Genomic DNA, 230,686 nt, shown 5'->3' on the forward strand with positions numbered 1-230,686 from the left:
AGCCATTCCGATCGGCAAGGCTCCGCTTTCACGGATCGGCTCCAGCCGCTAAAGGCGCGCGATGACTTCCCCGTCCACCCGTCCACCCTCGCGCCCGTTGCCCAAGACCTTCAGCGTCAAATCCTTCGGCTGCCAGATGAACGCCTATGACGGCGCACGCATGGCAGAATTGCTGGAAGAACAGGGCCTCGTCGCGGTGGAGACGGACGAAGCGGATCTCGTCCTGCTCAACACCTGCCATATCCGCGAGAAGGCGGCCGAGAAGGTCTATTCGGATATCGGCCGGCTGACGAAGACCGCGCAGGGCAAGGGGCGCGCCAAACCGATGATCGCGGTGGCGGGCTGCGTCGCGCAGGCCGAGGGCGCCGAAATCCCGCGCCGCGCGCCCGCCGTGGATCTGGTGGTCGGCCCGCAGGCCTATCATCGCCTGCCCGATCTGATCGCCGAAGCCGCCTCCGGCAAGAAGGCGCTGGATACGGACATGCCCGCCGCCTCCAAATTCGATGCGCTGCCGAAGCGGCGGCGACAGGGGCCCGGCGCGTTCCTCACCGTGCAGGAGGGCTGCGACAAATTCTGCACCTATTGCGTGGTGCCCTACACGCGCGGCGCCGAGATTTCGCGCCCGTGGGGCCAAGTGGTGGACGAGGCGAAGGCGCTCGTCGATGCCGGTGCGCGCGAGATCACGTTGCTCGGCCAGAACGTCAACGCCTGGACGCACGAGGGGCGCGGCCTGCACGATCTGATCGAGGAACTGGCCAGGCTGCCCAGGCTCGCGCGCATCCGCTACACGACCAGCCACCCCAACGACATGGCCGACGGGCTGATCGCCGCGCATCGCGACATCGACAAGCTCATGCCCTTCCTGCACCTGCCCGTGCAGGCCGGCAGCGATCGCATCCTGAAGGCGATGAACCGCAGCCACGATGTGGCGAGCTACCTGAAGCTGATCGATCGCGTGCGCGCCGTCCGGCCCGATATCGCCATCTCCGGCGACTTCATCGTCGGCTTCCCCGGCGAGACGGATGCGGAATTCGAGGAGACGCTCTCGGCCGTCCGCGCGATCGGCCACGCGCAGGCCTTCTCGTTCAAATATTCGCCCCGCCCCGGCACGCCCGCCGCGACGATGGGCGATGCCGTGCCCGCCGCCGTGATGGACGAACGGCTCCAGCGGCTGCAGGCGCTGATCGCCGAGCAGCAATATGCGTTCAACCGCGCGACGCTCGGCAAGACCTGCGCCGTACTGATCGAGCGCGACGGCAAATTGCCCGGCCAGCGCCTCGGCAAATCCCCGTGGCTGCAATCCGTGCTGATCGATGGCGGCGCGATCGGCGATCTGGTCGACGTGACGATCACGCAGGCCGGCCCGAACAGCCTGCAGGGCGAGGCGAAAGTGCTGGCGGCCGCCTGAACTTCTGTTCCTCCCCAGCTTTGCTCGGGAAGGGAACCGCAGACAGTGCGGTGGAGGGGCAAATCCCGCCGCCGCGCAACTCCCCTACACCTCTCCCCATGTAGCCATGGAAAGGAGGAACGGCCCGGCTTGACTCCGCGCACTCCTGATAAGAACATATCAGGAACATGTATGCGCGAGTCGTCTTCCCTTCCGCCCGCCCAGAGCCGGCCCTATTCCGCTTTGCCCTCGGCGGAGAGGGAGCCCCGCACGCGCTTCCCGCTGGGTGCGGAGGCGCTGGATGCGCTGCTCGGCGGCGGGCTGGAGCGCGGCCGGCTCCACGAATTCCATGCGGCGACGGAAGACGATCTGCCGAGCATGACGGGTTTCGCGCTGACGCTGGCGCTGCGGGCGGGCGGACGCGACGGCCAGATCGTGTGGCTGGCGGAAGCGAAGCGCGGGGGTGGACTGCTTCATGGGCCGGGCGTGGCGGAGTTGGGCGCGGATCCGGCGCGATTGCTGTTCGTGACCGTGCCGGACGAGAAAATGCTGCTCAAGGCGGCGGCGGACGTGGTGCGCTCGCCCGCGGCGGGCACGGCGGTGATCGCGCCCTCCCCGCGCCCCCGCCATCTGGATCTCACCGCGACACGCCGACTGATGCTGTTCGCCGAGCGCTCGGGCGTCACCGTGCTGTTGCTGCGGGGGGTGAGCGCGGAGGCGCCGTCCGCCGCCGCCACGCGCTGGCGGATCGCCGCTGCCCCCTCGACACCGCTGGAGGCGAATGCACCCGGCGCCCCGGCCTTCGCGGTGGATCTCGTCCGCAGGCGCGGCGGCGCGCCCTCGCCCGGCTGGAGACTGGAGTGGGATCGTGACGCCGGACGCTTCGCCCCTCACGGCGGGACCTCGCCGCTATCTAGCGATCTGGCTGCCGATGCTCGCCGCCGACGCCTGGCGGGTTAGCCAGCCGATCCTCCCCGGCAAGCGAGCCGAACACTCGGCCGCACAGGCCGGGGGGCGGGCATCCCACCCTCGCGGCGCCAGCCCGCCCCCGGCCCCTCCCGCAAGCGGAAGGGGAGAAGCAGACCCCGTCATCGTCTTCACCGAGACGCACGCCAATGCGACGCGCCTCACCGCGCTCACCCGCATGGCCATGGCGGCGGGGCTCACCCCCGGCCTGACGTTGGCAGACGCCCGCGCACGCCTGCCCGATCTGGTCGCAATCCCGCGCGATCAGGGGGCGGAGGCTCGCCTGCTCGCCCGCGCGGTCGATGCCTGTCGCGCATATTCGCCGGTGGTCGCGCCTCAGCCTCCCGACGGCATCGCGCTCGATATCGCGGGCTGCACGCATCCCTATGGCGACGAAAGCCGGCTCGCCGCCGATCTCGCCCGCCGCCTCGCGCGCCTTGGCCTCACGCTCCGTCTCGGGCTGGGCGACACGCCGGAGGCCGCCCGTGCCCGTGCCCGCTTCGGCGCGGATGCGGAGGCCGATCTGCTCGCGCTTCCGGTCGAGGCATTGGAGGCCTCGGCCGAAACCACGCTGGCGCTGCGCCGCGCGGGGCTGAAGCGCATCATGGATCTCGCCTGCCGCCCGCGCCGGATGCTGGCCGCGCGCTTCGGCGATCTCGCGCTCCATCTCGGCCGCCTGCTGGGCGAGGAGGATCGCCGCATCACCGCCGATCGCCCGCTGGATCCGGTGTTCGCGCTCCGCCGTTTCGCCGAGCCGATCGCGCGCGTCGAGGATGGCCTCGCCTGCCTCGATCAGCTTCTCGCGGAAGCCGCCGTCACCCTGCTGGAACGGCATGAGGGCGGCCGCCGCTTCGTCGCGCGCTTCTTCCGCAGCGACGGCGCCGTGCCCGGCCTCGCGGTGGAGACGGGCCGCCCGGTGCGCGATCCCGCCATCGTCATGCGCCTGTTCCGCGAGCGGCTGGAGGCCTTGTCCGATCCGATCGATCCCGGCTTCGGCTTCGACTGCATCCGCCTCGACATCCCCGTCACCGAGCCCCTCGCCCCCGCGCAGGATGGGCTGGACGGGAGCGAGCGCACGGCCGAGCCGCTGGCGGAACTGGTCGATCGCCTCGTCGCCCGGCTCGGCGCGGACCGGATCGCCCGCCTCGCCCCGCTCGACAGCCACATCCCCGAATGCGCGGTCGCGCGCGTCCCCGCGACGACCGCGCCGGACTGGCCCGCACCTTCGCCCGAAGATCCGCCGCTGCGCCCCCTGCGCCTGCTCGATCCGCCCCAGCCGATCGAGGTGACGTACGGTTTGCCCGAAGGCCCGCCCCGCCGCTTCGTCTGGCGCGCCCACGCGCATGAGGTGGCGCGCTGGGAAGGGCCGGAGCGGATCGCCGCCGAATGGTGGCGCCGGCGCGATCGGGGCGGCCTGACGCGCGATTATTATCGGGTGGAGGACAAGGCCGGCCACCGCTTCTGGCTGTTCCGCCACGGCTTGGCAGGCGGGGAAACCGAACGGCCCGATTGGTATGTGCACGGGCTGTTCGCGTGATGGGATTATCAAATAACCGTTTGGTTCGAGCAGCTTCGAGCACAGTCGAGAAGCGACCGTCGAGAACTCTTCTCGACTGCGATCTCGACAAGCTCGATCTCCGCTCGAAGCAAACGGGGGTGAGGGAATGAGATGCCTCTTTCTCCCCCGCCGTTCGTCGAGCTCGTCGCCGCCAGCCACTTCTCCTTCCTCCATGGCGCTAGCCACGGCAGTGATCTCGTGGCGACCGCTCTTGCCCTCAAGCATCCCGGCCTCGGCCTCGCCGACCGCAACACCGTCGCGGGCGTCGTCCGCGCGTGGAAGGCGCTGAAGGACGCACGCGAGGACGCCGCCGCGCTCGGCGCGCCGCTCGCCCCCTTCAAGCTCGCCACCGGCGCCCGCCTCGTCTTCGCGGACGGCACGCCCGATATCGTCGCTTACCCCGAGGACCGGCGCGGCTGGGGTCGGCTGACCCGCTTGCTTTCGGATGGCAATCTCCGTTCGGACAAGGGCGATTGCCTGCTCAGGCTGGACGATCTGCTCGGCTATTCCGAAAGCTTGCTGCTGATCGTGCTGCCCGAAAGCAGCCGCCGCGACGGCGAGGGGATCGCACGCAAGACGCCCACCATCCTGCCGGAAGACGAGGATGATTCCCTTCCCGCACAAGCGAGCATCCAGCCTCTTGAAGCCGGAAGGGGTTCACGCAGAGACGCAGAGACGCAGAGAGAAAAAGAAGAAAAAGAGGCAGCACCTGGCGATGAGGCTCACGCCTCCCTCTCTGCGCCTCTGCGTCTCCGCGTGAACACTCCTTCTCCCCGCCCTCGCGGGAATGATGACAGCAAGCACGGCAACGTCGTTCCCTTTCCCTCTCGCCTGCGGGAGGAGATCGAGGGGCGGACAGCACCAGCGGAAGGGCGCAAGACAGCCAATGTCGGAAGCCCACCTCCGGCCCCTCCCGCAAGCGGGAGCGGAGCCCTGCGGCGCACCCTCGAAACGCTCCGCGCCGCCTGCCCCGATCGCGTCTGGCTCGCGCTCCCCGCCACCGCTTCGGGAACAGACGTCCGCCGTCGCGCGCGCCTGCTCGCCCTCGCGCGCGAAGCCGGCGTGCCCCCGCTCGCCACCACCGACGCGCTCTACGCCACGCGCGAGGAGCGGCCGCTGCAGGATGTGCTCACCTGCATCCGCCTCGGCGTCACGATCGCGCAGGCGGGGCGCCGGCTGGAGGCCAATGCCGAGCGCCACCTGAAATCCGCCGCGGAGATGGCCCATCTCTACCGCGATTGCCCGCAGGCGATCGCCGAGACGACGCGCCTGCTCGCCCGCATCGCCTTCGATCTCGCCCAGTTAAAATACGAATATCCGCACGAGCCCGTGCCCGAGGGCTGGAAACCGCAGAAATGGCTCCAGCACCTCGTCGTCACCGCCGCACGCACATTATGGGGTGCAGGAAAAACGCCCCCCAAAGCCCTCCGGATGCTGCGCGAGGAATTCCGGCTCATCCGGAAGATGGGCTATGCCTATTACTTCCTCACCGTCCACGATGTGGTGCAATTCGCCCGCGAACAGGATCCGCCGATCCTCTGCCAGGGGCGCGGATCGGCCGCCAATTCGATGGTCTGCTACCTGCTCGGCGTCACCCCGATCGATCCGGCCGCGAACAACCTGCTCTTCTCGCGCTTCCTGTCCGAGGAACGCAGCGAGCCGCCCGATATCGATGTCGATTTCGAGCATGAGCGGCGCGAGGAGGTGATGCAGTACATCTACCGCCGCTACGGCCGCCACCGTGCCGGCATCGTCGCGACGGTGATCCATTATCGCTCGCGTTCGGCCGTGCGCGAGGTGGGCAAGGCTCTCGGCCTCACCGACGACGTCACCTCCCGCCTCGTCTCGACCGTGTGGGGCAGCTATTCCAGCCGGATGGAGGAGGAACGGTTTCACGAAACCGGCTTCCGCCTCGACAATCCCGAGATCGCACGGCTCAACCATTTCGTCGGACGCCTGCTGGAAGCGCCCTTCCCACGCCATCTCTCGCAGCATGTCGGCGGCTTCGTGCTGACCGAGGACCGGCTCGACGAGACCGTGCCGATCCATCACGCGGCGATGGAGGATCGCACCTTCGTCGAATGGGACAAGGACGATATCGACGCGCTCGGCCTGATGAAGGTGGATATCCTCGCGCTCGGCATGCTCACCTGCATCCGCAAGGCGTTCGATCTGATCCGCGATCATGACGGCACCGATCATTCGCTGCGCGACATCCCCAGGGAGCAGCCCGATGTTTATGCCATGCTACAGAAGGGCGACAGCATCGGCCTGTTCCAGGTGGAAAGCCGCGCACAGATGAACATGCTGCCGAGGCTCAAGCCCAAGGAGCTTTACGACCTCGTGATTCAGGTTGCGATCGTCCGGCCCGGGCCGATCCAGGGCAACATGGTCCACCCCTATCTGCGCCGCCGGCAGGGGATTGAAAAATGGAGCTTCCCCGCACCGTCCCCGCCGCATCCGGCGGACGAGCTTCACGATATTCTGGGCAAGACGCTCGGCGTCCCGCTCTTTCAGGAGCAGGCGATGAAGCTCGCGATCGTCGCGGCCGAATTTTCGCCTGTGGATGCCAACAAGTTCCGCCGCGCCATGGCCACCTTCCGCAACGTCGGCACGATGCCCGAATTCGAGGAGAAGATGGTCGGCGGCATGACGAAGCGTGGCTATACGGAGGAATTCGCGCAACGCTGCTTCAGCCAGATCAAGGGCTTCGGCAGCTATGGTTTCCCCGAAAGCCACGCGCAGAGTTTCGCGATCCTCGTCTATGCCTCGGCCTATCTGAAGCGCCGTCACCCCGCCGCCTTCTGTGCGGCCCTGCTCAATTCGCAGCCGATGGGCTTCTACGCCCCCGCCCAGATCGTGCGCGACGCGCGCGAACATGGGGTGGAGGTGTGCCCGATCGACGTGACGGCCAGCGGTTGGGACAATCGGCTGGAGGTGGGCGCGAAGGGACCGGCGGTGCGGCTGGGCTTCCGCCAGATCGACGGCTTCAAGGAGGAATGGGCGAAAGCGGTGGAAGAGGCCTTGTTCCTCCCCATCGCAGATGGGGAGGGGGACCATTTGCGCCAGCAAATGGTGGAGGGGAAAAGCCCAGCGCCGGGATATTGCCCCTCCACCGCCTTCGGCGGTCCCTCTCCCCCCGCGCCGCGCGGGGAGGATGTCGTCGAACGCCTCGCCCGCCTCATTCCCGCCCGTGCATTGCGCCTGCTGGCCGATGCGGATGCGTTCCGCTCGCTCGAGCTCGGCCGGCGCGACGCGCTGTGGGAGGTGCGCCGCACGCCGCACGATGCGCTCCCCCTCTTCGCCGCCGCCAAGGCGCGCGAACTGGCCGAGGAGACCGACGCGCAGCTGCCCGCCATGCCGCTGTCGGAGGAGGTCGCGGCCGATTATCAGATGACGCGCCTGTCGCTGAAGCAGCATCCGATGGCCTTCCTGCGCGGCCTGTTCCGTGACGAAGGGATCCTCAGCGCAGCCGAACTGGCGGCCCTCCCCGATGGCCGCGCCGCGCGCATGGCGGGGGTCGTCCTCGTCCGCCAGCGCCCCGGCGAGGGCAAGGCGATCTTCGTCACGCTGGAGGATGAGACGGGCGTCACCAACGTGCTGCTCTGGGCCGCCGATTTCGAGAAACAGCGCGCCGCCGTCATGGCCTCGCGCCTGATGGAGGTACGGGGCGTCGTCCAGAAGAGCGAGGAGGGAGTCGTGCATCTGATGACCACGCAGGTCGTCGATCGCACGGCCGAGCTGGACCGCCTCTCGGCCGATCACCAGACGAGACCTCTGCTCTCCCGCGCGGATGAATTCGCGCACCCCCAGCATCCGCGCAAAAAGGGCGCGGAACGGCGCCATCCGCGTAACGTGCGCGTCCTTCCGCCGTCGCGGGATTTCCATTGAAAGGCTGTTTGGGGATGCGCCTGTCGGCGCATGGCGGCACCGGCCCGCTCCCCCACCCGGCCTCCCAGCGGCAGTATCTTATGGGAGGCCGGGTGGGGGAGCGGGCTGGTGCGGCCTCGAAATGCGCTTCCGCGCATTTCGCAAACAGGCACTCGGGACGCGACCAATTGAGAGCCCTATCAGCCCGGATTGGATGAATTTTTAACCAAGACAGGCTAACAAAAGCCATGGTTAACGACAGCGTAGAAGCCGAGCGCCTCGCCACGCTCGCCGCCCTGCAGATCCTGGATACGCCCCCCGAGCGCGAGTTTGACGAGATCGTCACGCTGGCCCGCGATCTGCTCGGCGCGGAAACCGCGCTCATCTCGCTCGTCGACGATCATCGCCAGTGGTTCAAGGCCAAGGAAGGCCTGGATGCGCGGCAGACTCCGCGCGAATATGCATTCTGCGCCCATGCCATCCAGCAGGAAGACATCTTCCTGATTCCCGATGCGATGCGCGACGATCGCTTCGTCACCAATCCGCTCGTCACCGGCGCGCCCAACATCCGTTTCTATGCGGGCATGCCGATCCGCGCCAAACATCCCACCTGCGAGGAGCGCCTGCCGATCGGCACGCTCTGCGTGCTGGGGCCCGAGCCGCGCAGCCTCGCTTTCTTCGAGGAGCGCACCCTGCGCGCGCTCGCCCGCATCACCGAGGCATTGATCGAGGCGCGCGCCACCGCGATCGGCGCCACGCGCCTCGCGATCGAATATCAGGCGGCGCTCGAAAAGCTCGATCGTTCGCACCGCCTGTTCGCCCAGGCCGAGCGGCTCGCCAATATCGGCGCGTGGCGGCTGACGCTGGCCGACAACCAGCTGGTCTGGTCCGATCAGACCTATGCGATCTACGGCCTTCCGCCCGACCAGTCCCCTTCTCTCGAAACCGCGATCGCCCACTATCCGCCGCATGCGCGCGCCCAGATCGAGGAAGCCGTCGCACACACGATCAAAACCGGCCAGGCACTCGATGTCGAGGCCGATTTCTTCACCGCGCAGGGCGAGGCCCGCCGCGTCCGCAGTATGGGCGAACTGGAATATAAGGATGGCGAGGCGATCGCCCTCGTCGGCGTGTTTCAGGACATCACCGCGCGTTACCGGATGGAGCAGACGCTGCGCGATATCGCGGAGACGGACGAGCTGACCCGCATCGCCAGCCGCAGCCACTTCATCGCTTTTTTCGACGCCCGCATCGCCGAGGCGCGCGCGAACGGCACGCCGCTCGCCGTGCTGCTGATCGATCTGGATCACTTCAAGGAGGTGAACGATCGCTGCGGCCATGCGGCGGGCGACGATCTGCTGCGCCTGATCGCCAAGCGGCTGCGCGCGCCCTATCTGGAAACGAGCTTCGCGGCGCGGCTGGGCGGCGACGAATTCGTGATGGTGATCACCGATCCGGAGGCGCTGGCCGATCTGCCGAACCTGCTGCGGCGGATGCTGGCCGATCTGCGCCATACCGTCACGCGCGCGGGGCTCGCCATCCGGGTTTCGGCCACGATCGGCGCGGCCTGGCTGGGGGAGGGCGTCGACACGCGCGGCGTGCTGCTGGAGCGCGCCGACGAGGCGCTCTACGACGCCAAGGAACGCCAGCGCGGCGCGGCGATGATCGCCGGGCATGACGAACTGATCCACCCCGTCCGCCGCGCCCAGACCGATCGGATGCGCGCCCTCGGGTAACCCTTATCTCAACGCGGCGCTTGCACTCATCGTAGCCAACCCATAAGGCGCGGCCCGACCTCGGGGAGTGGCGCAGCCTGGTAGCGCATCTGGTTTGGGACCAGAGGGTCGCAGGTTCGAATCCTGTCTCCCCGACCACTTTATCGCTTTTTGCGAAGGAAATCCGCCTCTTAGCATGGGCTCGGCCGGTGTGTTGGAAACATAATCCACGCACATAACGCCAGCACATGCGGAAAGGCGAAGACCTATGTGCCGCATCCCCTATGCCGACCGAATTGACGGCCGGTATGTGTTCCGCCGCCGCATTCATTTCCGAAATCTTATCTCCAAGCCCGTAACCATCGCGTTGCGAACCGCCGATCCCAAGGCGGCCCGGAGGCGTGCCGCCATGTTGTCGGCCTGCTTCGTGATCGTGAAGGCGAAGGTTGAACGCATGCTGGAGACAGGCCCCGCGCTGACGGGGCAACAGATCGACGAGATTTTCCGGCTGGCGCTTGAGGAAGAGCTCAACAGCCTGCTGGACGACGCCTACAAGAACGCGCCTTGGTCCGACGCTGTGACGGATGTCGCCGCAGAGATCGCTGCGGCATGCCGAAACCTTCGGCGACCGAACCGACCGCTGAGTCCAGCCACGTCATGGCGTGAGGGTCCGCCCGATCCGGGCGAGTACCAACACCTGGACGGGGCGGATTTCTACGCCGCCCAGATTCTTGCCAACCTCGGCGACGACCGTGTGGCCGCCATTTTGCGAGCCGTCGGCGCGCCGGTGCATTCCGGAAACCTTGAGCCGGCCCGAACCCACATCATTCGTGGCATGGGCAGGGGCGCGGAATTGGCGCAGCGAGCTTTTGACGACAAGATTTGCGGGGCGCCCGTTCCCGCCGCCGCCCTGACCGCCGAACTCGGTCCGAGGATGGTCAGCGCGGTGCAGAACGTCCAGCCCCCTATGGCGGTGGCATTAACACCAACCGTTCCCGGTGAACAGGATTGCCAGTTTCTGCTTCACGACAAGCGACGCTTCAGCGAGATCATCGAGGAGGTGCTGGCAGAGCTGAAACGAAAGGGAATTTGGAAACGCGACCTGTCGCAATCGCGTCGAATTATGCAGACCTTCGCCTGGATCACCGGCGACAAAATGCTGGGCGATTATAACCACCTCGACGTCGCCAAATTCCAGAATGGGATACTGCGACTTCCAAAGGGGTTCCGTTTCGGAACCTTGACGAAAGGAGCCATGACGCGCCCGTTCGCCGAGGTTGTGGCCAAGCTGCCAGAGCCGAAGGACTCTCAAAAGCGCCACCTCAAGACGCTCAATCGTGACCTCAGCGTGATGCAGACCGTGTCGAAGCACCTTGAGATGGGTAGCTGGAAGGGGCGACACTCCGAGGCGCTCGTGCTCAATTTCGGCAAGTCCCGGGTGAGGATAAAGCGAGGCGGCAACGCGCGTCCCCCGTGGACGAAGGGGCATATCGCCTGCCTATTTCAATCACCTATCTACACAGGCAACGATGGCGCTCTGCGGCGATTGAAGAACGACGCCAGAAATCCGGTCATCTGGCACGATGCGGCCTATTTCGCGCCGCTGATCTGGTATTACAGCGCGGCCTGCCGCGAGGAAATCTGCGGCCTTGAACTACAGGACGTCATCCTCGACCATGAGACGCCTCATTTTCACATCCGAGATAATCTGACGCGAGGCCGAGATGGCGAGAAGGCCGGCGAGAAGACCGAAGCTCGCAACCGCCTTCTACCCATCCCATCAGAAGTGATGCGACTGGGTTTCGCGGATTACGTGCGGGCCATCGCCAAGGAAAAGCACGTCGCCCTTTTCCCCGAATTATATGCGACCGCGGAAAAGCGCGGCGGCGCGTTTTTCTATGATCGGGCTTGGCAGCACATGGTCGGATACATCGCCGACCGCATGCCTTTGCCGGAACCGATCAACGGCAAGGGTGCAGATATCCACTCGCTCCGCTCTCTGTTCAGCAGTTTTTACGAGGTCGACGGGGTCAATGAAATCCTGCGAGCCGACGTGATGGGGCATTCCAGGCGGGGGACGAACGCGGAAAACTATTCGCAAAGAGAGAGAACCGAGGGTCAAGAGGTCATTCTGAAAGAACGACTTGAGTTCATGAAGCGCTACGTTCCGGAAATCTCCAAGCACCTTGATCCCAGTCCAATCCGACTTCTGCCACTGAATCAACGATCCCGGGTGGGGTCATCCCGTATCCGACAGGTGCGCAGTGACGCGGGGAAGAAGCAGCGCTGACAATGATGGTGATGCGGCGGAGCCCCGCCGCATCACCCTTCGCCTTCTGTCTCTCGAATTAGCCGAATCCGGGCCAACGGTCGTTGACCGTGAATCCCGCGCTCTCGATGTCCCGCAGGTTCGCGCAGCGCCGCCGCCAGGCAAACTCCATTCTTTTCTGTTGCGCCCAACTGGCGATCCAGTTCGGATGGCGGCGGCCACGCCGATAATCATGGCGCCAGTGCCTGCCAGTGACGATCAGGTGGGCGTGCGGCGGGATGATCCAGTCGCCATCTCCGCCTTCTAAAGCGTGGATCGCCCACGCCACCGCCGCTCCCTTTGCGACGAACTGCGACTGGACGAAGCCCTCCACCATCCAGCGCCAATTCTCCGGGCGGTTGTGCTTCGGAATCTCCATCATGACGTGCCAGCCTGCCAGATCGGCGGGGTTACCCGACGCAACCGTCACCTGGTCTGCCTCCTCCCAAATCTGATACGGATTGGTCACAGCCCAGAGCGGCGCGGTCGCGGGAAGCGCGAGGCCTGCCGCTTTCAATTCGCACCGTCGTTCGGCGAAGCGCGCCGGCATCGGACCGAACCTGTCGACCGGCGCGCTGTCGCGCCAGATGTAAGCGACGTTGGCGGTCATCGTTCGATACGCAGGGACGCGCCCGACATATCGCCATTCCTCGGATACCGGACGGATTTTGAAATCCGGCCATTCGGTGCGCGAAATCGCGCGCGGCCGGACGACGAATTCGCGCCGGGCGGCCTTCAGTTGTTCGTGATCGATGAACATTCTTGTCTCCGGAAACGCCGACGCCGCCCACAAGGGGCGGCGTCAGAGGGGTTCATGCGGTGCAGACGGTGGCGCTCAGGCGGCGACCCTTAGGTTCGCGAGATCATGGGCATCGCGACAGGTGTCCCCCAGCTTGATGAACTTGCCGTCGACCACCTCGAGATCGGCCAGTGCCGCCGCCATTTTGCGCAGCCGCTGCCATGCGACCTGCTCGCCGCGCGGGATGAGATGTCGCGCCGGCAGCTTGTGGCTGACGAGCTGATTGCGCTCGTCGATCCGCCATCTTTTGTCGCCGTGGAGCATTTCGAGCGGCGCCTTGTCGCCCGCCGCGAACAGGCGGGCGTTAGGTAGCCAATGGACGCGGTCGATGCCCAGCAAGGCCATTCCGAATTCTAACGGCTCGGTCGCCTCGAGGTCGGCAAAGGTGAGATGGACGAAATCGCGCTGCGCCTCGAGCGCGACGGTCGCAAGATGCAGATCCTTCTCGCCGTCTCGCGGACCGCTAGAGGAAAATGAAACCGTGTGTCGCGCCGGCTTCCCGATCGGATAGCCGAGCAAGATTGCCAGGGCGAAAGACCATGACTGACCGGTTTTGATGTAGGGATGCGTCATCTCGTACTCCTTTTGATGGACGGCCTCTCGGCCGGGGATTTTTCCGCTCACCTGCGGTTCCCGCTTTCTCTGGCTGAAGATTAGGACCTGCTGCCGGTGGGGGTGACGACCCGCATCCGCCTGCGCCGCCGCATCCAGTCATCCGTGGCAGCCTCGGCACCGATGCCGGCGAGCCCCGCTGTGCGGACGAATACACGCCAGATCGCCAGCGCCTCGTCGGCGAGATCGTGGCCGAGTTGATCGGTGTCGCCGGTGGCCCAGGCGCTGAGGACGCTTTCGCGATCGAGATACGGCGATCGGATCGCCATCTCCTCTGCCACCGCCGTCAGCGGCGGCGCCCCGGCACCACCGCGGGGGAGGCTCAGATCGACAACACCGCCCCGCAACAGCCGGTGCAGACGAGCGAGAAAGTGATGCGCGACGACCGGCGGTGCGGTCTCGGCTGCGTCGAGCAGCAGCGGCACCAGAGCGTGATCGACGTTCCAGCCGATCAGTATCGCGTCCGCCGGCAAAAGATCGGCAGCCCATTCCAGCAGCGGTGCCTCGGATTCTCCGGCCAGGACCATCCGGCGGTGAAGAGCGAAGCGCCACCGCTCGAAATCATACTGCGTTGCGACGAAGAGGGAGAGGCCGACGAGTTGCCGCCCCGCCGGGTAGGTGCCGCCAGCCGATGGCGGGATCGCCACCATGACAGCGGTCATGGCGACATAGGTTGTGACGTTCATTTTCATATTGTCCTCAGGACGCACGCCGCCGCGCCGCCGTTTGACGGCGACGTTGCGGCGATGGTGATGTTGGAGGTGAAGCCGGGCAGCCGCCCGGATAGGTCAGAATGGGGTGGCGTCGCCGGCTGCGAACGCCGCCTCATCCCGCTCCTGGCTGACGCGAAGCTCCGCGTCTGCAAGTGCCGCAGCCACGCGGAGCGCCGGCGCCCTCTTCAGCGCAAGTTGGGCGGGTCGACATTCCGCGAAGGGCTTCAGATGGGCCAGCCCTGGTTCGGATTGAATCCAGGTGACCAGTTCTGCCAGCGGCAGGGTCAGCAGCTTTTCATCCGATTTCTGGAACGCGATGTAATGCCACCAGAGCACGGCCGTGCAGATCACGTCTTGAGCGACATATTCGCGAACGGCCTGACGCTGGCCGGTTCGCCAAAGCACCCCAACCTGATTGCCCGCCACGTCGATCTTGCAGGGAATGTCGAGCGCCTTGCAAAGCTCGACCATGGCGACCGAACGCGTGCCGCCGAACCCCGAATACGCGTCGGCGAGATCGCAATGTGCGCCGTCGAATCGTCCGGACGCGGCCTGCCGGGCCAGGTTCGGCAATTTGAAGTCCGGGACCCAGCGGCTCGCTTGCAGCGCGAGGCATCGGATGTCGAAACCCCGCCCGTTATACGTGATTGCCGTGGCGCCAGCGGGCAGGAGTTCGTCCACCTTGCGGTAAAACGCCTCCTCCGTGCCGGGCTGGCAGGACAGCGTGTCCAGCGCGAAGGCATATCCGTTCGGCGTCCACTTCGCCGTCAGGAATGCGGCCGCGACAGGCCTGTGCCGCGGCCAGGGCGGAAAGGATCCGTCGGCGGGTTCGTCATCGACGATGGTTTCAATGTCATAGGCGACGATCGCGTGCTCGTTGAACGCGTCGCGTTGGGGCTGCTGCCCTCGGCGCATGGCCAGTCTCCTGTTGGAAGACGTGCCGCCGGGTGGCGGTCACGGACCGATCAGGAGCGGTGGCCGCGACATACGGCTTTTCCCGAACGCCTGATCGATCGCAGGTCCCGCCGGGGCCGAAGACAGAAATGAGCTTGGGGGGATGAGCCAGCGCCGACCGCAGGGATGGCGCAACCCAAGGTCCGCTGGAGCGGGCCGCCCTGAGCCGTGCAACGGCGACGGAAGTCGTGCTTTGCCGACTGACGCCATTCCGACGCGGAGCGGAGGGTGCAGCTAAGTTGACGGGGCACCCGTCAACTTAGAGGTATTGCGCCTCGCTAACTTTACGCTTCTCTGCGTAACGTTAGCGGTATTGCGCCTGCAATTTTCGCCGACTTGGCAGTCGTCGTCGAGACCATTTTGGGCATGAAGGTCCGAAATGGCCTTTTCCATAGTCCGGATAAATAAAAAAGGCTCGCGATTATTCCGCAATCTGAAGCGCAAGTCGTGATGAAAGCTATTTTCCCGGACGCGCTGTCGCGAGGTTCCGGATAAATCACACGCCTACCTTCCGGATAAATCCATTTCATCTTTCGCGCGCCAAAACCATATGAAAAGGTTGGGTGTTTTTTCGCTTTCAGCGTTTCGGAAAAATCGACACCCGTCTATTCGGTGGCGTTGCGCGGCGCTTGAATTGAAGAATCCGCCCCCACGCTACCAACTTTTCCGGATAAATCGAAAATGCGCGGCTCTAGGCCCCTCCAGAGCGGCTTTGAGGCTGTTGGCGACCGCGGCGATGAAACCTGCAAATACGGATGAACACGATTTATCCGGAAAGTACCTTCCATCCGTACCGGCGATGAAAGCGATTTATCCGGAAACATGGGCCTGCAGCCACGGCACCGACGCGGCATGAACACGAATTATCCGGAAACGGTCAGCGGCGCCCGCAACACGCACCGCCAACACGCGCCGTCATCACGCTTGCGTCAGTATCCCCTCCAGATTTGTCGCGGTCACGAAGGGGATGCTCAGAGCCTCGAAATGCGCCTTGCCGCAGGCGATCTGCGCCTTCTCGGCTTCGCGCAGCGTGTTCAGATCGCCCTTGCTCTCGCTGACCAGATACACGTCCTCGCGATCGTCATGCTGGCGAACAATTGCCCAGTCCGGATTGTAGGTGCCGAGCGGCGTGGTGATCTTGAAGCCCTGCGGCAGTTTGGCGAACACCTTGATCGCACCACTGATGTCGAGCGCCTTGGCCAGTTCCGCCTCGATGTTCGAATCCGTGACGATGTGATCCAGCGGCGCGTGTTCCACCGCGACCAATCGATCAAGCGGCACGTCCGCTTCGGCGGCGAACAGGTTCTGCGCCCACCATTCTTCCAGCGGCTTGTAGACGATGCCGTCGGTCATCATCAGCCGCTTGCCTGCCTGGATGATCGCCGTCACCGCATCGACGAAGGCGGAGGGGTTCACCGCCGCGTCGGCGAGTCGCCCGGACTGAACGAGGATATCGGCCAGCACCTTTCGGGGCAGTTCGGTGCGGTTCTGCAATTCGCCGAGCAGGTCCGGCACATCAAGGCGCGTGGCCGCCAGACGCTGCGGTTGCGAGGTGCCGACCTTCTCGGGCGTGACGCCGTCGCGGCCAATCAGCATCTCGGCCAGTTCGAAGGTGACGCGTGCCTCACCGGGACGGGGCAGATCCCGAAGTGCCTGAGCGCATCGCGCCACCAGAGCGGCGGCGTCGACCAGATGCGCGCGGCGGGGCATCAGATTCCCCCACCCCCGGGAACGTGATGCAGGAGCAAAAATCGCCCCTCCGTATCAACATGATGATGACCAACTCCGGCTGAATGGCTAGGGTCAGCCCATCGTAAATTTGAGCTGGATGGAGCCGCGGCCGTCCGCGGGAAGCAGTTGATCATGAACGCCGTCGAAATCGAAGAAGCCGTATCGGATCTTGCCCTCCAGCCGTTCGACGCCGCGGAATTCGCCTTCCAGTTTCTCGCGGCTTTCAGCGCGCGGGACACCACGCTCAAGCGGCTGCGCAAGGGCGACTCGAACCAGTCCGACGTGGCCGGCGGCGTGCTTTGGCGCGGCAATATCCATATCGCCGTGGCGCCGGCGGGAGAGGTCGGCGCGACGCTGGCCGCGCTGCGCGCCAGCCCGAAGACGACGGCACAGAAGGCCAAGTTCATCCTCGCCACCGATGGCGATACGGTGGAGGCCGAGGATCTGGTCGTCGGCGACGTGATCGCCTGTGCCTATGCTGATCTGCCGCGCCACTTCGCGACATTCCTGCCGCTGGCGGGCATCTCCACCGTCAAGGAGATCAAGAACAACCCCATCGACGTGAAGGCGACGGGACGGCTCAACAAGCTGTATGTCGAGCTGTTGAAGGACAATCCGGACTGGGCGACCGAGGAGCGTCGGCACGAGCTGAACCAGTTCATGGCGCGCCTGATCTTCTGCTTCTTCGCCGAGGATACGGGTATCTTCGAGGCGAACCTCTTCACCAACACCGTATCGCGCATGAGCGTTGCCGGTCATGGCACGGGCGACGAGCAGTGGGGCAACACGCACGAAGTGCTGACCGAACTGTTCCGGACGATGGACATCGACACCCGCGATGGCGGAGCTGCTCGACGCGAGGCCGGCGTGAAATCCTGGGCTGACCAATTCCACTATGTGAACGGCGGCCTGTTCACCGGCGCGACCGACAGCCCGCGCTTCAGCCGCACAGCGCGCGCGTACCTGCTGCGCGCAGGCGAGCTGGACTGGAAGGAGATCAATCCGGACATCTTCGGATCGATGATCCAGGCCGTCGCCGACGATGGCGAGCGTGGCGAGCTGGGCATGCACTATACCAGCGTGCCCAACATCCTAAAGGTGCTGAACCCGCTGTTCCTCGACGATCTGCGGGCCACGCTGGAGGCGGCGGGCGACAGCAAGCAGAAGCTGCGCAACCTGCGGAAGCGGCTGCGCAGCATCCGCGTGTTCGATCCGGCCTGCGGCAGCGGTAATTTCCTTGTTATCGCCTATAAGGAAATGCGCGCCATCGAGGCGGCGATCGTCGCGAAGCTGGGCGGCGAGGAGAACCTGAAGCTGGCCGACCGCCGCAGCGTCATCCCGCTCTCCAACTTCTACGGCATCGAGATCAAGGGTTTCGCCGCCGAGATCGCCCGCCTTGCACTGCTAATCGCCGAGTTCCAGGCAGATTGCCTGTATCTCAGCCAGCAGGAGGCGCGCGCGATGGTGCTACCGCTGCACAAGACCGGGCAGATTACGATCGGCAATGCGTTGCGACTCGATTGGCGGGAGGTGTGCCCGCGTGCAGGGGCAGCAAGCAGCGGTGAACAGGATCTGGGCGGCCCAACAGGGCGCTTGGCGCTGGAGGCAAATGGGCTAGAAGATAGCGCGGAAGCGGAAACCTATATCTGCGGAAATCCGCCATACAAAGGAAGTCAGGATCAGACCTCAGATCAAAAGCGAGATCTTGAGATCGTTGCCGGATCTAAACTCAAGTCAATAAAATCGGCTGACTATGTCATCGGATGGTTTTTGAGCGCGTCCGCTTTCATTCGCACCGACGGTGGTCGATTTGCATTCGTAACTACTAATAGTGTTAATCAGGGTCGACAAGTTGCGTCATACTGGCCAGCGATATTGGGAAGCGATTTAGAGATTTCATTCGCTCACCCCTCTTTTCTGTGGCGTAATTTGGCGGCAAAGAAGGCAGCTGTCACTGTTTCCGTTGTTGGAATTTCAGCGCGATCCGATTCTCTAAAGATTATATTTGACAATGGACTAGCCACGAGTTGCCGTTCTATTGGACCGTATCTTAGTCCAAATAGTGAGGTGGTCGTCGACAGTCGCTCGCGTCCGATTTCAGATTTGTCTGATATGGAATTTGGATCAATGCCGAACGACGGAGGCGGTCTCCTTATTGATTCCAGCGACTATGTCGCATTCGAGAGATCGGACCCAAGAACAGCACGCTTCCTACGCCCTTTTATCGGTAGTCGTGACGTCATACATGGCCAGCGCCGCTTTTGTATCTGGATCAATGATGATCAAGTAAATGCAGCATCTGACATACCAATTATACGCGATCGCATCACACGCGTTAAGCGGCACCGAGAGGCAAGTGAACGAGAAAGCACCAAAAAACTCGCAAGCTCACCTCACGCATTTGGCGAGAGGCGATACCGATCTGTTCGCTCGATGTTGATTGCGCGCCATAGTGCGGAGGATAGGCCATATCTCCCATTTGATATAGTTGGAGAGAATGTTGTAATTGCTGACAGTGCTATAGCACTCCCAGATTACAGACTTTTCGAGGCTGCGGTTTATGCGTCGCGAATTCATCTTGTTTGGGTGGCAACTGTATGCGGCAAGATAAAGACCGATTTTCGTTACTCTAACACCCTCGGCTGGAATACCTTCCCGGTCCCGCGGCTCACCGCGCAGGACAAGGCCGATCTCACACGCACGGCGGAGAACATCCTGCTCGCCCGCGAGGCTCATTTCCCCGCGACCATCGCCGACCTCTACGACCCCGAGGCGATGCCGGACGATTTGCGCCGCGCGCATGAGGAGAATGACGAGGTGCTGGAGCGCATCTATATCGGCCGCCGTTTCCGCAACGACACCGAACGGCTGGAAAAGCTGTTCGACCTCTACACCAAGATGACCGCCAACGCCGCGCCCAAGGGCAAGAACATGAAAGGCAAGGCGGCATGATGGATCCGCTCGACGCGATCCGGCGCGACCCGCCGAACGTATGGTTGACGAGTTTCTACGGGTTCGACCCAGGAAGTTGGGGCTATTTGGGATTCAGCACCCCGGGCCAGAGGAAAGGCTTCATCACGCGCAGTGAACCAGGGGTTCTCGTCGTTGTGTATGGAACCGGCACCGCGGCACAGGATGAACTAGGCAAGGTTATTGGCGTGCTTCAGTGCAGCCACCGGGTCAACAACGCCAAGGCGTTCATGTCCCCTGTGGCTTGGACGGCGAAGGAAAAGTCCGCAGAGTCTGCCGGAAAGTGGGATCTGGGCGTGAAGGCGACGCGCGCCTGGCGTGTCGCGCCGGAAACCCGTCCGCCTATCGCCGACTTTGCGAACGAGACCTATACCCCAGGACGCGGTCAGGCGATCGGATCCCAAGGCATGCCGCTGACCGCTGCCGAAGCTCTCAAGTTGTTGGACCTCGATCTGCAGGAAGTGCCGGTATTCGGCGAGATCCCGATCCTTGAAGCCGCCTTCGGCAAGGGAGCCGATGTCCTGGTGCCGAGCAAGCCGGGACCAGTATCTCAATCCCCATTCGTGGTACGCGAGGCCGAGGGACCAAAAAGCCTCTACATTCTGGCCCTCGACGGCGACACGTCAGCTTTCCTTGGCCGAGATGCCGGTCTGCAAAAGATCATCAAGGTAGGTGTCTCCAAGACGCCGATAGGCCGGTGCGACGATCACAATCGTGCGCTACCGCGTGGGGCCTTCGCATGGCGGGTGTTCCGGTCGAACGATCACGTTGGAGCAATGCCATTCCCTAAGTCGCGTGCCGCTATCGAAGGGGAAACCGAAATGAAGCGTGTGCTGGTTGCACACGGGCAATCTCTGGGTGGCGAATTCTTCCTGGCGGATGACGAAGCCATCGAACAGGCATGGGAAAGCGGAATGAACAAAGCAAATGAGTGGGCAAGCCAGTGACCGAAAGCCGTTCAATTCCAGCCGTCCGCCTCGTCACCGCGCAGACCGGCGCATCCTCCAGCGCCAACGAACTCGGCATGCGCGTCATGCAGGCGCGCGCCTATGCCCATCGCGGCGAGCAGTATCTGCTGATCAAGTCGCCGCCCGCCTCGGGCAAGTCGCGCGCGCTGATGTTCATCGCCCTCGACAAGCTACATAATCAGCCCGTCTCGCAGGCGATCATCGTCGTGCCCGAGCGTTCGATCGGCAGCAGCTTCGCCGATGAGCCGCTGACCAAGGGCGGCTTCTATTGGGACTGGGCGGTCAAGCCGCACTGGAACCTGTGCAACACGCCTGGCGCCGACGATGTGAAGGTCGCCAAGTCCAAAGTGAAGGCGGTCGGCGAGTTTCTGGCCAGCGACGACAAGGTGCTCGTTTGCACGCACGCTACCTTCCGCTTCGCCATCGACGAGTTGGGAATCGAGGCCTTCGACGGCCGCTTGATCGCGGTGGACGAGTTCCACCACGTCTCGGCCAATCCCGACAACCGGCTGGGTGCCCAGCTGGGCCAGCTGATCGCCCGCGACAAAGTACATCTCGTCGCGATGACCGGCAGCTATTTCCGCGGCGACTCCGTGGCAGTGCTAACGCCCGAGGACGAGGCGCGCTTCGTCACGGTCAGCTATACCTATTACGAGCAGCTCAACGGCTATCAGTGGCTCAAGACGCTGGACATCGCATATAGCTTCTACACCGGCCGATACGTCGACAAGATCAACACCCTGCTCGACCCGGCGGTGAAGACGATCGTGCACATTCCCTCGGTCAACAGCCGGGAGAGCACGAAGGACAAGCACCGCGAAGTCGAGGAGATCATGGATCACCTCGGCAAGTGGAAGGGGACCGACGAGACGACCGGCTTCCACCTGATCGAGACGGCGGCGGGCACGACGATCAAGGTCGCCGATCTGGTCGACGACGATCCAGCCAAGCGCGATCGCGTGTCGGCCGCGCTGAAGAGCCCGCAAGCGCGCAAGGATCGCGATCACGTCGACGTCATCATCGCGCTGGGCATGGCGAAGGAAGGCTTCGACTGGATCTGGTGCGAGCACGCGCTGACTGTCGGCTATCGTTCCAGCCTGACCGAGATCATCCAGATCATCGGCCGTGCGACCCGCGACGCGCCGGGCAAGACCGTAGCGCGCTTCACCAACCTGATCGCCGAACCGGCTGCCGCCGACGACGTGGTGGCCGAGGCGGTGAACGATACGCTCAAGGCGATCGCCGCCAGCCTGCTGATGGAGCAGGTGCTGGCGCCGCGTTTCGAGTTCACGCCCAAGGATGCTGGGCCGAAGGACGGCTATGACTATGGCCCTGACGGTTATGTCGAAGGCCGCACCAACGTCGGCTTCAACGAGGAACGCGGCCAGTTCCATTTCGAGCTGAAGGATCTGGTGCAGCCGACCACGCCCGAGGCGCGCCGCGTGTGCGAGCAGGACATCAACGAGGTCATCACCAGCTTCATCCAGGACAAGCAGGCGATCGAGCGCGGCATGTTCGATCCCGAAGTGGTGCCGGAGGAACTGACCCAGGTTCGCATGGGCAAGATCGTTCGCGAGCGGTATCCCGAGATGAGCGAGACGGATCAGGAGGCGATCCGCCAGCACGCCATCGCCGCGCTCAACATCACCCAGCAGGCCGCGAAGATCGTGACCGAGACAGCGACCGAGGATTCCAACGGCGAGTTGAAGGCCAACACCTCGTTCGTCGACGGCGTGCGGAAGTTCATGAATGTGCGCGAGCTGGACATCGACCTGATCGACCGCATCAACCCGTTCGACGCCGCCTATGCGATCCTCGCGAAGGCGATGAACGAGGGCACGCTGCGCCAGGTGCAAGCGGCGATCTCCGCCCGCAAGAATACGCTGACCGAGGAGGAGGCCCGCGCTTTCGCGGTACGAGCCGTCCAGTGGAAGCGCGAGCGCGGGCGCGCGCCCGAGGCGACATCGCAAGATCCGTGGGAGCGACAGCTGGCCGAGGGCGTCGCTGCCTTCGCCCGCTTCCGCCAGAAGGCAGCCACCGCCAATGGCTGAAATGACCGACGACGATATCCTCGCCGAACTGGGCGTAGACCTGACGCCGAAAAAAGTACGAGCGCGCACTCCGCGTGAAGAACGCATCATCGCGGGGTTCGAGGATATCGTGAAGTTCCGCGAAGAGCATGGGCGCGCACCGCAGCATGGCGAAGATCGCGATATCTTCGAGCGGCTCTATGCCGTCCGCCTCGACCGCCTGCGCGCGCAGGCGGATTGCCGCGCGCTGTTGGCGGACATGGATGTGCATGGCCTGCTGGACGATGTGGCTGTCGCCGCGCCGGTCGATGGCCTCGACGACAGCGCGCTGCTGGCCGAACTTGGCATCGCGGCGGAAGCGGCCGACGACATCACCCAGCTCCGCAATGTCCGCTCCAATGCCGACCGCCAGGCGGCCGAAGAAATTGCCAGCGCCAAGCGCTGCGAGGATTTCGCAGCCTTCAAGCCGCTGTTCGATGCGGTGCAGGCCGATCTGGAAGCTGGCGTCCGCACCACGCGCCCGTTCGTGCGCGACCTCGGCATGTCGAAGGCCGACATCAAGCTCGGCGAATTTTTCATCGTCGGCGGACAGCTGGCCTATGTGTCGGAGGTGGGCGATCCCCAGAAGGCCCCCAACGGCGAAACCGACGCCCGCCTGCGCGTGATCTATTCCAACGGCACGGAGAGCAACCTGCTCCTTCGGTCGCTGCAGCGCGCTCTTTATGAACCCGACAAGGGCGGACGCTGGGTGAGCGAGCCCAACGCGGGCCCGCTTTTCTCCGAGGCCCAAGCGGCCCAGCTTGAACCCGAACAGCTGGCAACCGGCACGCTTTACGTGCTGCGCAGTCGCTCCACGCATCCGACCATCGCGGCGAACCGCGACCTGGTTCACAAGATCGGCATCACCGGCGGCTCGGTCGAAGCCCGCATCGCAGGCGCTGCCGACGATGCCACCTATCTGCTCGCCGACGTGGACGTCGTCGCCACCTACAAGCTCTATGACATCAACCGTCCGCGCCTTGAGGCCCTCATCCACCGGGTGCTGGATGCCGTGCGCTTCGACATCTCAATCCCCGATCGCTTCGGCAAACCCGTCCGGCCGAGGGAGTGGTTTCTGGTGCCGCTGCCCGTCATTGACCAGATCGTTGAGCGGATCGGCGACGGAACGCTGGTCGGCGTGATATATGACCCCTCTCAAGCTGCGCTTGTCGGCACGATATCTTAGGTGCCGGTAGGCGACCGTTCGGTTCGAAGCCAGGTTGCGGGGATGAATGACGCTCGTTCGGAGTCGGCTGGCGACCAGATAGCGACATACGCTTCTAGTGGCGCGAACGTCGCAATCTAACAAAAGCAGTCATTCGGGTTGTCTCATGAAACCACCCGGACTCAGATCGCCAACGCTCACCGCTCAACTCTATTCCACGGGGATCAGCAGAACGCAGACATCGTCCTTGGGCGACATGATCGTCGTTCGGATCTTCGCGCGGGTCACGCTGACGCGAAAATTCTGGCGCGCCTGCGTCATCGGGCCGGCGCTCACATTGCCGCCGACGATCCGATCTGGGTTGCCCACGATCTTGCCTTTGACCCGCTTCGGCCAGCCTTCAAAGATAATGACCTCGTCGAACTGCTTACCCTTAGCCTTGTGCATGTTCATCACGACAACACCTGACTCAGGCTTGTGCGCCGTCGCGAAATGCTCCTGAACGAATGACTGACGCGTGATGGCCAAGGCGTTCTTGTAGCCGCCGGTGTCGCGCCAATCCTGCGAGAGGCTCTGACGGAGCTGCATGCCCCGTTCCAGCAAGCGAACGTTACGGGCTTCTTGGGCAACCTCCACGAGCCGCTTGCAGCCACCCGCCTCGAGGACAGCACGAACCGCCGTCCAGTCGGCATCAGGCTGGCCGGTCAGCACCAAGGCGCTCGCAGCTTGGTGCACGGCGAAAGTCGGCTGGAGGACGCTGTTGCTTGGCGTCGCCTTGCCTTTTGCAAGGCACTCGTTCCACTTTTCCAGCGCGGACCTGAACCGCCCGGCTTCCGCCAGGTCGCCCTTCGTCGGCTTCGCGCCGCCGCGTCCGTCGAAGAAACTGCAAAGCACGTCGACGAACTCGTCGAAGCAGCCATTATGGCTGCGCTGCTGCAGGAGGAACGCGATCACCTCGGCGGCTAGGATAGGTCCTTCCATATCTACGGCCGCCGTATGAACGATCGGCGGCACGGTTCCGAACGGCGCGCGCAGATTGTCAGACACCAGACGCGTCATGCGCTTGGTAGGGACCAGGATCGCAAGCGACCACTCGCGCTGGCCTAGCGCGACGAGCCGTTGCCGGGCCTTCAGCACCTGAGCAACAAGCGAGGCATAGGCTTGGTTCGGGTTCGACGCGAACCATTCGGCTTCCACGCCCTGATAGGGTTCGTCGCGAAACTTGCCCGTGAGGAGATGATTGCCGAAGATGGCAATATCGGTGCCCTTGCTGCGGTGATTGTCGCCGGCGAGGTCGTGCTCTGACGGCGTGAACGCGGCCCTGAAGTGGTTCAGCCGCTCGGGATCGGCACCGATGAAATCGAAGATGCGCTGCTCGGGATCGGCCAGCGCGATCAGCGTGCTGCTCTTCCCGATCGCCTCGACGGCGCGCCATTGCTCGGCGCTGGTGTCCTGAAATTCGTCCAAGATGATGAACGGATACATGGTCGAGACGAGTTCGCGCACCTTGGCCGAACCGTGCAGCAGGATGGCCACGCGCTCGGCAAACAAATCGAAGCAGACCTTGCCTTCCTCGGTCGCGAGCCGCATGCGTTCGGCCACTTCCAATGCCGCCTTCTGCGATCTTTCCTCGTCCGACAGCTTCGACGGGGCCTTGAAGCCGCTGCGGATCGACGACAGCGCGATCGCTTCGTTCGGCGGCGTCAGGATCGTCATCCGCCGCGGAAACCCAACTAAATAGCCGTGGGCCTTGAGGATACGCCAGAAGAAGGAGTGATAGGTATCGACCTTAATCCGCTTCTTTTCCTCCTTGGTGACCGACCGCTCTTCGTCGATCGCCTCGAAAACGCGCGAGACGGTTGCGCGCGCGAAACTCAGGAAAAGGATGCGCTGCCCAGGCCGCAGTTTTTCACGCGCGATCTTAGCCGCCTTCAGGATCGACACCGTGGTCTTGCCCGAACCGGGACCGCCAACGACGAGCTGGGGCCCATCCGCGGTTAGAACTTCCTTTTGCGCCAGCGTCAGGTCGACCATGGCGCCCTCTAAGCAGCGGGCCCGAGACCGGCCTGCCCACCATTTCCGGCCAGAGGCGCGGGCGGGGCCGGCGGCGCTGGCGGCGCTGGCGGTGGCGGCGGGACCGGAGGCGCTGGCGGCGCGACGGGCGCGGGCGGCGGATCACAAATGGCCTTCAGCGTTATGCACGCGTCGCGGATCCACGATGGCATCTCAGCCTCGGAACACTGACCTAGAAAATCGGCGATGCCCCAATTGCCCTTGGCCCAACCGAAATACTCTTTGAGCGCCGGGATCAGATTGGCCTTGGGATCGGGATATTTGCCGAGAATGTGCGGCGGCCAGTCGAGCGCATCCGAGAACCGCTCGAGCGCTTCCTGGGTCGTATTCTTGAGGATCAGATCCTCGATCCCCTTTTCATCGTGCATGAAGAGCCGCTCGACCTGCGCTTCGATCGCCGCCTTCGCCGGATCGGTCTGCTTGTCGCATAGTCCGAAGGTCCGCTTGCCGAGGCCCTTATATAGCCCCGCCAGGTCCGCGATCTGCGACTCGGTCCCTGCATCAATGATGCAGATGCCCAGTGCCTCGATCGAGGCATAGGTCGCGGCATTAAGCTCGGACAGCCGGCGCGCGGCCACGGGAAAGGCGCTGGCCTCGGTCGCTCCCTCGGCGATCAGCACGCGGCGGGACAGAAGCCCCTCGCAGAAGCGGGTACGAAACTCCTGACGGTAGCGCTTGTGCTTGACGCTATCGGGCAACGCGATCTGCGCTTGGCTCAGTTTGCCCGCGTTGTCCCGTGACAGGATCACCGTCTCGTCCAGCTTGAACTCCTCAAGGACGTAGGGCGAATGGGACGTGACGATCGACTGCGCCGCCAGCTTGCGCAGCTCGTGTACGATCCGCTTCTGGGCATAGGGCGGGATCGCCGTCTCGACCTCCTCCATCGCGAAGATGACGTTCTGCTTGTCCTCGGCGATCTGCGACAGCATCGCCAGGACCAGCATGTTGATCGTACCGGTGCCCTGCCGGAAGAACGGCGCCGCGTGGGTACCGTCGCCAGTCGCGATGAAGGCGGTCACGACTTTGCGCAGGTGCTCGCGCGTCAGGTTCGACACCTTAAGGTGCGGCTTCACACCCCATTCGCGCGGCACATATTTCTTTAGCGACTTGTCGATGCTGTCGAGCACGCCGGAAATGCCGAGCGCCGGATCGCTTGCGACGTCGATGCCGGCAAGCGTACCGATCGTGCCTTCCCACATCTGTGGCCGGATTTCCTTCAGGCGCAGGATGATGTCGAGGAGGCTGCCGTGCTCGAGGCTAAGCGCGCGCGACCCCGTGCGCAGCGAGCGCAGGAAAAGGAAGCCGCAATGTTGCTTATCTTTTTTTGAGAAGGGCTCGGGCTTGTCGCCGTCGGTCAAGCTGCGCGAATAGAAGGTATTGCCGGTAAAATCGTCTTCGTCCGGGTCATAGGCGCCGATGAAGGTGACACGTAGCGCGGCCTTGATGTTTACTTCATCGACCCCCGCCGGATTGGCATCGGTGAAGAAATCGCCTGTTGCGACGTTGAGCCACTCGACATGCCCGCCGAACCTTGCCTCCTGCTCTTCGGACAGGCCAATGATGGTCACTTCAACCGTGATTTTCGGCGCCTCACCGGGGGCCGCGTCCGCGCCCTCAACCGGCTCAGCGCCTTCCTCGGGCACCGCTGGAGTTACAGCGAGATAGTTGCTCTCGAAAAAATCATGCTCGTCGACTGGCGGGCGCCGGCTCAGTCGATCCGGACCCAGCGCAAGGTCTATTGCTTCAAGGACAGAGGATTTTCCCGTATTGTTGTCGCCGATGAGGACGGCGTGGTCAGGCAGAACCAGCTTCGTAGAACTGATGCCCCGGAAGTTATCGATCGATACGGCGTAGATTTTCAACGCAGCCCCCTGGCGCAATCCGGTTCCATTGTTTTCCCTGGTTCACAGCTATCTCCGATTCAATCCGACGTCACCCGTCATTCCAGAAAAGTGCCGCGAGGATGGACGAATGGCAGGGCTGCGAAATGCAGCGACTGAGGCTGATCAAACATTTTTAGGACACGTTGGTGACGCTGGTGCGGCTTGGATAAGAAGGCAGCTTGTCGCCTTTGTAAGGCTATCGCTCCCAGGAGCGCAGGCCAAGGCATTCGCTAGTCTAGGAGACTTGGCCGGAAGGGCGAACCGTGCAATTCTACGACCAGAATATGAGCTCATTTGGTATCAGATTTTGATCTATGATTTTCGCGCTGCTCGCTTGGCGGCGGGTTTGTCTCAGCGGGCGTTGGCAGAGCTATTGGACACCGATGCCCAGGCCATCAAGCGGATGGAAAAGGGCGTGGGGGCAGTCCCAACGTTGATCGCGGCCATGAAGGCGCTGAACTTTCGCCTGGCCGGTGTCGGAGCGGGCGCGACCTTGCCCGAACAATTGCGCACGCGACGGCTGAGGCGCGGCATGTCACTCGACCAAGTGGCAACCATGACGGGGCTGTCGCGCACGACGATCGCGAGTCTCGAGCGCGGAGGTGGATCGGTTGCCAGCCTGCTGCGTCTGCTCGAAGCAATAGCGCCGAACGCCCGTCGCCGCTCGCCCGAACGATCATATTGGGGATACGCGGGCGAACTCGACCGGGACAGTCGATTCACCCCGCCAGACTTCATGAACGCCATCTACTCGGCATTCGGCGAAGTCGATCTCGACCCATGCGCTCACCTTCTCAGCCCTGTAGTCGCGCGCTGCCGTATTCTGCTGAGCGACGGTGGCGATGGGCTCACCGATGACTGGTCAGGCAGGCTCGCGTTCGTCAATCCGCCCTTCTCGGCGCTACTCAAATGGCTGCGTCGCGCTCATGACCAATGGCATGCGGGGAACGTCGAGACGGTCGTGTTCCTCGCCCCTGTCAGAACCGACTCGGCCTGGTTTCACGATACGCTTAGCACCGTTGCCGATATCTATCTCCTGAGAGGCCGCGTGCGATTTCTGAAGGCGGACGGAAAAGGCCAGCACACGCCATTCTCCCTGATGGTCGTGACGCTGGGCGCAAACGCTGACCAGAGGCGGCGGTTTGCCGAGGCCGTACCTGGCTTCTGGCTCGCCCGCCGCGACGCTGGCTGATGCATTGTCCATATATGGCCGATTTATTGATTATTCTCTTATTATCGTCCATATAAGGACTATGTTAGAAACGCCTCTCGAACTGACGACCCTCATAGGGCATCGGATTAAGCGCCGCCGGCTCGACATGGGGCTTACCCAGACCGATGCAGCAGCGCGCGCCGGCATCGCGTATCGGACGTGGCGACGGCTCGAAGCCGAGGGCAACGCCTCGATCGAGGATCTCGTTCGCGCTGCGGTCGCGTTGCGCTGCGAGCAGGATCTTGCCGGGCTATTTCCTGCGCCGCCGGCGACATCGATGGACGCGCTGCTTGATCAGCAGAAGGCGGCCGCCAAGCCGAAGCCGCGCATGCGCGCACCGGCATCGCGGGCGTCATGAAACTCGCGCCCGGCACGCCCCTCGATATTGGCCTGATGCTCGACGAAGGCGAGGCCGCGGATACCGTGTGCCGCCTCGCGATGGCGGATGGACTGGCGCAGGTCGAATGGTCGGCGGCTGTCGTCGATCAGCGGTGGCGGATCGACCCACTGCTTTATCCCCCGGAACCCGGTCTCCACGCAGCACGCGGGCGCAATTTTGACGGCCTTCATGGCTTCCTGTCCGACAGTCTGCCCGACGCGTGGGGGCAGATGCTGATGAAACGGAGACTGGAGAAGCTGGGCGTCCGTATCGACACGCTCAGCGCGGTGGACCGGCTCGCCCTTGTCGGCCAAACGGGGCGCGGCGCACTGGTCTATCAGCCGGCGACGACTCCCACCGAGGATGTCGGCACGATCGATCTAGACGCGCTGGCCGAGGAGTCGCGTGTGCTGCTGCTCGGCAACGATCCAGCGCAGATCGACACGCTTGCCCGTCTCGGCGGCGCATCTGGCGGTGCACGGCCCAAGATCCATCTGGGCATCGCGCCGGACGGGACGTTGAGTGGCGAAGGCGACACTGGCCACGAAGACTGGATCGTGAAATTTCGCGCCACTGTCGATCCGATCGATATCGGCCCCATCGAAGAGGCCTATGCCCGCATGGCCCGCGCCGCTGGCATCGATATGGCTGCGTCCCGTTTGCTTCCGGCCCAGACCGGGCCCGGCTATTTCGCGACGCGCCGGTTCGACCGACCTGCGCCAGGCCGACGCCTCCACATGATATCGCTCGCCGGTGCGCTGGAGGCCCGTGCCGACATGCCATCGATCGACTATGATATGTTTCTCCGCGCGACGATGGCGATCACCCGCCATGCCGCCGACGTCGAAGAAGCCTTCCGCCGGATGGTCTTCAATATCCTTGCGCACAATCGTGACGACCACACGCGCCAACACAGCTTCCTGCAGGATGCAGCCGGCGATTGGCGCCTCGCCCCAGCCTATGACCTGACCTTCTCCAACGGACCGGGCGGCGAACATTACCTCGCGGTAGAGGGCGAAGGGCGAGCGCCGAATCGCGCTCAGGTGATGACGCTGGGGCGACGGCACGGCCTGTCCAACCGGGCAATCGCGTTGATCATTGACGAAGTACGAGCCGCGCTCAGCGATTGGCCCCAGATCGCAGCGGAGGCAGGGACAACGGTGTCGGTCGCCGAGATCGCCGAACGCCATGCCGAAGTGGCAACCCATTTCGGTGATCGATAGCGCTGCCCGCTATCGATCATTCTGACCGCAAACCGTGACTTATAGCGGTCCGGGATCGAATACGGGTCTGCCGCCGCACACGGTCGCCGGAACCCAAACCGAGACGCGGTTCGGTGCAGCCAGCGCTGCCCATTCGGCGCCACCCGCAAGCGCTCGTATTCGCATAACTTATAGCGCGACGAGGGTGTCATCAGCGGCCCTTGTTGGCCGGTTTCAGGATGGCACTTGACCAACACACACAACCCACACACAAGGGCTTCGCGATCCCGCAAAAACCGCGGATTTCCGTGGGTCGAAGGGGCAGGTATTTCGGTCTGGAATCCTGTCTCCCCGACCATGTCTCTCCTGCTTCTGCCCGATTGCCGGTGCGACGCTCGATGCGCGACCCGGCTCGGCCCATCGCACTTTTCGGTTTTTTCGGCGGTTGCGGCGCCCAACCCCTTCCTCTCCGCCACGATGCGAGTAGGGCGCAGGCAGGGATAAGCGGTCGCATCCGCGCATCCCGCCAGTGAACAGATGTCGGAAGGTGAATGATGAGCGGATCGAGGACCGGGCTATGGCGAGCGGCCCTGCATTGTCCTCTGCTGATGGCCGGCACCGCCCTTTCGGCCCAGACACCCTCCGCACCCAAATTATCGACGCCTCAGCCCTCGGCCGCCGCGATGCGCCCGGCGACGCCCCCGATTTCCGCCACCCCGGCGCCGTCGCCCGCGGGATCAGCGGCGCCCACGCCACCGGCCAACCCCGCCGCGCCCTCCGCGCCGGCCTCCGATGAAATCACCGTTCGCGGCCGCGAGCTGGCGGACATGACGCCGCTCTCCGGCCCGAAGGAATTCATCAGCCCGATGGGCGAGCCGTTCCGCTCCGAAACGGATCTGTCCGGCGCCGAACTGTGGTTTCGCAAGGCCGATGCCAATGGCGACGGCCGCATGACGCGCGAGGAATTCCGCGCCGATGCGATGCGCTTCTTCAATCTGCTGGATACCGATCACGACAAGGTGATCGGCCCGATCGAGCTGGAGCATTACGAGAATGACATCGCCCCCGAAATCCGGGTGATGAACACCTATGGCGATCCCTCGAAGGTGAAGGTCGATTCCGATGGCAACGTCACCGACGCGCCCTACCCGACCCGCCTCGGCGCGGGCCGCTACAGCTATATCGCGGCACCCGAGCCGGTGCTGGCAACCGATTCCAATCTGGATCGCGGCGTGACGGTCTATGAATTCATCACGGCGGCGGACGCGCGGATGAAGTCTCTCGACCATAATGGCGACGGCGTGCTGACGCGGGACGACCTGCCCCACCTGCGTCGCCCGAACGACCCGCGCCAGTAAACCGCCCGACGGATTTTCGGCGCTTTTCGACTCTTTCGAACGCCAGCGTCGATCGTATCGCACTCCCCCGAACAGCCATGCCATGGCATGACGCTCCCGACCCAACGGGAGTGTCACCATGGCGAAGGTTCTCGTTCTCTATTATTCCTCCTACGGCCATATCGAGGCGATGGCCGAGGCCGTGGCCGAAGGCGCCCGCTCGGTCGGCGCGACGGCCGATATCAAGCGCGTGCCCGAGACCGTGCCCGAAGAGATCGCCAAGGGCGCCCATTTCAAGCTGGATCAGGCGGCGCCCATCGCGGCGGTCGCCGATCTGGAGCATTATGACGCGATCATCATCGGCGCCCCCACCCGTTTCGGCCGCATGCCGAGCCAGCTGGCCGCCTTCCTCGATCAGGCCGGCGGCCTGTGGGCGCGCGGCGCGCTGAACGGCAAGGTCGGCGCGGCCTTCACCTCGTCCGCCACGCAGCATGGCGGCAACGAGACCACGCTCTTCTCGATCATCACCAACCTGTTCCACTTCGGCCTGACGGTCGTGGGCCTGCCCTACAGCCATCAGGGCATGATGACGCTGGAGGAGATTGTCGGCGGCGCTCCTTACGGCGCCACCACGATCGCGGGCGGCGACGGCTCGCGCAAGCCGAGCGAGATCGAACTGAGCGGCGCCCGCCACCAGGGCGAGAAGGTCGCCGAGGTCGCGACCAAGCTGTTCGGCTGATCCACTAAAAAAGAAGGCGGCGGTCTGCGGCGGGGTGTTTCCACCCGGCCCGCGGACCGCCGCCTCTTTTTTCTGTCCCACGTCACCCCGGCCTTGAGCCGGGGTCCCGCTATTCTGGCTAGCGAGAAAGAAGCGGGATCCCGGATCAAGTCCGGGATGACGATGCCAATGCTCCCCCCTACGCCACCAGCCCCGCCTTGAGCCGCGCCTGATAGCTCTTGCGGAGTTTGGCCAGCTTCGGCGGGATCGTCGCCAGGCAATAGGGATTGCTCTGGCCTTCACTCTCCCAATAGGCCTGATGATAATCCTCGGCCGGATACCAGGGCGCATCGGGCTCGATCGTCGTTACGATCGGCGCGGGCCAATCGGGTTGGGCGCGTTCGATCGCGGCGCGCACCTCCGCCTCCTGCTCGGGCGAGGTGGGGAACACGGCCGAGCGATATTGCGTGCCGATGTCGTTGCCCTGCCGGTTGAGCTGGGTCGGGTCATGCGTGTGGAAGAAGATATCCAGCAGCGTGGCATAATCGATCACGTCCGTATCGAAATGCACGCGGATCGCCTCGGCATGGCCCGTCGTGCCGCTGCACACCTGCTTGTAGGTCGGGTCCACCGCATGCCCGCCGGTATAGCCGCTCTCCACCTGGGTGACGCCGGCGACGTCGTTGAACACCGCCTCCACACACCAGAAACATCCACCCGCCAGCGTCGCGATCTGTTCGGCCACCGCCCGTCTCCTTGATTCGTCGCTGCCAGATGGGGATGCGCCCGCCTCTTTCAATCGGAGCGTCGCTCGCGTCAGGGGGCCGCGAGCAGCGTCTCTTCCTCGAGCGGCTTCGGCTTGCGCTTTCGTTTGCGCTGTTCGAACCAGCGCTCGACCAGAAACCAGCTCGCCACGCCGGCCGCCAGCGAGGCCAGCATCGCCGTCACCACATAAAAGGGGAAAAAGCGGATTCCCGCCGCCAGCAGGCCGACCTTCAGCATCTGCTGGATCGGGAAAGCGTACAGATAGGCTCCGTAGGAGAAATCGCCGTAGCGCGCCGCATCGCCCAGCTGCCAGCGGGGGTGGAACGCCACATGGAACAATGCATAGGCAAGGGTCGGCGGCAGCAGCAGACGCGTCTGCGCCCCGGCCCATCCGCCCGGGAGCGGCACCCACGCGCTGGCGATCGTCAACAGCACGAGCCCGGCCGCCGCGACCCCGCTCCGCGGCAGATGCTCGCGATAGAGCAGCATGGCGGCCCCGATGAGGAAGGAGGGCAGCACCACGAACCACAGATACGGATAGCCGATCACCTGCTCGATCAGTCCGCCGCCGGGATGCTTCCCCAGCAGATCGAGGATCGTGCGGGTCAGCATCACGAGGATGGCGGCCACCGGCAGGAGAATGCGAAATCGCAGCAGGCCGGCCAGTCCGAGGCCCATGATGCCCAGATAGCACCAGAATTCGTAAGGGATGCTCCAGAGCGAACCGTTGACCGCGCCTTCGTAGCCGGGCGCCGGCACGATGAAATTCCGCAGCCAGAGATTGGAAAGCAGGCCCAGCGCATCCTGGCCGGTGATCCTGCCGAACGGCAGGCCGGACAGGATCGGCACGACCACCAGCGACGACACCAGCGTCGCGACAAAATAGCCCGGAATGATGCGGGCGATGCGCTTGGCGAGATAGGAACCGGCCGTGCTCGACCGCTGCCAGCTCAGGGTGATCAGGAAACCGCTGATCGTGAAGAAGCCCAGAACGGCGATATTGCCGGCATTGTAGACGCCGTTCAGCAGCAGCGACAGAGGCTCGTCCCGCTCCGTGCCATACCAGATGGCGAAGCTGTGCGACCACACGACCAGCAACGCCAAAATAAGTCGCAACGTATTGAAATTATTACGACGAAGCCCATCGTCCCGCGGAATCAGCAGCCGCCCCATACTCCGCTTGTCCTCGGCCATCCGTCCCTGTTCCCACCGGTGACACCACCGGCCGACGCGGGTAGGAGCGACGCCGCGTGATCGTCATCATCTGCCGATATCGCGACGCAAAGAGAAGCTTTTTTCACATTTGGAGCGGATAGCTTCGGCATCCCAAGCATGTCGCCAAGCGCCTGCGACACTGCTAGCAAGGGCACGCAATTGGCGATGGAATTTCCCGACACGTCATGCTGAGCGTGCTTTCAGTCGCCCTCCAAGGGTCCGTCATTCTGTTCGTCAGCGGCAATCTGTTCGCATTTTTGCTGAACAGACAGGATGCGCTGTGGGTGCGCAGGCGCCTGCTCCCGATCATGATCGGCTTTTTCGCATTCGCGATGCTGATGCCGAGCAAATGGATCGTCTATCTGGCGCTGCTCGCGATCATTCCGGCGATGGCCCGCAAGCGAGGCGATATTCCGGCGCTGTATCTGGTCGTGGCGACATCGCTCCCGGATCTCGACCAGCCGATGGTGGTCGGCTCGCTTTATCTGCTCAACATCAGCAAATGGCTCGTAGCCGGGATCGGGGCGGCCATCGCCTATGCCATGCTGCCGCCGGTCAAGAATGAAGAGATTGGCAGGCGCTTCGATCTGCCGTTCGTGCTGTTCCTGGCGCTGCAGGTCATCCAGGCCCGGGGCAACAATTTCACGAACACGTTGCGGGTGGAGACGGACGTCATCGCCTCGTATCTCATCCCCTATTTCGTGATCAGCCGGTCGCTTGGTCGGCCGGAGGATTTTCGGCGACTGCTGCTGGCGATGGGATTTGTCGGGTTCACGCTCTCCGGAATCGCCATTTACGAAGCCAAGCGGACGGTGCTGCTCTACACCACCATCACGCATCGGCTGGGCATTATGGAAACCATCAGCGCCTATTCGCATTCTCGCGGCGGCGTGCTGCGCGCGACGGCCTCTTTCGCCGACGCCACGGCTTTCGGCGGTTTCCTCTGCACCGCATTGCTCTGCCTGTTGCCCGCCCGGGGCGCATTTCGCGCACGGAAATATCAGCTGTTCGCCTTTTTCGTCATCTTTGTCGGAATCTATATGGCGAATACCCGGTCGGCCCTGCTGGGTCTGGTCGTCGGATTGCTGGTCTACGATCTGTTCCGCAAGAATTACCGGAGCCTGTTCCGCAACGTCGCATTGATCGCGGCGGCCGCCGTCGCGATGGTTGGCATCGCGCAATTCTCGCACAGCATGGCGACCAGAATCGGCATTGCGGGGGATGCCGCCGAGACGACCGACTATCGAAAGCTGCTGATCACGCGGGGTTGGGAAGAGATCCGCAAGCATCCGATCTCCGGGGTTAATCCGGGTCAGGCAGTGCTGTCGCTTTCGGATCTGAAACAGGGTGAAGGCATCGTCGATTTCGTCAACGCCTACATCTGGTATGGCCTCACCACGGGCATCATCGGCATGATCGCGTTCCTGATGGGATTCCTTCTTCCGGCGATCAAGATGGTCGGGATCCGTCACAGACTGAATCGAATAGCCTATGGCCGCGAGGCCGGCGCGGTGGTCGCCGCCGTGTCGATCTATTATGCGGTGGCCGCCGGCACGGCCGGCTTCGGCGGGCGCGCGGTGATGATATACTTCTCGATACTCGCGGTCGGCGCGGCATTGTCCGGGGCGCGACCCCCGCGCCGTGTGTTTCCGGCGGCGGGGCCGACGTCAATCGGCCGCGCTGATACCGGCTCCGGCAGTTCCACCGAAGGCGCGATGCTGACGGTTGCCGCCAAATAGCTTGCGGCGGACCACGGAGTCGGGAAGGTGCATCGGTGATCGGGCGAAAAGGAATGAAACGGATGGCCACGGGTGCAGCAGTGATCGGCGGTGCGGCCTTGCTCGCCCTCGCAGCCGCGCAGCACACTTCTCCATCGGCCAAGCCGGCCGCGCTTCCCCCGGCACGCCCCATCACCATCCAGCCCACCGTCGTCGGCATGAATCTCGGTCAGGGGCAATATTACAGCCAGGAATGGATCTTCGCCGATCTCGTCCAGAATAATGGCCTGCTGGAAGGCGTGGACCACAAGCCGCTAGACGTGAAGGTCGATGCCAGCGGACATCCGGTCGATGTGCCGAAGGGCAAGGAAATCTGGCTGCTGCTACAAATCTCTGCCATCTGGAAGAGCGGGGATTATCGGTGCAGCATTTCGCCCGGCTGGACGCCCGGTATCCGCTTCAGCGGCACCATCAGCGGCGGGGACGAGAATTTCAAGCTCACCGTCCCGCCGGGCATCGAGGGTAATCTCGTCGTCGTGAAGCTGACGGCGAAGCATGACGGTGCGAACCTTGCGAAGGCCTCGTGCATCCCGGTCGGCATGGTCCCCGACGCGATGTTCACGCCCGAATTTCTCGACGACATGAAGCCGTTCGGGATCATCCGCTTCATGGACTGGATGCAGACCAACAATGCGCCGCCCCAGACCTGGGCGGGCCGGCCCAAGCCGACCGATTTCAGCCAGCTGAAAGGCATGGCGGTCGAAAACATGGTCGCGCTCGCCAACAAGCTCGGCGCCGATCCGTGGTTCACGCTGCCCTTCGATGCCGATCCCGAATATTATCGCAATTTCGCGATCTACGTGCGCGATCATCTGGCTCCGGGCCGCAAGGCCTATGTCGAACTGTCCAACGAAGTGTGGAATCCCGGCTTCAAGCAGGACAGGGATGCGGCGGAACGCGGCAAGGCCCGCTATCCCGGCGTGGAGCCCTATCAGGCGGCTGATTATTATTATGCCGATCGCGTGATCGACATGATGAAGATCTGGGATGAGGTCTTCGTGGGCCAGATGCCCCGGATCGTGCGCGTCGCGGGCGGGCAGATCGGCTGGAAGGAGAGATCGGACGGCTTGCTGGCTCACAAGGACCTCTGGAAGTCGGTGGATGCCTATGCGATCGCGGCCTATTTCGGTGGCGTGATCCAGGACATTCCGGAATCAGGCCCCGCCCGCGTGGACAAGGTTCTGGCGCGCCTTCCCGATCAGGGAAACCAGGTGATCACGTCCATCGAGGCGCAGAAGGCGGTCGTCGCGAAATATGGGGTCAGCTTCATCACGTACGAGGGCGGGCTCGACGTGACCGGCTTCACGCCCGATGCGGTGAAAGATTCCGTGGCCGTCGTCCACGATCCGCGTCTGTACGATATCTACACCAATTTCCTCGAGGATTACCGGAAGCGCATCGGGGGCCTGCTGGTGCTCTATAACGGAACGAGCAGCACCAATTATGGCCACAAGGATTATACGGGCCAGCCTTTGTCCGCGACGACTCCGAAGATGCGGGCGGTCCTCGATTTCATGAAACGGCACCCTCAATGATCATCACGGCCCAGGCGCCCGGCCTTTCGCGCCGTGACTGACATCTCCTCCACCAAAGCGCCGGCGAGCGGCCGCGCCGTGGCGGCCTTCGCCAGTGCGCACTGGCTGCTGATCCTCGGCCTGGCCGCGATGATCCTCCCGACGCTCGGGTCGGTCGCGCGGGATTCCTGGTCCACGGAGCAGGGCGCGCATGGCCCCGTGGTGCTGGCGACGGGCGTGTGGCTGGTGCTGCGCATGCGGCCGGCCTTCCTGCCGCTGGCCACCGCCGGCTCTCCCGCGCTCGCCACGATCGGCATGGCGATCAGTTTCGCGGCCTATGCGCTCGGCCGGATCAGCGGAACCGTCGAGATGGAGGGCTTCGCGCTCTATGCACTGATGGTGTGCATCACCTATGCCTATATCGGGGCGAAGGCGATGCGGGTGCTCTGGTTCCCGATCCTCTATTTCGCCTTCCTGTTTCCGCCGCCGGATTCCCTCGTCGCGGCCGTGACGCAGCCGCTGAAGCTCGGCATCTCGCGCGAGGCGGTGAACCTGCTCAGCCATTTCGGCCTGTCGGTGTCGCGCACGGGCGTGATCATCCAGGTCGATCAATATGATATTCTGGTGGCGGCGGCCTGCTCGGGGCTCAATTCGATCATCAGCCTGTCCGCGATCGGGCTGTTCTACATCTACATCCGCCACAATGCGAACTGGCGCTACGCCGCGCTGCTGATGGTGGCGATCGTGCCGGTGGCGATCCTCGCCAATTTCGTGCGCGTGCTGTTGCTGATCCTGATCACCTACTTTTTCGGCGACGCGGCCGCGCAGGGCTTCCTCCACGGCTTTGCGGGCATGACGATGTTCACGGTGGCCCTGCTCGGTATCTTCGCGATCGATACGCTGGCGTCCCCCATCCGCCGCCGGCTGGCAGGCGCAGGCGAGGCATGAGCATGACGGACGAGCCCACACACGCGACGCAACCTTCGCTGCGCGTTTCGCGGCGGGACCTGCTGGTGGGGGGCGCCTGTCTCGCCGTGGCGGGGGGCACCTATGCGCGGATGCCGCGCCGCCGCCTGGCCAGCATCCCCAAGGACGGGCTCGAAAAGCTCGCGCCCGATCATATCGCGGATTGGCGCTACGAGACGACGAGCGGCATCGTCCTGCCGCCTCCGGACGAGCTCGCCCGGCTGCTTTACGATCAGCAGGTGTCGCGCGCATATGTCAGCGACAAATATCCGCCGGTGATGCTCGTCATGGCCTATGGCAGCAGCCAGGGCGGCATGCTGCAGGTCCATCGGCCGGAAATCTGCTATCCGGCGAGCGGCTTCCGCCTCAGCCAGACGGTGACGGATACGCTGCCGATCGGCGGCGGCCACGGCGTGGCCGTGCGCGCCTTCACCGCCACCGGGGACACGCGCACCGAACAGGTGATGTACTGGACGCGGATCGCCGACGCGCTGCCGACGAGCTGGACCAGCCAGCGCATCGCGATCATGGAAAGCAACCTGCGGGGCGCCGTGCCGGACGGGCTGCTCGTCCGCCTGTCCACCGTGAGCGACAATATCACGACGGGCCGGGCGACCTTGGCCGACTTTGCCCGCGCGATGCTTGCCGCCGCCGGTCCTTCCGGTCGTCGCCAATTGTTAGGCGCAAGCGCTGCATGATAGCTATCGTCAATGCCACCGGGCAGGCATGATCGTGCCTGTCCCAGGAGAAGGAATGCACAGGGTGAGTAACATGAAAGTCATCGCGGTTGCCGGACTGCTCGCGACGGCGGCGACGCTCTCGGGCTGCAGCAAGGCGGCTCCTTCCGGTCAGGTGGCGGCGGTCGTCAACGGCAAGGAAGTCACGCTGCAGGAGATCAATGCCGAGCTTCAGGCCGCGAATCTGCCGCCGACCGCCGACAAGCAGACCGTGCAGCGCGAGCTTCTCCAGCGGATCATCGAGCGCAAGCTGCTCGTCGCTGCCGCCGAGGAAAAGGGCATCGACAAGACGCCCGAATATCAGACGCAGAAGCGCCGCGCGGACGAGCTGCTGCTCGTCCAGCTCTATGCCAAGCAGCAGCTGGCGCTCGTCCCCGTGCCCAGCAGCACGGACATCTCCACCTTCATGGCGCAGCACGGCAATGTCTTCGCCGGGCGCGAGCAGATCTCGCTCGATCAGATCCGTTTCCCCGCTCCGGCCGATGTCTCGAAGCTGAAGGTCCTGGAAAAGGATCATACGCTGGATGCCGTGTCGCAGACGCTCACGGGCATGGGCATCAAGTTCGAGCGCGCGCAGGTCGGCCTCGACAGCGGCAGCGTGCCGACGGACATCATGAAGAAGATCGATGGCCTGCCCCAGGGCGAGCCGTTCGTGATCCCGCAGCCGGGCTTCATCACGGTCAACGTGATCCTCTCGCGCAAGCCGATCTCGATCGACGAGACCAAGGCGAAGCCGGCCGCCGTCAACGCCTGGCGTCAGGAGAAATTCGGCCAGCTGCTGACCAAGCAGATCGAAGCGCTGAAGTCCGGCGCGAAGATCACCTATCAGAACGGCTTCGCCGCGCCCGCCAAGCCGAGCGCGCCCACGCCGCCCTCGGCCACACCGACGGCGCCCGCCGCCGCGCCGGGCGCTCCCACGAATCCCTGATGACGCGGGGCTGCGGGGGATCTTCGGAGCCGCCGCAGCCCACCACGAGGGATGAACGAAAAATGGCGGACCGCTCATCGCGGCCCGCCATTTTTTTGCCTTCGGCCGGTTCCGGCATCCGCCGATCCGGGGTCAGTAATAGGCACCGTAGCCGTAGCTTGCGCCATAACCGTAATCGTCGCTGAAGATGCGGCGATGATAGCGGTTCAGCACTGTGCCCAGCATCGGCGCCGGCGACAGCATGCGGATCGTTTCCTCGACCTGTTTCTTGGTCGTGCGGCCATCCTCCACCACCAGCAGATAGCCATCGATCCGGTTGGAGATGATCACGGCATCGTCATCCGCGAAGATCGGCGGCATATCGACGATCACCAGCGTACCGGCCGGCAGCGCGCGCAGCCCTGCGAACAGCGCGTCTCCGCGCGGGCCGGACAGCAATTCGCCCGTCGCGACGTTGCGCCGATAGCCGGGGATGACGACCAGCCGCTCCTCGTTCACCTGACGGCCCACCGCGCGGATATCCGCCACGTCGCCCGTCAGGAAATCGTGGATACCGTCGCCGTCGGGCACGCCGAAGCGCGGCCCCAGCGCCGGGCGATGCATGTCCAGATCGATCGCGCACACATGCGTGTCGACCAGCCTCGACAGCGCGGCGGCGAGATTGGCGGCGACGAACGTCTTGCCCACGTTCGGCGCGGCCGACGTCACGCCGATCAGTTTCACGCCGTCGTCGGCCGCCATCTTGGCGATGCGCGTGCGAAGCAGCTTGAACGGCCGGGCGCGCTGATCGCCGCCGCGAAAGCCGAACACGAAGCGCTGGCCGAGCCCGTCCGCATCCACTTCCAGGCGCGGAAATTCGGTTTCGTCGCCATAAAGCGGCGTCGCGACACCCTCTGCGATATTGCTCATCTGCTTGAACGCATCGCGATCGGAATCCTCGTAGCTCATGTCCGCGCCCGCTTCCGGTTACGCCGTTCCAGCCAGCGTATGATCATGTTCGGTTTGCGCGAGAAATCGGGAATGATGACCAGCGGAGCCGCACCTGCCGCCTCGCGCAGCATTTCGGTGCCGCGGATCGGCCGCAGGATCAGCTCCAGCAGCAGCACGATCGCCGCGCCGAGGCCCAGCCCGCCCACCAGGCCGCCCGCGATCAGCAGGGGGCGATTGGGCTTGTAGGGGGCATCCGGCACGACGGGCGGATCCGCCAGCGTCAGGCGCTCGCCCTTCTGCTCCGTCTGCATCCGCGCGGAAAGCTGGGCCGATTGCGCCTTGGAGCCGATGTCGCGATATTGATCGCGCAGCGAATCCGCCCGCTTTTCCAGCGCATCCACTTCGGCCGCGAGTGCCGGGCCCCGCGCCTGCGCCGCGCGCACCTCGCCGGACTGGGACAGGATCATCGCCTTGGCCGCGCGCAGCGAGGAGATCTGCGCGTTGTTCGCGTTGATCATCGGGCTGCTGGCGCCGCTCGTGGCGGTGGCGGACCGGCGCGCCGCGTCCAGCTGGTTCTGCGCCGCGATCACGTCGGGATGCGTATCGGAATAGCGCGCGCGCGCATTGGCCAGCGCCATCTCCGCCGCCTGCACGGCGGAATTTCCGTCGCCGCCGCTCTGCGCCGCCAGCCGCGCATTCTCGCCCTGCAGCCCGATGATCTCGGCATCGATGCGGCCGGCATCCGCCGCCGGATTGCCGGTGGCCTGCGACTGCAGCGCCAGCAGCGGGCCGTTTTCGGATTTGATCTTCGTGATCTGGCTTTCGATCGCCGAGATCTGCGCCTGGATCTGCGAACCCTGCTGATTGAGGAAGTTCGCGGCGCCCACCGCCTGATCCGTCTGCGAGCTCGCGTCCACTTCCAGGAAGCGGTTCACATATTGCTGCGCGACGATCTGCGCCTTGACCGGATCGGCATAAGAGAAGCCGATCTTCAGCGCGATCGTGCGGCCGGCGGCGCCACCCGGCGCGCCGGTGATATCGGAGCCGATCGCCTCCACCGACGTCGCGTCGCGCATCTTGTCGACGATGGCGGAGAGCGCCTGATGGCGTTGCTCTTCGGCATAGAGATTGTTGGTGCGGATCAGCCGGATCAGGTCCTGCCGGCTCAGCACGCGTTCCCGCGCGCGGGCGATGCGCTGGCCGATCACGTCGGTCACGGGCGAGTTCACCACGTCCAGCGGCAATTGCTGGCTCTCGATCAGCACCGTCGCGCTCGATTCGAACATGGTGGGGATCGTGAAGGCCGCCACCACGCCGCCGACGAGGCCCAGCACGCCGGGCGCGATGATCCACCAGCGCTTTTCCCACAGAATGACGGGGAGCACCTGGAGGAAAGACGAGGAGCCGCCCTCGTCTTCGCCCTGCTGGGCCAGAGAGGCCAGCGGGCCGGGATTGGGATAGGGATTCATGTTAATCGATACGCCCAAATTTGTAGGTCACGTCGAAAGTCCCCGAAAAACCCGTCACGGACGTTCCCCCCGCCGCGACCAGACTGCCATAGTCACGATACTGATAACGCCCGCTAAAGCCCGCCGAAAGCCGCTCGCTGAGCGTCCGGGAATATCCGCCCGAGATTTCCCAGAATTTCTGCGTCGGGATCGTGGAAATGCCCGACGATTGCGAAACATCGTAGAGCATGCTGAAGTTGACGCTCGATCGCGATGTCAGCGCGTAATTGCCGTGCGCGCCGATCCGGTTGTCGGTCCGCAGGCCGCCGAAGCCGGAGGCCGCGCTCTGACGCGATCCTTCGATGCAGACGCTATAGCGCGGATATTTGCCGCACAGGCTCGCATTGAAACCGGGCGTGGTGGCCGAGCCACCGGGCCGGCTGATCTGATGGATCAGACCGACACCCCCGTCGAACTGCCAGATCGGGCTGAAATCATAGACCAGCCGCAGGCCGCCCTGATAGGAATCGCTGTCGGAAAAGGCACGCGAATTCAGCCGCTGGTAGGAAAGATCGACACCCACCTTCAGCTTCTCGGTCACCTGCCGCAGATAGCCGCCCTGCAGGCCATATTGATCAAATGCGTTGCCGGGCTGGTTCGGATAGCGCGACCGCGAATATTGCGGGCCGAAGTAGAAGCTGTCGCGCGCCGACGGGGTCCACTGGAGGTTCGCATTGGCACCGAACGTCCGCGAGCGCTGGCCGATCGAGAGCAGATCGATATTGCTGCTGTTGGTATTGTCGAAGAAATTCCGCGGATTGATCGAATCCTGATAGCGCAGCCGCGCCGTCACGGCGAGCCGCTCGCTGATCGTCTGCTGATGCTCCAGCCGTGCCAGATAGTTTTCGGCACGACCATAATAGTTGAAATTCTGATCGATATCGGCCGAGCCGGTCAGACGTGTGGTGGAATTTTCGGACGCACGCTGGACCCAGGCGGTCAGATCGCCGCCCGCCACGCCGCTGTCGCCGGGCGAGTTCAGCGAGAGATAGGGATTGGAGCCATAGCCGATGCGGCCGGTGACGGATCCGCCGGCCGTCACCACCTGGGCATCGGCCACCTGCGGCCCGGCCGCGCCCGCCATCAGCGCGGCGACGAGAAGAGAGGCGCGCCTCACGGAACGACGACCGTATCGCCGGCCTGCAACTGCGGAATGCTGTCGCCGGACAGGTCCGCCTCACCGGGCTTGCCCTTCAGCACGCCGCCGAGTTTGGCATGCAGCACCTGCGATTTTCCGCCGGCCTTGCGCAGGATCACGACATTGCTGAGATCGGCGAAGTCGGTCGGCCCACCCGCCAGCGCCAGCGCGTCCAGCACCGTCACGTAGCGGGTCGGCGAGAAGGTGCCGGGGCCCTTCACCTTGCCGATCACCGAAATCTGCATGCCCGTGGACTGCTTGACCGAGACGGTCACCTGCGGGGCCACATCCTTATATTGCGGAGCCAGCAGACGGGAGAGTTCCTTCTCCACGTCGTTGGTCGTGTGGCCGGCCGCCATCACCGTACCGGCAAGCGGGAAGCCGAACGTCCCGTCCGGCAGCACCGTCAGGGCACGCTGCAGCCGCTCGTCGCCCCACACATAGATGTCCAGCACATCACCAGGGCTGATGACATAGGTGGAGTTCGCCTGCCCCGGCGCCTTCGCGTTCACCGTGATCGGCGGCTGGCTCGCGGCCGAACTTGTGGACGTCGATGTCGATTTGGACGGTGTGGTCTGAGCGATCAGGCTCGCCGGCACGAACGCGGCAAGGCCCACCAAAGCGGCCACCGGACGGATCATCATGGACGAGCACCTTTCGAGAACGGAATTAGACTTGCGAACGGCGTCAACGCGAGCCTTATGGGTGGAATAATCGGAGCGGGTCAAATCCAGAGATGATCGTTAGCAGGCCTCTCCACACTCCGGATCAAACAATTGTAACCGTGGTGGCCGCATGGTCTTGCGCATGTCCCCCTCGTTGCATCTCGCCCTGTCCGGCATTGGCCTGTAGCGCAAGGGTATGAACAGCTTGTTGCCACGCCGAGGATTCGCGCCATTCCCTCTCGGAATTGCGCTGGCCCTGTCGCTTGCCCCCCTCGTCGTCGGCTGCGGCCAGAATGCGAGCAAGGCGATGGCGGCCGAGGCGAAGGCGGACAGCTATCTCGCCGCCGGCGACAAGGTCCGCGCGGCCGCCATGCTGGATGCCGCCGTGGGCTTCGACGGCAACGATGCCGGCCGCTGGATCAAGCTCGGCCGGGTGCGGCGCGATCTGAACCAGCCGCAGCAGGCCGTGGACGCTTTCCAGCAGGGCGTCGATCTCGATCCGGGCAATATCGAGGGGCTGCAGAATCTCGCGGTGCTCTACATTGCGGGCCGCCAGTTCGAGATGGCCAAGCGCATCGTCGATCCCCTGCTCTCGCTGTCGTCCAACGATATTGCGGGCCTGCTCGCGACCGGCGCGATCGCCTATTACGAAGAGCGTTATGCCGATGCGGACAAGATTGCGGATCAGCTGATCCAGCTCTCGCCCGACGGCAAGGAGGGCTATCTGCTGAAGGCCCATGTGCTGGAAAAGACGGGGCGGGCCGCGCAAGGTGCGCGTCTGCTGGAACGGCGGATGGCGATCACCCCGGACGATCCGGAACTCGCCCAACAGCTGCTGGCCCTCTATCGCAGCATCGGCGACCTGCAGGGCGTGCGCTCCATCTCCATCCGCCTCGCGACGCTCCGCCCGGATGATCCGCGCTATCGCCTGGAAAGCCTGCGCGCCTATCAGGCGATGGGCAATATCGCCGAGCGGGATCGCGTCACCGATTATATCCTGGGCCGTTATCGCAACAATCCCTCCGTGCTGGGCGCGCTGGCCGATTTCTGGATCGCGGCGCTCCCGCCCGCGGATGCGACGAAGCGCATCGCGCAGCTGGCGTCGGGCGCCAATGGCGTGACCAAGGCCGCGCTCACCGGCCGGCTCATCCGCATGGGCGCGCTCAACGAGGCGGGAGCCCTGCTCGCTCCCGTCGCCGGCCAGCCCGTCACCGGCCTGAATGTCGACCTGCACGCGATGCTGGCCACCCTGCTGGTCGCGCAGGGCAAGATCAAGGAAGGGCGCGATCAGGCGGAAATGGCGCTGTCCTTCGATGGCGGCAACGATGTCGCCCTGCTCGCCCGCGCCCGCGCCCATGTGGCGTTGAAGGAATATGACAAGGCGCTGACCGACGCGCAGTCGGTCGTCGCCAACGATTCGAACGAGGCGGCGTCGCTGCTGATCGCGGATATCTATGCGAAGCAGGGCAATGATCTGCTCGCAGCCTCCGCGTTTGGCGAAGCGCAGAACAATTCGCCGCGCAGCATCGGCGTGGTCAAGGCGCGCACCGCCTGGCTCGTCGGCCGGGGCCGCGCGGATGAGGCCGCGCAGGTCGCGGGTCTGTTCGCGCGGCAGGTGAACAATGGCGACGCCTGGAAACTCTACGCGCAGATGTGTCGCGCGGCCGACGATTCCATCTGCCTCATGCAGGCGCGCGCGGGAGGCGCTTCGTAAGCGACATGGGCCAGGACGATCTCGCCTCGAAACGCGAATTTCTCGGCCTCGACTTCGATGGCCTCGATACCGAAGGCGCGCTCGCATGGATCGCCGCGCGATCGGCGGAAAGCCCGTTCGCTTATGTGATCACGCCCAATGTCGATCATATGGTGCGCCTCACCCAGCTCGGCCGCGATCTTCGCCGCGCTTATACCCACGCCGATCTCTGCCTGTGCGACAGCCGCGTCCTCGCCCGGCTGGGCCGGATGGTGAATGTCGATCTGCCGGTGGCGCCCGGCAGCGACATCACCAAGGCCCTGTTCGAAACGGGGCTGGAGGCGGGCGACACGATCTGCCTGATCGGCGGCACCCCGGCCCACGCCGCCCGACTGGCCGAGCTGTATCCGCGCCTGACGATCGTCCAGCATGTCCCGCCGATGGGCCTGCTCCACGATCCCGCCGCCCGCGCCGCCGCGATCGACGCGGCGGCGGCGGCGTCCGCACGCGTCACGCTGATCGCGGTCGGATCGCCGCAGCAGGAGCTGATCGCGTTCGAGATGCGGCGCAGCGGCAAGGTGCACGGCACCGCGCTCTGCATCGGCGCGAGTGTCGATTTCCTTGTGGGCAATGAGAAACGCGCGCCGCGCGTGGTGCAGAAGGCCGGGATGGAATGGGCGTGGCGCCTCGCCTCCAATCCGCGTCGCCTCGCCAAACGCTATCTGGTCGACGGCCCCGCCATCTTCCCGCTCGTCTGGCGCTGGGCGAAGAAACGCCGCCGCACCTGACGCGCCCTTTTCTTCCCCGTTCGTGCTGAGCCTGTCGAAGCACTGTTCTTCTTTTGCACGGAGAAAGAAGGGCGGTACTTCGACAGGCTCAGCACGAGCGGGAAAAGAGGTGAAACCGTTTCGCCTCCCGCATAAGCTCCCCCCGCCACAAGCGAGGAGGAGAGAGCGATGCAGACCCTGACGCGTCCCGACGGCAACCGCCCCGAAGACTTCCACGTCACGCGCCGCACGGCGGCCGGCCTGTTGTTCGCGGGCTATGCGGTCGCCGCCTTCTCGGCCGAAGCCGCGCCGATCACCACGCCGTCGGACGGCCTGATCGCCGAATGGACGACGATCCCCAACGGCGCCGAAAAGCCGCTGCCGGCCTATGTCGCGCGCCCGGCGGCCAAGGGCACGCACCCGACGATACTCGTCGTCAACGAGGTGTTCGGCATTCACGAGTGGATCAAGGACATCTGCCGCCGTCTCGCACGCGCCGGCTACAATGCGGTCGCGCCCGATTTCTTCTACCGCTCCGGCGTCGATCTGCCCGCCAAGTCCGATCTCAAGGAGATCCTCGCCGTCGTGAATCAGGCGAGCGACGAACAGGTGGATGGCGACGTGCGCGCCACCACCGACTGGATCAAAAAGCAGAGCTTCGCCAAGCGCGGCGCGATCGGCATCACCGGCTTCTGCTGGGGCGGACAGGTGGTGTGGCGCTCGGCCATGGTCGATCCCGATATCAAGGCGGGCGTCGCCTGGTATGGCCAGCTCAAGAAGGTCGCCACGCGCGCCGCCGAGCTGAAGGCGCCGGTGCTGGGTTTCTACGGCGGCAAGGATCAGGGCATCACGCAGGAGGATGTCGCCACGATGCGCGCCGCGCTGAAGGCGGCGGGCAAGCAGGATGAGATCATCGTCTATCCGGACGCCCAGCACGGCTTCCTCGCCGATTATCGCGCCAGCTATGACGAGGCCGCATCGAAGGAGGCATGGCCGAAGCTGCTGGCGTTCTTCAAGGCGCATGGGGTGGGATGAGGATCGCCTCCTCTCTTCTTACCCTGTCATGCTGAACTCGTTTCAGCATCCATGAACTGCGATCTGCGCCTGATGCGACGGTCAGGTCATGGATCCTGAAACAAGTTCAGGATGACGGGCAGGACGGAACGGACTGGCAGAACGAGACGAACGGGTAGCGCGCTACCTTGCGCTCTATCCCCCTTTCCGCGCACTGGAGCGGCTCCTAGCGAAAGGCACATCATGCGGACTGCGGGCCGGCTCACCTCTTCCCTCATCGCCCTGCTCGGCAGCGCCGCGCTTTTCGCCCAGACGCCCTCCGCTTCACCGCCCCCTGCCTCCCCCGGCAAGCCCGCGCTCACCCAGCCCGCCGCCTCGCCCGACGGCCGCACGATCGCCTTCGCCAGCGGCGGCGACATCTGGGAGGTTCCCTCCACCGGCGGCATCGCCCACCTGCTCGTCACCGATGCCGCCACCGAGGCGCGCCCGCTTTATTCGCCGGACGGCAAAAGCCTCGCCTTCACCTCCACGCGCGGCGGCAGCACGAACATCTTCCTGCTCGATCTCGCCTCGGGCGCCGTCACGCGGCTCACCTGGAGCGAGGCCAGCGAGGAACTCGACAGCTGGTCCGCCGACGGCAAGTGGCTCTACTTCGCCTCCAGCGCCAACGATCCCGGCGGCACGCCCGATGTCTTTCGCGTCTCGGCGGCCGGAGGCACGCCGATCGAGGTGAGCCGCGAGGATTATCTCTCCGAATTCCAGGCCGCCCCCTCGCCCGACGGCAGCATTGTGGCGCTGGCGGCGCGCGGCATCAGCTTCAATCAGTGGTGGCGCAACGGTCACAGCCATATCGACGAAACCGAGATCTGGCTGAAGCCGCTCTCCGGCACTGGCGCCTATCGCAAGCTGCTCCCCGGCGGCGCCAAGCAGGCCTGGCCGATGTGGAAACCGGGCGGCGCCAGCATCGTCTATATGAGCGACGCGTCGGGCGCCGAAAATCTGTGGGAAGTGCCTGCAGCCGGCGGCACGCCGACCCAGCTGACCCGCTTCACCTCGGGCCGCCTGCTCTTCCCGACGATGGCGGCGGACGGCAAGGCGATCCTGTTCGAGCGGGACATGGCCGTCTGGCGCTACGATCCCGCCACGGGCCAGACCGCCGAAGTGCCGATCACGTTGCGCGGCGCGCCCGCGACCGAGGGCCAGCGTCACCTCAACCTCGCCACCTTCACCCGCCTCGCCGTCTCGCCCGATGGCCAGAAGGTGGCGGTGATCGCGCATGGCGAGGTGTTCGCCGCCCCCGCCAAGGACGGCGGCACCGCCCAGCGCATCACGAACAGCGTCGGCGCCGAGCGCGAATTGACCTGGTCCCCCGATTCGCGCCGTATCCTCACCGTCGGCGAACGCGGACTGGATCGCCGCGTCGCCGAATATGATGTCGCCGCCGATCGCGAGACGATGCTGACGGGCGCGGGCATCGCCACCGTCCCGGTCTATGCGCCGGACGGCAAATCGATCGCCTATGTGAAGGATGCGCGCGAGCTGCACCTGCTCACGCTCGCCGCACCCGGCAAACCCGCCACCGATCGCATCCTCTATACCGGCACGCTCGCCACGGACGAGGGCGACGGCCCCCGCCCGACCTTCTCGCCCGACGGCCGCTGGATCGCCTTCCCGCTCGTCGATCGCCGCTCCTTCGTGAACGTGAACGTCGTCGCCACGGCGGGCGGCCCGGCGCGCCCGGTCAGCTTCCTCGCCAACGGCCAGATGGGCGGCATCGCCTGGAGCCCGGACGGCAAATATCTGCTGATCGACAGCGCCCAGCGCACCGAGGACAGCCGCCTGATCCGCATCGATCTGCTGCCCCACGTCCCCCGCTACCGGGAGGATGCGTTCCGCGACCTGTTCAAGCCCAAGTCGCCCGGCGATCCGGCGCCGGACAAGGGCCCGTCCACCACACCCCAGCCCAAGCCCCTGCCCGCCGCCGCGAAGAAGAAGGGCGCCGCCGCCCCGGCCAAGCCCGCCGTCCCGCCGGTCGAGATCGTATGGGAAGGCCTGCGTGATCGCGCCACGATCCTGCCGATCGGCCTCTCCGCCGAGCTTCCGCACGTCTCCTCGGACGGCAAGACGCTCGTCTTCCTCGCCCGCGAGAAGGGGCAGGAAAATCTCTACAGCTACAATCTGGACGAGCTGGCGACCGAAACCCCCGTCGCCCAGCAGATCAGCGCCAGCGATCGTCCCAAGGCCGATGCCGGCCTCACCGCCGACGGCAAGACGCTCTTCTATCTCGACGGCGGGCGCATCATCGCCACCCCACTCGAAAAGCCCGCGCCCAAGGTGGTGGCCGTCACCGCGCAGATGGACGTGGATTTCGCGACCGAGAAGCAGATCATGTTCGACGAAGCGTGGAGCGTCCTCGATCGCAACTTCTTCGATCCCGCCTTCAACGGCCATGACTGGAAGGCCTTGCGCGCCCAGTATCAGCCCTATGTCGATGGCGCGCGCACGCCGGACGAGCTGCGCCGCGTGATCGGCCTGATGATCGGCGATCTGAATGCCTCGCACAGCGGCATCAACCGCCCCCGGCGCGGGCCGGGCGCGCTGCCGCAGGGCCGCGTCGGCATGCTCGGCCTGCGCTTCGATCGCGCCGCCTATGAGGCCGGTCGCGGTCTGGTCGTGAGCGAGGTCGTGCCCCTCTCCCCCGCAGCGATCGAGGGCAAGATCGTCCCCGGTGAGCGTCTCGTCAGCGTCGACGGCCACGCGATCGGCGCGCACGACAATCTGGACGCGCTGCTGGAAAACAGCGTCGGCCAGCGTGTCGCGATCGGTGTGTCGGGGCCGAACGGCACCCGCACCGTCAACCTCAAGCCCGTCACGCTCACCACGATCGACGGCCTCGCCTATCGCGGCTGGGTCGATCGCCGCCGCGCCTATGTCGATCGCATCTCGGGCGGCAAGCTGGGCTATGTCCACATGGCGGACATGAGCGCGGACTCGCTCGACCAGCTCTATCTGGATCTGGATGCGGACAATCAGGCGAAGCAGGGCGTGGTGATCGACGTCCGCAACAACAATGGCGGCTTCGTCAACGGCTATGCCCTCGACGCCATTTCCCGCCGCAATTACCTGACGATGGAGCCGCGCGGCCTCTATCCCTTCCCGGCGCGGCAGGCGCTCGGCCAGCGCGCGCTGGGCCTGCCCACAATCCTCGTCACGAACCAAAGCTCGCTCTCGGACGCGGAGGATTTCACCGAGGGCTATCGCGCGCTCGGCCTCGGCAAGGTGGTCGGCCAGCCCACGGCGGGCTGGATCATCTACACCTGGTCCGAAACCCTGATCGACGGCTCCACCGTCCGCGTCCCCCGCGCGAGAATTCGCACCCTTTCGGGCCAGGACATGGAGATGCACCCGAGGCCGGTCGACATCGCCGTGGAACGCCCGCTCGGCGAAACCGGCGCGGGCACCGACGCGCAGCTGGACGTGGCGGTGAAGACTTTGCTGGGGGCGGAGAAGTAGGGGGACAGGTCTTCCCCCTCATCCCCACCCACCCGTTTGGTTCGAGCTTGTCGAGAACAGGGTAGGCTTCGAGCGAAGTCGAGAAGCCGGGACACGGAATACGGGCTTGTCCTGAGCGCCTGCCTTGGCAGGCAGTCGAAGGGCTCGATCCCTGAGGGTTCTCGACAAGCTCGAACCAAACGGACGGAGGGCGAGGGAAAGCAGTCACACCCCGACTTGAGTCACACGTCACATCGTGACACATTCGGCCATGGCCGCGCCGCTCGATCGCAAGCTCTATCTCGGCCCGCGCCTGCGCGTGCTGCGCCGCGAACTCGGCATCAACCAGACGCAGATGGCCGAGGAGCTGGGCGTCAGCCCCTCCTATCTCAACCATCTCGAACGCAACCAGCGCCCGCTCACCGCGCAGATGCTCGTCCGCCTCGCCAACACCTACGACATCGACATGCGCGATTTCGTCGCGGGCGGGGGCGAGGCGGCGGCGGGCGATCTCCACGCGGCCTTCGCCGACGGCCTCGTCCGCGATCTCGGCATCCCGCGCCAGGAACTGAACGAACTGGCCGACGCCCATCCCGGCGTGGCCGAGGGGATCGGCCGCCTCTTCCGCGCGCTCACCGATCTGCGCCGGCTCCCGGAGGCGCTCGACCGCATCGCCCCCGCCGCCACCGCGTCACCCGTCGAATGGCTGCGCGATCATTTCCAGCAGCGCCGCAACCATCTAGCCGAGCTGGACGCCGCCGCCGAGGCGATCGCCGCCGATCTCCCCGACGATCCCGCCTCGCTCTACCATGCTCTGAAAACGCGGCTGGCCGACACGCACCGCATCGGCGTCTGGATCGTGCCCGCCAGCGTGATGCCGCAGGCGCTGCGCCATTACGACCTCCACCGCCGCCGCCTGATGATCGCGGATCGTCTGACCGCCCCCTCGCGCCTGTTCGCGCTCGCTTACCAGCTCTGCCTGATCGAGCTGGAGCCCCTGATCCTCGAACAGGTCGAGCGCGCCGCCCCCGCCGATACGGAAGCCCGCACGCTCGCGAAAATTGCCTTCGCCAATTATGCCGGCGCCGCTCTGCTGATGCCTTATGCCCGCTTCGTCGCCGCGGCCGAGGAAAGTCGCTACGATTGCGGCTGGCTCGCCGCGCGCTTCGGCGTGTCGTTCGAGCAGCTCGCGCACCGCCTCACCTCGCTGGACCGCAGCGGCACGCGTGGCATCCCTTTCTTCCTGCTGCGTATGGACGCGGCCGGACAGGTCTCGCGGCTCGTATTGACCGAGGCCTATCCCTTCGCGCGCCACGGCGGGGTCTGCCCTCGCTGGAACGGCACGACGGCGCTGCGGGCGCCGGGCGAGATGGTGGCCGATCTGGTCGAAAGCCCGGACGGCGGCCGCACGCTGATCCTGGCGCAGGCTCGCGCGCCCGAGGCATTGCGCGGCGCTGTATCGCCCCGGATCGTCGCGATAGGTTGTGACGCGCGCCATATGGAGGCGATCGTCCACGCCGATCCGCTCCGCGCCCACGCCGCCACCACGATCGGCCCCGCCTGCGCCTTCTGCGAGCGCCCCGATTGCCCCGATCGCGCGATGCCCCCGGTCACGCGCTCGCTCACGCCCAGCCAGCACCAGCGCCCGATCGCGCCCTATCCGTTCCGGCGGACCTGATAAGCTCGCAGAAAAGTCGGTGCCACCGCCCATCCGTTCGTGCTGAGCGAAGTCGAAGCACGGGCTTTACGGGTAGCGCTCGCAGCACGTTCTTCGACTTCGCTGCGCTCGCAATGACGAAGGGCTGGTGTTTAGCTGATCCGTTCGGCGCGGCTCGCCGGGCCCTTCTTGGGCGCGGCGGCGAAGGGCTGCGGCTTCAGCCCCAGCGAAATGAGCAGCGAACTGGACACGTAGATCGAGCTGTAGGTGCCGACCACCACGCCCAGCATCATCGCCGCCGTGAAGCCGCGCAGCACCGGGCCACCGAAGATCAGCATCGCGCCCAGCGCCAGCAGGATCGTCACCGAGGTCATCACGGTGCGCGGCAGCGTCTCGTTGACCGAAAGGTCGATCAAAGCGCGCATGTCCATCTGGCGGTACTTGCGCATATTCTCGCGGATGCGATCGTCGATCACGATCTTGTCGTTGATCGAATAGCCGATGATCGTGAGCACGGCCGCCACGATGTTCAGATCGAACTCCAGCTGCGTCAGCGCGAAGAAGCCGAGCGTGACGAGCAGATCGTGCGCGATCGCGACGAAGGTGGAGACGCCGAACTGCCATTCGTAGCGGAACCACGAAAACAGCGCGATGCCGAACACGGCGAGGAACACGGCCAGCATGCCGTTGCGGATCAGTTCGCCCGAAACCTTGCCGGACACGGTCTCGGCGCGGTTGAAGCTCACGCCCGGATAGCGCTTGGCCAGATCGTCCTCGACGGCGCGGACGATCTTGTTCGTCGCGCCCTCGTCGGCCGAGGTCGGCATCGGCAAGCGGATCGAGACGGTGTCGGCGGCGCCGAACTGCTGGAGCGCAGCCTCGCCGACGCCCACCCGGTCCACTTCGCCGCGCAGCTGATCCAGCACGGGCGGCTGCTTGAAATGCGCCTCGATCATCACGCCGCCGACGAAATCGACGCCGAGGTTGAGCCCGCGCAGCCCCACCAGAGCGGCGGCCGCGACCGTCAGCAGGATCGTCAGCCCGAACGCCCAGTGGCGCAGGCGCACGAAGCCGATATTGGTGTTGTCCGGGACAAGCTTCAGAAGGCGCATCAGAACTTACCTCGTGCCGCCGCACCCCGGCGAAAGCCGGAGTCCAGGGCTTCACGCGCTGCGCTCGCAGCTCTGGATTCCGGCGTGCGCCGGAATACGGATCGGCCGATCATATCGTGATCTCCGTTGGCCGCGCCTTGCGGAGCCACAGGGCCACCAGCATGCGCGTGAACAGCACGGCGGTGAAGACCGAGGTGCAGATGCCGATCAGCAGCACCACCGCGAAGCCCTTCACCGGGCCGGAACCAAGGCCCAGCATGATCAGGCCCGAAATGGCATGGACCGTATTGGCCTCGAAGATCGTGCGGCTGGCTTCCTTGTAGCCCAGCTCCACCGACTGGACGACGTTGCGCCCGCGCCGGCGCTCCTCGCGGATGCGCTCGTTGATCAGCACGTTGGCGTCCACCGCCGTACCGATCGTCAGCACGAAGCCGGCGATGCCCGGCAGCGTCAGCGTCGCGTTCAGGATCGCCATCACCGCGAGGATGATAAAGATGTTCAGCACCACGGCGAGGTTCGCATAGACGCCGAAGCGACCATAGGTGACGAGCATGAACACGATCACCGCAACCGAGGCGATGATCGAGGCGACGACGCCCGCATGGATCGAATCGGCGCCCAGCTGTGCGCCGACCGTCCGCTCCTCGATCACCTTCAGCGCGACCGGCAGCTTGCCGGAACGCAGCGCGATCGCGAGCTGGTTGGCGCTGTCGACGGTGAAATTGCCGCTGATCTGCGCGTTGCCGCCCAGGATCGGTTCGTTGATGTTCGGCGCGGACAGCACGGATCCGTCGAGGATCATCGCGAACGGCTTGCCCGTATTCTCCTGCGTCACGCGCGCGAACTTGCGCCCGCCCTCGCTGTTGAACTTGATCGAGACGACCGACTGCTGATTCTGGTCGTTCGCCACCTGCGCGTCGATCAGATCGTCGCCCGAGATGATCACGCGGCGCTGCACCGCGATCAGCGGCGCGCCGCCCGGATTGCCCGGATAGGGCACGATCTGGCTGCCCGGCGGCGCGCGGTTGGCGGCAACGGCGGCGGGATCGGCGGTCAGATCGACCAGCTTGAATTCCAGCTTCGCGGTCTTGCCCAGCAGCGCCTTCAGGCCCGCCGGATCGGCCAGACCCGGCACCTGCACCAGGATGCGATCCTTGCCTTCGCGCACGATCGTCGGCTCGCGCGTGCCGAGTTCGTCGATGCGCTTGCGGACCACTTCGGTCGCGGTCTGCATCGCTTTGTCGACCGCGTCGTCCAGGCCGGCCTGCGTCTGCGTCATCACGATGCGGGTCGAATCGACCACCGCCACGTTCCAGTCGCGCTGGCCCGTCACGCCCACCGCAGACGTCTGCTGCCGCGCACGCTCCACCGCCGCATCCAGCTGCGCGATGTCGCGCACGAAGAAGGAGATGCGGCCGTTCGCCGTGGAAATGTCGCCGATGCCGATCTTGGTGTCGCCGCGCCGCATCTCGGTGCGGATCGTGTCTTCCATCTTCGCCAGATTCTGCTTGGCGAGATCGGCGGTATCCGCCTCCAGCTTCAGGTGGCTGCCACCCGAAAGATCGAGGCCCAGATTGATGCGCGGCATCCCACCGAGGCCGAGGCCCCGTGCGGTCGATTCGGGCATGAGGCTGGGAAGGGCGAGGAATACGCCCACGGCCAGGACGAGGATGATCCCCCAGACCTTCCAGCGCGGAAAATCGAGCACGGCGCGTCTGTCCCGGTCAGTCGTTGGCGGGCTTGGAGCCCGAGCGGACGTCGGACAAGGTCGACTTGAGCGCACGCACCTTCACGTTCGGGCCCAGCTCCAGCTCCACTTCGTCGCCGTCCACCTTCACGACCTTGCCGATCAGGCCGCCGCCGGTGACGACGATGTCGCCCTTCTTGGCGCTGTCGATCAGGTTGCGCTGCTCCTTCATCCGCTTCTGCTGCGGACGGATGAGCAGGATGTAGAAGATGCCGAAGATCAGGATCAGCGGCGCCATCTGGATCAGCAGCGGCAGGAAACCGCCGCTGCCCTGGGCGGCGCCACCGGCGGACTGGGCATAAGCAGGGGATGCGAACATGAAGGTTTCTCGAGCGTCCCGGGATGAAGCGCGGCCCGAAGAGGGCAAACTGCGCCATGAAGAAGGCGCGCGCCTATCACGATCGGCCGTTCTGGCGCAATGGCTCGTGCCTTCGGCGCGTCATGCGGGAAAGGCTCCCCCTTCCCCGTTCGTTCTGAGCGAAGTCGAAGAAGGTGCTGCGAACGGCACCCCCCGCGGCCCGTCCTTCGACTTCGCTCAGGACGAACGGGGAGATAGGACGCTGGCTATCCAGGCCAGCCTCTCATGAATGCGGCCCCTCAAGGCACGGGGAAAGACGGCATCCCCGCAATATAGACGGCGCGGGCCAGATCGCCCTGCCGCCAGGGCGATTGCGCCCCCTCCGTCGCGCGCTGCACCGCCACCGCCGTTCGCCGGAGCGTGACGTCCAGCGACTGGCGCCGCACGATCTCCGCGGCGAAGGCATGGGCGAAGGGGCTCCCCGCGCCCGCCGGACCGTCCAGCGCGACATTGCCCGGCTCGGTCGAAAACAGGATCACCGTGGAAAGCCCGGTCAGTTCACCCAGTTGGGCGAGGCCCTGCCCCGATGCCGCCACCTGCGCCATCGATATGCCCACCGCCGCGCGCGAGGCGATCGTCTGTTCCCCGATCGCCGCATTCTTCTGGAAGGGATTGTTGCGGCAGGCGTCGATCACGAACAGCGAGGATCCGGCTTTGCTGCTGATCTGCTGCACGATCGCATCGACGGACAGCAAGGTCTTGCCGTCCCCGGCGAGGAAGTAATTGATGCCGCCCACCTGCAGCCCGTGGCCCGCATAATAGACCAGGGCGATATCGCTCTTGCCCAGGCTGCCGACGAAGCGGTCGAGCGCCTCGGACCAGTGCGCGGCATCGGGATCCTCCACCAGCGCGATCTGGCGGATCCCGGCGCGGGTCAGCGCCAGCGCGATCTCCCGCCCGTCCACCACCGGATTGGCGAGGCGGAGCGAGGGGGAGGCGGCCGTCTGATAGCTGCCGGTCACGATCAGCGCCTTCACCTCGGCCGCCGCACGTTCGGCCGGCGCCAGCACCGCCAGCACCGCCAGCATCAGCAGCAGGAACGGCAACAGGAAAGGGCGCAGGCTAGAGCGCAACCGAGACCCCCAGGTTGAAGCCGTGATTCACGCGCGGATCGGAGATTGTCCGCGCCCCCGACAGCGGAAAATAGAAGACGCCGCGATAGCGCGCATCCAGCCCCAGCCGATCATTGAGGCGCAGCGAATAGCCGACGGCCATATCCGGCCCGGCCGACCATTCGCCCGGCGCCTTGGTCTGCGCCTCGACCTGATCGCCGCTCTCCACGAAGGTGAGCTTCAGCGTGCGCGCCTGCACCGGCAGGCGGCTCACATGCAGCATGCCGTTGACATAAAAGGAGTGTCCGCCGCCGATCGGTGCGAAGGCCGCGCCGCCGCCGCGCAGGCTGTAGACGGTGGTGGTGCCCCGGCTCGTCGCCGCGAAGCGCGAGACGGAGAGGCCGGGATCGAGCGCCGGATCGCCCGACAGCGCGCGGATCAGGTTGGCGCCGTTCTGCGTCGCCTCGAACTCGCCGCCGGCGACGAGATGCTCGCGCACCCGCTCGATCCGCGCCCCGCCCGTCAGCGAGAAATTCTCGGTCAGCCGGCGCTGCGCGCTCAGTTCCACGTCCAGCCGGCGCAGCCGGATCCGTCCCTGCGTGCTGGAAACGAGCAGGTCCTGCGCCGTCACCCCCGCCACCGTCAGCCGCTGCGTACTGGTGCTGAGCACGCGCACATCGCCATGCGTGGAGCCGTAGAGCCCGGTCAGCGTCAGCTGGGTGCGATCGTCGACGGGAACGGTGACGGAGGCGCCGCCCATCGCGAAGAAGGTCTGGTTGCCACCGGAGATCAGGCGCGTGTCGCCGATCGATATGCCCGCGCCGTTGCCGAACAGCGCCCGCAGCGTCTGCCCGATATCGTCCAGCCGATCGGTCGCGCCGCGATCCCCGATCGCCTCGGCGCTGCTCTGCCGCTGGACGCTATTGTCGAAATAGCCGGAAAAACGCGGCGTCACGCTGATCCGCGCGACGGCGGGCGGAGCCCAGCAGAGAAGCACGCCGATCGCGCCTGCCACCCATCGTATCCGCTTGCCCGCCAGCACAAAGGCCCCCACCGCCGTTTCCCGCCGCAGCTAGCCGAAAATCATTAACCAAATGCCCCCCCCCCATCCTCGGTCGCGAACCGCGCCCCGGAACGGGCCGCGCGACGCACCTGGAGCGGCTCCTTCAGCCCGCGATCGGACACCTCATGCCGGCAAAAGTATGCGCCTCTCACACCACGCCGCTTGCCAAGCCCGGCGGCTGCCACTAGGGGGCTCGGCCTTGGTCGGGGCGTAGCGCAGCCTGGTAGCGCATCAGACTGGGGGTCTGGGGGTCGCAGGTTCGAATCCTGTCGCCCCGACCAGAACGACCCCGCTCCCAGGAGCGGGTCTTCCTTTCCTCCCCCAGAGCATCTTCAACGCATTATTCACCATGCCCTCTTTATGGGGGAGCATAGGGCCAATGCGGCTCGAGTGAGTGTGCGATGAACATGTTGCGTGTGCTGGTGGTCGACGATTCGCTGACGATTCGGGCGGCGCTGGAAGAAATTCTGCAGAAGGGCGGCCGGTGCCGCGTGGTCGGCAGCGCCTCCAGCGTCGAGGAAGCGCGCGTGATGATCCCCGCGCTGCAGCCCGACGTGATCACGCTCGACCTCGCGCTTCCCGGCGAGGACGGAATGAGCTTCCTCGACGAGATTTCGGCGCCGCTTCATGCGCCCGCCGTCGTCGTCTCCTCCGCCACCGGCCCCGGCACCGAGAAGAGCGCCGAGGCGCTGAAGCGAGGCGCCGCCGCCTGCTTCGACAAATCCCGCCTGATCGCCGAGGGCCATCGGCTGCTCCGCGCCGTGCAGCTTGCCGCGCTCGATCATCTGCGCGCGCGCGTCGCCGGGCTGGAGCGCGAGCTGAAGCTGAACGGCGTGCGCGTTTGAGCTTGCGCCTCGCGGCGTAGGAGGCATCGGTCCGCTTCCCGTCGGAAAAAATCCTCCTTTCCGGGAATAAATCCGCCGCCGCGACGTAAGCTGGTCATGTCCCCGCCGTCCGAAAAGTCCGTCACCGATCAATTGCCGGTGCTGCTGCGCTTCGCCCGCGCACTGACGCGTGACGAGCATGACGCGGAAGATCTGGTGCATGACGCGCTGACCGCGGCTTATGCCCGACGCGCGCAATTCCGGCAGGGCATGCCCCTGCTGCCCTGGCTGTTCGGCATCGTCCGCCACCGCTTCATCGATGGCTGGCGCGCCGCGCGCCGCCGCGATCAGGCGATCGTCGATCTCGCACAGCTGAGCCCGACCGAAGCCCCGCCCTCGCAGGAAGCCGCCTTCCGTCTCGCCGAGATCGGCCGCCTGCTGGAAGCGATGCCGGCCGAACAGCGCGAGGCGCTGCACCTCGTCGTGGTGGAGGGTCTTTCCTATCAGGAAGCGGCTTCCGTGCTGGACGTGCCGATCGGCACCCTGATGTCCCGCATCTCCCGCGCCCGCCTCCACCTGCGCGCGGCCGAACAGGGCACCGGAAACAAGATCGGGGCAGAGCCCATCGCCCGCCCCCGCCTCCGCATGATCAAGGAGTAGGAGTCATGACCGGACATCCGATCACCGAAACCGATCTTCAGGCCTATGTGGACGATCAGCTGGACGCGGCCGGCCGGCTGGAAGTGGCCGACTATCTCGTCCGCCATCCCGAGGCCGCCGCCCGCATCCTCTCCGATCTGCGCGCGGCCGAGGCGATGCGCTGCCTGGCGCGCGACGGCGCCGCTCTGCCCTCCGCCCGTCTGATCCAGGCCGCGACGCAGTTGGACGGCGCGTTCAGGCGCAATCGCCGTGTCATGCGGCTGCGTTGGGCGGCCTCGATCGCGGTCGCCCTGGCGTCGCTCGCCGGTGTGAACGCCTATCATAACGGGCGCGCACCCAGCCTCTCCACGCCCGCCCGCGCCTCCACCCCCATCTATGTGGAGGAAGCGATGATGTCGCATCGCACCGCGCTGATGCGGCGGCAGATGCGCTCGCAGGTGGAAACGCCGCACCTCGATGCGAACGACATCCGGGCCGCCACGCGCATCCGCGTGCCGCGCTTCCCCGATGGCTGGCGCCTGCTCGACGTGCAGCTCTTTCCTTCGGATTACGGGCCGAGCCTCCAGGTCGTGATGGACGGCAAGCAGCAGGCGCCGCTTTTCCTGTTCGCCGCCGTCGGCACATCCGAACTCTCCCGCACACCCGTCATGCGGATGTCGGACGGCACCCCGATCGCCTGCTGGGCGCGCGACGGGATGATCTACGTGCTCAGCGGCGGACGATCGGCGCAGGCGCTCAAGGACGCCGCCCTCGATCTCGCCGACAACAAGGAAGCCTGATGCTCATCGATCTCGCGGAGGCCGATGGCTCCCTTCTGGTGTCCACCGAGATTTGCTTGATCGGCGCGGGCGTGGCGGGCATCACGATGGCGCGGCAATTGCTCGGCCAGGGCCATCAGGTCACTCTGCTGGAAGCGGGCGGGATCGATTATGATCGGGCCACCGCCGCGCTGGGCGCCGGCATGAATATCGGCCGCGATTATTATCCGCTCGAGGATTCGCGCCTGCGCTTCTTCGGCGGCACCACCGCCATCTGGGGCGGCCGCTGCGCCACGCTGGACCCGATCGATCTGGAGAAGCGCGCTTATGTGCCGCATTCGGGCTGGCCGATCGGCTGGCGCGAGCTGGAAGCCTATTACCGCAAGGCCCGCCCTCTGTTCGGGCTGGCCGAGAACGGGGCTTCGGTCGGAGCGATGGCCGCCACCGGTCTCGATGTGCCCCCCTTCGATCCCGATCGCATCGCGACACCGGTCTGGCAGTTCGATCAGGCGTTCGATCGCTTCTCCTTCGCCGCCGCGCGCGATCTGGTCGATCATCCGCGCTGCCGGATCGTCACCCACGCGAACGTCACCGACATCGCGCTGCAGACGGATGGCAAGGCCGTGCGCGAGATCGTGGCGCAGAGCCTCAACCGCCGCCGGATCACGATCCGTCCGCAGGCGGTCGTGCTGGCGGCGGGCGGGATCGAGAATGCGCGGCTGCTGCTCGCCTCGCGCTCCGTCATGCGCCGGGGCGTCGGCAACGGTCATGATCAGGTCGGCCGCTATTTCATGGAGCATCCGCACGCGCGCGGCGGCCATGTCGTCACCCGCCAGGCTTGGCAGTTCCTGAAGCTGTTCGGCCGCCGCCACCGGATCGGCGCGGGCGAGATGGCCGCCCTGATCGCCCCCGGCGAAGCGCTGCAGCGACGCGAGGGCATCCTCAACACCTCGCTCACGCTCGTCGCGCGCCAGCCCGAGCTTGCGCGCCAGTTCGTCGGCATGAAGGTCTATGGCGGGCTCAAGCACGGCCTGCCGCCCAATCGCGCCGGGCGCAGCCTGTGGATGGGCACCAAGAAGGTCGCCGCCTGGGCGCAGCGCACGATCGATCCCGCGCGCCCCTGGCTGCTCCACAAATTGGGTCAGGTGGAGCTCGCCTTGCTGGTCCGCGCCGAGCAGGCGCCGAATCCCGACAGCCGCATCCTGCTGGGCGAGACGCGCGACGCGCTCGGCATGCCGCGCGCCGTGCTCGACTGGCGTCTGTCGGAGATCGACAAGACGAGCGTCTCCGTGCTGGTCGATACGCTGGGCGACGAACTCCGTCGCCTCGGCCTCGGCCGGGTCGAGCGGTCCGGCTGGCTCGATGATCCCGATCGGCTCTGGCACACCGATCCGCTCGTCTCCGCGCATCCGATCGGCGGCTATCACCACATGGGCACCACCCGCATGTCGGAGGATCCCCGGCACGGCGTCGTCGATCGCGACGGACGCGTGCACGGCGTGGCCAATCTCCACGTCGTCGGTTCGTCCACGTTCCCCACCGGCGGCTGGGCCAATCCGACGCTGACGATCGCGGCGCTCGCGCTCCGCACCGCGGAGCGGCTGTCGGCGCGGATCAGGCGTCCCCAATCCTCGCTGCGGGCGCAAACCGTGGCGGCATGATCACACCGGAGCGTCGATGCCGCCGGCGCGGTTGCGCGGGAGTGCTTCCGTCACCAGCTAGCGGAAAGCCAGTCGCGCAGGATCTTCACCTGATCGGCATCGAGCGGTTTCGCGCCGGCGAGCTCCGGCTGCTTCGGCCATCCCCGGTCACCGATCGCGATGCCCGCATGACTGCGCTCGCCCTCATAGCGGGGCAAAACGTGGAAATGGACATGCGGATCGACCATCATCAGCATCAGATAGTTGATCCTGGCGGGCTGGATCGTCGCGGCCAGCATCGCCTCGATCCGCGCAATCGCCACCCCCATGTCGGCAAAGGCCTCGGGCGACAGCGCGCCGAATGCGGTTTCGGAGCTCTTCGCCGCGAGGATCATGCTGCCCAAAGTCGGCTGCTCGGGGCGCAGCAGCACCATCCAGTGCGCCGTCTCGGCGATCCGCGTGGCGGGATAGCCGAAGCGCAGGATCGTTGGGTTCGGACCTTCGTCGTCCATGTCGAAAACACTCCGCGAGCCGGGAAAGAGTCCTCTGTCTTCGCCGGGAGGGCACGCGCGGTCCACCCGGGAAAAATGGCCGATCCGGTCAAATCATCCCCCAATCCGGGCGACAGATCGTTGCTGTTCCGTTATTCCGGCGTTCATGAAGCCGGGGCTCCTTCCGACGATGCGATCGCCCATTCGGCCGGCCACGGCGCGCACGCGCCGCCCGTTCCACGGTCCACCGCTGTGCGCGAGCCGGGGGGCACGAGATCGTCGTCGTCATCGGATCGCCCCACGGGCGGGTTACGATGGCGTGTCTCCGTCTTACCCCCTGAAACCCGCCGCCGCTCCGTCTTTCTCCCCAAGGATAACGTCCATGTCTTTCACGCCTGAGCACACGCGCGCGATCATCCTCGCCGCGGGCCGTGGCTCCCGCCTTGGCGACGTGACCAAGGATCGGCCGAAATGCCTGCTCGAATTCGGCGGCCGCCCGCTGATCGACTGGCAGCTGAGCGCGCTCGCGGCCAATGGCGTGACGGACGTGATCGTGATCGTCGGTTTCGGTGCCAAGCGCGTCGCCCATTATCTGGGTGAGCATTGGCCGTCGGTGCGGCTGCTCCACAATCCCTTCTACGACGTGTCGGACAATCTCGCCTCGCTGTGGCTCGCGCGCGAGGAGATGGTGGGCGACATGATCGTCCTGAACGGCGACACGCTCGTATCGACGGCGCTGGTCGAGCGCGTGCTGAAGGGCGCGGAAGCCCCCATCACGGTCACGATCGATCGCAAGCCCGCTTATGACGCGGACGACATGAAGGTGCGGCTGGACGGCACGCGCCTGCTCGCGATCGGCAAGACGCTCTCGCCCGATCACGCCCACGCCGAATCGATCGGCATGCTGCTGTTCCGCGAGGCCGGCACCTTCCTGTTCCGCCAGGCGATCGAGGAGGCGATGTTCGATCCCGCCACGGTGCGCCGCTGGTTCCTCAGCATCATCGACAGCCTGGCGTCGCGCGCCGAGATCCGCGTGATCTCGATCGAGGGTCTGGGCTGGGGCGAGGTCGATTTCCCGGCGGATATCGTCGCGGGCGAGCTGCTCGTGACGGGCTGGCTCAACGCCGCCGATCCCTCCCGAGACAGCCTCAGCGCCTGACCCCAAGACCTTCGTCATTGCGAGCCGGACAGAACGATCCCGCTTTAGCCCGCCCTGGACGCGACGAGCCCCCGCACCGCGCTTGTCCTCCCATCCCCGCTTCCATATGCGGGTGCTGGATGAGTGATGCCCTTACGCCTTTCGATCCGCTCGGCCTGCTCGGCCGCCACCGCTCCGGCCATATGGTCGCGCTGGGCGCCCAATATGTCGCGCATGGGGATGATTGGTGCGAATTGGCGCTGCCTTATGACCGCCGCCTGATCTCCGATCTCGCCACCGGGACGCTCGCCTCCGGCCCGATCGTCTCGCTGATGGACTCGGCCGCCGGCATGGCCGTCTGGCTGAAGTGCGGCCAGTTGGAGCCGACGGTGACGCTCGATCTGCGCGTCGACTATCTCCGCCCCGCGCGCCCCGGCCGGCGCGTGATCGGCCGCTGCCATTGCTACCGCCTCACGCGCCGCGTCGCCTTCATCGAAGGTATGGCGCACGACGGCGATCCCGATCGCCCCGTCGCCCGCGTCGCCGGCAGCTTTCTCCGGCTCGACGACGCATCGCAGACCGATGGCGGCGGCGCGCACCCGAAGCTGGAGGCGCAGCTGTGAGCGACGTGCAGCTCCTGCCCTACGCCGATTTCCTCGGCATTACCGTCGTCAGCCAGGACGGCGGCTCGCCTTTGCTCGCCATGCCCTATTCGGAAGGGCTGAACGGCATGCCCGGCCGCCTCCACGGCGGCGCCATCGCCGGCCTGCTGGAAATCGCCGCCATCGCCGCGATCGATGCCACGCTGGAAGAACCCGACGATCCCCGCCAGCGCTTCAAGCCGATCAACGTCACGGTCGATTATATGCGCCCCGGCCGCCCGGTGGAGACGTTCGCGCGCGGCGTCGCCGTTCGCGTCGGATCGCGCATCGGCAGCGTCCATGTCGAGGCGTGGCAGGAAAGCCCGGACAAGCCGATCGCGGCCGCCCGCATGAAATTGCTCATCGCCCAGAAAATCGAAGATCAGACGGAAAAGCAGGAAGAGAAATGATGCGGTATTGGCTGCTCCGCTCGGAGCCCGACGCCTATAGCTGGGACGATCTGATCCGCGACGGCGCCACCGAATGGAATGGCGTTCGCAACTACACCGCGCGCAACTTCCTGAAGGAGATGCAGCCCGGTGATCGCGCGATCTTCTACCACTCCAACACGCAGAAGGCCGCCGTCGGCGTGATGGAGATCACCCGTGCCTGGCAGCCCGACGGCGACGACGGCAAATGGGCGAGCGTGGCGGTGAAGCCGCTGGAGGCGCTCGCCAAACCCGTCCCGCTGGAGGCGATCAAGGCCGAGCCCCGCCTGAAGGCGCTGGAGATGCTCCGCCAGTCGCGCCTGAGCGTGACCCCCGTGCGCGACGACGAATGGGCGGTGTTGCTGGAGATGGGCGCCGCCTGACCGGAGGGACTCCGCACACCAGCTCGACGCCATCGGGGCCGGCGCCGAAATATCTCGTCACTTGGCTGCCCCACAATTTGTCGTATAAATCCGCTCATATCGAAGTGAGAGGGTGAGACATGGCAGGAAAGTCCGGTTTTTGCGGCGCGCTGACGCTGCTCGGCGGGCTGCTCGCCTCGACCGCGAGCCTCGCACAGGCTCCGGCATCCGGCCCCTCCATCCCCGTCACGATGACGGTGGATGCCGGCAAGCCGCTCGGTCCGCTCAAGCCGATCTGGCGCTTCTTCGGCGCGGACGAGCCCAATTACGCGACCATGAAGGACGGGCGTAAGCTGCTCGATCATCTCGGCAAATTGCGCCCGGAGCAGGTCTATTTCCGCGCGCACAATCTGCTCAACACGGGCGACGGCACCGCCGCCTTCAAATGGGGCAGCACCGACATCTACAAGGAGGATGCGGCCGGCAAGCCGATTTACGACTGGACGATCGCGGATCACATCATCGACACGTATCGCGCGCGCGGCATCCACCCCTATCTCCAGCTCGGCTTCATGCCGGAGGCGCTGTCGTCGGCGCCCAAGAGCACGCCCTACCAGCATAATTGGCGCCCCGGCTTCTCCTACAAGTTGATCGAGGGCGGCTGGAATGCGCCGCCCAAGGATTACGGCAGGTGGGCCGAACTGATCTACCAGTGGACCCGCCACAATATCGAGCGTTACGGCCGCGACGAGGTCGCCCGCTGGTATTTCGAGGTGTGGAACGAGCCGAACGGCGAATCCTACTGGAAGGGCACGCCCGAGGAATTCCAGAAGATGCACGATTATGCGGTGGACGCCGTCCGTCGCGCTTTGCCCGAAGCGAAAGTCGGCGGACCCGACGCGGCCGGCACCGGCGGCGCGTTCATGGACGCGTTCATGGCGCATCTCGCGCGCGGCACCAATTATGCCACCGGCAAGATCGGCACGCCGACCGATTTCCTCGCCTTCCACGCCAAGGGCCAGCCCAGCTTCGTCGATGGCCATGTCCGCATGGGCATCGCCACGCATCTGCGCGGCGTGAACAACGGCTTCGCCAAGATCGCCGCCGTGCCCGAGATGGCGCACAAGGCGATCGTGATCGGCGAGAGCGATCCGGAGGGCTGCGCCGCCTGCCCCGGCCCGCAAAACGCCTATCGCAACGGCACCATGTATTCCAGCTACACGGTGGCGAGCTTCGCGCGCATCTGGGATCTGGCCGACACCAACAAGGTCAATCTGGATGGCGCGCTCACCTGGTCCTTCACGTTCGAGGATCAGCCCTGGTTCGCCGGCTATCGCCAGTTGGCCACCAACGGCATCGATCTGCCGGTGATGAACGTGTTCCGCCTGTTCGCGATGATGGGCGAGACGCGGATCGGCGCCACCAGCAGCGGCGAAGTCCCGCTCGCCGCGATCATGGCCGATGGCGTCCGCGCCGCGCCCGACGTGGGCGTGGTGGCGACGAAGGCGGCGGACGGCACGGTCGCGATCCTCGTCTGGAACTATCACGACGATGACGTCGCCGGCCCGGACGCCGCGATCCACCTCGATCTGGCCGGGCTGGGCGCGGGCGGCACCCGCACGATCACCGAATGGCGCGTCGACAAGACCCACGCCGACGCCTTCTCGGCATGGGCGGCGATGGGCTCGCCTCAGTCGCCCGACGAGAAGCAATATGCGGTGCTGGAAAAGGCCTCGGAGATGGCGCCCACCGTCCGCCCGACGTCGCTCGCGGTACGCAGCGGCAAGGCCGGGCTCGACGTCACCGTGCCGAGGCAGGGCGTGATGCTGCTGACGGTGGCGCGCTAGTCTCTCTCACCCGTCATTCCCGCGAACGCGGGAACCCAGTCCCGCCGCTCCATCTAGGTTCCCGCGTTCGCGGGAATGACGAAGGAAAGGACAGCCCGCTTTAGCCCCAGTCGCGGACAGTACCGACAACTCGTTATCCTGAGCCTATGAGCATATTGCCGGTCTGTCTCGGGATTCTGCTGGTCTGGAACGCGACTTATTGCGCGTGGAAAATCACCACAGACTTTCGCCAAAACGGCCTTGTTAGCGGCGTGCTGGGAATTTTCGCGTTGGCCGGGTCGGCTTCGTTATTGGCGATCGGCCTGCGCGTCTCCCTTCACGGCAGTTAACAACAGTTGCGGCCGCACGCCTTCCCCTCCCTGGAAGGGAGGGGATTGAGGGGTGGGTGGACCCGCTTGCGGCCACATGGCCCGCCTATAGCGACCCACCCCCAGCCCCTCCCTTTCAGGGAGGGGAGCGTAGCCGTATCGGCCCCCAGAGCCTGGCATCCTCTCGCTAGAAAACACCCCCAAAACGAAACCGGGCGCCGTCTCTTGCGAGAGGGCGCCCGGCCTTCAGTCTCTGGCGTTAAGCCTTACGCCGCCTTGGAGCGGCTCATGCGCTTGCGCTCGTTCGGATCGAGGTAGCGCTTGCGCAGGCGGATGTTCTTCGGCGTCACTTCGACGAGTTCATCGTCGTCGATGTAGGCGATGGCCTGCTCCAGCGTCATCCGCTTCGGCGGGGTCAGGCGGACGGCGTCGTCCTTGCCGCCCGAGGCGCGGAAATTGGTCAGCTGCTTCGCCTTCATCGGATTGACCTCGAGGTCGTCCGTCTTGGCATTCTCGCCGATGATCATGCCCTCATACAGGGCCTCGCCATGGCCGACGAACAGGATGCCGCGCTCTTCGAGCGGCCCCAGCGCATAAGCCTGCGCCTCGCCGGCGCCGTTCGAGATCAGCACGCCATTCTTGCGGCCCTCGATATTGCCCTTGTGGGGGCCATATTTCTCGAACAGCCGGTTCATGATGCCCGTGCCGCGCGTGTCGGACAGGAATTCGCCATGATAGCCGATCAGGCCGCGCGAGGGCGCGGAGAAGGTGATGCGGGTCTTGCCGCCGCCGGACGGGCGCATGTCGGTCATCTCGGCCTTGCGGAGGTTCATCTTCTCCACGACCGTGCCCGAATGCTCTTCGTCCACGTCGATCACGACGGTTTCGTAGGGCTCGGTCTTCTTACCGGCCTCATCCTCGCCGAACAGCACGCGCGGGCGGCTGATCGAAAGCTCGAAGCCTTCGCGGCGCATCGTCTCGATCAGGACGCCCAGCTGAAGCTCGCCGCGGCCGGCGACCTCGAAGCTGTCCTTGTCGGCGCTCTCGGTCACCTTGATCGCCACGTTCGATTCGGCCTCGCGGGCGAGGCGGTCGCGGATCATGCGGCTCGTCACCTTGGTGCCCTCGCGGCCCGCCATCGGCGAATCGTTCACGGCGAAGCGCATCGAGAGCGTCGGCGGATCGATCGGCTGCGACTTGATCGGCTCGGACACGGAGGTGTCGGCGATCGTGTGCGCCACGGTCGCCTCGGTCAGGCCCGCGATCGAGATGATGTCGCCCGCCTGCGCCTCGTCGGTCGGCACGCGCTCCAGCCCGCGGAAGGCGAGGATCTTGGAGGCGCGACCCGCCTCGATCACCTTGCCGTCGATATCCAGCGCGTGGATCGCCTGGTTGGTCTTCACCACGCCCGAATAGATGCGGCCCGTCAGGATGCGGCCGAGGAAGTTGTCGCGATCCAGCAGGGTCACGAGGAACTTGAACGGGCCGTCCGGATCGGCGGTCGGCTCAGGGATATGATCCACGATCTTCTGGAAGAGCGGGATCAGCGTGCCCTCGCGCAGCGTGGGATCCTCGTTCGCATAGCCGTTGCGGCCCGATGCGTAGAGGACGGGGAAATCGAGCTGCTCGTCGGTCGCCTCAAGGCTCACGAACAGGTCGAACACCTCGTCCAGAACTTCCTGGATGCGCTCGTCCGGACGATCGACCTTGTTGACCACCACGATCGGGCGCAGGCCCAGCTTCAGCGCCTTGCCAGTCACGAACTTCGTCTGCGGCATCGCGCCCTCGGACGAATCCACCAGCAGGATCACGCCGTCGACCATCGAGAGGATGCGCTCCACCTCGCCGCCGAAATCGGCGTGGCCGGGCGTATCGACGATGTTGATGCGCGTCTTCACGCCGTCCGGCGCTTCCCACTCCACCGACGTCGGCTTGGCGAGAATGGTGATCCCGCGCTCCTTTTCGAGATCGTTGGAGTCCATCGCCCGCTCCTCGATCCGCTGATTGTCGCGGAAGGTGCCGGACTGACGGAAGAGCTGGTCAACCAGGGTCGTTTTGCCATGATCGACGTGCGCGATGATGGCCACGTTGCGAAGGCGCATGGTGGTCTTTCGTGTTTTGTTTGTCAGGTTCGCACGCGCCCTTAGCCCAACTGCCGCGATGCAACAAGGCATGCGCTTCCACGGACCCGGAGCATCCCGCACGGAGCAGCGCCGATCCATACTGACACGTCGTTAATCATGTTGACTTCACGCTCCGAAAGGCATCTTCTTTGGACTGCCTTTTGGATTGCCTGGTGCTGATGCTTTGGGGGGAGGCTCGAATGATGGCGACAGTTCGATGTTCCGTGGTTGCGGCAGCCCTGGCGGCCATTGCGGTCCCGGCTTCGGCCGCCACTTTCACCGTGGATGGCGACACGAGTTCGGGCGCTACCTATCATCGCCCATTGTCCGATTTTGGTCCGCCCACCCAATTGTCCAGAGTCGGCACGGCCGTTCGCTACGCCAGCCTCTCCTTTTCGGTGAGCGCGCCCGGCGACTATGATTTCATGATGACGTCCACCACGCCAGACTTCGATCCGGTGCTCACGCTGTATCAGTTCAGCTTCGATCCCGCGAACGCGCTGACGAACGCGCTCCTCACCAATGACGATCTGGTGGCAGGCAATCTGACGCAGGCCGGCTTTACGCATCTGCTGTCGGCCGGCATCGCTTACGTGGTCGTGATGACGGGTTTCGAGAATTCGGATTCCGGCACCTTCACGTTCACGATCGACGGCCCAGGCACGGTCAGCGCGGATTTGCCGGCAGCCCCCGAACCCGCGACCTGGGCGATGTTCATCGGCGGCTTCGGCCTGATCGGCGGAGCGATGCGCCGTCGCCGGCGGGTCTCCGTCCGCTTCGGCTGAGGCCGGCACCGCGCGGAACCAACGCCGCAGCCCATCCGCTGACGGACCTCCCCCCGGAGATCCGCCCCATGCCGCTCACCGCCATCGCTCTCAACGCCACGCTCAAGCCCTCGAACGGCAAGCCTTCGTCCACCGACCGCCTGATCGGAGAGATTGCGGCGGCGTTGAAGGCGGAGGGCGTGGAGACGGTCGAGACGATCCGATTGGCCGATCACGACATCAAGCCCGGCGTCAGCTCGGACGAGGGCGCGGGCGATGCCTGGCCGGCGCTTCGCACGCGCATCCTCGCGGCTGACATCCTCATCCTCGGCACGCCGATCTGGATGGGCCAGCCATCGAGCGTCTCGAAGCGCGTGCTGGAGCGGATGGACGTCTTCTTCTCCGAGGTGGACGACAAGGGCCGCACCCCGGCCTACGGCAAGGTCGCCGTCGTCGCCGTCGTCGGCAATGAGGATGGCGCGCACCACGTCTCCGCCGAGCTGTTCCAGGCGCTGAACGATGTCGGCTACACCTTGCCCGCCGCCGCCGTCACCTATTGGGTGGGCGAGGCGATGGGCGACGTCGATTATGTCGACCTGAAAGAAACCCCGAGCAAGATCGACCAGACCACCAAGATGCTCGCACGCAATGCCGCGCATCTGGCAGGCCTGCTCTCGGGCAAAATCTACCCCGGCCTCGACCGGAGCTGATCGCGCACCACCCTCCCCTTGACCTGCCGCGTCGCCTGTCGGAGGCCGGCGCATGACCATCGGCCGGGAAGTCCCGAAAATTCATGGCAAGGCGGGCACGCTCGCCCTGCCGCTCGCCGCGCTCGCGTTCGCGGCCCTCACCGCCTGCGCTTACTGGCCCGGCCTGATGACGTGGGATCCGGTGCGCCAATATGGCGAGGCGATTTCGGGCGAGATCGACGATTGGCATCCGCCGATGATGCAGTGGGTGTGGCGCCAGCTGATCCCGCTCCACCCCGGCCCGATGCCGATGCTGGTGCTGCAGTTGTCGCTCTACTGGGGCGGCTTCCTGCTTCTGGCCGGCGCGATACGGGCGCGCGGGCGACCGCACCTCGGCTGGGCCCTGCTCGCCTGCGGGCTGTGGCCGTTCGGGCTCGCGCTGACGGGCATGATCCTCAAGGATTGCCTGATGGCGGGCGCCCTGCTCGTCGCCACCGGCCTGCTCGCGTGGCGACAGGATCGGGGCGGCGGGGCGGGCGCGATCGTCGCGGCGGCGTTCCTGTTCTTCGCCGCCACGCTGCGCTTCAATGCCTTCGCCGCCTGCCTGCCTTTGCTGATCGCGCTCCTGCCGCAGGCGTGGCGGGCGAGCTGGCCACGCCTCCTCCTCTCCACCCTCGTCGGCGCCGTGCTGCTGCTCGCCGCGATGCCGCTCGCCAATCGTCTGATCGGTGCGGAGAAGAGCGATGTCGAGCTGTCGCTCGTCATCTTCGATCTGGCCGGGATCACCGAGCATGGCGGCGGCAACGTCTTTCCGGCGGCGCTCGCCATGCCGGATGCGATCGCGATCAATCACCGTTGCTACCGGCCGGACAAATGGGACAGCTATTCGGACTGGGTCGATCCCGAATGCCCGCTCGGCTTCTCGGCATGGGGCGAGAAGGTCGATGACAGGATCGTCCGCCCTTATCCCACGCTGGCACGCGCGATCCTCGCCCACCCGCTCGCCTGGGCCGAACATCGGCTGACCCATTTCGCGATCAACACGCGGATCCTGCCGCTGCCCGATACGATCGAGCGCCCCATACCGCATGAGACGGCGCCCAACGACTGGGGCTTCCACATCACGCCGAACGCCGCGACGCGCGCGCTGGACGCCCTCGCTCTGGCGCTCGCGCATACCCCGCTCGGCTGGCCGATCGTCTGGATCGCCCTCGCGCTCGGCATGACCATCGCGAGCGCCGGCCTGCCGTCCTCGCGCCTGATCCTGCCGATCGCGCTTTCCGGCTTCCTCTATGGAATGGGCTATCTGGTGTTCAGCGTGGCGAGCGAACTCCGCTACCACCTGTGGACCGCCCTCGCCGCCCTGATCGCCATGGTGCTGGCGCTGGCCGAACCGGAAATACGGCGCAGCCGCCGGCTCGTCTGGGCCTTCACGCCCGCTGCGCTTGCCGTGGCGGCGGGACTGATCGCGCGTTCCGCCGCAGGCTAAAAAAGATCATCTTCCCCAAAAAGCGTCATTGCGGGCTCAGGCTTCGCTGCGCTCGCAATGACGCCACTTCAATCCCGTTGCAGGCGATGCGCCCGGCGATCGACTTACCGCCGCCGGCCGCCCATGCCCATCTGCGCCATGCCCGCGCGGAATTCGTCCTCGCTCAGCGTCCCGTCATGATTGGTGTCCATCGCCGCGAACCGCGATTCCGCGCTGGCCGCCACTTCCGCCGCCGTCGCCTTGCCGTCGCCGTCCGTGTCCATCGTCTTGAACAACGCATCGACGCGCTCGGCCGGGGGTGCCTCGCCCATCCGCGCCGTCAGCTGCGCGGTCAGTTCTTCCTTGGTGACGACGCCGTCATGGTCGGCGTCCATCATATCGAACCGCTGCTTCTGCATCGCCACATAGGCGTCATGCGTCACCGGCCCCATCGGCCCCCGCTGCGCCAGAGCGGGCGCGCCAGACAGCATGGGCGCCAGCAATGCCGCCAGTGCCGTGCCCGTAACCATCATCGTCTTCATGCCGTGGCTCCCATTGTCTGCGGCAGCCTCCACCATAGCGACCTTGCCGGCATGCCTCAGCGCTGAAATAATCCGAATTTCGCGAGGACGTTATCGCGGTCGTCAGGCGCCCGGCACCATGATGTTCATGAACAGCAGCGCAGCCTCGATCGCCACGCCGCCGAAGATCGCCATTTCCATCGCCAGACCGAAGATACGCATGTCGTTGCTCCCTGATGTGATGGGAGCCTTCTGGCCCGAGAAACCCACCGTGCTTTCTCACACCTGCACGGCGAAAATTCTTCGCTGACATATGATGTCGATGCGCTCGCATGCCGGTGCGAACAGCTCGCAATCAGGCGGCGCGCCGATCAGTGGCGCGCAGCGAACACCAGCACCGCAACCGTGAAGATCAGCAACGCGGCCGCGCCCAGCGCGCACCACAGTTCGGACAGCCAGATCCGCAGGCGCGCCCGCTCCAGCGAGCCATAAGCGCGGCCCCGTCGCAGCATCCGCCGATCATCGGTTGCGCGCATCGGTCGGCGCGCCCGGATCAGGCGGGGGTCGCACGGCGCAGCGCGCTTCAGGAAGGGAAGGATGTCGAAACTCCAGCCACATCGGGCGGAGCGGGAATTAGGCGGACCCGGCATAAGGAAACGAGAGCGAATGCGGTCCCGCCCCGTGAAGATCGCATAAGGATCGCCGGCCAGCGACATCCGCAGTCCTCATCGGAAGTGTTGCACTTGCACCATACAGCGCGAACGTCCATTTTGCGGGACGAACGAACGGAGCTTTCGCGCATGGCCACTACAGCGACCGAGACCGAGACGGATCTGGTGCTGACTCCTCCCACGCCCGTGCAGGCGATCGCGCCCGCCAAGGCGGCCGGGCTCGTGCCGCTGCAGGACGAGCAGAAGACGCAGCTCGATGCGAAGGCCGAGGGCTTCGTGGAGGAGCTGGCCGCGCTCGACGCCAATTCGCCCGAATTCGGCAAGAAGGTGGATCAGATCACCAATATGGGCCGGCGCGAGATCGCCGAGGCGGCGGGCCAGTCCAACCGCTTCCTCGATCGCCCCGTCCGCGCGATGGATGGCGAAAGCGGCGTCGGCGCCGATCTGGCCGAGCTGCGCCGCACGATCGAGGATCTGGATCCGGGCAAGAAGGGCAATCTGCTCGCCCCGCGCAAATTGTTCGGTGTGATCCCGTTCGGCGGCAAGCTCCGCAATTATTTCGACAGCTACAAGTCCGCGCAGGGCCACATCTCCTCGATCCTCGCCAGCCTCGCCTCGGGCAAGGACGAGCTGATCAAGGACAATGCCGCGATCGATGTGGAGCGGCAGAACATGTGGGCCGCGATGCAGCGGCTGGAGCAGATGATCCATGTCGCCAAGGCGCTGGACGAAAAGCTCGAGGGCAAGGCGCTCGATCTGGAGGCGACCGATCCTGCCAAGGCCAAGGCGATCCGCGAGAGCGCGCTCTTCTACGTGCGCCAGCGCGCGCAGGATCTGCTGACCCAGATGGCGGTGACGGTGCAGGGCTATCTCGCGCTCGATCTGGTCAAGAAGAACAATGTCGAGCTGGTGAAGGGCGTCGATCGGGCGTCCACCACCACCGTCTCGGCGCTTCGCACCGCCGTCACGGTGGCGCAGGCCTTGACCAACCAGAAGCTCGTCCTCCAGCAGATCACGCAGCTGAACACCACCACCGCCAACATCATCGATTCCACCGGCGAACTGCTCCGCAGCCAGACCGGCGAGATCCACAAGCAGGCCGCCGCCTCCACCATTCCTCTCGAGACGCTGCAGCGTGCCTTCCAGAATATCTACGACACGATGGATTCGATCGATCGCTTCAAGCTGGAGGCGCTCGATTCGATGAAGACGACGGTGACCAGCCTGACCAGCGAGGTCGAGAAATCGCGCGGCTATATCGCGCGCGCCGAGGGTGCCGCGCAGGCGCGCTTGACGAGTGCGGGTGCCACGCCCGAAGATCCCTTCAAGCCCGTCGGCTGAAGGCAGGAACGAAAGCACACATGCCCGATCCCCAACGCGTGGTGGCCGATGCCGAGGCGCTGCTGCGCCGCGTCTCCGACGAAGGCCGGGAGCAGGCCCGGCGCGAGCGCCGCAAGCGCAACGCCGCCGCGTTTCGCACGGCGCGCCGCCTCGCCGTCGCCACCTTTGCCGTTTTCCTCGCCGCGATCGTCTGGGCGATGGCGATCGGGCCGATCGGAATCACCGGCTTCACCGGCGCTCTGGTGGCGCTGGTGGCGGCCTGGTCGATCATCCTGTTTTCCTCGCGCAGCATCGTCGAGACGCCCGAGCGCCTGGTGCAGAGCGATCTCGCCCGCCTCGCGCCGCGCACCGAGACCTGGCTGCAGGCGCAGCGCCCGCTGCTGCCCCCGCCCGCCGCGCGCCTGATCGACGGCATCGGCGTGAAGCTGGAGGTTCTCACGCCCCAGCTCGCCAGCCTCGATCCGAACGAGCCCGCCGCCGCCGGCATCCGCAAACTGCTGGCCGAAGAACTGCCCGAGCTGATCCAGGGCTATGCACGCGTGCCCTTGTCGCTCCGCAAGGCGCGCAACGGCATCGGTCCCGACGTCCAGCTGATCCAGGGCCTCAGCGCCGTCGACGAGGAACTGGCGCGCATGAGCGAGGATCTGGCCGCGGGCGATCTCCACAAGCTGGCCACGCAAGGGCGCTATCTGGAGCTGAAGTACAAGGACGAGACGGGCGGCTGAGCCTTACCGCACCTCGCGCGCCGTCACCTCCAGCCGCCCCTTTTTCACCCGCATCTCGTTGAACGACGCCGCCGTCGTGCGCGTCCGTTCGGACAGCGTGCCCGCTCCGATCAGCCGCACCGTGCGCTCGCCCACGTCGCGCGCGACATCGAACGCGTCATGGACATGGCCCGACAGCACCGCATCCGCGCCGGCGGCGGCCAACAGCGCCAGCGCGCTTTCGCCGCCCAGCGTATCGCCATGGCCTTCGAAGCCGGTGTTCACCAGCGGGTGGTGGCAGGTCACCAGTGCCAGCACGCCTTTCGGTTTCTCCGCCAGCAAGGCCAGCGCGCGGATCAGGCCGGTGCGCGACACGCGCCCCCACGAAAGCCGGCGCGGCTGGATGCGCGCCGTGGTCTTCAGCGGCACGATCGCCACGCCCGGCAGATCGATCGGCCGATCGATCGCCGCCGCCACGCGCGCGTAGCGCTTATAGGGGTCCAGCAGCCGCTGCACCGGATTGAAATAGGGCAGATCGTGATTGCCGGGCTCCACCGTCACCGGCACGCCGAGCGATTTCAGCCATTCGGTCGCGGCCGCGAATTCGTGCGAGCGCGCGCGCATCGTCAGATCGCCCGTGCAGATCACAGCATCGGGGCGCTCGGCGCGCACGATCTCGGCGAAGCGCGCGACGGCCGCCGCATCCTCGCGGCCGAAATGCAGATCGGAAACATGAAAGAGACGAGTCATCTCCGGTGGACGCGCGGGTGGCAGCAGGGGTTCCTGCCCCGGCCCGGAGAGCCCCTCTCTTAACCCGCGATCTCCGCGTTCTCCGCGTGAGAATTGCTCGCGCGGAGGCGCGGAGAACGCGGAGAGAGGAGGTTGTTGCAAGACCAACCAAACCCTGTCCTACAACAAACCATATAGGTTATCACCCTCGACTCCCGGAACCGGAGCCGCCCGATGACCAGCCACACCCCCGCCGCCGACAATCCCGAAGCCGATCCGGATCCCTTCACCCGCCGCGCACGGCCGACCTTCCTCTACGTGATGTACGTGCTGCTGCTCGCCGCCATACCCGTGGGTCTGCTCGCGGCCGTCCGCCCTGCCGCCGCGCAGGCGATCGCCACCGGCATGCGCGCCTATTTCGGCGCGATCCCGGAGCCGCTCTACGCACTCTTCGGCACGGGCTATCTCGGCTACACCGTCGCCCGCGAATGGGGGAAAGCGAAAGGCACGCGCTGATCCTCCATCACGTGCGCTGGCGTGAGCGCACGATGCGCGCGGGCGTGTGGATGCGAGACTTTCGTGTGACTTTCGCCCCTCGCGCGCCTTCCAAGTTGCAGCCCCCTCGCCCCGCCACCATATCCGCTCCGCAACGAACCGGAACGGACATGAGCGAAGACAAGATAGGCTGGCACGGCACGACGATCCTCTCCGTGCGCAGGAACGGCAAGGTGGTGGTGGCCGGCGACGGCCAGGTCTCGATGGGCAATACGGTGATGAAGCCGAACGCCCGCAAGGTGCGCCGCCTCGGCGAAGGCGGCCATGTGATCGCAGGCTTCGCCGGCGCCACGGCCGACGCCTTCACCCTCTTCGAGCGGCTGGAGCGCAAGCTGGAGCAATATCGCGGCGCGCTCCTGCGCGCGGCGGTCGAGCTCGCCAAGGACTGGCGCACCGACAAATATCTCCGCAATCTCGAAGCGCTGATGATCGTCGCCGACAAGGACGTGACGTTGATCCTCACCGGCAATGGCGACGTGCTGGAGCCGGAGAACGGCATCGCCGCGATCGGCTCGGGCGGCAATTACGCGCTCTCCGCCGCGCGCGCGCTGGTGGAGTATGAGAGCGATCCCGAGACGATCTGCCGCAAGGCGATGGCGATCGCTGCGGATCTCTGCGTCTTCACCAACGGCAATCTCACGCTCGAGACGATCGAGGAAGACAGACCGGAAGAGTGAACGCCTCCCCTCCCGCCTGCGGGAGGGGTTGGAGCTGGGCATCCGCGCTCACCGCCAGACCAAGACCTTCGCCGTCGGCGAGCCCACCCCCCGACCCCTCCCGCAAGCGGGAGGGGAGAAGAGAAGCAGATGAACCAGTCCCTCACCCCCAAAGCCATCGTCGCCGCGCTGGACGCGCACATCGTCGGCCAGACTGATGCGAAGCGTGCGGTCGCGGTCGCGCTCCGGAATCGTTGGCGTCGGCAAAGATTGCCCGAGGATCTGCGCGACGAGGTCAGCCCCAAGAACATCCTGATGATCGGGCCCACCGGCTGCGGCAAGACCGAGATCAGCCGCCGCCTCGCCCGCCTCGCCGACGCGCCCTTCGTGAAGGTGGAGGCCACCAAATTCACCGAGGTCGGCTATGTCGGTCGCGACGTGGAGCAAATCGCGCGCGATCTCGTCGAGGAAGCGATCCGGCTGGAGAAGGAGCGCCGCCGCGCCGCCGTGAAAGACAAGGCCGAGGAAGCCGCGATGGCGCGCCTGCTGGATGCGCTCGTCGGCAAGGATGCGTCGGAGGCCACGCGCACCGCCTTTCGCCAGCGCTTCACCGATGGCCATCTCGACACGAGCGAAATCGAGATCGAGCTGGAGGATGCGGGCGGCGCGCAGTTCGAGGTGCCGGGCATGCCGGGCCAGATGAGCATGATCAATCTGGGCGACATCATGGGCAAGCTGGGCGGCGCCAAGATGAAGAAGCGCAAGCTTCCCGTCCGCGCGGCCTGGACCAAGCTGGTCGACGAGGAGGCCGATCGCCGGCTGGATCAGGACGAGGTGAGCCGTCAGGCGCTGGCCGATGCCGAGGCCAACGGCATCGTCTTCCTCGACGAGATCGACAAGATCGCCGTGTCGGACGTGCGCGGCGGTTCCGTCAGCCGCGAGGGCGTGCAGCGCGATCTGCTGCCGTTGATCGAGGGCACCACCGTCGCCACCAAATATGGCCCGATGAAGACCGATCATGTCCTCTTCATCGCCTCGGGCGCGTTCCACGTCTCCAAGCCGAGCGATCTGCTGCCGGAGCTTCAGGGCCGCCTGCCGATCCGCGTCGAGCTGAAGGCGCTGACCGAGGCGGACTTCGTCCGCATCCTGTCCGACACGCGCGCTTCGCTCACCGAGCAATATCGCGCGCTGATCGGCACCGAGGGGGTCGAGATCGCCTTCACCGAAGACGGCATCGCCGCCATCGCGAAGATCGCGGCGCAGGTGAACGACCAGATCGAGAATATCGGCGCCCGCCGGCTGCAGACGGTGATGGAAAAGCTGCTCGAGGACGTCAGCTTCGACGCCGAGGATCGTCAGGGCACGACGATTACGGTCGATGCGGCCTATGTCGAAGGCCAATTGGCGGAAGTGGCGCGCGACACCGATCTGTCGAAATACGTGCTGTAAAAGGCCACTGGGCTCGTGCGAAAGCAGGAGCCCAGTGCGGCAGGCGCATTGCCCGGCGACCCTGGCCCTCGGCGTTCGCCGGGGCATGGCGGATGTGCGCGAGCCTTTCCACCGTCCGGGCCCGATGATACTGTGAGATCATGAAGAACGTCACAGTATCACTGGACGACGAAACCTATCGCCGCGCGCGCCTGCGCGCGGCCGAGATGGACACCTCGCTGTCGGCGCTCGTGCGCGAATTCCTGAACAAGGTTGGCGCACAGGAAACGGAGTTCGAGCGACTGGCGCGCGAGCAGCGGGAATTGTTCGAGCAATTCGATCGGGACGGTATCGGCGTCGATGCCGGCGCACGCCTGCCACGAGAGGAACTTTACGATCGCGATCGCGCCAGGCGAGACGCCGCTGAAGCCTCGCGTGACTGATCGCTGGTTTCTGGACACCAACGTCCTGCTTTATGCGATCAGCCAAAACCCCGCCGACGTCGAAAAAGGACGCATCGCACGCTCGCTCGTCTTCCAGACCTCGTGCGCGCTCTCGGTACAGGTCTTCCAGGAATTTCTGAATCAGGCGACGCACCCGAAAGGAGGTTTCGGCCTCTCGCTGGACGCTGCGGAGAAGGTTCTCGCCGGCTACCGGCGCTTTCCGGTTCAGGAAACCACGCTCGCTCTCTTCGATACGGCCCTCGCCGTGACGTCCCGCACCGGCTATTCGATCTGGGACAGCCTGATCGTGGCCGCGGCGCAGGCGCTCGGCTGTAACATCCTCTACTCCGAAGACATGCAGGACGGCCGGATCATCGACGGTCTCCGCATCCTCAACCCCTTCCGCGAAGGAGCTTCCCTGCCTTGGGTATCGTAGAAAAGATCCTCGCCCCCGTCGCCGCCTGGATCATCATGGTGATCTCGGCGGGTGGCTATCTCGGCGTCGTCGGGCTGATGGCGATCGAGAGCGCGTGCATTCCGCTGCCGTCCGAGATCATCATGCCCTTCGCCGGCTATCTCGTCTCCACCGGGCGCTTCAGCCTGATCTGGGTGGCGACGGCGGGGGCGATCGGCTGCAATGTCGGCTCGATCCTCGCTTATGAGGTGGGCAAGCATGGCGGGCGTCCGTTCGTGGAGCGCTACGGCAAATATGTGCTGCTCAACATGCACGATCTGGCCCTGGCCGAGCGCTTCTTCGCGCGCTGGGGCAGCGCCACCGTGCTGATCTGCCGCCTGCTCCCCTTCGTCCGCTCGTTCATCGCCTTCCCGGCGGGCGTCGCGCGCATGCCGCTCCTGAAATTCCACCTTTATACGTTCGTCGGCAGCTGGCCCTGGTGCTTCGGCCTCGCCTGGGTCGGCATGAAGCTGGGTGCGGCCTGGCATACCGATCCCCGGCTCGGGAAGATCCTGCACGGCGCCGACGCGGTGGTGGTCGCGGCGCTCGCGATCGGGATCGGTTTCGTTATCTGGCACAAAACCAGACAGAATCGTGGTTGATCCGAAATTAATGCTTAATAGTAAAACAATGTAAAAATCGCAGTCTTTACTCTGCCACCACCGTCAACCCTCTTTGCTTCGTTAAAGAAGGTAACAACATATTGTTAAGTGCCCGGCGATACGGCAAAGGGCTCCGCAGCAAGGGGTGGCCTTAGGGAGTAAAGACGTGCGTAATTATATCGGTACTGCGATTATTGCTTTAGCCGCGACGCTCGCGTCGCCCGCTCTGGCTACCCAATTCGTTAAGAATGGCGATTTCTCTTCGACGACCGCGACCGGCTCGCAGCAGATGTCCAACTCGGACAACAGCGTTCAATATGTCAGCAACTGGGTCAACACGACCGACGGTTCCTACACGGGCTACAATTTCATCGTGAAGGGCAATGACGGCACCACGGCCGGCGGCATCAAGAACAATGGCGGCAACTCGCTCTACTTCTGGGGCAAGTATAGCGATGCCAGCAACGCGGCGTCGAACGGCTTCACCAACAGCGCCTCGATCGGCGGTTCGGGCGGCAATTATCTGGCGGCCGACGGCGCGTTCCAGACCGCTCTGATCTATCAGGTCATCACCGGCCTCACCGCCGGCCAGCAGTACGACCTGACGTTCAACTGGGCCGGCGCGCAGCAGCACGGCTACAGCGGCACCACGACCGACAACTGGACCGCCTATTTCGGCACCAGCACGAGCAACTATCAGTCCTACACGACCGACACGCTCACCAACGTCGATCATGGCTTCACCGGCTGGCAGAAGGCGTCGACCACCTTCACCGCGACCAGCTCGACGCAGATCCTCGCCTTCCTCGCCAAGGGCACGCCGGACGGCCAGCCGCCCTTCTCGCTCCTCGACGACGTCTCGCTGACCGAGCATGTCGCCGCGGTGCCCGAGCCGGCGACCTGGGCGATGTTCATCGGCGGCTTCGGCCTGGTCGGCGGCGCGATGCGCCGTCGCCGGACCGTGGCGACGCTCGCCGCCTGACGGCCCGAACGGGGATCGCCGCGATGAGCCTGCACGGACTGGTCGTCGACACGCTTCGACTGACCCTCTGGCTGGCCTTGCTCGCGGCGATCCTCGTGCCCGTCGAGCGTTTTCTCGAGCTTCGGCCGAGCGTCCGCACCGCAAGGCGGACGCTCGCCGATCTCGGCTTCTACTTCTTCAACAGCCTGATCCCGGCCTTTCTGCTGGGCTTCCCGGTCGCCGCACTGGCCGCGACCGCGCATCGGCTGCTGCCGGCCGCCTATTTCGACGGGCTGAACGCGCTGCCGCTCTGGGTGCAGCTGGTGGCGACCTTCGTGGTCGGCGAAATCGGCTTCTACTGGGGCCATCGCTGGAGCCACCAGATTCCCGCGCTCTGGCATTTCCACGCGCTCCATCACCGGCCCGAGCAGCTCGACTGGCTGGTCAACACCCGCGCCCACCCCGTCGACATCGTGTTCGGGCGGCTCTGCGGCCTCGCGCCCATCTATCTGATCGGGCTGGCCGGGCGCGGTGCCGGCGAAGGCAATCTGCCCGCCATCCTGTTCGCGATCGGCGGCACGATCTGGGGCTTCCTGATCCACGCCAACATCCGCTGGGCGCCGCGCTGGCTGGAGCCGATCCTGTCGACCCCCCGCTTCCACCACTGGCATCACGTGAAGGGCGGCAGTGGCCCGATCGACCGCAACTTCGCCTCGATGCTCCCGGTGGTCGACCGCCTGTTCGGCACGCTCCACATGCCCGAGGGCAAGGCGTGGCCGGAGGCCTATGGGGTGGAGGAGACGGTGCCAGCGCGCCCTGCTCCGAAGGCGTCGGCGGTTTCGGCCTGATCCCTGCCGTTCGACTCCGCCAGCGCGGATCGACATTCAGCGATGGGAAACGACGGCGTTCGAGAAAGCGTCACCCTGAACTCGTTTCAGGGTCCATGACCTGACCGTTAAGCCAAGCAGACCCGTCAGGTCATGGATGTTGAAACAAGTTCACCATGACAGTCTGGAATAATGACCAGCTCAGTCTTTTAAGTTATCCGAATGTCGATCCGTCCTAGCGGCGTCACTCACGCTGGCATCCCTCTCCTAGCGGTGAGGCTTCCCAGCCTCCGCTGGGATGACGAGAACTCCCCGCAGCCAAAGGCTGCGATCTTAAACCCTTCTTTCTTCTCCGCGCTTCCGCGCCTCTGCGTGATCAAAATCCTTCTTCACGCAGCCGCAGAGAGGAAGGCGCCCCCGATCGCGGCGGACAGGATCCGCCCTTCGCCATAGAAAAAGGGCGGGACGCTTTCGCATCCCGCCCTCGTCTGTCTCAGCCTTGCAGCTTAGCGATCGCCGGTCCGGCGAACCGCGCCCTTGTGGGCGCCGACGCGGGCACCGCCACCGCCGCCACCGGGCCGACGACGGCGCGGGCCGCCTGCCGGACGCTCGCCACCGCCCGAACGCTCGCCGTCATGACGGCGCTGGCCCTGGCCCTGCGGGCGCTGACCCTGCGGACGCGCCGGGCGCTCATCGGCCTTGGGCTTGGGCAGGCGCGCCATTTCCTGCAGGAAATTCTCCGGCAGCGCATCGATCGCCGGCTTCACGCGGGTGAGCTTCTCGATCGAGCGCATGTAGGGCTTCTCGTCATCGGCGATGAACGAGATGGCCACGCCGTCCGCGCCCGCACGCGCCGTACGGCCGATGCGGTGCACATACTGCTCCGGCACGTTCGGCAGCTCGAAATTGTAGACGTGGCTCACGCCGCCCACATCGATGCCGCGCGCGGCGATGTCGGTGGCCACCAGGATCGGCGACTGGCCCGAGCGGAACTCGGCCAGCGCGCGCTCGCGCTGCGGCTGGCTCTTGTTGCCGTGGATCGCATTGGCCGAAATGCCGGCCGCCGCGAGATGCTTCACCACGCGATCCGCGCCATGCTTGGTGCGCGTGAAGACCAGAGCGCGATCGATCGGATCGCTCTTCAGGCGCATCGTCAGCAGCGCCTGCTTCTCCGCCTGATTGACGAAGATCGCGCGCTGCTCGACGCGCTCGGCGGTCGTCGACGGCGGCGCGACCGAGACCTTGATCGGATCGGTCAGGAAGCTGTCGCCCAGATCGGCGATCGTCTTCGGCATGGTCGCCGAGAAGAACAGGGTCTGGCGCTTGGTCGGCAGCAGGCGATGGATCCGCTTCAGCGCGTGGATGAAGCCGAGGTCCAGCATCTGGTCCGCCTCGTCGAGAACGAGGATCTCGACGTCGCGCAGGCTCAGCGCATGCTGGTCGATCAGATCGAGCAGGCGGCCGGGCGTCGCGACGACGATGTCGATGCCGGTGGCGAGTTGCTTGATCTGGCGCGGGATCGGCACGCCGCCGAAGATCGTCGCCACCGAGAGCTTCAGATTCTTGCCGTACAGCTCGAAGCTGTCGGCGATCTGGCTGGCCAGTTCGCGCGTCGGCGAGAGGACGAGCATCCGGCACGCCTTCGGGCGGCGCGGCTTCGGATTGGCGGACAGGCGGTGGAGCGACGGCAGCGCGAAGGCGGCCGTCTTGCCGGTGCCGGTCTGCGCGATGCCGCACAGGTCGCGACCTTCGATGACGACCGGGATCGCCTTCTGCTGGATCGGGGTGGGATTGGTGTAGCCCTTGGCGGCCAGCGCATCGAGAATCGGCGCGGCGAGGCCGAGGGAGGTGAAATCGGTCATGAAAAACTTTCGCGTAGTCGCGTGGGGCCACGTCGACGACGCGGTCCGCAAGCGGGTTCGTTAAGAGACGACCCGCGTGAAAGGGGAGCCTGTGGCTTGCGCCCAGTGGCCGGACACGACCGCGGCAATAGCCTTGCGCGGAGTTCACGCTGTCCGGACGAACGCTTCGCCCCATCGGGCAAGCATCGGCGCTGCGCCCCATATCGTTCATTTCGGCCCGATTATCAAGGGCGGCGTGCGCTCTTCGCTGCACTGCGGAAATCCGCCCTTCCAAACGGGAGCGATCGCCCTCTAAGACTGGGGCATGCGCTATCTCGCTTTCCCCCTGTTCGCCGCCCTCCTCTCCTCCACTCCCGCGCTCGCGGCGCTGTCGCCGCCAGAGCGGAAGATGGTGGCCAGCGTCGATGCCCATACCGAGGGTGACATCGCTTTGCTGGGCAGGATGGTCGACCTGAACAGCGGCAGCCGCAATTTCGCGGGTGTGAAGGCGATGGCCGATCTGATGCGCGCCGAGCTGGAGCCGCTGGGCTTCACCGTCAGCTGGACGCCGATGGAGCAGGTGACCGGCCGCGCCGGCCATCTGATCGCCGAGCATAAGGGATCGGGCCGCGGATCGCACATGCTGCTGATCGGCCACATGGATACGGTGTTCGAGAAGGACAGCCCGTTCCAGACGATGACGCGCAAGGGCGACATCGTCACCGGCCCCGGCGTGGACGACATGAAGGGCGGCCTCGTCGTGATGATCGCGGCGCTGCGCGCGATGAAGGATGCCGGCACACTGAAGGCGGCCGACATCCACATCATCCTCTCGGGTGACGAGGAAAGCGTCGGCCAGCCGCAGCACAAGGCGCGCGCGGCGATGATCGAGCAGGCCAAATGGGCCGACACCGCCTTCGAATTCGAGGGGCTGGCCAATGAGGGCGGCGAGGAGATCGGATCGATCGCCCGACGCGGATCGATCAGCTGGCGGCTTTCGGCCAGCGCCAAGAGCGGCCACAGTTCCGGCGTCTTCTCCGATGGCGCGGGCTTCGGCGCCAATTACGAGCTGGTCCGCATCGTCGACGCGTTTCGTCGCGAGCTGCGTGAACCGAACCTCACCTACAATCTCGGCCTGATCCTGGGCGGCGTGGACGTGACCGCGACGCCGACCGACACGATCGCGGGCTCGGCGCGGGGCAAGCCCAACATCATCGCCGCGCAGGCGATCGCGACCGGCGACATCCGTGCGCTCAGCAACGAACAGGCCGAACGGATCATGTCCAGGATGCGCGCGATCGTGGCGCAGCATCTGGCCGGCACCTCGGCGGAGATCGTGTTCAGCGAAGGCTATCCGGCGATGCCGCCCACGCCGGGCAGCCGCGCTCTGCTGGGCAAGCTCAACGGCGTGAATGCGGATCTGGGCCTTCCCAAGATGGCCGAGCTGGATCCGATGAAGCGCGGCGCCGGCGATATCGCGTTCGCGGCGCCCTATACGGACGGGCTGGTCGGCACCGGCATTGCCGGCGCGGGCAGCCATGCCGAGGGCGAGACGGCGTCGCTGTCCAGCATGGGGCGGCAGGCCAAGCGCAACGCGATCCTGTTCAGCCGGCTGGCGGTGGCGCCGAGGAAGGCGAAGTAACCTCCCCCGTCATTCCCGCGAAGGCGGGAATCCATTTTTGTCGAGCGCCGTGCTCTTCTGACGCGTGGCCAGCTCCGTGGATCCCCGCCTTCGCGGGGATGACGGCACGGGGATATATCGGCCCCAAGCCCAGCTTGGCCCTCTGAAACCTTCCCGCCCTTGATCGGCGGCCCGCTTCGGCCCACATCGCGGCCATGCTGATCGAGACCGAACCGACGCCGAATCCGGCCACCGTGAAATTCCTGCCGGGCCGCACCGTGATGGAAGCCGGCACGCGCGACTTCGCCGATCCGGAATCGGCCGAAGCCTCGCCGCTGGCGCAGGCCCTGTTCGATCTCGGCGACGTTTCCAGCGTCTTCTTCGGGCGCGACTTCGTCTCGGTCACGGCGGGTGAAGGCGTCGAGTGGCGCGAGCTGAAGCCGCGCGTGCTGGGCGTGCTGCTCGATCATTTCTCCGGCCAGATCCCGCTGTTCCGCCCCGGCAGCGCGGGCGACATCCTGATCGACGACGAGATCCTGACCGACGATCCCGCCGATGCGGACATCGTCTCCCAGATCAAGGACCTTCTCGAAACGCGCATCCGCCCGGCGGTGGCGCGCGACGGTGGCGACATCGTCTATCGCGGTTTCGATCGCGGCGTCGTCTATCTGGCGATGCAGGGCGCCTGCTCGGGCTGCCCCTCCTCGACCGCGACGCTGAAGCAGGGCATCGAGCAGTTGCTGAAGCATTATGTGCCGGAAGTGACGGACGTGCGCGCGGCCTGAACCGCGCCCGGATCAAGTGACGCTGGGGGAAACAAGACGATGATCGATCCGCTCGAAGATGCCGCGCTGGACCGCGTGTTCCGTACCGCGCGCACCTATAACGGCTACACCGACGAGCCGGTCACCCAGGACGAGCTTCGCCAGATCTACGAATTGCTGAAGTGGGGGCCGACCTCGGCCAACCAGTCGCCGCTCCGCATCGTCTGGTGCACGAGCGACGAGGCCAAGGAAAAGCTCGCCTCCGCCTGCTCCGCGCAGAATGCGCCCAAGGTGCGGAAGGCGCCCGTCACGGCGATCCTCGGCATGGACATGGAATTTTACGAGAAGCTGCCGACGCTCTTCCCGCATACCGATGCGCGCGCGTGGTTCGTCGGCAATGAGGCGCTGATCCAGGAATCGGCCTTCCGTAACTCGACGCTGCAGGGCGCCTATTTCATCATCGCCGCGCGCGCTCTGGGGTTTGATACCGGGCCGATGTCCGGCTTCGATCGCGCGAAGGTGGACGAGCTGTTCTTCGCTGGCACGCCGGTGAAGACCAATTTCATCTCCACGCTCGGCCATGGCGATCCGGCCTCGATCTTCCATCGCCTGCCCCGTCTCGATTTCGAGGACGCGACCCGCTACGCCTGAGACGTGACTATTCTCGTTATCGAAACCGCCACCGCCGCCTGTTCGGCGGCGTTGTTGGCGGAGGGCGCCGTTGTAGAAGGCGCGCATGAAGTGGTCGGGCGCGGCCATGCCGAGCGGCTCGTGCCGATGATCTCCGAACTGCTGGGGCCGGGCGGACGCGCGGATCGCGTGCTGGTCGATTGCGGGCCCGGCAGCTTCACCGGCGTGCGCGTGGGCCTTGCCGCCGCGCGCGCCTTCGGGCTGGGCTGGAGCGTGCCGGTCGCGGGCTTCTCGTCGCTGGCGCTGCTGGCGGCGATGGCGGCGGCGGAAGAGACGATCGCGGTGGCGATCCCCGGCGGGCATGGCGAATTGTTCGTCCAGTCCTTCGCTCCGAACCCGATCCGCCCGACGTCGGACCTCGTGTCCCTCAAGCCCGCCGATGCCGCTGCGGCCTTCTCCGAGACGATCGTGGTCGGCCCCGGCGCGGCCGCTCTGGTCGAGGCGCGGGGCTGGGGGGAAGCACGGGACATGCTGCCCGATGCCAGCGCCGCCGTGCGGCTTTCGCCGGAGCTGGCCGATCTGCCGCCTACCCCCATTTACGGCCGCGCGCCGGACGCTAAACTGCCCGCATGACGCCGCCCGTCATCGCGCCCGGCTCCACGGCCGAGATCGAGGCCGTCATGCGGATCATGGATTCCGCCTTCGATCCGGCCTTTGGCGAGGCGTGGAATCGCGGGCAGGTGCTCGGCATCCTGTCGCTGAGCGATGTCTGGCTGATCCTCGCCACGCCCGAGGGAGAATTGCTGCCGGAGGGTTTCGCGCTCGCCCGCCAGACGATCGACGAGGCCGAATTGCTGCTGCTCGCCGTCCGCCCCGAGGCGCGGATGCGCGGGATCGGCCGTGCCCTGGTGGAAGCGGTGGCGGACGAGGCGCGCGGCCGGGGCGCGCTGCGCCTGATGCTGGAGATGCGCGACGGCAATCCGGCGCTCGCCCTCTATTCGGCGGCGGGCTTCGGCCAGATCGGGCGGCGGCGCGATTATTATCGCGGGCGCGACCGCAGCGTGCACGATGCGATCACGCTCGCCCGCCCGCTGGGCATCGATCCGAACCTCGTCGGTTAGCGGGCGGGTTCCGCCAGACGCTGGAAGGCGCGTTTTGAAAAGCTTCCCGCCCCTTCCGTCCTGCGGCAAAGATCACTAGATTGCCGCGCATGAACGCTATTGGAATCGCCGCATGAACCGTAAGATCGATGTCGAGGCGCTGTGCGCCGAGAAAGGTCTGCGGATCACGGACCAGCGCCGCACGATCGCCCGCGTTCTCTCCGAATCGGAAGACCATCCTGATGTGGAGGCGCTGCACGAGCGCGCCGCCGCGATCGACGCCGGCATTTCGATCGCGACCGTCTATCGCACGGTGCGCTTGTTCGAAGAGGCCGGCATCCTGGAGCGGCACGAATTCGGCGACGGCCGCGCCCGCTATGAGGCGGCCGCCGATGGCCATCACGACCATCTGATCGATGTCGAGAGCGGCCGCGTGATCGAATTCATCGATGCCGATATCGAGATGCTGCAGCGCAAGATCGCCGAGAAGCTGGGCTTCCGCCTCGTCGATCACCGGATGGAACTTTACGGCGTGCCGCTCGACCGCCAGTCCTGATCGGCGGCGATGACGATCCGGGCCTATCTCCGCCTGTTCGCGGCGGCGCTGATCCTTGCCGTCTGCTTCATCGGATTCTCGATTGCGCGACTGGTCGGCCGGCAGAATGCGTGGGTGCCGCGCTTCCTGCGGGTGATCGGCCACCTCGTCGGCCTGCGCGTGACGATCGAGGGCAAGCCCGCCGGGCGCGACGTGCTCTACGTCGCCAACCATATCTCCTGGCTCGACATCCTCGCTATCGGCGGGACGGCCCCGGTGCGCTTCATCGCCAAGGACCAGATCGCCCATTGGCCGCTGGTGGGCAAGCTGGCCAAGCTGGGCGGCACCGTGTTCGTCGCGCGCGAGCGGCGCGGCGCGACCCGCGAGCAGGCCGATACGGTGGTGACCGCGCTGGGCGAAGGCCGACCGGTGATGCTGTTTGCCGAAGGTGGCACAGGTGACGGCAGTATCGTGCGTCCGTTTCGCGCCGCGCTGTTCGCCTCGGCGGTGGAATCGGGAAAGCCCGTCCAGCCGGTCGCGATCGATTATGGGCCCGATCGGATGCGCTATGCGTGGCCGCCCGGCATGAGCTTCGCCGACGAGGCCAGGCGCATGCTGAACCGCGCCGAGCCCGTGCCCGTCACCCTGCGCTTCCTGCCCCCGCTTGATCCGCGCATGCTGGATCGCAAGACGCTGGCGGCGCGATCGCAGGACGCGATTGCGGGGGCGCTCTCCTAAATCCTTCCGTTTGCCCTGAGCCTGTCGAAGGGCGGTCCTTCCTGTTCGCACCGCGAGACGAAGGACGATGCTTCGACAAGCTCAGCATGAAAGGGATGGGTGTGGCGGGTCGAGTTCAGATCCCCGCATACCAGGCGTAATCGCCCACATCCTCCCACGTGCCCCCGCCGCCATGGCCGATGCCATCGAGGCTGGCGACCGCCTCGATCGAGCGCAGGAATTTGGCATGTTTGTAGCCGAGCTGGCGTTCCACCCGCAGCCGGAGCGGAGCGCCGTTCGGCACGGGCAGGCGATGGCCGTTCAGGCCCCAGGCGAGGATCGTCTGCGGATGGAGAGCATCCACCAGATCGATGCTCTCATAATAAGGCGCGCCGCCGAAACTGTCGTAGCAGCTGAAGACGATGTAGCGCGCCGAGGCACGCAGCCCCGCGCGCTGCAGCACGAAGCGCAGCGGCACGCCCGTCCAGCGCCCGATCGCGCTCCAGCCTTCGACGCAATCGTGGCGCGTCGTCTGCGTGCGCTTCGGCATCGCGAACAGATCGTCGAGCGACAGCATCAGCGGCCGATCGACGAGGCCGCCCACCTCCAGCCGCCAGTCGCGGAAATTGCCCGCCAGCAGCCGCGCATATTCGGGCGTGCCGGGCGTGGCATTGCCGTTCGAGCGGAAGATGGGCGAAATGTCCCCCGCGCCGAATTCGGGCGCCAGCGCGGCGCGATCGGTGACGAGGCGCTGCGCGCTCATCGTCAGCGCCTCGGCGCCCTTGAACGTCGTCTTCGCGACCGCGCTCTTGCCGATCCGGTCGCAGCCCGCGACCAGCGCCCCGCCCGCCCCCACGATCAGCCCGCGCCGGGTAAGCCTCCCGTTCATCGCTCGCGCAGCCTGAACCAGCCGGTGACCATCGAACGCACCTCGTTATACGGCCCTGCCAGCACGACCATCACGAGATGGACGCCAATGAACGCGGCCAGCGCCATCGCGCACAGGAAATGGATCGAGCGCGCCGACTGCCGCCCGCCGAACAGATCGAGCAGCCACGGCATCGTCGTGTCGAAGCCCGGCCCCATCGTCAGCCCGGTGAGGATCATCAGCGGGATCGCGAGGAAGATGACGAAGATGTAGCTCGCCTTCTGGAGGATATTGTAGCGCGTCGCCGCCTCGCCGGTGGGGAAGCGCAGGCGCGCATGATCCTTGATGTCCCGCCAGATGTGGCGGGGTGCCAGTTCCTCCCGGCGTGGCCGCAGATCGCGCACGAAATGGCGGTTGATCAGGCTCGCCACCACGAACGCACAGCCCCCGCCGATCAGCAGCCAGGCGAACGTCAGGTGCCAGCGGCGCGCGCCGGCCAGGCTGTAGCGCGAGGGGATCGTCGCCCAATAGGGAAAGGCGCGCGTCTGGATGCGGCCCTGCTGATCCTTCCAATGGCCCAGCACCCCCGTGGTAGGGATGGCGACCGATCCAATCGTCAGCTGCCCGATCGCCTGATTGCCGCGAATCGTCAGCCAGGCATGATCGCGATTCGCGCCGTAAGCACCCCAATAGAGGCGCGGATGCGCGTTGAAGATCATCAGCCCGCTCATCAGCAGGATGAAAATCGTCAGCGCATTCAGCCAATGCCACAGCCGCGTGGGCAGCCTGTGACGATAGACCAGCTTGCCGCGTGCCTTGCTCATACCCCCGTATCTACGGAGGAAGCGCGTGAATCGATACGACCGCCGAAACCCGGAATGCGACGAACCGAGCCGGTCGGTCGATATTGATGATACATTATATCATTGCATTCCTCGCACCGAGATGCCATCTGGCGCCCACGATGACGAAACGATCCGACCTCGTGGAAAGCATGGCGATCGCGGCGGCGGCGGCCTGCCTCGCCCATTGCGTCGCGCTTCCGGTGCTGATCGCGGCTTTGCCCGCGCTGGCGAGCGTGATCCCGGTGCCCACCGCCTTCCATATCGCAGCGTTGATCTTCGCGGTGCCGACCACCCTGTTCGCGCTGGGCATCGGCTATCGGCATCATCGCCGCGCCTTTCCGCTGATCGCGGGCCTCGCCGGCCTCGCGCTGCTGGCCATTGCGGTGATCGTCTATGAGCGCACGCCGGGCGAAGCGCCCGTGACGATGGCGGGCAGCCTGCTGATCGTGGCCGCGCATCTTTCCAACTGGCGGATGCGGCGCCACCCGGCCTGAACGAAGGCGCCGGTCGGCGGCCTGGTCGGCTGGCGGCATCACGCAAAAAGCGCCACCTCCCGTATCGCGGGAACGGCGCGGATCCCGCGACGACCGCGCTCCCTCCTCCCCACGCACCGCACGAGGAGGAGGGCCGGGCGCCTCAGCTATCGGCGGCGACGATGATCGGCTTGCACGTGGTATCCGAGCAGAAGCTCGTGAAATCCCAGGTGCAGTGATGCGTATTCGGATCGCAGTCCCGCTCCTGCCACGACAGGATCAGGACATCGTCCGCGCCGAACCGGTTGAAGATCTCGAAAATCGACTTCAGTCCCAGTTCCGTGGTGAGAATGGCGGTCTTGCCGCCGGCGATCCCGCCATTCGCGAACGTGCAGCTGGCGACGAAACGCTCGAACACGTCGTCGCTCAGCTTGGCCAGCCCGCCCTCCTTGTCCTCGGTGCGGAGCTGGCGGAGGTCGTCGGCGGTGCGAACGAACCAGTCGGCATCGCTGGCCAACAGCGCTTTATAGGTATCGCCCGAATTGGCCAGTTTGGACCGCTCGATCTTGGATATCTTCATGACACGCTTCTCCCACTAAAAAACGCTACTGAAACGGATGGAGTCAGGGTCGTCCGAACCGGCCGCCTCTTCCGCAGGGCCGGCCGGATCGGGCTCCCCAAAGTCAGGCGAGCGCCTCGCCGACCGGCCGGCGGCGGCGCAGTGCCCCGCCGATCAGACCGAAGCCGCCGATGAACATCGCCCAGCTCGCCGGCTCGGGCACGGCCGCCGGAGCGCCGCCGAACAGAACATTGTCGATCCCGACGGATTCGTACGTGCTGCTGTTGGCCGGCACGATCCCCCGGAACGTGACGCTGGTGAAGGCTTCGGTCGATTGCACACCGAAGAAGGAGATCAGCCCGTCTTCCGCCGCGATCGGCAACGCGACCTGCGTGGTGCCGACGAAGAAGCTCGTCCGGGATCCGCCATCGAACTGATTGTTGAGACCGTCGAAATCGGCGCCGAACGCAAAGATCGGCGTATCGAACGTGAAGATCAGCGTCTCGTTGCGGCCCAGATTGGCGAACAGGTAGGGATCGGTCTGATCGAAATTATACGGACCGCCGCCGGGAAGCGCCCTGCCGATCGTCGTCGGAATCGCATTGTTCGCGCCGACGCGGAGCGTGAAGCCACCGACATCGAACGGGACCTGCCCGATCTGGCGGTTCACGGTGACGCCGTCGAACGTTTCCTCCGCGAGAGGCGCGTTGGCGGCGACGAAATCAGCCTTGCTGGAGAAGATCGAAATCGTCGCAGCTGCCGGCGTGGCGCAGGCGGCAGCGAGCGCCGCCAGAGCGGCGGTGGATACGAAACGCGACATGACTTACCCCCTCAGGTTTCCTCGCAGCGCGAGGCCATATGGTTAATCGGCAGTTACGGCCTTTCTCCCCGATTCGCAATGATTGGATTGCCTTTGGATTGATTATGGATCGCCCTCGCAGGCAGCGCGCTCTGTCCTTCTCTTGGCGGCCTTCGCCGGCATTGCGTAAGAAGGTGCCATGATCGATCTCACCGCCATTCGCTCTGCATTGTTCCTCCCCGCCTCCAATGCGCGAGCGATCGCCAAGGCGCGCACCGTGCCGGCCGATCTCGTGATCCTCGATCTGGAGGATGCGGTGGCCGAGGACGCCAAGGCGGATGCGCGGGGTGCGGCCATCGCGGCCGCGGCGGAGGGCGGCTTCGCAGGACTGCTGGCCGTGCGGATCAACGGCACCGGCGCGGACTGGCACGATGCAGACGTGGCGGCGCTGGCGGACGCTTCCGGGGTGGATCTGGTCGTGCTGCCCAAGGCGGAGGACGCGATCACCTGCCGCGCGCTCGCGGCTGCGCTCGGCAAGCCGTTGCTGGCGATGATCGAGACGCCGGGCGCCGTCCTGAACGCGCCGCATATCGCCTGGACGGAGGGCGTGGCCGGGCTGATCGCGGGATCGAACGATCTCGCCGCCAGCCTCCGCCTGCCGCCCGGCGCGCCGCGCGCGAGCCTGACGCTGGCGCTGCAGACGATCATCCTCGCGGCGCGCGCCGCCGGGATCGTCGCGCTGGACGGCGTGTGGAACCGGCTGGACGATGCGGACGGGTTCGCGGCCGAATGCACCGACGGCCGAATGCTCGGCTTCGACGGCAAGACCCTGATCCACCCCAGCCAGATCGAGCCCTGCAACCGCCTCTTCTCGCCCGACGCGGCCGAGGTCGAGGATGCCGAAGCGCTGATCGCGGCGGCGACGGGCGGGGCCGAACGCTTTCGCGGGCGGATGATCGAGACGCTGCACGTGGAGGCGGCGAAGCGCCTGCTGGCACGAGCGGGGCGGTAAGGCGGCGCAATTTGCGTCGCGCCGATCCGTTCGTGCTGAGCCTGTCGAAGCACGTGCCGCGAAGGCGATGCGTGAAGCCCGTGCTTCGACTGCGCTCAGCACGAACGGAGACGTGGCACGAGTGAAGACGTTTCGGCCAAATGCTCAGGACGACCGGCCGGGTGATGCGGTCACCTCAAATCGTCGCTGCCCGTGCTGGAAACTGACGCGCGCCATGCCTATAGAGGCGCGAATCCTCTGATCCTCCGACAGGATTCGCATTGCCCATGATCGAGCTTGGCCTCACTTTCGACGACGTCCTCCTGAGGCCGGGGGCATCCGATGTCCTGCCGACCGACGCCGACACCCGCACCTTCGTGACGCGCGACATCGCGCTCAACATCCCCGTCCTCTCGGCGGCGATGGACACCGTGACCGAGGCCGACATGGCGATCGTCATGGCGCAGCTGGGTGGCCTCGGCGTGCTCCACCGCAATCTCGAAGTGGACGAGCAGGCCGCCGCCGTGCGCGCCGTGAAGCGCTTCGAGGCGGGCATGGTGGTGAACCCGATCACCGTCCATCCGAACGAGACGCTCGCCGACGTACTGGCGCTGATGCAGCGCCACCGCATCTCGGGCATCCCTGTCACGGAACTGGACGGCAAGCTCGTCGGCATCGTCACCAATCGCGACGTGCGCTTCGCCGAGCGGCCGGACCAGCCCGTGCGCGAGCTGATGACGCACCAGAATCTCGCCACCGTCCATGCGGGCGTCAACTCGGAAGAGGCCCGCCGCCTGCTCCACCAGCGCCGGATCGAGAAATTGCTGGTGGTGGACGATGCCTATCGCTGCGTCGGCCTGATCACCGTCAAGGATATCGAAAAGGCCGTCACCTATCCCTCCGCCACCAAGGACGGCTCCGGCCGCCTGCGCGTCGCGGCGGCGACCACGGTGGGCGACAAGGGCTTCGCCCGCACCGAGGCTTTGATCGACGCCGAATGCGACCTGATCGTGATCGATACCGCCCACGGCCATAATCGCGACGTGGCGCGCGCCGTGGAGCGCGTGAAGCGCATCTCCAATTCGGTGCAGGTGATCGCGGGCAATGTCGCCACCGGCGAAGCGACGCGCGCGCTGATCGATGCGGGTGCGGATGGCATCAAGGTGGGCATCGGGCCGGGATCGATCTGCACCACGCGCGTCGTGGCAGGCGTCGGCGTGCCGCAGCTCACCGCCGTGATGGAGAGCGCCGAGGAAGCGTGGAAGTCCGGCATTCCCGTGATCGCGGACGGCGGCCTGCGCACCTCGGGCGATCTCGCCAAGGCGCTGGCGGCGGGTGCATCGGTCGTGATGGTGGGCAGCCTGCTCGCCGGCACGGACGAGGCGCCGGGCGAGACGTTCCTGTATCAGGGCCGCGCCTTCAAGAGCTATCGCGGCATGGGCTCGGTCGGCGCGATGGGCCGGGGCTCGGCCGATCGCTATTTCCAGGGCGAAGTGAAGGATCAGCTGAAGCTCGTGCCGGAAGGCATCGAGGGTCAGGTCGCGTATAAGGGCCCGGCCAAGGATGTGATCCACCAGCTCGTCGGCGGCGTGAAGGCGGCGATGGGCTATACCGGCTCCGCCACGCTGAAGGACCTGCGCGAGAAAGCCCGCTTCGTGCGGATCACCAATGCGGGCCTGCGCGAAAGCCACGTCCACGACGTCTCGATCACGCGCGAGGCCCCCAATTATCCGAGCATGGGATAGGCCTCCGCTCCCTTCCCGCTTGCGCGAGGGGAGCGCCGGGCGAACGATGCCCCACATCGTTCAGGCAATGCCGAGGGCATTGCCGACCCGGCGCCGGATGGGCATGACCCGCGCCATGATGTGTTCGACGGCTGAGGTGGCAAGCCCACCCCCGACCCCTCCCGCAAGCGGGAGGGGAGAAGTATGAACCCCGCCGCGCGCGTGCAGGCGGGGATCGAGATCCTCGACGAGGTGATCGCCGCCGCCCGCTCCGGTGGCGCCGCCGCCGATACGATCGTCGCGCGCTATTTTGCGACGCGCCGCTATGCCGGCTCGAAGGACCGCCGCGCGGTGCGCGATTGGGTGTTCGCCGCGATCCGGCGCGCGGGGGAAATCCCTGCCAGCGGCCGGGCGGCGATGATCGGGCTGGCGGGCGAGCGCGACGATCTCGCGCTCTTGTTCGACGGATCGCCGCGCGGCCCCACCCCGATCGCGCCGGACGAACCTGCCGCACCCGCCGCGCCCCTCCCCGCCTGGCTGGCCGACAAGCTCGTGCCCGTGATCGGCGCGGAAGAATTGCCGGCCCTGCTGGCGCGCGCGCCGCTCGATCTCCGCGCCAACCGGCTGAAGACCGACCGCGCCACGTTGCTCGCGCGCCTGCCCGAGACCGAGCCCGGCCACCTCGCCCCCGACGCCTTCCGCCTGCCCGAGGGCACGCGCGTCGAGGCGATGGAGGCGTGGCACGAGGGCCTGTTCGAGGTGCAGGACGAGGGCAGCCAGGTGCTGGCCGAGGCCGTGCGCGCGCAGCCGGGCGAGACGGTGGTGGATCTCTGCGCGGGCGCGGGTGGCAAGACGCTGGCGCTGGCGGCGGCGATGGCCAATCGAGGACGCCTGATCGCGAGCGATGTCGATCGCGCGCGCCTCTCCCGCCTCGCGCCGCGCAAGGAGCGCGCCGGCGCCTCGATGATCGAGGAATTGCTGCTGGATTCCGGCCATGAGGATCGCGCGCTCGGGCCCCTGGCGGGACAGGCCGATGCGGTGCTGGTGGACGCGCCTTGCTCGGGCAGCGGCACGTGGCGGCGCAATCCCGAGGCGCGCTGGCGGCTCACGCCCGATCGGCTCGCGCGACTGACGGGGATGCAGGCGCATGTGCTAGCGCTGGGCGCGACGCTCGTGAAGCCGGGCGGGCGCCTGGTTTACGCCGTCTGCTCGCTGCTGCCGGATGAAGGCCCGGATCGCATCGCTGCCTTCCTCGGCGCCGCTCCGAGCTGGACGCCGGAGCAGCTTCCGTTAGGCCGTCCTTCAGGCGCGGGCGTTATGCTGACGCCCGCATGCGAGGGTACGGACGGCTTTTTCGTCGCCAGCCTGATCCGGGCATGTTAGCCGTGAAGGCTCACCCTTTCTGGGAGAATGTGATGCGTTTCTCGCCTGCCGCCGTCGCGATGGCCTTCGTGCTGGCCACCGTCTCGTCGAGCGTGGAAAGCCAGAAGCCGGACGATCAGATCGATCCGCGCAGCGTGGCGCTCGTCACGCGGGCCGATGCCGCGCGCGCGGCCGGCCAGCTGGAACAGGCGCAGGACATGCTGGAAACGGCTCTCGCGATCGATCCGCGCAATCGCGGCGCCTATATCGCCATGGGTCGCGTGGCGACGGCGCAGACGCTGCCGGGCAAGGCCGTGCGCTTCTATCGCGAGGCGCTGGCGATCGATCCCAATGACGTGTCGGCTTTGTCCGGCCAGGGCGTGGCGATGGTGGAGCGCGGCGCCGTGGAGCGCGCGAAGGACAATCTCGCCAAGGTCCGCACGCTCTGCAAGGCGGAATGCCCGCAGGCCGCGACGCTCGCCGCCGCGATCGCCAAGGGCCCGCCGCCCGCCGTCGTCACCGCGCAGAACAACACGGTCGTCCCGCCCAAGGACAAGGCCGACGAGAAGGCGAAGCCGTAAGCGGGAGCCGGTCGACATCCGGCTAGTTTGAAAGAACGGACTGTGCGTTATTCCAGCCCGTCATGCTGAACTCGTTTCAGCATCCATGACCTGACGGATCGGCCTGGCTCAACGGTCGGGTCATGGACCCTGAAACGAGTTCAGGGTGACGGGAAGAGGGGCCGAAGCCCCCCTCCCCGATCAATGGCGGAAGTGGCGCATTCCGGTGAAGACCATCGCGAGGCCGGCCGCGTCCGCCGCCTCGATCACCTCGGCATCGCGGATCGATCCGCCCGGCTGGATCACCGCCGTGGCGCCGGCTTCCACAGCCGCCAGCAGGCCATCCGCGAACGGGAAGAAGGCGTCCGACGCGACCGCCGAGCCGATCGTGCGGGGCTCGGCCCAGCCGGCCTTGTCGGCGGCGTCCTTGGCCTTCCATGCGGCGATGCGCGCGCTTTCGAGGCGGTTCATCTGGCCCGCGCCGACGCCCGCCGTGGAGCCGCCCTTGGCATAGACGATCGCGTTCGACTTCACATGCTTGGCCACCGTCCAGGCGAACAGGCAGTCGGCCAGTTCGGCGTCGGTCGGCGCGCGCTGGGTGACGACCTTCAGGTCCGCCTTCGCCACCATGCCGAAATCGCGCGACTGGACGAGGAAGCCGCCCGCGATCGACTTGATCGTCTTCTCCTTGCGCGCCGGATCGGGCAGGTCACCGGTGAGCAGCAGGCGCAGATTCTTCTTCTTCGCGAACACGGCCTTGGCCGCCTCGTCCGCATCGGGCGCCGCGACCACTTCGGTGAAGATGCCGGAAATCGCTTCGGCGGTGGGGCCGTCGAGCGGGCGGTTCACGGCGATGATGCCGCCGAACGCCGAGACGCTGTCGCAGGCGAGCGCCGCCTCATACGCCTCGACCAGAGTGGCGCCGGTGGCGACGCCGCACGGATTGGCATGCTTCACGATGACGACGGTGGGCGGGCCGTCGCGGAACTCGGACACCAGCTCCAGCGCCGCATCGGCATCGTTATAATTGTTGTAGCTCAGCTCCTTGCCCTGAAGCTGTACCGCCGCCGCAATGCCCTGTGTCCGCACGCCGGCGGGCACGTAGAGCGCGCCCATCTGGTGCGGATTCTCGCCGTAGCGGACCTCGGCCTTCTTGGTCATCGGGATCGAGAGCGAAGCGGGGAAATCCTCGCCTTGATCGACCTGCGCGAACCAGCCCGAAATCGCCGCATCATAAGCGGCCGTGGAGGCGAAGGCCTTGGCGGCGAGACTCTTGCGATCGGCGATCGTGGTCGAGCCCGAGGCGACCAGCGCGTAATCCGCCGGATCGGTGACGATCGCGACATAGGCATGGTTCTTCGCGGCGGAACGGACCATCGAAGGGCCGCCGATATCGATATTCTCGATCACTTCGTCCCGCTCCGCACCCTTGGCCACGGTCTGCTGGAACGGGTAGAGATTGACGACGACCAGATCGATCGCGCCGATGCCGTGATCGGCCATCGCCTTCGCATGCTCGGCATCGTCGCGCACCGCGAGCAGGCCGCCATGAACCATCGGGTGCAGCGTCTTCACGCGGCCGTCCATCATCTCCGGAAAGCCGGTGAGATCGGAGACGTCACGCACTTCCAGCCCCGCCTCGCGCAGCGCCTTCGCGGTGCCGCCAGTGGAGACCAGCTCGACCCCCCTGGCGGCGAGCGCCTTGCCCAGATCGGCGAGGCCGGTCTTGTCGGAAACGGAAAGGAGGGCGCGGCGGATGGTGATGTCTGTCATGCCCCGAGCCCTTTACGGAAGTGGAGGGGATTCGCCACCCGAGAATCGACAGTCCTTCTCCCCTGCAAGGGGAGGATGCTGAGGTCAGACCTCCGCCCAGCGGCGCAGCAGATTATGATATACGCCGGTCAGGCGGATCACCGCATCGTCGCCATGGCCGCGATCGGCGGCGACGGTCTGGATCGCGCCGTCGAGATCGAACAACGTCGTGCGCGCGGCATCGTCGCGGATCATCGACTGGATCCAGAAGAAGGAGGCGCGCCGCTCGCCGCGCGTGATCGGCGTCACGCTGTGCAGGCTGGAGGCGGGATAGAGGATCATGTCGCCCGCCGGCAGCTTCACCGAATGCGCGCCATAATTATCCTCCACCGTCAGCTCGCCGCCGTCATAGTCCGACGGATCGTTGAGGAAGACGGTGGCCGACAGATCGCTGCGCACGCGGAAATCGTCGGCGCGACGGATGCGGACGGCATTGTCGACATGCGTGGCGAACGTATCGCCCACGCCATAGGCGTTGATCAGCGGCGGGAAGACGCGCGCGGGCAAGGCGGCGGCTATGAAGAGCGGGCTGCGGCCGAGCGCATCGAGGATCATGTTACCGATCTCGTTCGCGGCGGGCGAGCCCTCGGGCAGCTGGCGGTTGCGCTTGGCGAGCGCGGACTGGTGGCCCGACGTGGCATTGCCGTCGATCCACGGCCCCTCGTCCAGAAGCGTGCGGCAACGGACCAGCGCGGCGCCGTCGAGGACGCCGGGAACAACGATCATCATGTGCGGAAACTCAGGTCAGGCGGAAGGGAATGCTGAGGAAGCCGACCGCCTCCACCGCGACGCCGGCCTGCTTGCCGGGCAGGAAGCGCCATTTGCCGACGGTCTTCAACGCGGCCTGATCGAGGCTGTCGAAGCCGCTGGAGCGCGCGACCGAAATGTCCTTCACCAGCCCCTCGGGCGTGATGACGACGCGCAGGCGCACCGTCCCCTCCCACCGGTTGCGCCGGGCATCCATCGGATATTTGGGCGCGGGATTGCCGAGCGACTTGGCCGATCCATCCGGCGCGCTGACGGGCGCGGCAGCCTCCGACACCACGGCCGAGGGCGGCGCGGCCGAAACGACCGGCGGCGGGGGCGCCACCGCAACCGGCGTGGTGGCGACCGGCGAGGGAAGCGCGATCGTCTGCACGATCGGCGGCGGCGCCACGATCGGCTGCTCCACGGGCGGCGGCGGCGTCTTGCTCGCCTGCGGCGGCGCGGGCGGGGATTCGGGAACGATCGGCTCGGGCTGGATCTCGATCACCGTCAGCCGGGGTTTCGCCTTGTGGCCGATCTGGATCACATCGAAATAAGCGAGCAGGACGAAGCCGACGATATGCAGCGCCAGGATCAGGCCCATCGCCTCCCAGCGCGGGCGCCGCTGCTGATCGCAGAAGCCGCCACCGGCGCGCGCCAGAACCTCGGGCTCGGGCGAAGGAGACGTGACCGGCGCGGTCCGCATGGAGCGGCGCTCGGTAGTGCGGACATAGCCGGCCTGGATCATTCCCACCCGTCCATCGAATGCCGGGGAAAACGACTCTCCCCGCAGCGCCGCTCCTAGCGGCGCGCTTACTGATAATCAATCGCATTAGCGCCAATTTCGAGAAACAAACGCCTTTGCTGAAGGATGCGGCCGAAAAGCGCCCATGCATATTCCGGCACGGCCGCCCGCATCCCACCCGTCCTCCCGAGCCGAATGATCTGCAGGTCGGGCGGGCGATCGGCGGGCTGCCGCCGGATGCGCCGCGTGGCGCATCCAGCCCCAGGTCAGTTCAGGTCAGAAGCTGTAGAACAGGCTCAGGATCGCCTGCCGCCCCTCGCCGGGCACCGCCCAGCCATTGTTGCGGATGCCGGAATAATATTTCTTGTTGGTGAAGTTCTGGATGTTCACCTGCGCCGTCAGCCCGCCGACGATCGGGTAGGACAGCATCGCGCGATGGATCAGATAATCCTTCGAGCGATAGGTGACGCCCGTATTGTTCAGATTGTAATCGCCCTGATAGGTGAAGCCGTAGCCCACCTGCAGGCCGAACGGCAGCGTATAGGTGGTGAACAGGCTGCCCGCATTCTTCGGCGTCTGGTTGATGACGGCACCGGCCTGCGCATCGATCGAGCAGCCCGTGGTGGTCGGCCGATCGCGGCAGAGATCGGAGATGCTCTGGAGGATCTTCGTATTGAGATAGGTGTAATTGGCGAAGATCGACCAGTTGGGCGTGATCTTGCCCGACGCGCCCAGCGAGATGCCGTTCACGCGGCTGCGGCCATCATTCACCTGCAGCGTCGGGAAGGCCGGATCGAAGCTCTGCACGGAGAAGTTGGTGCGCTCGTTGCGGAAGACCGAGGCGGTCAGCTGCAGCTTGGCGTCCATCAGATCGATCTTGCCGCCGATCTCGTAATTCACCGCCGTCTGCGGCTTGGCCTGGCAGGGATCGACGTTGGGCGCACCCGCCGCGATCGTGCCGCAGCCGGCGCGGACGGTGGAGGAAACGGGCGTCTTCGAATTACCGTAGGCGATATACAGGCTGGCATTCGCGATCGGCTTGTACACGAGGCCGACACGGTAGGAGAACAGCCCGTCGTCGCTCTTCTGGTTCGCGCCGCGCGTGACTTGGCCGAAAGTGGCGCCGGGCGTGGCGACGACCGTATCGGAGCGGAATGTGTTGTCGAAGCCTTCATAGCGGACGCCGCCGTTCAGCTCGAGCTTCTCGACCAGCTTGATCGCATCGAACAGGTAGATCGCCTTGGTGACGAGCTTGCCCTGCGACGCCGCGCTCGGGACGTAATTGATCGGGCCGCCATAGACCGGGTTCGGATTGGCGATGTTGATCGGCGGCAGCGTGGGGTTCGGCGTGGCGCCCCCCGCATTGCGTAGCACGTTGCCATTGCTGATATGATAGGTTTCGCGGCCGATCGACGCGCCGAGATTGGCGGTATGTTCCAGCCCGAACGTCTCGAACACGCCGCGCAGATCGAACTGCGTGAACAGGTTCTTCGTCGTGGTGTAGCGCGCGGTGCCGCGCGGGCCCGAGGGATAGAACATGCCCGGCTGCAGACCCGCCGCGCAAGCCGCGCCCGCCGTCGTCAGGCCGCTGGTGAGGCAGTAGGTGCCCTGCGGCGGATTGACGATCGAATCCGCCTCGACGCGCTGCCAGCGGGACAGATTGCGCAGCGCAATCTTGTCCGTGAAATCATGCTCGATGATCACGGTGCCGACGTCGGTCTGCTGCTTCTGCCTGTCGACATCCTTGTAGCCATAATAGCCGCTGTAGCTGGCGCCCGGCAGCAGGCCGCCGAGCGAGGCATAATAAGGCACGCCATAGACCGGGATGTTGTGGTCTTCCTGATGCGAATACAGGACGGTGAAGCGCGTGGCCGTGTTGAGGCCGACGGTGATGCTCGGCGCGATGCCCCAGCGGTGCATATATTCCACGTCGCGGCGGGGAATGTCGTTGCGATGGCCCATCGCGTTGAGGCGGATCGCGACCGTGTCGCTGACCTTCATGTTGCTGTCGACGGTCCCGCGGAAATAATCGTCCGTACCGACCGCCCCCTGGACGACGGTGAGATTGCCGTCCTTCGGCCGCTTGGTGACGAGGTTGATCGTGCCGCTGATCGATCCACCGCCGCCATAGACGGAGTTGGCGCCGTTCACGACTTCGATCTGTTCCAGATTGAACGTGTCGGAGCGCGTATATTGCGCGCTGTCGCGCACGCCATCGATCTGCAGGTCGTTGTTCACGCTCTGGCCGCGCAGGTTGATACTGTCGCCATAGCCGCCGCCGCCTTCGCCCGCGCCGAACGTGATGCCGGGGATCGTCTGCAGCGCGTCGCGCAGCGACAGCAGATTCTGCTGGCGGATCGTGGTGTTGCCGATGACGGTGATCGTCTGCGGAATGTTCAGCAGATCGCGCGTGTATTTGGGGCTTTCCAGTTTCCCGACCTTCACGTCGTCCGAAACGGCGGTGTCGGTGACGGTGACGCCCTCCAGTTCCTGCCCTTTTTCCTCGGGGGTTTTCTGCGCCTGAAGCGCGGTGGGCGTGGCGAACAGGCCGACACAGGAAAGCGCAAGGAAGGCCGATCCCGGCCGGGCGTGCTGGTGCGAACGCAAGATTCTTCCCCTTATTTGCGACTGATTCTTAATTGCTTAATAGGCTAATGCGAATCATTCGCATAAATGTCAACTCTGTTTCGCCTGTGCAACATGCGAAAATGAGGACCGTCCGAAATAGTCGGCCTGCGGCAAGGGCTTGCCGGGTGTGAACGGACGACGGAGGGCGCGATGCGCCCGAATGCGTCAGCGCTAAAGCAGCGCGCGCCGGAACAGCCAGACGCGGATCGCGCTGGCGAGATTGACGGCGGCCTCGCCGCCCACGCGCTCCGCATCGATGCGGGCGACAAGCGCGCTCAGCGGCAGCTGATCCTCAGCCGCCGCCTCGCGCAAGGCATTCCAGAAGATCGGTTCCAGCGTCACCGACGTCGCGTGGCCGGCGATCATCACCGACCGTTTGATCGGCCCCTCCATCACCGTACGGGGGGCCGATCCGGCCATCAGTACATGTGCTGGCCGCCGTTGATCGACAGCGTCGATCCGGTGACGAAGCCGCCATCGTCGGAGCACAGGAAGGTCACGCCGCGCGCAATCTCATGCGCCTTGCCCAGACGGCCGACCGGGATCTTGGCGACGATCTTGGCGAGCACGTCGGCGGGGACGGCGGCGACCATGTCCGTATCGATATAGCCGGGCGCGATCGCGTTGACGGTGATACCGAAGCGCGCGCCTTCCTGCGCCAGCGCCTTGGTGAAGCCGTGGATGCCGGACTTGGCGGCGGCATAATTGACCTGGCCATACTGGCCCGCCTGGCCGTTGATCGAGCCGATATTGACGAAGCGGCCCCAGCCGCGATCCTTCATGCCCTTGAACGTGGCCTTCGCCATGTTGAAGCAGCCGCCGAGATTGGTGTCGATCACGGCCTTCCACTCGTCATAGCTCTGCTTCAGCATCGTCGCGTCGCGCGTGATGCCGGCATTGTTCACGACGATGTCGACGGGGCCAAGCGCAGCCTCCACCTGGGCCACGCCGGCGGCGCAGGCCTCCGGATCGGCCACGTCCCACTTGAAGGCGGGGATGCCGGTCCGGTCGCTGAACTCCTTGGCGCGTTCATCATTGCCCGCATAATTGGCGGCGACGGTGACGCCTTCCGCCTTGAGGGCCAGACTGATCGCCTCACCGATACCACGCGTTCCACCGGTAACGATCGCAACCCGCGCCATAAGAATCTCCCAACTTCGCCTGCTTATTGTGTGTAAGCCTAAGAAGCCCGGAGCCAGCCCGCAAGCTCTTGTACGACAAGAAATTCAATCATTTTCATTCCGCCGTCCGTGGCGTTGAGGCAGGAAACATACGCGAAATCCTTGCCCCCCGCTTCGACGAAGCTTTCGCGCCCGCGAATCGCCAGTTCCTCCAGCGTTTCCACGCAATCCGCCGAAAATCCGGGCGCGAAAATCGCCACGCGACGGCCGGTCCGCCCCAGTTCGCCCAGCACCACGTCGGTCGCGGGCTCCAGCCATTTGGCCTTGCCGAAGCGCGACTGGAAGGTGACAGTCAGTTCGCGGCCCAGCGCCTCGCCCAGCAGCCGCGCCGTCTTGCGGCAATGGCAATGATAGGGATCGCCCAGGTCCAGCGTCCGCTGCGGCATGCCGTGGAAGCTCGCCACCAGCGTATCGGCCTCGAACGGCAGCGCGGCGACCTGCGCGCGGATGCTGTCCGCCAGCGCATCGATATAAGCGGGCGCGTCATGATAAGGCGGCAGCGTGCGGATCGCCGGTTGCCAGCGCATCTTCGCGAGTGCCGCGAACGCCGCATCGTTGGCCGTCGCCGTCGTCGCCCCCGAATATTGCGGATAGAGCGGAGCAAGCAGGATGCGCTCGCAGCCCGCCGCCTTCATCGCGGCGATGCGATCGGCAATGGCCGGATGGCCATAGCGCATCGCATGATCGACGACGACGCCCTGCCCCGCCAGTCGCGGCGCCAGCGCCTCCGCCTGCGCGCGCGTGATCGCGGCCAGCGGCGATCCCTGCTCGGTCCACACCTGTCGATAGGCATGCGCCGATTTGGCGGGCCGCGTCGTCAGCACCACCCCGCGCAGGATCGGCTGCCACAGCAAGGGCGGCAGCTCCACCACGCGCCGATCGGACAGAAACTCCTTCAGATAGCGCTTCACCGCCTTCGGTTCGGCCGCATCCGGCGTGCCGAGATTGATCAGCAGCACGCCCACCTTCGGCGCGGGGATGTCGGGATGGCCGGCGGGCTTCATGCCAGCACCAGAGGCAGCGCGCGCAGGCGCTTGCCGGTGGCGGAGGCGATCGCATTGGCGATGGCGGGCGCCACCACCGGCACGGCGAGTTCGGCGACGCCGCCGGGCACTTCCTTGCTGGGCACCAGTTCCACCACGATGTCCGGTATGTCGGCCAGCTTCGGCAGGTTGAGCGCGGCGAGCGAGCGCTGGTCGACGACGCCCGCCGTATAGCTGACCGCGCCTCCCAGCGCGGCGGCGAGGCCCCAGACCAGACCGCCTTCGATCTGCTGGCGGACGATATCGGGATTGATGATCCGCCCGCAATCGACCGAAGCCACGAGGCGCGAGACGCGGATCGCATCATCCTCCACCCCCGCTTCGGCCAGCAAGGCGATATGGCTGCCGAACGCCGAATGGATGGCGAGGCCCTGCCCCGATTCCGCCTCGCCCGCCCAGCCGCCCGCCGCCGTCACGCGGGTGAGGCAGCGCGCGAGGCGCGGATTGCCGCCCAGCTGCGCCATGCGGAAGGACAAGGCATCGCTGTTCGCCGCCGCCGCCAGCTCGTCCATGAAGCTTTCGGAAAAGAAGGCCGTGTAGCTGTGCGCGACCGAGCGCCACATGCCCGTCTCGATTCCGATCTCGGCGGGCGCATGCGCCACGGCCACGGCCGGGATCGCATAAGGCGGCTGCGCGCCCTCGATCGCGGCCAGTTCCGGCCCACCGCCGCCGCCATGGCCGAACAGGCGCTGGCCCATCGCGCCCATCGCGGACGGCGTCGCGACCGTGGCGCTCCACGCGGCGACGCGGCCGCCCGTGAGCTTCGCCTTCAGCCGCGCCTTGGCGGGCGGACGATGGCGCGCGCGCTGCATCTCCTCGCCGCGCGTCCACAGCAATTGCACGGGGCGCTTGGCCTCGATCGCGAGCAGGGCCGCCTCGACCGCCGCATCATTCTCCACCTTGCGACCGAAACCGCCGCCGACCGGCATCGGATAGACGGTCACCGCGTCCTCGGCATAGCCGGTCGCCTGCGCCACGGCGCGGCGCGTGAGGCCCTGCGCCTGCGTCGGCACCCAGATCTCGACCCGCCCGCCCGTCATGCGCGCCGTCGCCACCAGAGGCTCGATCGCCGCATGCGCCGCGAGCGGCACCGTATAATCGGCCGCGACCGTTGGAGTACCGCCCAGCGCGCTTTCCGCATCGCCGATCGCGATCAGGCGCTTGCCGCCCGTCGCCAGCGCCCGATCCAGTGCGCCCGCGACATGCACCGCGCCCGGCAGGGTGCCGCGCGTCTGATATTTGGCCGCCAGCGCATCGGCGCCGCGATCCGCCGCCCATGTGGTGTTGGCCAGCACCGCCACCCAGCCTTGCCGCTTCACGACCGAGACGACGCCGGGCACGGCGTGCGCGGCCTTCTCGTCGATCGCACCGACGCTCGTATCGCCCAGCGGGCCGTGGCGGATCGAGGCGAACAGCATCTGCGGCAGGCGCACATCGCCCGCGAACCGCATCGTGCCATCCACCTTCGCCGGCAGATCGAGCCGGGGCATCGACTGGCCCGAAAGCTTGCCCTCGCCCGGATCGCGCAACGGAACGGGATCGGGCGGAGAAAAGCCCGCCGCCTCCGCCGCCAGTTCGCCGAAGCGGAAACGATCGTCGCCGCGCACGACGAAGCCGGCTTCCGTATCGCAGGCCTGCCAGTCCGCGCCGAGCCGTTTGCCCGCCGCCATGCACAGCAGCACGCGCGCCGCCGCGCCCGCCTCGCGGAAGCGCTGCTCGAAGCCACGGATCGAGCTGGAGCCCGCCGTCATCATCAGCGCGTTGCGCGTGGCATATTCGCGCGCGGCCCAACGGCCCGGCCCGGCGAGAAAGCCCGGCAACTGCTCGGCCGCCGCATCCGCGATCAGCAGCGTGTTCGCATAGACCGGATTGATCGGCGCGGGCTCCACGCCCACCTGCCGCCAATCGGCACCCAGTTCGTCCGCCAGGATCTGCGGCAGCGCGGTCCACACGCCCTGCCCCATCTCGGCCTGCGGCACGATCACGGTGACGCGTCCGTCCGTGCCGATCTTCAGGAAGGCGTTGACGATCGTCTCGCCCGGCCCGGCCGCGAGATTGGGCGCATAATCACGCGGCCAGATCCCCCAGGCCAGCGCGAGCCCGACGCCCGCTCCGCCGCCGACCAGCAGCCGGCGACGCGTAAGCCCTCTGGACGGAGACGATGGGGGGGAAGACGGTTTCGGCGGCGCCATGCGCGCCTGATACGGCGACCGATCCCGATCGTCCACGGATGGCGCACTCAGGCGGCGTCGATCCCCCGCACCGCCACCGCCTGCTCCACCCGACTGCCCGGCGGCACATCGTCCGTCAGCCACACATTGCCGCCGATCACCGATCCCGCGCCCACCGTGATCCGGCCGAGCAACGTGGCACCCGCATAGATGATCACGTCATCGCCGATCACGGGATGGCGCGGCCTTCCCCGCCCCTCCTCCAGCGGCCCCGCCGGGCCGCCGAGCGTGACCGACTGGTGCAGGCGCACGTGATGGCCGATCTCGGCCGTCTCGCCGATCACGAGGCCGGTGCCGTGATCGATGAAGAAGCTGTGGCCGATCGCGGCGCCGGGATGGATATCGATCCCCGTCTCCGAATGGGCGATCTCGGCGATGATGCGCGCGACGAGCGGAGCGCCCAGCCGGTGCAGCCGCGCCGCGATCCGATAATGGATGATCGCGAGCAGGCTGGGATAGCAGAGCAACACCTCGTCCACGCTGCGCGCGGCGGGATCCTGCGCGAAGGCGGCCTCCACATCGCTGTCCAGCGCGGCGCGGATCGAGGGCAAGGCATGGGCGAAGGCGCCGATGATGCGCCGCGCGCCCGCGTCGATCGCCTCCTCGGTGCCGCCGGTGGGCGCGGAATAAGCCAGCTCGCGCCGGATCTGGCCGTAGAGATGGCTCAGGCCATTCTCCAGCGTCTCCGCGACATAGGCCTCCTCATTGTCGGCGCGCACGTAGCTGGGGCCGAGCCGCAGCGGAAACAGCACGCCGCAGAGAATGCTCATCACCTCCTCCAGCGTGCGGCGGGCGGGGAAATTGGCCGATCCATGCTCGCGATTGCGCGGATGCGCATCGCGCCATTTCGTGCGGACCTCGCGCAGCCCGGCCAGCACCTCGCCCAACTCCCAATAGCTGCCCATCTGGAGACTCGGTTCGACGCCCATGACTCTTCCTCTACCTGCTCTGCCTGTTGCGGGCGGGACTAGATCGGGCCGCCCCTCCACCGCCACAAAGAAACTCTACCGGATCGATAGGAATTATCTTTCGAGATGGGATCGACACGGAGGATCGCGCGGGGCAGATCGCTGCGATGGATGCCTTCGCCCGCTTTATCGACGCGCTCTCCGCCATCGTCTTCTTCAAGATCCATTTCGGATCGATCCAGATCGAGGCGATCGTCCTCTATCTCGCTCTGCCGATGTTGTTCTTCACGCTGTGGCTCGGCTTTCCGAACCTTCGACTGGTGGGCCGGGGCCTCGCCCAGTTGCGCCGCCAGCCGGGAGAGGCCGAGGCGAAGGGCGACACCAGCCAGTTCGGCGCGCTGGCGACGGCGCTGGCGGGCACGATCGGCCTCGGCAATATCGCGGGCGTGGCGGTGGCGCTGACGATGGGCGGGCCGGGCGCGATCTTCTGGATGTTCGTGATCGGCTGGTTCGCGATGACGGTGAAGATGGTCGAGGTGACGCTGGGCCTGAAATACCGGATCACGGATGCGGACGGCCATGTCCATGGCGGGCCGATGTATGTGCTGCGGGAGGTGCTGCGTCGGCGCGGCTGGCCCCGCCTGGGCGTCGCGATCGGCGGCTGTTACGCCTTCTTCGCCCTGTTCGGCGCGATCCCGATGGTGCAGGTGAACCAGAGCTTCGCGCAGGTCTCCACCGTCACCGGCTTCGCCAACGGCTGGGCCTACGGCATCTTCATCGCCGCCGCCGTCGCCTGCGTCACCCTGGGCGGCGCGACGTGGCTGGGCGAGGTGTCGAAGCGCCTGACGCCGGCGAAGGTCGCCATCTATCTCGCCGGCCTCTGCGCGATCCTGATCCTCCACGCCGATGCGATTCCCGCCGCGCTCGCCCAGATCTGGCACGGCGCCTGGGGCGCGGATGCGGCGCAGGGCGGTGCCGTGGGCGCGTTCGTCTCGGGCATGCGCCGCGCCGTCTTCGCGAGCGAGGCGGGTGTCGGATCGGCCGTGATGGCGCACAGCCTCGCCAAGACGGACGAGCCGGTGTCCGAGGGCCTCGTCGCGCTGCTGGAGCCTTTGCTGGGGACGATGCTGGTCTGCTCGCTCGGCGGGCTGGCGCTGGTGGTCGCGGGGACGTGGACGGGCGGGCTGCAGGGGATCGCGATCATGTCCGCTGCCTTCGCGCAGATCTCGCCCTGGTTTCCCTATCTGCTCGCGGTGGTGGTGTTCCTGTTCGCTTACTCCACGCTGGTCGCCTGGGGCTTCTATGGCCTTCAGGCGTGGGGCTATCTCTTCGGCAACGGCCAGCGCGCGCAGATGATCTACAAGGTACTGTACGTGGCCGCTTTGCCGCCGGCCGCCGCAATCGATCTGGGCCATGTGATCGGCATCGTCGACTGCAGCTTCTTCCTGATGGCGATCCCCAACGTGATCGCCCTCTTCCTCTGCGCCGGCGAGATGCGGCGCGACCTGCGCGCGTTCGAGGCCAGCGACGCGCGATAGGGCGTGGTGATCTCCCCTCCCGCTTGCGGGAGGGGTCGGGGGTGGGCACCCCCACTCAACGCAAATGCGCCGGTCAAGGGCAGGACAGCCCACCCCAAACCCCTCCCGCAGGCGGGAGGGACTTAAACGCGCGCTCTGCGCCAGCCCGAAGCCCCCGTGCGATCTATGAAGCGCCGGACTCTTGCACCCCGGCCCGTGCGGGATTCTAATGCGCCCACGGCCGGGAGGATATGTGAAGCGACTGCTGTGGGCGGCGGTGACCGTCGCGATGCTCGGGATTCCCGTTACAGGCGGCGCGGAGACGCCCGAAGAGACGCGGCTCGCCCCGCCCTCCACCGCGCGCAACCTCCCCACGCTGGCGATGCTGCGGACCAAGCTGGATGCCGAGGCGAGCAGCGGCAAGGCGCGCGTCGGTCTCGCCGCGATCGACATCAGCACCGGCGACATGGTCTCCGTGAACGGCGACCAGCATTTCCCGATGGCCAGCACCGTGAAGGTCGCCATCGCCGCCGCCTTCCTCCACGGCGTCCAGCAGGGCCGCCTGTCGCTCGACGCGATGTATCGCCTGCCCCCGGCGCAGCGGCAGGCCGCGCGCGGGCTCGGCGACATGCGGCTGCACGGGCGCCCGCTGTCGGGCGCCGAGCTGATGGACCTGATGCTGATCCGCAGCGACAATGCCGCCGCCGACACGTTGCTGTACGCGATCGGCGGCACGCGCGCCTTGGGCACCTGGCTGGACAATGCGGGCATCGCCGGCCAGCGCGTCGATCGATCGATCGCGGAATTGCTGCGCGATCACGAGACGAAGAAGCGCATTCGCGTCGGCAAGGGCAAGAGGCGCCGCTGGATCACCGTGTCCGTCCCCCGCGCCGCCCCCGTGGGCGACAAGCGCGACAGCTCCACGCCCGAGGCGATGGTCGCTTTGCTCGCGAAGCTGCGCAACGGCGAGCTGCTGGATGCCCGGCGCACCACCTATCTGTTCGACGTGATGGAGCGCTGCCGCACCGGGCCGGGCCGCATCCGGGGCCTCCTGCCCGCCGGCACGCGCGTGGCGCACAAGACCGGCACGATGAACGGCATCACCGACGATGTCGGCATCGTCACCTTGCCCAATGGCCACGATCTGGCGGTGGCGATCTTCGAGACGGGCAGCGGCGGATCGCGCGCGCACGATCGCAAGATCGCCCAGCTCTCGCGCATCCTCTACGATCATTTCAGCGCGACGTCGTGATGCCTGTCGGCGCAGAGCGCGGCACCAGCCGAAATGCGCCCCTTCGGCGCATTTCACGAACCGGCTAACATCCCGCATATTGCAGGTGCGAAGAGACGGGCGCATAATGGTTACCGAATAGGCTTTCCGCTATTTTCCGGCGGAGAATCGATGTGGCGGCCAAGCTGTCACGTAGATTTCACACACCTGGGTCGAGGACCTCCGTGATGTCCGAGTATGCGAGCTTGAAGATCTTCGAAGCGACCGCCGCGATCAAGCTCGTCGTCTGGGACATGGACGACACCTTCTGGCACGGAACTCTGTCGGAAGGCGGCGTCACGCTGATCGACCGCAACATATCTATCGTCCGCGAGCTGGTCGATCGCGGCATCATGTCCTCCATCTCGTCCAAGAACGAGCATGAGGCGGTGAAGCAGGTGCTGGCGGACGCCGGCATCTGGGACCTGTTCGTCTTCCCCCAGATTTCGTGGAACGCCAAGGGCGGCGCGCTCGAGACGATCATCAACCACGCCAATCTGCGCGCGGACAACATCCTGTTCGTCGACGACAATCCGATCAATCTGGAAGAAATCCGCTTCCGCTTCCCGACGATGATGGTCGCGCATCCGGATGAGGTGCTGGAAGGGCTGCTCGATCTGCCGCAGGCCAAGGGCAAGGACGATCGCAAGCATTCCCGCCTCGAACAGTACAAGAATCTCGAGAAGAAGGTGTCCGAGCAGACCGGCACCACGCTCAGCAACGAGGATTTCCTGCGCCAGTGCGAGGTGAAGCTCTCGTTCGATTTCGACGTGGAGGCGCATTTCGATCGCATCGTCGAACTGGTGAACCGGTCGAACCAGCTCAATTACACGAAGGTGCGGCTGGAGACGGACGAGGCCATCGCCGATTTCCGGGCGAAGCTGCAGCGCCACGACATCATGTCCGCCGCCATCTCGGCCCGCGACCGCTACGGCGATCACGGCATGATCGGCTTCTACATGCAGCATAAGGACGAGCGGCAGAACCGCCTGATCCATTATGTCTGGTCGTGCCGGATGATGAACGCCGGGCTCGAACAATATGTGTATGAGCGGATCGGATCGCCCGACATCACGGTCGCCGAGCCCGTCTCCAACCCGATCGTGACCTTCCCGAAGATCGACTGGATCGAGGAGGTCGCCGCGAATGACGATGGCGGCGCGTCGGCGCTGGCCGCGCAGCAATTGCTGCTGATCGGCAGCTGCGATCTGAGCGCCGTCGCCAGCTATTGCAGCCGCGATCGCCGCGAATATGTGAACGCCGTCAAGAACGACATCATGACGCGCTGCGACGATTTCGGCTTCATCCTGAACGATCCCGCCAAGGTCGCCGCCTCGTCCGTGATCGAGACGCTGCCCGCCTGGGGCCGCGACGAATTCCTCGATTTCCATCGGGAGCTGCCGCAGCGCGACGTCGTCATCATCTCGCTCTCGGCGGCTCTGCGCGGCGCGCATCTGGTGACATCGGACGATGTGGTGGTGCGCGTCCACCCCAACGGGCTGGGCGAGCATATCGATGCCCATCCGTGGGAAGAATTCCTCGCCCCCTGCAGCTTCTACGGGCTGGACCTGACGCAGAAGCTGGCGCTGCTGAACGAATCGTTCGACCATGTCCGCCGCACCGCCAAGCCGGGCGCGCAGATCTTCGTGCTGGGCGCCAACACGCGCGATGCGGCCATGCCGCTCTCCGCGACCGATCGCGAACTGATGACCACCTACAATGCGGTGTGCGAGGCCTATTGCGCGCCTCTCGCCGACTGGCATTATGTGTCGATCGACGCGGTGGTGCCGAAGGAGCAGCTGGTCGACGACCGCCATTATACGCGCATCGGCTATTTCGCGATCGCGACCGACATCAACCGCCGGATCGCCGAAGCCGCGCCCGCGATCGAGGCCGCAGGCGAGGCTCCGCATGCGGCAGCGGCCAGCGGCCGACCGTTCGATCTGGTGAAGGCGATCCGCGCCGGCCAACGGCTGAGCCGCTTCACCGTCTTCGGCCCGGAGCGCAAGGATCAGGGCATGATCGCCCTCTCGCGCCGCGTGCTGAACCGCAGCCTGAAGCGGGTCGTCGCCGCCGTCCGCTGAGAGGAAAAAGCTCCGCGCCCGGCTCTCAGCTCTTCGTGCTCCTGCGAAAGCAGGAGCCCAGGGCTGCAACCGTCACGCTCGAAGCTCTGGGCTCCTGCGTTCGCAGGAGCACCGCAGAAAAGCGCGCAACCGACGCCTCTCACGCCATCGCGAAAGCGCGCTGCGGCTCCGGCCAGGGGATGCCCGCCACCTCGGCGATCGCCTTCGCCGCGCGATCGGATGAGGGCGTGTCGCGCAGATCGAAGCTGTAGCGGAACAGCCGCTCCTGGACCGGACGGTAGAGATCGGTCTGCTCCGACCGCGCCGTGGCCAGCGCGGCGCCCAGATCCGCGACGCGATCGATCACGGGGCCGGCCGCCCAGTGCGCGAAATTGGCGTCGCCCCGCCACGCCACCTTGTGCGCGTTCAGGAACACGCACGGGCGCGGGCGATAGAGGAATTCATAGACCTGGCTGCTGACGTCCCCGAGATAGATGTCGGCGCGGTTGGTATAGGCCATCGTCGTCGAGGCGCGGCTACCCAGATCGATATGGATATTCGGCGCGCGCAGATAACGCTGGTCGATCGGGCCCGCGCGATCGATCCGGAGCTTGTCGATCGTCAGCACGAACGGGCGCTCGTAGAGCATCACGTGCGGCGCGAAGATCAGCTGATACTCCTCATGCTCGACGAACCAGTCCAGCACCTGCCGGCCCATCTTGTACCAGGAGGAGAGATGCGGCGAGACGTGCGGATTGTAGAGGACGATCGGGCGATCATCGTCGATCAGGCCGTGGGCCCTGGCGGGCTCGGCCATGTCGAACTTCGGATAGCCGACGATGCTGACGCGATCGCACGGCACCTTCGCCTCGTTCACCAGCCGGTCGCGGATCTTCGGACCGGAGACGAGCACCTGATCGAACAGGGCGCTGGCCGGATCGAAGCCGATCGCGCGATCGCCCGCGCCGTGCCGGGTATGGACCATCTTCAGATGATCCAGCCCATAGCGCGTCTTCAGGATCAGCGAGGTCTTCTCCGCCACCACCAGCACGTCCAGCGAGCGGAAGAAATCCAGATTGTCGCCATAGATGAGCAATTTGGCGGCGGGCGCGATATATTCGCTCACCCCCGCGATGATCTTGCTGCGCCGGCTCTTCAGCGTCAGCGGCTGGAGCGTGACGCCCCGGCCGATCGCGCCCGCGGCGAGGCGCGTGACCTCGGCCTGCATGCGCGGATTGGTGGTCGCCAGGATGATCTCGGCGCCGGTGCCCTGGCGGGCCAGCGCGAGCGCGATCGGCAGGCTGTGCGCGACCTGGTGAACCTGATCGTGATTGAAGAGAAATCCGATACGCATGCCCGCATGACGGCGCCGTTCCCCGGCACCGCAGTCCGCATCGGTAACACTCCGGAAATTTTTATCGGGGGCCGTCGTCGCGGCGGTTGTTGCGCGTCGCCCAGCGCAAAAGAGCGACGAACAGGCCCCACGCATCGCACCGGTCGGGCTCGGGCGAGGCCGGTTGGCGCGCCCGCGATTTCCGCCACATCCTAAGCAGCATCGCGCAGCCCCGTCCGCATGGCCAGCGCCTCCGCATAGGTGGCGAACAGGCGCTCGAAATGGGCGTCCATCGTCATCACGCCCGCCGCGTCGCGGCTGGCTTCGGCGCGCTGGTGGGCGGGCATGGTGGCGGCGAAGCGACGGATCGCCTCGGCCAGCGACGTGGTCGAACAGGCGCGGTAGCGGGCGCCCTGCCCCTCCACGAACTGATCCGACGCGCCGCCCTGATCGGGCACGATCAGCGGCAGGCCGCTCGCCTTCGCCTCGGCCGCGACCATGCAGAAGGTCTCCGCCTCGCAGCCGTGGACGAGCGCATCGGCGCTGGCGAGGATCGTGGCGAGGCGCTGGCGATCCGTCTCGGGCCGGCCGAGATAGATGTGCGGATTGCTGCGCGTGGCGCGGATCACGCGCGTGCGATCCCGCCCTTCGCCGAGAACCACGAGGCCGACCGGGTTCGCATAGCCCGCGCCGGTCACCGCCTCGATCACCATCGGCCAGCGCTTTTCCGGCGCATGGCGGCCGAGACCGATCAGCAGGGTGGCATCCGGCCTCAGCCCGCAGCGCGCCAGCAGCTCCGCGCGCAGCGCCTCGTCCCGGCGATCGGGCGAGAAGACGCCCGGCGTGACGCCCATCGGTACCGTGGCCACCTTGCGCAGGCCGCCATCCCGCAGCCGCGCGGACAGGCCGGCGCTCGCGCTCACGACGAGATCGAAGCCGTCGTCCAGGCGACGCAGGTGACGCCAGAACCAGTCAAATCCGCGATCGATCGTGCGCCGGCTCGCGACCGGGCCGAACCAGCGATAGGCGTAGGCCGAGAGCGGATCGGCATGCATCACCAGCGAACGGAGCGCCGGCCCCCGCCACCGCGCCACCATGGCCGGGCTGGACCAGGGCGAGGAGGCCTCGACCACGTCCGGCCGCAGCCGATCGAGCAGGGCATGCAGACGCGGCTCGTCGTCGAAATAATGATAGCGCCGGTCGAGCGGGAAGCGCGGCGCCGCGATCGAGATGATCCGGCCGGCCGGCGCCTCCATCACCACGCCGTCGCGGTCGCCCGGAGCGACGATGATGATCTCCTGCTCGCCCGGCCGCGCCGCCTGCAGCTTGCGCTCCACATAGGTCTTCACGCCGCCGCCGCGCGGGGCATAGAAAGCGCAGATATCCACGATCCGCATCGTCATCCTCCCACCGGCCCGAACGAGAACAGGCCGCGACGATAATTGAGTACGATGGTGAGCTTGGTCGGCCGCGCCTCGGCATGGACGGTGGCGTCGGCCGCCGCCGGGCGCGACAGGCCGAGCTTCGGATTGGCGCTGAAGCCGATTCCGTCCTCGGACAGATCGAAGCGGTGATTGCCGTTGCGATCGTGCAGCAGGCTCAGCGCGTAAGGCCCCGGCGCTGGGGCGCGGATGCAGAGCAAGGCGGGGCCGGCCGCCGGCACCGGCATTTCCACACGGCGGAAGGCCTTGCCCGCATTCAGCAGCACATTGTCGTCCGCCAGGAAATCGGGATCGTTGGCGGGATACAGCTCCAGCTTCAGCAGGCCGACCCGGTCCCTGAGGCCGATCACCGAGACGAGGAAGGCGGGCCCCGGCTCGTTCGCCCGACACCGCCCTTCCGCCTTGCCCAGATCCGGGCTGGAGGCGATGGCCTGGCTCGCCAGCAGCAACAGCGCAGCGATCACGCGCGATCGCCCTGCCGGGCGAGTTCGGCCGCACCGAGCAGCGCGCCCACCACCACATGCGCCGCCACGATCAGCGAGGCCATCAGCGCCATGGCGGCGACGATCTCCCGATCCTGCCCCGCCAGCAAGGCGGCGACGCCCGCGAACACCACATCCTTGTTCGGCACGAACGGCAGGCGCGAGAGCAGCTGCCGCACGGTGCCCAGCAGCAGCCACCAGCCGAGCGCCACGGTCGGCAGGATCATGTGCCACATGCAGGCGGCGAGCAGCGCCATCGCCAGGATGCGCGCGCCGTGCATCAGCGCGATGAAGCGCAGTTCGGCGGGCGGCAGCGTGAACAGCCGGCCGCGCAACGCCAGCATCGCGATCGACGAGCCGAACACCACGATCAGCGACGCGGCGAGCGCCGAGGTGCGGACGCTGGCGCCCAGCAGATCGAAGAAGGGAGCCGCCGCCACCAGCAACATCAGGGTGAAGGCATTGCCCGTCGCCGCGCTCAACACCGCGACATCCTTGATCGCCCCGAACGGCGACGCGGAGATCTCCGCATTGCGGCGAACCCACGCGTAGAAATAGAGCTCGCCCAGATAACCCAGCAGCAATTCATTGCTGACGAGCTTGCGCAGCAGCGCGGACACGCCCCGCACCGGCAGCGCCCACAGGCGGCGGAAGATCACCCATTCCGAAAAGGGCCCGGCGAAATAATAAACGGCGAAGGCCAGCCAGAAGAGCGGCGTGGACGGCATCAGCGCGAGCAGGGCGCGATAATCGACCGTGCGCAGCTGATAGACGACCGCACCCAGGATCAGGATCGAGAAGACCGGGCCGACCCATGCCGCCCACGCCCGATCCTGCCCGGCAAGCGGCGGCGGCGCGAAGGCGGGAGCGATATCGGACAGAAGCGAAGCGCCGGTATCCGAACGGGAAGACGAGAGCGTGGCAGCATCGCTGTGTGCCGACATGGACAAGTGACTCCGAATGTTCCGGTGAGACGGCGCGGACGCGCCCAGCCTCAGCTGACGGGAAGCGGCATGCGCTCTTTTGCGACGCGCCGCAGCGAGCCCCGCATGACCGCGAGATAGAGATCGGACGCGCGCTCGATCGTGAAGCGCTCGGCCTGCCGGAGGGTCAGCGCCGCGTCCTGCCGCGACGGCACGGCGCGCGCGATGGCGCCGGCGAACAGCGCCTCGTCCCGCACGGGAACGAGATCGCCCAGCCGCCCGCCCAGTAGCAGCGCCCCCATGCTCGCGCTGCAATCGGTGGCGACGATCGGCAGCCGCGCCGCCAGCGCCTCGATCACGACGGCGGGCACGCCTTCATAATCGGACGAGAGCAGCAGCACGTCATGCCCGCACAGGATCGTCGCCGGCTCCGGATGATAACCGGGAAAGGAGACGCGCCCGGCGATGCCCAGTTCGGCCGCCAGCGCTTCCAGCCGGGGCCGTTCCGGGCCTTCGCCGATCAGCGCCAGCCGATCCTCCGGCGCCGCCCCGCGCGCGAAGGCGCGCAGCATCAGGGGCAGATTCTTCTGGCGGGCGAGCCGCCCGACCGCGACGAAGCGGCGGCCGCCCTCCATCGGGCGCGCGGGGGCATCACGCAACGTGGCGATCATCGCATGGGACAAGGCCGGATCGGGGATCACCGTGATCCGGTCGCGGTGGACGGCGAGCATCTCGCAGATCTCGTCGACGGCGGAGGCCTCCATCCCGATCACCCGATCGAACAGGCGGCCCTGCACGCGCAGATAGAAACGATAGAGCATGCGCCGCCACCACGGCTTGTCGCGGCGGCGCAGATCGTTGCTGATCTTGGCGACGATCGGCGGGCAGGCCGGCCCCAGCAGCAGCTTCAGCGCGATGGCGATGACCGCATAGGTGTTGCCCGCGCAGAACAGCACGTCCGGCTGCTGCTCGCGCACGACGCGGGGCAGGGTGAGGATCATCCAGATCGCTTCCCAGCGGGCGGGATCGAGGCCGTTCCGGGGCGGCGGGGGAATGATCGGCGCGAGGCCGGCGCCGACATCGTCGCGCATCGTGCCGTCGGCGCGGCCGACGAACAGAGGCGCGTCGATGCCCCGCGCGCGCCATTCACGAACGAGCCGCAGCGCGATCCGCTCGACGCCGCCGGGCTCGTAGCTGTGCAAAAATGTGAGAATCCGCATCAGGTGAGGCTCAGACCAAGCTCGCTATATCGGGTGGGGCGATGCGACCGGACCAGCCGCGCCAGCGACCGATCGATGCTGGAGACGAGCGCGGGCACGCCCAGATCGCCCGGATGGACCGCCAGCCGCGCCACCGGCATGCGCCGCAACACGGGAGGCAAAGCGGCGGCCGCGACCAGCGAGGAGGCGATCCGCATCCGGCTGCGGCTGGCCCAGGTGAGCACCGGTCCGCGACACAGCGTCTCGCCATTTTGCGGGCTCCAGACCTTCCAGTGATCCTCCGCCACCGCGAACCCGCAATCGCCCAGCGCCTCCATCGCGCCTTCGCCATAGAGCCAGGCCGGCGCGACGAAGCCCGCCACCGGACGGCCCGTGATATCCTCCAGCAGAGCGCGCCCGTCGCGCATCCGCCGGCCGGCCGTCTGGCGATCGAGGCCGAGAAACTCGCCCTCGCCCGCCGTCATGTGGCGCGCCTTCAGCCGCGCGACCGGCGAGGCATGATCTTGGGTATCGCGGTGGAACCAGCCATGTACGAAAATGTCGGTGCCGCCTTCGGCCCAGCGGCGGAGCGTGGCCGCGAACGGCGATCCGGCGCGGATCGGCGCCTCCCCCCAATGATCGGGCACGACCAGCAGGGCGATGCGATCGCGGCGGGCATGGCGGCCGAGCAGGTCGAGCAGCCGGCTCACCTCGCTTTCGAAGCGCGGGCCGACATCGTGGATGGACAGAAGCAGCCGCTTTTCCGGCCGCGCCGCATGCTCAGGCATAAGCATGCCCAGCAGTCCGGATCGCCCGGAATAAGCATACCGTGCAGGTTCGGGCCTGCGGGCCAGAGCGCATCATGATCGTGCCTTCCATTGCGGAAGAGACGGCGGCGGCCACGCCCCCCGCAGTTCGGCCCCGGAAAAAAATGATGCATCGGCGATCGGCTGCGGTTCCGCCGCGACGCGCCGTCTTTCGGCATCAGCTCCGCGCCACGAGGCCGTATGAAAATTCTCGTCAGAAGCGCTTTGGCGCTCGCCTGTCTCTCCCTGCTGGGCACCACCTGGTCATGGGCCCGGCGCGACGACACCTATCTGCCGGCGGCGAGCCCGAGCGGGCCAGGCACCGTCTCCGTGCTGACCTACAATGTGCATGGCGCGCCGTGGCCGATCACGTTCGGCCGCTCCGCCAAGCTGCGCCAGATCGCGGACCGGCTGCAGCGGCTGCGCGCGGAAGGGCGCGCACCCGGCGTCATCGTGCTGCAGGAAGCCTTTAGCGGCGACGCGCAGGTGATCCGCAAGACGGCGGGCTATGCCTATACGGCGGTGGGCGCGGGCAAGGACGAGGCTGGCGCCGGCACGATGACGCCGTTCGATCAGGTGTTCGCGGACGGGGCGCGCTGGTGGAAGGGCGAGACGGAGGGCAAGCTGGTCGGTAGCGGTCTGCAGATCCTGTCCGATTATCCGATCCTCGCCGTCCACCGCATGGCGTTTCCCGCCTTCGCCTGCGCGGGCTGGGACTGCCTCGCCAACAAGGGGGCGCTGATGGTGACGTTGGCCGTGCCGGGCGGCCCGCCGGTGGACGTGGTGACCACGCACCTCAACAGCCGCCACGCCTCGGCCGTGCCCGACGCGCGCTCCAATTATGCCTATGGCCGGCAGGTGGAGATGCTCACCGCCTTCATCCGCGCGAAGCACGACCGGGCCCACCCGCTGATCGTGGCGGGCGATTTCAACGTGGGGCCGGTGCCGCCGCGCCGCGAGGCGCTGCTGACCGAAGCGCGGAACTGGGCCGGCGACGAGACGATCCGCGATGCGATGCACGAATATCGCCGCGACGGCGGCCGGATGAGCGCGGACGCCGCTTTCTCCTTCCACCGCGCGCGTGACTGGCAATTCTATGCGGCCGGGACGACGCGCCGGATCGGCCTGCTGGGGATCGAGGTGCCGTTCGGGTTCGAGCCTTCGGGCGGCATGCTCTCCGACCATGTCGGCTATGTCGCGCGCTACCGGCTGGACACGCCGGCCGCCACCGCGCTCGCTACCACGAGCGGGCGAGCGAAAGCGTGAAGGTGCGCGGGCGGAGCGGCGTATATTGCCGCCCGGCCATGATCGAAAAGGGATTGCCGAAGGCGAAGGTATCGCCCTGAATGTCGAGCAGATTGTCGATCCGCCCGCCGATCGTGAGCCGCCCGCGCGAGAAGAAGGCGGCGGTCTGGGCGGTGGCATAATTGCCCATCTGGCGATCGAGATCCTCGTCGAAGAAGAGGCGGGCGCGGCCGATATAGTTGGCCTGCGCGGACAGCCGCGTCGTCCATCCCGCCAGCGGAAATTCGTAGCGCGCGGTCAGGCGCGCCGTGATGTTCGGCGTCACCGGCAGGCGCCGGTCGTCCAGCTTCGATCCGTCCTCGGTCTTCACCAGCAGCGCACGCACATAGGTGGCGCCCGCGCTGATCTGCCAGCGCGGCGCCGGCGTCAGGTCCGCGCTGGCCTCGGCGCCGGTGATCCGCGCGAGGCCCGCATTGCGTGTCGCGACCAGCCCGTTGCTCAGCAGATAATCGGCCTGGATGTGGTTCCATCTCGTATGGAACAGGCTGCCGTTGAGCGTGAGCATGCCGGCGATCGGCTCTCCGCGATAGCCGAGATCGAACGTGCCCAGTTCATCGGAATCGAATCGCCGCGACGTCGCCTCGCCGGCGGCGGCGAGGCCGCCCGGCCGCAGCGCGCGGGCGTAGCGCAGATAGACGAGGTGGTGGGTGGACGGCGCCCATGACAGGGACAGGCTCGGAGACGCGAAGAATTTGGCGAAGCGTGCCGACGTGCCGCCGTGGCGCTCGCTCGCCTCATTATCCGCCACGCTGCGATAGAGGCGCGCGCCCGCCGTGGCGCTGATATGCCGCCAGAGCGGGACCGTCGCCTCGCCGAAGATCGCCATCTCCGTCACGACGCGATCGAGACTCTCGACGGTGAGGGACTGCGTCGTGCCCTCGATCGTGCCGGTGTCGCGGCTGGTGGAGCGCAGATAGGAGGCGCCGAGCAGCCAGCGGGACGAGCCTGCGGGCGAAAGGCGGACTTCGCCGTTGGCGATCGAATAAGCGCGTTGGTCGACGAAGCGGCTGGCACCGGACAGGCCGAAATCCGCCGAGGAATCCGAGGAATCGAGGATCGAATCCACCTGCTGATCCACGTAGCTGCCGGTGGCGAGCAGATCGAGGCCGCCGATCCGCCCGCGCAGCGTGGCGGCGGCTTCCCGGAAATCATTGTCGGCGGGCTCGGCAATGCGCGCGTATCGCTGCACCGTCTCGTCGTCCGTCACATATTGAGTGTCGCGGCTGTTCACGTCCTGCACCGCGCCCGACACGTCCAGCATCCACACCGGATCGATCGCCCAGCCCAGCGCCAGCCTGCCGCCGCGCGTGGTGGTGACGTTCGCATTGCTGCGGCCGTCGATATTGTCGATCCAGCCGCCCTCGCGCGTGTCATAGCCCACGGCGCGGATGGCGAGGCTGTCCGTCGCGATCGGCAGGTTCAGCACCCCCTCCACCCCGCCGCCGATGCCGCCATGCTGGACGGCTTCGCCGCTGAGGCGCACGGCCCCCGCTATGTCGGTCAGATCGGGTTTGCGCGTGACGATCTGGTAGATGCCGCCGAGCGCGCCGGAGCCGTAGAGCGGGCCCTGCGGCCCCTTCAATATCTCGACCTGCTCCATATCGATCAGCCGCAGATCGGGATCGGGCGCGTCGAAGGTGATGCGCGCCTCGTCCAGCTGGACCGCGACCGTCGACTGGCTGTTGCCGTTGAACGGGCTGTCCGCGACGCCGCGGATGAAGGGCCGGTTGCGGCCGGGGCCGAGATTGGTGAGCGAAAGCCCCTCCATCGACAGCGCCAGATCGCGCGAGGCGAGCGAGACCTTGCCTGCATCGGTATCGGCCAGATCGACGCGCGACAGCGACGCCGGAATGCCCTGCAGCAATTGCCGCCTCTTCTGCCCCGTCACGATGATCGGCGCGGCGGGATCCTCGTCGGGCGGGGGCCCGCCTCCTGCCACGACGGGCCGGTCGATCGGCCGCCGCCGCCCGATCAGCGGAAAGGGCTGCGCATGTTCGATCCGGAAGGTGCCGCTGCCGCCGGGAACGGCACGCAGGCCACTGCCGTGCAGCGCCGCGCGCAAGGCGTCCGCGACGGGCATGCGGCCCTTGACGGCCCTGGTCCGGACGGACGCGTCCGCCGCCGTCCAGCCGATCGAGACTCCGGCCTTGTCCGAAATGGCCGACATCGATGCGGCCACGGTGCCGGCGGCGATATCGAACGGAAGATCGTCCGCCGGCGCAGCGGCGGCGGGTGCGGTGACGAGCAGGCTAGCGAGCGGCGGGATCCAGCAGGCGCACGACGCCGCCATGCGTTTCGTAGGAAATCGCCATGAGCCCCGAAAGCGTGTCAAACAGCTTCGAACCGTCCCCAACGACGATCACCCCCGAAAATTGCCGGTCGCGAAGCGCCGGATCCACGGTCACCGTCTTGCCGGAATAGCGCGACAGGTCCGCCGCGACCGCGGAGAGCGGGGCCTCATTATAGACCAGTCGCCCGCGGCGCCAGCTTCCCACATCCTTGCTGGAGATGGTGCGCTTGGTGGCGCTGTGATCGATGTTCAGCGCGATCAGCTGCTCGCCCGCCGCGACGCGCGTGGGCGCGCCATCGGCGGCGCCGACCGAGACATTGCCCTCCGCCACCGCGACTCGCACCGATTCGCCGCCCATCGTCATGCCGAACTGGGTGCCGATATCGGTGACCTTGAAGTCGCCGGCCTTGATCGAGAGCGCGCGCGAGGGATCGTGCGCCACGTCGAAATAGGCCTCGCCCGACGCCAGCTCCAGCGTGCGGGGATCGCCCGTCATCGCCACCAGCCGGGTCGACGGCGCCAGCTCGGCCGAAATGCCGTCGCCGATCGCCACGCGACGCGTCTGCCCGGCACCCGTGCTGTAGACGATGTCGGGCGCGGCGGGGCGCAGCATCGGGATCGACACCGCGACCGCCAGCGCCGCCGCGACCGAACCGTAGAGCCACGGCCGCCGCTTCGTGCGCTCCGGCGCGGAGGCGATCATCGGCTGGGGATCGACGAACCGCTTCAGCTCGGGCGCATGATCGTCCACCGCGCGATCCAGCAGCGCGATCTCGTCATAGGCCTCGCGGTGGCCCGCGTCGGCCTCCAGCCACGCCAGATAGGCGTCCCAGTCCGCGTCCTCATGCTCCAGCGACTGGTGCCAGGCAATCGCCTCGTCCAGCAGCCGTTCATCGATCTCCGACCGCGCGCTCATGGCGAACGACTTTCCCGAACCGTCATCATGATGCAATAGACGCCGCGCACCGCCCCAACCTCAGTCCAGCATCGCGCGGCGCAGATATTTCATCGCGACCGCCATATGCTTCTCGACGCCGCTCTTCGAAATGCCCAGCCGCGCGGCCACGTCGGCGTGGCTCAGCCCCTCGATCTTGTGCAGTTCGAAGGCGCGGCGGGCGCCCTCCGGCAGCGTGGCGATCGCGGAGGCGAGCTGCGCGATCTCCTCCCGATCGAGGATCGCCTCCTCGGCATTGCGGCGCACGTCGGCCGTCTCGACCCCGGAGGGCTGATGGCCGGTCGCCTCGTCGCTCCACAGCCGCTCGCGCCGGGACCGGCGCTGGCTCTCGCGCAGCCGATCGACCACCATGTTCTGCGCGATGCGATAGAGATAGGCGCGTCCGTTCGCCACCGGAGCGCCGGCCGACTGGCGGACCTTGATCCAGAGTTCCTGAAGGAGATCCTCGGCCTCGCCCCGATCGCCGGTGCGGGCAATGAGGAAGCGCAGAAGATCGGCCCGGTACACTCCGTAGAGCGCCGCCAGTTCCTGTGACGTATCCTGCTCCATGCCTTACCGTGGCAGCATCTTTCGCGAACTTCGACCCGATATGCCGGACTGGATCCGGCCGATCCCGTCCCTTCTCTATGCGTCATGGCGATCGGCGCCACCAGCCGCAATCGGAGCGAGCGCCCCGACGCCCGTCACACGATCGTGACGAACAGTTCGGCCTCGATCACCCAGCGCCCCGCCATCCAGCGCCACTTGGCCGCATAGGTGCCGGTCGCGAGCGGCTCGCCGCCCGCCGCCGGAATGCCGGCCCACCTCCCCTGTTCGAACGCGATCGGATGATCGGTCGCGACGACGACCGCCTCGGGCGTCCGCGTGTAGACGGTGCGCGCGGCATCCGCGAATTCGCGCTTCCAGGCCTGGAGCTGCGCCTTCCGGCCGGAGATCACCGCGCTGTCCGTGCCCGTCACCAGCACCACGTCGGGCGCCAGCAGCGGCCCGATCGCGCCGAGATCGGCCTCCGCCAGCGCCCGGTTGAAACCGGCGCGCGCCGCGCGGATCTCCAGCTCCGACGTCATCATGCCTTGGGCGTCACCCAGACGGAGATCGGCGCCACGACCTTGCCGGGGGCGGGCTTGCCCACGTCGACGCGATCCGCCGTGACGCGCTCGCCGCTTTCCAGCGTGAAGGAAGCCCAGGGCTTGGGCATGCGGCCGAAGCTCATCCGCTGGATAGGCTGGCCGGTGGTGGAATTCATGATGGTTGCGATGACTGCCATCGGCGGCCGATAGCCAGCGGCACGCGCACCTGTCCAGCCGGGGCAACCCGCCATTCGGCGCGTTGCGGCACCGGCTCGCTCCCTCACCCGGCCTCCCCACAGCAGATCATAAGGGAAGCCGGGTGGGGGAGCGGGCCGGTGCCGCCTCGAAATGCGCTCTTCCGTGCATTTCGCGAACAGGCTCTCAATCCATCACGACGCCCAGCTTGCGCTCCATCTCCTCCAGCGGAACGCCCTTCGTCTCCGGGAAATAGGCCAGCACGATCACGAACTGCGCGACCATCATCGCGGCGAAGAAGAAGAAAGGCAGGCCGACCGAGACGGCCGCGATGCTGGGGAAGGCGGCCGCGATCACCGCATCGAACCCCCAATGGGTGGAGGCGCCGATCGCGCTGCCGCGCCCCCGCACCGAGGTAGGGAACACCTCCGAGATATAGACCCAGATCACGGCACCCGTGCTGGGCGCGAAGAAAGCGATGAAGCCGATCAGCGCGGGCAGCACGAGCCAGCCTGGCGCCACCGCCGTCATCGCCAGACCCGCCACGACGAGGCACACCGCCATGCCCGCCGATCCGATCAGCAGCAAAGTGCGGCGCCCCAGCCGATCGATCAGCAGCATGCCGACGGCGGTGAAGATGGCGTTGACGACGCCGATGATGATCGCCTGCACATCCGGCGACAGGCTGCCACCCGCCTTCGCGAAGATCTCGTTCAGATAATAAAGCAGGGCGTTGATGCCCGAGAGCTGATTGAACCCGGCGACCATGAAGGCGAGCAGGATCGGCTTGCGGTGGCGGCGCCACGACAATCGCCCCTCGCTCGGCTGCGTACCGGCCGAAACCTCGACCGCATCGGCCTCCTGTTTCGCGCGGGCGCCATCCATGCCGACGCGGCCGAAGGCGGCGATCGCCTCCTCGCGCCGGCCCTTGCCGACCAGCCACCGGGGGCTGTTCGGAATGCGCAGCAGCAGGAGCAGGAAGATCAGGGCCGGCGCGGCCGACACGCCGAATTTCCAGCGCCAGTCGTCCGCCCCCAACGCCAGCGAGGCGATCACCGCGTTGGAGACATAGGCCGCAAGAATGCCGAAGATCACCATGAACTGGAACGAGGCGACCAGCCCGCCGCGCCGGGAGGGCGGTGCCACCTCGGCGATATAGACCGGCGCCAGCACCGACGATCCGCCGACCGCCAGCCCGGCGATCACGCGGAAGGCGACGAGCGAGGTCCAGTCCCACGCGAGCGCGCAGCCCAGGCCGCCCACCACGTAGAACAGCACCAGCACGCGCAGCGTATCGCGGCTGCCGAAACGATCGCCGGGAATGCCCGCCGTCAGCGCGCCGATCAACGTGCCCCACAAGGCCGAGGAGACCGTGACGCCCAGCCAGAAATCGTCGAGCGCGTAGGTGGTGCGCAGCGATTCGGTCGTGCCGGAGATGACCGCCGTATCGAAACCGAACAGCAGGCCCGCGAGCGCGGCGGTGGCGATACAGGCGAGCAGACCGGGGTTGAGCAGCGAAGGCTCTTCTCCCTTGATCGGAGGCAAGGAACCCTGATCCGCCACAACCGCCATAGCTCCGCCTTTATCCGCTCGCTGTTTTCTGCCCTTCCCCAACGCGGCGAGCGACCCACAAGGTCCGTCGCGCGTTCGGGCGGTCAGGCAGCGTAGGACAATCCATGTATCTTGGCATCGATATCGGCACGTCGGGCGTGAAAACGGTGATCATCGACGCGGACGGCCGCGTCGTCGGGCAAGGTCATGCCCCGCTGACCGTATCCCGCCCCCATCCGCTGTGGTCGGAGCAGGATCCGGCGCAGTGGGCCGAGGCGACCGACCAGGCCGTCTGCGCGCTGGATCCCACGCTGCGCGCGGCGGTGAAGGGCATCGGCCTCTCCGGCCAGATGCACGGCGCGGTGACGCTCGACGCGGCCGACCGCGTGCTGCGCCCGGCCATCCTCTGGAACGATGGCCGCTCCGGCCCGCAATGCGCCGAGCTGCTGGAGCGAGAACCGCGCGCGCATGCCATCACCGGCAATGCGATCCTCGCCGGCTTCACCGCGCCCAAATTGCTGTGGCTGGCCGAGCAGGAGCCGGACATCTTCGCCGCGACCCGCACCGTCCTGCTGCCCAAGGACTGGCTGCGCCTGACGATGACCGGCGACAAGCTCTCCGACATGTCGGATGCCAGCGGCACCCTGTGGCTGGACGTCGCCGCGCGCGACTGGTCGGACGAGATGCTCGCGGCCTGCCGCCTGTCCCGCGCCGCGATGCCGGGGCTGGTGGAGGGCAGCGCGCCGGGCGGCCGGCTCTCCGCCACTACGGCCGCGCGCTGGGGCATGTCGCGCGTGCCGGTCGCGGGCGGCGGCGGCGACAATGCGGCGGGCGCGATCGGGCTGGGCGTCATCCGGCCCGGCGACGCCTTCCTGTCGCTCGGCACGTCGGGCGTGATCTTCAGCGTGTCGGACGGCTTCCGCCCCGATGTCGCGCGCGGCGTCCACAGCTTCGCGCATGCCATCCCCGACACGTGGCATCGCATGTCCGTGATGCTGTCGGCGGCCGCCTGTCTCGACTGGGCCGCGGGCGTGCTGGCCTTTGCCGACGTGCCCGCCCTGCTGGCGGCGGCGGAGGACGCGGAGCCGCAATCGAAATTGCTGTTCCTCCCCTATCTCTCGGGCGAGCGCTCGCCCCACGCCGACCCGGACGCGCAGGGCGTGTGGTTCGGCATGACGGGCGCCACCGGCCGGCCCGAACTGGCGCGCGCCGTCCTGGAAGGCGTGGCGATGGGGCTGCGCGACGGGCTGGACGCGCTGGAGGCCGGCAGCGAGCGCATCCGGAGTCTCTCGCTCGCGGGCGGCGGATCGCGCTCGCCGCTCTGGAACCGGATCATCGCCGCGACCCTGAACCGAACGCTGGTCGAACGGGAATCCGCCACGGTCGGCCCCGCATTGGGCGCCGCGCGCCTAGGCCAGCTGGCGGCGGGCGACGGCGACGTGAGCGCGGTGGCCGCCACGCCGGCGGAAATCTCCCGGATCGAGCCCGACGCCACGTTGACGGAGCGGATGGCGGACCAGCAGGTCCGCTTCCGCGCGCTCTATCGCGCGGTGCGGGATCTGTGGACGGGCAAGCCGTCGTGACATCGATGATTCCGCCTTCTCCGGAGCGGATGGGGCGAAATCGCGCCTCGGGTCGTTTATGTCCTCCGCGTCATTGGGTGTCGATATGATGGTCGAGAAGGAAGCGTCGCGCGAACGGGAGCGCACAGCGCAGCATCTGCGGGCGCTGACCTCTGCCCTGAGGACCGCTTATTCCGCCGAACCACCCCCTTCGCGCTCCTTCAACGCCGACATGGCCAGCCTGCTGGATGCCATCGACAAGCGCGACAGGCTGGAACGCGACTAACGGGAAGACCGGACGGGCGATGCCCGCAGCGCCGCGGCGCCCACGACCATCTCTCTCAGTTCGCGTTCGAGGCGCGCCACCATGAGCTCCACGGCCATGGCCTCGTCCTGCGCGGCGCGTGCGTCATCCTCCGAGCCGAGCCCCTGGGCCACCTGGCGATGCCGCTCCGCGCGGCGGCGCAGGCGTTCAATCTCCTGTCGTCGGGCTGTCTGCTCCGCCATGATCGCAACTCCCACCGTTCCGGCCATATCGCATTAACCATGCGTTAGTTCCGGACCCGTGTTCGCCCGTGCATCATCAGGGACGAACCGCCGGGCGGATGCCGGTCGTCGACGCCACGCACGACAGCCTGCCGGCCGAACGCCCCACTGGTCGATAACTCAGAGGATGGAGAATGTGGCGGAGAGGGTGGGATTCGAACCCACGTTACGGTTCCCCGTAAACCGCATTTCGAGTGCGGCGCATTCGACCACTCTGCCACCTCTCCGCTAAGCGAGGTCATAGCCGCTGAAGAGCGACCAGGTCGTCGGAAGCGGCGCTCCTAGCGAAGCGTTGCCGGCTTGCCAAGGGCGCTTGCGCGGGTTCGCCGAAATCCTAAATAGGTGGACATGACGCTGTCCCATCGCACGCTTACCGGAACGACGGCCCCCCTGCCGATCATGCCCGCCATTTCCCATGCCCGCTTCGCGCTGGGCGACGTGGTGCGCCACCGGCTGTTCGGCTTTCGCGGCGTGATCTTCGATGTTGATCCCGTCTTCGCCAACAGCGAGGAATGGTATGCCTCGATCCCGGAAGAGGTGCGCCCGGTGAAGGACCAGCCCTTCTACCATCTGCTCGCCGAAAATGCCGAATCGAGCTATGTCGCTTATGTCAGCCAGCAGAATCTGGAGCCGGACGGCAGCGACGAGCCGATCGACCATCCGGCGATCAACGGCCTGTTCGAGCCGTTCACCGACGGCCGGTACGCGCTGCGCCGCGAACATCGCCACTAAGCGCCGTCGGCGCGGCCCCGTCGCCCTGTAAAACCTCGATGACCCGCACTCCCGCCATGGACGGCAGCACCGGCATCCGCATCGATCCGCGCTGGGTGCCCCATCCGGATTCGATCAGCGCGGAGGCGCGCGCGGCGCTGGCGCGGCAGGTGACGCATGAGGGGCTGCCGTTCAACGCGCTCTATCCCATGCCCGCGCCCGACGATCGCGTCGCCTGGGTGGCGCTGCAGGAACGGGTGGCGTTGCATTATGCGAGCGCCGGCGTGGCCACCGCCGCCACGTTGCGCGCCACGGCCGAGACGATCCGCATCGGCGAGGCGCCCGTCTATCGCGCCACGCCCGAGACGCTCTGGTCGGAGGAGTGCGCCTTCATCGATCTGCATGGCGGCGCCCTCGTCTTCGGCGGCGGCGAAGCCTGTCGGGATGCCGCGCGGCTGGCGGCCGATCGCCATGGGGTGGTCTGTTACGGCGTCGATTATCGGATGCCGCCCGAGCATCCCTATCCGGCGGCGCTGGACGATTGCCTGGCCGCCTATCGCCATGTGCTGGCGCATCATCGGCCGGAGAATGTGATCGTCGGCGGGCGATCGGCCGGGGGAAATCTCGCCGCCGCCCTGACGCTGCGCGCCCGAGACGAGGGGCTGCCCCTGCCCGCCGCGCTGGTGCTGCTGTCGCCCGAGGTGGACCTGACCGAATCGGGCGACAGCTTCGAAACCAACCGGATGGTGGACGTGGTGCTGCCCGGATCGCTGATGACGGCGAACCTGCTCTATGCGGGCGGCGCGGACCTGACCCATCCCTATCTCTCGCCCTTGTTCGGCAGCTTCGCGGAAGGCTTTCCGCCGACCTTTATCCAGAGCGGCACGCGCGACCTGTTCCTGTCGAGCGCCGTCCGCCTGCATCGCGCGCTGCGCCGGGCGAACGTCCCTGCCGACCTGCATCTGTTCGAAGCGATGCCGCATGGCGGCTTCGGCGATGCGCCCGAGGATCGGGAACTGGCGGACGAGATGATCCGCTTCGTCCGCGCGCATTGGGGCGTGGCGGGACGCGGTTGAAGCAGCGCGCTGAGCGTCGCTCCGAAACCGTTCGTGCTGAGCCTGTCGAAGCACCGTCCTTCTGCGGACCTCTTCAGAAAGAAAAGCAGCACTTCGACAAGCTCAGTGCGAACGGGAGGCAAGAGCCCCCTCGACCCCGGCAAATCAGGAACATATAACGAACGCATGGCGCAACTCGACACACGGCAGAAGCTCGCGATCCTGGCCGATGCCGCGAAATATGATGCGTCCTGCGCCTCCTCCGGCACGACCAAGCGTACGTCGCTCGACGGCAAGGGGCTGGGCTCCACCGAGGGGATGGGCATCTGCCATGCCTATGCGCCGGACGGGCGCTGCATCTCGCTGCTGAAGATCCTGCTGACCAACAGCTGCATCTTCGACTGCCATTATTGCATCAACCGGAAGAGTTCGAACGTCCGCCGCGCGCGCTTCACGGTGGAGGAGGTGGTGCAGCTCACGCTCGCTTTCTATCGGCGCAATTATATCGAGGGGCTGTTTCTCTCGTCCGGCATCATCCGCTCCTCCGATTATACGATGGAGCGGATCGTGGAGGTGGCGCGCTGCCTGCGCGAGGACCATGGCTTTCGCGGCTATATCCACCTGAAGACCATCCCCGATGCCGATCCGGAGCTGGTCCATGCGGCGGGCCTCTATGCCGATCGCCTGTCGATCAACGTGGAGCTGCCCACCTTGCCCGGCCTCGCGCGGTTGGCGCCCGAGAAATCGGCGGCACGGATCGAAGGGGCGATGGGCGATCTGAAGGGTGCGATCGAGGAGGGGCATGATGCGCGCAAACGCTTCCGCTCCGCGCCCAGATTCGCGCCCGCCGGCCAGTCGACCCAGATGATCGTCGGCGCGGACAGCGCCAACGATGGCGACATCATCGCCAGCGCCAGCGGGCTTTACGATCGCTTCGGCCTGCGGCGGGTCTATTATTCGGCGTTCAGCCCGATCCCGGACGCGAGCGCGATCCTGCCGCTCAAGCGCCCGCCGCTGATGCGCGAGCATCGCCTGTACCAGTCGGACTGGATGATGCGCTTCTACGGCTTCCAGCCCGCCGAGGTGGCGGCGGCGACCGATGCGACGGGGATGCTGCCGCTGGACATGGATCCGAAGCTCGCCTGGGCGCTGAAATTCCGCGCGGCCTTCCCGGTCGATGTCAACCGCGCGCCCAAGGAAGCGCTGCTGCGCGTGCCGGGGCTGGGCACGAAGGCGGTCGACGCGATCCTCTCGGCGCGCCGGCAGCGCCGACTGCGGCTGGAGGATGTGGCGCGGCTGACCGTCTCGATCGCGAAGATCCGCCCCTTCCTGATCGCCGCCGACTGGACGCCCGCGCGGATCGACGGGGCGGCCGATCTGGCGGCGCTGGTGAAACCGAAAGTGGAGCAGATGGAATTGTTCGCGGCGTGAGCGGTGGCCCTACGCCTAATTAAAACCCCGCCCTATCCTCCGTTCGTGCTGAGCTTGTCGAAGCACGTGCCTCAAGCGACATCGCCTGAAGCCCGCCCTTCGACTTCGCTCAGGACGAATGGGGGATGAGGGGGCGTTAGACGACCAGTCTCAGACCAACTCGCCCAGCGCCGACACTTCGAAGCCGCGCAGCCCCGCCGCATCGCCATCCCGCACCTTCGCCGCCCAATCCGGATTGCTGATCAGCGCGCGACCGATCGCGATCAGATCGAATTCGTCGCGCTCCATCCGCTCGATCAGCTGATCGATGCCCACGCTGGTCGAGCTTTCGCCGCCGAACGCCGCCATGAACTCGCCCGACAGGCCGACCGAGCCGACGCTGATCGTCGCCTTGCCGGTCAGCTTCTTGGCCCAGCCCGCGAAGTTCAGGCCCTTCTCGCCATCCACCGTGGGGAATTCGGGCTCCCAGAAGCGGCGCTGCGAGCAATGGAAGATATCCACCCCGGCATCGGCCAGCGGCTCCAGCCACGCCGCCATCTCGGCGGGCGTCTCGGCCAGACGCGCCGCATAATCCTGCTGCTTCCACTGGCTCAGGCGGATGATGATCGGGAAATCGGGTCCGACCTCCGCGCGCACCGCCGCCACCACGTCCGCCGCGAAGCGCGCGCGCTCGGCGATCGTGGAGCCGCCGTGGCGATCGTCGCGCAGGTTCGATCCGGCCCAGAAGAACTGATCGATCAGATAGCCGTGCGCGCCGTGCAGCTCGGCCACGTCGAAACCCAGCCGCTTCGCGTCGCCCGCCGCCTTGGCATAGGCCGCGACCGCATCGGCGATGTCGGAATCGCTCATCGCCACGCCACGCTCCACACCCGGCGCATCGAGGCCGGACGGGCTCTCGACGGGCGCATCGGGCGTCCAGTCGGTCTGGAAGCTCTTCACGGCGCCCGTATGCCAGATTTGCGGCCCCATCTTGCCGCCGGCCGCGTGCACCGCCTCGATCACGCTCTTCCAGCCCGTCAGCGCTTCCTCGCCGTGGAAGAACGGGATGCCCGGATGATTGCGCGAGGCGGGCCGATCGATCACCGTGCCCTCGGACAGGATCAGGCCCACGCCGCCCTCGGCCCGCTTCCGATAATAATCCGCCTGCGCCGCGCCGGGCACGCCGCCGGCCGCGAAGCCGCGCGTCATCGGCGCCATCACGATCCGGTTGGGCAAGGTCAACCCGCGCAGCGTGAACGGGCGGAACAGAATGTCGGCGGCGGCAGAGGACATGCGCGGAAGGCTCCGTTTGCGAACGATGCCGCTCAGGTATATATTGGAAACCTAGCGTCAATAAGGCACCTTCCGGTGCCCAAGTATCCTCCAGGAAACCATGCCCGGCTGCTCCGTTCCGCCCTGTGACCGCCAACGCTTCTCGGTCGAATGCCCCAGCCGCCTGCTGTTCGATCAGATTGCGGACAAATGGTCGATGATGGTGCTGACGGTGCTGGACGGCGGCCCGCTGCGCTTCAACGCGATCCGCCGCCATCTGGAGGGCATCACGCAGAAGGCGCTCACCCAGTGCCTGCGCCGGCTGGAGCGCAACGGGCTGCTGTCGCGCCGCGTGATCCCGGCTTCCCCGGTCGGCGTCGAATATGAGATCACGCCGCTCGGGCGCTCGCTGCAGCCGCCGTTCAAGGCGCTCTATCGCTGGACGCTGGATCATTTCGACGAGGTGGAGGCCGCGCGCCTGCGCTTCGACGATCAGCCGACCGCCTGAGCGCCCTCGCCTCTCCTTTCCTCCTCCCGCCGGATTCCCATGGACACCATTCTTTCGATCAGCGGCCTCGCCAAGAACTATAAGGGCGGCCATCAGGCGCTGAAGGGCGTCGATCTGGACATCAGGCGCGGCGAGATCTTCGCGCTGCTCGGGCCCAACGGCGCGGGCAAGACCACGTTGATCGGCGCGGTCTGCGGCCTCGTCCAGCCGACGGCGGGCGAGATCCGGATCGACGGCGAGGATGCGCGCGCCCACTGGCGCAAGGCCCGCGCGCGCATCGGCCTCGTCCCGCAGGAGTTGTCCACCGACATGTTCGAGCATGTCGAACATACCGTGGCCTTCTCGCGCGGCCTGTTCGGCAAGCCCCGCAATCCGGCGCTGATCGAGCGGATCCTGCGCTCGCTCTCCCTGTGGGAGAAGCGCGACGCCAAGATCATGCAGCTTTCGGGCGGCATGAAGCGGCGCGTGCTGATCGCCAAGGCGCTGAGCCACGAGCCCGACATCCTGTTTCTCGACGAGCCTTCGGCGGGCGTCGACGTCGAGCTGCGCCGCGAAATGTGGGCGATGATCGGGCAGCTGCGCGATCAGGGCGTCACCATCATCCTGACGACCCATTATATCGAGGAAGCCGAGGAGATGGCCGACCGGATCGGCATCATCCGCAAGGGCGAGATCATCCTGGTCGAGGAGAAGAAGGCGCTGCTCGCCGCTCTCGGCAAGACGCAGGCCGCGATCGGCCTGACCGACCCGCTCCCCGCCATTCCCGCCGGACTGGCCGACTGGCCCCTGACCCTTTCGGAAGACGGCCAGACGCTCACCTACACGATCAGCGCCGAGGAAGCCGATGCGCGCGGCCTCGCCCAACTGGTCAAACGGCTGGAGGCGGAGGGGATCGACTTCCGCACGCTGGATACGCGGAGATCCAGCCTGGAAGACATCTTCGTCGATCTGGTGGAAGGAGCGCGCGCATGAACCTCCCCGCGATCCGCGCCATCTATCTGTTCGAGCTGGCACGCACCTGGCGCACGCTCTTCCAGAGCATCTTCACGCCGGTGCTGACCACATCGCTCTATTTCGTCGTGTTCGGCTCGGCCATCGGCGGGCGGATGCACGAGGTGAACGGCGTGCCGTACGGCGCGTTCATCATCCCCGGCCTGATGCTGCTGACGATCCTGTCCGAAAGCATCTCCAACGCCAGCTTCGGCATCTATCTGCCGCGCTTCACGGGCACGATCTACGAGCTTTTGTCCGCCCCCGTCGGCGTGGCGGAGACGCTGATCGGCTATGTCGGCGCGGCCGCGACCAAATCGATCATCCTCTCGCTGATCATCCTCGCGACCGCGCGGGTATTCGTGCCCTATCATATCGTCCACCCCTTCTGGGCGGTGAGCTTCCTACTGCTGATCACCATCAGCTTCTGCCTGATGGGCTTCATCCTCGGCTGCTGGGCGGACGGCTTCGAGAAGCTGCAGATCGTGCCCCTGATGGTGGTGACGCCGCTCACCTTCCTCGGCGGCACCTTCTACTCGATCGACATGCTGCCGGAGCCGTGGCGCACGATCACCCTGTTCAATCCGATCGTCTATCTGGTGAACAGCTTCCGCTGGGCCTTCTACGACACGGCGGACGTGGACATCCGGCTGTCGGCGGCGCTGATCGTGGCGTTCCTGGCAATCTGCCTCGGCGTGATCGCCTATATCTTCAAGTCGGGCTGGCGGCTGCGGAGCTGATCCGAACCGCAACCTCACATACCCGACAACCCACCTATCCGTTCGTGCTGAGCCCTTCGACTGCCTGCCAAGGCAGGCGCTCAGGATAAACTTCAGCCCAAAGGCTGAAGTCGAAGCACGTGCTGCCAAGCGACATCGCTTGAAGCCCGTCCTTCGACAGGCTCAGGACGAACGGTGAGAGGGAGTGCGTGCCGGCCTGACGGCCCTCACGCCACCAGCAGGCGATCCGCCTGGGCGCGCGCTTCGTCCGTGATTTCCGCGCCCGAGAGCATCCGGGCGATCTCCTCGCGCCGTTCGGCCGCGCCCAGCACATGCACGCCGGTCCGCGCGACCAGCCCGTCCGAGCGTTTCTCGATCAGCCAGTGGCGATCGGCGCGTGCCGCCACCTGCGGGCTGTGCGTGACGACCATCAGCTGCGTCGTCTGCGCCAGCCGCGCGAGCCGCTCCCCGATCGCGCTGGCCACCGCCCCGCCGACGCCGCGATCCACCTCGTCGAAGATCATCGTGCCCGCCCCGCCTTCTTCGGCCAGCGCCACCTTCAGCGCGAGGATGAAGCGCGAGAGTTCGCCGCCGCTCGCGATCTTGATGAGCGGCGCGAAGGGCGCGCCCGGATTGGTCGCGATCTCGAATTCCACGCGGTCGCGCCCGGCAGCGCCCCACTGCGCCTCGGGGAGAGGCTCCACCACCGTGCGGAAGCGCGCGGCATCCAGCTTGAGCGGCGCCAGTTCGCCCGCCACCGCCGCATCCAGCCGCGCCGCCGCCGCCGTGCGCGCCGCCGTCAGCGCATCGGCCGCCGCCTCATACTCCTCGCGCGACAAACTGACTTCGCGCGCCAGCGCCGCGATGCCCGCGCCGCCCGCCTCGATCCGGTCCAGCCGACCGGACAATTCCTCCGTCAGCGCCGCCAGGTGATCCGGCTCCACGCGATGCTTGCGGGCGAGCGCGCGCAGATCGAACAGGCGCGTCTCGATCGCCTCCAGCCGGGCCGGATCGAAAGCGAACGCCTCGCCCGCCGCCGCCAGCCGATCCTCGGCCTCGCCCGCCTCCACCAGCGCGCGGTCCAGCGCCGCCAGCGCCTCGGCCAGCCTTTCATCCTCCGCCGCGATCCGGTCGAGCCGGCGCGTCGCCTGCCGCAGCTGCGCCAGCGCGCCGTCCGATCCGTCGAGATGCCCGCTCACGCCCGAAAGCTCTTCGGCCAGCCGCGCGCCCTTCTGCATGTCGGCCCGCGCCTCGGCGAGGCTCGCTTCCTCGCCGGGTTCGGGCGCGGCCTTGCGGAGTTCGGCCACCGCATGTTCCAGCCATTCGCGATCGCGCGCGGCGCTCTCCAGCTCGGCCTCCGCGTGGGCCAGCGCCTCCTCGCTCGCCTTCCAGCGCGCATGGGCCGATGCGACCGCGCCGGTCTGCGACCGGGCGAACGCATCCAGCAAAGCGCGATGGCCGCGCGCATTGAGCAGCCCGCGATCGTCATGCTGGCCGTGTATCTCGACGAGCGTGCCGCCCAGCGCGCGCAGCAATCCCGCAGACGCTGGCTGATCGTTGACGAACGCGCGGCTGCCGCCATCCGCGCGCAGCTGCCGCCGGATCACCAGAGGCTCGCCCGGCTCGCGCTCCAGCCCGCCTTCATCCAGGATGGCGAGCGCGGGATGATCGGCCGGCAGATCGAAGCTCGCCGCCACGCTCGCCTGCGCGGCGCCGTTGCGGACGAGGCCGGATTCCGCGCGCGCGCCGAGCGCCAGCCCGAGAGAATCCAGCAGGATCGATTTGCCCGCGCCCGTCTCGCCCGTCAGCGTGGCGAGCCCCGGCCCGAAATCGAGGTCCAAAGCCTCGATCAGCACGACATCGCGAATGGCGAGGCGGGTCAGCATCGCGCCCTCTCTACGGGAGGATCAGGCGGAACGGAAGGTGGACAAGATACATCCTCCCCCGAACGGAAAGGACGGGATCTTAACCCTTGCGCTGGCGCCGCTGGATCAGATCGTAGGCGTGCTTGTAATAATCCGTGCCCGGATAATTGGCGCCCAGCACGGCGGCCGACTTCTTCGCCTCGTCCACCACGCCCAGCGCGATATAGCTCTCCGTCAGGCGCATCAGCGCCTCGGGCGTGTGGCTGGAGCTCTGGAACTTGTCGATCACGGTGCGGAAGCGGATCACCGAGGCGAGCCACTCGCCACGCCGCTGATAGAAGCGGCCGATCTCCATTTCCTTGCCGGCCAGGTGATCGTTGATCAGATCGATCTTCAGACGCGCATCGGCCGCATATTTGCTGTCCGGATAGCGGCGGATCAGCTCGCCCATCGCATCCAGCGCCTGGCCGGTGATCTTCTGGTCGCGCGTGACGTCCGAGATCTGCTCGTAATAATCCACCGCGATCAGATAGAGCGCGTAAGGCGCGTCGCGATTGCCGGGGTGGATCGAGAGGAAGCGCTGCGCCGACTGGATCGATTCGGGATAACTGTGCGCGAGATAATAAGCGAAGGAGCTCATCAGCTCCGAACGGCGCGCCCAGACCGAATAGGGATGCTGGCGCTCCACCTCGTCGAACAGGGCCGCCGCCATGCGATACTGCTTCTTGTCCAGCGCATCGCGCGCCGCATTGTAGAGCGTGTCGACGTCACGCGCTACGTAGCGGTTGCTGTCCTGCCCTTTCTTCATGCCGCCGCGACCGGCGCAGCCGGCGAGCGACAGGGAGGAAAGGGCGATGCCGATGAGGGCGATGGTTCGGAGAGCGGAAACGCGCATGGCAGCGGGCCTTAGCGGAGCGATGGGGCTGCTGGAAGGGGCATGCGTCGGAGCGTGGTAACTCCCCTCATTCCCCCACGGGCATGAGCGCCGCCGCGATCGCACGGCCCTCGCCCCGCAGCAGGCCCCAGGTGCGGGCGGCCGCGCGGCTGTCCATCGGTTCGAGGAACAGGCCCTTCGCCTCCAGCGCAGCGGTGAGCGCGGGCGCCGGGCGCCGCAGGGTCGCGCCCGTGCCGAGCAGCACGAATTCGGGCAGCGGAAACAGAGCGAGCAGGAAGGCGAAATCCGCTTCCGTCAGCGCCTCCAGCGAGGCCACCGGCCAGTCGACCGCATTGTCGGGCGTCAGGATCAGCCCGCCCGGCACGATCCGGTCGGAGACGCGGAAGCCGCTGGGGCCGACGGCGGTGACGATGGGGCCGACGGCGGCGGGGGTCTTGTCCAGATTGGCCATGCGCCGCCTGTTAGGCGCGGGCGGTGGCGGGGGGAAGCCTCATGGCCGCACCGTCATCCCGCCGCGCGCGTCATCCCAGCGCAGGCTGGGATCTGGGGCTGGGACCTGGTCCGGCAAGGGGCTCCGCCTCAGGCGCTCCCAGCCTGCGCCGGGATGACGCGTCGGGGCGAGCACCTGCCGGCTCAAACCCGCGCGATCTCCTCCGCATCGGCTTCCTGCGTCGGGCCGAGATCGCCCGAGGCTTCCACCGTGCGATACAGCACCGCCTGTCGCGCCCGCAGCGTCAGGCCCACCGCATCGAGATCGATTTTGCCCGCCTTGTGCGCGGCCTTCATCTCCTCGAACAATTCCTCATCCTCCTCGTCGATATGGTGGATGGTCTGTTCGCCCAGCACATGGACCTTGCTCTTGTAGAGTTCCTCGGTGCCCTTGAGCTGCTGGATCTCCGCCGCCAGTTCCTTGCCGGCCGCATGTTCGACGATGCCCTCATCGACTTCGCTGCGCTCGCCCACCTGCTTGCCGGCGGGATAAAGGATCTCCTCCTCGATCGTCATATGCACGTCCAGCCGCAGGCAGATCTCGTCCGCCACATGCTTCAGCCGCGCACCGCTCGCCTCGTTCGCCTCGGTGAAGAGGTCGCGGAAGCGATGATGCTCCTCCTTCAGGATCGCGATCGCCAGCGGGTCGTCCTTGGCGATCCGGTGAAGGCCCTGATTGTTCCGAGCGGCATAATTCTCGGCCATCTCTTCGCTCCATCCCATTGATTTCGTGCAGAGCGCGTGGGCGCGTGACCCGGTTCCCCCGGCGGGAGAAAACTCCACAACGGACCAAACAGCCCGGAATGGCCCGGAATTTCATCCATATCCGAAATGGATTGATTGAACCTCCGATGATGGTTTCGTAGCGTCGATGCGGGGCAAGGCCGGGGACTTCATATCGTCCCGGCCAGGATTTCGGGGGCACTTTGATGGATCCGGGCGACAGCTATCGATCGACTCCGTCGATTCTGCTTTTCGCCGACAGCGCCGCGGGCTTCGCCGAGCAGGAGCGCACGATCCACCAGCTGGACGGGCGCATTGCCATGTCCGGCCCGATCGACACCGCGCTCGCCCGGATCGACGAGGCATGCGACATCGGCACGGTCGTCGTCGATGCCAGCGTGGACGTGCCGGAGTTGGATCGCCTGTTCGATCGGCTGGAGGCCGCCGCGCGCGAGGGGCGCTTCCGCAGCGTGCTGACCATCTCGCCCGATCTGATCGATCTGGCCGCCCGATTCTGCCCGCATCCGCATGTCGACACGCTCTGCCGCGACGGCGGGGCGGACGGCGTGGCCGCTCTGGCGGTGGCGCTCGCCGGGGCCCGGCGCATTCCCCAGCGCGCCGCAGAGGATGGGCCGATGCGCCTCAAGCAACTGAGCGAGGAAGTGGGGCGCATCGCCCGGACGCTAGCCGCGCTATCGGAGAATGACGAGAGGATGCCCGCGCTCCGCCCAATCCGGATCGGGGACGACGACGGCGCGGAGCCCAGTGCGGCGATGATCCGCGCCTGTATCCGCGCCCGGCGGATGCGCGAACTCTACTTCCCGGCCGATCTTTTCGCCGATCCCGCCTGGGACATGCTGCTGGATCTGATGGCGGCGCGGATCGAGGGGCGGCGCGTGGCCGTCTCCAGCCTGTGCATTGCCGGCGCCGTCCCCGCGACCACCGGGCTGCGCTGGATCAAGACGCTGACAGATGGCGGCCTCTTCCTGCGCGTCGCCGATCCGCGCGACGGGCGGCGCATCTTCATCGAGCTGTCCGAAGCGGCCGCGCGCGGGATGAGCGGCTATTTCCGGGCGCTCGACCGCGCCGGTCTGGCGGGAGTCTGATCATGCACGGAACCAGACCACGCTCGCCCGCACTCCCTCCGCACCCGCATTCATCGTCAAAGTCGATCTTAGTGAGGATATTAGCTCATTGGATCGATCATCGCGCACGCAGTAGCGATGCGTCATCACATGGGGATATGATGATGACGGACGGGACATATTCGGCGGTGGGTCTGGTTCGGGGCCTCCAGGTCAGCGCCTTCCTGTGGTGCGCGATCGCGATGCTGGCCTGCGCGCCCCGCTGGAGACGCGCGAACGGCAGGCCTTGAGCGCAGGCGACACTCCGTCTAGGAGCGCGCGTCCGGCGGTGGCTTAGCTCAGTTGGTAGAGCATCTCGTTTACACCGAGAGGGTCGGCGGTTCGAGCCCGTCAGCCACTACCAGCCGGTGAGAGGGAAGCGCGATGACACCGAGGTCCGCGCGTTACCCGCTTCCCATCAATTGGTCCGCAAATGGCCCGCATCGTCCCTGCCGAGCGAATGCTTCAACGCGGCAGGGCAACGGCTGCGGGTGGAGCGCGGACCTAGCCCCCCTCCCTGAAAGGGAGGGGTTGGGGGTGGGTGGACGCTCGCGAGACGGCCCGAAAGATCGTATCGACGACACCCTCAGTATGATCCCGCACGTCGTTGTTCCAGAAGCGCAGCACAGTCCAGCCATGCCTTTCCAGATGGGCGGTACGAGCAGCGTCTTCCTCGGTGCGGCTGGCATGCTGCCCGCCATCGAGTTCGATGGCGATCCGCGCGGATCGGCAGGCGAAATCGACAATGTATCGATCGATCGCCAACTGGCGGATGAAACGCGGCCGAGCTTGTCGCAAGACCGACCATAACAGCCTCTCCTCGAACGTCGCCTCGCGCCTGAGACGCCGAGCGCTGTCTGTCGTTTCGGGCGGTATGCGCTGCACCCGATCATCCTATCAGCGGCAGCACGAGCTTCCACCCACCCCCGGCCCCTCCCTTTCAGGGAGGGGAGAGGTGAACGTCCGCAACTGGGGTGAAAGCCGCCGTTGGCTATCCCGTCATCCCGGACTTGATCCGGGATTCCGCTTTTCTTTCATCCGGGGCTTAAGGAAGCGGGGCCCCGGATCAAGTCCGGGGTGACGGGGTACGTGTTCGAACGGGATACCCACCAAACGAGTTCAGGGTGACATGGGTCTGGACTCAATCACTGGAGCCACCAGTTGACGATGGCGGCGAGAGTGATGGAGGCGAGGAAGACCTGAACCTTTCGGTCGTATCGTGTGGCGACGCGACGCCAGTCCTTGAAGCGGCAGAACATGCGTTCGATGACGTTACGCTTGTTGTAGACGCGCTTGTCGTAAGGGAACTGGACCCTGCGATGACGCTTGGGCGGGATGACGGCGATGGTGCCGCGGTTTTCGAGCCAATCGCGCAGGGCATTGGCATCATAGCCTTTGTCGGCGACCAGCTCTGCCGAGGGCGGCAGCGCCTCGATACATTGTATGGCGATCGCAATATCCGGGATATTCCCAGGAGTTACGACAAGGCTCCAGGGCCTTCCACGGTCGTCGCACAAGGCATGGAGCTTGGTCTGGCGCCCGTTCTGGGTACGGCCGATACCATGGGCCAAGGCCCCCCTTTTGCGCCGCCGGCGGTCCGGTGGGCCTTGATCAGGGTGGCATCGAGGAAGAGCCGTTCGGGCACGTCCGCCCGGCCCGCCAGCGCCTGAAAGATGTCGGTCCAGACGCCGCGCTCGGCCCAGCGCACGAAGCGATTGTAGAGCGTCTTCTTCGGACCATAATCCGCCGGACAGTCACTCCACCGGCCGCCCGATCTCAGCGCATGCACGATCCCCGACAGAACCCGGCAATCGTCAACACGCGGCCGTCCCGTCGCCTGCACCGGCAAAAGCGGCTCGATCACCGCCCACTGCTCGTCCGAAAACCAAAACATATCAGACATCTTCACCGCCTCCACACACACGCAGTGAATCACAGCAAGCTCCAACCTCAAAGACCCTTTTGGTCCGGACCCATTATCTCGAAAGCGGCCGTTTCCCATCGCTGGATGTTGATCAGCCCTACCCCTTATACGACACAGAAATATCCAGCACGAAGATCGCCCGCTTGGAGGCCGTGCCGGGCTGGAAGCGGGGCGGCGCCATCGCGACGATGTTGCACAGGTCGACCGATCGCCCCTGCATCTCCAGCGGGCGGATGCTGGTGCATTTGCCCATCGATCCGTCGGGATTGATCGAAATCTCCGATTCGGCGAGCAACTGGTAGAAATCGGGCACCTTGCCCTCGCCATGCTCCGGCAGGCCTTCATAGCTCACCTGCAGGCGCACATCGCTGACGCGCGCCTTCGCATAATCGGCCCCCATCAGGCGGGCGAGGAAGCCGCGCTCGCCGAAGGGGCCGCAATTGTTGCCGGTCTGGCCGAAGCGGTTCCCGCCCGATCCCGTCATCGTGCATTCGACCACGTCACCCCTGGGGCTGATGATCGAATGCGCGGTGAAGGTGCGATCGTTGATCTCCTCGGTCGTCTGCCTGGGCAGGCGCCAGCGGACGATCTGATCGAAGGTGGCGGTGGTGGGCTTGCCCTTCTTGTCCACCAGCGGGTGGAATTGCGCGCGCGCCATCAGCGCCTTGCAGGTGGCGGCATCCAGCGCATCATTGCCCACGCTCTTCACGATCCGGCAGGCGGTGGGCTTGCCGTCCTCCCCGATCTGCACCGCGAAATGGACGATGCCCTCCGCCTTCTGCGCGATCGCGCCGGGCGGATAATCGTTCGGCTGAAACCAGGTCTTCTGGTTTCCGATCGGAACGAGCGTGCGATAGGCCTTGGTCGGCGCCGCATCGGTCGCGGCGGCCATCATCATCAACGCCGTGAACGCCACCATCCCGCGTGCTCCTGCCCTGATCGTGTCCGCGAGTGTGGCGGCTGCGCGCTTCGCACTCAACCCGAAAGACTGACGCGGCCTCCGGCATGGCGATCGAGCCGCCCGCCCAGCTCCAGTTCCAGCAGCACCGTGTGCACGAGCGCTGGTGCGACCCCCGAGAGCCGCACCAGTTCGTCCACCGCCACCGGCACCGGGCCGAGCAGCTGCGTGACGACAATGCGCTCGCGATCCGCGACATCCATCGACACGGGCTCTTCCCGCAGCAGGCTGGGACGTGCGGCGGCCCGGCCATCGAGCGGGGCCAGCGCCTCGATAACGTCGGCCGCATTCTGCACGAGAACCGCCCCCTCGCGGATCAGCAGGTTGCAGCCCTGCGCGCGCGGATCGAGCGGGGAGCCGGGCACCGCCATCACGTCCCGGCCCGCCTCGGCCGCCAGCCGCGCCGTGATGAGCGATCCCGATTTGGGCGCCGCCTCGACCACGACGGTCCCCGCCGCGAGCCCGGCGATGATCCGGTTGCGATAGGGGAAATGGCGCGCGCGCGGCTCCGTGCCGGGCGGCTGTTCGGCCACCAGCAGGCCGCGCTCGGCGATGGCGCGCTGCAGCCGCTCATTTTCGGGCGGGTAGACAATGTCCGCCCCGCCCGCGACGACGGCGATCGTGCCGCCCTCCAGCGCACCCACATGCGCCGCCGTATCGATCCCGCGTGCGAGGCCCGAGACGATCACGCGCCCTTCGCCCGCCAGATCGTGCGCCAGCGCGCGGGCGAAGCGGATCGCGGCGGCGGAGGCGTTGCGCGCGCCCACCATCGCCACGGCGGGCCGCGCCGCCAGCGCCACGTCGCCCAGCACGATCAGGGCCACGGGCGCATCCTCCAGCTCGGCCAGCAAGGCGGGATAAGGCGGGCGGCCGAGCAGCAGATAGGCCCCGCCCATCGCCGCGACGCGCTCCGCCTCGCGCGCGATCTCGCCCGGCGTGGCGACCGAGGGCACACGCCCGCCGCCGCGCCGCGCCAGATCGGGCAAAGCCGCCAGCGCGGCGCCCGCCGTGCCGAAGCGGGCGAGCAATTGCCGGAAGGTGACGGGGCCGATCGTCTGGGTACGGATCAGCCTCAGCCGATCGAGGGCGTCGGCATCCAGCGACGCGGGAGCGATCGCCTCAGCGTTCGCCAATGCGCGGCTCTGTGCCGGCGAAGAGGCGCATCAGATTCGCGCGGTGGGTCCACAGCACCGTCAGCGCGAAGGCGAGGAAGGTGAGGGTGAGGCCCGGCTGGAAGAAATAGGCCGCGCAAACGGGCGTGAGCAGCGAGGCCGCCATGCCGCCCACGGACGAATGGCGCGTGAGCAGGGACGCGCCGATCCAAACGACCGCGAAGGTCAGCCCGCACGGCCAGAACAAAGCCAGCGCGATGCCCAGATAGGTGGCGATCCCCTTGCCGCCCCGGAAGCCCAGCCAGACCGGAAAGATGTGGCCATAGAAAGCGAACACGCCCGCCAGCACCCCGAGGCCCGGCATCACGCGCTCCGCCAGCAGCACCGCGACGGCACCCTTGCCCGCATCCAGGATCAGCGTGGCGGCGGCAAGGCTCTTGCGCCCCGTCCGCAGCACGTTCGTGGCGCCGATATTGCCCGATCCGATCGCGCGCAGATCACCCGCACCGCTGAAACGGGTGAGCAGCAGACCGAACGGGATCGAACCCAGCAGGTAACCGCAGAGCGCTACGAGCGCCGGCACCATCCATGCATTCAACGAACCGACCCCCTGCGTTGCGCCGAAATTAGCGGAACGCGGCGGGGATGCAATTGATCTGCATCATGGGCCGAACAAACAGCAAACGCGCCGACCCGTGGGGCCGACGCGTTCGCGCTTCGTCATCCCGAAGGATGCGACGGGATCAGATGCGGTTGATCACACCCTTCACGTCGCCCTTGGCTTTCTGAAGGTCGCCCTTGGCTTCCTGGGCATCGCCTTCGGCGCGGATGTCGGGACGGTCGGTCGCGTCGCCGATGGCGCGCTTGATTTTGCCGACGGTCTCGTTCGCGGTGCCCTTCAGCTTGTCTGCAATCTCGCCCATGACGCTACCTCCACTTGTCCAGCGACATGCTGGAATTGTTGGTAAAAACAGACGGAGCGCAGCGATGTTCCGACAGAGACGGCGCGAACGGCTTTCACCTCGCCGCACAATCGGCCATGGACTGGCGGCGTGACGACATTGCTTCCCCCCGCCCGCGCCACCCTCGCGGCAGCCGCCCTGCTGGCGCTGCTCGCCGGCTGCGCCACCACGCCGCCGCCGGCCGCGCCCAAGGCACCGCCCGCGCCGCCCCCCGCGGCGCCGCCACCTCCGCCACCCGCCGATCTGGCCTGGGCCGATCTGCCGCTGTCGCCGGGAAGCTGGAGCTATGCGCGCGAGGCCACGGGTTCGGCCGCCCGCTTCGGCACGAGCGCCGACGCGCCCGCTCTGGCGATCCGCTGCGAGAAAGCCCGCCGCCTGATCCATATCGCGCCGGCCGGAGCCACAGCGGGCACGCTGACGATCACCACATCTTATGCGGGCCGCGCTCTGCCGCTGGCGGCCGGCACCGGCGGCCATGCCGAAGCCACTTTGCCCGCCGTCGATCCCTTTCTCGACCGGATCGCGTTCAGCCGGGGCCGCGTCTCCTATGCGGTGGCGGGACAGCCCCTGCTGGTGGTGCCGGCCTGGGCCGAGCCGGCCCGCGTGATCGAGGATTGTCGCAGCTGATCTGGCCACCGTCCAGGTGCAGCGGCAGAGTGCCCTCGGGACCCGACGAGGCGCGTATCCTGACGCCAAAAAACTTTGAATCAAGGGCTTGCGACGCGCCCGAATCTGACTCACATTCGCCTTGCTTTTCAACTTAGCGAAAGGAGGTGATCCGATGTCTCATGGTTCAGCTTGGGGGTCGGTTCAGTCCGTTCGGGGGACGCGCAACTGAAACGCCGATCCACGTCGCTCCTGCTGCGACGCGTGATGGATCGGATCGTTTCGGAATAGCGCCGGGGGTCTCCCGGGCCGATATTCCGGCCGCTGACCATGTAAGGAGGACCGTCGGGGAAACCCGACGGTCCTTTTTCGTATGCGCGAGCCGGCGGAAGCCTCAGCTCCGCTCCAGCAGTTCATCCCGCACGCGGATCGCGGCGACGGCCATCCGCACTTCGTAGAGAAACAGGACGAGACTCGCGATCAGCAGCAGGAGGGAGACCGCGAACAGGATCGACAATGTGCGCGCGAAGCCCACGCCGACCAGCCGCGCGAGGAAGATGCCCGCGACGAGGCTGCACAAGACCACGGCGCTCGCCGTCGACAGGAAGATCGCGTTGTTCACGATCGCCATGCGCCGATCGAGGATCCTGAGTTCGCTGACCTGCCAGCCGTGACGCGGATGATCGCGCGGCGTGAAATTCTCTTCGATATAGCGCGCGCGATCGATGATCCGCGCCAGCCGCCCGGTCAGCATGTTGAGGATCAGGCCGATGCCGTTCAGCAGGAAGACCGGGGCCAGCGCGAACTGAATGTCGCGCGCCAGCCCCGGCAAGCTCTGAATGCGGAAGAGTTCGTCGAGATCGACCGGCAGCGGCATCAGCCGACGCGCAGGCCCGTATTGACGCCCATCGACTGGAGATATTTCTTCACGTTGCGCGCCGCCTGCCGCAGCCGCTGCTCATTTTCCACGAGCGCGATGCGGACATAGCCCTCGCCATTCTCGCCATATCCCACGCCGGGCGCGACCGCGACCTTGGCATGGGTGAGCAATTGCTTCGAGAATTCGAGGCTGCCCAGATGCGCGAGCGCGGGCGGCAGCGGCGCCCAGGCGAACATCGAGGCGGAGGGGCTCGGAATATCCCAGCCGGCGCGCGCGAAGCTCTCCACCAGCACGTCGCGGCGCTTGTGATACAGCTCGCGATTCTGCGCGACGATATCCTGCGGGCCGTTCAATGCGGCGCAGGCGGCGGCCTGGATCGGCGTGAAGGCGCCATAATCCAGATAGGATTTCACGCGCGTCATCGCCGCGATCAACTGCTTGTTGCCGACCGCGAAGCCGATGCGCCAGCCCGCCATCGAGAAGGTCTTGGAGAGCGAGGTGAATTCGATCGCGACGTCCTTCGCGCCCTTCACCTGCAGAATCGAGACGGTCGGCTTCCCGTCATAATACAGCTCGGAATAAGCGAGGTCGGAGATGATCCAGACCTTGTTCTCCTTCGCCCAGGCGACCAGCCGCTCATAGAAAGCGAGGTCCACCGTCTCCGCCGTCGGATTGGACGGATAGTTGACGACGAGGATCGAGGGGCGCGGAACCGTGAAGTTCATCGCGCGCTCCAGCGCCTCGAAATAGCGCTCGTCCGGCGTGGTCGGCACGGCGCGGATCGTGGCGCCGGCAATGATGAAGCCGAACGTGTGGATCGGGTAAGACGGGTTCGGCGCGAGAACCACGTCGCCGGGCGCCGTGATCGCGGTGGCGAGGCTGGCGAGCCCCTCCTTCGATCCCATCGTGACGACCACTTCGCTGTCGGCATCGACATCCACGCCGAAGCGGCGCGCATAATAGCCGGCCTGCGCCTTGCGGAGGCCGGGAATGCCCTTCGATGCGGAGTAGCCATGCGCGTCCGGCTTCTGCGCGACTTCGACCAGCTTGGCGATCACATGCGGCGGCGGCGGCAGATCGGGATTGCCCATGCCAAGATCGATGATGTCCTCGCCCGCCGCTCGCGCCGCTGCCCGCATCGCGTTCACTTCGGCGATGATATAGGGCGGCAAACGGCGGATGCGGTAGAAGTCTTCGGTCATCTCGTCCTCAGGCTGAAGGCCCGGAAAAGACGGGCGCGGATCGCTCGCCCTTTTCCAAGCGCTTGCGCTATAGGCGGTTTACGGGCGAATTGGCACCCCGAAGGCGCGGATCGAAACCTCGATCCACGGCCCCATCCGCAACGACCGATCCGATCGGGATCCGGAGGAGAGTTTGATGGCGAAGGCCACGGATAAGCCCCATGATGGCGGCGCCCTGCTCGATGAAATGGCGCACTGGACGGGCGTGATCGGCCAAGCCCAGCAGATGATGATGGAGCATGGCGCTTCAGCCGCGATCAAGGCGGGCGACGAATTCGTGGCGAGCATGGCCCAGATGCCGCTGGGGGATCCCGCCGGGCTCGCCAATGCGCCGGGCATGATGTGGGCCGAGACGCTCGGCTTCTGGCGATCGATGATGCCGGACAGCAAGCTGCCCGCGGCCGACGGCCGCTTCACCGCGCCCGACTGGCAGGAGCCGCTGTTCGACCTGATCCGCCAGAGCTACGCGATGGTGGCCGATCAGTTCCTCTCCGCGATCGATCATGCGCCGGGGCTCGATGCGCGCCAGCAGGAGCAGTTGCGCTTCGCCGCCCGCAATTTCGTCGACGCGATGAGCCCCACCAACTTCCCCTTCACCAATCCGCAGGTGGTGGCGAAGATCGTGGAGACGCGCGGCCAGAATCTGATCACCGGCCTGCAGCGGATGATGGACGACATGACGGCGGGCCAGATCCGCCATGTCGGCAAGGATGCGTTCGAGGTGGGCCGCAACATCGCGATGACGCCCGGCAAGGTCGTCTACGAGGCGCCACTCTTCCAGCTGATCCAGTACAGCCCGACGACGGAGAGCGTATCGGAGATACCGATCATCATCTTCCCGCCGTGGATCAACCGCTTCTACATTCTCGATCTGGCGCCCCAGAAGAGCTTCGTGAAGTGGGCGACGGATCAGGGCCTCACCGTCTTCATGGTATCGTGGAAGTCGGCCGACGCCAGCACCGCCCATGTGGTGATGGACGATTATATCCTTCACGGCGAATGGGAGGCGATCGAGGTCGTCACCCGCCTGCTGGATGTGCCCAGCACGCATGTGATCGGCTATTGCGTGGCGGGCACGGCGCTGTCGATGCTGCTGGCCTGGGCGCATGCGACGGGCCGCGCCGACAAGGTCGCCAGCGCGACCTTCTTCACCGCGCAGGTGGATTTCAGCGAAGCAGGCGATCTCTCGCTGTTCGTGGACGATGCCCAGCTCGCGCTGATGGAATCGATCGCCAAGGATGGCGTGTTCGACGGGCGCTATATGGCCGCGACCTTCAACCTGCTGCGCAGCCGCGACCTGATCTGGAACTATGTCGTCAACAATTACCTGCTGGCCGACGATTACAAGAGCTTCGACCTGCTCCACTGGAACAGCGACGTCACCAACCTGCCGGCCGAATGGCAGCGGCGCTATCTGGCCGAACTGTATCGCGACAATCTGCTGGTGAAGCCCGGCGCGCTCTCCGTGGCGGGCACACCGATCGACCTGACGACGGTGAAGACGCCCGCTTATGTGCAGGCGGGGCGCGAGGATCATATCGCGCCGCCGGGCAGCGTCTGGAAGCTCACGCATTATTTGGCCGGGCCGCTGCGGTTCGTGCTGGCGGGATCGGGGCATATCGCCGGCGTGGTGAACCCGCCTTCCGCGCAGAAATATCAATATTGGACCAACGAGGCGAAGGTCGACACGCTCGACGCCTTCGTGGCGGGCGCGGCCGAACATAAAGGCAGCTGGTGGCCGGACTGGCGCGCCTGGCTCGCCACGCAGGACGGCGGCACGGTGCCGGCGGAGGGCGCCCGCATTCCCGGCGAGGGCCCGCTGCCCGCGATCGAGGATGCACCCGGCCGCTATGTGCGGATGCGGTGAACTTTCTCTCCGTTCGTGCTGAGCCTGTCGAAGCACCGTTCTTTCTTAGCCGTCGGTGGCAAGGAAGAAGGACAGTGCTTCGACAGGCTCAGCACAAACGGGACGGGAAAAGGTGTGGTGCGTTAGCGCTGCGTCGTCGGCGTACCATCGTGGGCGCGTAGGAAATTGGCCACGATCTGTTGCGTCGCCTGGTTCGTGATCGCGCCATAGGTCGTGTTGAACTCATGGCCTGAATAGGGAAACACGATCCGCTGCACGTCATGCCCGCTCGCGCGCGCGGCGCGGACGAATTCGGCGGCGCCTTGCGGCGGCACCAGCGGATCGTCGCTGCCGCTGATGATCAATGTCGGCGGCAGCGGCCCCTTCAGATAGCGCGCCGGATTGAGCGCCGCATAGCGATCCGGAAACTGCGTCGGCGATCCGCCGATATAGCGGGTCAGCACCCTTTGCTGGATCGGCTGCAATTCGCGCGGCAGGTTCCACGATCCGATCGCATCCACCAGCGGCACCTTCATCACCACCGCCGCGACATGCGGCACATGCGGCCCGCATTGCGGATCGGCGCGGCCCGTATCGGCCGCATAGGCGGCCGCCATCGCGAGGCTGCCTCCCGCCGAGGTGCCGCTGATCGTCAGCCGGTGCAGGTCGAGGCCGAGCGCCCCGGCATGCTCCGCCGTCCAGGCGAGCGCGCATTCCACGTCGCGATTGGCGAGATTCCAGGTCGGCCGATCGTCGCGCGCCAACCGATAATCGATGCTGATCACGGTCCAGCCATGGTTCGCATACCAGCGCATGTTCGCGGCGCCGAAGGTGCGGCTGCCCTTCGAAAAGCCGCCGCCATGGATGAACATCACCACCGGCGTGAGCGCATCCGGCCGCTCCCTGCGCCCGCGATACACGTCCAGCGAGAGCGCCTCGCCGCCGGGCCGCGAATAAACGTGCGTCTCGTCCGGGGCGGCGCTTTCGCTGAAGTGGCGCCACGACAGCGCCTTGACGAGATTGATCCGCGCGCCGTTTTGGATCGCGACATAGGAGAGATGCGCCGTCACCCCCGCCGCCAGGAGCACGGCGATCGTCCCGGCCGCCATCGGGGCGCGCGACGAGAGAGCCTCCTTCCGCCGATGCGCGAGCACCGCCGCCGACAAGCCGAGCAGCGACCAGATCAGCAGCCACGGCGCATGATTGGGCACGATATCGACGAGATAGACGCGCACCGTCGGCACGACCGGAAAGATCGCCGACAGCAGGACGATCAGGCACGGCAGGACCAGCAACCATGCGACCGTCAGCAGGCCCGTTCGAAAAAGATGCTTCATGTCTACGCTGCCGTTCGCATCGTCAGCGCTTCATCCGGCGAGATGGTTCCGATACGGGCCGATCGGGCCGGATCACGAATGCCGAGGATCCCGCGCAGCGATTCCACCCGCGCGATCCCCGCCCAGCCCAGCGCCAGCAAGACGACGGTGACCGCCAGCATCGGCAGTCCGGACAGGCCCGCCGCCGCGCACAGGCCGAAGATCAGCGGATGCCACAGATAGAAGAACAGGCTGTCCCGCCCGACATTGGCGACCGAGGGGAAGTCCACCACGATGCGGCGGACGCGGGGCAGCATCCCGATCAGCGGCATGCACAGCAACAGCTCCGCCGCCACTTCGGCCTCCGGGGCAGGCTGGCGATAGAGGGCGGACCACCAGACCAGCCCGATCAGCGATACGATGATCGCATAAGGCAGCTTCGCGGGATCGGGCGGGCGGCGCGCCACCCACAGGCCGTAGGTGAAATAGATCGGGTAGATGAAATAACGCCGGTCCGGCATCCACGGGCTGTATTGCTCGATCCCGTGGCCGACGCCGAACGCGTACATGGCGGCGATGCTGGCGGGCACGGCGATGGCGAGCATCTGCCCGCGCCGGAGCCGGCACCCCCAGGCGATCAGGATGAAGGCCAGCATCACCGGCACGAACCACAGGTGGAACGGAGGCCGCACGATCAGTTCCAGCGGCAGGCGCCAGTCGACCGGCTGGACCAGCACGACATAGACGATCGAGGCGACCAGCCACGGAATGATCAGCCGGTGATAATGGCGCACCAGCGTCACCAGCCGCATCTCGCGCGCATGATCCAGATTGAACAGATAGCCGGTGAGCCCGATCAGCATCGGCATGCGAAAGCCGAAGCCGAGCCACACGATGAAGGTGTGCCGGCTCGTAAGCTCGGAAAAATGGCCGAGGATGACGAGAATCACGAGAAGGCCCCGGAAGAGATCTATGCCGCGATTGCGTCCATCATCCCGAGCCTGCGGTCTCACCGCCACTCCCCAATCCCCCCGGTCGCAACATCGGAGTGGATAGCGCGCAGTGGTCAGCAAAATGTTAAGACGGCCCGGAAAACCGCGCCGATCGGCGCAGGCGCGGTTCCTCGCCCCGCGATGAACGGCGTGTAGTTTTGGGTTCACGCAACCACCGGCCATGGCTTTCGTTGGCACCTCGTAACAAACGAGGAAAGACGATGAAGACCTTCCTGCTCGGTGCCGCGCTGGCCGCGATGACCCTCCCGCTGGCAGCACCCGTGCTGGCCGATCCGCCGCGCGATCATGGCCGTGGCCATGATCGGCATGACAATGGCCGCGGCTGGGGCAACGATCGGGGCGGAAATCGCGGCGGCAACGATTGGCGCAACTACCGCAACTATGACTGGAACCGGCCCGATCGCAGCCACGGCGGCTATGATGCCGCGCGTTATTATCGCGACGGGCGCGGCTACCAGGAGCGCCGCATCGGCCGTAACGACCGCATCTATCGCGGCAGCAATGGCCGTTATTATTGCCGCCGGACGGACGGAACGACCGGCCTGATCATCGGCGGTGCGCTGGGCGGCCTGCTCGGCAACAGCCTGGCGAGCGGCGGATCGAGCACCGTCGCGACTTTGCTTGGCGCCGGCGGCGGCGCGCTGCTAGGCCAGTCCATCGATCGGGGGAATATCCGCTGTCGCTGAACGGCAGGCTAATATCGGGCTCAGCGACCATTCAGTCGCGGCCCGATAAAGGCTGTCTCAGCATCGGATCACTCCGATTGCAAAGGAGACAGGGAATGCGTCAGTGGATTATCGCAGGCGTGATCGCGGCGACCGTATCGGGGGCCGTCGCCGCACCGGCCGTCGCGCAGTCGCGCGGGCAGATTGAGGCACGCTGGGCCGACGCGCAGCGCCGTTATCAGATCGAGACCGATCGCTATTATGCGGAGCGCGATCTTTATTATGCGTCGCGTCGCGGCGGCTATCGCCCGGCCGAGGTGCCCCCGCCGCCCCCGCCCCCGCCGGGTGCCTATGGCGCCGGCTATGCCGATGACCGCTACGATCCGAACTTCGATCCGGCCAATCACTATCGCCCCGGCGATCGCGAGCAGGTGCTGGCGAACGACGACCGCGTCTATGCGGGCAATGACGGCCGCTATTACTGCAAGCGTTCGGACGGCACGACCGGCCTGATCGTGGGCGGCGCGGCCGGCGGCGTGCTGGGCAACGTGATCGACGGTGGCCATTCGCGCACCGCCGGCACGCTGATCGGCGCTGCCATCGGCGCGCTCGCCGGCAAGGCGGTCGATCAGAACCAGGCGCAGATCAAGTGCCGCTGAGGCACTGATCGCAAACGGACGGAGGGACCCATCGTCCAGGCGGACGGTGGGTCTTTTTTTATGCGATCGGCTTCAGCTTCGCCCCGATGATGTGCCAGCGGCGCTGCTCCGCCGTCGATCCATCGACATCGTTCACGCGTCGGAGCGTGAAGCTGCCCGCGAAATGCTGGTGACGACCATTGGTCTGCACCGCTTCCACCCGCACCCTGATCTCGGCGTAGAGACTGCCCGCACCGCCATCCGCCTCGAACGGCGGGATCGGCGTGACCGCCACGTGCGCGGTATCGGCATAGCCCGCGCGCACCTGCGCGAGCGTGTACCGCCCATGCCAGAGCCGATAGGCGGTGCGATAATCACGCGCCTCGACCGCCGCATAATAAGCGCGGACGACCGCTACGGCCGCCTCGACCGATGCCTGCTGCGGCGGGGTCGGCGGGACAGGATCGGCCAGCGCGGCCGTTGCGGCCAGGATCAGAAGAGGCAAGACCTCAGCCGGCCATCGCCGCGATCCGCGCGGGCGCGCGCTTGGTGGCTTCATCCAGCGCGGGCCGCTTGCGACCCATCGACCAATTGCCCTGCATCCGCACCTTCGGATTGGGCGCGCACCAGATTTCACCACTGTCGTTGAGGGCCACGACCCACAGCAGATCGAATTCCTGCCCATAATCGATCACGGCGACGGCATAGCCATCTCCTTTGTCGAGCACGGTCAGGGGCAAGGGCGGTTCGAGCTGCGTGAAGGACATGGGCATCGCCTCCGAAAGACGGGGCCAGAACCCCCGTCATCCCGCCTCGGTTCCGTGCCAAATACTTGAACGCAGGGCATTTCGAACGACCTTCAATTCCGCTTGGGCAGCCACTCCATCGGATTGACCGGCTTGCGGCCGTCGCGGATCTCGAAGTGGAGCTGGGGTTCGCGCGCGGATCCAGTCGCGCCGGCCCTCGCGATCGGCTGGCCCTGCTTCACCGCCTGCCCACGCGTCACCAGCAGCGAATCGGCATGGCCATAAGCGGTGAGCCAGCCGCCCCCGTGACGGATCAGCACGAGCTTGCCGAACGCCGCCAGATCGCCCGCATAGGCGACCACGCCGTCCGCCGCCGCGCGCACCGTCTCGCCCATCTGCGCGCGGATGTTCACGCCATCGTTGCGCGCACCGGACGGCTGGAGGCCGTAGCGCCGCATGATCGATCCCACGACCGGCCAGACGAACTTGCCCGAGAAGGTCTGGGCGGGTTCCGCCACGGGCACGCCGGGCGGCACGGGGCGGGCGGCCGTCCGCACCGGCCTGGCCGGCCGTGCCTTCGGCGCGAGCGCGGGTTCGTTGCCGGTGACGAGATCGTCGATATCGATGTGGAACGCTTTGGCCCGCTCCTCCATCGACATGCCCGCCACTTCGCGCGTGCTGGGGATCAGCAGCCGCTCCCCCGCGCGCAGCAGGAACGGCTCCTCCAGGTGGTTGATCTCGGCGATACGGCCCCATTCGACGCCGTAGGCGCGCGCGATGGCGATGCCGCGCTCGCCCGGCCGCACGAGATGATAGCGCCCGGCCGGAACCTTCAGCTTCTGGCCGAGGCGGACGATAAACGGCCGCTCGATCTTGTTCTCGCGCGCGATCGCCATGAAGGCCGCACCCGTCTTGCCGGCGACGCGGGACAGCGTATCGCCCGGCTTCACCACATAGGTCTGCTTCTCGACATCCACCGCATCCGCGCGGGCGGGGGGGGTCTCTTCGGCGGACGGGGAGGCTGCGGGCGGAGCGACGCGCGGCCTGGCGGAGGCCGCCGACCTGGGGGCGGCCGGCGGCGCCTTGTCTTCTCGCGCCTTGTCTTCGCGCGATGCACCGTCACCACCGGAAGAGGAGCGCTTTTCGAACGCGGAAAAGGTCGGAGGGACGGCAGAAGCGGCGGCCGCTGGCAGCGCGAGCGCGAGCGCCGCCGCGAGCGGGCCGCCCATTCCCCTCACCCGAAGCGCGCTTCCAGCGCCGCCTTGGACGGATCATGCGTGAGATCCAGATGCAGCGGCGTGACCGCGACATAGCCCGCCGCCGTCGCCTCCAGATCGGTATCCGCATCGATCGTGCGCGGCGTGAGGCCGTGATGCATCCACCAATAGGGATAGCCGCGCGGATCCACGCCCTGCTCCAGCCGGGGCCGGGACCAGTCGCGCAGGCCCTGGCGGACGACCTTGATGCCCTTCACCTCTTCGGCCGGGATCGGCGGGAAATTGACGTTGATCAGTGTGCGCGGCGTCCACTCCATGCCGATCAGCTTGTCCAGCACGCGCGCGCACCAGCCCTCGGCCGCCTCGAACGTCACCGCGTCGCCCATACCGCGGCGCGGATAGATCTGGCTCAGCGCGATCGCGGGAATGCCCGCCAGCGCGCCCTCCATCGCCGCCGAAACGGTGCCCGAATAGCTGACATCCTCGGCCAGATTGGCGCCGCGATTGATGCCAGACAGCACCAGATCGGGCGGGCCATCCTTCATCACCTCGCCCAGCGCCATGATCACCGCGTCGGTGGGCGTGCCGTAGACGGCATGGTGGCGCGCATCATGGCTCCGCATCCGGAGCGGCGCGGTGATGGTGAGCGAGCGCCCCTTGCCCGATTGCTCCTCGGCCGGCGCCACCACGGTGACGTCGCTCGTGAAGCTCAGCGCGACGCGCTCCAGCAGCTCGATACCCTTGGCGCCGAGCCCGTCATCATTGGTGACGAGGATCCGCATCAGAGCGCCGCCAGCCGGTCGAGCCCGCCCATATAGGGCCGCAGCACGGCGGGCACGGTGACCGAGCCATCCTCTTCCTGATAATTTTCCAGCACCGCCACGAGCGTACGGCCGACCGCGAGGCCCGAACCGTTGAGCGTGTGGACGAACGCCGTGCCCTTCTCGCCCTCGGGGCGGAAGCGCGCATCCATGCGCCGCGCCTGGAAATCGCCGCAGTTGGAGCAGGACGAAATCTCGCGATAACGCTGCTGGCCGGGCAGCCAGACCTCCAGATCGAAGGTCTTGCGCGCGGTGAAGCCCATGTCGCCCGAGCAGAGCAGCATCCGGCGATAGGGGAGTTCCAGCGCCTCCAATATGCCTTCTGCGGCGCGCGTCATCCGCTCATGCTCGGCATCCGAATCGTCCGGATGCGCGATCACGACCAGTTCGACTTTCTCGAACTGATGCTGGCGGATCAGGCCGCGCGTGTCGCGCCCCGCCGCCCCCGCTTCGGAACGGAAGCATTGGGTGAGCGCGGACAGACGCATCGGCAGCGCACCGGTCGGCACGATCTGCTCGCGCACCAGATTGGTGAGGCTCACCTCCGCCGTCGGAATCAGCCAGCGGCCGTCCGTCGTGCGGAACAGATCCTCGGCGAACTTGGGCAGCTGGCCCGTGCCGAACACGGCCTCGTCGCGCACCAGCAAGGGGGGCGCGGTTTCGACATAGCCGTTCGTCCCGCTCTGCGTATCGAGCATATATTGGCCGAGCGCGCGGTGGAGCCGCGCCATCGCCCCGCGCAGCACCGTGAAGCGCGCACCGGACAGGGCCGCGCCCGCCTCGAAATCGAGGCCGAGCGGCGGGCCGAGATCGGCATGATCCTTCGCCGCGAAACCGAAATCGCGGGGCGTGCCCCAGCGTTTCTGTTCGATATTGCCCTCTTCATCCTCGCCCACCGGAACATCGGCGACGGGAATGTTGGGCAGCGCCGCCAGCGCGGCATCCAGCTCGGCCTGGGCATGGCCGCTCTCATGATCCAGCGCCGCCATCCGATCCTTGATCGCGGCGACCTCCGCCATCAGCGAGGCGGCGGCCGCCTCGTCCTTCTGCGCCTTGGCCTGGCCGATCGCCTTCGACGCCTCGTTGCGGCGCGCCTGGAGCGTCTGGACCTCGGTCAGCAGCGCGCGGCGGCGCTCGTCGAGCTGGAGCAGGGCAGACGCCGTCGGCCCGAGACCGCGGCGGGCAAGGCCGTGATCGAAAGCCGCCGGATCGTCGCGGATGACGCGGATATCGTGCATGGCCGGGCTATGGCCGGGGCGGTGAAGCCGCGCAACCCTTCGCGGGCGCGGGCGTTCGTTCCGCGCGACCAGCACTTGGGCGATGTGCCGCTCCGGCCAGCATCGCCGGCCACCTTCCGCAGACGGCGCAGCAACAATCGCATGCACCATCGACGAACCGTTAGCATCTCGCGGCGGATCGATCGACCAGATCGCGCACGCCCAAGATGAATTCACCATAGCCCGCGCGCGAATGACACCAGTCATCGTCCTGATACCACGGGCCATCGCACGATGACTTCGGGAACCTCTCCGCATGCTTATCTGTTGCTGTGACGAAATCATCAGGAGGCTATCCCATGTTCGCCAAGTTTGTTTTGATGTCGGGTGCCGCGATGCTCGCCATGCCCGCTCTGGCCCAGACCGCCGCACCCGCGACGGCTCCGACCGCCGCCGCTACGCCGGGTGAAGGCGTCGTCACGGGCGCGAAGGTCGTCGATACGGCCGGCGCCGAAGTCGGCACGATCGAATCGGTCGCCAGCGGCAACGCCATTCTCTCGACCGGCGCCGCCAAGGTGTCCGTGCCCGTCACCTCCTTCGCCAAGGGCCCGAACGCGCTCGTGTTCGGCATGACGAAGGCGGATATCGAATCGAAGGTGGCGCAGGCCAGCTCGGCGCCGGTGGAGATCACCGTGGGCGCGCTGGTGAGCGATCCTTCGGGCGCCAAGGTCGGCACCGTGAAGGAAGTCGCGGCCGACGGCGTGACGGTCGCATCCGACACGGCCCAGGCCAAGCTGCCCAAGACCAGCTTCGCCAAGGGCCAGAGCGGCCTCGTCATCGCGATGAGCCCGGACCAGTTCGATGCGGCGGCCAAGGCCGCGGGCGGCGCGAAGCCGGCCGACAGCGCGTCGTAATCGCCGCGGGCAAGATCGCCACAGCGACGAAAAAATCGAGGGGCGCCGCGGGGATACCGCGGCGCCCCTTTTTCTGCCCGCTTGTCGGCCCGCCAGCCACTGTCTATAGGCCCGCTCGGGGACGGGACAGGCCGGGAAATTTCCCGTCTGTCGGGGTTGGAAGAGCGGCATGGCGAGTGTGGCGGACGACGTAGACGGCCGGGGCTCCGGCGACATTGAGCTTCCGCGAGATTATCGGCCCTCGCCCGACGAACCGTTCATGAACGATCGGCAGCAGGCCTATTTTCGCGCCAAGCTGCTCGACTGGAAGGACGCGATCCTGCGCGAATCGCGCGAGACGCTGAACCAGCTTCAGATCGAGCCCCTGCGCGAACCGGACGTGACCGATCGCGCCTCCAGCGAGACCGACTGGTCGATCGAGCTGCGCACCCGCGATCGCCAGCGCAAGCTGATCTCCAAGATCGATGCCGCGCTGCGCCGGATCGACGAAGGCGAATATGGCTATTGCGAAGTGACCGGCGAACCGATCTCGCTCGCCCGGCTGGAAGCCCGCCCCGTCGCGACGATGACGGTGGAGGCGCAGGAGCGCCACGAGCGCCAGGAAAAGGTTTCGCGCGACGATTGATCCGCGCGGGAGCTTTTCGCGATTTTTTTCAAATCGTGGCGATCACGTTAACCGGATTTCAGTCACCTCGTCCTAACCCTTCCTTTTGGGTGGACGAATGAGGCAGAGCGTGGACGCGTCAGGAGGCGGTTTCGAAGTGGAAGAGGAGGAGCAGCATTATGCGCACCTTCGCTCCGCGCCGCGCGACAGCATGTTCCTGCTGGCCACGATCCGGCGGGTCGGCGGTGCGGACGTGCCGATCAAGGTCCGCAATCTTTCGGCGGGCGGCATGATGGCCGATTGCCCGACCAGCTTCTCGCGCGATGAACTGATCGAGGTGGAGCTGCGCGGAATCGGCACGGTCGGCGGGCGCATCGCCTGGGGCACGGGCGGCAGGATCGGCGTGGCCTTCGATCGCGAGATCGATCCCAAGCTCGCGCGCAAGCCCGTGACCGGCAATCCCCAGCCCCAGCTGGTGAAGGCCGCCAAATCCATGTGGCGCCCCGGTCTGCGCTGATCGCGCGCACCAGCATCTCATAATCCCCGCTGATGCTGAGCTTGTCGAAGCATCGTCCTTCTTCTGCGGCGGGTCGACAAGAAGAACCGCATTTCGACAGGCTCAATGCAAACGGGAAAGATATTCCCTTATCTCCCGCCCCGAAATCACACCCCGGCCCCCATCACCGTTGCACGACTCTCGCCCCCCCTTTATAGGCGCGCGCTCCGGCGGCCTGATGGCCGCCTTTGTCGTTTCCGGAGCCTGTTTCCAGAACTTGTCGTTGTAGGAAGGACCACGTCGATGTCGATCACGCCCCTCATGCCCGTTTATCCGCGGTGTGGCGTGCGTCCGGTCCGCGGCGAAGGCGCCTATCTCTATGGCGAGCGAGGCGAAGCCTATCTGGACATGGCCGCTGGTATCGCCGTGAACATCCTGGGCCATAGCCACCCGGTGGTGGTGAAGGCGATCAGTGATCAGGCCGCGACCCTGATGCACGTCTCGAACCTGTACGGCATGCCGCTGGGCGAGCAGTTCGCCGAGGCGCTGCTGGCCAAGACGTTCGCGGATACGCTTTTCTTCACCAATTCGGGTGCGGAAGCGGTGGAGTGCGCGATCAAGACGGCGCGCCGCTATCATTATGCGAACGGCCATCCCGAGCGGAACCGGATCATCACCTTCTCGAACGCCTTCCACGGGCGGACGCTGGGCGGCATTTCCGCCACCGATCAGCCGAAGATGCGCGACGGGTTCGAACCCCTGCTGTCGGGCTTCACGGTCGTGCCGTTCAACGATCTGGCGGCGGCCACCGCCGCGATCGGGCCCGATACGGCCGGCTTTATGCTGGAGACGGTGCAGGGCGAAGGCGGCATCCTGCCCGCCACGCAGGAGTTCATGACCGGTCTGCGCCAGCTCTGCGACGAGCAGGGCCTGCTGCTGATCCTCGACGAGGTGCAGTGCGGCTATGCGCGCACCGGCACCTTCTTCGCTTATGAGCAATATGGCGTGACGCCGGACATCATGGCGGTGGCCAAGGGCATCGGCGCGGGCTTCCCGCTCGGCGCCTGCCTCGCCACCGAGAATGCCGCCAAGGGCATGGTGATCGGCACGCACGGCTCCACTTATGGCGGCAATCCGCTCGCGATGGCGGTGGGCCAGGCGGTGCTGGGGGTGGTCGGTACGGAGGCGTTCCTCGCCAATGTGCGCGCGACGGGCGATCGGCTGCGCGGCGCGCTGGAGCAGCTGATTCCGAACCACGATCATGTGTTCCAGGAGGTGCGCGGCCTCGGCCTGATGCTCGGCATCAAGCTGAAGCCAAGCGTCGAGGCGCGCGGTTTCGTGGCGCATTTGCGCGACAATCATGGACTGCTGACGGTTTCGGGCGGCGACAATGTCGTCCGCATCCTGCCGCCGCTCAATATCGACGACAGCCACATCGCCGAATGTGTCGAGAAGCTCTCCGCCGGCGCGCGGAGCTTCCCGGTGCCGGAGGCGGCGTAACGACCCGGTTTTCCTAACCCGTTCGCTTCAAGCGCAGGTTCGAGCCTGCCGAGAACCGAAGTCGAGAAGGTTTCTCGACGGACGCATCTCGACAGGCTCGATGCTGCTCGAAACGAACGGAGAGAGAGATAGGCATATGACCCGTTCCTTCCTCGATCTCGCCGACGCCGGGCCGGAGGGCCTGCGCGCGATCCTCACCGAAGCGCAGCGCCGCAAGCAGGCGCGCATGGGCTGGCCCAAGGGCATGGCGGATGCCGATGCGCCGCTCGCCGGCCACACGCTGGCGATGATCTTCGAGAAGAACAGCACGCGCACGCGCGTCTCGTTCGACATGGCGATGCGCCAGCTCGGCGGCTCGACGATCATCATGGAGGCGGGCTCCACCCAACTCGGCCGGGGCGAGACGGTGAGCGACACCGCCAAGGTGCTGTCGCGCTACGTCGACGCGATCATGATCCGCACCGACGATCATGCCAAGGTGGTGGAGCTGGCCGGCGAGGCGAGCGTGCCCGTGATCAACGGCCTCACCGACAAGAGCCATCCCTGCCAGATCGTGGCCGATCTGCTCACCTATCAGGAGCGGCGCGGACCGGTGGAAGGCAGCCGCTGGGCGTGGCTGGGCGACGGCAACAATGTGCTGCACTCGATCATCGAGGCGGGCAGCCTGCTCGGCTTCGATGTCGCCGCCGCGACGCCCGAGGGCTATGATCCCGATCCCGCGATCGTCGAGGAAGCGCGCCGTGTGGGCAACCATCCCCCGATCCTGACGCGCGATCCCAACGAGGCGGTGGCCGGCGCCGACATCGTCGTGACCGATACGTGGATCTCGATGGGCCAGTCCCATGCCGAGCAGAAGCTGGCGGCGATGGCCCCCTATCAGGTGACCGAGGCGCTGATGGGCGGCGCCAAGCGCGACAGCCTGTTCCTCCACTGCCTGCCCGCGCATCGCGGCGAGGAAGTGGTCGACAGCGTGATCGACGGCCCCAAGTCCGCCATCTGGGACGAGGCCGAGAATCGCCTGCACGCGCAGAAGGCGATCCTGCTCTGGTGCTTCGGGCTGATCTGACGCCCATTGCGTCATTCCCGCGAACGCGGGAACCCAGCTCCGCCGTCGAAGCTGGGTCCCCGCGTTCGCGGAGATGACGGGGGAAGGACGCGCCGATGGGGTGGACATTCCCCATTCCCATCCCGACATGGCGGCGATGACACTCTCTTCTCCCGATCAGGCGCTGGGCTTCACGATCACCAGCCGCAGCGCGCGCGGCCGCATTGCCCGGCTCGGCACCACGCTCGACTCCATTCTCGGCGCCCACGGCTATCCGCCCGCGATCGAGCGCGTGCTGGCGGAGGCGCTCGTGCTGGCTGCGCTCTTCGGCTCCACGCTGAAGGATGCCGGCGGCCAGATGACGCTGCAGGCGCAGACCGAGGGCGGCGCGATCGACCTGCTCGTCTGCGATTTCCGCGGCGGCGAGATGCGCGGCTACGTCCGCCACGATCCCGAGCGGATGGCCGAGCTGCCGACCGAGCCCTCGCTCTTCGCGTTGTTCGGCAAGGGCTATCTGGCGATCACCTTCGATCAGGCGGTGACAGGCGAACGCTATCAGGGCATCGTTCCGCTGGAAGGCGGATCGCTGGCCGAGGCGGCCGAAAGCTATTTCGCACAATCGGAACAGATCCCCAGCCTCGTCCGCATCGGCGTCGAGCGCCTCGCGGACGGCACGCATATGGCGGGCGGCCTGCTGCTGCAGCATCTGCCCGAGGGCGAGGAAGGGCGCGAGCGGCTGCACACGCGGCTCGACCATCCCGAATGGGAGCATGTCGCGGCGCTCGGCACCACCGTCCGCGCCGAGGAGCTGACCGATCCGGCGCTGCCGCTGAAAACGCTCGTCTGGCGCCTGTTCAACGAGGATGAGGTGCGCGTGCTGCCGTCGATCGCGCTGGCGCGCGGCTGCCGCTGCGACCCGGATCACGTCCGCTCGGTGATCGAGCGCTTCCCGGCCGACGAACAGGCGGAGATGGCCGACGAACAGGGCCTGATCCACGTCGACTGCGAATTCTGCGCGCGCCGCTTCTCGCTGGAAGCCGCGACGGTCTGAACCCTGCCGGCGTTCTTCCGCTCTGTTTCTGGGCAATCCGTATTCCGGCGAACGCCGGAATCCAGGGCTGCAAGCGCAGCATTCGAAGCTCTGGGCTCCTGCGTTTGCAGGAGTACGAGAAAGCAAAAGGGGCGACGCCGGTTTTTCTGGGCAGGATGCGGGCGCGGCCAAGTCCTGCCCACGTTCACCTGACATTTACCACGCCGGGCGTAGAAGACGACTCAGTGTTCCGGCACTGTCCTCCCTAGCGGGCCCACGCCCGATACTGGGCCGCTTCCTTACGGGAGCGGCCCATTTCTTTTGGGCCCGCGCTCCCTGTCCGCAGCCCCCGCGAAGGCCGGGGCCCATGTCTGTCAAAGCCGGCGATACCGTCCGAATGGGAGCGGCATGGATGCCAACCTGCACTGGCATGACGATCAGAGAAGGAGGACTGGTCTTCCGGTCATCTGCTCCCTCCACAAACCTTCCATCGCGCGCCCTCGCCCCCTATGTGGCCACGCCATGAGCACAGCAGCATCCCAGCCCCGCGAGAAAGCGGTCGTCCTCGTCTCCGGCGGACTCGATTCGATGGTCGTGGCGGGCCTTGCGCGGGAAGCGGGGCGCGATGTGTGCGCGCTAACGATCGACTATAACCAGCGCCACCGCGTCGAACTGGAGGCGGCCGCCCGCGTCGCCGCCGCGATCGGGGTGGAGCGGCATATCGTGCTGCCGTTGGACCTCACCCGTTTCGGCGGATCGGCGCTCACCGCCGACATCGCCGTGCCCAAGGAAGGCGTGGGGCTGGATGGCGCCAGTGACGGCGGAATCCCCGTCACCTACGTGCCCGCGCGCAACACGATCTTCCTCAGCCTCGCGCTCGGTTTTGCCGAGGCATGCGGCGCGCGCAGCATCTGGATCGGCGTGAACGCGCTCGATTATTCGGGCTATCCCGACTGCCGCCCCGAATTCGTCCGCGCCTTCCAGGATCTCGCCAACCTCGCCACCAAGGCCGGCGTGGAGGGCGATCGTTTCCGCGTCGAGACGCCCCTCCTCCACATGACCAAGGCGGATATCGCCGCCGAAGCCGCGCGGCTGAGGCTGGACGCGGGCATCAGCTGGTCCTGCTACGATCCGGTGCCGACCGACGACGGCGCCAGAGCGTGCGGCACGTGCGACGCCTGCCGCCTGCGCGCCAAGGGCTTCACCGAGGCGGGCCTGCCCGATCCCACGCTGTACGCGGGCGAAGCGCCGCGATGAGCTATGCCGTCAAGGAGATGTTCCTGACGCTGCAGGGGGAAGGATTGCAGGCGGGGCGCCGCGCGGTGTTCATCCGCTTCGCCGGCTGCAATCTCTGGTCGGGGCGCGAGCAGGATCGCGCCGACGCGCAATGCCGCTTCTGCGATACGGACTTCGTCGGCGTCGACGGCGAGGGCGGCGGCCGCTTCGCCGATGGCGCGGCGCTGGCGGCGGAGGCCCGCAATTTCTGGGATCGGGGCCTTACCGCGCCCGAGGCCCGTCCCTTCGCGGTCATCACCGGCGGCGAGCCGACCTTGCAGCTGGACGCGGAAGCGATCGACGCGCTCCACGCGCAGGGCTTCGAGATCGCGATCGAGACGAACGGCACCAACAAGGTGCCCACAGGCGTCGACTGGGTGTGCGTGAGCCCCAAGGCCGGCACCACGATCGTGCAGACCGAGGGCGACGAACTGAAGCTGGTCTGGCCGCAGACCGGGCTCGATCCCGCCACTCTGGAAAGCTGGGACTTCCGGCACCGGCTCGTCCAGCCGATGGACGGAACGGCGCTGGGCGGCCGGGCTCCGGACGGCGAGGTACTGGGCGACACGCGTCAGGCCTGCATCGATTTCGTCCTCGCCAATCCGCGCTGGCGGCTTTCGGTGCAGACCCACAAGATGATCGGGGTACGTTAGAAGGACATCGGTATTCCTGCGAACGCAGCAACCCAGAGCTTCGAGCACACCGCTAGCCGTTCTAGGGCTTGCGGCTCTGGGCTCCGGCTTTCGCCGGAGCACGAGCGGAATGTGTCGCTCCCCCTCAATCCTTGCAGGGGATCTCCTTGCCCTTCTTGTTCACGCAGGTGAGCGAGGGCATCGGCGTCGCGACGATGCTGGAGGTGCCATAGGCGAACACCATGTCGCCGGCCGGCGAGAGGCTGTTGCGGAATTCGCGCATGCGGGCCGTCGCCAGCGCGAGCAGTTCGCCGCGATTGACCGCCAGCGCCTCGCGGCCGAGCGAGGACGCCGTCTCGCAGAATTCCAGCTGACCGTGGAAGGTCGAGAAACCGTTATAGGTGCGCGTGGAAAATTGATCGATCGCGGTCTGCCAGCTGATGCCGCCGCTCTTCGCCTTCGGCGCGGGCTTGCCCTTCACGGCCTTGCCCTTGGCCGCCGCGACCGGCGCCGCACTCTGGCGTTTGAAATAGGCGACCAGCGTGTTGTACGCATCCTGCAATTCGGCGCTGTGGTTGCGGAGCAGGGCGTTGTAATTGCTCACCGTCAGCAGCGAAGGCGCGAACTGGCATTGCAGCGCAGCAACGTTGAGCCCCGCGCGCATCCCCCACAGGAGGTTCGCCTTCACTTCCTTGGGCGTGGCACCGGGCAGAGGCACCAGCAGGCCGGGCTCGTCACCGGTGACCGGCTCGCCCTTCAGCTGCGGCGAACGCCAGAACAGATAGGCCGAGGCGGGCTCCGCCACCGAAACCGCCACCAGGCTGGCCACGGCCACCGCCGGAATCGCCTTCTTCCAAACCCTTGCCATCCGGTCTCCTCCCGACGCGACTTAAACAGCTTTGCGGGGCGCGCGGCAAGCAAGATGCCGTTTCGGCCCCGTTTCGGCGGGAGGGGACGCGCCTTCCTCCAGCCGGAATCAAAAGGGCTGCCGGGTATGATCCCGGCAGCCCCGAAATGCAGTCCTGTTAAGGACTTACATCATGTTCGAGCTGTTGCTCTCGTTCATTTCCATGCCCGACATGTCGTTCATGGAGCCCTCTTCCGGCGCCATGGTGTTCATGTCCGTGACGTTGGTTTCGGTGATGTTGGTGTTCTCGGTCTTGCCGCAGGCCGAAACGGCCAGCGCAGCGCCGGCGATCATGGCGACAGCCACGGTCTTCTTGATGATGTTCATGTCCAAACTCCCTAGTGCGATTTGGCCCGGGCTTAGGCTGCCATTTCCCAAATCGGCGGCGATCCTAGCAGAAAGCCCCGTCGTCTCAAGAGTCTACCGCACTTGCGATAAGCTCCACAGAAAGCTGGGGAATTCCGCTTCGAGCGCCTGATCGAGCGCGGACATGCCCGTTTCGCACCCTAAACGTTCGAGGCTGGTGACCCCGTGATCGGCGATTCCGCACGGCACGATCGCGCCGAAATGCGCCATATCCGGCGCCACATTGATCGAGAAACCGTGGAGCGTCACCCAGCGGCGCACCCGCACGCCGATCGCGCCGACCTTGGCCTCGCCGCCACCGGGCTCATCCGTCCAGATGCCGATGCGTCCTTCGGCCGTGCGTGCCGAGACGCCCAGCCGCGCGAGCGAGGCGATCAGCCACCGCTCCAGCTTGGCGACATAACAGCGCACGTCGCGGCCGCGCGCGTTCAGGTCCAGCATCACATAGCCGACGCGCTGGCCTGGCCCGTGATAGGTGTGCCGCCCGCCCCGGCCCGAGCGGTGGACCGGGAACAGGTCGGGCGAGAGCAGTTCCTCCGGCGGCGCGCTGGTGCCCGCCGTGATGACGGGCGGATGTTCCAGCAGCCAGACCAGTTCCGGCGCGGTGCCCTCGCGGATCGCGGCGGCGCGCGCCTCCATCTCGGCCACTGCCTCGGCATAATCGGTCAGGCCGGGGCTCACCTGCCATTCGACGGCGGGGCCGGGCGGCGGGCCGGCGGGAACGGGCGCTTCGAGGCTGCAGACTGTCATCGCGTCGATGTGCGATCACAAGGCCCCGCTGACAAGGCGTGATCGCCCGGTTCGGACGTCGAGCGACAGGCGGCACCGGGCCGGGCCCCCTCCCCGCGAGGGGATCGCGCACTTTCCCGCCTCGCAAGCGCTCGCTTTTCGCGGCGAAACGCGGCAGGAGCGGATCGTGCACAAGATCTCGATAGAACAGGGCCTTCGCGCGCTGCAGCATTTCCTGGCTGCCGAGTGGCGGCTGGCGCTGCCCGTCGCGCTCGCTTTTCTCGCTTTGCCCCCCTTCGGACTGGGGCTGGTTCTCGCGCCGCTGATGAAGCAGATGCCGTCCACGATCGAAGGCATCCGCGCGCTCAGCCTGTCGCTGCCCGGCTGGGTGACGCCGGTGATGGCGCTGGGCGGGATCGTCACGATCGTGGGCGCGATGACGCTGCAGGCGTTGCTGCTGCTGCCCCGGATCAGCGTGGGCGAGGCGATCCTCGCCGCGCTCCGCCATCTGCCCGCCTGGATCGGCGCCTGCCTGATCGTGTTCGCGGCCATGTTCGCCTTTCTGATCACGGTGGGCTTCCTCGTCGGAGCCGGCCCCGGCGGCGCCTCGATCCTCGTGCTGGCGACCTTCTTCGGCATGACGCTGGCCGGCCTCTATCTGGTCCTCATCATGCCGCTGATCGTGGAGCGCGGCATGGGCCCGCTCGTCGCGCTCCGCTACGGTTTCTCTTTCTATGGCGCGCAGCTGCCGCGCCTGATCAGCGGGCTGATCCTGTTTCTGGCGGGCGCCTGGATTCTGGCGATGGCGATCCAGGTCGCGCTCGGATCGGTGTTCCTGCTGCTCGGCCGGATGATCGGCCAGCCGGACCTCGGCCAGATTCTGGTGGGGCTGCTCGGCGCAATCGTCTCGTCGGTCGAGTGGGGCGCCTTCTATCTGCTGGTCGCCTGCTTTTACGCTCAGCGCGCGCGGGGCTGATCCAGCAGAGGGGCGTGTGGCGCCGCATCGCGCGGCAACACGCCCAGCAGGCGCGGATCGGCGAACACTTCCACCGCGCGGGCGAAGGGCACGAAGCCCTGCGCGCGATAGAAATTGAGCGCCGAGGGATGATCCAGCGTGCAGGTATGCACCCAGACGCGGGTGATGCCCGGCAGCCAGGCGCGCGCCAGCGTCTCGGCCATCAGCCAGCGGCCGAGCCCCTTGCCGGACAGCTCCGTGATCAGCCCGAAGAAACCGATCTCGCATTCGCCCGCCACGCGGAAATCCAGTTCCAGCATACCGACTTCGATCCCGGCCCGATCGACGACGGCATAGATCTCCACCGCCGGATCGCCGATGATCGCGGCGAGCGCCTCTTCCGCCAGCATCAGCCGCGAGAACCACAGCCAGGGCGCGCCGACGCGGGTGAAGAGCGTGCGATAGGCGGCGGTCGTCGGGCTGGCCCAGCGCACCAGCCGCAGCGGCGCGGCCGGCAGGGGCTTCGGCTTCGGCCGGTCCCGCATCTCCAGCGAGGTCACGATCGCGGCGAGTTCGCCTTCGGCAACGGGGGTGAGGCTCATCGCTCGGCCCGCCTCATTCCCACGTCGCGACGGGCGGCAGGCTCATCAGGATCGCATCGATATTGCCGCCGGTCTTGAGACCGAAGAGCGTGCCCCGATCATAGACCAGATTGAATTCGGCATAGCGCCCCCGATAGGCGAGCAGGGCCGCGCGATCCGCGTCGCTGGCGGGCTCCCCCATCCGCCGACGCACGATCGCGGGGAAGATATCGAGAAACGCCTCGCCCACCGCGCGGACGAAGGCGAAGTTGGTGTCGAACCCGCCTTCGAGATGATCGAAGAAGATGCCGCCCGCGCCGCGATGCACGTTGCGATGCGGGATCCAGAAATAGTCGTCGGCCCATGTCCGGTAGCGTGGATAATCGCCCGGCCCCGGATGCGCCTCGCACGCCGCGCGCATCGATCCGTGGAAATCGGCCGTGTCCTCGTCGCGGGGCAGCGGCGGATTGAGATCGGCACCACCGCCGAACCAGCGCTTGGTCGTGACGAGGAAGCGCGTGTTCATGTGGACGGCGGGCACGTGCGGATTGGCCATGTGCGCGACGAGGCTGATGCCGGTGGCGAAGAAGCGCGGATCCTCGCCCGCGCCGTGGATCGTCTTGCCGAACTCGCCCTCCAGATGGCCGCCGACCGTGGAGACGTTGACCCCTACCTTCTCGAAGACGCGGCCCTTCATTACGCCGCGCACGCCGCCCCCGCCGGGGCTGCCGTCCGGATCGGTGCGATCCCACGGCGTATAGACGAAGGCGGCGTCGCTGCCCGCCTCGCGCTCCACGCCCTCGAAGGCGGCGCAGATGCGGTCGCGCAACTGCTCGAACCAGCTGCGGGCGGCCTGCTGCTCGGGATCGAGCGGGAATGGTTCATGCGACATAGGGGCGTCGGCTTGCCGCGTGCGACGGAACCGCGCAAGAGCGGGAAACAGCACGATCCTGCACCAAAATCAGCAAAGCAGTTGGCAAAGGGCCGATCGGACGGTTACACAACCCAAAACCGTGCCCCATGAGAGGGTCGCGAGGGGGTTCAGCGGAGGATATGCGAATGGCGGCGTCGCACACGTCAGACCTATCGGACGGCCAGACGGCCGAAGCGGCGCCCCGTCGGCGCGACTTCCTCAACATCGCGGCTGTCAGTTTCGCAGGCGTCGGCGCGGTCGCCGTGGTGGTGCCGCTGGTCAACCAGATGAACCCGTCGGCCGACGTGCTCGCGCTCGCCTCGATCGAGGTGGACATCTCCGCCATCGCGGCCGGACAGGCGATCAAGACGATGTGGCGCAAGCAGCCCGTCTTCATCCGCAACCTGACGCCCAAGGAAATCAAGGAGGCGGACGCGGTGCCCGTGTCCACGCTGCGCGATCCCCAGACGCTCGCCCAGCGCACCAAGCCCGGCCACAAGAACTGGCTGATCACGCTCGGCGTCTGCACCCATCTCGGCTGCGTGCCGCTGGGCGCGGGCGAAGGCGAGATGCGCGGCGATTTCGGCGGCTATTTCTGCCCCTGCCACGGGTCGGTCTACGATACGGCCGCGCGCATCCGCAAAGGCCCGGCACCGCTCAATCTGCAGGTGCCGGATTACAGCTTCAAATCGAACACCGTCGTGCAGATCGGCTGAGGGGAGACGAGAGACATGAGCTTTCCCTGGGCCAAGCATTACGAGCCGACCAACCCGGTGATGAAGTGGGTGGACAGCCGCCTGCCGCTGCCGCGCCTCGTCTATAACGCGATCGGCGCCGGCTATCCGGTGCCGCGCAACCTCAATTATTTCTGGAATTTCGGCGTGCTGGCGGGCCTCGCGCTCGTCGTGCAGATCGTCACCGGCGTCGTGCTGGCGATGCATTATGCGGCCAATGCGGACGTCGCCTTCAACAGCGTCGAAAGCATCATGCGCGACGTCAATTCGGGCTGGCTGCTGCGCTACGCGCACATGAACGGCGCGAGCATGTTCTTCATCGTCGTCTACATCCACATCTTCCGCGGCCTCTATTACGGATCCTACAAGGCCCCGCGCGAGATGGTGTGGCTGCTGGGCGTCGTCATCTTCCTGCTGATGATGGCCACCGCCTTCATGGGCTACGTTCTTCCCTGGGGGCAGATGAGCTTCTGGGGCGCGCAGGTGATCACCGGCTTCTTCTCGGCGATCCCGGTCGTCGGCGGACCGATCCACACCTGGCTGCTGGGCGGCTTCGCGCCGGACAATGCCGCGCTCAATCGCTTCTTCTCGCTCCACTATCTGCTGCCCTTCGTGATCGCGGGCGTGATCATCCTGCACATCTGGGCGCTGCACATTCCGGGATCGAACAACCCGACCGGCGTGGAGGTGAAGGGGCCGCAGGATACGGTGCCCTTCCATCCCTATTACACGGCCAAGGACGGCTTCGGCGTCGGCATATTCTTCATCGTCTTCGCCTGTCTCACCTTCTTCGCGCCGAACGCGCTGGGCCATCCGGACAATTATATTCCGGCCAATCCGCTCTCGACGCCCGCGCACATCGTGCCCGAATGGTATTTCTGGCCCTTCTACGCGATCCTGCGCGCCTTCACGGTCAACTGGTTCTGGATTCCCGCCAAGCTGTGGGGCGTGATCGCGATGTTCTCGGCGATCGCCCTGCTCTTCTTCCTGCCCTGGCTCGACAAGTCGCCCGTGCGATCGGCCACCTACCGGCCGATGTACAAATGGGCGTTCGTGGTGCTGGTGCTGGACGTGCTGGTGCTGGGCTGGATCGGCAAGAGCCCGGCGGAAGAGCCCTATGTCCGCATCGGGCAGTTCGCCGCCGCTTATTATTTCGCGCACTTCCTGATCATCGTGCCGGTCATCAACCTGTTCGAGGTGCCGAAGCCCCTGCCCAATTCGATCACCGAAGCGGTGCTGAAGGGCGAGACCGAAGACGAACCGGCGCCCGCCGGCGTCGCGCACTGAGCCCGGGGAGACACCCACATGATCGTCCGCGTCATCGGTTTCTTCGCCGGCCTCGCCTTCGTCTCGGCGCTGCTGATCGCCTTCGTCATGCCCCGCGAGAAAGCGGAGCCCACGGCGGCGCACGAATTCCATCTGGAGCCGAAGGAGATCCACTTCTCCTTCGATAATCCGGTGTGGGGCAAATATGATCGCCAGCAGCTCCAGCGCGGCTTCCAGGTGTACAAGGAGGTCTGCTCGGCCTGCCATTCCATGAAGCTGGTGGCGTTCCGCGATCTGGAGGAGATCGGCTTCACCAAGCCCGAGGTGAAGGCGATCGCCAAGCAGTGGCAGACCGAGGTACCGACGATCAACGACAAGACCGGCGAGCCGACGACGCGCAAGGCGCTGCCGAGCGACTATTTCCCCTCGCCCTTCGCCAACGAGACGGCGGCGCGCGCGGGCAACAACAATGCGCTGCCGCCGGACCTGTCCGACATCGCCAAATCGCGCGAGGGCGGCGCGCATTACATCCACTCGATCCTGACCGGCTATGTCGATCAGGCCGGCTTCAAGAACGAGAAGGGTCAGGAGCTTCTGAAGGAGTTCCCCGACGCCAAGACACCGGAGTCGCTGCACTTCAATCCCTATTTCGCGAACCTCAACATCGCGATGCCGCCGCCGCTCGCCGCCGAGGGTCAGGTGAGCTACGCGGATGGCACCAAGCCGACGATCGACCAAATGGCGACCGACGTCTCGGCCTTCCTGATGTGGGCGGCCGAACCCAAGCTGGAGAACCGCCACCGTACCGGCATCGCGGTGGTGATCTTCCTGCTGATCGCGACGGCGCTGGCGTTCGGATCGTACAAGAGCATCTGGGCCGGCAAGAAGCATTGAGGGCGCGGGCGGCCGCGATACGCGCCGCCCCCGCTTTGCCACGCCCCCAAGCGGTATAATCCTCTCCGCCTTCGCGGGAGAGGCTCTAAGCGGACGACAGCTCCCCCGGAGCAGCTCTATCGGTCGTAGCGGACGCCCGCCTCGAACGCCCGGATCAACGTCGCCAGCGTCGCGCGCAACTGCGCCTCGACGGGTAAGGCCGCCTCCACCGCCTGCGCCACGAACAGCGGGTGGACATAGACCGTCACGGTGTCCCGGACGACGCCGGCCGCCGTCGCCGCGTCGTCCACCCTCCATTCGCCCCGCGCGACGCCCTGGCCGATGATCTGCGCGATCAGCGCCGTCATGCGCGCGGCATAAGCGGCGATCATGTCCTGTCGTTCGATCAGCAGGCGGCGATAGAGATCGTGGATCTCGCGATCCCCGGCGAAGCGCGCCCGCTTGCGATGGTGGAGATCGAGGATCATCGCCTCGAGCCGTGTGCCCGCCGCTCCGTCCGCATCGACATAAGCGGCGGCCATGGCGGCCTCATCGTCCATCGCCTGCTGCGCGATCGCGTCCATCACCGCGCTCTTGGACGGATAGAAGCGATACAAAGCCGCATGGCTCACGCCCAGTGCGCGGCCGATATCGACCATGTTGGTCTTGGCCTCGCCATAACGCTGCACCAGCGCGGTCGCGGCCTGGAGGATCGCTGCGGACGAGAGGGGGGATGAGGTCGATGACACAGCGTGGGCCTAAGCAGGCGGCCCGACATCGTCAACGAAACACAACTTACAGATATCATATATTGTAATTTGATGATCCGAGAGATAGGCGGGCTCCCGAAGGAGTCGCGCCATGACCATTGCTTTCGTGACCGGCGGAACCGGATTTCTCGGACGCCATCTTGTGACCCGCCTCGTGACGGACGGCTGGACGGTGCGCGCCCTGCACCGCGCGCCGGCCGATGCGGAGCGTCTGCGCGCGCTGGGCGCCGAGCCGGTTCGAGGCGATCTCGGCGATCCGGCTTCGCTCGCGCGTGCGGTCGCCGGGACGGAGGTGGTTTTCCACGCCGCCGCCCTCTTCAAGATGTGGGCGCCAAAGGCGGCGTTCGAACAGGCCAATGTGGACGGCACGCGCCACCTGCTTGCGGCGGCGCAAGCGGCGGGCGTGGCACGCTTCATCCAGATCGGCGCCTCCGGAGTCGTGATGAGCGCGGGGCGGTCCATGATCGGCGTCACCGAGGATGCCCCGCTCGCCTTCCCCGACTGGGCACCCTATCTCGCCAGCAAGGCACGCGCCGAGCAACTGGTGCTGGCGGCGGACGATCCGGCGGGCATGCGGACGATGATGGTCCTGCCGCCCATGATCTGGGGCGCGGACATGCCGATGCTCGGGGAGACGATCGCCAATATCGAAGCGGGCCGCTTCGCATGGCCGGGCGGTGGCGCGAGCCTGATGTCGACCGCGCATGTCGACAATGTCGCTCATGCCGCGTTGCTGGCGGCCCGGCGTGGGGCGGGCGGGCGGGCCTATTTCGTCACCGACGGCGAGGATCGCACGCTGCGCGAGGTCATCGGGCAACTGCTCGCCACGCGGGGCGTGGATGCCGGCACCAGATCGGCGCCGCTCGGCGTCGCCTGGTTCATGGCGACCGTGATGGAAAGGGTGTGGCGGACCTTCCGCCTCGCGGGCGAGCCGCCGCTGACGCGCCAGATGCTGCGGATGGTCGGCTATGATTTCACGATCTCGGATCGGCGCGCGCGCGAGGAACTCGGCTACGCGCCGGTCATCACGTGGGACGAGGGCGTGCGCGCAATGTCCGCCGGGGCGTGACAGGCCTCCCATCGGCCATTTCCGAAGTCGGTGGAGCCCGCCGCCCGCTCGGGTTACACAGGTCGGATGGCCATCGAAACGACCCTCCCCCTTGGCGCTTGAAGCGCTCGTCGCGCGCTACGGGCTGCTCGCCATCCTGGCCGGCGCGGGCATCGAGGGAGAGGCCGTCGTCATCACCGGCGGCGTGCTGGCGCAGCGGGGGCTGCTGCCGATCTGGGGCGTGGCGGCGGCGGCGGCGGTGGGATCCTGCCTCGTCGATCAGCTCTGGTTCTGGCTGTCGCGCCGCTATCGCGATCACCGCTGGGTGCGCAAGGCCACGCACAAGCCCGCCTTCGCCCGCGCGCTGCGCTGGCTGGAGCGCTACCCGAAGGCGATGATCCTCTCCTTCCGCTTCATCTATGGCCTGCGGACCGTGACGCCGGTGGCGATCGGCACGTCCGCCATCCCGTCGCGCACGTTCGTGCCGCTCAACATCGTGGCGGCGGCGATCTGGGGACCGGCCATCGCCTGGGCGGGCTATGCGTTCGGCAGCGCGCTCGGCACCTGGCTGCACGACATCGAATCGCTGATCCTGGTTGCGATCGGCGTGCTGCTGATCGTGCCGCTGGCCGTGCTGCTGGTCCGCACGATCAGCGGCAGGCTGCGCGGATAGAGCGGATCAGCGGGCGGGCGGCAGCGCCGTCTCCACCACCGGCGCCAGATGATCCGCCACCACCGCCACGCCCCGCATATTGGGGTGATGGCCATCGGCCTGCATCAGATCGGCCTTGCCGATCACGCCATCCAGGATGAACGGATAGAGGCCCGCATGATAATGCTTGGCCAGATCGGGCCAGATCGCATCGAAGGGCGCGACATAATCGGGGCCGAGATTGGGGGGCGCCATCATGCCCGTCAGCACGACCGGGATCCGGCGCTTCGCCAGTTCCTCCATCATCGCCGTCATGTTCGCGCGCGTCTCGGCGGGCGTGATCTGGCGCAGCACGTCATTGCCGCCAAGGCCGAGCATCACGAGATCCGGCTTGCGGGGCAGATTGTCGAGCGCGAAGGCCAGGCGCTGGCGCCCCGCCGCGCTGGTGTCGCCCGAGACGCCGGCATTCACGATCGTGGCGTTGATCCCGGCCTTGCGCAGGCGGCCTTCGATCGCGTGGGGCAGATCCTGACCGCGATCGAGGCCATAGCCCGCATAGAGGCTGTCACCGAAGGCGAGGACCAGACGCTCCGGCCCGGCCGGGCGCGCCACCTCCGCCGGAACGGCCGGCGCGGCGGGATTCGCGCTATTTTCGATCGGCGGGGCCTCCGCCCCCTTGCCGCAGCCCGCCAGCAGCATGATCTGCCCGAATGCACAGAACGCCGCGAACCGGCGCATTCCCTTCCGCTCCAATCGATCGATCCCCATCCGATGCAGACTGACCCCGATATGGTCATCGCCGCGCGCGATATAAGATTGTCGCTCGGCGCTGTCGCCGCGCAGACCCAGATTCTGAAGGGCATCGACCTGTCCGTGACGCGTGAGACGAGCGTGGCGTTGCTCGGCCCCTCGGGCTCGGGCAAATCCTCGCTGATGGCGGTGCTGTCCGGGCTGGAGCGCGCGAGCGGCGGGCAGGTGATCGTCGACGGGCTCGATTTCAGCGCGCTGGACGAGGATGCGCTGGCCCGCGCGCGGCGCGGGCGGATCGGCATCGTGCTGCAGGCCTTCCATCTGCTGCCGACGATGACGGCGCTGGAAAATGTCGCGGTGCCGATGGAACTGGCGGGCCATGCCGACGCCTTCGCGCGCGCCGAGGCGGAGCTGGTCGCGGTCGGGCTCGGCCACAGGCTGGATCATTATCCGTCGCAGCTTTCGGGCGGCGAGCAGCAGCGCGTGGCGATCGCGCGCGCGCTCGGCCCCCGCCCCGCTCTGGTCTTCGCCGACGAACCGACCGGCAATCTCGATGCGGCGACGGGCGAGGCGATCATGGACCTGATGTTCGCGCGGCAGGCGGCGGCGCGCGCCACCCTGATCGTGATCACGCACGATGCGAAGCTGGCCGAGCGCTGCGACCGGATCATCACGCTGGCGGACGGACGCATCGTCGAGGACCGGCTGCGTTGAGCGACGGAGTGGCGACAGGCTGGGCGCTGGCCTGGCGCCTCGCGCGGCGCGAACTGGATCTGCGCTTCCGGGGCCTGCGCCTGCTGCTCGTCTGCCTGTTCCTCGGCGTCGGCGCGCTGGCCGCGATCGGTAGCCTCGCGCAGAGCATGGGGCGTGAACTGGCCGCGCGCGGCAGCACGCTTCTGGGCGGCGACGTGGAGTTCGCGCTCTCGCAGCGCCCCGCCAACTCCGCCGAGATCGCCGCCATGCGGAAGCTCGGGCAGGTGTCCGCGACGGTGGGGATGCCCGCGACGGCAGTGATCGGCGCCGGGCCGAAGCAGCAGACCGTGCCGGTCGAGCTGAAGAGCATCGACGCCGCCTATCCGCTCTATGGCGCACTGACGCTGAGCGATGGCCGCAACGTGCGCGCGCCCGGACCCGATCGGGTGTGGATCGCACAGGCCCTGGCGGAGCGAATCGGCGGCCGGATCGGACAGACGATCCGCTTCGGCACCACCGACTTCCGCGTGGCGGGCGTGATCGCGGACGAGCCGGACCGGCTGGGCGAAGGCTTCACGCTGGGGCCGGTCGCGATCGTCTCCACGGACGGGATGGCGCGCACGGGGCTGATCCAGCCGGGCAGCCTCTACAAGACCAAATATCGGATCCGCCTGTCCGCCTCGGCCGATCCCGCCGCCGCCGTCACCGCCTTCCGCCGCGCCTTTCCGGCGGGCGGCTGGGACGCGAAGACGCGCGACAAGGCCTCGCCGGGCGCCGCGCGCTTCATCGAGCGGATGGGGCAGTTCCTGCTGCTGGTCGGCCTCTCCGCGCTCGTCATCGCCGGGATCGGCATCGCCAACGGCGTCTCCTCCTATCTCGCGGCCCGACGCAGCAGCATCGCCGCGCTGAAGACGCTCGGCGCCACCTCCGCGCTGATCACGCGCATCTATCTGCTCCAGATCGGAGCCGTCGCCTTGGCCGGGATCGCGGCGGGTCTGATCGTGGGCGCCGTCTCCGTGCCCGCGATCGTGTGGGCGGCGGGCGACATCTTGCCGGTGACGCCGGGCTTCCGCGTCGAGATCGCGCCTTTGGCGCTGGCCGCCGCTTACGGGATGCTGATCGCGCTCGCCTTCACCGCGCGGCCGCTGAGCGAGGCGGGCAGTACGCCGGCCGCGGGATTGCTGCGCGGCACGTTCGGATCGCGCCCGATTCCCCGGCGCAGCTGGATCGGTGTTGGGGCGGCGGGCGCCGCCGTGGTCGCGCTGGCGCTGGTGACGGCGGACCAGCCGATGCTGACCGCCTGGTTCCTCGCCGCGATCGCGGGCGTGCTGCTTCTCCTCGCCGCGTTCGGGCGGGGCGTGCAGGCGCTGGCGACCCGCCTGCCGCGTCCGCGCCGTCCGCTCGCGCGCCTTGCGCTGGCCGCGCTGCACCGGCCGGGCGCTCGCACCAGCACGCTCGTCGTGGCGCTGGGGCTGGGCCTCACCCTGTTCGTGCTGCTTGCCGCGATCCGCACCAGCATCGATGCCAATATCGCGCGCACCGTGCCCGCGCGCGCGCCGGCTTTGTTCGCGCTCGACATCCCCTCCACCCGCGAAGCCGAGTTCCGCCAGACGGTCGCCCGCGTCGTGCCCACCGCCACGATCAAAGCGATCCCGGCGATGCGCGGCTCGATCATCGGCTATGGCGGCACGCGCGTCGCCGACCTGAAAACGATCCCCGACGAGGCCTGGGCGCTGCGCGGCGAACGCGGCCTCACTTATGCCGAGACCCTGCCCGAAGGCAGCACGATCACGGCGGGCGTATGGTGGCCGAAGGACTATGCGGGACCACCGCTCGTCTCGATGGACCAGAGGCTGGCCGACGCGCTCCACCTGAAGATCGGCGACCGGCTGGATTACAGCCTGCTGGGCGTGGAGCGCAGCGCGCGCATCGCCTCGTTCCGGCGGATCGACTGGGAGACGATGGGCTTCAATTACGTCCTCGTCTTCTCGCCCAATGCGATCCGCGACGCGCCCCACAATCTGGCCGCGACGATCGATCTGCCGCCGGGCAAGGAGGGCCTCGTCACGCGCGCTTTGCTGCCGGGCTTCCCTTCCGTCTCGGTGATCGAGGTGGGCGGCGTGCTGGCGCAGATCCGCACGATCGTGGCGGGGATGGCGGCGGCGATCACGGCGGCGGCATCGGTCGCGATCCTGGCGGGCATCGCCGTGCTGGTCGGCGCGATCGCCGCCGCGCGCGAAGTACGGATCTACGACAGCGTGATCCTGAAGACGCTGGGCGCCACGCGCATGCAGATATTGATCGTGCAGCTGCTGGAATATGCGTTGCTGAGCGCGATCCTCGCGGCGGTGGCGCTGGTGCTGGGGTTGAGCGGCGCCTGGTATGTGGTGGTGCGGCTGTTCGATTTCGTGTGGCTGCCCGATCCGGTCGCGATCGGGCTCACGCTGCTGGCGGGCATCGGGGTGACGATGGGGCTGGGGCTGGCCGGTGGATGGCCGGTGCTGGCGGCGCGCCCGGCACGGGCGCTGCGGCAGCTTTAGGGCGTGCGATAAACACTCCGTTTGCACTGAGCTTGTCGAAGTGCCGCTCTTCTTTTCTCATCCGAGACAAGTGGACGGACGGTGCTTCGACACGCTCAGCACGAACGGTCTTTGAGGAACGGACTCAGCTGTCCAGCCGCAGCCGGTAGATATAGGTGTCGCCCCGGAACACGCCTTCCACATATTCCACCATCGGCCCGTCGCGCAGATAGGTGCGCCGCTTGATGAGCAGGCAGGGGGTCGTGTCCTCGAAGCCGAAAATCTCGATCTCGGAGGGCGTGGGCGGAGTGGCCTCGATCGTCTGGTCGCAATGTGCGGGGATCAGCCCTTCGGCCGCGAGCTGGCCGTAGATCGATCCCGCCAGATCGGCCTCCGCCAGGAAGGGCGCCGCATCGAGACTGTACCACGCCGTCTCGCGCGAGAGCGGGACATCATCCCCCAGCCGCACGCGGACGAGATAGAGGAAGCGCGCGGTCGACGGCAGGCCGAACAGCGACGCGACCGACCGATCGGTGACGATGCGATGCTCCAGCACGCGCGTGGAGGGCACGCGGCCCAGCTCCGCCATCTCCTGCGTGAAGCCGCGCAGGCGATCCATGCCGGGCTTCAGCCGCACGGCCTCCTCCGGCACGATCGAGCCCTGCCGCCCCTGCCCCACGATCATCCGCCGCTCGCGCAGCAGCGTATAGCTCTGCTGCACGGTGGAGCGGCTCACGCCGAGATATTCGGCCAGCTGCCGTTCGGGCGGCAGGCGCGTGCCGCCGGGCACCTGACCCGAGGTGATCAACTCGGTCAGCTGCTCTTCCAGCTGGAGATAGAGCGGGCGCGTCGTATCATGGTCGAGGCGGATCAGATGCTGCACGGGTAACGTCCCTGCATCATCGCCCCCGCGATGCCGGCGGCGCATGGCCGACGGAGCCTTCTGGTTTCGTACATGGTGTGGAACGTGTGGCCCAAATCGTGAAGATATCCCCCATAGCATAACAGGACAGAGCGATTGATGAACAGCGATGGCCCCGTCTTTGTGCTCGGCAGCTTCGTCGCCGCGCTTTCGATGAAAGTGGCACATCTGCCCGCGGCTGGCGAATCCCTGCGCGGGGAGGCGCTGTTGCTGGAGGCGGGCGGCAAGGGATTGAACGTGGCGATCGCGCTGCGCCGGCTGGGGCTCGCGGTGGACGGGCTGATCGCGATCGGCAGCGATCATTTCGCGGCGATGGCCCAGGAGGCTCTGGCACGCGCCGACCTGCCCGAAGGCATGCTCGTCGGCTTTCCGGGGCCGAGCGGCACGGGCGTCGGCCTGATCGATGCGCACGGCGAGAATATGATCGCGGTGTTTCCGGGTGCGAACGGGCTGCTGTCGGCGCGCGAAGTGGCGGGGGCCGAGGCGCGGATCGGACGGAGCCGGGCGGTGGTCGCCCAATATGAAATCGGCGATGCACCGATCGCCGTCACTTTCGCCACCGCGCGGACGTGGGGCGTGCGGACGGTGCTGAACCCTTCGCCCTATCGGCCGATCGCGGCGGAGATCCTCGCGGCGACGGACGTGCTGGTCCTCAACGAGACCGAAGCCAAGTGCCTGCTCGCGGAGCTAGCCGGCAGGCGCGGCGTCTCCTCCGGACAGGTGCCTGCCGCATTGGCGGAGGCGTTGGCGGGCTCGGGCGTGGAAAGCCTTGTCGTCACGCTCGGCTGCGAAGGCGCGGTGCTGCGACAACGCGACGGGCGCACGCTCCATCAGGCTGCCTTCGCGGTGGAGGCGAAGGACGCCACCGGCTGCGGCGACGCCTTCCTCGCAGGCCTCGTCGCGGCGCTTTCCAGCGGCGACGACTGGGCCGGTGCGCTCCGCTTCGCCTCGGCCTGCGGCGCGATCACCTGCAGCCGCATCGGCGTGATCGACGCCCTGCCCACGCGCCCGCAAGTCGTCACGATGATCACAGGCGAGCGCCCGTCCGAACGGATCCCGTCTCCCCAAGGGGCGTGATCGGGACGGGGCTATTTCCGAATCTCCAGCCGCTGGAAGGAAATGGCGTGACCGGCGCTCCCGGACCTGTCGCCTTTCTTGTTGGTCCAATACCAGCCGCTGCCCACCACCGCGACGCTGATCGTGTACGTCCCCTTCCGCAGCAGCGGCGTGACGAACCGGGCGCCCGACACCGGATATTTGGAATACATGTCGACCGTTGAGGAGAGGATGTCCCGGCCGCCCCGATCGCGCAGCGTGATCTGCGCATATCCGCCGTCCGCACGCGCCACGCTGTAGAGGCTGGCCTGCGTGCCGGTGAACGTGATCGATACGGAGCCCTGCGGATCATCGGTCACGCGATCCGCGGACTGGCCTGCCGCCGCGTCCCGCCACGAACCGGAGAAACGCGCGCTCGCATCGTCTTGCGCGATGATCGTATCGGCATCGGCAGCCGGCGCGACCGTGCCGAGCCGCGTATCGATCCGCCAGGCATCCCGATAGCGCGGCATCGTCAGCCGCTCGCCCTCCACGGTGAGCGGCTGCCACACATAGCTGGCCGCGCTCGCCTGGCGCGGATACGACCACCGATCGCCCATGAACATGTAGCTGGTCCCGCGCGAACCCTCGACAGGCAGCACGAACGTGACCTGCGAATTCCAGGTCAATGTTCCTTGCGGCGCTACCAGACCTTGCCGCGTCCATGGCCCCTTCAGTGACGTGGCGGTGAAGTAATAATTGTCGTTCCGCTCCCAGCCGGTAAGGTCCGACCCTAGGAAATAATAGGTGTCGCCCTTCCTGAAGAGCGTCGGCGCCTCGAATCCCTCCGCCATCGCCGCGTTGACGTGTTCGCGCACGCTTAGATAATCGTCGGCCAGACGATAGATGTCGCCGCCGTGCAGCAGCACATAGCCCGCACCGTCCTTGTCCTGAAACGTGCCCATGTCCCATTTCCGGATGGGCTTGCCGTCGAACAGCAACGGCCCCTGGAAGGTGTAGGGTCCGGTGATCGTCTTCGCGGTGGCATAGCCGACGAACTGGCCGCGATAGTCGATCGCGTCCGCGTGCATGAACATCACATATTCGCCGGTGGCGGGTGACCGCATCACCTTCGCGCGCTCGCCCACCGTCTCAGGCCCCAGCGGGCCGGACGGCTGCACGGGCAGCGCGATCCGCTCGAACCGCCAGTTGACGAGATCCTTGGACGAGTAGCAATTGAACCCGGCGAAGGCATTGGTCATGTCCTGATGCGCCTCGCCGAACAGGTAATAGGTATCGCCATCCTTGATGATGCCGCCGCCGTGCGCGCTGACCGGAAGCCCCCGCTGATCGAACCACGGCGTGCCCGAATGGATCGCATCATAATGCCCCGGCATCTGCGCGATGGCGGGAGAGGTCAGGGCGAGAAGCAGCGGCAGCAGGCGCCCGACATGGAGGGGCTTCGAACGGGCCATGATCCGGGCCTCCATGATGGGGATGAACGATAATCCCGCCCGCTTCCACCACCTGTTACGCCTAGGTCGTGGGCGGGCCCTTCAAGACGCGACGCTCGGGAAGCGGGCCGCCATCCCGCTTCCCGTCGCCCTCAATATTCGACGTAATAATCCTTGGCGAAATGCGCGCCCGCAAAGGCCCGCTTGCTCGTCCACGGAAGCGGCGGCGCGGTCCAGTAGGGATCGTCCGCCGGCAGGCCCAAAGCCAGCAGGCTGAGCGAGGCGAGGTACATGCTGCCCGCATTCGAATACCAGTCGGCCAGGGTCGGCTGGTGGCCGCAGAAGCCGATCGTGAGATAGCCCTGCGCGTCGAAATTGGTGGGATTGGAGAAGATCGCCCGCTGCGCCGCCACCGTCGCCGCGCGCGCCTGACCCGCCGGCAGCGCCTCCGGCAGCCACTTGCGCCACGCCAGCAGCCCGAGCGGCTGGAACACGGCGGTGCGATAGGTGAGCGAGCGGCCGATCGGCGGATAGCTGCCGTCCGCCCCAACCATCCGCTCCAGCGACATGCCGTAGCGCTGCATCCGCTTCTTCGCTTGCTCCAGCAGTTCGGCGCTCTTCAGGCTGTTGAAATGCGCCTTGGTGCTGGTCAGCACCTCGAGGATCTCCACCATCATCGGGTGGATCACGTAGGAGCCATAATAATCGAAGTGGAAGTGCGGACCATCGGCATACCAGCCGTCCCCCACATACCATTCCAGCATCTTGCGGACCGCCAGATCGACGCGGACCGGATCCCATTGCTCGCCGATCGACAGCAGGAACGCCTCGTTCATCGCCGCGAACAGCAGCCAGTTGGTATAAGGCGGGGAGACGGAGCGGATGCCCTTGATCTCCTTGACGATGCGCGCCTTGGTGGTGGCATCGAGCGGTTCCCACAGGGCCTTGGGCGCGCGGATCAAAGCGTTGGTGAAGTAGGCGCTGTCGACCAGCTGCTGCTCGGCCAGCCCGCCGAACAGATAATCGCCGCTCTTGGGATCGACGGAATGGGCGTAGGCGGCCTGCGCCTGCTGCCGCAGCTTCGCGCGCAGCTTGCCCTCGGCATCGTCCGTATCGGGCAGTGCGAGCCACGGCGCGAGGCCCGCGATCAGCCGCCCGAAACATTCGAGATAGGCGACCTTGGGCGGACGCCCGTCCCAGGTGGGGCTCAGTTCGGGCTTGAAGCGCGCCTGCAATTGCCCCTTGGACATGGGACCGAGGACGGGCTCGGCCATGCGGCGGAGCAGATCGACCATATAGGCGCGATCCTCGGCGCCGGTGCCGCCGACGGAAGGCGTCGGCGCCTCGCCGGATGCCCCGCTTGCCTGCGGCCCCATCTGTCCTTGGGCCTGCGTGCCGAGGCTGGCCGCGATCGCGCCCGCGCCCATCGCGGCGGCGATGAATTCCCGTCTTTCCATCACGTTCGTCCTGAAGGTCCGGCCTCCGGTCGAGAAGGTCGGGATCATATGTTCCGTTCGCCCTGAGCCTGTCGAAGGGCCATCCTTCTTCTCAACCGAGACAAGAAGGACAGTGCTTCGACAAGCTCAGCACGAACGGGTTTTGGGAAGCTAGGCCTGGCGATCAGCCGCGCGGAGCGGGCGGAACTTTGAAGTCCACCGGCGCGCCGGCCACATATTTGTCCCAGGCCTCGCGCGAGCGGATCCCGGCATTGCCCTTGTCCCACACCGAGCCCGAATAATAGACGAAGGGCTTGCCCGGCTGGACGCGCAGCAGGACGATGTCGTTATCGGCCTCGTTCGTCTTCACCTCGACGATCATCGCCGGATCCACCTTCACGGCGATGCCCATGCGGCCATGATCGCCCGATTCCGGGCCCCACCAGCTCAGCCAGCCATGCGCCTTGTCCACGCTCAGCTCGCCATCCTTGCCGGCCAGCGTGGTGCGCTTGCCGATGCCGATGCCCACGATCAGCTCACCCGGCTTGTCCGACGAGATGGTGGAGACCATCCGCGTGAACTGCGTGCCCAGCGGCAGCGTGAAGCGGCGCGTCTCCCACACCTTGCGATCCACATCGACCGGCCACGGCGAATAGGTCACCTCGAAATCGGCGACGTCGGGGCCGTTCTTGAAGATCTTGTACGTGTGGTAATTGCGCGAGGTCCACAGCTTGTTCTGATACCAGATGCCGAGGCCGCCCATGCCGCGCGCCGTACCGACATTGTAGAAATCGATGCCCTCGCCGTGGAAGCCGTGCTGGTCGCCGGTCTTCAGCTGGCGATCGGCGAAGGCCCAGGGGACATTCTTGCCCCACGCATCGATGCCCGAGCCCGACGGCGGCTCATAGGCCTGCAGCGCCTCGCCATAGATGCGGTGCGCGGTGCGATCATTCTCCCAGAGAATATCGTCGTAGCGATAGGGCGCCAGCAAAGCGGAGGCGCGCGGGCTCTTGTCGGCCGGCGGCGTCAGCGGCAGCGTGATCGGCGGCATGACGGGCTTGTCGGTCTCCTGCGCGGCGACGCCGACGGCAGAGCCGGTGGTGAGCAGGAGGGCGGTGGCGCTCAGGAACAGACGCTTCACGGGACGATCTCCGGGCTGGAGGTGGCACTGGCCGGTCGGGCGGCGTCCGGCGTGGTGCCGGGGCCGTCGAACGGCTTCAGACGGAAGGCATAATGGAGAGGGGCGAGCGGGACGCGATATTTCGGCAGGGAGCGGCCCCATTTGGTCCACTGGTCATCGCCGCCGACGCCGACCTGCGCGGCATCGATCAGCAGCGAGACATGATCGTGCGGCACGATGTCCGAGCTTTTGGCGGTGCCCGGCGCGCGGCGCGCCAGATCCGCATACGGGAAGGCCAGCGCGTTCATCGACAGCGGCTGCGCGCCTTCGACGCGCAGGCCCGGCGCGCCGGCGCGGACCAGTTCCATCCAGCGGACGTCCACCTTGTTGCCGGTTTCCTGCGGCCGCATGTAATCGTGATTCTGCTCGGCGATCTTGCCGCGCCACAAAGCGATCGGCGCGCCGGTCTTGCGATCCGCATAGGTTTCGTGCGGGCCGCGACCATACCATTCCAGCGTATCGAACGCGGTCGGCATCGCGAACGAGAGGCCCACGCGCAGCGGATCGGGCAGATCGGCCTTGAGCGGCGTCATGTCGCCCTCCACCGCGAGCGAGCCGTCGCCGTTCATTACGTACCGCGTGACGAAGCGCGTCGCGCCCTCGCCCACCGCATAGCGCACCGTCACTTCGGCGCGGCCATCATCCAGACGGCGCGGCTCGATCGCCTCCACCGTCCGCGCGTCCGACGCCTGCTGCCAGATGGCGTGCGTCTTGATCGTGCCCGTGCCGATGTCGTTGTCGGTGGCCGCCCGCGTGAAATTCGGCGCGCCGCCGCTGAGCAGGGTCTGCCCGCCCGCCGCATAATGATCGATAAGGCCCGTCGCGCGATCGATCGTCAGCTCGGCGCCACCCGCCGACAGGGTCACGCGCCCGCGCCCGTCGGTCAGCGTCACGCGGCCTGACGGCACCGGTGCGTCGGCGGGCTGCACATTTCCCATCGGAAATTGCTCCCAGCCGATCACCTGCCCCGCCGCGACGCCCTGCGTCGTATCCGCCTTGGCACGCGCGACGATCGTGACCATCAGCTCCGATCCCGGCTTGCGCTTGATCATCGGCAGCGAGAGCGGGATCGTCTCCTGCCCATGCGCGGGCGTGGCGAGCGCGGGCAGATCGCCGCGCGCGACGACGACGCCGTCATTCGCGACCTGCCAGCTGAACGCATAATGCGAGAGATCGATGAAATCGTTGCGGTTGATCACCCGCACCTTGCCCGCCGCCGCATCGAAATCGGCGAACTGCACCGGCGCATAGACCTTCCGCAGCTCGAACAATTGCGGATTGGGCGTGCGATCGGACTGGGTGAGCCCGTCGCCGAATTCCAGCTCGCCGCCGGGATTAGGACCATATTCGCCGCCCATGCCCCAATAAGAGCGGCCATCGGCGGTCTTGCGAGACATGGACTGATCGACCCAGTCCCAGATGAAGCCGCCCTGCAGCTTGTCCGGATGGGCGTAGATGACGTCCCAATAATCTTTCAGGTCGCCACCCGAATTGCCCATCATATGGGCATATTCGCACTCGATCAGCGGCTGGCGGAAATTGAAGTTGGTCGCATAGTCCAGCAGCTTGGCGGCGCTGTCATACATGGGCGCATAGATATCGGCATAATCGTTGGGCCGATGCTCGCGCTGGTTCTCCCACGTGCCCCAGCCGAGATAGGAGATGAGCCGGCCCGGATCGCGCGCCTTCGCGGCGGCGGCCGCCTTGGCGAAATTGGGGCCGATCCCCGCCTCGTTGCCCAGCGACCAGAAGATCACCGACGGGTGGTTCTTGTCGCGCTCCACCATGTTCATCACGCGGCTGACATGCGCGCCTTCCCACGCCGGATCGAAGCCGATCTGATACTTTCCGCGCTGCTCGGGATGGTTGTTCGACCATTCCATGTAATGGTGGCTCTCGATATCGGCCTCATCCATCACATAGAGGCCGTAGCGATCGGCCAGATCGTAGATGCGCGGATCGTTCGGATAATGGGATGTCCGCAGAGCATTGATATTGTTCTGCTTCATCAGCTGGATGTCGCGTTCCATCAACTCCGGCGACAGGACGTGGAACGTTACGGGATCATGTTCGTGGCGATTGACGCCGCGGATCGTGATCGGCTTGCCGTTCACCGTGACCACGCCATTCTTCATCGCCACGGAGCGGAAGCCGATGCGGCTGTAGGTCGACAGCAGGATCGCGCCCTTGGAGTCATACAGCTCGACCAGCAGCATGTAGCGATTGGGCGTCTCGGCCGACCAGGCGCGCACGTTCGGCAGCGTGGCGTTGAGCGTTACGCTGCGCTCGGCCGTGCCCGCCTTCACCGGGGCCGAGGCGGTGAGCAGCTGGGTCTTGTCGTCCTTGTCGAGCAGTACGATCCGCGCGGTGGTGGCAGCGGAGGACGGGGTGACGGCGAGGTCCACCGCGAGCTTGCCGTCGCGGTAGCTGTCGTCCAGCCCGGCATGGACGAAGAAGTCGCGGATGCGCGTCTTCGGCGCCGCCATCAGGAACACTTCGCGCTCGATGCCCGAGACGCGCCAGAAATCCTGATCCTCGAGATAGGAGCCGTCCGACCAGCGATAGACCTGGATCGCGACGACGTTCTTGCCGGGATGAAGGAAGCGCGTGACGTCGAATTCGGACGGCAGCTTGCTGTCCTCCGAATAGCCCACCTTCTGGCCGTTCACCCACACATAATAAGCCGAGCCGGCCGCGCCGATGTGCAGGATCACATCCTCGCCCGCCCAGCCTGCCGGCACATCCACGTCGCGCCGATAGGAGCCGACCGGATTGGTCGCGTGCGGGATCAGCGGGCGGTTCGCCGGGAAGGGATAGGTGATGTTGAAATAACGGGCCTGATCATAACCCTCGGCCTGCCAGTCGGACGGGACCTTGATGTCCTTCCAGCCGGAGACGTCATAATCCGGCTTCTCGAAACCCTGCGGCAGCGCATCGGCGCTGGGCGAGAAGGAGAATTTCCAGAGGCCCGTCAGCAGCACGAAGCGATCGGATTTGGTGCGGTGTCCGGCGATCGCCCGCTCGCGGCTTTCGAACGGGAAGCCGGTGGCGCGCGCCGGCTGTTTGCCGATCGCGAAAACCGCCGGATTCTCCCAGTCCGGGCGGCTCGCATCCACCTGCGGCTGGATCGGCGGAGCGGGCGCCGTGACCTCCGCCATCGCGCTCGTGGCATACAAGCCGGCCACAGCGGCGAGGAGGGAACGGGCTGCATTGTGCACGGATTCGGGCCTCTCGCTCTGTGGGCGACGCTGTCCGGCGGCTCGACCGGCGCGTTCTTCGATGTTAGGCTCTGGCTACAACCGTCGAATTAGTAATACAAGTCAGGCAGTGGCCGTTTGACAAACACAATCGACGACCCGTTGGGAGACACACGTGGCGGCACGCGCAGGCTCGTTATCGGATAGCCTGTTCCGAAAGTTGGAAGAGCGGATCAGCTCGGGCGAAATGGCGCCCGGATCGCGCTTCCCCACGCAGAAGGAAATCGCGGCGACCGAGAATGTCAGCCGCACCGTGGTGCGCGAGGCGGTCGCGCGGCTGGCCTCGCAGGGGCTGACGACGTCGCGGCAGGGATCGGGCGTGTTCGTCGCCGAAACCGCGCCCTATCGCGCCTTCCAGGTGACGCGCGACGAGTTGGGCGAGCTGGCCGACGTGATCAAGCTGCTCGAGATGCGCCTCGCCGTGGAGACGGAAATGGCCTCGCTCGCCGCCGCCCGCCGCACCACCGCCAATATCGGCGAGATCCGCGATGCGCTGACGCATATGGAGGATGTGGGCGACGATCCCGCCGCCGCCGCGCGCGCCGACGCCGCTTTCCACCTCGCCATCGCCCGCGCGACGCAGAACGATTATTTCGTGCGCCTGATCGACTTTCTCGGCATCCGGCTGGTGCCGCCGCGCAACCTCTATCTGCGCGACCAGTCCACAGAATCGCACGCCAGCTATGCCGCCAAGGTGCGCGGCGAGCATGATGCGCTGGTCGATGCGATCGTCCGCATGGATTCGGCCAAGGCACGCGAGGCGGCGCGGCACCACATGCAGGAAAGCCTCAGCCGCCACAGCCAGCTGAGCGAAACCGCCCACCTGCGCGGAAAATAGGATCGGGCGCGGCAGGCAAGCAGCGCCTGTCCCTACCGGACAGCATTGACCCCTTTCCGATACTTGTACTACAACCGTCCTAACGCGACCCAAGTTCGCGTGGGGAGGTCCTGTGGCTGCAGCGTTTGACGAACGGCAGGCGACTTTATGGGCGGGCCAGCGCCCGTGATGTCCGCCGAAACCACCATTTCCGAGGCCGCCGGCCGCGCGAGCCGCTATCGCTGGGCGATCTGTGCCCTCCTCTTCGCCGCCACCGCGATCAACTATATCGATCGCCAGATGATCGGCGTGCTGAAGCCCGTCCTTCAGGCCGATCTCGGCTGGAAGGAGAGCCAGTATGCGGACATCGTCTTCTGGTTCCAGGCGGCCTATGCGATCGGCTTCCTGTTCATGGGCCGCTTCATGGACGCGATCGGCGCGCGCTTCGGCTATGCGATCGCCTTCGGCTTCTGGACGCTCGCGCATATCGCGCACGGCCTCGTCCGCGGCGTCACCGGCTTCGCGGTCGCGCGCTTCGCGCTGGGCCTCGGCGAATCCGGCAATTTCCCGGCGGGCCTGAAGACCGTCGCGGACTGGTTTCCCCAGCGCGAGCGCGCGCTGGCCGTCGGCGTGTTCAACGCAGGCGCCAATGTCGGCGCGATCGTCACGCCCCTGCTCGTCCCCGCGATCACGCTGGCTTATGGCTGGCGCGCGGCCTTCCTGATCACCGGCCTGTTCAGCGTCGTCTGGATCGTCGTGTGGCTGGTGCTCTATCGCTCGCCCGGCGAGCATAGACGCGTCAACGCCGCCGAGCTGGCGCTGATCCAGAGCGATCCCGTCCAGCCCGCCGGGCGCATGGCCTGGACCAAGCTGTTCACGAAGCGCGAGACCTGGGCCTATGCGGTGCCCAAGTTCCTGACCGATCCGATCTGGTGGATGTTCCTGTTCTGGCTGCCGGATTTCCTCGGCAAGCGCTACGGCCTCGATCTCAAGACCTTCGGCCCACCGCTCGTCGTCATCTACGTGATGTCCGATGGCGGCAGCGTCCTCGGCGGCTGGGTCTCGTCGCGCATGATGAAGGCGGGCGCCTCGGCGAACCGCGCGCGCAAGCTGACGATGCTCGGCTGCGCCGTCTGCGTGCTTCCGGTCGTGATCGTGCCGAACATCAGCTCGCTCTGGCTGGCCGTGCCGCTGCTCGGCATCGTCACCGCCGCGCATCAGGCCTTTTCGGCCAACCTGCTCACGCTCCCGTCCGATCTCTTCCCCCGCACGGCGGTGGGATCGGTGGTCGGGATCGGCGGCACGGCGGGCGCGATCGGCGGCATGCTGATCGCCAAGTTCGTGGGCTATATGCTGGAAATCTCGAACAGCTACGCCCCGATCTTCGCGGTGGCGGGCGGCGCCTATTTCCTCGCGATCATCGCGCTCCACCTGCTCAGCCCGCGCCTGGAGCGGGCCTCCTTCGACACCCCCGCTTCCTAGGATCATCGATCATGATCGCACGCACCCTCGCCTTGCTGCTGGCGGCATCGCTGCCTGCCGCCGCGCCCTCCGCCGCGATCGCCGCGAAGCCGGCCGCCGCCGCCGCTAGCCAGCAGGCGCCTCTGGCGCTCGCCGCCAGGCTGGCCGACTGGCAACTCGGCCGCCTCGATTCCGCCCACGTCTCCCGCGTGACGACCGAGACGCGCAATCCGCGCGCCTGGGAACAGGCCGTCTTCTGGGTGGGCATGACGGCGCTGGCCGATGCGGGCGGACCGCCGAACATCGCGCAGGCGGTGCAGACGATGGGCAAGGCCAATGAGTGGCTCCCCGCCCGGCGCCCCTATCATGCCGACGATCTCGTCATCACCCAATCCTATCTCTGGGCGGCCAAGCATGGCGCGGGGCCGGAGGCGATCGCGCCGACGCGCAAGGCGTTCGACTTCATCCTCGCCAATCCGGCGCATGTGACGCTTGCTTTCTACCAGCCGCCCGAAGGCTATGATCAGACCGAGTGCCTGAAGCGGTGGTGCTGGTGCGACGCGCTGTTCATGGCGCCGCCGGCGATGCTGGAGCTGAGCCGCCAGACGGGCGATCCGCGCTACAAGGATTTCGCGCTGGAGGAATTCTGGGCGACCACCGCCTTCCTGTTCGATCCGGCGGAGCATCTCTACTATCGCGACAGCCGCTTCTTCGAGAAGCGCGACGAGGCAAAGAACAAGCTGTTCTGGTCGCGCGGCAATGGCTGGGTCTTCGCCGGCCTCGCGCGGATGATCCCGCTACTTCCCGAGGGCAGCGCCGATCGCAAGAAGCTGGAAGCCCTGTTCGTCGAAATGGCGGTGAAGCTGAAGACGCTGCAGAAGCCGGACGGCTATTGGGCGCCCTCTTTGCTGGCGACGGCGGGATCGCCGCCGGAGTCCTCGGGCACCGGCTTCTACACCTATGGCATGGCCTGGGGCGTCAAGGCGGGCCTGCTCGACAAGGCAACCTATGAGCCGATCGCGCGCAAGGGCTGGGCCGCGCTCGTGAAGAGCCTCCAGCCCGACGGCCGCCTCGGCTGGGTGCAGCAGGTGAGCGACAAGCCCGAAACGGTCGAGCCCGGCGACACCCAATATTATGGCGTCGGCGCCTTCCTGCTCGCCGCGACCGCGATCGACGCGCTCGACCACCCCGCCCGCTGATCGCCCGGAGCCGTATCGTGTTCGAGAAGACCTTCTACGCCACCCATCCCGACATGATGGAGTGCGTCTCCAACGAGGAATTGCGCGACCGCTATCTGGTGAGCGACCTGTTCCGCACCGGCGAGATCGTGCTGACCTATTCGCATGGCGAGCGCTTCATCATCGGCGGCGCCGTGCCCGGCGCGACCCCGCTGGCTCTGCCCGTGCAGGCCGAGCCGGAGAGCGCGAAGGGCCATCCTTTGCTGGAGCGGCGCGAACTGGGCATCGTCAATATCGGCGGACCGGGCACGGTGACGGTCGACGGCGAAGAGATCGCGCTCGACAAATATGAGGCGCTGTACGTGCCGATGGGCACGACCGACGTGGTGTTCGCGGGCGAAGGCGCGCGTTACTATCTGCTGAGCGTGCCCGCGCACAAAGCCTTCCCGCGCAAGAAGATGACGCGGGCCGACGCGGCGACGATGCAGCGCGGCAGCCTGGAGACCTCGAACGAGCGCGACATCTACCAGCTGGTGCTGCCGCACACCTGCTCGAGCGCGTCGCTCTGCCTCGGCATGACGATCCTGCGGCCGGGCTCGGTGTGGAACACGATGCCGCCGCACGTCCACGAGCGACGCAGCGAAATCTACCTCTATTTCGATCTGCAGGACGACGACCGCATCTTCCATTATATGGGCCAGCCCGATGCGCTGCGGCACATCGTGATGGAGAATGAGCAGGTCGTGATCTCGCCGCCCTGGTCCGTCCATATGGGATCGGGCACGCGGGCCTATGCCTTCATCTGGGCGATGGCGGGCGAAAACCTCGATTATGAGGACATGGACGTGAAGGACGTCTGCCAGCTGCGCTGAGCAGCTCACTTTACGTCCGTTGGTGCTGAGCCTGTCGAAGCACCGCCCTTCCTTCTTCGGCATGGCTGAAGAAAGAACGGCACTTCGACAAGCTCAGTGCAAACGGGACCAGGACTTGTCGTTCGCGCTCAGCTGTCCAGATCGTCGAACCAGCCGCCCGAACCGCCGATCGGCATGCCCGGCGGGATGCGCGCCTGATCGGCCTTGTCGGCCAGGGCCGCGCGCAAAGCCTCCTTGTCGCGCAGCAGCGCCGCCAGGCCCCGGCTCCACAAGGCCTCCTCGCTCTCCCCCTTCGCCGCGCCGAAGCGATCGGCGAAGCCGCGCAGCCGCCCTTCCAGCAGCAAGGCCACGTTGGGCGAGGTCTTCGGATTCATCCGCGTCCGCGCCAGCGTCAGCACGGCGCGATAGGCGATCTGGCGCTCGACGGCGGTGGCGTGCCGATCGACGACCGTGGCGGTCAGCCTGTCCAGCACAGTATCCAGCCCGAGTTGACCCGGATCGACCAGCTTCTGCTCATACACGCGCGTCAGGCGCTCGGGCGCGAGCAATGTCTCCAGCATCTGCCGCGCGGCCACGTCGGTCGCGACCAGCGGATCGAACACGGCCGAGCCCGCATTGGCGAACACCTCATTGTCGAACTGCGGATCGCTGCGGCCGTTCACGCCCATCGACAGCATCGGCAGCAGCTTCGCCGGCACGGTCAGCGCGTCGGGCGAGAGCGTGGCGAGCAGGCCCGACAGCGCCTTCGCCTGATCGGCGGCGGGCACCACCTTCGCCATCGGCCGGTTGCCGCCCGCGACGCCATAAGGATAATCCACCCCGCCGACGAGCTTGGCGGCGGCATCCATCTGGTAGCGGTGGAGCAGCCACAGGGGCACGAACACGCGCCGCAGGTTCGACAAAGGCTCTCCGGGATTGAGCACCTGCGGGCCGAAGCGGGCGAGGCCGATGCGGCGCACCTCCATCAGCTTGGCGAGTTCACCGACCGAGTCAGTGCCGTCGTCCCACATGTTCGCGGTCGGGCTCGGCGTCTCCGGCGCGCGGCCGTCGATATCGGTGGAGAAGATCATGCCCGTCTTCTCCATCGCCGCCGCCTTGGCCTCGGCCACCTTCTCGGCATCCTCGCCGGGCTTGGGCTGGCCGTAGAGCCAGTCGACCGTGAACTTGTCCCACGTGCCGATGCCGGTGGCATAGGCGTCCGACAGATCGATCTGCCCGTCCTTCAACCCGATGCGCGGCCCCGGATAATCCATCACCGAGATGCGGCCCTGCATCGATCCGGCAAAATTGTGGACGAAGCCGATCGCGTGGCCCACCTCATGCGCGCCCAGCTGACGGATGCGCGCGAGCGCGGCGCGGCTGGGATCGTTGGGTCCGCCCGTATTCTCCTGATCCTTGCCGACGAGGCTTTCGAAGATCGTGATGTCCTGCCGCACGCGCAGCGCGCCGAGGATCACCGAGGATTTCACGATCTCGCCCGTGCGCGGATCGATCACCCACTGGCCCCACGACCAGGCCCGCGTCAGCCGATCGATCCAGTTGACGACATTGTAGCGGATATCGAGCGGATCGATGTCCGGCGTCAGCGGCTTCACCTGAAAGGCGTTGACGAAGCCCGCCGCATCGAACGCCTGGTTCCACCACGACACGCCTTCCTCCAGCGCGGTGCGGATCGGCTCGGGCGCGGCATCGTCGATATAGAAGACGATCGGCTTCTTCACCGCCGAGCGCGCGGCGTTCGGATCGGTCTTTTCGAGCCGAAAGCGCGCGGCCAGATCGTTCACGATCGGCTGGCCCAGCGGCGTGCCATAATCATAGACCGGCGCGAAGAAGCCGCCGGTGCGGATGTCGTAGCGGCGCGGCGTATAGCCCGGCCCCGGCAGGCGGACGAGCGAGTGGTGGACGATCAGGCTCACCTTGCGCGGCTCGGACGCGATCATCGTCACCTGCTTGCCGGGCTTGTCCGCCACGAACGTCTGATAGGCGTCCACCTCGATATTGTCGGGGAACACCTTCACGCTGCCCGCATCGGTCGCGCTCAGCGCCTCGGACAGGCGGAAGCCGCTCGTCTCGCTGTTCAGCGTGGCGGCGATGTCCATCACGTCCTGCGTGAAGAAGGAGGAGAGATCGACGGTGACGCCCGCCGGCCCCTGCGACACGATATCGCCCATCCAGACGATGCTTTCGGGGAAGCTGCCCTTGGCGCCCGCTTCGACGGCGGCGGTGCCGCTCGCGCGGAACTGCGGATTCTCGAACACCGCCGCCACCTTCTTGCCGAAGCGACGGAAGGCGAGGACGTGCGTGGGTCCATTCATCGCGCGATCCAGCCGCACCGTGGCCGAGCCGAGGCCGGTCCGCAGCACCGTGGCATAGAGGAAGCGGCCATAGGTGCCGTCCGCCGCCATCGGCGGCAGCGTGACCAGCATGCGCCCGTCCGCGCGATCCACCGAGACGGGCAGCAGCGCGCCATCCTTGCTCGTCGCCACCGCCTCGGGCGCGGCCAGCGCCGCCGTCGCGCAGCCCGCGAGCAGGCCCCAGGCTAATGCCGCCCGCGCGATCGATCGTCCGAACCCGAAATATGCCATCCGCTGATCTCCTTGCCCGGCGCGGACTAGCAGATCGATCGCGCGATTTTCAGGAGATTATCGCCGCATGAAAAAGAATTCACGCCTGAAAGCATCGCATAGGGTAGACTTTCTATCCGATGCCACCAGCGCGTTCGGTCAAGCGAGTGGAGTAAGCCCCTCCCGCAGGCGGGAGGGGAGATTGAGGCCATGCTGGCGGATCGACCGATGCTTGGTTAACCCGATCTTATCGATTGCGGTGGCAGGTGCAGGCCATGCCGCACACCGCGCCTTCGCTCTCTGTCGATGTCGCCATCATCGGCGCGGGCCCCGCCGGGCTGACTGCCGGATATCTGCTCTCCAAGGATGGCGTCCGCGTCGCGATCGCCGAGCAGGATCCGCATCAGGTGGGCGGGATCAGCCGCACCGTGGAGCATGAGGGCTTCCGCTTCGACATAGGCGGGCACCGCTTCTTCTCGAAGAGCCGCGAGGTCGTGGCGCTGTGGGACGAATTGCTGCCCGACGATTTCATCGAGCGCCCGCGCATGAGCCGTATCTATTATGGCGGCCGTTTCTATTCCTATCCGCTGCGCGCGTTCGAGGCGCTCCGCAATCTCGGCCTGCTCCGCTCGGCCGCCTGCATGGCGAGCTATTTCCGATCCAGGGCCTTTCCGCGCCGCGCGGTGCGCAGCTTCGAGGACTGGACCGTCAACCAGTTCGGCGCGAAGCTCTTCTCGATCTTCTTCAAGACCTACACCGAGAAAGTGTGGGGCATGGGCTGCGACGAGATTTCGGCCGACTGGGCGGCGCAACGCATCAAGGGCCTCAGCCTGGGCGCGGCCGTGATCGACGGGCTGAAGCGCAGCCTGGGCCTCCACCGCAAGCCCAATGACGGGCAGGCCGCGAAGACCCTGCTGGAAAGTTTCCGCTATCCGCGCCGGGGCCCCGGCATGATGTGGGACGCCGCGCGCGACCGGATCGTCGAGGCGGGCGGCGATATGCTGATGGGGCATCGCCTCCACCGCCTGTCGCGCGAAGGCGACGGCTGGCGGATGATCGTGCGCGGGCCGGACGGCGAGCGGACGATCCGGGCGAAGCACGTCATCTCCTCCGCGCCGATCCGCGAGCTGATCCCGCGCATCCATCCGCTGCCGGCCACGGCACCGCGCGCGACCGCGCTGCGCTATCGCGACTTCCTCACGGTCGCGCTCAAGATCCGCTCGCCCGATCTCTTCCCCGACAATTGGATCTACATCCACGAGCCGGGCGTGAAGGTCGGCCGCATCCAGAATTTCCGTTCCTGGTCGCCCGAAATGGTGCCGGCCGAGGATGTCGCCTGCGTCGGCCTCGAATATTTCTGCTTCGAGGGTGACGGCCTGTGGTCGATGCCGGATGCCGATCTGGTCGCGCTCGCCACGCGCGAGATGGCTACGCTCGGCCTGTGCGATCCCGCGCTCGTGATCGGCGGCGTCGTGGTGCGGCAGGAAAAGGCCTATCCGATCTACGACGACGCCTATGCCGATCATGTCGCCGCGATCCGCGCCGATCTGGAGGCGCATTGCCCCGATCTGCATCTGGTGGGCCGCAACGGCATGCATCGCTACAACAATCAGGATCATGCGATGATGACGGCGATGCTCACCGTGCGGAACATCCTCGCCGGCCAGCCCCTCTACGACATCTGGGACGTCAACGAGGACGCCGAATATCATGAGGGCGGGCGCATGGGCGAAGCCGACGGCGCCAGCGATGACCCGCGCGCGGCGCTCGCCTCCGTGCGCGCCGTGCCCCGGCGTATCGCCGCCTGACGACCTCATGACGGCGGCGCGGCGCCCCTTCTGGCGATGGCTGCTGCTGGTCTGGATCGCCGCCGCCATTTTCCTGATTGCCTGTTTCCGGAGCGCGATCGCGACGTTCCGCCTCGCCGATCCGGACGACGTCCTGCGGCTGGTCGAGGTGCGCGACTGGCTGGGCGGGCAAGGCTGGTTCGATGTCAGCCAGCATCGGATGAACCCGCCGCATGGCCTGTCCATGCACTGGTCGCGGCTGCTCGATCTGCCGATCGCCGCCTGCCTCTCGCTGGCGCGAATGGTCGCGGATCAGCGCACCGCCGAGACGCTCGCCGCCGTGATCGTCCCGCTCGTCACGCTGGGTTTGGCGATGGCGCTGGTCGCGGCGCTGACGCGGCGCCTCACTGCGGAGGGAGCGGAGCGCGGACCGGCGCTGCTCGCCGCCGCCTTCTGCACGATCAGCGTGGCCGCCTGGTATGCGCTGCGGCCGATGCGGATCGATCATCATGGCTGGCAGATCGTCGCCGGTCTCGGCGTCGCCGTGGCGCTCACCGGGCGACCGACGCGCCGCAACGCCGCCATCGCGGGCGCCTGCGCGGCTTTGTGGGCGCATATCTCGCTGGAGGCTTTGCCCTTCGCGGCGGCGGCGGGAGCATGGCTGGGCCTGCGCGCGATGCTGGGCGCGCGCGACGATGCCCGCCGCCTGTCCGCCTATCTGGCTGCGCTGACCGTCGCCGCCGCAGCCCTCACGCTCGCGATCAAGGGGCCGAGCGCCTTCGCCGGACTGCAGTGCGATTCCCTGTCCACCGTCCATCTCGCGGCGCTCGGCGGGGCGACGCTCGCCAGCCTCGCAGCGGAGCGCGCTCCGCTCCGCGCGCGCTGGATCATCCTCGTCGCGGCGGCGGGCGCGGACGCGCTCTTCTATCGCTGGGGCGCCGGGCCTTGCGCGGCCGGTCCGTTCGGCCAGCTCGGCCCGCTCGGCGCGCGCCTCTGGTATCGCAGCGTGAACGAAGGGCAGCCGATCTGGCGCCTGTCGTCCGAACTGGTCCTGCTCTGGGGCCTGCTGCCGATCGTCGGGCTGGCAGGCGCCGCGATCGTCCGGCGCCCGATGGCGCCCGGTCCCCGGCGCGAGGCGCTCACCACCTATATCGTGCTGCTGCTCGCCGCGACCGGCGTGGGGCTGCTCGTGATGCGCGCGCTCGCCTTCGCGAACCTGCTCGCGCTGCCCGGTGCGATGATCGCGCTCGCCGTCATCGCTCGCACCTGCGATCGGCGCGCGCGCGCCTTCCGCATTCTTATCCTCACCGGATCGGCGATCCTGTTCTCGCCGCTCGGCCCCGCGCTCGCGGCCGCGCTCGTCAGCTCCGAACGCCCCGCGCCGCAGCCGCCCGCGCCGCCCGCTCCCGCCTGCGGTCGCATCGACGATTATGCGGTGCTGAACCGCCTGCCGCCCGCCATCGTGATCGCGCCGATCGACGCGGGCCCGGCGCTGATCGCCGCCACCCATCACCGCGCGATCACCGGCCCCTATCATCGCGATCCGCAGGCGCTGGAGGATCTGCTGCGGTTCTTCACCGCGCCGCCCGCCGAGGCGCGCACGATCGCCGCCGTGCGCCATGCGGGCCTGCTCGCCTTCTGCCCCGGCGCGCATGATCTGGGCGTGATGGCGGATTCCGCCCCCACCGGGCTGGCGGCGGCGCTCCGGCGCGGCGCCGTGCCGCCGTGGCTGACGCGGCTCGATCCCGCCCGCACAGCCCCCCTCCAGGTCTATCGCATCGCGGGACCCCGCTGACGCCGCATCACGGGCGATCGGTGGTTAACGCCTTGGTATCGTCATCTCATCCTGCTTAGGGTCCGCCTCCATTTTTGGGGGACTTGAAGAATGAAGACGATTTTCGCCGCCGCACTGGCCGCGCTCGCGCTGGGCACCTCCGCCGGCGCCGCCGTCACCTATCATGTGACGGTCGATACCAGCAGCCAGATCGGCAAGGCGGGTTATATCGATCTGCAGTTCGGCGCGGGCTGCCTCGGCGGCGGCTGCAATCCGCAGTTGGCCACCGCGCTCGTCTCGGGCTTCACCACCGACGGCACGCTCCAGCCGTTCGACGGGAATGATCCCAACGATCTGGCGGAGGGCACCACCGGCACGCTGCCCACCGGCGTCTCCTTCGACAACCAGACCTTCACGCCCTCGGACTTCTCGCAGGCGATCATCTTCGGTTCGAGCCTGAGCTTCGCGGTCACGCTCTCCGGCCCCGCGATCGAGAGCCCGCTGAACGACGGCGGCAATTATGTCGGCACCGCCTTCCTCTTCGATTTCGGCAATGCCGATTTCTCGGACTTCTATTTCTCGCAAAATGACGGCGGCCCCTTCGGCTTTCTGGCCGGCGCGCTGCACATCCAGCAGGACGGCAGCGTCCTCGTCGTCGCCAATCCCAGCAGCCAGGATTATACGCAAAGCTCCGGCCTGAGCTTCACGACGATCACCGCCGCCTCCGACGTGCCCGAGCCCGCAAGCTGGGCGATGATGCTGGCGGGCTTCGGCCTCGTCGGCGGTACGATGCGCCGGCGGAAGCTCACCGTCAGCTTCGCCTGAGGATAATCCCCATCGTCCGGGGAGCGAATGATCCCCGGCTCATCCTCCCCGAACAGCAAAAAGCCGGGCGCATCGCTGCGCCCGGCCAGTTTATCGGAGGGCGCTGCGCGCGCCCTTCGGGGAGGATCAGAACTTGTAGGAGACGCGCACGCCGCCGTAGCGATTATAGTCGCGCGCCAGATAGCCGAGCGTCGCCAGCTGGTTGGCATGGTTGCCCGTGTCGTTGTTCATGTTCGAGAAGTAATGCTTGTCGAACAGGTTGTTCACGAACGCGACCGCTTCCCACTTGCGATCCGGCGCGCGCACGCCGATCGAGAGGTTCGCGATGCCGTAGCCGGGCTGATAGGTCTGCGGATCCTGGTTGATCGAGAAGTTGATCGCGCTCTGATAGCTGTAGGAAGCCTGCAGCACGCCATCCAGGCTCTGCGTCAGGCTCGGCGTATATTCGCCGCTGGCCGCCAGCTTCCACTTCGGCGCCTGCGGCGGACGGAAGCCCGCCAGATTCTGCCGCGCGGGCGTGCCGACGCAGCCCTGCGCCGCCGTCTGGTTCGGATAGCATTGCGCGCCGAGGAATTGGGTGATCTTCGCGTCGTTATAGGTCACGCCGCCCGAGAAATTGATGTCGGTGGCGGCGCGCCAGCTGGCCTCCACCTCGACGCCCTTGGTCCGCAGGCGGCCCACATTGGCGAGGCGGAAGTTGGTCGTCCCGTCAGACAAAGTCTCGATGCCCTGCGCCTGGAAATTCTTGAAGCGCGTGTCGAAGAGCGTGACGTTGAAGGTCACATGGCGATCGAAAAACTGCGTCTTCAGGCCGATCTGCCAGTCCTTCGAGCGCTCCGGCTGCACCGGACCCGAATTCTGGCGGACGAGGTTGAAGCCCGTGCCGATATCATAGGCCTGGCCCTTGTAGCCGGTGGCGAAGGTCACGAAGCCCATGATGTCGGGCGTGAACTTCTGCTGCACGCCGGCCTTGTACGTTTCGTAATTGGCGCTGTCGTTGCCGGCGAAGGTGGGCACGCCCGTCGCCGCATAATCGGTGAAGCGATAGTCGATCTTGTTCTTGCCCGCGCGCGCGCCGCCGATCAGCGTGGTGTTGGGCAGGATGTCATATTCCAGCTGGCCGAACGCCGCATATTGGCGCGTGCCGTTGGTGGCATACCAGTTGGCGATCGAGAAGAACGGCCCGCGCTGGAACACGCGGCTCAGTTCCAGATCGGAATAATAGAGGCCGAGCGTGTAGCGGAACCGGTTCTTGCCCGGCGCCACGAGGCGGAATTCCTGGCTCCAGCTGTGCGTGCGGAACGTGCCGAACTGGCGATTGTCGAGCGCGGCGACGGCGGATTCGTCCTGATCGAGAATGTCGAACTGGCGGAACTTGTCATAGCCGGTGATCGACATCAGGCTGGCGAAGCCGACATCCAGCGAGGCGCGCACCGACGCCGAATAATCGGTATAGTTGGTGCCCGAATTGATGTTGTTGACCACCTTGGTGTTGTCCTCGGTGGCGACGATGCCGGGCGCGAAGACGGAGGGGTCGTACGCCGCCACGCCGCGCAGGCGGGCCGCCGCGCCGAGACGGATGAAGGGACGGCCGATCGTGGTCGTGCCGTCGATATAGCCGCCCGACACCGCGATGTTCAGGTTCGACGTGGGATCCCACACGACCTTGCCCTTGATCGAGAGCGTGCGGAACCCGTTGACCCGGTCGCCCGTGCCGAGGTTGCGGACATTGCCCTCGAACTTGTCGTAATTGGCGTTCAGGCGGAAACCGAGCGTGTCGGTAAGCGGGCCCGAGATCGCGCCGTTGACCGCATATTCGCGATCGGTGGTGACGACGCCGCCGATGCGGCCCGTCAGATCCGCCGTCGGATTCTGCGTGATGATGTTGATGAGGCCGGCCGAGGCCGCGCGCCCATAGAGCGTGCTCTGCGGCCCGCGCAGCACTTCGACCCGGTCGATATCGCTCAGGTCGGCGAAGGCGCGCGCGATGAACTGCACCGGCACGTCATCGATCTGCACCGCGACCGAGGGCTCGACCGAGGGCGAGAAGGCGAAGGTGCCGATGCCGCGGATCGAGATCGAATTGTTCACCGGCTGCTCGGACGGGCGGATCAGCAGCGACGGGGTCGCCTTGGTGAGGTCGGCGAACTGGCGCACGCCCTGCGAGGTCAGCGCCTCGCCCCCCAGCACCTGCACGGCGACGGGCACGTCCTGAATGCGCTGCGAGCGCTTCTGCGCGGTGACGACGATATCGCCGGCGGACGAGGCATCGGATGCGGGAGCGGCGGCGGGCTCGGCGGCCTCGCCCGTCGCGGGTGCGGCCTGCGCGAACGCGGCACCGCCGATCGTGGCCATGCCGATAAGTGCCAGGCACCGGGCCATGGCGGTATTCGAAAGAAGCATGATCTTCCTCCCCTATGTGGCGCCGAATCTGGCATCGGCTTGGGGCGGCACCTAGAGTTGTCCCGACACGGACACAAGTGTTGTATGACAAATTTCACCGCATTTATCGTACAAACACGGCGAACTGTGGCCCAGAAGCCCAATTTGAATGCCAAATTCCGATAATTGTTACAGCGTTTCATATTGTGGGAAATGTTGTCGCACCGATGCCGACGGCACGCGCGGCCGCGCTGCCAAGGGACGCGACGAAGGGCGCGGGGGCCGGTCTTTTCCGCTTGCGCAGCAATGTCCTGTCACACAAATCAGGGACATCGGATCGGGCCGCCCCCCCATTTGCGCGCCCGCCCAAAATCGTCCGGAGAGTATGACGATGCAGCTTGCCACCCTCGATATCGCGATCGTCGTGCTCTACGGTTTCGCGATCTTCGGCCTCGCCCAATATGTCTCGCGCGACAAAGCCGGCGCCGGCCCGAAGAACACGACCGATTATTTCCTCGCCTCCAAGAATCTTCCCTGGTGGGCGATCGGCGCCTCGCTGATCGCGGCGAACATTTCGGCCGAGCAGATCGTGGGCATGTCCGGCTCCGGCTATGCGATCGGCCTCGCCATCGCCTCCTATGAGTGGATGGCGGCGCTCACCCTGCTGATCGTCGGCAAATTCTTCCTGCCGATCTTCCTGCGCAACGAGATCTACACGATGCCGCAATTCCTGGAGCGGCGGTACGGCCCGGCGATCCGCACATTGATGGCGGTGTTCTGGCTCGTCCTCTACGTGTTCGTGAACCTCACCTCGATCATCTGGCTGGGCTCGATCGCGGTCACGAAGGTGGCGGGTGTAGACCAGACGGTGGCGTTGATCGGCCTCGGCGCCTTCGCCTTGCTCTATCAGCTGCGCGGCGGGCTCAAGGCGGTGGCGCTCACCGATATCGTGCAGGTCACCCTGCTGATCCTCGGCGGCCTCATCATCGCCTATCTCACGCTCACGCAGATCGGCGCGGGGGCGGGCGTGTTCGCCGGCTGGCACAAGCTCGTCACCACCGCGCCCGATCATTTCCACATGATCCTGAAGAAGGGCGATCCGCATTATGCGGACCTGCCCGGCCTTTCCGTGCTGATCGGCGGCATGTGGATCGCCAATCTCAGCTATTGGGGCTTCAATCAGTATATCATCCAGCGCGCGCTGGCGGCGAAGGACCTGCCGGAAGCGCAGAAGGGCGTGCTGTTCGCCGCCTTCCTGAAGCTGCTGATGCCGCTCATCATCGTGGTGCCCGGCATCGCCGCCGTGCTGATCGCGCCCGGCCTGGAGCGGCCGGACGAAGCCTATCCGGCGATGATGCGCCTGCTGCCCACCGGGCTGCTCGGCCTCGTCTTCGCGGCCCTGATTGCGGCGATCATCGCGTCGACCGCCTCCAAGATCAATTCGATCGCGACCATCTTCACGCTCGACATCTTCGCCAAGCTGCCCTCGCAGCAGGGCGCCAAGGACAATGAGCAGAAACTGGTGACGATCGGCCGGATCGCCGCCGTCGTCGCGATCATCCTGGCGGTGCTGACGGCCAGGCCGCTCGTCGGCCAGTCGGAGCAGGCGTTCCAGTTCATCCAGGAATTTACCGGCTTCTTCACGCCCGGCATCACGATCATCTTCCTGCTCGGCCTGTTCTGGAAGCGCGCCAATCAGGCCGGCGCGATCGTGGCGGCCATCGCCTCGGTGGTGCTGTCCTGGGCGTTCAAGGAACTGCTGCCCGATCTGCCCTTCATGGATCGGATGGGCGTGGTGTTCCTCGTCTCGCTGGTTCTGTCGGTGGTGGTGTCGCTCGCCACGCCCGCCAGCGGCGACCGCGACGTGATCAAGATGGGCGACGTCACCTACGGCACGCGCGCGACATTCAACGTGGGGGCGCTGGCGGTCGTACTGGCTCTGATCGCGCTCTACGCGACGTGGTGGTGAGGGCTTAACCCATCACCATCCGCTTGCCCCCCGTTTGCTTCGAGCGAAGATCGAGCTTGTCGAGATCATAGTCGAGAAGGATTCTCGACAGTCGCATCTCGACAGGCTCGATGCTGCTCGAACCGAACGGTTTGACACAATAGCCCTGCCGTAACCCCGGACTTGTTCCGGGGTCCACCGGGCAGCAAGAGCAGCGGCCTAAGGCGCGCGCAGAGGTGTGGATGCCGGAACAAGTCCGGCATGACGATGCGTTAAACGCTCACGCCCCGCATTGCGCCGGCAGCGTGATCGGGCCGCTCTTCACCGCCCAGGCCCCGCCGATATTGTAGGCGCGGCCCGTCTTCAGCCCCTCCAGCGTGCGGCACCCGATCGACGCCGCAAACGCCTCGATCGGCACGTTCTTGCTCTGCGCGATCTGGGTATAGCCCTGGCGACGCTTGATGTTGATCGCATCCACCTTGGCCTTGAGCCCACCCGCAGGCGCGCGCGCGAAGCCCATATAGCCATCGGCCTGCTCGCCCACGGTGCCGGCTTCCAGAGCCGCCTCCACCTCGCTGTCCATCTGCGCGAGCGCGGGCGCGCCCGTGAGGAGCGAGAGGCCGATCAGGCCGGAGATCAGAAGCTGCTTCGTTGTCATTTCGGGAACAGATCCGGGTTGTTGGCGATGAAGTCGTCGGCGTCCTTCTTCAGGCTTACCACGACTTCCTGCTTCACGCTGATGTTCAAATTGATCTCGATCGGCTTGTCCGGCGCCTTCACCGTCACGCAGGCGGAAAGCGCCAGCCAGGCCGGCAATCCGATCAAAGGGCTCGCACCCGAACGTTTCATCGTCAAGCACGCGCCTTTCATCGCACAACTCCGCTTACGGGGGCCTGAATAGGGGGTTCAGCCGGCGTTGTCGCGGGGCTGGTGGGTCTGACGGACTGAAGCAGCAATTCGGGATCCATGTACGTGCGCGCCGTGCCGACCAGCCCACGGAAGGGGGCACGGATCGCGATGTTGAAGCGGAAGGGCAGGTTGCGGATCAGGCGGGTGATCAGGCTCTGTTCGGGCGTCGCCTCGCGCACGCCGGTGAAGCGCACGTTGCTCACCATCTCGCCGTCCAGCCGCCCGTCGAGGCTGATGTCGAGCGCCGAATAGCGGATCGCCTTCAGCGCGTCGAAGGCCAGCTTGCCCATCGTGCCGATCTGCGCCGACGACAGCTCGCCCACATAAGCCAGCGTGCCGCCGCCGCGCGCGGCGATATAGCCCTTCTCGATCCGCCCGCCATTGTCGTCGAAGATCATCGGCAGTTCGCCATCGAACAGCCCGGTGGCGGCGAGATTCGGGAAATCCAGTTGCTGCACGAACGCGGCGGCATCCACCGATTTCACGCGGAAGGTCATGCGCCGCTCGGCCGCCTTGCTGAAATCCAGAGTGGCGGGATCGAGCAGCAGATTTCCGCCCGCGAACGGGAATGTCGCGTCCTCGATCGCCACGCGATTGTTGCCGGTCAGCTGGAGGTGGACGATGCCGTCATTCACCGCCACGCCGGGGTTCAGCTCGGCGATATGGATCGTCTGCGCGGGTGCGCTGACCAGCCCCAGCAGATCGGTGAACTGGATCTGACCCTTGATGCCGGTGACGGGGCCGAAGGCGGCGGCGAGATCGAGATGCTCGGTGCCGAAAATGCCCGTGCTGGTGACGCCGTCACTCCCCCAGACGATCCGCCCCTGTCCCGAAACCGTGCCCGCCACGTTCGCGATCACGCCGAGGGTCAGCGGGGTCAGCTGATCCGGCTGCAGCCCCTTGGGCGCGAAGGCGATGCCGGGCACGGCGAGATCGGCATGGCCGGCACCGGTGCCGAGATCGTGCGCGATCGTGACGCGCGCCACGTCCGCATGCCGCGAAGGCTGGCGGAGAATGCCCGCCGCCATGATCGTCCCGCCCGTCAGATCCAGCGTCACCGCCTCGGCATCCAGCGGGTGGAAGCGCGGCTCGGGCGCCTGATCGCTCACCTTGAGCGCGCCCTTCAACGCCAGCGTCCCACCCGCAAAGGTCCAGTCGCCCGCCGCGCCCTTCAGATCGAGCGGCACGTTGGCGATCGCGCCGTCCGCGCCCGCGAAGGTGCCGCCGATCTGCCGGCCGAAGCCGCCCTGCAAGGTGGCCACCTCCATGTGGGTGACGCGCTCCGGCGCGCCGATCATGGCGACGACATTCGCCAGATCGAAGCCCCGCTCCGTCACCCGCGCGCGATCGGCCGCGAGCGACATGGGGGAGGCGCCGCTGCGCCCCGTCAGCCGAACCGGAGCGACGGTCGCGTCGATCCGCACTGCGCCACCCCGCTTCCGCGATGCGATCGGACTGCCGCACAGGCGCAAATGCGCCGGATCGAACACGAACCCGCCTTGCCGCAGTTCGCGGAACGCTACGTCGCGACATCCCGCGTCGAGGGCGAAAGTGCCGTCACCTGCGACACTCCCGCCGACCGGAACGGTCAGCCCACGCACGACGCCGGCACCCAGCGGGCCATCGACGCCCAGCAGCAGATCGAAGCGCGCCGCCCCCTTCTCCCAGTTGAACGTCAGACGTGGCGCGGCGAGGCGCGCATCGCCCGCCACGAAGGGATCGAGCCTTCCGGTGGCGCTGAGCGGCGCACCCTCGCCCGCCTGCCGAATGCGCAGCCGCAGTGGCGGTAGATCGCCGCCCCCGCTCGCCACATCGCTGTCCAGCTGCCACCCGCTCGGCGCGAAGCGGAGCCCGGTGCCGCCGGTCGCGCTGATCCGCGCGCCATCCGCTCCGGCCAGCATCGCGCGCCGCACGCGCACGCTGGCGGCGAGCCCTTCGATCGCCCCGTCAAACTCCACCCGCGCCGCGGCATCGCGCAGCAACGTGGCGATACCGCGCGTGGCTCGCGTCGCGGTCGGCGTCACGGGAAGACCCGCCGGGATGGCGACGCCCGCGACCATCCCGGCCTGCTCCGGCAAGGCGAGATGCGCGAAGGACAGCGCGCCCTTCGCATCGAGATGGCCGAACGTGCCCGCCGCCTCGACCGAGCCCGCCATCCCCGCGAACCGCGCCGGCCCCGCGCTGCCCCCAAAGCCGAACGGCTGCGCCTCCAGCTGCACCCGATCGAACGCCTTGTTCGAGGTGGCCTGGATCCGCAGCACGCCCCGCCCGAGCGCGAAATGCGGGCAGCCCGTGCCCGCCAGCGCCACCGGCCCCGCCACATGGGGATTTCCCGCGTCGGTCCAGACCGTCATGTCCGCCACCGCATGCACGAGCGAGCAGGAGGCGAGGCGCAGCATGCCCGCCTCCGCCCGTGCCTCACCGCTAAACTCCCGCGTCGGGTTGCCCGCCCCCGTCAGCGCCACCCGGATCGCGCCATTGGGCGTATCCAGCGCCAGCGTCACATCGCGCAGGTTCACCGCCAGATCGGGCAGCTCGGTCTTGCCGCCGCTCCTGGGCAGCAGCCGATCGATCGCGCCGAGATGGAGCCCGTCGCCATCCAGCCGGGCCGTGAGCCGCACGCCGTCCACCGCCACGCCGCGCACGACCGGGCCGGTCCAGCCATAGCCGATCGTCACGTCGATCCGCTTGGCCACCAGATCGGGATGCGCGGGATCGCCGATGCGCACGTCCTCCATCCGCTCCAGCAGCGGGCCGACCTTGGTGATGCGATAGCTGGCGGGCACCTGCGCCGCCTCCAGGGTCCGATCGACGAGCAGCCCGGCGATGCGCAGCCGCAGCGCCCAGACGAGCAGCAGCGCGAGCGCCAGCACGCCCAGCACCGCCCACAGACGCGGACGCCGCCTCACACCCGAGCCTCGCGCACGAGGGGCTTCACGCAGGCCAGCCTGCGATCAGGGGGAGGATCGGGTGCTCGCAGGCGGGCAGGTCGCGCATCAGGGCTCCGGAAGTGGACGGCAAGGCTAGCCGAGCTGTGCGGCGATCCCAAGTCCGTCGAAAGCGTCGTCATCCCGGACTTGATCCGGCATACCGCTCCTTTTTCTTCCGGTCGCGGAAGGCAAGCGGGACCCCGGATCAAGTCCGGGGTGACGGAGAAAGGAATTGAGCGCTCAGCCCTCCCCCGTTTGGTTCGAGCTTGTCGAGAACCCGCAGCTTCGAGCGAAGCCGAGAAGCGTCAAGACCGGGAGCCTTCTCGACTTCGATCTCGACAGGCTCGATCTTCGCTCGAAGCAAGCGGGAGGCCGGGAGGAAACTACCCCAGCCGCGCGAGCGCCGCGCGCAGCCGCTCGGCCTCGGCCGCCTTGGCCGCATGATCCTCGCGCGCCTTGGCGACCGCCTCGGGCTTGGCCTTCTCCACGAACGAGGGATTGCCGAGCCGCCCCGAAAGCGACGCCGCTTCCTTCTCGGCTGCCTGCGCCGCCTTTTCGAGACGGGCTTTCTCCGCCGCCAGATCGATCACGCCTTCCAGCGGCAGCACGAACGTCGCCTCGTCGACCACGATCTGCGCGGCCCCGCCCGGCGCCGCCTCGCCCTCGGCAATCTCGACGCGCGCCATGCGCCCCAGCGGCGCGGCATTGGCGGCGAGACGCGCAAGCGTCGTCTCGCCCGCCCCGCGCGCATACATGGGCAGGCGCGCGCCCGGCGGCACGTTCAGCTCGGAACGGGTCGCGCGAATGCCCTGCACGGCGCGGATCAGCCACTCCACCTCGGCGCTCGCCTCCGGATCCAGCGCGCGCGCATCCGCCATCGGCCACTTCGCCACGATGATATCGTGATCGCGCGCCGCCAGCGCGTGCCACAATTCCTCGGTGATGAAGGGCATGAACGGGTGGAGCAGGATGAGGATCTGATCCAGCACCCAGCCGGCGACCGCACGGGTTTCGTCCGCCTCGACACCACCCCGTTCGCCCTGAGCCTGTCGGAGCCTGTCCTGAGCGCCTGCCGCAGGCGGGCAGTCGAAGGGGGCCGCACTTCCTTCTTCACCATCGGCAGAAGAAAAGGACGGTGCTTCGACAGGCTCAGCACCAACGGAAGAGGGAGCGTTGCCCGGAGACAGAACCGGCTTGATCAGCTCCAGATACCAGTCGCAAAACTGGCTCCAGACGAAGTGGTAGATGGTGTTGGCCGCCTCGTCATAGCGCAGGTCGGCCAGCGCCAGATCCAGCGCCTGGATCGTGCGGACGGCCTCGCCCAGGATCCACTTGTTGACGGCGAGCGTCGCCTTGGGCGGCTCGATCGTGGTGGAGCCGCCGATGCCGTTCGATTGCGCGAAACGGGCCGCATTCCACAGCTTCGTCGCGAAATTGCGATAGCCCTCGACGCGCTTTTCATCGAGCTTGATGTCGCGCCCCTGGCTCTCCATCGCCGCCAGCGTGAAGCGCAGCGCATCGGCGCCGTACTTGTCGATCAGGCCCAGCGGATCGACGGTGTTGCCCTTGGACTTGGACATTTTCGATCCGTCCGGCGCGCGGACGAGGCCATGGAGATAGAGCGTCTTCCACGGCACTTCCTTCATGAAGTGCAGCCCCTGCATCGCCATGCGCGCATCCCAGAAGAAAAGGATGTCGAAGCCGGAGATCAGCACGTCATTGGGATAATGGCGCTTGAGCGTCTCGGTCTGCTCCGGCCAGCCCAGCGTGCCAAACGGCCAAAGGGCTGACGAGAACCACGTGTCGAGCACGTCGGGATCACGGTGGATCGTCACCGGAACATAGTGTTCTTGCTCAGACACCGTGGTTTCCACGTCAAAGCCCTGTCCGGGCTCGGTGGTCCAAGGTGCATCGTCACTCGTGAGAACAGCGAATTCAGAGCCGTAATAGGCGCGAGCTAGCTCTGTTGCTTCTTCCTCGGTAGCAGCGACGAACGGCTCGAGGTTGGCCCTGTCAGAAGATTCAACAGTGGTCCGCGGCCCCGTCTTCTTCGGTCCGTACCAGACCGGGATCTGGTGGCCCCACCAGAGCTGGCGGGACACGCACCAGGGCTGGATATTCTCCAGCCACTGATACCAGGTCTTCTTCCACGTTTCCGGCACGACGCGGATCGCGCCGGAGCGCACCGCCTCCAGCGCAGGCCCGGCGAGCGTCTTGGCATCGACATACCATTGATCGGTCAGCCACGGCTCGATCACCACGCCCGATCGGTCGCCGTAGGGCGTCTGGATCACGCGATCCTCCACCTTCAGGAGGATGCCGTCCTCCTCCAGCAGCTTCACGATCCAGTCGCGCGCCTCGAAGCGGTCCATGCCGATCAGGTCGATCGGGATCAGGCCGTCCGCCGTCTGCGTGATCTTCGCTTCGGCATCCAGCATGTTGAGCATCTCGGCCGGCTTGATGCCCGCGCGCACGCCCACCTCGAAATCGTTGAAGTCATGCCCCGGCGTGATCTTCACAGCACCCGATCCCAAAGCGGGATCGGCATGCTCGTCCGCCACGATCGGAATCAGGCGGCCGGTGATCGGCAGTTTCACCTTCTTGCCGATCAGCGCCGTGTAGCGCTCGTCCTCGGGATGGACGGCCACCGCCATGTCGGCCAGCAGCGTCTCCGGCCGCGTCGTCGCCACCGTGATCGTGCCCGATCCATCGGCCAGCGGATATGCGAGATGCCAGAACTTGCCGTTGATCTCCTTCGTCTCGACCTCGAGATCGGAGATGGCGGTGCGAAAATGGGGATCCCAGTTCACGAGCCGCTTGTCGCGATAGAGCAGCCCCTGCCGGTACAGCTCGACGAACACCTTCACGACGGCCTTCGAAAAGCCCTCGTCCATCGTGAAACGCTCATTGGCCCAATCGCATGACGCGCCCAGGCGGCGCAGCTGGCGCGTGATCTGGCCGCCGCTCTCGGCCTTCCACTCCCACACCTTCTCGATGAAGCCGTCGCGGCCCAGCTCCTGCCGCTTGATGCCCTGCGCGCCCAGATTGCGCTCGACCACCATCTGCGTCGCGATGCCCGCATGATCGGTGCCGACCACCCACAGCGCATCCTTGCCCTGCAGGCGCGCATGGCGGACGAGAATGTCCTGCAGCGTATTGTCCAGCGCATGGCCGATATGGAGCGATCCGGTCACGTTCGGCGGCGGGATCACGATCGTGAAGGGCTCGGCCTCGCCCCGTTCGGGCCGGAACAGGCCGGACTGCTCCCAATGCGGATACCAGCGCGCCTCGATCGTGGCGGGGTCGAAGGTCTTGTCGATCGTCATAGGCCCGCTCCTAACGAGGAGCCGCGCCTGCGCCTAGGGTGTGATCTGCTGACAAGCGCTGCGCCACTCGTTCCGTTTGCTTCGAGTAGCCGTCGAGCCTGCCGGGACGGCGTATCGAGAAATCGTCCGGCCCGATGTCTCGATACGGGTTCTCGACAAGCTCGAACCCTACTCGACACAAACGGTTCGGGGAGCGCTCCTCAATTCAGCAGATGCGCGAACAGGCCGGTCACCTGGCTCGATCGATAGGGCTTGGCGAGGAAATGGCCGCCTTCGGGCAGGGAGTCGCGCGAGACGATCATCTTGCCCGACGTCACCACCACCACCATCTGCGGGCAGAGCCGGTGCGCGATATGGGCCAGTTCCACGCCGTCATAGCGGCCCGGCATGTTCACATCGGTGAAGATGGCGCGGATGTCCGGGCGCTCCTCCAGCCGCTGCAGCGCCTGCTCGCCATCCAGCGCGTCGATCGCCTCGAAGCCCGCCTCCTCGAACGCATCGATCGTACTCATCAGGATAAGGGGCTCGTCTTCCACGACCAGCACCGCAGGCTTCCGGCTATTCATCTTCGGCTAATCGCATGAACCGCGACCTCGTTCCGTTAACCTATGATAATTTTAGTACCGAAAATGAACCGACCTGCATCAGTGTGGCGAAGTTTCCACAGTCCGCTGCAGGAAACGCAGGATCGTGCCCCACACATGGGTCTGCGCGCCCTCGCCCGAAACGCCGTGGGTTTTGCCCGGATAGACCATCATTTCGAACGGCACCTTGGCCTCCTGCATCCGCGCGAACAGCATCGTCGAATTTTCGAACACCACATTGTCGTCGGCCATGCCGTGGATCACGAGCAGGGGATCCTGGATGGCGGTCGCATCGGCCAGCGCATCGGACTTTTCATAGACCTTGGGCAGCCTGGTGGGATCGCCCAGATAGCGCTCGGTATAAGCGGTATCGTAGAGTTCCCACTTGGTGACGGGCGCGCCGGCAATGCCCGCCGCGAACACGCCGGGCGCCGCCTCCAGCATCTTCAGCGTCATGTAGCCGCCATAGGACCAGCCGTAGGTGACGACCTTGGCGGGATCGACATAATCCAGCGTCTTCAGCCACTTGGCCGCCGCCACCTGATCCTCGACCTCGACCGTGCCCATCGCGTGATAGATCTGGTCCTCGAAGGCGCGGCCGCGATTGGCCGATCCGCGATTGTCGATCTCGAAATAGATCCAGCCCTGCGAGGCGAGATATTGCCCCATCGGATTGGCCCAGGCGCGCTGCACGGTCTGCACGTGCGGGCCGCCATAATGCTCCATGAAGACGGGATAATGCTTGCCCGGCTCCATCGTGGGCTTGATCATCTTCCAGTGGAGGATGCTGCCGTCGGCGGCCTTCATCGTGCCGAATACGGTCTCGCGATGCCGGGCGAGATAGGGCGCATAGGGATGATCCCCGGTCACCGCATTCTCGCTGATCCAGGTGAGCCGCTTGCCGGCCGCGTCCGCCAGATAATATTGCGGCGGCTGGGTCGGGCTCGAGCGGCGGATGATCAGGCGCTGGCCGGTGCGGTCCATCTGCGCGTCGTTCCACCAGCCGCGCTCGGTGATCCGCTGGGGCTCACCGGGCTTCAGATAGTCGATCGCATAGACCTGGCTTTCCAGCACGTCGTCCTTGTTCGCCGTGAAGAACAGGCGATGATCCGCCTGATCCACGCCGATCAGCCCGGCATTGAACGACTGGCCGTCCGTCTCCAGCGTCCAGGCGCCCCGCGTGAGCGGGATCCACTTGCCCGCCACCCAGCGATAGAGATGCTTGGTGCCGCTGCGCTCCGAACTCCAGATCAGGCTGCCATCGGCCAGCGCGCGGAAATCGTCGGTCAGGTTGATCCAGGTTTTGGAGGTCTCGCTGAACAGCAGGGTGGACTTGCCCGTGGCGGCATCCACCTTGAGCATGTCGAGCGTCTTCTGGTCACGGCTGAGACGCTGGACGTAGAGCGTCTTCCCGTCACGCGCCCAGTTGACGCGGGCGAGATAGATATCGGGATCGGCGCCCAGATCCACCTGCACGCGCGCAGTGCCGTCCGCATTCATCACCCACAATTGGACGACGGCATTGGGCGTACCCGCCGCCGGATAGCGCTGGTCGAACACGCGCGTGCCGTCCGCGCCGATCGAGGCGCGGCTGACCACCTTCACGCCACTCTCGTCGGTGCGCTGCACGGCGACGCGCTGGTCGCCCGGTGCCCACCAGGTGCCGGAAAAGCGGTTCAGTTCCTCCTGCGCGACGAACTCGGCCGTGCCCCACGACAGCGCATCCTTGCCGTCGGTGGTGAGCTGCTGCTCCTTGCCGGTGGCCAGATCGATCGCGAACAGATTCTGCCCGCGCACGAACGACACGTAGCGTCCGCTTTCGGACACCTTCGCCTCGATCTCCGTCTCGGGCGTGTTGGTCAGGCGGCGGACGCTGCCGTCGAGCCCGGCCAGATAGAGATCGCCATCCAGCGGCACGAGCAGGCTCTTGCCGTCCGGCGCCCAGTCATAAGCCGTGATGCCCTTGAGCGCGCCGATGCGAAGCCTCTCGCGCCGCATCTTCTCTTCTTCCGAGAGCGCGGCGCCGGTGCCGACCTTCTCGCTGTCCACCAGCATGCGCTGCTCGCCCGTGGTCGTGTCGATCGCCCACAGATCGTAGCGGTCGCGATCCTCGGGGCGGTTCTTGAGCAAGGTGGCGAGCTTGCCGTCGGGCGACAGCTTCAGCAGGCGCGGCGCGGGGCCCGCCAGGCCGGGGCTCTGGAACAGGCGCTCCAGCGTCAGCCCGGTGGCGGGCGAGGCGGAGGCGGCGGGCGGTGCGGCGGCGGGGGAAGTGGTGGCTGTCACGAGGCTCACGGTGGCGATGGCGGCTGCCAGGATGGTCTTCATGGCAACGCCTTGTAACGACTGAACGATGCCGCGCCAGCCCATGCGCTTGCCAGCCCCCTGCTTGCCAGCAGCGTTGCGCACGACGATGATCGCCGCCGCTGTATGGCCGGGGGGCATCATGCGTCGATTATATTGGGCATTCCTGTTCGCGTTCGCGGTGATGGTCGCGGGCTTCTGGCCAACGACGGCGGGCTCGTCCGTGCCGCTCGGGCCGCTGCGCATCATCCATGGCAGCCTCGCCGCATTGTGGATGGCGATGCTGGTCGCGCAGAGCTTTCTCGCCGGGCGCTGGAAGATAAAGTGGCACCGGCGGATCGGCTGGGCCTCGGTCGCGGTCGTGCCGGCGCTGGTGGTGACGGCGTTTCTCGTCGTGCAGGATGGCCTGCGCCACTCCACCTATTTTCCGCGCGACCTGCGCCTGACGCTGACGTGGATCGATCTCTGGTCGCTCATCCTGTTCACCGGCCTCTGGGGCGCGGCGATCGCGAAGCGCAAGCGCTGGCCGCTGCACGCCCGCTATGCGGGCTGCACGGTGTTCGTCGCGATCATCCCGGCGCTCGGGCGATTGCTGGGGATCAACATCCCCGCGATCGGTGGCCTCACCGGCGCGCTCCATCCCAGCTACTGGATCGTCGAGGCGGTGCTGATCGGCCTGATCGTGCGCGACGTGCGCAAGGGCGGCCATCTCGTGCCTTATGCGATCACGCTGGCAGGGCTCGTGTTCCTGGAGGCGACGATGTTCGCCGCACCCCATTGGGGCTGGTTCAATGCTTTCGCCGAAGCGATCGGGCCGGTGGGCTGAAACTCCCGTATTCCTGCGAAAACAGGAATCCAGAGCCACGAACGCTGCGCTTGAAGCCCTGTGCTCCTGCCTTCGCAGGAGCACAGGACCATCAATTCCCCGCGAGCTTGTCCTTCAGGAAGGTGAAGAAGCCGCTCGCCTGCGGGCATTCCTCGCCCGTTTCGGTCGAGCGGAATTCCTCGAGCAATTCCTTCTGGCGCGCGGTCAGCTTGGTCGGCGTCTCGACGTCGATCTGGATCACGAGATCGCCCTGCCCGCGCCCGTTCAGCACGGGCATGCCCGCCGCGCGCTGGCGGAGTTGCTTGCCCGACTGGATACCGGCCGGAATACGGATCTCGTGCGCGGCGCCGTCGAGGCCCGGCACGGTGATCGTGCCGCCCAGCGCCGCCGTGGTGATGCTGATCGGCGCGTGCGCGAAGAGCGTCGTACCGTCGCGCTGGAACAGATCGTGGCGCGTCACGTGGATGAACACGTAGAGGTCGCCCGCCGGCCCGCCGCGCGCGCCCGCCTCGCCCTCGCCGGTCATGCGGATGCGCGTGCCTTCATCCACGCCGCGCGGAATCTTTAATTCCAGCGTCTTGGTCTTCTCCACCCGGCCTTCGCCATGACAGGCGCCGCAGGGGGAGGAGATGGTCTGGCCGCGCCCGTGGCAGGTGGGGCAGGTCCGCTCCACCACGAAGAAGCCCTGCTGCGCGCGGACCTTGCCGTGGCCGGCGCAGGTGCCGCAGGTGCGCGGGGCAGAGCCTTCGGCCGCACCCGAACCGTGGCAGGTGTCGCACGCCGCCGCGACATCGACGCGGATCTGCTCGGTGCGCCCGTGGAAGGCGTCTTCCAGACTGATTTCGAGATCGTAGCGCAGGTCCGCACCGCGCAGCACGGACGAGCGGCCGCCACCCCGGCCACCACCGCCCATGAACTCGCCGAAGATATTCTCGAAGATGTCGGAGAAGCCCTCGAAGCCCTGCGCACCGTGGCCGCCACCGCCGCCGCCATTCTGGAAGGCGGCATGGCCATAGCGATCATAGGCCGCGCGCTTCTGCGGATCCTTCAGCACATCATAGGCGACGCTGATCGCCTTGAACTTGGCTTCGCTGTCCGAGCAGCCCGGATTGCGATCCGGATGGCATTGCATGGCCAGGCGACGGTAAGACGTCTTGATCGTCTTGTCGTCAGCGGTCCGCTCGACCTCGAGCAGTTCGTAATAATCGACGTCAGCCATTCAGCGCCCCGCAGTAACTCCCTCTCCCGCTTTCGCAGGAAAGGGCTGGGGTGAGGGTCTTGCCCGGCCCCGGCACGTACCGCGACCCGGAAAGCACAAGACCCTCACCCATCCCCCTCCCGCGAAAGCGGGAGAGGGCTCACGTCCTTACTTGTTGTCGTCGACTTCCGAGAATTCGGCATCGACCACATCTTCGCCCTGGCCCGCGCCGGGGGCAGCGCCGGCTGCGGCGTCACCGCCGGCCGCCTGCTGCTTCTCGTAAATGGCCTGGCCCATCTTCATGGCGACCTGCGCAAGCGCATTGGCCTTCTCGGTCATCTTCTCGGCATCGTTGCTCTCGACGGCGGCGCGCGCCTCGACGATCGCGCCCTCGATCTCGGACTTCAGGCCCGCTTCCACCGCATCGCCATGCTCGCGCAGCTGGCTCTCGGTGGAGTGGATCAGGCTTTCGGCGTTGTTCTTGGCTTCCGCCGAGGCACGACGCTTCTTGTCCTCTTCGGCGAACTGCTCGGCATCCTTCACCATCTGATCGATGTCGGAGTCCGACAGGCCGCCCGAGGCCTGAATCTTGATCTGCTGCTCCTTGCCCGTGCCCTTGTCCTTGGCGGACACGTTCACGATGCCGTTCGCGTCGATGTCGAACGTCACCTCGATCTGCGGCACGCCGCGCGGCGCCGGCGGGATGCCGACCAGATCGAACTGGCCCAGCATCTTGTTGTCCTGCGCCATTTCGCGCTCGCCCTGGAAGACGCGGATCGTCACGGCGTTCTGATTGTCATCCGCCGTCGAATAGGTCTGCGACTTCTTGGTCGGGATCGTCGTGTTGCGGTCGATCATCTTGGTCATGATGCCGCCCAGCGTCTCGATGCCCAGCGACAGCGGGGTCACGTCGAGCAGCAGCACGTCCTTCACGTCGCCCTGCAGCACGCCCGCCTGCACGGCGGCGCCGATCGCGACCACCTCATCGGGGTTCACGCCGGTGTGCGGCTCCTTGCCGAAGAAGGCCTTCACGGCTTCGCGCACCTTGGGCATGCGCGTCATGCCGCCGACGAGGACGACCTCGTCGATGTCGCCGGCCGAGAGGCCCGCATCCTTGAGCGCCTTCTTCATCGGCTCGATCGTGCGCGTGATGAGCGGCTCGACCAGACGCTCCAGATCGGCGCGCGTGATCTGCTTCACCAGATGCTTCGGCCCGGTGGCGTCGGCGGTGATGAAGGGCAGGTTCACCTCGGTCGTCGCGGTGGACGACAGCTCGATCTTCGCCTTCTCGGCGGCTTCCTTCAGGCGCTGCAGAGCCAGACGATCCTTGGTCAGATCGATACCCTCGGACGCCTTGAAGCCCTGCGCCAGATATTCGACGACCTTGGCGTCGAAATCCTCGCCGCCGAGGAACGTGTCGCCATTGGTGGACTTCACCTCGAACACGCCGTCGCCGATCTCCAGCACGGACACGTCGAACGTGCCGCCGCCAAGGTCATAGACCGCGATCGTCTTGTTGGTGTCCTTGTCGAGGCCGTAGGCGAGCGCCGCCGCCGTCGGCTCGTTGATGATGCGCAGCACTTCCAGGCCCGCGATGCGGCCGGCATCCTTGGTCGCCTGGCGCTGCGCGTCGTTGAAATAGGCCGGAACCGTGATGACGGCCTGCGTGACGGTCTCGCCCAGATAGCTCTCGGCGGTTTCCTTCATCTTCTGCAGCGTGAAGGCGGAAATCTGGCTGGGCGAATAATCCTCGCCGCCGGCCTGCACCCACGCGTCGCCATTCGCACCCTTCACGATGTGATAGGGGACCAGCTCGGTGTCCTTCTTGGTCACCGGATCGTCGAAGCGGCGGCCGATCAGGCGCTTCACCGCGAAGATCGTGTTGTCGGGGTTGGTGACGGCCTGGCGCTTCGCCGGCTGACCGATCAGGCGCTCGCCATCCTTGGCGAAGGCGACGATCGAGGGCGTGGTGCGCGCGCCTTCGGCATTTTCGATCACCTTGGGGCTCCCGCCCTCCATGACCGCGACGCAGCTGTTGGTCGTACCGAGATCGATGCCGATGACTTTGGCCATTGGGTTCCTCTTGCAAGCAGATTTCGTGTCGCGACGGCAGCCCCCTCAAAAGGCGAACCACCGTTTCCACGACGTTTCACGACGGGCGATATAGGTGGTGGAAAAGTGTCCGCAAGGAGGCGGCCCGAGGCGCGGTTCCATAACGGTTCCATGCGGTTCGTCGCGCAGGGCCGCCTTTCCCGCAGCCGGTGCCATCCGGTAGGGATGCGTCATGACGCGCATCGCCCTCCTCGCCGCCGCCCTTGCCCCCCTCGCCCTGCTCGGCGGATGCGACGGTCATCCGGCGGAACCGAAGGTCACCCACGCCTGGGTGCGCCTGCCCGCCGTGCCGGGCCGCCCGGCCGCCGCTTACTTCACCGTCTCCGGCGGGCGCGCCGACGAGACGCTGGTGCGCGTGGAAAGCGCGCTCGCGAAGCGGATCGAGATGCACGAGAGCATGGGGACGGGCGGCATGGCGATGATGAAGCCGCTGCCCAGCCTGCCGCTGCCCGCCCGCTCCGACACGAGGTTCGCACCCGGCGGCAAGCATCTGATGCTGTTCGACGTCGATCCGGTCGTCACCCCCGGCACCGCCATCCCGATCCGCTTCGGCTTCGCCAGCGGAAAGACGGCGGAAGCGGAAGCGAAGACCGTGGCGGCAGGAGACGACGCGCCTTACTGATCGTCGCTCTTTCGCCGAAAATCTGGAGATGACGGCGGCACTCGCCGACTCGCTGATCGCCCGCGATTTTCCGATTTTCGTGCATATCGGCCGGCTCAGCCCCTCCGAACCGACCGCCAGCGCCGCGCTCGAAAACAAGAGCTGCGTGGTCGGGCAGCCCCACCACCCGGATAGGGCCGGGGAAACGGGCGGCGCTATCGCGACGCGATCATCAGGCCCGAGCCCGGCACGCGCTCCACGGCATAGCGCACAGCATAGCCGATATGGTCGGACAGCATCGATCCGTCCGCCTCGGTGCCGAACGGCACCGTCACCGCCGTCGGGCGCAGCGCCGTCACGCTGCCCGCCGCATAGATTTGCAGATCCTTGCCCTTGTCGCGCGAGGCGCGGGCATCCTCGGGCGCATCCACGCTGCAGCCGCCCCGCCGACGCAGGCAGGCGACCAGCGCGGTGCGGATCGGCGGGTGGCCGTCGGGTCGGGCGAGGCTGCCCAGCATCGCCGCGAACTGGCCCGCGCGGGTCGATCCGCGGCCGATATTGGTATCGCCCGCCATCACATAAGGCAGGCCCGGCGGCAGATGCGCGCGCAGGAATGCGCCCAGCACATCCACCTGCCGGGCGAAGGCGCGGGCATAGCGCGCCTCGGACACGCCGGAGGCCGTCTTCGCGTTGAGATGCGTCGCCACCAGCGCGATCGGCTGCGGCGCGCCCGGCACGGCGACCAGCGCGATCATCGCGCCCTTGTTGGCGAGGCAATCCAGCCCCGCGCAGGCATGATCGGGAAAGACGGTCGAGGTGACGCCCAGGATCGGGAAATCGGAGAAGATCAGCAGACCGCTGCCCGCCCATTTGCCCGAACCTTCGCCCATCAGGCGCGATCCCGATGCCATGTAGGCGCGATCCGTGCGATCCGCAGCCGCCTCGGCCGCCCGATTGCGGACGTCCGCGCCCGGACCCTCGACGATGTAGCGATAGCCCGCATGCGCACCGATCGCGCGCTGCGCCGCGCCGAACGCCTCCTGCACCACCACGATATGCGGCTGCGCGCCCTTGGCCCGGAGCCCGCGCAGGCGTTCGGCGATGCGCGCCGCCGCCTCGTCCCGGCCCGAGCGCACCGGCCAGGGCAGGCCCTCGACATTGTAGGTCAGGATCGAGAGCGCGTCGGCCGGCTGGGCGATGGCGGCGGCGCGCGGCGACGGCGCGCTCGCCGGGCTGGGGCCGCCGATCGTGAAGACAAACGGCACCAGCGCCATCATGTGAAACGCGACCTTCGCGACCCTGCCCATGGCTTCCCCCCGCCGATGATCAGCGGAGTCGCCTTAGCGACAAAGGGTTACGCGCGACCTTCCGAACGATGAAGGTTGCGCGGCAATTGCGTGTGATCCCAATGGCGGGGCGGGAACCACCCCAATCACGCAGCGCAGGATTTTATGAGGAAGCGGGATTCGCGCAGAGACGCGGAGACGCGGAGGGCAGGAAAAGCAGCGTAACCGCTGCCTCCTCATTTCTCTCCGCGTCTCCGCGTCTCTGCGCGAATCAAAATATCATTCCGCTTCGCGGACGTAAAACCGCCGAAGGCGCTCAGCCCGCCTTGGCGACGCCCACCATCGCCGGGCGCAGCAGGCGATCCTTGATCATGTAGCCGGCCTGCATCTCCTGCACGATCGTGCCCGGCTCCTGATCGCTCGGCAGTTCGATCATCGCCTGATGCTTGTTCGGATCCAGCTTGTGGCCGACCGCCTCGATCTTGGTGATGCCGTGGCGCTGGAACACATTTTCCAGCTCCTTGGCCGTCATCGCGATGCCCGCGACGATCGTCTTCACGCTTTCGTTTTCGGCGGCGGCGGCCGGAATGGCGGCGATGGCGCGCGCCATATTGTCGGAGACGGAGAGCATGTCGCGCGCGAACGACGTGGCGGCATAAGCGCGCGCGTCGGCGGCGTCCTTCTCCATCCGGCGGCGCACATTCTGCGTCTCGGCCTGCGCGTACAGCACCTTGGAGCGAAGCTCCTCGATCTCGGCTTCCAGCTTCGCGGTCAGATCATGTTCGGCCACTTCGGGTGCCTCGGCAGCGGTCTGCTCGCGCAGGTCTTCGGGAGCGGTCGTTTCGTCGGTCATGCCATCAATCTCGTCAGTGTACGGGCGGTGAAATCCACCATGGGAACGACACGCGCATAGTTCAACCGTGTGGGGCCGATCACCCCCACCACGCCGACCACGCGGCCATCCGTGCCGTGATAGGGCGCGGCGATAACCGAGGAGCCGGACAAAGCGAACAGCTTGTTCTCCGATCCGATGAAGATCTTCATCGCCCGCGCGCCGCGTGCGCTGTCCAGCAGGCGGGCGATCTCCTCCTTGCCCTCGATCTCGTCCAGCAATTGCCGCACCCGCTCCAGATCGGCAGCGGCGACCGGATCGATCAGGTTGGCGGCACCGCGCACGATCATCACCGGGCGACGGCTATTGTCCTCGGACCAGACGGCGAGGCCGCGCGCCACCAGATCCTGCGCCGCCTGATCCAATGCCGATCGGCCGAGCGCGATCTCGTCATCCAGCCGCACCTGCGCCTCGGCCAGCGTCAGCCCGCCCAGCATCGCGGTCATATAATTGGCGGCCTCGCCCAAAGCGTGCGGCGGCACGTCGAGGGGCAGATCCATCACGCGATTTTCGACCGACCCGTCCGCACCCACCAGCACTGCCACCGCGCGGCCGGGCGAGAGCGGCAGGAAGGCGAACTGCCGCAACACCGGCTCATGGCGCGGCACCAGCACGATGCCCGCGCAGGCGGACAGGCCGGACAGCACCTGGCTGGTCGCGGCCAGCGCCTCCTCCAATGGCCCCGTGCGGACCTGCGCCTCGATCGCGGCGCGCTCCTCGTCCGAAAGCGTGGTCGTCTGCATCATGCCATCGACGAACAGGCGCAGTCCCGTCTCGGTCGGCATCCGCCCGGCCGAGGCATGGGGCGCCGCAAGCAGCCCCATCTCCTCCAGATCCTGCATCACGTTGCGGATCGAGGCGGGAGAGAGATTGAGGCCGCCGAAGCGCGAGATGGTGCGCGAGCCGACCGGCCCGCCACTCTCCAGATAGCCCTCGACCACCATCCGAAACACGTCACGCGCGCGCTGGCCGAGTTCGGGAACGGAGGTCATGGGAAGATGGTGGGGGATGCGCGCGATAACGGCAAGAGCGCGCGCCTTCTCTCGCTCTGGTTCGTCATCCCCGCGAAGGCGGAGATCCATTCACTCGAATGGTCGAAGCGGAGTTTCAAACGCGGCGGCAATGGATTCCCGCCTTCGCGGGAATGACGGCAAAAGCATCAGGCCACCGCCAGCGGCTTCCGCTCCACCCGTCCCATCAGCACCACCAGCGAGGCCAGCACGCCGATCGCGCCCGCCACGAGGAAGGCCGGCAGATAGGTCCCCGTCGTCTCGCGGATCAGGCCCGCGCCGAACGCCGCCGTCGCCGCGCCCAGCTGGTGCCCCACCATCACCCAGCCGAACACGATCGGCGCATCGCGCTCGCCGAACGCCACATTGGTGAGCTTCACCGTCGGCGGTACGGTCGCGATCCAGTCGAGCCCATAGAAGACGGCGAACACCGTCAGGCTGCCCGCCCCGAAATCGAGGAACGGCAGGGCCATCAGCGAAAGGCCGCGCAGGCCATAATAGACGAACAGCAAACGGCGCGGATCGTAGCGATCTGTCAGCCAGCCCGAGGCGGCCGTCCCGAACAGATCGAACAGCCCCATCAGCGAGAGCAGCCCCGCCGCCTGCACCGGCGGAATGCCATGATCGCCGCAGAAGGCGATCATATGCGTGCCGACCAGCCCGTTGGTCGTCAGTCCGCAGACGAAAAAGGTGCCCGCCAGCAGCCAGAAGACCGGGCGCTTCGCGGCCATCACGAGCGTCCGGATCGCGAGCAGGGGATCGGTCGCGCGGCGGACCGGTGCCGCCTCGGCATCGGCATGCTCGCCCAGACGGCGCGTGCCGACATCGCCCGGATGCTCGGGCAGGAACAGGATCACGAACGGGATCAGGGCCGCGCAGGCGATGCTCACCGCCATCGCCACCGGCTGCCACGCCCCCTCGCGCGACAGCCACGCGATGAAGGGCAGGAAGACGAGCGCGCCCGTCGCCGTGCTGGCGCTGAGCAGGCCCATCACCAGCCCCTGCCGCGTGGCGAACCAGCGATTGACCACCGCCGCGCCCATCACCGAGGCGACCGCGCCGGATCCTATGCCGGACAGCACGCCCCAGGTGAGCACATAATGCCAGGGCTTGCTCATGCCGAGGCTGAGGAAGGTCGCGACCGACATCAACGCCAGCCCGCAGATCATCGTCCGCCGGATGCCGAACGACTGCATCAGGGCCGCCGCGAACGGGCCGACCAGCCCATACAGCACGATGCCGATCGCGGCCGAGGCGGAGACGGTCGCCCGATCCCAGCCGAACGCCGTCTGTAGCGGCACCATCAGCACGCCCGGCGCCGCGCGCGACCCCGCTGAGACGAGCAGGGCGACGAAGGTGACGCCCACCACCGCGAGGATACGATGCCGTGCCGAAAGCGGCAGGCTGCGGGCAATGGCGCTCATGCGGCGATCTCCTCGGCGACGTGGGTGGCCTCGGCCAGCAGCGCGTGCAGCGTCCGCCATTTCTCTTCGCCCAGCGTCTGGACAAAGCGCGCCTGCGTCGCCTCCCATGCCGCGCGCGTCTCTTCCATGACGGCACGTCCCTGCTCGGTCAGCGCCGCGATCCGCGCGCGCCCCGCTCCGGCCGTCACCGCGATCAGTCCGCGCGCTTCCAGCGGCGCCAGCATCCGGTAGAGCGAGGTGCGCTCCATCACCATCTGCTCGGCGAACTGGCTGAGCGGCGTCGGCCCGTTCCGCGACAGCGCGCGCAACAGCGAGAATTGCCCGATGCTGAGCCCACTCGCCGCGATCGCCTCGTCATAGAAGCGCGTCACGGCACGGGATGCCTTGCGGAGGCTGGTACAGGCGCAGGGATTTGGGTTGCCCATGCAATGATGCATATACATCATACGACATCGAAACAACCGTCATCCTGAACTTGTTTCAGGATCCATGACCTGATCGTTCGACAGGCGGGTCGCCTGCGTCATCGTCCGGGCAATGGATCCTGAAACGAGTTCAGGATGACGAAGAGGAAAAGAGCGAATGCCCGCTCCTTCCCGCCTTACTTCAGGCGCATATCCAGATAATCGTCCACCGAGGTCATGAGCTGCGGCATCTCATGCTCGAAGAAGTGGTTCGCGCCGGGGATCACGTCGTGATGGATCGTGATGTGGCGCTGGGTGCGCAGCTTGTCGACCAGCTTCTGGGTGGCGAGCGGCGTCGCCACCTCGTCCGCCTCGCCCTGGATGATGATGCCCGAGGACGGGCACGGCGCCAGGAAGGTGAAGTCGTAGAGGTTCGCGGGCGGGGCGATCGAGATGAAGCCCTTGATCTCCGGGCGGCGCATCAGCAGCTGCATGCCGATCCACGCGCCGAACGAGAAGCCGGCGATCCAGGTGGTCTGCGCCTCCGGGTGGATCGACTGCACCCAGTCGAGCGCGCTCGCCGCGTCGGACAGTTCGCCGATGCCATTGTCGAACACGCCCTGGCTCTTGCCGACGCCGCGGAAATTGAAGCGCAACGTCGCGAAGCCGCGCTTCACGAACGTCTGGTAGCAGGCCTGCACGATGCGGTTGTTCATCGTGCCGCCCGCCTGCGGATGCGGGTGCAGGATCATCGCGACGGGCGCGCGCGGGCGCGGGCCCGGATTGAAGCGACCTTCGAGGCGCCCTTCCGGGCCGGGGAAAATGACTTCTGGCAAGGGTATTCCTGTGGCGTTTGGCGTGGCGCGCCGCCGCCGCTAGGGCAGGGCCGATCGTGCGCCTATATAGGGTTCGCGCTAAGCCGTGCAATCACAACGCAACCGGAGCCCCCAACTGTCCGCCCCGCGCATCTATCTGGACCATGCCGCCACCACGCCGCTCAGCACCGCCGCGCGCGAGGCAATGGCCGACGCACTCGGCCGCTGGGCCAACCCCTCCTCGCCCCATGCCGAGGGCCGCGCCGCCCGCGCCGCCCTGGAGGGGGCACGCAGCCGGATCAAGGCGGCGCTGGGCTGGACGCATGACCTGATCTTCACGAGCGGCACCACCGAAAGCGCGCAGATCGCCCTCACCCGGCAAAGCCGCGAACGGCCCTGCATCGTCAGCGCGGTGGAGCATGCCTCCGTCCTGCGGCAGCGTGCCGACGCGATCGTGGCGCCGGTGGGCGCGGACGGGCTGGTGGAGCCCCTCGCTTTCGGCGCGCTGATGCACGCGCATCCCCAGGCTCTGGTGGCGATCCAGCATGGCAATTCCGAAACGGGCATCCTCCAGCGGATCGACGAGATCGTGGAGGTGGTGGATGCGGCCGGCGGCGTGCTGTTCGTCGATTGCGCGCAGACGGCGGGAAAGCTGCCGCTTCCCCCGGCGGATCTGATCGCTGTCTCCGCCCACAAACTGGGCGGGCCGCCCGGCATCGGCGCGCTGCTGGTGCGCGACATGGGCATATTGGCGCCTCTGGGTGGAGGACAGGAGCGCGGCTACCGCGCCGGCACCGAGAATCTGCCTGCCATCCTCGGCTTCGCCGCCGCGCTCGATCCCGCGCTGGCGGGCGCGCAGCCGCCCTGGCTGCTGGAGCAGATCGAATGGCGGCTGGCGCTCGAAACGACCATCGCCCGATCCGGCGGCCTGCCCGTCGGCGGCGATCTGCTGGGCGGCACCGCACGCACGCCGACCATCGCCGCCTATCGCCTGCCCGGCATGAGCGCGGAGGCGCAACTGATCCGGCTGGACGCGGCCGGTTTCGCCGTCTCGGCGGGCAGCGCCTGTTCGTCCGGCTCGCTCCATACCAGCCATGTGCTGGGCGCGATGGGCCTGACCGAGGCGGAGGCGCGCGAAGTGATCCGCGTGAGCTTCGGCTGGTCGACCACGCGCGCCGAGGTTGAAGCCTTCGCCGCCGCTTACGCGCAGATGGCAGGCGGGCGCCGCTCGGCATGATCTATCTCGATTATCAAGCCACGACCCCGCTCGCCCCCGAGGCGCGCGAGGCGATGCGCCCGCTGATGGAGGAGGCATTCGGCAACCCCCACTCCCCCCACCGCATGGGCCGCGAGGCGAAAGCGGCGGTGGAGGTGGCGCGCGAACGGATCGCCGCTCCCTTCGGCCCCGGCGGGCGCCTCGCCTTCACCAGCGGCGCGACCGAAGCGCTCAACTGGGCGATCAAGGGTATCGCCACGCCTTTGCGGAACACACGCCCGCGCATCGTGACCACCGCGATTGAGCATGCCGCCGTGCTGGACACGCTCGGATGGCTGGCAACGCAGGGGCATGAGGTGATCGTGCTGCCCGTTTCGCCCGAGGGGATCGTCGATCTGGACGCGGCGGCCGCCGCGATCGACGACCGCACCGCTCTGGTCGCCGCGATGCTCGTCAACAACGAGATCGGCACGGTCCAGCCGATCGCGGAGCTGGGCGCGCTCGCGCGGGCGGCAGGTGCCGTGATGCTGTGCGATGCCGTGCAGGGCTATGGCCGCGTGCCCCTGCCCGCCGACGCCTGCGACCTGATCGCGCTCTCCGCCCACAAGATCCACGGCCCCAAAGGCATCGGCGCGCTCTGGCTGCGCGACGGCATCGTGCCCGAACCTCTGCTTCATGGCGGCGGCCAGGAAGCAGGGCTCCGGTCGGGCACGCTGGCGCCCGCTTTGTGCGCGGGCTTCGGCATGGCCGCGAAGCTGATGGGGGAACGGGCCGGTGAGGATGCCCTTCATCTCGCCCGGCTGTTCGTCCACGCCCGCTCGCTGCTCGACGGCTGGACGATCAATGGCGCGGTAGACCGCCGCTACGCTGGCAATCTCAATATCCGCCGCGACGGCCTCGATGTCGCCCGCCTGATGTCCGACGTGCGCGAGGTGATGTTCTCGGCCGGCTCCGCCTGCGCCAGCGGCTCCGGACGGACCAGCCATGTGCTGCGGGCGATCGGCCTCAGCGACGCGCAGGCAAAATCCTCGATCCGCCTCGGCTTCGGGCGCTATACCGCGGAAGAGGATCTGGAACGCGCAATCCGCTTGATCCTTGCGGCAGCCGAACGGCAGAAGGCTTGGGCATGAGCGTCACCATCACCTTCGTCGCCGTCGACGGTCGCACCGAAATCGTCGAGGCCGCGCCCGGCTCGCGGCTTTTGGAGGTCGCGCAGAATGCCGGCCAGCCGCTGGAGGGGACGTGCGAGGGGCAGATGGCCTGTTCCACCTGCCACGTCATCGTCGATCCGGCCGATTTCGTCCGCCTCCCCCGCGCGAGCGAGGAGGAGGATGATCTGCTCGATCTCGCCGCGCATGTGACGCGCACCAGCCGCCTCGCCTGCCAGATCCTGCTGGACGAGGCGCTGGGCAGCCTGACGGTGCGGATGCCCGCCGGCGCACGGGACATGCAGGGGCGGTAAGAGCCCTCTCAGTAAAGCTCAGCAGTCCCAAAACCCGCCCGTCCTGAGCGAAGTCGAAGGACGTGTTGCTGGACGAATTGCCCGGGGCCCGTGCTTCGACTGGCCGAAGGCCAGCCTGTCCTGAGCGCCTGCCTTGGCAGGCAGTCGAAGGGCTCAGCACAAACGGTTGGGGGCAGGGGTCCGAAGACCCTAAACCTTCACCTTTTCCTTCTCGCGCTCGCGCTTCGGCGCCTCTTCCTCGGGCTCCGGCTCGCCGCCGCCCGCCGCCGCCAGCAACAGCCGCTCCAGCGTCCGCAGCCGCACCGCGCCCTCGATCTTGTCGCCGAGCAGATCGGTCAGATAGAAGGTATCCACCGCGCGCGTGCCATAGGTCGCGACATGGGCGGAGCGGATCGTCACCTTCGCCTGGAACAACGCATAAGCCAGCGCATGCAGCAGTGCCGGCCGATCATGCGCATTCACCTCCACCACCGTGTAGCGGTTGGACGCGCGATTATCGATCAGCACGTTGGGCTCGACCACGAACGCCTCCGCCCGCGTGCGGGGGGAGGGCTTGGTGGCGAGCTTGGCCGCCAGCTGGCTGCGATTGGCCAGCGCATCCTCGATCGCCGTCGCCAGCCGTCGCAGCCGCATCGGATCGTCGAACGGTTTGCCGAACGGATCCTGTACCAGCAGATTGTCGATCGCCATGCCGTCGCGCGTCGTGTGAATGCGCGCATCGATGATGCTGGCGCCCGCCAGATGGATCGCACCCGCAACGCGGTAGAACAGGCCGGGATGATCGGCCGCGTAGATCGTGACCAGCGTCGCGCCGCGCTGGGGATCGGGCTGCGTCGCGATCGAGAGCGGCTTCTCGCCCGCATCCGCCGCCGAAATAAGCCGCGCATTGCGCTCGAGAATGTCGACGCCCTCGGCCACCCAATAGCTGTCCGGGAAGCGCTTGCGATAGGCGTCGAAGCGCTGGCGCGACCAGCCCAGTTCCACGCCCAGCTCCGCCTGCTTCAGCTTGATCCGCTCGTTGCGCCCGGTCTGCTGATGGCCCAGCCGCAGCACCTCTTCGGCCGCGTGGAACAACGTGCCGAGCAGCTGGCGCTTCCAGTCGTTCCACACGCCCGGCCCCACCGCGCGGATATCCACCGTCGTGAGCAGCAGCAACTGGCGCAGCCGCTCGGGGCTCTGCACGCGTTCGGCGAAATCCAGCACCGTCTTGAAATCGGCCAGATCGCGCTTGAAGGCGGTGGCGGACATCAAAAGATGCTGCTCCACCAGCCACGCCACCGTCTCGGTTTCGGCAGGCTTCAGGCCGAAGCGCGGGCAGAGCTTGCGCGCCACCTCCGCGCCCAGCGTCGAATGATCGCCGCCGCGCCCCTTGGCGATATCGTGCAGCAGCACCGCCACATAGAGCGCGCGCCGGCACACCACCTGCGACAGGATCTTGGCGGCGCCCGGATGCGCTTCCTCCAGCAGCCCGCGCTCGATGCGGGAGAGCAGGCCGATCGCGCGCAACGTATGCTCGTCCACCGTGTAATGGTGGTACATGTCGAACTGCATCTGCGCCACGACGCGCCCGAAATCGGGCACGAAGCGGCCGAACACGCCCGCCTCGTTCATCGTCCGCAGCACGCGCTCCGGATCGCGGCGCGAGGCCAGCACCTGCAGGAAATGGCGGTTGGCGACCGGATCGGCGCGCACCTGATTGTCGATCAATTTCGCATCGCGCCCGGCCATGCGCAACGTGAGCGGATGCACCTCCAGCTGATGCTTGTCCGCCAGCGCGAACAGCTCCAGCAGGCGTACCGGATTTTCGGCGAAGAAGGTGTCGCTCGGCGCCGCCAGCCGCCCGCGATCCAGCACGAAGCCTTCCAGCTTGCGGGGCTTGCGGCCGATCAGCGTGATGCCGAAGCGGCGCCCCTTGGCGGCGAACGTCTCGTCCAGATGCGCGAGGAACATCGCGGTGAGATCGCCCACTTCCTTCGCGATCAGGAAATAATGCTGCATGAAGCGCTCGACCGCGGACTTTCCGGGCCGGTCGGCATAGCGCATCCGCCGCGCGATCTCGGCCTGCACGTCGAAGGTCAGCCGGTCCTCGGGCCGGCGCGAGAGGATGTGGAGGTGGCAGCGCACCGCCCACAGGAAATTCTCGGCCTTGCGGAAGCGGCGCAGCTCCTGATCGGTCAGCAGCCCGCGCTCGACCAGATCGCCCACGTCGCGCACCTGATAGGCATATTTGCCGATCCAGAAGAGCGCGTGCAGATCGCGCAGGCCGCCCTTGCCTTCCTTCAGATTGGGCTCGACCACATAGCGGCTGTCGCCCATCCGCTCGTGCCGCGCATTCCGCTCGGCCAGCTTCTCGGCGACGAAGGCGCGCGCGGTGGACGCCATCACGTCCTTCTCGAAGCGGCGGCCCGCCT

The 230,686-nt window shown here is 66.7% G+C and carries 204 protein-coding genes, 4 tRNA genes and 1 pseudogene (1 of these 209 running past the window's edge); 109 read left to right on the forward strand and 100 right to left on the reverse strand.

Annotated elements, in window-relative coordinates; translation table 11 throughout:
• The first annotated feature begins 61 nt into the window (after positions 1-61).
• The 7 genes from miaB to HL653_RS00270 all read left to right on the forward strand — a co-directional run bounded on the left by miaB (position 62) and on the right by HL653_RS00270 (position 11,786).
• The gene (gene miaB / locus HL653_RS00245; protein ID WP_171742720.1) at positions 62-1,408 is read left to right on the forward strand and encodes a tRNA (N6-isopentenyl adenosine(37)-C2)-methylthiotransferase MiaB; all 1,347 of its coding nucleotides are present in this window, start codon (positions 62-64) and stop codon (positions 1,406-1,408) included.
• A 171-nt stretch (positions 1,409-1,579) separates the two neighbouring features.
• Entirely contained in the window at positions 1,580-2,347 is a 768-nt protein-coding gene (locus HL653_RS24055; protein ID WP_253717392.1) for an ImuA family protein, read from the forward strand.
• A complete protein-coding gene (locus HL653_RS00250) occupies positions 2,256-3,890 on the forward strand; it encodes a DNA polymerase Y family protein (protein WP_253717394.1) in 1,635 nt (544 codons plus the stop codon). Before HL653_RS24055 ends, HL653_RS00250 begins: the two co-directional genes overlap by 92 nt.
• A 132-nt stretch (positions 3,891-4,022) precedes the next feature.
• Positions 4,023-7,802, forward strand: coding sequence for an error-prone DNA polymerase (locus HL653_RS00255; RefSeq protein ID WP_171742722.1), 3,780 nt, complete (start codon positions 4,023-4,025; stop codon positions 7,800-7,802).
• Positions 7,803-8,029: 227 nt separating this feature from the next.
• Entirely contained in the window at positions 8,030-9,517 is a 1,488-nt protein-coding gene (locus tag HL653_RS00260) for a diguanylate cyclase (RefSeq protein ID WP_171742723.1), read from the forward strand.
• A gap of 61 nt (positions 9,518-9,578) precedes the next feature.
• Positions 9,579-9,655 (forward strand) — tRNA-Pro (locus tag HL653_RS00265).
• A gap of 109 nt (positions 9,656-9,764) precedes the next feature.
• Entirely contained in the window at positions 9,765-11,786 is a 2,022-nt protein-coding gene (locus HL653_RS00270) for a hypothetical protein (protein ID WP_171742724.1), read from the forward strand.
• Positions 11,787-11,844: 58 nt separating this feature from the next.
• On the opposite strand, the gene HL653_RS00275 is transcribed toward HL653_RS00270, so the two are convergent.
• The 5 genes from HL653_RS00275 to HL653_RS00295 all read right to left on the reverse strand — a co-directional run bounded on the left by HL653_RS00275 (position 11,845) and on the right by HL653_RS00295 (position 16,592).
• On the reverse strand, positions 11,845-12,564 hold the full coding sequence (locus HL653_RS00275) for a MobA/MobL family protein (protein WP_171742725.1): 720 nt from the start codon (positions 12,562-12,564) through the stop codon (positions 11,845-11,847).
• Positions 12,565-12,639: 75 nt separating this feature from the next.
• The gene (locus HL653_RS00280; protein WP_171742726.1) at positions 12,640-13,176 is read right to left on the reverse strand and encodes a hypothetical protein; all 537 of its coding nucleotides are present in this window, start codon (positions 13,174-13,176) and stop codon (positions 12,640-12,642) included.
• Between the two features lie 80 nt (positions 13,177-13,256).
• Positions 13,257-13,925, reverse strand: coding sequence for a hypothetical protein (locus tag HL653_RS00285; RefSeq protein WP_171742727.1), 669 nt, complete (start codon positions 13,923-13,925; stop codon positions 13,257-13,259).
• 78 nt (positions 13,926-14,003) lie between these two features.
• Positions 14,004-14,843 (reverse strand): hypothetical protein, encoded by an 840-nt coding sequence (locus tag HL653_RS00290; RefSeq protein WP_171742728.1) that lies wholly within the window; start codon positions 14,841-14,843, stop codon positions 14,004-14,006.
• A gap of 957 nt (positions 14,844-15,800) precedes the next feature.
• Complete coding sequence (locus HL653_RS00295) at positions 15,801-16,592, reverse strand: hypothetical protein (RefSeq protein ID WP_171742729.1); 792 nt, start codon at positions 16,590-16,592, stop codon at positions 15,801-15,803.
• A gap of 153 nt (positions 16,593-16,745) precedes the next feature.
• Between HL653_RS00295 and HL653_RS00300 the strand changes: the two genes are divergently transcribed.
• Genes HL653_RS00300 through HL653_RS00315 form a run of 4 tightly spaced genes read left to right on the forward strand, consistent with a single transcriptional unit; the run spans position 16,746 to position 23,806 of the window.
• Positions 16,746-19,565, forward strand: a complete 2,820-nt coding sequence (locus HL653_RS00300) for a class I SAM-dependent DNA methyltransferase (protein ID WP_171742730.1) — start codon at positions 16,746-16,748, stop codon at positions 19,563-19,565.
• A complete protein-coding gene (locus HL653_RS00305) occupies positions 19,562-20,530 on the forward strand; it encodes a hypothetical protein (protein ID WP_171742731.1) in 969 nt (322 codons plus the stop codon). Before HL653_RS00300 ends, HL653_RS00305 begins: the two co-directional genes overlap by 4 nt.
• Entirely contained in the window at positions 20,527-22,602 is a 2,076-nt protein-coding gene (locus HL653_RS00310) for a DEAD/DEAH box helicase (RefSeq protein WP_171742732.1), read from the forward strand. The genes HL653_RS00305 and HL653_RS00310 overlap by 4 nt, the downstream gene beginning before the upstream one ends.
• The gene (locus HL653_RS00315) at positions 22,595-23,806 is read left to right on the forward strand and encodes a GIY-YIG nuclease family protein (protein ID WP_171742733.1); all 1,212 of its coding nucleotides are present in this window, start codon (positions 22,595-22,597) and stop codon (positions 23,804-23,806) included. Before HL653_RS00310 ends, HL653_RS00315 begins: the two co-directional genes overlap by 8 nt.
• A gap of 189 nt (positions 23,807-23,995) precedes the next feature.
• Here HL653_RS00315 and HL653_RS00320 read toward each other — a convergent pair whose 3' ends face one another.
• A complete protein-coding gene (locus HL653_RS00320) occupies positions 23,996-25,819 on the reverse strand; it encodes a UvrD-helicase domain-containing protein (protein ID WP_171742734.1) in 1,824 nt (607 codons plus the stop codon).
• 8 nt (positions 25,820-25,827) lie between these two features.
• The gene (locus HL653_RS00325) at positions 25,828-27,720 is read right to left on the reverse strand and encodes an ATP-dependent endonuclease (protein ID WP_171742735.1); all 1,893 of its coding nucleotides are present in this window, start codon (positions 27,718-27,720) and stop codon (positions 25,828-25,830) included.
• Between the two features lie 328 nt (positions 27,721-28,048).
• Here HL653_RS00325 and HL653_RS00330 point away from each other — a divergent pair, with 328 nt between their 5' ends.
• The 5 genes from HL653_RS00330 to wrbA all read left to right on the forward strand — a co-directional run bounded on the left by HL653_RS00330 (position 28,049) and on the right by wrbA (position 32,611).
• Positions 28,049-28,933, forward strand: a complete 885-nt coding sequence (locus HL653_RS00330) for a DNA N-6-adenine-methyltransferase (RefSeq protein ID WP_171742736.1) — start codon at positions 28,049-28,051, stop codon at positions 28,931-28,933.
• 127 nt (positions 28,934-29,060) lie between these two features.
• Positions 29,061-29,312 carry a helix-turn-helix transcriptional regulator gene (locus tag HL653_RS00335; RefSeq protein WP_253717396.1) on the forward strand — a complete coding sequence of 84 codons (252 nt, stop codon included), beginning with the start codon at positions 29,061-29,063 and terminating at the stop codon, positions 29,310-29,312.
• Positions 29,309-30,556: a type II toxin-antitoxin system HipA family toxin gene (locus HL653_RS00340; protein WP_171742737.1), complete on the forward strand. Its 1,248-nt coding sequence runs from the start codon at positions 29,309-29,311 to the stop codon at positions 30,554-30,556. Before HL653_RS00335 ends, HL653_RS00340 begins: the two co-directional genes overlap by 4 nt.
• A 587-nt stretch (positions 30,557-31,143) precedes the next feature.
• Positions 31,144-31,893: an EF-hand domain-containing protein gene (locus HL653_RS00345; protein WP_171742738.1), complete on the forward strand. Its 750-nt coding sequence runs from the start codon at positions 31,144-31,146 to the stop codon at positions 31,891-31,893.
• A 118-nt stretch (positions 31,894-32,011) separates the two neighbouring features.
• Positions 32,012-32,611 (forward strand): NAD(P)H:quinone oxidoreductase, encoded by a 600-nt coding sequence (gene wrbA / locus HL653_RS00350; RefSeq protein WP_171742739.1) that lies wholly within the window; start codon positions 32,012-32,014, stop codon positions 32,609-32,611.
• 178 nt (positions 32,612-32,789) lie between these two features.
• Here wrbA and msrA read toward each other — a convergent pair whose 3' ends face one another.
• Both msrA and HL653_RS00360 read right to left on the reverse strand, forming a co-directional pair.
• Positions 32,790-33,335 carry a peptide-methionine (S)-S-oxide reductase MsrA gene (gene msrA / locus HL653_RS00355; protein WP_171742740.1) on the reverse strand — a complete coding sequence of 182 codons (546 nt, stop codon included), beginning with the start codon at positions 33,333-33,335 and terminating at the stop codon, positions 32,790-32,792.
• A gap of 71 nt (positions 33,336-33,406) precedes the next feature.
• The gene (locus HL653_RS00360) at positions 33,407-34,471 is read right to left on the reverse strand and encodes an acyltransferase (protein WP_253717397.1); all 1,065 of its coding nucleotides are present in this window, start codon (positions 34,469-34,471) and stop codon (positions 33,407-33,409) included.
• 284 nt (positions 34,472-34,755) lie between these two features.
• Here HL653_RS00360 and HL653_RS00365 point away from each other — a divergent pair, with 284 nt between their 5' ends.
• The 5 genes from HL653_RS00365 (at position 34,756) to HL653_RS00385 (ending at position 40,493) form a co-directional block, all read left to right on the forward strand.
• A complete protein-coding gene (locus tag HL653_RS00365) occupies positions 34,756-36,309 on the forward strand; it encodes an O-antigen ligase (RefSeq protein WP_171742742.1) in 1,554 nt (517 codons plus the stop codon).
• A gap of 62 nt (positions 36,310-36,371) precedes the next feature.
• Positions 36,372-37,883, forward strand: coding sequence for a hypothetical protein (locus tag HL653_RS00370; RefSeq protein ID WP_171742743.1), 1,512 nt, complete (start codon positions 36,372-36,374; stop codon positions 37,881-37,883).
• Between the two features lie 33 nt (positions 37,884-37,916).
• Complete coding sequence (gene xrtV, locus HL653_RS00375; protein ID WP_171742744.1) at positions 37,917-38,810, forward strand: exosortase V; 894 nt, start codon at positions 37,917-37,919, stop codon at positions 38,808-38,810.
• On the forward strand, positions 38,807-39,526 hold the full coding sequence (gene epsI / locus HL653_RS00380) for an exosortase-associated protein EpsI, V-type (RefSeq protein WP_171742745.1): 720 nt from the start codon (positions 38,807-38,809) through the stop codon (positions 39,524-39,526). Before xrtV ends, epsI begins: the two co-directional genes overlap by 4 nt.
• Positions 39,527-39,590: 64 nt before the next feature.
• Positions 39,591-40,493: a SurA N-terminal domain-containing protein gene (locus tag HL653_RS00385; RefSeq protein WP_171742746.1), complete on the forward strand. Its 903-nt coding sequence runs from the start codon at positions 39,591-39,593 to the stop codon at positions 40,491-40,493.
• A gap of 132 nt (positions 40,494-40,625) precedes the next feature.
• On the opposite strand, the gene HL653_RS00390 is transcribed toward HL653_RS00385, so the two are convergent.
• Genes HL653_RS00390 through HL653_RS00405 form a run of 4 tightly spaced genes read right to left on the reverse strand, consistent with a single transcriptional unit; the run spans position 40,626 to position 44,713 of the window.
• On the reverse strand, positions 40,626-41,441 hold the full coding sequence (locus tag HL653_RS00390) for a CpsD/CapB family tyrosine-protein kinase (protein ID WP_171742747.1): 816 nt from the start codon (positions 41,439-41,441) through the stop codon (positions 40,626-40,628).
• Positions 41,438-42,892, reverse strand: coding sequence for a Wzz/FepE/Etk N-terminal domain-containing protein (locus tag HL653_RS00395; RefSeq protein ID WP_171742748.1), 1,455 nt, complete (start codon positions 42,890-42,892; stop codon positions 41,438-41,440). Before HL653_RS00395 ends, HL653_RS00390 begins: the two co-directional genes overlap by 4 nt.
• A gap of 1 nt (position 42,893) precedes the next feature.
• Positions 42,894-44,048, reverse strand: coding sequence for a hypothetical protein (locus HL653_RS00400; RefSeq protein ID WP_171742749.1), 1,155 nt, complete (start codon positions 44,046-44,048; stop codon positions 42,894-42,896).
• Complete coding sequence (locus tag HL653_RS00405; protein ID WP_171742750.1) at positions 44,045-44,713, reverse strand: polysaccharide biosynthesis/export family protein; 669 nt, start codon at positions 44,711-44,713, stop codon at positions 44,045-44,047. Before HL653_RS00405 ends, HL653_RS00400 begins: the two co-directional genes overlap by 4 nt.
• Positions 44,714-44,942: 229 nt before the next feature.
• Between HL653_RS00405 and HL653_RS00410 the strand changes: the two genes are divergently transcribed.
• The 5 genes from HL653_RS00410 (at position 44,943) to HL653_RS00430 (ending at position 53,378) form a co-directional block, all read left to right on the forward strand.
• Positions 44,943-46,448 carry a tetratricopeptide repeat protein gene (locus HL653_RS00410; RefSeq protein WP_171742751.1) on the forward strand — a complete coding sequence of 502 codons (1,506 nt, stop codon included), beginning with the start codon at positions 44,943-44,945 and terminating at the stop codon, positions 46,446-46,448.
• Positions 46,449-46,453: 5 nt separating this feature from the next.
• Complete coding sequence (locus HL653_RS00415) at positions 46,454-47,215, forward strand: WecB/TagA/CpsF family glycosyltransferase (RefSeq protein ID WP_171742752.1); 762 nt, start codon at positions 46,454-46,456, stop codon at positions 47,213-47,215.
• A 168-nt stretch (positions 47,216-47,383) separates the two neighbouring features.
• Positions 47,384-48,229, forward strand: coding sequence for a dienelactone hydrolase family protein (locus HL653_RS00420; RefSeq protein ID WP_171742753.1), 846 nt, complete (start codon positions 47,384-47,386; stop codon positions 48,227-48,229).
• Between the two features lie 222 nt (positions 48,230-48,451).
• Complete coding sequence (locus HL653_RS00425) at positions 48,452-51,721, forward strand: LpqB family beta-propeller domain-containing protein (protein ID WP_171742754.1); 3,270 nt, start codon at positions 48,452-48,454, stop codon at positions 51,719-51,721.
• Between the two features lie 250 nt (positions 51,722-51,971).
• Entirely contained in the window at positions 51,972-53,378 is a 1,407-nt protein-coding gene (locus tag HL653_RS00430; protein WP_171742755.1) for a short-chain fatty acyl-CoA regulator family protein, read from the forward strand.
• Positions 53,379-53,509: 131 nt separating this feature from the next.
• Here HL653_RS00430 and secF read toward each other — a convergent pair whose 3' ends face one another.
• From secF to HL653_RS00455, 5 genes are all read right to left on the reverse strand, one after another.
• A complete protein-coding gene (gene secF / locus HL653_RS00435; RefSeq protein ID WP_171742756.1) occupies positions 53,510-54,469 on the reverse strand; it encodes a protein translocase subunit SecF in 960 nt (319 codons plus the stop codon).
• Positions 54,470-54,578: 109 nt separating this feature from the next.
• Positions 54,579-56,177, reverse strand: coding sequence for a protein translocase subunit SecD (gene secD, locus HL653_RS00440; RefSeq protein WP_171742757.1), 1,599 nt, complete (start codon positions 56,175-56,177; stop codon positions 54,579-54,581).
• A 16-nt stretch (positions 56,178-56,193) separates the two neighbouring features.
• Entirely contained in the window at positions 56,194-56,535 is a 342-nt protein-coding gene (yajC, locus tag HL653_RS00445; RefSeq protein WP_171742758.1) for a preprotein translocase subunit YajC, read from the reverse strand.
• A gap of 278 nt (positions 56,536-56,813) precedes the next feature.
• Positions 56,814-57,647 (reverse strand): caspase family protein, encoded by an 834-nt coding sequence (locus HL653_RS00450; RefSeq protein ID WP_171742759.1) that lies wholly within the window; start codon positions 57,645-57,647, stop codon positions 56,814-56,816.
• On the reverse strand, positions 57,637-58,680 hold the full coding sequence (locus tag HL653_RS00455) for a hypothetical protein (protein ID WP_171742760.1): 1,044 nt from the start codon (positions 58,678-58,680) through the stop codon (positions 57,637-57,639). Before HL653_RS00455 ends, HL653_RS00450 begins: the two co-directional genes overlap by 11 nt.
• A 213-nt stretch (positions 58,681-58,893) precedes the next feature.
• Here HL653_RS00455 and HL653_RS00460 point away from each other — a divergent pair.
• From HL653_RS00460 to HL653_RS00480, 5 genes are all read left to right on the forward strand, one after another.
• A tRNA-Pro gene (locus HL653_RS00460) sits at positions 58,894-58,970 on the forward strand.
• 120 nt (positions 58,971-59,090) lie between these two features.
• Complete coding sequence (locus HL653_RS00465) at positions 59,091-59,534, forward strand: response regulator (protein ID WP_171742761.1); 444 nt, start codon at positions 59,091-59,093, stop codon at positions 59,532-59,534.
• A 96-nt stretch (positions 59,535-59,630) separates the two neighbouring features.
• Complete coding sequence (locus HL653_RS00470) at positions 59,631-60,173, forward strand: sigma-70 family RNA polymerase sigma factor (protein ID WP_171742762.1); 543 nt, start codon at positions 59,631-59,633, stop codon at positions 60,171-60,173.
• A 5-nt stretch (positions 60,174-60,178) separates the two neighbouring features.
• Positions 60,179-60,952 carry an anti-sigma factor gene (locus tag HL653_RS00475; RefSeq protein WP_171742763.1) on the forward strand — a complete coding sequence of 258 codons (774 nt, stop codon included), beginning with the start codon at positions 60,179-60,181 and terminating at the stop codon, positions 60,950-60,952.
• Positions 60,952-62,592 (forward strand): FAD-dependent oxidoreductase, encoded by a 1,641-nt coding sequence (locus tag HL653_RS00480; RefSeq protein WP_171742764.1) that lies wholly within the window; start codon positions 60,952-60,954, stop codon positions 62,590-62,592. The genes HL653_RS00475 and HL653_RS00480 overlap by 1 nt, the downstream gene beginning before the upstream one ends.
• A gap of 50 nt (positions 62,593-62,642) precedes the next feature.
• Here HL653_RS00480 and HL653_RS00485 read toward each other — a convergent pair whose 3' ends face one another.
• Positions 62,643-63,083, reverse strand: a complete 441-nt coding sequence (locus HL653_RS00485; protein ID WP_171742765.1) for an HIT family protein — start codon at positions 63,081-63,083, stop codon at positions 62,643-62,645.
• A gap of 361 nt (positions 63,084-63,444) precedes the next feature.
• Between HL653_RS00485 and HL653_RS00490 the strand changes: the two genes are divergently transcribed.
• The 5 genes from HL653_RS00490 to HL653_RS00510 all read left to right on the forward strand — a co-directional run bounded on the left by HL653_RS00490 (position 63,445) and on the right by HL653_RS00510 (position 67,478).
• Entirely contained in the window at positions 63,445-64,221 is a 777-nt protein-coding gene (locus HL653_RS00490) for an NTP transferase domain-containing protein (protein ID WP_171742766.1), read from the forward strand.
• A 119-nt stretch (positions 64,222-64,340) separates the two neighbouring features.
• Positions 64,341-64,823 (forward strand): PaaI family thioesterase, encoded by a 483-nt coding sequence (locus HL653_RS00495; protein ID WP_171742767.1) that lies wholly within the window; start codon positions 64,341-64,343, stop codon positions 64,821-64,823.
• The gene (locus HL653_RS00500; protein WP_367613581.1) at positions 64,820-65,251 is read left to right on the forward strand and encodes a PaaI family thioesterase; all 432 of its coding nucleotides are present in this window, start codon (positions 64,820-64,822) and stop codon (positions 65,249-65,251) included. The genes HL653_RS00495 and HL653_RS00500 overlap by 4 nt, the downstream gene beginning before the upstream one ends.
• On the forward strand, positions 65,251-65,652 hold the full coding sequence (locus tag HL653_RS00505) for an EVE domain-containing protein (protein ID WP_171746691.1): 402 nt from the start codon (positions 65,251-65,253) through the stop codon (positions 65,650-65,652). Before HL653_RS00500 ends, HL653_RS00505 begins: the two co-directional genes overlap by 1 nt.
• A gap of 119 nt (positions 65,653-65,771) precedes the next feature.
• On the forward strand, positions 65,772-67,478 hold the full coding sequence (locus tag HL653_RS00510) for a beta-xylosidase (protein WP_171742768.1): 1,707 nt from the start codon (positions 65,772-65,774) through the stop codon (positions 67,476-67,478).
• 574 nt (positions 67,479-68,052) lie between these two features.
• On the opposite strand, the gene typA is transcribed toward HL653_RS00510, so the two are convergent.
• Positions 68,053-69,888 (reverse strand): translational GTPase TypA, encoded by a 1,836-nt coding sequence (typA, locus tag HL653_RS00515; protein WP_171742769.1) that lies wholly within the window; start codon positions 69,886-69,888, stop codon positions 68,053-68,055.
• 245 nt (positions 69,889-70,133) lie between these two features.
• On the opposite strand from typA, the gene HL653_RS00520 reads away from it, so the two are divergent.
• The 3 genes from HL653_RS00520 (at position 70,134) to HL653_RS00530 (ending at position 72,851) form a co-directional block, all read left to right on the forward strand.
• Complete coding sequence (locus HL653_RS00520) at positions 70,134-70,694, forward strand: PEPxxWA-CTERM sorting domain-containing protein (protein WP_253717400.1); 561 nt, start codon at positions 70,134-70,136, stop codon at positions 70,692-70,694.
• 68 nt (positions 70,695-70,762) lie between these two features.
• Positions 70,763-71,383: a flavodoxin family protein gene (locus HL653_RS00525; RefSeq protein WP_171742770.1), complete on the forward strand. Its 621-nt coding sequence runs from the start codon at positions 70,763-70,765 to the stop codon at positions 71,381-71,383.
• A gap of 52 nt (positions 71,384-71,435) precedes the next feature.
• The gene (locus tag HL653_RS00530) at positions 71,436-72,851 is read left to right on the forward strand and encodes a hypothetical protein (protein ID WP_171742771.1); all 1,416 of its coding nucleotides are present in this window, start codon (positions 71,436-71,438) and stop codon (positions 72,849-72,851) included.
• A gap of 104 nt (positions 72,852-72,955) precedes the next feature.
• On the opposite strand, the gene HL653_RS00535 is transcribed toward HL653_RS00530, so the two are convergent.
• Together HL653_RS00535 and HL653_RS00540 are read right to left on the reverse strand one after the other, a co-directional pair.
• Positions 72,956-73,372: an EF-hand domain-containing protein gene (locus HL653_RS00535; RefSeq protein WP_171742772.1), complete on the reverse strand. Its 417-nt coding sequence runs from the start codon at positions 73,370-73,372 to the stop codon at positions 72,956-72,958.
• Positions 73,373-73,722: 350 nt separating this feature from the next.
• The gene (locus HL653_RS00540) at positions 73,723-73,887 is read right to left on the reverse strand and encodes a hypothetical protein (RefSeq protein ID WP_171742773.1); all 165 of its coding nucleotides are present in this window, start codon (positions 73,885-73,887) and stop codon (positions 73,723-73,725) included.
• Positions 73,888-74,151: 264 nt separating this feature from the next.
• Between HL653_RS00540 and HL653_RS00545 the strand changes: the two genes are divergently transcribed.
• Together HL653_RS00545 and HL653_RS00550 are read left to right on the forward strand one after the other, a co-directional pair.
• A complete protein-coding gene (locus HL653_RS00545; protein ID WP_171742774.1) occupies positions 74,152-75,363 on the forward strand; it encodes a toxic anion resistance protein in 1,212 nt (403 codons plus the stop codon).
• Positions 75,364-75,383: 20 nt separating this feature from the next.
• Entirely contained in the window at positions 75,384-76,088 is a 705-nt protein-coding gene (locus HL653_RS00550; RefSeq protein WP_171742775.1) for a hypothetical protein, read from the forward strand.
• Between the two features lie 3 nt (positions 76,089-76,091).
• On the opposite strand, the gene HL653_RS00555 is transcribed toward HL653_RS00550, so the two are convergent.
• On the reverse strand, positions 76,092-76,817 hold the full coding sequence (locus tag HL653_RS00555) for a metallophosphoesterase (protein WP_171742776.1): 726 nt from the start codon (positions 76,815-76,817) through the stop codon (positions 76,092-76,094).
• A gap of 258 nt (positions 76,818-77,075) precedes the next feature.
• Here HL653_RS00555 and HL653_RS00560 point away from each other — a divergent pair.
• The 8 genes and pseudogenes from HL653_RS00560 to HL653_RS00595 form a co-directional block, all read left to right on the forward strand.
• Positions 77,076-77,312, forward strand: a pseudogene (locus tag HL653_RS00560) (3TM-type holin); the annotation flags it as partial.
• 149 nt (positions 77,313-77,461) lie between these two features.
• Positions 77,462-78,028, forward strand: coding sequence for an ATP-dependent protease subunit HslV (gene hslV, locus HL653_RS00565; RefSeq protein ID WP_171742778.1), 567 nt, complete (start codon positions 77,462-77,464; stop codon positions 78,026-78,028).
• Positions 78,029-78,157: 129 nt separating this feature from the next.
• Positions 78,158-79,456: an ATP-dependent protease ATPase subunit HslU gene (hslU, locus tag HL653_RS00570; protein WP_171742779.1), complete on the forward strand. Its 1,299-nt coding sequence runs from the start codon at positions 78,158-78,160 to the stop codon at positions 79,454-79,456.
• Positions 79,457-79,596: 140 nt separating this feature from the next.
• Positions 79,597-79,878 (forward strand): hypothetical protein, encoded by a 282-nt coding sequence (locus HL653_RS00575; protein ID WP_171742780.1) that lies wholly within the window; start codon positions 79,597-79,599, stop codon positions 79,876-79,878.
• Positions 79,871-80,314, forward strand: a complete 444-nt coding sequence (locus HL653_RS00580) for a PIN domain-containing protein (RefSeq protein WP_171742781.1) — start codon at positions 79,871-79,873, stop codon at positions 80,312-80,314. Before HL653_RS00575 ends, HL653_RS00580 begins: the two co-directional genes overlap by 8 nt.
• The gene (locus HL653_RS00585) at positions 80,308-80,934 is read left to right on the forward strand and encodes a DedA family protein (protein ID WP_171746693.1); all 627 of its coding nucleotides are present in this window, start codon (positions 80,308-80,310) and stop codon (positions 80,932-80,934) included. Before HL653_RS00580 ends, HL653_RS00585 begins: the two co-directional genes overlap by 7 nt.
• 166 nt (positions 80,935-81,100) lie before the next feature.
• Positions 81,101-81,916, forward strand: a complete 816-nt coding sequence (locus HL653_RS24060) for a PEPxxWA-CTERM sorting domain-containing protein (RefSeq protein WP_253717402.1) — start codon at positions 81,101-81,103, stop codon at positions 81,914-81,916.
• Between the two features lie 23 nt (positions 81,917-81,939).
• Positions 81,940-82,743, forward strand: a complete 804-nt coding sequence (locus HL653_RS00595; protein ID WP_171742782.1) for a sterol desaturase family protein — start codon at positions 81,940-81,942, stop codon at positions 82,741-82,743.
• A gap of 485 nt (positions 82,744-83,228) precedes the next feature.
• On the opposite strand, the gene HL653_RS00600 is transcribed toward HL653_RS00595, so the two are convergent.
• Positions 83,229-84,584 (reverse strand): DEAD/DEAH box helicase, encoded by a 1,356-nt coding sequence (locus HL653_RS00600; RefSeq protein ID WP_171742783.1) that lies wholly within the window; start codon positions 84,582-84,584, stop codon positions 83,229-83,231.
• 304 nt (positions 84,585-84,888) lie between these two features.
• On the opposite strand from HL653_RS00600, the gene HL653_RS00605 reads away from it, so the two are divergent.
• The 7 genes from HL653_RS00605 (at position 84,889) to HL653_RS00635 (ending at position 89,951) form a co-directional block, all read left to right on the forward strand.
• The gene (locus HL653_RS00605; RefSeq protein ID WP_171742784.1) at positions 84,889-86,205 is read left to right on the forward strand and encodes a M20/M25/M40 family metallo-hydrolase; all 1,317 of its coding nucleotides are present in this window, start codon (positions 84,889-84,891) and stop codon (positions 86,203-86,205) included.
• A gap of 194 nt (positions 86,206-86,399) precedes the next feature.
• Positions 86,400-86,969, forward strand: a complete 570-nt coding sequence (locus HL653_RS00610) for a NifU family protein (protein WP_171742785.1) — start codon at positions 86,400-86,402, stop codon at positions 86,967-86,969.
• A gap of 39 nt (positions 86,970-87,008) precedes the next feature.
• On the forward strand, positions 87,009-87,599 hold the full coding sequence (locus HL653_RS00615; protein WP_171742786.1) for a malonic semialdehyde reductase: 591 nt from the start codon (positions 87,009-87,011) through the stop codon (positions 87,597-87,599).
• A gap of 3 nt (positions 87,600-87,602) precedes the next feature.
• The gene (tsaB, locus tag HL653_RS00620; protein WP_171742787.1) at positions 87,603-88,211 is read left to right on the forward strand and encodes a tRNA (adenosine(37)-N6)-threonylcarbamoyltransferase complex dimerization subunit type 1 TsaB; all 609 of its coding nucleotides are present in this window, start codon (positions 87,603-87,605) and stop codon (positions 88,209-88,211) included.
• On the forward strand, positions 88,208-88,699 hold the full coding sequence (locus HL653_RS00625) for a GNAT family N-acetyltransferase (protein ID WP_171742788.1): 492 nt from the start codon (positions 88,208-88,210) through the stop codon (positions 88,697-88,699). Before tsaB ends, HL653_RS00625 begins: the two co-directional genes overlap by 4 nt.
• 112 nt (positions 88,700-88,811) lie before the next feature.
• Positions 88,812-89,234 (forward strand): Fur family transcriptional regulator, encoded by a 423-nt coding sequence (locus HL653_RS00630; protein ID WP_171742789.1) that lies wholly within the window; start codon positions 88,812-88,814, stop codon positions 89,232-89,234.
• A gap of 9 nt (positions 89,235-89,243) precedes the next feature.
• Positions 89,244-89,951: a 1-acyl-sn-glycerol-3-phosphate acyltransferase gene (locus tag HL653_RS00635; protein ID WP_171742790.1), complete on the forward strand. Its 708-nt coding sequence runs from the start codon at positions 89,244-89,246 to the stop codon at positions 89,949-89,951.
• A gap of 115 nt (positions 89,952-90,066) precedes the next feature.
• Here HL653_RS00635 and HL653_RS00640 read toward each other — a convergent pair whose 3' ends face one another.
• A complete protein-coding gene (locus HL653_RS00640) occupies positions 90,067-90,819 on the reverse strand; it encodes a molybdopterin-dependent oxidoreductase (RefSeq protein ID WP_171742791.1) in 753 nt (250 codons plus the stop codon).
• On the reverse strand, positions 90,816-91,622 hold the full coding sequence (locus tag HL653_RS00645) for a cytochrome b/b6 domain-containing protein (RefSeq protein ID WP_171742792.1): 807 nt from the start codon (positions 91,620-91,622) through the stop codon (positions 90,816-90,818). The genes HL653_RS00640 and HL653_RS00645 overlap by 4 nt, the downstream gene beginning before the upstream one ends.
• Before the next feature lie 140 nt (positions 91,623-91,762).
• Between HL653_RS00645 and HL653_RS00650 the strand changes: the two genes are divergently transcribed.
• The gene (locus tag HL653_RS00650) at positions 91,763-92,137 is read left to right on the forward strand and encodes a MerC domain-containing protein (protein WP_171742793.1); all 375 of its coding nucleotides are present in this window, start codon (positions 91,763-91,765) and stop codon (positions 92,135-92,137) included.
• 142 nt (positions 92,138-92,279) lie between these two features.
• On the opposite strand, the gene HL653_RS00655 is transcribed toward HL653_RS00650, so the two are convergent.
• Positions 92,280-92,696, reverse strand: coding sequence for a hypothetical protein (locus HL653_RS00655; protein WP_171742794.1), 417 nt, complete (start codon positions 92,694-92,696; stop codon positions 92,280-92,282).
• Between the two features lie 103 nt (positions 92,697-92,799).
• Positions 92,800-93,495, reverse strand: a complete 696-nt coding sequence (locus tag HL653_RS24065; protein WP_253717404.1) for a PEPxxWA-CTERM sorting domain-containing protein — start codon at positions 93,493-93,495, stop codon at positions 92,800-92,802.
• Between the two features lie 178 nt (positions 93,496-93,673).
• On the opposite strand from HL653_RS24065, the gene HL653_RS00665 reads away from it, so the two are divergent.
• From HL653_RS00665 to HL653_RS00680, 4 genes are all read left to right on the forward strand, one after another.
• Positions 93,674-94,486, forward strand: coding sequence for a CoA ester lyase (locus HL653_RS00665; RefSeq protein ID WP_171742795.1), 813 nt, complete (start codon positions 93,674-93,676; stop codon positions 94,484-94,486).
• 266 nt (positions 94,487-94,752) lie between these two features.
• Positions 94,753-96,210 (forward strand): IMP dehydrogenase, encoded by a 1,458-nt coding sequence (gene guaB, locus HL653_RS00670; RefSeq protein WP_171742796.1) that lies wholly within the window; start codon positions 94,753-94,755, stop codon positions 96,208-96,210.
• A gap of 183 nt (positions 96,211-96,393) precedes the next feature.
• Positions 96,394-97,572, forward strand: a complete 1,179-nt coding sequence (locus HL653_RS00675) for an RsmB/NOP family class I SAM-dependent RNA methyltransferase (protein ID WP_171742797.1) — start codon at positions 96,394-96,396, stop codon at positions 97,570-97,572.
• 32 nt (positions 97,573-97,604) lie between these two features.
• Entirely contained in the window at positions 97,605-98,132 is a 528-nt protein-coding gene (locus HL653_RS00680) for a tetratricopeptide repeat protein (RefSeq protein ID WP_171742798.1), read from the forward strand.
• Between the two features lie 180 nt (positions 98,133-98,312).
• Here HL653_RS00680 and purH read toward each other — a convergent pair whose 3' ends face one another.
• From purH to epsC, 9 genes are all read right to left on the reverse strand, one after another.
• The gene (purH, locus tag HL653_RS00685) at positions 98,313-99,884 is read right to left on the reverse strand and encodes a bifunctional phosphoribosylaminoimidazolecarboxamide formyltransferase/IMP cyclohydrolase (RefSeq protein ID WP_171742799.1); all 1,572 of its coding nucleotides are present in this window, start codon (positions 99,882-99,884) and stop codon (positions 98,313-98,315) included.
• Positions 99,885-99,968: 84 nt separating this feature from the next.
• On the reverse strand, positions 99,969-100,652 hold the full coding sequence (locus HL653_RS00690; RefSeq protein ID WP_171742800.1) for a Fe2+-dependent dioxygenase: 684 nt from the start codon (positions 100,650-100,652) through the stop codon (positions 99,969-99,971).
• 10 nt (positions 100,653-100,662) lie between these two features.
• Positions 100,663-101,415, reverse strand: a complete 753-nt coding sequence (locus HL653_RS00695) for an energy transducer TonB (protein WP_171742801.1) — start codon at positions 101,413-101,415, stop codon at positions 100,663-100,665.
• Positions 101,416-101,688: 273 nt separating this feature from the next.
• Positions 101,689-104,019 (reverse strand): TonB-dependent siderophore receptor, encoded by a 2,331-nt coding sequence (locus tag HL653_RS00700; RefSeq protein ID WP_171742802.1) that lies wholly within the window; start codon positions 104,017-104,019, stop codon positions 101,689-101,691.
• A 192-nt stretch (positions 104,020-104,211) separates the two neighbouring features.
• Complete coding sequence (locus HL653_RS00705; RefSeq protein WP_253717406.1) at positions 104,212-104,460, reverse strand: ribbon-helix-helix domain-containing protein; 249 nt, start codon at positions 104,458-104,460, stop codon at positions 104,212-104,214.
• A complete protein-coding gene (gene phbB / locus HL653_RS00710) occupies positions 104,460-105,182 on the reverse strand; it encodes an acetoacetyl-CoA reductase (RefSeq protein ID WP_171742803.1) in 723 nt (240 codons plus the stop codon). The genes HL653_RS00705 and phbB overlap by 1 nt, the downstream gene beginning before the upstream one ends.
• A 38-nt stretch (positions 105,183-105,220) precedes the next feature.
• The gene (gene hemH, locus HL653_RS00715; protein ID WP_171742804.1) at positions 105,221-106,225 is read right to left on the reverse strand and encodes a ferrochelatase; all 1,005 of its coding nucleotides are present in this window, start codon (positions 106,223-106,225) and stop codon (positions 105,221-105,223) included.
• The gene (locus tag HL653_RS00720) at positions 106,222-108,492 is read right to left on the reverse strand and encodes a molybdopterin cofactor-binding domain-containing protein (RefSeq protein ID WP_367613582.1); all 2,271 of its coding nucleotides are present in this window, start codon (positions 108,490-108,492) and stop codon (positions 106,222-106,224) included. Before HL653_RS00720 ends, hemH begins: the two co-directional genes overlap by 4 nt.
• A gap of 11 nt (positions 108,493-108,503) precedes the next feature.
• Positions 108,504-109,424 (reverse strand): serine O-acetyltransferase EpsC, encoded by a 921-nt coding sequence (gene epsC / locus HL653_RS00725; RefSeq protein WP_171742805.1) that lies wholly within the window; start codon positions 109,422-109,424, stop codon positions 108,504-108,506.
• A gap of 146 nt (positions 109,425-109,570) precedes the next feature.
• Here epsC and HL653_RS00730 point away from each other — a divergent pair, with 146 nt between their 5' ends.
• From HL653_RS00730 to HL653_RS00740, 3 genes are all read left to right on the forward strand, one after another.
• On the forward strand, positions 109,571-110,941 hold the full coding sequence (locus HL653_RS00730; RefSeq protein WP_171742806.1) for a sodium:alanine symporter family protein: 1,371 nt from the start codon (positions 109,571-109,573) through the stop codon (positions 110,939-110,941).
• 232 nt (positions 110,942-111,173) lie between these two features.
• Entirely contained in the window at positions 111,174-112,172 is a 999-nt protein-coding gene (gene bla / locus HL653_RS00735; protein ID WP_171742807.1) for a class A beta-lactamase, read from the forward strand.
• 206 nt (positions 112,173-112,378) lie between these two features.
• Entirely contained in the window at positions 112,379-114,274 is a 1,896-nt protein-coding gene (locus HL653_RS00740; protein ID WP_171742808.1) for an HAD-IIIC family phosphatase, read from the forward strand.
• A gap of 139 nt (positions 114,275-114,413) precedes the next feature.
• On the opposite strand, the gene HL653_RS00745 is transcribed toward HL653_RS00740, so the two are convergent.
• From HL653_RS00745 to HL653_RS00770, 6 genes are all read right to left on the reverse strand, one after another.
• Entirely contained in the window at positions 114,414-115,607 is a 1,194-nt protein-coding gene (locus tag HL653_RS00745) for a hypothetical protein (protein WP_171742809.1), read from the reverse strand.
• A 191-nt stretch (positions 115,608-115,798) separates the two neighbouring features.
• Positions 115,799-116,983 carry a glycosyltransferase gene (locus tag HL653_RS00750; protein ID WP_171742810.1) on the reverse strand — a complete coding sequence of 395 codons (1,185 nt, stop codon included), beginning with the start codon at positions 116,981-116,983 and terminating at the stop codon, positions 115,799-115,801.
• 2 nt (positions 116,984-116,985) lie between these two features.
• Positions 116,986-117,492 (reverse strand): DUF2141 domain-containing protein, encoded by a 507-nt coding sequence (locus tag HL653_RS00755; RefSeq protein WP_171742811.1) that lies wholly within the window; start codon positions 117,490-117,492, stop codon positions 116,986-116,988.
• Positions 117,489-118,454: a hypothetical protein gene (locus HL653_RS00760; RefSeq protein WP_216599932.1), complete on the reverse strand. Its 966-nt coding sequence runs from the start codon at positions 118,452-118,454 to the stop codon at positions 117,489-117,491. The genes HL653_RS00755 and HL653_RS00760 overlap by 4 nt, the downstream gene beginning before the upstream one ends.
• A gap of 50 nt (positions 118,455-118,504) precedes the next feature.
• A complete protein-coding gene (locus tag HL653_RS00765) occupies positions 118,505-119,653 on the reverse strand; it encodes a glycosyltransferase (RefSeq protein ID WP_171742812.1) in 1,149 nt (382 codons plus the stop codon).
• A complete protein-coding gene (locus HL653_RS00770; protein WP_253717408.1) occupies positions 119,653-120,426 on the reverse strand; it encodes a DUF2334 domain-containing protein in 774 nt (257 codons plus the stop codon). The genes HL653_RS00765 and HL653_RS00770 overlap by 1 nt, the downstream gene beginning before the upstream one ends.
• A gap of 213 nt (positions 120,427-120,639) precedes the next feature.
• Here HL653_RS00770 and HL653_RS00775 point away from each other — a divergent pair, with 213 nt between their 5' ends.
• Positions 120,640-121,704, forward strand: coding sequence for an endonuclease/exonuclease/phosphatase family protein (locus tag HL653_RS00775; RefSeq protein ID WP_171742813.1), 1,065 nt, complete (start codon positions 120,640-120,642; stop codon positions 121,702-121,704).
• On the opposite strand, the gene HL653_RS00780 is transcribed toward HL653_RS00775, so the two are convergent.
• From HL653_RS00780 to HL653_RS00805, 6 genes are all read right to left on the reverse strand, one after another.
• Complete coding sequence (locus HL653_RS00780; RefSeq protein ID WP_171742814.1) at positions 121,676-124,033, reverse strand: TonB-dependent receptor; 2,358 nt, start codon at positions 124,031-124,033, stop codon at positions 121,676-121,678. The genes HL653_RS00775 and HL653_RS00780 overlap by 29 nt on opposite strands.
• Positions 123,993-124,949 carry a FecR domain-containing protein gene (locus HL653_RS00785; protein ID WP_171742815.1) on the reverse strand — a complete coding sequence of 319 codons (957 nt, stop codon included), beginning with the start codon at positions 124,947-124,949 and terminating at the stop codon, positions 123,993-123,995. The genes HL653_RS00780 and HL653_RS00785 overlap by 41 nt, the downstream gene beginning before the upstream one ends.
• Before the next feature lie 60 nt (positions 124,950-125,009).
• Positions 125,010-125,537 carry an RNA polymerase sigma factor gene (locus tag HL653_RS00790; RefSeq protein WP_171742816.1) on the reverse strand — a complete coding sequence of 176 codons (528 nt, stop codon included), beginning with the start codon at positions 125,535-125,537 and terminating at the stop codon, positions 125,010-125,012.
• 134 nt (positions 125,538-125,671) lie between these two features.
• Positions 125,672-126,058 carry a nuclear transport factor 2 family protein gene (locus HL653_RS00795; RefSeq protein ID WP_171742817.1) on the reverse strand — a complete coding sequence of 129 codons (387 nt, stop codon included), beginning with the start codon at positions 126,056-126,058 and terminating at the stop codon, positions 125,672-125,674.
• The gene (locus HL653_RS00800; protein ID WP_171742818.1) at positions 126,055-126,255 is read right to left on the reverse strand and encodes a hypothetical protein; all 201 of its coding nucleotides are present in this window, start codon (positions 126,253-126,255) and stop codon (positions 126,055-126,057) included. Before HL653_RS00800 ends, HL653_RS00795 begins: the two co-directional genes overlap by 4 nt.
• Positions 126,256-126,439: 184 nt before the next feature.
• On the reverse strand, positions 126,440-127,825 hold the full coding sequence (locus HL653_RS00805) for a sugar porter family MFS transporter (protein ID WP_171742819.1): 1,386 nt from the start codon (positions 127,823-127,825) through the stop codon (positions 126,440-126,442).
• Between the two features lie 104 nt (positions 127,826-127,929).
• Here HL653_RS00805 and xylB point away from each other — a divergent pair, with 104 nt between their 5' ends.
• Together xylB and HL653_RS00815 are read left to right on the forward strand one after the other, a co-directional pair.
• Positions 127,930-129,387 (forward strand): xylulokinase, encoded by a 1,458-nt coding sequence (gene xylB / locus HL653_RS00810; RefSeq protein ID WP_171742820.1) that lies wholly within the window; start codon positions 127,930-127,932, stop codon positions 129,385-129,387.
• An 85-nt stretch (positions 129,388-129,472) separates the two neighbouring features.
• Positions 129,473-129,652 carry a hypothetical protein gene (locus HL653_RS00815; RefSeq protein WP_171742821.1) on the forward strand — a complete coding sequence of 60 codons (180 nt, stop codon included), beginning with the start codon at positions 129,473-129,475 and terminating at the stop codon, positions 129,650-129,652.
• On the opposite strand, the gene HL653_RS00820 is transcribed toward HL653_RS00815, so the two are convergent.
• Positions 129,649-129,873: a hypothetical protein gene (locus tag HL653_RS00820; protein ID WP_171742822.1), complete on the reverse strand. Its 225-nt coding sequence runs from the start codon at positions 129,871-129,873 to the stop codon at positions 129,649-129,651. The genes HL653_RS00815 and HL653_RS00820 overlap by 4 nt on opposite strands.
• A 176-nt stretch (positions 129,874-130,049) precedes the next feature.
• Positions 130,050-130,139 (reverse strand) — tRNA-Ser (locus tag HL653_RS00825).
• Between the two features lie 121 nt (positions 130,140-130,260).
• Here HL653_RS00825 and hspQ point away from each other — a divergent pair.
• The 3 genes from hspQ (at position 130,261) to HL653_RS00840 (ending at position 133,109) form a co-directional block, all read left to right on the forward strand.
• Positions 130,261-130,644 (forward strand): heat shock protein HspQ, encoded by a 384-nt coding sequence (gene hspQ / locus HL653_RS00830; protein WP_253717419.1) that lies wholly within the window; start codon positions 130,261-130,263, stop codon positions 130,642-130,644.
• Positions 130,645-130,682: 38 nt separating this feature from the next.
• Positions 130,683-131,699, forward strand: a complete 1,017-nt coding sequence (locus HL653_RS00835; protein WP_171742823.1) for an alpha/beta hydrolase — start codon at positions 130,683-130,685, stop codon at positions 131,697-131,699.
• Between the two features lie 165 nt (positions 131,700-131,864).
• Positions 131,865-133,109, forward strand: coding sequence for a putative DNA modification/repair radical SAM protein (locus tag HL653_RS00840; RefSeq protein ID WP_171742824.1), 1,245 nt, complete (start codon positions 131,865-131,867; stop codon positions 133,107-133,109).
• A gap of 150 nt (positions 133,110-133,259) precedes the next feature.
• On the opposite strand, the gene HL653_RS00845 is transcribed toward HL653_RS00840, so the two are convergent.
• Positions 133,260-134,381, reverse strand: a complete 1,122-nt coding sequence (locus HL653_RS00845) for an NADH:flavin oxidoreductase (RefSeq protein ID WP_171742825.1) — start codon at positions 134,379-134,381, stop codon at positions 133,260-133,262.
• Positions 134,382-134,481: 100 nt separating this feature from the next.
• On the opposite strand from HL653_RS00845, the gene HL653_RS00850 reads away from it, so the two are divergent.
• Genes HL653_RS00850 through HL653_RS00860 form a run of 3 tightly spaced genes read left to right on the forward strand, consistent with a single transcriptional unit; the run spans position 134,482 to position 136,598 of the window.
• A complete protein-coding gene (locus tag HL653_RS00850; protein ID WP_171742826.1) occupies positions 134,482-134,868 on the forward strand; it encodes a helix-turn-helix domain-containing protein in 387 nt (128 codons plus the stop codon).
• Positions 134,869-134,907: 39 nt separating this feature from the next.
• Positions 134,908-135,840, forward strand: a complete 933-nt coding sequence (locus HL653_RS00855; protein WP_171742827.1) for an ABC transporter ATP-binding protein — start codon at positions 134,908-134,910, stop codon at positions 135,838-135,840.
• Positions 135,837-136,598: an ABC transporter permease gene (locus HL653_RS00860; RefSeq protein WP_171742828.1), complete on the forward strand. Its 762-nt coding sequence runs from the start codon at positions 135,837-135,839 to the stop codon at positions 136,596-136,598. Before HL653_RS00855 ends, HL653_RS00860 begins: the two co-directional genes overlap by 4 nt.
• A gap of 206 nt (positions 136,599-136,804) precedes the next feature.
• Here the strand turns inward: HL653_RS00860 and recN are convergent, their stop codons facing one another.
• From recN to HL653_RS00880, 4 genes are all read right to left on the reverse strand, one after another.
• The gene (recN, locus tag HL653_RS00865) at positions 136,805-138,463 is read right to left on the reverse strand and encodes a DNA repair protein RecN (protein ID WP_171742829.1); all 1,659 of its coding nucleotides are present in this window, start codon (positions 138,461-138,463) and stop codon (positions 136,805-136,807) included.
• Positions 138,464-138,542: 79 nt separating this feature from the next.
• A complete protein-coding gene (locus tag HL653_RS00870; RefSeq protein WP_171742830.1) occupies positions 138,543-139,337 on the reverse strand; it encodes an outer membrane protein assembly factor BamD in 795 nt (264 codons plus the stop codon).
• 67 nt (positions 139,338-139,404) lie between these two features.
• Positions 139,405-139,788 carry an Mth938-like domain-containing protein gene (locus HL653_RS00875; RefSeq protein ID WP_171742831.1) on the reverse strand — a complete coding sequence of 128 codons (384 nt, stop codon included), beginning with the start codon at positions 139,786-139,788 and terminating at the stop codon, positions 139,405-139,407.
• Between the two features lie 182 nt (positions 139,789-139,970).
• Complete coding sequence (locus tag HL653_RS00880) at positions 139,971-140,531, reverse strand: hemerythrin domain-containing protein (RefSeq protein ID WP_171742832.1); 561 nt, start codon at positions 140,529-140,531, stop codon at positions 139,971-139,973.
• Positions 140,532-140,755: 224 nt separating this feature from the next.
• Here HL653_RS00880 and HL653_RS00885 point away from each other — a divergent pair, with 224 nt between their 5' ends.
• Positions 140,756-141,655 carry a MarR family transcriptional regulator gene (locus tag HL653_RS00885; RefSeq protein ID WP_253717421.1) on the forward strand — a complete coding sequence of 300 codons (900 nt, stop codon included), beginning with the start codon at positions 140,756-140,758 and terminating at the stop codon, positions 141,653-141,655.
• 306 nt (positions 141,656-141,961) lie between these two features.
• Positions 141,962-142,037: transfer RNA gene (locus tag HL653_RS00890), tRNA-Val, on the forward strand.
• Between the two features lie 140 nt (positions 142,038-142,177).
• Here the strand turns inward: HL653_RS00890 and HL653_RS00895 are convergent.
• The 6 genes from HL653_RS00895 to HL653_RS00920 all read right to left on the reverse strand — a co-directional run bounded on the left by HL653_RS00895 (position 142,178) and on the right by HL653_RS00920 (position 146,590).
• On the reverse strand, positions 142,178-142,558 hold the full coding sequence (locus HL653_RS00895; RefSeq protein ID WP_171742833.1) for an endonuclease domain-containing protein: 381 nt from the start codon (positions 142,556-142,558) through the stop codon (positions 142,178-142,180).
• A 260-nt stretch (positions 142,559-142,818) separates the two neighbouring features.
• Positions 142,819-143,576 (reverse strand): IS5 family transposase gene (locus HL653_RS00900; RefSeq protein WP_253718202.1). Its coding sequence is split into 2 segments (ribosomal slippage): positions 142,819-143,243 and positions 143,243-143,576, totalling 759 coding nucleotides; the frame shifts between segments, so codons are not numbered across the junction.
• Between the two features lie 118 nt (positions 143,577-143,694).
• On the reverse strand, positions 143,695-144,516 hold the full coding sequence (locus tag HL653_RS00905) for an energy transducer TonB (RefSeq protein ID WP_171742834.1): 822 nt from the start codon (positions 144,514-144,516) through the stop codon (positions 143,695-143,697).
• Positions 144,517-144,572: 56 nt separating this feature from the next.
• Entirely contained in the window at positions 144,573-145,688 is a 1,116-nt protein-coding gene (dprA, locus tag HL653_RS00910; protein ID WP_253717429.1) for a DNA-processing protein DprA, read from the reverse strand.
• Complete coding sequence (plsY, locus tag HL653_RS00915) at positions 145,675-146,253, reverse strand: glycerol-3-phosphate 1-O-acyltransferase PlsY (RefSeq protein WP_171742835.1); 579 nt, start codon at positions 146,251-146,253, stop codon at positions 145,675-145,677. Before plsY ends, dprA begins: the two co-directional genes overlap by 14 nt.
• 157 nt (positions 146,254-146,410) lie before the next feature.
• Positions 146,411-146,590 (reverse strand): CsbD family protein, encoded by a 180-nt coding sequence (locus HL653_RS00920; RefSeq protein ID WP_171742836.1) that lies wholly within the window; start codon positions 146,588-146,590, stop codon positions 146,411-146,413.
• A gap of 129 nt (positions 146,591-146,719) precedes the next feature.
• Here HL653_RS00920 and HL653_RS00925 point away from each other — a divergent pair, with 129 nt between their 5' ends.
• On the forward strand, positions 146,720-147,256 hold the full coding sequence (locus HL653_RS00925; RefSeq protein ID WP_171742656.1) for a hypothetical protein: 537 nt from the start codon (positions 146,720-146,722) through the stop codon (positions 147,254-147,256).
• A gap of 373 nt (positions 147,257-147,629) precedes the next feature.
• On the opposite strand, the gene HL653_RS00930 is transcribed toward HL653_RS00925, so the two are convergent.
• Both HL653_RS00930 and HL653_RS00935 read right to left on the reverse strand, forming a co-directional pair.
• Positions 147,630-148,112, reverse strand: a complete 483-nt coding sequence (locus HL653_RS00930; RefSeq protein ID WP_171742837.1) for a DUF2721 domain-containing protein — start codon at positions 148,110-148,112, stop codon at positions 147,630-147,632.
• Complete coding sequence (locus HL653_RS00935; protein WP_171742838.1) at positions 148,112-149,317, reverse strand: LL-diaminopimelate aminotransferase; 1,206 nt, start codon at positions 149,315-149,317, stop codon at positions 148,112-148,114. The genes HL653_RS00930 and HL653_RS00935 overlap by 1 nt, the downstream gene beginning before the upstream one ends.
• A 175-nt stretch (positions 149,318-149,492) precedes the next feature.
• Between HL653_RS00935 and HL653_RS00940 the strand changes: the two genes are divergently transcribed.
• Complete coding sequence (locus HL653_RS00940; protein WP_171742839.1) at positions 149,493-151,223, forward strand: alpha/beta hydrolase; 1,731 nt, start codon at positions 149,493-149,495, stop codon at positions 151,221-151,223.
• Between the two features lie 122 nt (positions 151,224-151,345).
• Here HL653_RS00940 and HL653_RS00945 read toward each other — a convergent pair whose 3' ends face one another.
• Together HL653_RS00945 and HL653_RS00950 are read right to left on the reverse strand one after the other, a co-directional pair.
• Positions 151,346-152,539: an alpha/beta hydrolase gene (locus HL653_RS00945; RefSeq protein ID WP_171742840.1), complete on the reverse strand. Its 1,194-nt coding sequence runs from the start codon at positions 152,537-152,539 to the stop codon at positions 151,346-151,348.
• 2 nt (positions 152,540-152,541) lie between these two features.
• Entirely contained in the window at positions 152,542-153,468 is a 927-nt protein-coding gene (locus tag HL653_RS00950; protein ID WP_171742841.1) for an acyltransferase family protein, read from the reverse strand.
• A gap of 263 nt (positions 153,469-153,731) precedes the next feature.
• Here HL653_RS00950 and HL653_RS00955 point away from each other — a divergent pair, with 263 nt between their 5' ends.
• Positions 153,732-154,217 carry a glycine zipper 2TM domain-containing protein gene (locus tag HL653_RS00955; protein WP_171742842.1) on the forward strand — a complete coding sequence of 162 codons (486 nt, stop codon included), beginning with the start codon at positions 153,732-153,734 and terminating at the stop codon, positions 154,215-154,217.
• 95 nt (positions 154,218-154,312) lie between these two features.
• Positions 154,313-154,855: a glycine zipper 2TM domain-containing protein gene (locus HL653_RS00960; RefSeq protein WP_171742843.1), complete on the forward strand. Its 543-nt coding sequence runs from the start codon at positions 154,313-154,315 to the stop codon at positions 154,853-154,855.
• Between the two features lie 58 nt (positions 154,856-154,913).
• Here HL653_RS00960 and HL653_RS00965 read toward each other — a convergent pair whose 3' ends face one another.
• The 5 genes from HL653_RS00965 to serS all read right to left on the reverse strand — a co-directional run bounded on the left by HL653_RS00965 (position 154,914) and on the right by serS (position 158,856).
• Positions 154,914-155,339, reverse strand: coding sequence for a hypothetical protein (locus HL653_RS00965; protein ID WP_171742844.1), 426 nt, complete (start codon positions 155,337-155,339; stop codon positions 154,914-154,916).
• Between the two features lie 4 nt (positions 155,340-155,343).
• Positions 155,344-155,601: a hypothetical protein gene (locus HL653_RS00970; protein ID WP_171742845.1), complete on the reverse strand. Its 258-nt coding sequence runs from the start codon at positions 155,599-155,601 to the stop codon at positions 155,344-155,346.
• 92 nt (positions 155,602-155,693) lie between these two features.
• A complete protein-coding gene (locus tag HL653_RS00975) occupies positions 155,694-156,809 on the reverse strand; it encodes a M23 family metallopeptidase (RefSeq protein ID WP_171742846.1) in 1,116 nt (371 codons plus the stop codon).
• A gap of 5 nt (positions 156,810-156,814) precedes the next feature.
• The gene (surE, locus tag HL653_RS00980; protein ID WP_171742847.1) at positions 156,815-157,579 is read right to left on the reverse strand and encodes a 5'/3'-nucleotidase SurE; all 765 of its coding nucleotides are present in this window, start codon (positions 157,577-157,579) and stop codon (positions 156,815-156,817) included.
• The gene (gene serS, locus HL653_RS00985) at positions 157,579-158,856 is read right to left on the reverse strand and encodes a serine--tRNA ligase (RefSeq protein WP_171742848.1); all 1,278 of its coding nucleotides are present in this window, start codon (positions 158,854-158,856) and stop codon (positions 157,579-157,581) included. Before serS ends, surE begins: the two co-directional genes overlap by 1 nt.
• A 338-nt stretch (positions 158,857-159,194) precedes the next feature.
• Here serS and HL653_RS00990 point away from each other — a divergent pair, with 338 nt between their 5' ends.
• The 8 genes from HL653_RS00990 to queE all read left to right on the forward strand — a co-directional run bounded on the left by HL653_RS00990 (position 159,195) and on the right by queE (position 166,352).
• Complete coding sequence (locus HL653_RS00990; protein ID WP_171742849.1) at positions 159,195-159,749, forward strand: hypothetical protein; 555 nt, start codon at positions 159,195-159,197, stop codon at positions 159,747-159,749.
• A 169-nt stretch (positions 159,750-159,918) separates the two neighbouring features.
• A complete protein-coding gene (gene dksA / locus HL653_RS00995) occupies positions 159,919-160,374 on the forward strand; it encodes an RNA polymerase-binding protein DksA (protein ID WP_171742850.1) in 456 nt (151 codons plus the stop codon).
• Positions 160,375-160,483: 109 nt separating this feature from the next.
• The gene (locus HL653_RS01000) at positions 160,484-160,870 is read left to right on the forward strand and encodes a PilZ domain-containing protein (RefSeq protein WP_253717438.1); all 387 of its coding nucleotides are present in this window, start codon (positions 160,484-160,486) and stop codon (positions 160,868-160,870) included.
• Positions 160,871-161,152: 282 nt separating this feature from the next.
• Positions 161,153-162,349, forward strand: coding sequence for an aspartate aminotransferase family protein (locus HL653_RS01005; protein WP_171742852.1), 1,197 nt, complete (start codon positions 161,153-161,155; stop codon positions 162,347-162,349).
• 136 nt (positions 162,350-162,485) lie between these two features.
• Entirely contained in the window at positions 162,486-163,415 is a 930-nt protein-coding gene (gene argF, locus HL653_RS01010; protein ID WP_171742853.1) for an ornithine carbamoyltransferase, read from the forward strand.
• A 127-nt stretch (positions 163,416-163,542) separates the two neighbouring features.
• Complete coding sequence (locus HL653_RS01015; protein WP_171746701.1) at positions 163,543-164,445, forward strand: Hsp33 family molecular chaperone HslO; 903 nt, start codon at positions 163,543-163,545, stop codon at positions 164,443-164,445.
• A 501-nt stretch (positions 164,446-164,946) separates the two neighbouring features.
• Entirely contained in the window at positions 164,947-165,681 is a 735-nt protein-coding gene (queC, locus tag HL653_RS01020; RefSeq protein WP_171742854.1) for a 7-cyano-7-deazaguanine synthase QueC, read from the forward strand.
• Positions 165,678-166,352 (forward strand): 7-carboxy-7-deazaguanine synthase, encoded by a 675-nt coding sequence (gene queE / locus HL653_RS01025; protein WP_171742855.1) that lies wholly within the window; start codon positions 165,678-165,680, stop codon positions 166,350-166,352. The genes queC and queE overlap by 4 nt, the downstream gene beginning before the upstream one ends.
• A gap of 124 nt (positions 166,353-166,476) precedes the next feature.
• Here the strand turns inward: queE and HL653_RS01030 are convergent, their stop codons facing one another.
• From HL653_RS01030 to lipB, 3 genes are all read right to left on the reverse strand, one after another.
• Positions 166,477-167,199, reverse strand: coding sequence for a hypothetical protein (locus HL653_RS01030; protein ID WP_171742856.1), 723 nt, complete (start codon positions 167,197-167,199; stop codon positions 166,477-166,479).
• Between the two features lie 165 nt (positions 167,200-167,364).
• A complete protein-coding gene (locus HL653_RS01035) occupies positions 167,365-167,565 on the reverse strand; it encodes a hypothetical protein (RefSeq protein ID WP_171742857.1) in 201 nt (66 codons plus the stop codon).
• Between the two features lie 93 nt (positions 167,566-167,658).
• On the reverse strand, positions 167,659-168,354 hold the full coding sequence (lipB, locus tag HL653_RS01040; protein ID WP_171742858.1) for a lipoyl(octanoyl) transferase LipB: 696 nt from the start codon (positions 168,352-168,354) through the stop codon (positions 167,659-167,661).
• A 166-nt stretch (positions 168,355-168,520) separates the two neighbouring features.
• Here lipB and HL653_RS01045 point away from each other — a divergent pair, with 166 nt between their 5' ends.
• A complete protein-coding gene (locus HL653_RS01045) occupies positions 168,521-169,309 on the forward strand; it encodes a hypothetical protein (protein ID WP_171742859.1) in 789 nt (262 codons plus the stop codon).
• Here HL653_RS01045 and HL653_RS01050 read toward each other — a convergent pair.
• Positions 169,291-169,890 (reverse strand): N-acetyltransferase, encoded by a 600-nt coding sequence (locus HL653_RS01050; RefSeq protein WP_171742860.1) that lies wholly within the window; start codon positions 169,888-169,890, stop codon positions 169,291-169,293. The two genes, HL653_RS01045 and HL653_RS01050, sit on opposite strands and share 19 nt — an antisense overlap.
• A gap of 13 nt (positions 169,891-169,903) precedes the next feature.
• On the reverse strand, positions 169,904-170,761 hold the full coding sequence (gene hemF / locus HL653_RS01055; protein ID WP_171742861.1) for an oxygen-dependent coproporphyrinogen oxidase: 858 nt from the start codon (positions 170,759-170,761) through the stop codon (positions 169,904-169,906).
• Between the two features lie 167 nt (positions 170,762-170,928).
• Here hemF and petA point away from each other — a divergent pair, with 167 nt between their 5' ends.
• Genes petA through HL653_RS01070 form a run of 3 tightly spaced genes read left to right on the forward strand, consistent with a single transcriptional unit; the run spans position 170,929 to position 173,676 of the window.
• Complete coding sequence (gene petA, locus HL653_RS01060; protein ID WP_171742862.1) at positions 170,929-171,498, forward strand: ubiquinol-cytochrome c reductase iron-sulfur subunit; 570 nt, start codon at positions 170,929-170,931, stop codon at positions 171,496-171,498.
• A 15-nt stretch (positions 171,499-171,513) separates the two neighbouring features.
• Complete coding sequence (locus HL653_RS01065; RefSeq protein WP_171742863.1) at positions 171,514-172,803, forward strand: cytochrome b/b6; 1,290 nt, start codon at positions 171,514-171,516, stop codon at positions 172,801-172,803.
• Positions 172,804-172,824: 21 nt separating this feature from the next.
• Positions 172,825-173,676 (forward strand): cytochrome c1, encoded by an 852-nt coding sequence (locus HL653_RS01070; RefSeq protein WP_171746702.1) that lies wholly within the window; start codon positions 172,825-172,827, stop codon positions 173,674-173,676.
• 116 nt (positions 173,677-173,792) lie between these two features.
• Here the strand turns inward: HL653_RS01070 and HL653_RS01075 are convergent, their stop codons facing one another.
• Positions 173,793-174,404 carry a TetR/AcrR family transcriptional regulator gene (locus tag HL653_RS01075; protein ID WP_216599933.1) on the reverse strand — a complete coding sequence of 204 codons (612 nt, stop codon included), beginning with the start codon at positions 174,402-174,404 and terminating at the stop codon, positions 173,793-173,795.
• Positions 174,405-174,516: 112 nt separating this feature from the next.
• Here HL653_RS01075 and HL653_RS01080 point away from each other — a divergent pair, with 112 nt between their 5' ends.
• Together HL653_RS01080 and HL653_RS01085 are read left to right on the forward strand one after the other, a co-directional pair.
• A complete protein-coding gene (locus HL653_RS01080; RefSeq protein ID WP_171742864.1) occupies positions 174,517-175,494 on the forward strand; it encodes an NAD-dependent epimerase/dehydratase family protein in 978 nt (325 codons plus the stop codon).
• A gap of 91 nt (positions 175,495-175,585) precedes the next feature.
• Positions 175,586-176,146 carry a DedA family protein gene (locus HL653_RS01085; RefSeq protein WP_171742865.1) on the forward strand — a complete coding sequence of 187 codons (561 nt, stop codon included), beginning with the start codon at positions 175,586-175,588 and terminating at the stop codon, positions 176,144-176,146.
• Between the two features lie 6 nt (positions 176,147-176,152).
• Here the strand turns inward: HL653_RS01085 and HL653_RS01090 are convergent, their stop codons facing one another.
• Entirely contained in the window at positions 176,153-176,863 is a 711-nt protein-coding gene (locus HL653_RS01090; RefSeq protein WP_253717439.1) for an arylesterase, read from the reverse strand.
• Positions 176,864-176,896: 33 nt separating this feature from the next.
• Here HL653_RS01090 and HL653_RS01095 point away from each other — a divergent pair, with 33 nt between their 5' ends.
• A complete protein-coding gene (locus HL653_RS01095) occupies positions 176,897-177,589 on the forward strand; it encodes an ABC transporter ATP-binding protein (RefSeq protein WP_253717442.1) in 693 nt (230 codons plus the stop codon).
• On the forward strand, positions 177,586-180,108 hold the full coding sequence (locus tag HL653_RS01100) for an ABC transporter permease (protein ID WP_253717444.1): 2,523 nt from the start codon (positions 177,586-177,588) through the stop codon (positions 180,106-180,108). Before HL653_RS01095 ends, HL653_RS01100 begins: the two co-directional genes overlap by 4 nt.
• Before the next feature lie 124 nt (positions 180,109-180,232).
• Here the strand turns inward: HL653_RS01100 and HL653_RS01105 are convergent, their stop codons facing one another.
• Positions 180,233-180,970 (reverse strand): GntR family transcriptional regulator, encoded by a 738-nt coding sequence (locus tag HL653_RS01105; RefSeq protein ID WP_216599934.1) that lies wholly within the window; start codon positions 180,968-180,970, stop codon positions 180,233-180,235.
• A gap of 138 nt (positions 180,971-181,108) precedes the next feature.
• On the opposite strand from HL653_RS01105, the gene HL653_RS01110 reads away from it, so the two are divergent.
• Positions 181,109-182,086 carry a ribokinase gene (locus HL653_RS01110; RefSeq protein ID WP_171742867.1) on the forward strand — a complete coding sequence of 326 codons (978 nt, stop codon included), beginning with the start codon at positions 181,109-181,111 and terminating at the stop codon, positions 182,084-182,086.
• A gap of 11 nt (positions 182,087-182,097) precedes the next feature.
• On the opposite strand, the gene HL653_RS01115 is transcribed toward HL653_RS01110, so the two are convergent.
• From HL653_RS01115 to HL653_RS01130, 4 genes are all read right to left on the reverse strand, one after another.
• On the reverse strand, positions 182,098-183,519 hold the full coding sequence (locus HL653_RS01115) for a family 43 glycosylhydrolase (protein ID WP_171742868.1): 1,422 nt from the start codon (positions 183,517-183,519) through the stop codon (positions 182,098-182,100).
• 131 nt (positions 183,520-183,650) lie between these two features.
• On the reverse strand, positions 183,651-184,955 hold the full coding sequence (locus tag HL653_RS01120) for a DUF2264 domain-containing protein (RefSeq protein WP_171742869.1): 1,305 nt from the start codon (positions 184,953-184,955) through the stop codon (positions 183,651-183,653).
• Positions 184,956-185,118: 163 nt separating this feature from the next.
• Positions 185,119-186,075, reverse strand: a complete 957-nt coding sequence (locus tag HL653_RS01125; RefSeq protein ID WP_367613583.1) for a DUF4861 family protein — start codon at positions 186,073-186,075, stop codon at positions 185,119-185,121.
• Positions 186,072-189,272 carry a glycoside hydrolase family 2 TIM barrel-domain containing protein gene (locus HL653_RS01130; RefSeq protein WP_171742870.1) on the reverse strand — a complete coding sequence of 1,067 codons (3,201 nt, stop codon included), beginning with the start codon at positions 189,270-189,272 and terminating at the stop codon, positions 186,072-186,074. The genes HL653_RS01125 and HL653_RS01130 overlap by 4 nt, the downstream gene beginning before the upstream one ends.
• Positions 189,273-189,486: 214 nt before the next feature.
• On the opposite strand from HL653_RS01130, the gene HL653_RS01135 reads away from it, so the two are divergent.
• The 4 genes from HL653_RS01135 (at position 189,487) to kduI (ending at position 193,699) form a co-directional block, all read left to right on the forward strand.
• On the forward strand, positions 189,487-190,209 hold the full coding sequence (locus HL653_RS01135; protein ID WP_171742871.1) for a FadR/GntR family transcriptional regulator: 723 nt from the start codon (positions 189,487-189,489) through the stop codon (positions 190,207-190,209).
• A gap of 168 nt (positions 190,210-190,377) precedes the next feature.
• Positions 190,378-191,670 (forward strand): MFS transporter, encoded by a 1,293-nt coding sequence (locus HL653_RS01140; RefSeq protein WP_253717446.1) that lies wholly within the window; start codon positions 190,378-190,380, stop codon positions 191,668-191,670.
• A gap of 11 nt (positions 191,671-191,681) precedes the next feature.
• A complete protein-coding gene (locus HL653_RS01145) occupies positions 191,682-192,848 on the forward strand; it encodes a glycoside hydrolase family 105 protein (protein WP_171742873.1) in 1,167 nt (388 codons plus the stop codon).
• A 17-nt stretch (positions 192,849-192,865) separates the two neighbouring features.
• On the forward strand, positions 192,866-193,699 hold the full coding sequence (gene kduI, locus HL653_RS01150; protein ID WP_171742874.1) for a 5-dehydro-4-deoxy-D-glucuronate isomerase: 834 nt from the start codon (positions 192,866-192,868) through the stop codon (positions 193,697-193,699).
• A gap of 128 nt (positions 193,700-193,827) precedes the next feature.
• Here kduI and HL653_RS01155 read toward each other — a convergent pair whose 3' ends face one another.
• The gene (locus HL653_RS01155; RefSeq protein WP_171742875.1) at positions 193,828-196,284 is read right to left on the reverse strand and encodes a zinc-dependent metalloprotease; all 2,457 of its coding nucleotides are present in this window, start codon (positions 196,282-196,284) and stop codon (positions 193,828-193,830) included.
• A 254-nt stretch (positions 196,285-196,538) separates the two neighbouring features.
• Between HL653_RS01155 and HL653_RS01160 the strand changes: the two genes are divergently transcribed.
• The 3 genes from HL653_RS01160 (at position 196,539) to HL653_RS01170 (ending at position 200,649) form a co-directional block, all read left to right on the forward strand.
• Positions 196,539-198,071 (forward strand): NAD(P)/FAD-dependent oxidoreductase, encoded by a 1,533-nt coding sequence (locus HL653_RS01160; RefSeq protein WP_171742876.1) that lies wholly within the window; start codon positions 196,539-196,541, stop codon positions 198,069-198,071.
• 7 nt (positions 198,072-198,078) lie between these two features.
• Positions 198,079-199,845 (forward strand): hypothetical protein, encoded by a 1,767-nt coding sequence (locus HL653_RS01165; protein ID WP_171742877.1) that lies wholly within the window; start codon positions 198,079-198,081, stop codon positions 199,843-199,845.
• 90 nt (positions 199,846-199,935) lie between these two features.
• On the forward strand, positions 199,936-200,649 hold the full coding sequence (locus HL653_RS01170; protein WP_171742878.1) for an NF038129 family PEP-CTERM protein: 714 nt from the start codon (positions 199,936-199,938) through the stop codon (positions 200,647-200,649).
• A 126-nt stretch (positions 200,650-200,775) separates the two neighbouring features.
• On the opposite strand, the gene HL653_RS01175 is transcribed toward HL653_RS01170, so the two are convergent.
• Positions 200,776-203,052: a TonB-dependent receptor gene (locus tag HL653_RS01175; protein ID WP_171742879.1), complete on the reverse strand. Its 2,277-nt coding sequence runs from the start codon at positions 203,050-203,052 to the stop codon at positions 200,776-200,778.
• Between the two features lie 370 nt (positions 203,053-203,422).
• Here HL653_RS01175 and HL653_RS01180 point away from each other — a divergent pair, with 370 nt between their 5' ends.
• Entirely contained in the window at positions 203,423-205,000 is a 1,578-nt protein-coding gene (locus tag HL653_RS01180) for a sodium/sugar symporter (protein WP_171742880.1), read from the forward strand.
• A 259-nt stretch (positions 205,001-205,259) separates the two neighbouring features.
• Here HL653_RS01180 and HL653_RS01185 read toward each other — a convergent pair whose 3' ends face one another.
• From HL653_RS01185 to HL653_RS01210, 6 genes are all read right to left on the reverse strand, one after another.
• A complete protein-coding gene (locus HL653_RS01185; RefSeq protein WP_171742881.1) occupies positions 205,260-205,637 on the reverse strand; it encodes a YdbL family protein in 378 nt (125 codons plus the stop codon).
• A complete protein-coding gene (locus tag HL653_RS01190) occupies positions 205,634-205,828 on the reverse strand; it encodes a YnbE family lipoprotein (RefSeq protein ID WP_171746707.1) in 195 nt (64 codons plus the stop codon). Before HL653_RS01190 ends, HL653_RS01185 begins: the two co-directional genes overlap by 4 nt.
• 17 nt (positions 205,829-205,845) lie before the next feature.
• Positions 205,846-208,797 (reverse strand): YdbH domain-containing protein, encoded by a 2,952-nt coding sequence (locus tag HL653_RS01195; protein ID WP_171742882.1) that lies wholly within the window; start codon positions 208,795-208,797, stop codon positions 205,846-205,848.
• 404 nt (positions 208,798-209,201) lie between these two features.
• Positions 209,202-212,144 (reverse strand): valine--tRNA ligase, encoded by a 2,943-nt coding sequence (locus tag HL653_RS01200; protein WP_171742883.1) that lies wholly within the window; start codon positions 212,142-212,144, stop codon positions 209,202-209,204.
• A 200-nt stretch (positions 212,145-212,344) separates the two neighbouring features.
• Entirely contained in the window at positions 212,345-212,656 is a 312-nt protein-coding gene (locus tag HL653_RS01205) for a response regulator (protein WP_216599935.1), read from the reverse strand.
• Positions 212,657-212,788: 132 nt separating this feature from the next.
• A complete protein-coding gene (locus HL653_RS01210; protein ID WP_171742885.1) occupies positions 212,789-215,053 on the reverse strand; it encodes a S9 family peptidase in 2,265 nt (754 codons plus the stop codon).
• A 118-nt stretch (positions 215,054-215,171) separates the two neighbouring features.
• Here HL653_RS01210 and HL653_RS01215 point away from each other — a divergent pair, with 118 nt between their 5' ends.
• Positions 215,172-215,855, forward strand: coding sequence for a hypothetical protein (locus HL653_RS01215; protein ID WP_171742886.1), 684 nt, complete (start codon positions 215,172-215,174; stop codon positions 215,853-215,855).
• Between the two features lie 91 nt (positions 215,856-215,946).
• Here HL653_RS01215 and dnaJ read toward each other — a convergent pair whose 3' ends face one another.
• Positions 215,947-217,074, reverse strand: a complete 1,128-nt coding sequence (gene dnaJ / locus HL653_RS01220; RefSeq protein WP_171742887.1) for a molecular chaperone DnaJ — start codon at positions 217,072-217,074, stop codon at positions 215,947-215,949.
• 147 nt (positions 217,075-217,221) lie between these two features.
• Positions 217,222-219,126: a molecular chaperone DnaK gene (dnaK, locus tag HL653_RS01225; protein ID WP_171742888.1), complete on the reverse strand. Its 1,905-nt coding sequence runs from the start codon at positions 219,124-219,126 to the stop codon at positions 217,222-217,224.
• Positions 219,127-219,337: 211 nt separating this feature from the next.
• On the opposite strand from dnaK, the gene HL653_RS01230 reads away from it, so the two are divergent.
• Positions 219,338-219,787: a copper chaperone PCu(A)C gene (locus tag HL653_RS01230; RefSeq protein ID WP_171742889.1), complete on the forward strand. Its 450-nt coding sequence runs from the start codon at positions 219,338-219,340 to the stop codon at positions 219,785-219,787.
• A 194-nt stretch (positions 219,788-219,981) separates the two neighbouring features.
• On the opposite strand, the gene HL653_RS01235 is transcribed toward HL653_RS01230, so the two are convergent.
• The 6 genes from HL653_RS01235 to HL653_RS01260 all read right to left on the reverse strand — a co-directional run bounded on the left by HL653_RS01235 (position 219,982) and on the right by HL653_RS01260 (position 225,618).
• Positions 219,982-221,073 (reverse strand): endonuclease/exonuclease/phosphatase family protein, encoded by a 1,092-nt coding sequence (locus tag HL653_RS01235; RefSeq protein WP_171742890.1) that lies wholly within the window; start codon positions 221,071-221,073, stop codon positions 219,982-219,984.
• A 295-nt stretch (positions 221,074-221,368) separates the two neighbouring features.
• Positions 221,369-221,905 carry a nucleotide exchange factor GrpE gene (gene grpE / locus HL653_RS01240; protein WP_171742891.1) on the reverse strand — a complete coding sequence of 179 codons (537 nt, stop codon included), beginning with the start codon at positions 221,903-221,905 and terminating at the stop codon, positions 221,369-221,371.
• Positions 221,902-222,936 carry a heat-inducible transcriptional repressor HrcA gene (gene hrcA / locus HL653_RS01245; protein ID WP_171742892.1) on the reverse strand — a complete coding sequence of 345 codons (1,035 nt, stop codon included), beginning with the start codon at positions 222,934-222,936 and terminating at the stop codon, positions 221,902-221,904. Before hrcA ends, grpE begins: the two co-directional genes overlap by 4 nt.
• A gap of 167 nt (positions 222,937-223,103) precedes the next feature.
• Positions 223,104-224,378 (reverse strand): MFS transporter, encoded by a 1,275-nt coding sequence (locus tag HL653_RS01250; protein WP_171742893.1) that lies wholly within the window; start codon positions 224,376-224,378, stop codon positions 223,104-223,106.
• Positions 224,375-224,749, reverse strand: coding sequence for a MarR family winged helix-turn-helix transcriptional regulator (locus tag HL653_RS01255; protein ID WP_171742894.1), 375 nt, complete (start codon positions 224,747-224,749; stop codon positions 224,375-224,377). The genes HL653_RS01250 and HL653_RS01255 overlap by 4 nt, the downstream gene beginning before the upstream one ends.
• Positions 224,750-224,979: 230 nt before the next feature.
• Positions 224,980-225,618 (reverse strand): alpha/beta hydrolase, encoded by a 639-nt coding sequence (locus HL653_RS01260; protein WP_171742895.1) that lies wholly within the window; start codon positions 225,616-225,618, stop codon positions 224,980-224,982.
• Between the two features lie 115 nt (positions 225,619-225,733).
• On the opposite strand from HL653_RS01260, the gene HL653_RS01265 reads away from it, so the two are divergent.
• Genes HL653_RS01265 through HL653_RS01275 form a run of 3 tightly spaced genes read left to right on the forward strand, consistent with a single transcriptional unit; the run spans position 225,734 to position 228,275 of the window.
• The gene (locus HL653_RS01265; RefSeq protein ID WP_171746708.1) at positions 225,734-226,834 is read left to right on the forward strand and encodes a cysteine desulfurase family protein; all 1,101 of its coding nucleotides are present in this window, start codon (positions 225,734-225,736) and stop codon (positions 226,832-226,834) included.
• Complete coding sequence (locus tag HL653_RS01270) at positions 226,831-227,943, forward strand: cysteine desulfurase family protein (protein ID WP_171742896.1); 1,113 nt, start codon at positions 226,831-226,833, stop codon at positions 227,941-227,943. The genes HL653_RS01265 and HL653_RS01270 overlap by 4 nt, the downstream gene beginning before the upstream one ends.
• Entirely contained in the window at positions 227,940-228,275 is a 336-nt protein-coding gene (locus tag HL653_RS01275; RefSeq protein WP_171742897.1) for a 2Fe-2S iron-sulfur cluster-binding protein, read from the forward strand. The genes HL653_RS01270 and HL653_RS01275 overlap by 4 nt, the downstream gene beginning before the upstream one ends.
• Positions 228,276-228,464: 189 nt before the next feature.
• Here HL653_RS01275 and HL653_RS01280 read toward each other — a convergent pair whose 3' ends face one another.
• Positions 228,465-230,686: the 3' portion of a [protein-PII] uridylyltransferase gene (locus tag HL653_RS01280; RefSeq protein WP_171742898.1), read on the reverse strand. It continues 577 nt past the right edge of the window; only the last 2,222 of its 2,799 coding nucleotides appear in the window; its start codon lies off the right edge, out of view; its stop codon occupies positions 228,465-228,467.

This window comes from Sphingomonas sp. AP4-R1 (genome assembly GCF_013113735.1).
Classification (GTDB): Bacteria; Pseudomonadota; Alphaproteobacteria; order Sphingomonadales; family Sphingomonadaceae; genus Sphingomonas_I.

What these genes read in the sequence shown, in the direction of transcription:
- miaB (WP_171742720.1), top strand. Translation starts at nt 62, where the DNA reads ATGACTTCCCCGTCCACCCGTCCACCCTCGCGCCCGTTGCCCAAGACC.
- HL653_RS24055 (WP_253717392.1), top strand. Translation starts at nt 1,580, where the DNA reads ATGCGCGAGTCGTCTTCCCTTCCGCCCGCCCAGAGCCGGCCCTATTCC.
- HL653_RS00255 (WP_171742722.1), top strand. Translation starts at nt 4,023, where the DNA reads ATGCCTCTTTCTCCCCCGCCGTTCGTCGAGCTCGTCGCCGCCAGCCAC.
- HL653_RS00260 (WP_171742723.1), top strand. Translation starts at nt 8,030, where the DNA reads ATGGTTAACGACAGCGTAGAAGCCGAGCGCCTCGCCACGCTCGCCGCC.
- HL653_RS00270 (WP_171742724.1), top strand. Translation starts at nt 9,765, where the DNA reads ATGTGCCGCATCCCCTATGCCGACCGAATTGACGGCCGGTATGTGTTC.
- HL653_RS00275 (WP_171742725.1), bottom strand. Translation starts at nt 12,564, where the DNA reads ATGTTCATCGATCACGAACAACTGAAGGCCGCCCGGCGCGAATTCGTC.
- HL653_RS00280 (WP_171742726.1), bottom strand. Translation starts at nt 13,176, where the DNA reads ATGACGCATCCCTACATCAAAACCGGTCAGTCATGGTCTTTCGCCCTG.
- HL653_RS00290 (WP_171742728.1), bottom strand. Translation starts at nt 14,843, where the DNA reads ATGCGCCGAGGGCAGCAGCCCCAACGCGACGCGTTCAACGAGCACGCG.
- HL653_RS00295 (WP_171742729.1), bottom strand. Translation starts at nt 16,592, where the DNA reads ATGCCCCGCCGCGCGCATCTGGTCGACGCCGCCGCTCTGGTGGCGCGA.
- HL653_RS00300 (WP_171742730.1), top strand. Translation starts at nt 16,746, where the DNA reads ATGAACGCCGTCGAAATCGAAGAAGCCGTATCGGATCTTGCCCTCCAG.
- HL653_RS00305 (WP_171742731.1), top strand. Translation starts at nt 19,562, where the DNA reads ATGATGGATCCGCTCGACGCGATCCGGCGCGACCCGCCGAACGTATGG.
- HL653_RS00315 (WP_171742733.1), top strand. Translation starts at nt 22,595, where the DNA reads ATGGCTGAAATGACCGACGACGATATCCTCGCCGAACTGGGCGTAGAC.
- HL653_RS00320 (WP_171742734.1), bottom strand. Translation starts at nt 25,819, where the DNA reads ATGGTCGACCTGACGCTGGCGCAAAAGGAAGTTCTAACCGCGGATGGG.
- HL653_RS00335 (WP_253717396.1), top strand. Translation starts at nt 29,061, where the DNA reads ATGGGGCTTACCCAGACCGATGCAGCAGCGCGCGCCGGCATCGCGTAT.
- HL653_RS00340 (WP_171742737.1), top strand. Translation starts at nt 29,309, where the DNA reads ATGAAACTCGCGCCCGGCACGCCCCTCGATATTGGCCTGATGCTCGAC.
- HL653_RS00345 (WP_171742738.1), top strand. Translation starts at nt 31,144, where the DNA reads ATGGCCGGCACCGCCCTTTCGGCCCAGACACCCTCCGCACCCAAATTA.
- wrbA (WP_171742739.1), top strand. Translation starts at nt 32,012, where the DNA reads ATGGCGAAGGTTCTCGTTCTCTATTATTCCTCCTACGGCCATATCGAG.
- HL653_RS00365 (WP_171742742.1), top strand. Translation starts at nt 34,756, where the DNA reads ATGCTGAGCGTGCTTTCAGTCGCCCTCCAAGGGTCCGTCATTCTGTTC.
- HL653_RS00370 (WP_171742743.1), top strand. Translation starts at nt 36,372, where the DNA reads ATGGCCACGGGTGCAGCAGTGATCGGCGGTGCGGCCTTGCTCGCCCTC.
- epsI (WP_171742745.1), top strand. Translation starts at nt 38,807, where the DNA reads ATGAGCATGACGGACGAGCCCACACACGCGACGCAACCTTCGCTGCGC.
- HL653_RS00390 (WP_171742747.1), bottom strand. Translation starts at nt 41,441, where the DNA reads ATGAGCTACGAGGATTCCGATCGCGATGCGTTCAAGCAGATGAGCAAT.
- HL653_RS00395 (WP_171742748.1), bottom strand. Translation starts at nt 42,892, where the DNA reads ATGAATCCCTATCCCAATCCCGGCCCGCTGGCCTCTCTGGCCCAGCAG.
- HL653_RS00405 (WP_171742750.1), bottom strand. Translation starts at nt 44,713, where the DNA reads ATGATGATCCGTCCGGTGGCCGCTTTGGTGGGCCTTGCCGCGTTCGTG.
- HL653_RS00415 (WP_171742752.1), top strand. Translation starts at nt 46,454, where the DNA reads ATGGGCCAGGACGATCTCGCCTCGAAACGCGAATTTCTCGGCCTCGAC.
- HL653_RS00420 (WP_171742753.1), top strand. Translation starts at nt 47,384, where the DNA reads ATGCAGACCCTGACGCGTCCCGACGGCAACCGCCCCGAAGACTTCCAC.
- HL653_RS00425 (WP_171742754.1), top strand. Translation starts at nt 48,452, where the DNA reads ATGCGGACTGCGGGCCGGCTCACCTCTTCCCTCATCGCCCTGCTCGGC.
- HL653_RS00430 (WP_171742755.1), top strand. Translation starts at nt 51,972, where the DNA reads ATGGCCGCGCCGCTCGATCGCAAGCTCTATCTCGGCCCGCGCCTGCGC.
- secF (WP_171742756.1), bottom strand. Translation starts at nt 54,469, where the DNA reads ATGCGCCTTCTGAAGCTTGTCCCGGACAACACCAATATCGGCTTCGTG.
- yajC (WP_171742758.1), bottom strand. Translation starts at nt 56,535, where the DNA reads ATGTTCGCATCCCCTGCTTATGCCCAGTCCGCCGGTGGCGCCGCCCAG.
- HL653_RS00465 (WP_171742761.1), top strand. Translation starts at nt 59,091, where the DNA reads ATGAACATGTTGCGTGTGCTGGTGGTCGACGATTCGCTGACGATTCGG.
- HL653_RS00470 (WP_171742762.1), top strand. Translation starts at nt 59,631, where the DNA reads ATGTCCCCGCCGTCCGAAAAGTCCGTCACCGATCAATTGCCGGTGCTG.
- HL653_RS00475 (WP_171742763.1), top strand. Translation starts at nt 60,179, where the DNA reads ATGACCGGACATCCGATCACCGAAACCGATCTTCAGGCCTATGTGGAC.
- HL653_RS00480 (WP_171742764.1), top strand. Translation starts at nt 60,952, where the DNA reads ATGCTCATCGATCTCGCGGAGGCCGATGGCTCCCTTCTGGTGTCCACC.
- HL653_RS00485 (WP_171742765.1), bottom strand. Translation starts at nt 63,083, where the DNA reads ATGGACGACGAAGGTCCGAACCCAACGATCCTGCGCTTCGGCTATCCC.
- HL653_RS00490 (WP_171742766.1), top strand. Translation starts at nt 63,445, where the DNA reads ATGTCTTTCACGCCTGAGCACACGCGCGCGATCATCCTCGCCGCGGGC.
- HL653_RS00495 (WP_171742767.1), top strand. Translation starts at nt 64,341, where the DNA reads ATGAGTGATGCCCTTACGCCTTTCGATCCGCTCGGCCTGCTCGGCCGC.
- HL653_RS00505 (WP_171746691.1), top strand. Translation starts at nt 65,251, where the DNA reads ATGCGGTATTGGCTGCTCCGCTCGGAGCCCGACGCCTATAGCTGGGAC.
- HL653_RS00510 (WP_171742768.1), top strand. Translation starts at nt 65,772, where the DNA reads ATGGCAGGAAAGTCCGGTTTTTGCGGCGCGCTGACGCTGCTCGGCGGG.
- typA (WP_171742769.1), bottom strand. Translation starts at nt 69,888, where the DNA reads ATGCGCCTTCGCAACGTGGCCATCATCGCGCACGTCGATCATGGCAAA.
- HL653_RS00525 (WP_171742770.1), top strand. Translation starts at nt 70,763, where the DNA reads ATGCCGCTCACCGCCATCGCTCTCAACGCCACGCTCAAGCCCTCGAAC.
- HL653_RS00530 (WP_171742771.1), top strand. Translation starts at nt 71,436, where the DNA reads ATGACCATCGGCCGGGAAGTCCCGAAAATTCATGGCAAGGCGGGCACG.
- HL653_RS00535 (WP_171742772.1), bottom strand. Translation starts at nt 73,372, where the DNA reads ATGAAGACGATGATGGTTACGGGCACGGCACTGGCGGCATTGCTGGCG.
- HL653_RS00540 (WP_171742773.1), bottom strand. Translation starts at nt 73,887, where the DNA reads ATGCGCGCAACCGATGATCGGCGGATGCTGCGACGGGGCCGCGCTTAT.
- HL653_RS00545 (WP_171742774.1), top strand. Translation starts at nt 74,152, where the DNA reads ATGGCCACTACAGCGACCGAGACCGAGACGGATCTGGTGCTGACTCCT.
- HL653_RS00550 (WP_171742775.1), top strand. Translation starts at nt 75,384, where the DNA reads ATGCCCGATCCCCAACGCGTGGTGGCCGATGCCGAGGCGCTGCTGCGC.
- HL653_RS00555 (WP_171742776.1), bottom strand. Translation starts at nt 76,817, where the DNA reads ATGACTCGTCTCTTTCATGTTTCCGATCTGCATTTCGGCCGCGAGGAT.
- hslV (WP_171742778.1), top strand. Translation starts at nt 77,462, where the DNA reads ATGAGCGAAGACAAGATAGGCTGGCACGGCACGACGATCCTCTCCGTG.
- hslU (WP_171742779.1), top strand. Translation starts at nt 78,158, where the DNA reads ATGAACCAGTCCCTCACCCCCAAAGCCATCGTCGCCGCGCTGGACGCG.
- HL653_RS00575 (WP_171742780.1), top strand. Translation starts at nt 79,597, where the DNA reads ATGAAGAACGTCACAGTATCACTGGACGACGAAACCTATCGCCGCGCG.
- HL653_RS00595 (WP_171742782.1), top strand. Translation starts at nt 81,940, where the DNA reads ATGAGCCTGCACGGACTGGTCGTCGACACGCTTCGACTGACCCTCTGG.
- HL653_RS00600 (WP_171742783.1), bottom strand. Translation starts at nt 84,584, where the DNA reads ATGACCGATTTCACCTCCCTCGGCCTCGCCGCGCCGATTCTCGATGCG.
- HL653_RS00605 (WP_171742784.1), top strand. Translation starts at nt 84,889, where the DNA reads ATGCGCTATCTCGCTTTCCCCCTGTTCGCCGCCCTCCTCTCCTCCACT.
- HL653_RS00610 (WP_171742785.1), top strand. Translation starts at nt 86,400, where the DNA reads ATGCTGATCGAGACCGAACCGACGCCGAATCCGGCCACCGTGAAATTC.
- HL653_RS00615 (WP_171742786.1), top strand. Translation starts at nt 87,009, where the DNA reads ATGATCGATCCGCTCGAAGATGCCGCGCTGGACCGCGTGTTCCGTACC.
- HL653_RS00625 (WP_171742788.1), top strand. Translation starts at nt 88,208, where the DNA reads ATGACGCCGCCCGTCATCGCGCCCGGCTCCACGGCCGAGATCGAGGCC.
- HL653_RS00630 (WP_171742789.1), top strand. Translation starts at nt 88,812, where the DNA reads ATGAACCGTAAGATCGATGTCGAGGCGCTGTGCGCCGAGAAAGGTCTG.
- HL653_RS00635 (WP_171742790.1), top strand. Translation starts at nt 89,244, where the DNA reads ATGACGATCCGGGCCTATCTCCGCCTGTTCGCGGCGGCGCTGATCCTT.
- HL653_RS00640 (WP_171742791.1), bottom strand. Translation starts at nt 90,819, where the DNA reads ATGAACGGGAGGCTTACCCGGCGCGGGCTGATCGTGGGGGCGGGCGGG.
- HL653_RS00645 (WP_171742792.1), bottom strand. Translation starts at nt 91,622, where the DNA reads ATGAGCAAGGCACGCGGCAAGCTGGTCTATCGTCACAGGCTGCCCACG.
- HL653_RS00650 (WP_171742793.1), top strand. Translation starts at nt 91,763, where the DNA reads ATGACGAAACGATCCGACCTCGTGGAAAGCATGGCGATCGCGGCGGCG.
- HL653_RS00655 (WP_171742794.1), bottom strand. Translation starts at nt 92,696, where the DNA reads ATGAAGATATCCAAGATCGAGCGGTCCAAACTGGCCAATTCGGGCGAT.
- HL653_RS24065 (WP_253717404.1), bottom strand. Translation starts at nt 93,495, where the DNA reads ATGTCGCGTTTCGTATCCACCGCCGCTCTGGCGGCGCTCGCTGCCGCC.
- HL653_RS00665 (WP_171742795.1), top strand. Translation starts at nt 93,674, where the DNA reads ATGATCGATCTCACCGCCATTCGCTCTGCATTGTTCCTCCCCGCCTCC.
- guaB (WP_171742796.1), top strand. Translation starts at nt 94,753, where the DNA reads ATGATCGAGCTTGGCCTCACTTTCGACGACGTCCTCCTGAGGCCGGGG.
- HL653_RS00675 (WP_171742797.1), top strand. Translation starts at nt 96,394, where the DNA reads ATGAACCCCGCCGCGCGCGTGCAGGCGGGGATCGAGATCCTCGACGAG.
- HL653_RS00680 (WP_171742798.1), top strand. Translation starts at nt 97,605, where the DNA reads ATGCGTTTCTCGCCTGCCGCCGTCGCGATGGCCTTCGTGCTGGCCACC.
- purH (WP_171742799.1), bottom strand. Translation starts at nt 99,884, where the DNA reads ATGACAGACATCACCATCCGCCGCGCCCTCCTTTCCGTTTCCGACAAG.
- HL653_RS00690 (WP_171742800.1), bottom strand. Translation starts at nt 100,652, where the DNA reads ATGATGATCGTTGTTCCCGGCGTCCTCGACGGCGCCGCGCTGGTCCGT.
- HL653_RS00695 (WP_171742801.1), bottom strand. Translation starts at nt 101,415, where the DNA reads ATGATCCAGGCCGGCTATGTCCGCACTACCGAGCGCCGCTCCATGCGG.
- HL653_RS00705 (WP_253717406.1), bottom strand. Translation starts at nt 104,460, where the DNA reads ATGGCCGGATCGGCCCCCCGTACGGTGATGGAGGGGCCGATCAAACGG.
- phbB (WP_171742803.1), bottom strand. Translation starts at nt 105,182, where the DNA reads ATGGCGCGGGTTGCGATCGTTACCGGTGGAACGCGTGGTATCGGTGAG.
- hemH (WP_171742804.1), bottom strand. Translation starts at nt 106,225, where the DNA reads ATGAAGCCCGCCGGCCATCCCGACATCCCCGCGCCGAAGGTGGGCGTG.
- epsC (WP_171742805.1), bottom strand. Translation starts at nt 109,424, where the DNA reads ATGGGCGTCGAACCGAGTCTCCAGATGGGCAGCTATTGGGAGTTGGGC.
- HL653_RS00730 (WP_171742806.1), top strand. Translation starts at nt 109,571, where the DNA reads ATGGATGCCTTCGCCCGCTTTATCGACGCGCTCTCCGCCATCGTCTTC.
- HL653_RS00740 (WP_171742808.1), top strand. Translation starts at nt 112,379, where the DNA reads ATGTCCGAGTATGCGAGCTTGAAGATCTTCGAAGCGACCGCCGCGATC.
- HL653_RS00745 (WP_171742809.1), bottom strand. Translation starts at nt 115,607, where the DNA reads ATGCGTATCGGATTTCTCTTCAATCACGATCAGGTTCACCAGGTCGCG.
- HL653_RS00750 (WP_171742810.1), bottom strand. Translation starts at nt 116,983, where the DNA reads ATGCGGATCGTGGATATCTGCGCTTTCTATGCCCCGCGCGGCGGCGGC.
- HL653_RS00760 (WP_216599932.1), bottom strand. Translation starts at nt 118,454, where the DNA reads ATGTCGGCACACAGCGATGCTGCCACGCTCTCGTCTTCCCGTTCGGAT.
- HL653_RS00765 (WP_171742812.1), bottom strand. Translation starts at nt 119,653, where the DNA reads ATGCGGATTCTCACATTTTTGCACAGCTACGAGCCCGGCGGCGTCGAG.
- HL653_RS00770 (WP_253717408.1), bottom strand. Translation starts at nt 120,426, where the DNA reads ATGCTTATGCCTGAGCATGCGGCGCGGCCGGAAAAGCGGCTGCTTCTG.
- HL653_RS00775 (WP_171742813.1), top strand. Translation starts at nt 120,640, where the DNA reads ATGAAAATTCTCGTCAGAAGCGCTTTGGCGCTCGCCTGTCTCTCCCTG.
- HL653_RS00780 (WP_171742814.1), bottom strand. Translation starts at nt 124,033, where the DNA reads ATGGCGGCGTCGTGCGCCTGCTGGATCCCGCCGCTCGCTAGCCTGCTC.
- HL653_RS00785 (WP_171742815.1), bottom strand. Translation starts at nt 124,949, where the DNA reads ATGAGCGCGCGGTCGGAGATCGATGAACGGCTGCTGGACGAGGCGATT.
- HL653_RS00790 (WP_171742816.1), bottom strand. Translation starts at nt 125,537, where the DNA reads ATGGAGCAGGATACGTCACAGGAACTGGCGGCGCTCTACGGAGTGTAC.
- HL653_RS00795 (WP_171742817.1), bottom strand. Translation starts at nt 126,058, where the DNA reads ATGATGACGTCGGAGCTGGAGATCCGCGCGGCGCGCGCCGGTTTCAAC.
- HL653_RS00800 (WP_171742818.1), bottom strand. Translation starts at nt 126,255, where the DNA reads ATGGCAGTCATCGCAACCATCATGAATTCCACCACCGGCCAGCCTATC.
- HL653_RS00805 (WP_171742819.1), bottom strand. Translation starts at nt 127,825, where the DNA reads ATGGCGGTTGTGGCGGATCAGGGTTCCTTGCCTCCGATCAAGGGAGAA.
- xylB (WP_171742820.1), top strand. Translation starts at nt 127,930, where the DNA reads ATGTATCTTGGCATCGATATCGGCACGTCGGGCGTGAAAACGGTGATC.
- HL653_RS00815 (WP_171742821.1), top strand. Translation starts at nt 129,473, where the DNA reads ATGATGGTCGAGAAGGAAGCGTCGCGCGAACGGGAGCGCACAGCGCAG.
- HL653_RS00820 (WP_171742822.1), bottom strand. Translation starts at nt 129,873, where the DNA reads ATGGCGGAGCAGACAGCCCGACGACAGGAGATTGAACGCCTGCGCCGC.
- hspQ (WP_253717419.1), top strand. Translation starts at nt 130,261, where the DNA reads ATGACGCTGTCCCATCGCACGCTTACCGGAACGACGGCCCCCCTGCCG.
- HL653_RS00835 (WP_171742823.1), top strand. Translation starts at nt 130,683, where the DNA reads ATGACCCGCACTCCCGCCATGGACGGCAGCACCGGCATCCGCATCGAT.
- HL653_RS00840 (WP_171742824.1), top strand. Translation starts at nt 131,865, where the DNA reads ATGGCGCAACTCGACACACGGCAGAAGCTCGCGATCCTGGCCGATGCC.
- HL653_RS00845 (WP_171742825.1), bottom strand. Translation starts at nt 134,381, where the DNA reads ATGTCCTCTGCCGCCGCCGACATTCTGTTCCGCCCGTTCACGCTGCGC.
- HL653_RS00850 (WP_171742826.1), top strand. Translation starts at nt 134,482, where the DNA reads ATGCCCGGCTGCTCCGTTCCGCCCTGTGACCGCCAACGCTTCTCGGTC.
- HL653_RS00855 (WP_171742827.1), top strand. Translation starts at nt 134,908, where the DNA reads ATGGACACCATTCTTTCGATCAGCGGCCTCGCCAAGAACTATAAGGGC.
- HL653_RS00860 (WP_171742828.1), top strand. Translation starts at nt 135,837, where the DNA reads ATGAACCTCCCCGCGATCCGCGCCATCTATCTGTTCGAGCTGGCACGC.
- recN (WP_171742829.1), bottom strand. Translation starts at nt 138,463, where the DNA reads ATGCTGACCCGCCTCGCCATTCGCGATGTCGTGCTGATCGAGGCTTTG.
- HL653_RS00870 (WP_171742830.1), bottom strand. Translation starts at nt 139,337, where the DNA reads ATGCGCGTTTCCGCTCTCCGAACCATCGCCCTCATCGGCATCGCCCTT.
- HL653_RS00875 (WP_171742831.1), bottom strand. Translation starts at nt 139,788, where the DNA reads ATGGCCAATCTGGACAAGACCCCCGCCGCCGTCGGCCCCATCGTCACC.
- HL653_RS00880 (WP_171742832.1), bottom strand. Translation starts at nt 140,531, where the DNA reads ATGGCCGAGAATTATGCCGCTCGGAACAATCAGGGCCTTCACCGGATC.
- HL653_RS00885 (WP_253717421.1), top strand. Translation starts at nt 140,756, where the DNA reads ATGGATCCGGGCGACAGCTATCGATCGACTCCGTCGATTCTGCTTTTC.
- HL653_RS00905 (WP_171742834.1), bottom strand. Translation starts at nt 144,516, where the DNA reads ATGGTGGCGTTCACGGCGTTGATGATGATGGCCGCCGCGACCGATGCG.
- plsY (WP_171742835.1), bottom strand. Translation starts at nt 146,253, where the DNA reads ATGGTGCCGGCGCTCGTAGCGCTCTGCGGTTACCTGCTGGGTTCGATC.
- HL653_RS00920 (WP_171742836.1), bottom strand. Translation starts at nt 146,590, where the DNA reads ATGGGCGAGATTGCAGACAAGCTGAAGGGCACCGCGAACGAGACCGTC.
- HL653_RS00930 (WP_171742837.1), bottom strand. Translation starts at nt 148,112, where the DNA reads ATGCCGCTGCCGGTCGATCTCGACGAACTCTTCCGCATTCAGAGCTTG.
- HL653_RS00935 (WP_171742838.1), bottom strand. Translation starts at nt 149,317, where the DNA reads ATGACCGAAGACTTCTACCGCATCCGCCGTTTGCCGCCCTATATCATC.
- HL653_RS00940 (WP_171742839.1), top strand. Translation starts at nt 149,493, where the DNA reads ATGGCGAAGGCCACGGATAAGCCCCATGATGGCGGCGCCCTGCTCGAT.
- HL653_RS00945 (WP_171742840.1), bottom strand. Translation starts at nt 152,539, where the DNA reads ATGAAGCATCTTTTTCGAACGGGCCTGCTGACGGTCGCATGGTTGCTG.
- HL653_RS00955 (WP_171742842.1), top strand. Translation starts at nt 153,732, where the DNA reads ATGAAGACCTTCCTGCTCGGTGCCGCGCTGGCCGCGATGACCCTCCCG.
- HL653_RS00960 (WP_171742843.1), top strand. Translation starts at nt 154,313, where the DNA reads ATGCGTCAGTGGATTATCGCAGGCGTGATCGCGGCGACCGTATCGGGG.
- HL653_RS00970 (WP_171742845.1), bottom strand. Translation starts at nt 155,601, where the DNA reads ATGTCCTTCACGCAGCTCGAACCGCCCTTGCCCCTGACCGTGCTCGAC.
- HL653_RS00975 (WP_171742846.1), bottom strand. Translation starts at nt 156,809, where the DNA reads ATGGGCGGCCCGCTCGCGGCGGCGCTCGCGCTCGCGCTGCCAGCGGCC.
- surE (WP_171742847.1), bottom strand. Translation starts at nt 157,579, where the DNA reads ATGCGGATCCTCGTCACCAATGATGACGGGCTCGGCGCCAAGGGTATC.
- serS (WP_171742848.1), bottom strand. Translation starts at nt 158,856, where the DNA reads ATGCACGATATCCGCGTCATCCGCGACGATCCGGCGGCTTTCGATCAC.
- HL653_RS00990 (WP_171742849.1), top strand. Translation starts at nt 159,195, where the DNA reads ATGTTCGCCAAGTTTGTTTTGATGTCGGGTGCCGCGATGCTCGCCATG.
- dksA (WP_171742850.1), top strand. Translation starts at nt 159,919, where the DNA reads ATGGCGAGTGTGGCGGACGACGTAGACGGCCGGGGCTCCGGCGACATT.
- HL653_RS01005 (WP_171742852.1), top strand. Translation starts at nt 161,153, where the DNA reads ATGTCGATCACGCCCCTCATGCCCGTTTATCCGCGGTGTGGCGTGCGT.
- argF (WP_171742853.1), top strand. Translation starts at nt 162,486, where the DNA reads ATGACCCGTTCCTTCCTCGATCTCGCCGACGCCGGGCCGGAGGGCCTG.
- HL653_RS01015 (WP_171746701.1), top strand. Translation starts at nt 163,543, where the DNA reads ATGGCGGCGATGACACTCTCTTCTCCCGATCAGGCGCTGGGCTTCACG.
- queC (WP_171742854.1), top strand. Translation starts at nt 164,947, where the DNA reads ATGAGCACAGCAGCATCCCAGCCCCGCGAGAAAGCGGTCGTCCTCGTC.
- queE (WP_171742855.1), top strand. Translation starts at nt 165,678, where the DNA reads ATGAGCTATGCCGTCAAGGAGATGTTCCTGACGCTGCAGGGGGAAGGA.
- HL653_RS01030 (WP_171742856.1), bottom strand. Translation starts at nt 167,199, where the DNA reads ATGGCAAGGGTTTGGAAGAAGGCGATTCCGGCGGTGGCCGTGGCCAGC.
- HL653_RS01035 (WP_171742857.1), bottom strand. Translation starts at nt 167,565, where the DNA reads ATGAACATCATCAAGAAGACCGTGGCTGTCGCCATGATCGCCGGCGCT.
- lipB (WP_171742858.1), bottom strand. Translation starts at nt 168,354, where the DNA reads ATGACAGTCTGCAGCCTCGAAGCGCCCGTTCCCGCCGGCCCGCCGCCC.
- HL653_RS01050 (WP_171742860.1), bottom strand. Translation starts at nt 169,890, where the DNA reads ATGAGCCTCACCCCCGTTGCCGAAGGCGAACTCGCCGCGATCGTGACC.
- hemF (WP_171742861.1), bottom strand. Translation starts at nt 170,761, where the DNA reads ATGTCGCATGAACCATTCCCGCTCGATCCCGAGCAGCAGGCCGCCCGC.
- petA (WP_171742862.1), top strand. Translation starts at nt 170,929, where the DNA reads ATGGCGGCGTCGCACACGTCAGACCTATCGGACGGCCAGACGGCCGAA.
- HL653_RS01065 (WP_171742863.1), top strand. Translation starts at nt 171,514, where the DNA reads ATGAGCTTTCCCTGGGCCAAGCATTACGAGCCGACCAACCCGGTGATG.
- HL653_RS01080 (WP_171742864.1), top strand. Translation starts at nt 174,517, where the DNA reads ATGACCATTGCTTTCGTGACCGGCGGAACCGGATTTCTCGGACGCCAT.
- HL653_RS01090 (WP_253717439.1), bottom strand. Translation starts at nt 176,863, where the DNA reads ATGCGCCGGTTCGCGGCGTTCTGTGCATTCGGGCAGATCATGCTGCTG.
- HL653_RS01095 (WP_253717442.1), top strand. Translation starts at nt 176,897, where the DNA reads ATGCAGACTGACCCCGATATGGTCATCGCCGCGCGCGATATAAGATTG.
- HL653_RS01110 (WP_171742867.1), top strand. Translation starts at nt 181,109, where the DNA reads ATGAACAGCGATGGCCCCGTCTTTGTGCTCGGCAGCTTCGTCGCCGCG.
- HL653_RS01115 (WP_171742868.1), bottom strand. Translation starts at nt 183,519, where the DNA reads ATGGCCCGTTCGAAGCCCCTCCATGTCGGGCGCCTGCTGCCGCTGCTT.
- HL653_RS01120 (WP_171742869.1), bottom strand. Translation starts at nt 184,955, where the DNA reads ATGGAAAGACGGGAATTCATCGCCGCCGCGATGGGCGCGGGCGCGATC.
- HL653_RS01130 (WP_171742870.1), bottom strand. Translation starts at nt 189,272, where the DNA reads ATGGCGGAGGTCACGGCGCCCGCTCCGCCGATCCAGCCGCAGGTGGAT.
- HL653_RS01140 (WP_253717446.1), top strand. Translation starts at nt 190,378, where the DNA reads ATGTCCGCCGAAACCACCATTTCCGAGGCCGCCGGCCGCGCGAGCCGC.
- HL653_RS01145 (WP_171742873.1), top strand. Translation starts at nt 191,682, where the DNA reads ATGATCGCACGCACCCTCGCCTTGCTGCTGGCGGCATCGCTGCCTGCC.
- HL653_RS01155 (WP_171742875.1), bottom strand. Translation starts at nt 196,284, where the DNA reads ATGGCATATTTCGGGTTCGGACGATCGATCGCGCGGGCGGCATTAGCC.
- HL653_RS01160 (WP_171742876.1), top strand. Translation starts at nt 196,539, where the DNA reads ATGCCGCACACCGCGCCTTCGCTCTCTGTCGATGTCGCCATCATCGGC.
- HL653_RS01165 (WP_171742877.1), top strand. Translation starts at nt 198,079, where the DNA reads ATGACGGCGGCGCGGCGCCCCTTCTGGCGATGGCTGCTGCTGGTCTGG.
- HL653_RS01170 (WP_171742878.1), top strand. Translation starts at nt 199,936, where the DNA reads ATGAAGACGATTTTCGCCGCCGCACTGGCCGCGCTCGCGCTGGGCACC.
- HL653_RS01175 (WP_171742879.1), bottom strand. Translation starts at nt 203,052, where the DNA reads ATGCTTCTTTCGAATACCGCCATGGCCCGGTGCCTGGCACTTATCGGC.
- HL653_RS01180 (WP_171742880.1), top strand. Translation starts at nt 203,423, where the DNA reads ATGCAGCTTGCCACCCTCGATATCGCGATCGTCGTGCTCTACGGTTTC.
- HL653_RS01185 (WP_171742881.1), bottom strand. Translation starts at nt 205,637, where the DNA reads ATGACAACGAAGCAGCTTCTGATCTCCGGCCTGATCGGCCTCTCGCTC.
- HL653_RS01190 (WP_171746707.1), bottom strand. Translation starts at nt 205,828, where the DNA reads ATGAAACGTTCGGGTGCGAGCCCTTTGATCGGATTGCCGGCCTGGCTG.
- HL653_RS01200 (WP_171742883.1), bottom strand. Translation starts at nt 212,144, where the DNA reads ATGACGATCGACAAGACCTTCGACCCCGCCACGATCGAGGCGCGCTGG.
- HL653_RS01205 (WP_216599935.1), bottom strand. Translation starts at nt 212,656, where the DNA reads ATGAGTACGATCGATGCGTTCGAGGAGGCGGGCTTCGAGGCGATCGAC.
- HL653_RS01210 (WP_171742885.1), bottom strand. Translation starts at nt 215,053, where the DNA reads ATGAAGACCATCCTGGCAGCCGCCATCGCCACCGTGAGCCTCGTGACA.
- HL653_RS01215 (WP_171742886.1), top strand. Translation starts at nt 215,172, where the DNA reads ATGCGTCGATTATATTGGGCATTCCTGTTCGCGTTCGCGGTGATGGTC.
- dnaJ (WP_171742887.1), bottom strand. Translation starts at nt 217,074, where the DNA reads ATGGCTGACGTCGATTATTACGAACTGCTCGAGGTCGAGCGGACCGCT.
- dnaK (WP_171742888.1), bottom strand. Translation starts at nt 219,126, where the DNA reads ATGGCCAAAGTCATCGGCATCGATCTCGGTACGACCAACAGCTGCGTC.
- HL653_RS01230 (WP_171742889.1), top strand. Translation starts at nt 219,338, where the DNA reads ATGACGCGCATCGCCCTCCTCGCCGCCGCCCTTGCCCCCCTCGCCCTG.
- HL653_RS01235 (WP_171742890.1), bottom strand. Translation starts at nt 221,073, where the DNA reads ATGGGCAGGGTCGCGAAGGTCGCGTTTCACATGATGGCGCTGGTGCCG.
- grpE (WP_171742891.1), bottom strand. Translation starts at nt 221,905, where the DNA reads ATGACCGACGAAACGACCGCTCCCGAAGACCTGCGCGAGCAGACCGCT.
- hrcA (WP_171742892.1), bottom strand. Translation starts at nt 222,936, where the DNA reads ATGACCTCCGTTCCCGAACTCGGCCAGCGCGCGCGTGACGTGTTTCGG.
- HL653_RS01250 (WP_171742893.1), bottom strand. Translation starts at nt 224,378, where the DNA reads ATGAGCGCCATTGCCCGCAGCCTGCCGCTTTCGGCACGGCATCGTATC.
- HL653_RS01270 (WP_171742896.1), top strand. Translation starts at nt 226,831, where the DNA reads ATGATCTATCTCGATTATCAAGCCACGACCCCGCTCGCCCCCGAGGCG.
- HL653_RS01275 (WP_171742897.1), top strand. Translation starts at nt 227,940, where the DNA reads ATGAGCGTCACCATCACCTTCGTCGCCGTCGACGGTCGCACCGAAATC.